This is a genomic window from Paenibacillus lupini, from assembly GCF_011761355.1.
In the GTDB taxonomy this organism is placed as follows: Bacteria; Bacillota; Bacilli; order Paenibacillales; family Paenibacillaceae; genus Pristimantibacillus; species Pristimantibacillus lupini.
In genome coordinates this window covers 57,672-256,607 of sequence record NZ_JAASRW010000009.1, presented here as the reverse complement: position 1 = coordinate 256,607, position 198,936 = coordinate 57,672, and the positions used below count along the sequence as shown (strand labels likewise).

Sequence of the window (198,936 nt, the reverse complement as noted above, 5' to 3'; positions counted from 1 at the left end):
TAATTCCCTCATTCACTGTAGTATTTTTCATTAAAACACAAAAACCCGAAAGACAGGCACTTTTTTAAAGTGTCTATCTTTCGGGTTACAGTTCAACCTCACACACGTTGCAGTACGGTTTTTCCTTCTTGGGCGGAAAGGAGTTTTTTCGAAGCAGCCGCTGCAAATGTACTGAATAAAAAAAGCCGTCCCCATTGGACGGCATTCGTAACCTGGCTCTATTTCGACTCAATACCCATCACTTTGCGGAGCGCGTCTGCCCACAGCTGATATCCCTGCTCTGTAAGATGGCAGGTATCAAACGCGATCTCCCGCGGCAGCGTGCCGTCTGCAGCAAGCATCGATGGCCCGATATTGAGGAACGTTACGCCAAGCTCCTCAGCCAGCTCCGCATACAGCACATTCATTTGCCCAATCAGCTTGCGGCGCGGATCCTCCGGCGATTCTTCTCGCGGGAATACCGCCATCAGAATAATGCGAGCCGAGGGAGCGTATGTCCGTACTCGCTCGATAATTGCACGCACCCCATCTCGGACTTCTTCTGCTGTACTGGAGCGAGCATTATCGGTCCCACTCGTATTGTTCGTACCAATATTGATGACCACCCACTCAGGAGACAGTCCCTCCATTTGCCCGTTATCAAGGCGCCAAAGCACATTCTGCGTCCGGTCCCAGCCAAAGCCAAGATTCAGAACACGCCGCCCGCCAAAGACGGATTCCCATGCTTGTCCCTCACCGTGCTTAGTTGTCGAATCCGGGAGTCCTCCCCAGAAATGTGTAATGGAATCTCCAATCAGCACAATCTCAGGGTTAATTTCATCCTTAATCTTCAGCACCTGATCATGCCGCTCCCACCAATCGTAGCTATCCTCTTCCAGCTTTGTCGCTGGAATAACGGCCGTATTCACCGTATCCGATTTCATTAATTCGTTGCCTTCCGCTGTCTTGTTCATCCCCGGTATCCCCTTGCCCCATAAATTTGACTCTATTATATCGCAATTCGATAACCTATCGACCGAATATTTGCAGTCACCAAAAAAAGCCATGAACTCCACTCCTAAGGTGGACAGTCATGGCTTTTATACAGGGGCTATCTTTAACGTATCTTTCTCTTTCTACGGTGGTAAATCATCCAACCCATAGCAACAAGTCCGGCCGCCAGCAGCACACCAAACAAAATAATATAAGATAGATGGAACATACTTTCATTCACTTGCGTAACCTCCTTGCAACAACACTTACATAATAGGATGGATCTACAGCGCCAAATTATGCAGATGCGTGACATACCAAAAAAAAAAGGCTGAACAGCTGCTATTCGCAGTGTTCAGCCTTTTCGTATAAGGATAACTTACGCTTTGTTCGAAGAACCGAACTCGCGGATTTTACCCATAACTGTTTGTTTGATCGCTTCACGACCTGGAGCCAAGAATTTACGTGGATCGTAAACTTCGGAATCCGCAGTCAGGATTTCACGAGCAACTTTAGTGAACGCAATTTGGTTCTCAGTGTTCACGTTGATTTTTGCAGTGCCCAGGGAAACCGCACGTTTGATGTGCTCAGTAGGGATACCAGTACCACCGTGCAATACGAGTGGCAGTTTGATTGTTTGGCAGATCTCTTCCATTTCTTTGAAGCCCAGTTTAGGCTCGCCTTTGTAAGGGCCATGAACGGAACCAAGAGCTGGAGCGAGGCAGTCGATACCTGTACGTTGTACAAGCTCTTGGCACTCTTTAGGATCAGCGTAGATTACGCCTTCAGCGATAACGTCGTCTTCTTGGCCGCCAACTGTACCCAGTTCAGCTTCTACAGAAACGCCGCGCTCGTGAGCGTAAGCAACAACTTCGCTAGTGATACGAACGTTGTCTTCGAATGGATCATGCGAAGCGTCGATCATTACGGAAGTGAAGCCAGCGTCGATAGCTGCTTTACATTTGTCAAAGCTGGAACCATGGTCCAGGTGGATTGCAACTGGAACAGTGATTTTCATTTCTTCGATCAAAGCGGATACGATGTTCGTAACAACTTTGAAGCCGCCCATATAACGAGCTGCGCCTTCAGATACGCCCAGGATTACTGGGGATTGCTCTGTTTGAGCAGCGTCAAGGATTGCTTGAGTCCATTCCAGGTTATTGATGTTGAATTGACCAACAGCGTAACCGCCTTGCAAAGCTTTGTTCAACATGTCTTTCATTGATTCCAATGCCATTGTTAAATCCTCCTCGAATAAATGACTAGACCTTTCAATCATACCCAATTCAACTGCTGTTATGCGGTTCCAACCGGCAGATCTATCGGCCCGAACGGAATGGGCGTATGTACTCGTTCACGTTCTCTTTAAGTCAATATGTTATCACAAAATTCTACATAAGACTACCTATAGGGAGTCAAGCCTCCCCTTACGGAGAGTAAACCTGAAAAATTTGTCTGCTGTAAGCGCTATTATAGAAGTAACAAAAATGATCATGATCTGAGTAAGGACACCATGAGCTATGCCCTCATCAAGTAGGTTCTTCTATTTTCTTAGAATGCTGATTTAAACTTCGACATTGGAGTTAGTACAGTGAATCCTAGATTGATCGTGTGGACGAGGTACGCAGATTGTATTTTGTACAGTCAAATTCACTTCAAAGGGCTCTGTACCCGCCAGGAAGGGATTTTTGTTGCACAGAATCCAATGTAGACTACCTATCTAACACTCCTGTCCACTTTTCACTGTATGAAATCCAGTTTGCCTGGTAATCTAAATTTTCACAGGCATTTGCTGCTCATCCCTATCCCGCTTCTTGGTCATTGCGAAATACAGGCTCGTCAGCATGATAAAGATTGCAATGTAAAAGGCAAGCCGCCCGGCCTGCGACCACATATGAGCGAAGTCGCCGCTCGAGATCACATCCCTGTAGCCGCGAATGCTGTAGGTCATCGGCAGCCACGGATTCATCGCCTGCGCCCAGCTCGGCAGCAGCTCATACGGGAAGGTGCCCGCGCTGGAGACAAGCTGGAAGATCATGAGCAGCAGCACCACGAACCGGCCGGGGTTATCGAGCCAGGTCACAAAGGTCTGGACAACAAACATAAACGTAAACCCGGTTAATACGGTGTACATATAAAATAACGGCACGCTCTGCACCTTTAATCCCAGCACGTACAGAATAACCGTGCTTAATATAAGGGACTGCGCTAGACTCATCACCCCGAAGGTGAGCAGCTTGCTGAGAAACAATGGAAAACCGTCTGCCTCGTCCGACGAGGACCGTCTCGCCGAGAACATCGTCGTGAAGACGAGCGAACCAGCGAATAAGGCCATCGATAGAAAATAAGGCGCGATCCCGTTGGCATACAGCCGGACCTTCCGGTCATCATTCGCTACTATCGTTACCGGCTCGGCGACCATCTGGATGGTCTTCTCGTCTGCATGAAGACTCGCCGTCTGCTCAGCGGCATCAGACAGCTTATCCGCCAATTGCTGCGAGCCCGATGCCAGCTTATTAGCACCTGTACCAAGCTGATCAGCTCCGGTTGCCAGTTGGGAAGCGCCGCTTGCGAGCGTACCGCTTCCAGTCGAGAACTGACCAATGCCACTTTGAAGCTTCTTCGCACCCTGCGCGAGCTGGGATGCCCCTTGTCCAAGCTGCTTGCTGCCCGAGACAAAGCCAGGAAACCTCGCTCCTAATTGCTTGAACCCGCCTTGCAGCTGATCTTGTGCGGCGGCGAGCTGCGTCGCGCTTTGCAGCAGCTTGCTTTGCCCCTCACTTAATTGCTTGCTGCCAGCGAGCAACGCCTGCAGCGCTGGATCGGATGCGAATTCGTCGTTGCTGTCTATCAGCTTCTGAATACCAGCATAAAGAGCATCCGCACCATCCTTAGCCGATCCTATGCCGTCCTTCAACTGTCCCGTTCCATCCGCCAGCTTATCCGCCCCCTGCTGGAGCTTCGTTGAAGCAGCACCTAATTGTTCTGCTCCGCTTGCGAGCGTTCCCGCACTGCTGCTCAGCTTCGTCAGTCCAGTATTTAGCTGCGATGCTCCATCCTGCAACTGCCCAATGCTGGAGTGAAGCTTAGCAGCGCCGCTGGACAACTCATGCAGTTTGCTGCTCAGCGTACCCGCTCCACTATCCAGCTGAACAGCCCCGTCATGAAGATCGGAAGCACCTTTAGCCAGCTGGGAGAGCCCATCCGATAAAGCCGTGAATTGCGAAAGCATGCTTCTGGAGTACGCTTCGGTGAGGTTTTGCGACAGCTTATTTCGCAGCTCCTTTGTCGCATTTTCGCTGATCTGCCCGGATATGAAGTTGTAGAAGCTATTTGATTCAAAAATAATATCCGCCTTCTTAGGAGTTTCACTCGTTAAGGAAGCCGCATTCTCCGAGAATCCCGCTGGGATGGTAATCGTCGCGTAATAACGGTTGCTGACCATCCCCTCCTTGGCAGCCTGTTCGCTTACAAAGCGCCAATCGAAGGTTTCATTATCCTTCAATTCCTCTATAAATTCCTCGCCAACATTCAGCGGCTTCCCTTCATACTCCGCTCCTTTGTCCAGATTAACAACGGCAACAGGCAGATCTTGAAGCTGACCGTACGGGTCCCAATTCCCCTTAATCAAGAAACCGCCATAGAGCATCGGAACGAGAGCAACGCCAATAAACGTAACGATAAGCATCCTATTTTTCAGAAAATAACCTACATCCTTCTTAAATACATGAAACGGATTTGCCATCCATTATCCATCCTTTATCTGTCATTCATCGTCCTCCTATTATTCGCACAGCCTCCCACTTCCATTCGACAGCTATTGCATTTGCGATCTCGTACACTTTAATAGGAGAACAAATCGGGAAGGGATGTGATACGTGGATGAGTCGATGGAGATCTCTGATACCGCTGCTTATAGGATGCAGTCTCCTTACCTTTGCAGTAACGGGCTACGCCGCCTCAAGGGCCGCATACGAAGAAGCGGAACAATCGTGGGCCGCCCCGGCATTAAAAGAATGGCTCGACTTAGGCTGGCTTCAAGGTTATCCTGATGGCACAATCAAGCTAAATGAGCCTGTGACAAAGGCGGAGCTGGTATCGCTGATGAACAGAGCCTTCGCGCTGACGGATACGGCCCCCCTCTCCTTTCAAGATGTATCTACGACAGACTGGTTCTACACAGACTTCTCTAAAGCCGTTAAGGCGGGTTACATAACCGACTTCGAAGACGGCAGGATCATGCCTTTGCAAATCATTTCACGACAGGAAGCGGCTCTGATGCTGGCATCCTTCGTCCATCTGGAACTGCCAAGAGAGAAGGTGCCTCCCTTCAAGGATAAGGACCTGATTCTCGAAGCGGATCAGGGAGCGGTTGCTAGCCTTACCGAAAAGGGGATTATTAAAGGCTACCCCGACGGCACTTTCCGGCCTGATGATCCCGTTACCCGTGCAAGCGCTGTCTTTCTAATTGATGCGATGCTGAAATCAGGAATTGTAAACCGAACTTATTCGGCTCCGGGCATCTACGGGTTAGACTCGGCAGTCGAAACGATATATGGGAACGTGACGTTGTCCGTTCCTGACATTACATTGCGGAATATGCATATTAGAGGGAATGTGATTATAGATGGAGGAAGTGGTGACTATCATCTGATTCATGTGACAGTAGATGGAAATATTCTGCAAGGCGAAGGCTCGCCGACTGTCCGTTTGGATGACTCCACAGTCCTTGATAATGGCGGGGATCCGGAGGAAGCTGCTGCGCGATAGTAACCGCAGAAGAAAGGACTGCCATATTGCTTGGTGGCCCTATAGCATTCTTTTTAGAATATTTGTTACTATTAAGCTAAAAACTTACAAAGGAAACTGCTGATATGGCTTCAACCTCTTTGGAAACAACTGCTTACCGTGAAATCCGGGAGCGGATTATGCGGGCAGAATATATGCCTGGCTCTATGCTGTCAGAGAACGAGCTTGCTGTTAATCTTGGCATGAGCAGGACGCCAATCCGCGCTGCTATCTCCTTATTAGAGCGGGAAGGGCTTGTGGGATCCTTCCGGGGAAGAGGCGTCATGGTGAAGGAAGTATCCGCCCATGAATTCAGCGAGATGTATGAGGTTCTTGTTTCCATGCAGCTGTTCGTGCTGGATACCGCCGTTAAACGCAAGCTAACCTTTGATTTGGGCACTATGGCACAAATACTAGAACAGCAGCAATTAGCTATGGAGCAAAGCGATTATTACGGCTACTACAATAACAGCTTGCTGTTCACGGAGACGATTCTCCGTACCATCCATAATGAAAGTATGCTGCAAATTATGGAGCTTTATCGTGGCCGTTATGTGTTCAGTACCGTATCCTATCGCATAAAATATCCGCAATACCAGCCAAGCCGCTCTGTTCAAACGAACCGCGGAATTTATGAAGCGATTAAGATCGGTGATATCGCCGCAGCTAAAGCCGCCATATCCGAGCAATACTCGGATACTCACGAGCATTTTATCGTCCATGGCTTGATGAAATAAGTTCATAGAATACTCAAACCGGAAGCTCTCTGAGCTTCCGGTTTTGTTTTTAATTTTACAAATATTCAATCTCACGATTACACACGACTTACATACAACCTGCATACTAAGCAAGAAGCAAAAAGTTATGAGGAGGAAATACAAGATGACAACCATTCAATTAGGTAAGCAAATATCGGGGATCTGGTTCGATGAAAAAAACTTCTCAACAGATAAACGTCCATGGTTTGGCGAGCTTCCACAGCTGCCTGCAGGAGACTTCTCGTTCGCTGTAGTAGGTGACCGCTGTGGTCTTGCAACACTTGGCGTATTCGAGAAAGCACTGGACCTGCTGACTGACCTCAAGCCTAGTTTTATCCTCTCCGTTGGTGACTTGATCGAAGGTTACTGGCGTGATCCAGCCGACGTTCATGAAGAGTGGGACGAGATTGATGCAAAAATTACGGCGACCGGCGTTCCTTTCTTCCAAGTTGTCGGCAACCATGATTACGGCAATCCCATGATGGCTGACGTCTGGAGAGCCCGCAAAGGCTTCGAATATTATGCCTTCCGATTGAATGATGTCCTCTACCTGGTCGTAAATACCGAGAACCCGCCTCATGAGTTCCCTGATCTCGTCCTCGACACCATTAAGAAGGCAACAGAGCTGTTCAAACAAAACCCAACTACACCACTTCAAGAGCTGTTCAGCGGCATGGCGACGATGTCGCCTGAGGAAGCCGCAGCACTCAGCAAACTCGATATCGCCATTGGTGAAGAGCAGCTTGCCTTCTTCCAAGAAGTATTAGAGAACAACCGGGATGTGAAGCACACCTTTGTAACTATGCATAAGCCAGGCTGGAAATCAGACAATGCTGATTTCGCAGAAATCGAGCGTATGCTTGAGGGCCGCTCCTACACGGTATTCGCCGGCCACTTCCACTCCCTTGAATATACGAATGATTCCGAAGCTTCCAAGCAATACATTCAGCTTGGCCGTACCGGCGGTTTGACGCACGGCGGCAATCGTTCTGACGAGAACCTGATTCTATGGGTAACGATGAAAAACGGTGTTCCAACCTACCGGGTTATTCACCTGGATGGCGTTGACGCGATCGAAAACTACGAACCACAGCAACACTAATCTTTTATAGATCCGAACAATAGGAGGTCCTAACCATGGAAAAGCTGAAATTCATTCACCTGACAGACACGCATATGAATGCACCTCATACCGAGAATATGTTCTCTAAGCTCAATCTAGCTGAAAAAGTAAAAAGCGTATTCGCCCATATTCATGATTCTAAAGTTTCCCCTGCTTTTGTTGTCATTACAGGTGACCTGTCGCATGAAGGAAATGTTCAGGACTATGCATACATCCGTACGATTGTTGACGAAGGTTCTGCACTATTGAATGTACCTGTCTATGTTGTCCTCGGCAACCATGATCACCGTGCTCCATTCCGCGAGGGCTTCCTGCAGGAAGAGGCTTCCGAGCAGCCGTATTTTTACTCCCACACGATTCAAGGTGTTCGTCTGATCGGCCTGAATTCCCAAATCAAAGGCCATCACCACGGTGAGATAGATACCGAGCAATTGGCTTGGCTTGAGGAAACGCTCCGTACACCGGCTGAGAATGGCACAATCGTGGCTCTTCATCATCCACTGCTTAATATTAACGGCATGCCTGCCGACCACCTGCTCGCTAACCGGGAACAGCTAGGTGCTGTGCTTGAAGGCACGGACGTCATCGGCGTTGTGGCCGGCCACGTACATACCAACAATGTAGGCACTTATAAAGGAATCTGCAACGTTGCAGCAACCGGAACAGCCTTTGGCGGTGAAGCAGCTGAAGATAATCAATTCAAGATGGTCGACTTCTGCGGCTATAACATCATCTCCGTCTTTGAAGAAGGTATTACTGTACAATCCGTTACTTTGCCTGGCATGCAGGAAGAGTTTTTCCGCTTCTCCCTTGAAGCAGCAGCTGCCCACAACGAATAGAAAGAAGGTTCCCTTCATCATGACAAATCAAGTTATGCCTGCAAGCTTGCTCCCCCTTCAAGGGGTGTTTAATTTCCGCGATATGGGCGGTCACCAAACGGCAGATGGCCGTACCGTCAAGAAGGGCCTGTTATTCCGCGCAGCGGAATTAACCGGACTGACTACTGAGGATCATCTCTTACTGAATGACATCAACTTCCGTCACGTTTTCGATTATCGTAACCTTGGCGAAGCAGAGCAGAGGCCAGATCCGCAGATTGGACAAGCCGTCAATATCCGTATTCCTGCTAACCTTGCTTCCGAGGATGCTCCTCATATGGATCTTGAGCAAGTATTCGCAAACGGGCTTCATAAGCAGTTTTCCAATACCATGCTCATCGACCTGTACGCAGCTCTCCCGATTCGGAATGCTTCCTACAAACAGCTAATGGAGCTGTTAAGTAAACCTGAAGCGAATCTGCCGCTTGTTCATCACTGCGCTGGCGGCCGCGACCGTACAGGTGTTGGCAGCATGCTGATCTTGTTGACGCTTGGTGTACCTTATGAGGCGGTATTGGAAGATTACTTGCTGTCTAATGTGACGCTTGAGAAGTTCCATCAACAAATGTTCGACATGGCAGCCAAATATGTCTGCACGGAAGATCTCAAGGCCCTTGAAGAAGCAATGCTGCTGCAGGAAATCTACTTGAAGGCATCCCTCGACAGCATTATTCGCGAATACGAGACATTCGAGCGTTATTTATTAGAAGAGTTCGGCATTGATGAAGCGCTCAGACAGCGGATTCAGGACTATTGCTTGGAATAGCATTTAACCTAAATTATAGCGGGGGTAATAACAAATGAAACGTTTGGCAAAAGGCGCTATCGCCCTTATGACGGTAGGCTCACTCCTCTTGACCAGTGCTTGCGGAGCGAACAGCGGATCGAATAACACATCCGGCAATGCGAATGCGTCGGCGAACAACAACAAGGCAGCAAAGCAAGTAGAACTCGGTAAGCTTGATCCCGCTAATCCAACGAAAGTGACGTTCTACTCCTACAGCCTTGCTTATCCAACGATGAAGGCTGGTATGGAGCAGCTGATTAAAGAGTTCAACGACACGGTCGGAAAAGAAAAAGGCGTTATTGTTGAAGGTGTGCCTGATGCAACCTTCCAACAATACAAAGCGGATATTTCGGCTGGCAAAGAGGTTGACGTTGTTCAGCATACCTTTAACTTATTGGACAGCTCCCGTCTTGGACTTGGCTTCAAAGCTTATGACGATGTATTCCCGAAAGCTGAGCTTGATGAGCACCTGAAGGGTATCTCGCCAAACGCGCTTGAGCTTGGCAAAATCGACGGCAAAATGTACGGCCTTGCTTTCACATTCAGTACGCCAATCGTCTTCATTAACGGCAAGCTGTTCGAAGAAGCTGGTCTTGATCCAGCTAATCCACCAAAGACTTGGGATGACATTAAAAAAGCATCGCTTCAAATTAAAGAAAAAACAGGCAAAGACGGATTTGGTCTCTCTCCACAGAACGGTTGGGTAACGGAAGGCCTGATCTTAAGCAACGGCGGCCATGTCTTGTCCGAAGACCACAAGCAAGCTGAGTTCGCGAATAAGGAAAGTGTAGATGCCATCTCGATGTGGAAAGACCTGTACACGAATGGCGCATCAGCTAAAGGTACGGACGCTGAAGTTTCTGAACAATTCATGGCTGGAAACCTCGGTATGTATGTTTCTTCTACATCGCTGTACAGCGGCATTAAGAAAGCTTCTGAAGCAGGTGGTTGGAAGGTTTACGGCGGAGCGCTTCCGCAATTCGGAGACAAGGAATCGATTCCTGTTAACTCCGGTTCTGTGCTCGCTGTACGTCCGGACTCCCCTGAAAAGAATGCAGCGGTATGGGAGTTTATCAAGTTCGTAACAGGTGACAGAGGTTATACGATCATCACATCCCAAATCGGATACCTGCCGCTTCGTACTGGTCTTGCTGATGATCCGAACGGTCTGAAGGACTTTATTGAACAAAACCCACTGTACAAAATCAACCTTGAGCAACTGTCCCGCATTCAACCGGTTGCGATCTGGCCAGGTGAAAGTGCAACAGAAATGGTTACTGCCTTCACGGATGCGATTGTGAAATCGGTCAGCACGGACGCAGATGTAGAAAAAACCCTTAAAGAAGCACAAGATCAAATCAACAGTATGATGCCTTAATAGCAGCCATAACACTGGAGAGATTACTCCTCCATAAGAAAGGAATCGTTATGAGCCAAACTATCGAAAACTCGTATGCTCCCCCTTTAAAGGGGAGTTCCGCAATTGCAAGAAGAAGTCTGACTAAAGCTAAGCTGTGGCGGCGTATTAAACCGTTCCTCTACTTGGCTCCTGCTCTTATTTTGCTAAGCGTCTGGATGTATAAGCCGTTAATTACGACCTTCTATCTAGCCTTTCATAAGTGGAATATGGTTCCCGGGACCGAAAAGAAATTTGTTGGTCTCGATAATTTCGATCGCCTGTTCCATAACCCGGCCTTTATCGATTCTATTGGCAACACCGTCTTCTATACGGTAGGGCTTCTGCCGTTCTCGATTCTTGTTCCACTTGTCCTTGCCGTCGTCACGAACAACATGAACGGCAAGATGAAAAACTTTTACCGCGGTATCTTCTTTATCCCGATGATTCTGGCCCCTGTGTCGGTCAGCGCCATCTGGCGGTGGTTATTCCATCCATCCAACGGTGTAGTTAACCACATCCTGCTCAAGATGGGCATGATTGATCAGCCTATCGCCTTTTTCTCAGACGCGCACTATGCAAAGTGGATTATTCTGTTCATTACCGGTTGGAAAATGATCGGCTTCAGCGTCATTATGTTCTCGGCTGCCTTAACCAGCATTAACCGGGAATACTACGAAGCTGCTGCCATTGACGGCGCTTCGAGCCTGCGCCAATTCATTAACGTCACTGTACCACTCATGTCGCCAATGATTATGTTCATGCTGATGATGAGTATCCTGTTCTCCAGTCAATGGACATTTGCTTATATCGATATCTTAACAACGGGCGGTCCATACGGCACTTCAACAAACATCTATTACGAAATGTACCGCTACGCATTCTCGAACTTGAATGTTGGCTTTAGCTCGGCAGCAGCGCTTGTATTCTTCTTCCTATTTGGCGCTATCGCATTGCTGCTCAATGCAGTATCCCGCAAGCTGTCGTTCTACGACAATTAATGGTGAAGGAGAGTTATCGATGAACAAACGATCCCCGGTAGCGGCAATCCTGCGGCATGGGGTGCTGGCTCTGATGTGCATCATTGCGATTATTCCGCTGTACTGGATGGTTAATTCCTCCCTCAAGAACGAGTCTGAGATTTTCACATCCAGCTTTTTCCCGAAAGCACCGACCTTTAGCAACTATACATATGCTTTTTCCCAAATGCCGATTGTCCGAATGATCTTTAATTCGTTTGGCATCTCGATTCTGATGACGCTTCTCCAACTGACAACGAGCCTGCTTGCGGCTTACGCTCTCGTCCGCTGGAGATTCCGCGGCAAGGGATTGATCTTCTCGATCCTGAGCCTGACCTGGCTGATTCCGTTCCAGGCCATCATGATTCCGAACTATGTACTCGTTAATAACATGGGACTTAATGATTCCATGCTTGGCATCGTGCTTCCTTTCTGCGTTTCTACCTTTGCGATTCTGTCGTTATATCAATCGTTTCAGTCATTCCCTAGCGTTCTGATTGAAGCAGCTTGCATCGATGGCATGAATGATTGGGACATTCTGGTGCGGCTTATTATTCCTAATATCAAATCGGGGATCGCGTCGCTTGGCATTATCTCTTTCATCAACGCATGGAACGAGTATTTGTGGCCGATGCTGATCACGAAGAAGATGGAAAACTCGCCGATTCAGATTGGTCTGAAGCTGTTCGTCAACTCGGATACGAATATGTGGGGCTCCTTAATGTCTGCTACTACCGTGTCTTGTCTGCCGGTTCTGATCATCTATCTGCTGCTCCGCCGTCATATCGTAGATTCGTTCATTAAGTTCGGCATTAAGTAAGACTTTATTAGAAAAGGCCATGATCTCTGCTGTGTAGAGATCATGGCCTTTATCTTTATTATTATTATTTTAATGCCGCTTTAAAGGCTTTCACGAGATCATCCGCACTGTCAGAGATGACGAATAGGACGTAATTGCCCTGTACGACTATTTTATAGTTCTTCGCATTCTCGTACTGGTCCTGCAAATAAGACTCGAACATCTTCTGAACGGTTTCAGCTCGGCTAACCATGCCTTTCTTAACCGCATCAATATCTTTCTCTTTCTTCACCTTGAACACCGCAATTTCGTTGGTCTGTACATTCATCATCGGCATACGCGCCGAGAAGTCAGCAAGTGTTGAGGGGTCGATGCCGTACATGTTCTTCACATCATCGGCAGTCATTTCCATAAGACGGGGCTGCTCAACTTCTTTTAGCATCGCCTCGATTACATCTTTCGCCGCCAAATCCGTTGCAGGGCTTGGACTTGGCTTAACTGTTGGTTTCGGCGTAGGCTTTGGTGTTGCAGATGGCTTCGCGCTTGGCGCCGGCGTAGCAGCTGGCTTCTTCGCAGGCTCAGACGGCTTCTTCGTTGCAGCCGGTTCTTTCGTTGCGGCAGGCTCTTTCGTTGGAGCTGGCGCCTTGCTTGGCTCAGGGGTAGCGCTAGGTGAAGGTGATGCACTAGGGCTTGGGCTCGCCGAAGGACTTTCGCTTGGCGTCTCGCCAGCCTCTTCACTTGGCTCCGTATCTGGACTTACCGATGGGCTCTCTTCACTTGGACTCACTGTAGCAGTAGGACTTGGCGATGCACCCGTATTATTGTTGTTATTGCTGCCGCATGCGCTTAGAACGCCGCCTAGAATCATTGTGGATAGTAGAAGAATAATTGCGCGTTTTTTCATGAAAGAACTCTCCCTATTATGATCTCGTTTATTTGTTTATCTTTAAGATCTCGCCATTCTCCGTGAAGGTCGCCGTGTTAAACAGCAGCAGCGTATGGCTGATGCCATTCTGCTCCATGTAATCTCCGATGCTTCCGTTGTAATAGCGCATATCAATGACATGAATCTCTTTCACATGCTGCGTCAAGAAAGGCAGGAAGCTGTGTGCATACGAATCTTTGATCACCAGAAGCTTGTCCAAATCCTCTTCGCCCTGCGGAATATCACTCGTAATGGTCATAAGCGCATGAACCCCGCCTAGAAAATACGAGTACTTATCCTTTTTCGCCAGATAACTGTCGTCGTACAGACTATCTGTTGTTATGTCCGTATCAGCTACATACACCGAGGTGCCAACCGGCTGCTTCGGCAGATATTTCTCTATAGAATCCGGTTTGACAAGGCTGAATTGTCCTCGCGTATCGTAGCTTCCGAGGAAGGAATCGCTGACCGTCTTTATGTCATAATCCGTCACGGGATGCGGCGTCCACCCCATCTGTTTCGCATATGCTTCATAGGCATAATAGGCGCCAAGTGTTGTCCAGTGATGGTCGGTCCGGTAATAAATATCCTCAGAGGCATGCGGCATCAGAACGTCGAACCCATTCATAAACGTCAGATTCGCAAGCCCCTGCAACTGTTCCGCTGCGGCATCATTCACCTTATCTTGCGGATCATAAGGCGCTTTCCATGGCAGTTTGTCCGGATAGAGGCCAATTGAGGTTGGTGCAAGCAGGAACTTCATGTCCGAGTCCGGATGGGCAGCTGCGAATGCTTTTATCGTATCTGTATATTTCGTTAGCAGCACCGGATCAGGATTCGTAAATTTCTCGAACAAGTAACCGTCTTTCCCTTTGTAGATGCCGTTGTTTTCCTGCTGAAGCCTCAGCTGTTCTGACAGCGACTTCACCCACACCCAGTCGCCACGCTTCGGAAAATGATCGGTGACGAACGTTTCAGCTTCCTCTGCAAACTTTTTGGAGATCAGGTTATCCCATGTTAACTTTGGTGCTGCTTGCAAATAACGGTTCTCGAGCTCAGAAAACTTGCTGGCAGGTGAGAAGAGGAAAATCATAGCTAGAACAAATAGCGTCACGATAAACCAGATGGCGAGCAGTCGGTCGGTTTGCTTTTTCATCATGAATGTCCCCCTTGCTGTCAGAAACGGAAATACAGGAACGGATTAAACGTCGCGTCGACGAGATAAGAGACGGACAGTAAGAACAGTACAATCAGCCACGCGAAGCCTGCCATAAGACGTACAGGGCTTGGACTTTTCTCTGCTGCTTCTACTCCTTTTGCCACAGGACGCTTCTTCCAGGCGATCGATGCAGCTATCAACAGAAGGAGCAAAATCACATTCGTATACAGGTAATACACCGTTCCGTCATCCCACAGCGGTCGTCCATGAAGACCAAGCATAGCCCCAAGGTAATCGCCAACCTTCGGCAGCTCATCAAAGGCGAACAGCACCCATCCGATCAGAATAAGCAGACTGGCATAGACATGCCTGATCCATCTTGGTGCCCGGGCGAGAAGCCGAAGTCCTGCCCATTTTTCGAAGATAAGAATGACGCCAAAGTACAAGCCCCACAGCATAAAGTTCCATGCCGCACCATGCCAAATCCCGGTCAGCACCCAGACGATAAGAATGTTGCGGAGCTGCTTACTAAGCCCTTTCCGGTTACCTCCGAGAGGAATATACACATAATCCCGGAACCAGCTGCTCAGCGAGATATGCCATCTGCGCCAGAAATCTGTAATGCTCTGAGCCGTGTATGGCTTATTAAAGTTCTCATTGAATCGGAAGCCAAACATAAGTCCAAGTCCAATCGCCATATCGGAATAACCGCTGAAATCGAAATAAATCTGGAAGGCAAATGCAATAATACCAAGCCATGCGGTCAAAACCGGCAAGGTGCCTGCATCTGCATCCGAGATCGCATGCCAGAGCAAGCCGATGTTATTTGCAAGCAGCACCTTTTTGGCTAGGCCGATAATAAAGCGCTTAACACCCTCCGCGAACATCTCCATCGTCACACGGCGTTCCCGCAGCTGCTCCGCCAGCGTGTTATACTGCACAATTGGCCCTGCGACGAGCTGCGGGAACAAGGCAACAAACGTACCAAAGTCGATCCAGTTACGCTGTGCCTTGGCCGTTCCGCGGTACACGTCGATAATGTAGGACATCGATTGGAACGTATAAAACGAGATGCCGATTGGCAGCGCAAGCTCGGTCAGCGGAATATCTATGCCAAGCAGTGCATTCACATTGCTGATAGCGAAATCTGCATACTTGAAATAAGAGAGCAGCGCTAAATTTACAATGACCGATGCAACAACGATTGCTTTCCTCCGCTTCTGCCCCCACTCTGGTTTGTCTAACAAGAGCCCAAAGCTGTAGTCCGTAACGGTCGAGATCAGCATGATGACAATATAGACGGGCTCACCCCAGGCGTAGAAGACTAGACTTGTCAGGAAAAGAACGAGGTTCTTCATCCTGCGGGGTGACAGGAAGTAGAGCAGGAATACGACCGGCAGAAATACAAACAGGAATAGCAGGCTGCTAAATACCATAGCCGGTTACTTCGTTTCGAAGAATCCATTGAAGGCGGTTACGATATCATCCGCATTCTCTCCAATGACAAACAGAACATAGCTGCCTTGTGCGACTACTTTATAGTTTTTTGCATTCTCATATTGGTCAGGCAGATAAGTTTCGAACTGCTTCTGAACCTCAGCCGCTCGCTGCTTCACGCCTTCTTGAATAGCCTCAACGTCCTTGGCATTCTTCGCTTTCAGCACCGCAATCTCATTGGTCTTCACATTCATTAGTGGAATCTTAATGGTATAAGTGTCAAGAAGTGCCGGGTCCAAATGGTACAGATTCTTTACCCCATCTGTCTCAAGATCGGTTTGGGGCGGCTGCTCGTATTGCTTCGTAAGCTGCTCAATCATCTCTTCAGTGGACAACTTTGGATCGTAGTTGCTGCCCTTTTCAGAACAGGCACTCAGCGTTAGGCCGATGAGGATCGTAAATAACAGAATAAACACTGGTTTTTTCACGTTTAGCACTCTCCTTGATGTAGTGTTGAATTCACGAAATTCAAGACAGTGCTACAGACGCATGAAAGGACAAGAAGGTTACATGTTACACAAAATTAAGATCATAAAAAAAGGCTTCCCCCATCGTAAAAAATGGGAGAAGCCTTTTTCCTACTTACCGTACAATTATTGTCTAAGCGTCTTGAGAGCGCCGCTCCAAGCCAGAACTTGGTCGAGCATGCCGTTCACATTCGTCAAATGAAGATCAGCTGGTTTGAATACCGAGCCGTTCTCGAAATCAGTGAACAGGGACAGAGCCGGGTGCACGCGCACGTCCGCTACCGACAATTCGCCGAGAATACCGCGCAGATGTTCAGCTGCACGGGCGCCGCCCACCGAGCCATAGCTAACGATGCCGGCAGCTTTATTGTTCCAAGCATCACGCGCGAAATCGAGCGCATTTTTCAGAGAAGCCGTAATGCTGTGATTGTACTCCGCTACGATAAATACGAATCCATCCAGACTTGCCAGCTTCGTATTCCAAGCAGTAGCCTGCTCCGTAGCATCTACCTCTCCAAACATTGGAAGCTTGTATTCAGCGATATCAACGATCTGATAGTTTGCATCGCCACGTTTGTCAGCAACGCCCTTCACCCATTCGCCTACTTGAGGACATACGCGGCCTTGGCGGGTGCTACCCAGAATAATTCCGATATTCAGATTAGACATTATTGTTTACCCTCTTCCATTGAAATTTTAGATGAACGATCGAACCTTGCTCTATCGTTTCCACATAATACCTTCTCTATGCAAGGGTTCAAATCCTTTCCAACTTCTGCCTTAAATTCTCGTAAAGCTTCACTGCTGCTTGCCCAAGCGGCGTGGTTCTGCTCAAGAGTCCTGTAAGCATATCGATGGATTCACCGTGGATCTCTCTCGTCAACGTGCCGACAGGTAAGGGATCTAAGGCAATACGGGGAACAAGAGCGATGCCAAATCCGCTTGCTACATAATGCTTAAGCGCCGTCATACTGCCGATCTCCATCGTCACAATCGAGGGCTGACCAGCGTCTTGCAGCATACGCTCGAGTCTTTTCCGATAGGGACAGGTCGACGCTGTAATTAATAATCGGTGTCCTTCCAGATCACTTAACCTAATGCTCTCAGAGTCGGCAAGCGGGTGTCCTTCCGGCAGCAGAGCCGTAAACTCCTCTTGGAACAGCGCATGAAAATACAGTTCCTCACCAGCCTCCGGCGACGAGCATAAAGCAAAATCCAGCTCTCCCTTCTTCAGGCTGCTTACCAGCGCAGGTGTACTCGCAATCTCCAGCGAGACTTCAACCTTTGGATACTCGTGCATAAAAGCCTGCAGCAGCATCGGCAGCCGGTAGCTGGCCGACGGTTCTGTTACGCCAAGCCGCACTTTGCCGGCCTCTCCATTTTGCATATCCGATAAATGAGCCTGTAATTGCTCCATCCGATGCGCAATATCCAGACTCTGCTCATAGAACAGCCGTCCCGCTTCCGTCAGCTTTATTTTCTTCCCCCGCTCAAAAAGCTTAACACCTAGGTCTGCCTCCAGCCTCTGAATTTGCATCGTTACCGTAGACTGCGCATAGTTCAGCTCCTCCGCCGCTTGATGAAAGCTGCCGCTTTTCACAATCGTGTGCAGTGTCTTGAACGTCTTCAGGTCCATCCTTTATCTCCCCTTCAGCCCGACCATAAGTTCAATAATATTGAACGAAATATTCATTATGTTCAATTATACAAATCGAAAGCTGAGAGATACAATTTATTTATAAATGTAATCCATAGGAGGAGATCCCATGAATCTGCAAAATAAAGTAGCGTTAGAAACAGGAGGAGGCACAGGCATCGGTCGAGCAACCTGTCTTGCCCTAGCTAATCGCGGCGCTTCTGTCGTAGTCAACTTTTCCCGCTCCAAAGAAGAGGCCGAAGAAACCGTGATGCTGATTCTAGACTTAGGCGGACAGGCCATGGCTATGCAGGCCGATGTTTCGAAGGACAACGAGGTTAGAGACATGGTTGATCGGATCGTCAACCGCTATGGAACAGTAGATCTGCTCGTCAATAATGCGAGCATCACCCGCCACATCCCGCTCCCAGACCTGGAATCCGCAACAGATGAAATATGGGATGAGCTGTTTGATGTCAATGTGAAGGGGATGTTTCACTGCGCAAGAGCTGTCGCGCCTCACATGAAAAAGCAAGGACAAGGTGCGATCGTCAACCTCGGCAGTATTGCAGGTACAACCGGCTCCGGATCTTCCCTGCCTTATGCTGTATCTAAGGCCGCCGTCCACGGCCTCACCAAATCACTGGCCCGCGCCCTCGCTCCACTCATTCGGGTTAACTGCGTTGTCCCAGGGGCTGTTAGAACAAGGTGGTGGGCCGGCAGAGAGGAACAGATGAAGTCACTTGCCCCTAACCTGATGCTGCAGCAAATCTCAACGCCCGAGGACATCGCACAATTGATATGTGCTGCCCTCGAGCAAGAAGCGATGACTGGCCAGATCATTACCATCGACAGTGGTCAGACGCTGTAGCCCGTTATTTTACAACCTCTTTATACTTGCCTGTACTTGTAACATTAGCCTTGATGCGCAGGCTGCCGAGGGAGTGTTCGTTCAAGAAAAACATTCCCCCTTGGCTCAGCTTATGAAAGACACGCGGATTCTGGCGATAGAGTGCTTCTTCCAGCTGGAACGGGTCACATTTTTTCGATAAAGCGATCCTGTACGTTTTTCGAATTTCGTCTTCAATTGCCTGCTCCGCTTTCTGCTCGAGCTCCTTTATCGGTGCATTAAAGGATTCCCTAATTGTACCGTTTGCCGTTACAGAGAGATCAAAGGTCACATCCCCGCTGCCCGTCACCTTCGGCCTGACTTTCAGCTTAGGGTGTGTAAACGAAATAACGGCCTTCCTGTCCTTGTCCAGGGGGACTTGAAGTGACGTTCTGATGATCTTCCTTGTCGCCCACCGTATGCCCTTCAGCTCTTCCACCGACATTCGGTCCACTAACCGCCCCTGATTGAAAAAGTAAGCTCCGTCCATCTCGAACATCCCTTTCTGCTTCTTGTCCTCCAGCCAGGTGCTTCTATTAATAGCAATCGACGGCATATAGAAAGAGTTGCCCGGCTCATTCATATTCGCAATCAGACGGTTGCCATAAGCGGAGAGGATATAAGGACTTTGGCTGCGGACCTGCATACTTGTGTACATAATAGTGTCAAGCGGAGATAGGTTGAACAAGGATCTTTGCGTCAGGATATCAGTCATCTTCTCCCTCGTCGCATATACCAGGACATTATAGCGCACCTCATAAAAACGGTTCAGCGTGCTGTACGTTTCTTTGCCGTCCCTCCGCAAGATATTCTCACTAAGTACAACGGCCTTCAGATGTCCCCAGAACAGAGGAAACTGTGAAGTCGCATTTGTATCTGCCAGTGCAATGGCCAGGGTATCCCCTTGCCCTTTGCCGATCCAGATCGGTACTTCTGTTCCCAGCTGCGTATTCTCAGACCGGGCGATATTCGAGAAATTAAGCACTTGAACATACGTCTTATACTTGCCATCCTCATAGTCGATACCAAGTGCCGTCACATAAGCCAAGTTCTGAATATCTCTGGAATTGGCGCAGCCTTGAAGCAGCGGCACCCACATCAAACAAAGGACACATATTCCTAATAAAGAGCGCATCGCCTTCAACTCCTCTACCGTTCCTCGTCCTGATCCTGCAGGCTGACTGGCCGCCTTTTCATCAAGAACCAGGGCAGCCTGAGGAACGAGCCGATTAAATCTCGCAGCTTAAGGGGAGATAACGGCGCGAGATAGCTGACCCCAAATGACCTCTGACTGCCCATCACGGCAATAAAAATAACGATCCCCAGAATAACTCCATACATGCCGAGGAAGGAAGAGAGAACAAAAAAGAAAAGACGGATAATGCTGACTACCGTGCTTAAGGATTGATTGACCAACGTCACGCCTGAGACAGCTGTTATTGCACCTACTACTACTACCGAAGGAGAGACAAGTCCAGCCCTGATCGCGGCATCTCCGATAATAAGACCACCGATCGAAGTTAAAGTCTGGCCAATTGACGTTGGGAGACGTACCCCTGCCTCCCGGAAAATCTCAAGGAGCATCAGCAGAATAAACATCTCGATTTGCGCCGAGAAAGGCAGCCCCAGCCGGGATACTGAGATTGTCGCCATAATCCGGAACGGCAGCTGATCCTGATGAAAGGCCATTAAAGCCACCCAAATGCCTGGCAGAAATACCGTTATGAACAGACTGAACAGCCGGATAAGCCGGGCGAATGAAATATAGGTATAGTTAAAATGAATATCTTCTGGTGATTTAAGCAGCAGGCTTAATCCCGCCGGCCCCACAATGACAAGCGGGTTGCCATCCATAACGATGAGAAACCGGCCCGACAGCAGAGAGTTCACACAGTAATCTGGCCGGCCCGTATAATCCAGTAAGGGAAGAAACTTATACTTCGAGCCCGTTAAGGCCTCTTCCAGCTGGTTGATACTGTATACTCCGTCGGTATCGATCGACTCCAAGCTTTTATGAACCGCATCTAGTATCTTGGGACTGATAATATCCGAGAAATATAGCAGAGAAAGCTTAGTCTTCGTTCGTTTGCCAAGCGTATATTCCTTGACATACAGCGAGTGGCTGCGCAGCCGTTTGCGGATGAGCGCCACATTCGTTGACATATCTTCATTAAAGCCGTCCTTTGGCCCTTTAATAGAGATTTCAGTGCTGGATTCCGTTGGCATACGCTGAGGACGATCGGCGATTTCCATACGGAAATAACGTTTCTCTTGCACGAAATAAAGGAATAATCCCCCTTCAAAGATCGTTTCATCAATCTCCTCAACGGTAGGATTACCCTTATAAGGGAACAAAGAAAGTCTAGACACCAGCTGATTGATCTCTTCTGCTGTTACTTTGCCAGCTCGCTCATAATATTCAGCAAGGACCGGAAGAGCAAATTCATGGATTTGTCCGGTGTCGCATAGACCAATGGCGTAGACCAGCACAACAGCAGCCTTACCTCCAGCACCAAACCGACAGGGCTTCACGCACACATCGGCCGACCCTTTATATAACTGCTTCAAGCGTTCTTCCGACCAGTTCATGCTGGCTACCGGTGCTGTCATTGGGGCTCATCCTTTCGGAAAGGTTTTGCAGGCTTGGCGAATAGCGTAATGACCATCCAGATCAACGTCACAACAAACAAGATACCGAAAGAAATCGGCAGGAAGACGTCATACATCCATTGGTAATAGGAGTAATCATTCGTTGGGATGATGCCAACAAACAGATAGCTGGCCATAATAATGGCGGTAGCCCATCGGCGTACCCGCCCCTTAAGTTTAAGGATATCCGTAAGCAAGTAGACGGCGAGACTAATTCGAATACAAGCCCCCGACATCCATTGAAAGATGGAGAAAAAATCAACATGCTCAAGATATTCCCCTACCTTCACCAGCCGCCACTGTTCATAAGGAGGGGTCATCTGGTTGGATGCTTCTGTGGGTCCAAATTCGGTGATCGCTCCGATAATGGGGCCAAGCATAATAAGAATAATAAACAGACTGTAGGCAAATACCTGCCAGGACTTGATCTTCTGGCTGAGCCTATGCTGCAGCATCAAGATAAAGATAACCTCAATAAATCCGCTTGAAGCATAGAGGACTCCATCGAGAACAGGCTCCCACCCCTTTTCCAAAATCGGGGTCAGTAGTTTGTAGTCCTTTTCCGAATGATTAAATACACTGACAAATACCCCCAGCATACTGACGATGGGGAACAAGACCCCCGAAGTAACTGCAATGACCCGAAGACCCCATAAGGTAATCATGAAGCAGATGGTCACTAAGGTGATCGTTAGTACAAACGCGTGTGAATCCGGCAAGTAGTTCGTTGTATTCCACTTCACGGTATGAACCACCGTTGTGGCTCCAATTAGGTACAAGATCACACAGACCGGCACCATTAATATCCATGAAACAGCGGGATGGGTTTTCTCGGAGATCCACTTATGCCACTGCTGCTGCCCCGATTTTCTGATCATCCAGGCCAGCAGCAGGCACCACACGATAAAGACACAGCCCGTCACGAGGACGGTAATCCAAGCATCCCGTCCGGAGGAGTCCAGCAGCATCGGGTTAATAATGACATGATCGATAAGTCCGTTCGTTAAGGCAAATATCATAAGCAGCTGGGTGATATTGATTTTACTGGCTGTTCCACTCATCGTCTGATTTCCATTCCCCTTGCTCCCATTAAGTCAGGAAAAGATAGGTTAATCATTCCACTGTCCCTTCCAAATTATGCATCATGTGTGAACCGCCATAGCAGAAAAGCTCCCTCATTGCACTTGGCAAGAGAGAGCTTTGGGATACGGATATTATTCAATTAAAGCCCTCAATTAGCGGCTTCAGCCGGTTCTCCCAAATCCACTGTGGACTGTACCGCTGGCGGGTAATCGTCTTGGCCTGAAGAACGGGATTATTCTCCATCTGTTTGGCAATAATCCCTGCATGCTCTCGTAAGTAGGCTTCCTCTGAAGGATGGTAGCTCTCTCTTGTATCGCAGTCGAAACCTCTTGCATTCCACCGCATAAAATAAGCATTCAGCCCATGTCCAAGCTCCTCCAAGGCAGGTACCGCCTGATTCAGCACTAGCATATTCCCTCGGCTAGCTGCCTCCAGCACGATCAGCCCAAAGGATTCCGAGTACGAAGTGCAAATAAACAGATTGCTTAACGTAAATAGCTCCATCACACCACGATGAGGAAAACCGTCCGGCCAGCCCATATCTGAGGTAAAGACAAGCTCCTCACTGCCAAGCCCGTAACTCTCGCCTGCGTTTCTAATTATTCGTTTGTACGAAGCTGGTTCAATATCAAGGGAGGGAAAGTCACAGAAAATCAATTTGACCTTCTTGCCTGATTCTGCGCCCATTGCACCGATTAAAGCAGCAGCTTTCTCAAATTGCTTGCCTGTCGTCAGCCGCCCAGGATAGACAGCTAGAATGTCTGGTGTAAGCAGGTCCGTCAGACTACCGAGTCCTTGGACCGCTTCGCTCATTTCACCATAGAGATTCAGGCTATTAGGAATAGCCCTGCACTGCTCGAGCGGTACGTTATATTGGCCGGCTAAGGCGGGTAGTCCTGACTCTGCGGGATAGAGGTAAGTTGTATTAGGAAGCGGCGTATATCTGCCCGAGAGAGGCCAGTCCATTCGAAGTGGTCTCACGGCAGGATAGGAATGATTCATAGCCAGGAATCGCAGTCGTGGAAGCCGCGCCTGCACCTGCCGAATCGCGATGTTATGTACCAAATGCCAGCCCTGATAGAGAATATCGTGAAGAAAGACGACATCGACATCCCGAACAGCTTCATATAAGCTGTCTGCAATGACTTCCGCCTCTTCGAAAAATGTCGGATGAACCCTGCCCGTCGGCTGGGTATAATCCATCCAATGAATCTGCTTGTCACCCAGCCGATTCGTTATTTTAACCCATTCGATCCTCTCATCGCTGTATATGCCATACCGCTCAGAGTCGGGGCAGTCCTGACTGACAAGCACTTTTACCTTCATTCCTCCGCCAAGCAGCATATGAAGATGCTCCTCCACCACACTCACTAACGAGTAAGTCTTCGACAAGCCGTTAAACATCGTCACAATAGCGACATGCATGAGCTGGCCCCCTCTATTTCCGATTAAATACTCTCTTCTATGCCTTAATTAAAGGGAATATGCATAGGTATCTAAGGTGCACATTATTGGGCTGAGACTGTACTAATGGAGGGGATTAATGGGATGGCCTGTGTCAATCTCGGGATAGCCAATGGCTTTAATTTATTTCTGTTTGGCGATCACACACAATCCTTTGTTGATTCGGAGGGGCGAGTGGCCGTTGGAGGCAACGCCACTTATAACAGCTACGGAGTAGGCAATACACTGCCCGTATCAACTACAAGATCGGATCTCATCATACAAGGAAATGTAGATATTACAGCAGGAACCAATTTTGCGGGGAATACCACGATATATCCAGGAAGTACTGTCATTAAGTATACGATGACCAATAATAATGGAGTACCTGGTCAGCCCCTTGTAGGCACACCCCTGGACTTTAACGGGGCTGAAAGCTCACTGGCACAGCTGTCCCTTAACCTTGCCGCATTGCCGGTAAACGGAACAATAGCCAACAACTTTGGGCAAATCGTACTTACAGGGACGGATCCTGCCATAAACATATTTATGTTTAACGGTAATAATGTGGATGGCAACGGACTTCGACTGGATACCGCAAACGGAATTAATATCGTCGCTCCGGCGGGTTCAACCATTCTTATTAATGTTGGAGACGATAATGTCGGATTCGGGAGCTATCAGATTTTCCGTAATGGCGTCTCCGCTATCCCCGAGGATGGAGCACTCATTCTCTGGAATTTGTATCAAGCTATTACAGCCTTCAACCAGAACTTATCGATTACGGGTTCGGTACTAGCACCTTATGCGAACTGGGAAGCAATTGGCTTTGGCAATATTGATGGAACACTTGTCGCTCAATCGCTCACCAATGTTGGCGGTACACTGGAGGCACATAATATCCCCTTCGCTGGCTGCCTGCCTGGCAATATTGAGCCAACAACCTCAACAACAACGACAACGTCTTCTACCACTTCTACAACAACGTCAACGACGTCAACAACAAGTACAACATCGACTTCAAGTACATCGTCAACATCCAGTACAACAAGTTCTTCCAGTACAACAACGGTTGTCCCTCCTACTTCAACAACTACTACAACAACGCCTGTCCCTACCACTACAACAACCACTACAACGACAACAACGCCTGTGCCGACGACTACATCCACCACAACAACCTCTACTTCAACAACGACACCGGCCGTTGTCACAGGTCCAATCATTACTGCGACCAAAACTCCAAGTGTCACTACCGCACAGATTGGGGACACGATTACTTATTTCATCACAGTCACGAATATAGGGACCGCACCAGGAGAAGTCTTATTAGTCGAAATTCTTCCGCCGGGCGTTCAATTCATTCCATCCAGCTTATTTATTGACGGCGGGCGATTCAGTGGTGTAGACATTACCGAACAAGTTGTCATCGGTGTAATCAATGTCGGGCAGGTCGTGACGATCCAATTCGATGCATTTGTTTCCGGTTATCCACCAAATGGACAAATTACAAATAAGGGCTTTATTGTTACTGTACCACCGGGTACCGTACCGGCTACTTGTACGCCAGGTGATTTATCCCTTACAACAATGCCGGGTGTAACGCCTATTCCCGGGCTCTTGCTTCCTGTCCTTCCTATCTTTAAGCCTGGTGTAACACCTGCTCCGGGTCAGGTTCCGAATTTAGGGCCAATTACAGGTCCGGATGGAACTGTTCTGCTGAATCAGCAGGTATCTGTTCCAGGCATTACGTTGACGCCGCTTGTTGGCGTGACGATACCGGTTCTGACTGGAACCGTTCAACCGATCATTTCAACCAGCTTTGTTACCGTCCCATGGACAACTGTACAGAATACGCCTAACCTAATCGTCTCCAAAGCTTTCCTTAATGTTTCCTTATTTGTGGGACAGCGGATCACCTATACCATCTTTGTCGTCAATAATGGCAATGCGGTATCCGGCCGAACCATCTTAACGGATATCCTCCCGGCTAATGCTCTATTCATTCCAGGAACCATTCGCGTTAATAACGTGCTTAGACTGGACGATAATCCGAGTGAAGGTATTAGTCTTGGGCCAATTGCTCAAAATCAAAGCACCCTAGTCCGGTTTGATGTACTCGTAAGAGGCAGCGGGGCTCTAACGAATACGGCCCAGGTTAAAGCTGATTTCCTGCTGCCGAATCAACAGATTTTGACGCAGATCTTCCAGTCCAATACGATATCTAACCCGGTATCCACGATTCGAGCATCAGACTATGCCTCCTTCCTCAAGACCTCAGATGCCCAAATCGTCAAGGTTGGGGACAGCTATCATTACAATATTACCCTCACGAACTTGTCGACGGATATCACCGCAGCCAACGTCATCTTCTACGATCCACTCGACAATCAGCTTCAATTTTCATCGGGAAGCCTCACCGTGGATGGAATCCCGCAGCCTGATCCTCAAGCGGGTATTCCACTTGGTACGATTGGTCCAGGAGTAACACGCAGACTGACCTTCCTGGTAAACGTGCTCGCTGAACCGATAGGCGGCATTATCATTAACCAGGCTGCTGTACTTTTCGAATTCCGCTTCGGACCCTCCTGCTTCCGAGCAGGCTTGCTTACGAATACGGTACGGATCATTGTCGAGGAAGAAGAGGAGTAACATTTATAGAAAACAAAGGGCACCCCTCGATAGGGATGCCCTCTTTTCATAACTATACATTAGATCGAGAAGCCTTCGTTACTTGCTGCAGTCTGATTTCTTTTCAGCACACGATTCAGAATACTACTCTCGTAATGGGTAAATCCATTGTCCTTCTCACGAGGCCGTGCCAATGCAATTGAAGTATCCTGTGCGATTATTCCGTTCTCTACAAGTACGACACGGTCGGCCAGTGCAACGGCTTCACTTACGTCATGTGTAACTAGAACAGCCGTAAACTTCCTCTCCAGCCATAACCGCTCGATAAGCTGCTGCATCTCAATACGGGTAAGCGCATCGAGTGCCCCTAGCGGTTCATCAAATAAGAGTAAGCTTGGATCGCCAACAAGCGCTCTGGCGAGTGCTACCCTTTGCCGCTGTCCGCCAGACAGAACGGACGGCCATTCCTTCGCACGGTCAGCTAAGCCAACAAGCTCCAGCGCCTCTAATGCTTTCGCCTTGTCGCCACCCTCTACGCCAATCCGAACGTTATCCAGTACCGTTTTCCAAGGGAGCAATCGTGCATCCTGGAACATTACCCTTACATCCGGCCTTAAGCCCGCTGATGCGCCTCCACCGAGGGACACCGTTCCTTGCGATGCTCGTTCTAATCCGGCCAGTAAGCGGAGCAGTGTACTCTTGCCGCATCCGCTTCTACCTACGATCGCCAGGAATTGTCCCGATGGAATCGTTAAATCAAGATCACGAAGGACAGTAAGGTCACCGAATTGCACAACTGCGTCTCGTACATCTACCTGCAGACCACGGGAAGACACCGTTTCGAGCGAGCCTACTTCCGGTTTAACGTTTATTTTTTCGGACGAAAGTGCGGATGCCATTGCAGCCAACTCCTCTCCATAAGCTTCGCCAGCCAATCTGACAATTTGCCTAACAAAGCATAGATCACAATACTAAGCACCACGACATCCATTTGGAAAAACTCCCGCGCATTCATCGCCATAAAGCCGATTCCGCTATTCGAGGAAATCGTCTCAGAGACGATCAGCGTGATCCACATAATGCCGAGAGCAAATCGAAGACCTACTAATATTGAAGGGAGCGCACCCGGGAAAATAATCGTACGGAAAAGTGCAAAGCCTTTTAACCCGTAAGTACGGCCCATCTCAATCAAACCCGGTTCAACGGAACGAATACCGTGCACGGTGTTTAAGTAAATCGGGAATGCTACGCCAAGCGCAACGAGAAAGATTTTACCCTGCTCACCGATACCAAACCATGCAATAATAAGTGGAATAAGTGACAGGTGAGGGATCGTTCTGATCATTTGAATCGACGAGTCCGTCAGCTTCTCTGCTAAAGGCGCTAACCCGTTCAGAATCGCCAGAATAAACCCGATTCCTCCCCCGATTACAAAGCCAAGCAGTGCCCGCCTTGTACTGTCGCCGATATATACGAATAAGTCACCATTACGAATCAGCTTCCATCCGGCTTCAACAACTGATGCTGGTGTAGGGAGGATGCGCTGAGAGATTACCCCCGCACTGCCAAGCCATTGCCAGATCACCACTACCAGGATCGGAATTAACCACTCGAGTCCTATAGATAACGTTCCAGTTTTCCAGTTACGAGCTGCTGGACTCTTCATCATTGTAGCCCCCTATTTAACAGTTGCCCGTTCTGCTGGTTTAACTGAATTAGCGATCAGCTCACCGAACGGACTAGTAGATGTTGGACCATTCGCCGATGCAATCCCTTTAAGAGGAAGCAACGGGAATACAAGATCGGCAAACTGATAAGCTTCTTCCAAATGCGGATATCCGGATAAAATAAACGTCTCAATACCAAGCGCAGCATATTCCTTCATCAGGTTAGCTACTTCTGTTGGATTGCCGACAAGAGCTGTTCCAGCACCACCGCGAACAAGACCAACACCCGCCCACAGGTTAGGGTAGATCTCAAGCTGACTGCGGTCGCCGCCATGCAGATCTGACATCCGCTTTTGCCCTTCCGAATCATAACGGGCAAACACTTTGCGGGCTGCTGCAATCGCATCATCATCCACTTTGCTGATTAGACGATCCGCTTCTCTCCAGGCTTCTTCGGAGGTTTCACGGACAATAACATGAAGACGAATGCCAAAGCGTACTTCTCTTCCCCGTTCAGCCGCTGCTTTACGAACCTTATCAATCTTTTTTGCTACTTCTTGAGGAGGTTCTCCCCATGTCAGATATACATCGATGTGATCGGCTGCTACATCAATCCCCGCCGGAGACGAGCCTCCGAAATAAAGAGGCGGATATGGCTTCTGTACAGGAGGATAAAGAACTTTGCCGCCCTCTACCTTCAAGTGGTTCCCTTCAAAATCAACCGTCTCGCCTTCAAGTTCTCGGCGCCAAATGTCAAGAAACTCGCTGGTCAGCTCATAACGTTCATCATGGCTGAGGAACACCCCTTCACCCGCAAGTTCCACAGGATCTCCGCCAGTTACTACATTGATCAGCAGACGTCCATTCGAGATCCGGTCAAAGGTTGATGCCATACGAGCAGACAAGGTAGGTGACATTAAGCCCGGACGAAGGGCAACGAGGAATTTCAGTTTTTCTGTAACCGGGATGAGTGAAGATGCCACTACCCAAGCATCCTCGCAGGAAGTTCCTGTCGGCAGCAATACGCCGCCGTATCCAAGGCGGTCAGCCGCCTGTGCAATTTGCTGCATATATTTCGCATCAACAGCGCGTGCTCCTTCAGCACTGCCCAAATAACGTCCATCACCATGAGTCGGAATAAACCAGAATACTTCCATTTGTAAACACCCTTCCTATTGTTGTTTTGTTATTTTAAAGTAGCTTCTTTTACTTGAATTTCTTTCGGAATAAGCTTCAGACCAAAGAATGTATCGGCAATTTTTTGCTGCGCTTCAATAATCGAGTCGTCAATCGGGTTCAGACCGTAACCTCTCCGTGCTGCAGCAAGCTCAAGAGATGGGATATCGATACCAAGCTGCGGGGATAGAAGCTCTGCTACTTCCTTCTGGTTAGCTGCTGCCCACTCATCAATCTTGTTCAGCTCATCCTTGAAGGCTGTAATAACCGATTCATTCGATTCAGCGAACTTGCGTGAAGCCAGGTAAAATTCAATGTTCGATACAAGATCCTTGCCATCCGTCAGAAGCGTACCGCCTGTTGCCGTTTGAGCTGCTGCGAGGAATGGATCCCAAATGACCCATGCATCTACGCTGCCATTCTCGAACGCAACCCTTGCATCACCCGGCGGCAGGAATACCGTTGTAATATCGTTATAATCAACGCCTGCTTTCTCAAGCGCTTTTACTAGCAGATAGTGAACATTGGAGCCTTTGTTCAAAGCTACTTTCTTGCCCTTCAAATCCGCAACAGATTTGATGGACGAGCCCTTTGGTACGATAATTCCTTCGCTTGTCGGGCTTGCTGGCTCATGAGCCAAGTAAACGAGTGGTGCATCTGCTGCTTGAGCGAAAATCGGAGGTGCTTCACCGGTATGCCCAATGTCGATGCTGCCAACGTTTAATGCTTCGAGTAATTGAGGCCCGCCGGGAAACTCTGTCCACGTAATTTTGTAGCCTTCTGCCTCGAGTCTTTGATCCAATGTGCCTTTTGCTTTCAAAATATTGACTGTTCCATATTTCTGATAACCAATACGAATGACTTTGTTTTCTTTCGATGAGTTATTCGAAGCGGTGTTAGCCGAGTTGTCTGAACTATTCGAGCCGCATGCAGCGGCAACCATCATCAAGCTGATTAAAGAGAGAATTAAGAAGGATAATTTCTGATACTTTTTCATCCTAAACACCCCATTTTTTTAATTTTGGACATAGCAAAAACCGGAAGTTTCCGCAAGCTAAACTCCTTCGAAGGAGTATCAGTCGAGGAAACTTCCGGTGGTCCGGTAAGTTCAATACGATCTAATGCCCTTATATTATACTGACAATTCCTATCAGTCAACTATGAATTAAGAAATTATAGTTATTTTTTACCTTCCACAGATCTTTTCTCGGCCTAGCCCCCTGTGATAAAGTGGAAAATGGGCTAACTAAAGATCTGTGGAGGGGGAAAATAAGGACGACGTGCCTGTGCATACTGTCCATCAAGCCTAAACAAAATAACATACATACCTTTTCGTTGAAGACGAAGGAAAGGACGGCAATTATCAATGAATGCTTCTAATGCTGGTACATCCAGCTCTGCACCCGACTTGACTAATATCAAGCGTGGGCCCATTATTGCTACGATTATTATAGGCGCGTTCATCGCGATCCTGAATGAAACTTTACTTGGTAATGCACTCCCTGAATTAATGAAGGCTTTCGAGGTTGGTCCTTCGACCATCCAATGGCTGTCCACAGCTTATATGCTTGTCGTTGGTGTACTCGTTCCGGTAACGGCTTTGCTCCAGCAATGGTATACGACCAGGCAAATGTTTATTGGCGCCATGATGCTGTTTTTTGCTGGCACAGTTATTTCGGCTGTAGCTCCTGAATTTGGCGTACTCCTCGTAGGCCGTATCGTTCAAGCGATCGGAACCGGTCTAATGCTTCCTGTATTGATGAACACGATTATGGCCATCTTCCCGCCGGAAAAACGCGGTGGCGCCATGGGTCTGATTGGTCTTGTTATCATGGCCGCTCCAGCTATTGGACCAACATTGTCTGGTGTTATTATGGACTCGCTGAACTGGCGCTGGCTCTTTATTCTCGTTATTCCGCTGGCCGCGTTGTCCATTATCTTCTCCTTTATGTTCTTGAAGAATGTTTCGGACATTACGAAACCTAAGGTCGATATTTTGTCCATTCTACTTTCTACAATTGGCTTCGGCGGAATTGTATACGGCTTTAGCTCCACGGGTGAAAAAGGCTGGTCGGATCCTCAAGTGATCTGGATGATTACAGTTGGTGCAATCGCCTTGATCCTGTTCATCTGGCGCCAGCTGACGCTGAAGGCTCCGATTCTGGACCTGCGGGCATTCAAATTCCCGATGTTCACTATCGTAACCATCCTGCTATTCGTACTAATGATGACGTTGTTCTCCACAATGACGTTGCTTCCGATGTTCCTGCAAGGTGCTTTGCTTATGACCGCGTTCACTTCCGGCCTCATCATGCTGCCGGGTAGTATTGTCAACGGGGTTATGGCACCGATCTCCGGCATCTTGTTCGACAAGTTTGGTCCACGTATTCTTGTAACACCAGGCCTGATTCTCGTTGCAATCTCGCTTTGGATGTTCACTGGCATTGATGCAACAGCAAGCAATGGTCATATCATCATGATCCATATTATTATGATGGTAGGTATTTCCCTTGTTATGATGCCGGCTCAAACATCGGGTCTGAACCAGCTGCCACGCAGCCTCTACCCGCATGGCACCGCTATCCTGAACACGCTGCAGCAAGTATCCGGTGCGATTGGTACAGCGCTGTTCATTAGTATTATGACGAATGGCACGAAGGATTATCTGAGTACATCCTCCGATCCTGGGGCGCCTGCAGAGCAAGCCCACGGTATGGTTGCAGGTATTCACGATGCGTTCTGGATCGGCCTTATCGTGGCGATCGCAGCTGTCATCATCGGCTTATTTGTGAAACGTACAAAGCCGCCGGAAGGCGATCAACAGCCTGATGGTGAGAAGCAAGTAAGCATGAGCCACTAAGATACAAAAAGCTCCTTCCCGTTGTTCAGGAAGGAGCTTTTTGATATAGGGTGAAATTATTTAAGGAAGCCGTCTTTGAAGATCGTGAGCAAGCTTTCCAAAGTTGTTGGATCGCTGTAAGTGGAAGCTTCTGTATCAATCTCAATGACATGGCCGTTTTTCACAGCAGGGATGTTCTTCCAGGTATCTGTGTTCATGAAGGCATTGTCATTTGCGGCACTTCTGCTCAAAACAATCCAATCGCCCGAGTAATCAGGAATAATCTCTTGCGATAACGTGTAGTAACCAGGTCCTTGAGCATCCTTAGTTACTTTCTCAGGCATTTTCAGCCCCATTGCTTGATACAACACTTCTGTACCACGTGCCCAATGATCGCCGAACACGTAGAAGCTCTTCGCGTCCGTCTCAAGTACGGATACAGTTGCATTCTCACCAATCTTCGCTTTAACCTCGTCGCCAAGTGCGGCTGCACGGGATTTGAAGTCGTTAACCCATGTTGTTGCTTCTTGCTCTTTGCCAAGAATCTTGCCGATTTCTACCTGTTGATTCAGGTAATCCAGCTTACCCCATGTGAAAGCTACAGTAGGAGCGATTTCGCTCAGCTTTTCAACGTTCTTGCTTTCTGTACCTACAACGATCAAGTCCGGATCGAGCTCAATGATTTTCTCCAAATCTTCATCGGATACAACCTCTACACCCTTCAGTTTGTCAGTGAAGAGAGGGCTCATATTAGTCCATTGGTCTACACCAACAATATTTGCTCCAAGGGAAATCATATTCGGCGCATAAGCCAATGCTACAATACGCTGTGGATTCGCAGGAATTTCTACTGGACCACTCTCAGCTTGATACGTTACTGTTCCAGTTGCTGGCTGCTCTGCTGCTGCCAATTCTGTTGCTTCAGGTGTTGCTGTCGCTTCTGCAGCTCCGTTGTTAGCGTTGTTCGTCTTGTTTGCATTGTTTCCGCATGCACCAAGAACCAGTACGAGTGCAAGAAGGAAGATAGCGGGAATAAACTTTTTCATGATAAGACCCCTTTACTATTTTTAAAATACATTAACTACGATAATGATTCTCAATATCACATTGAATCTAACTATAAATGGTTAAATGAGAGATGTCAATACATGAAATAGGTACAAGGGATCATCAAAAAAGAGGAGAGATACACAGGATGGACACCTTACGTTTTCCCATCGGTCACTTCGAGGTGGTATTAGAACCAGACTTAGAGATGCGCAGAGAGTGGATAAGAAAAATTGCCGAAATGCCTGCGCAGCTTCGACACATCGTGCAGAGCCTGACTTCCGAACAGCTGCTCACTCCTTATCGTCCTGGCGGATGGACCATTCAACAGGTGGTCCACCACTTGGCTGATAATGATATGAACGCCTATATCCGGTTCAAAAAAGCACTAACGGAGGATAACCCTATAGCTTCAACTTATCGGGAGGATGTCTGGGCCGAGCTAAATGATTATAAAGCGCCTATCGAAACTTCGTTGGTACTGATCGAATCGCTGCGCAGCCGGTTTGCCGTACTGCTCCATGCGATGCAGCCATCTGACTTCCAAAGAACCTTTACCAGTCCTGCGCATGGCGTTATGACTCTTGATATGGCTCTTCAGCGATTTGACTGGCATGGACGCCATCATCTCGCTCAAATCACCTCGTTAAAAGAGCGTATGGGCTGGTAGCCCATACGCTCTTTTTAATTTTGAACACTCTCCAGCACCTGTTTCACCAGCCGCTTCGGCGCTGCAAGCAAGTAAGCTTCCTGAATAATCACCGTCAGCTCATCCCAGTTTGGTCCAGCCTCCATGTCAACGGAGACCCAGCCGTGATGACCGATATACGCTGTTTTCACATAACCGCCCTGCTCCAGCAGCAGGAACTGCTGCTCCTTGGTGGCTTTGATTGACAAGCTTGGCAAGACACTATTATGTCCTTCTCCCATCATGATGAACGTTTTGCCTCGCACCTTCATCACATCATGGCCAAATCCGTCAACGATTTGTTCCACTTCTGGCAGCGCTGCGCAAATGCTCTGCACCCGCTCCAGCATCTCTAATCCAAGCTCTGACTTCATCTTTGTCCCTCCCTATTCTTAGCTACCCCTTCACATGAGCATAAGGCGCCTTATCGTACACAAGGTTCAGTTGAATGCCATGCTCCAGATAAGCCTTCGCTCCACACAGGACAATCGTAAAGCCTTCGGTCGAGCCGATTGCCCGATGAGTAGCTTCTTCCGCTTCACCTTCAAAGCCGGAATCCGTAATCGTCACGAAGGTTTCTGACTCGGATAGAACTTCAAACGTCCATTCCGCTTTTGTGCCCCAATCGATAACAATTCGTTTATTTTCCTCAAGCTCAAGAACTTGAACAGGCGCTGCAGCTCCGTACATCTCCCAAGTCCACTCCACCTGCTTGCCTGCTTCCAGTCTCGCGCTTCCCTTCGTGAACCAGAACTTTGTCGTAATCGCAGGATCGATAAAAGCCTCATATACCTCACTTACTGGTTTTCTGATGAGCATTTCTGCTTTGGCTACTGGATTCAACTCTCTCACTACCCCTCTCAAGAGCCATATTTATTCCTTATTATTTCTATATACGCTAGCCGCCAACCTGCCGCTGCCCTAGGAAGAAACCGTATATGGCTCAAATCCCTCACATACTGTTCATCGGAGTGGAGGAGGATACCATCATTGTTAATTCGGCAATCGGGCGTGCGGATACGCGCTATTTTTCGAGCTTCCGGTAAACCGCCTTAATAAATCCTCCAAATACATCATGACTGTATGTAAAACCTTGCTTCAAGTAGAAATCAAGCGCCTCTTCATTACCGTTCGAGACGTAAATGAAGAGCAGATCGACATCAGAAAAGCTTTCCAGCCATGTCATGGACATGTTGAACAGCTTCGATCCCAGTCCCATACTCCGGTAACCGTCCCGCAAATACAGGTTGCTTAAGAACCCAATCCTCTGCGGAGTCTCTATCCAATCGGGGTAAAAGCCTTTACTGCCTTCCTGCTCCTGATTAGGTGCCCATGCTGGAATTCCAAGATCCTCTTGCTCTACATTACTAACCGACGAAAAAGCATAACCAACAGGTACATCCCCATCCTTTACGATAAGGACATGGGTACGCAGCGCATGGTCATAACTTCTACGCATCCGGGTATCGAAGTTCATCATGTCGAATAATTCCGGTGCCATCACGGCCTTTGACTGTTGGAAAGCCATAAGCTCATCACACAATACTCTGCAAGGTTCAATATTACCGTCCGTTACGACTTCAATGGTGATAGTAGACATTCCAACTCCCCCCTCTTGTTACTAAAATACCTCGAATGAGAGAACAGATCAAATAAAAAAGAGCCTCTTATAGAGACTCTCCATGTTCAGCCTATTCCTCAACCAACTTGCCAAGTGCATCTAACATCTCGCCTGTGCCATGCTCGCGAATTTCTGGCGTATCATGTCCATCAAAGAAAGCACCCTGCTCGGTGAATACCAATTTGGTGGCACCTTCTGCTTCGAATAACTCAATGGTTGTTGTAGACACCGACATCCGAGTTTCATTCATGTCCAGTGTGTAGGTGTACACAATGCGCTGATTTGTTAAGATGTCCTGATATACAGCATCAAAGGTGAAGACTGGTCCCTCCGGCGGTCCGCCGCTGCTGTACTCACGTCCCCCAACTCGGAACTCGAATTGATCAGGCTTCGAGAACCACTTCCCCTTTACCTCAGGGTCTGCCCAAGCCTCAAATACCCGCTCCGCGGATGCTTGATAAGTACGTTCGACAACAAAGGTTGCATGTTTAACAAATCTTTCGTTCATTAGTTATTCTCCTCCTGAAATGAATTGTGGAGCAATTCATACTTCGTAAGCGTGGGCTCATTCACCCTGCTCGAGCAGCGACCCCAGCTTGTCCAAATGCTGAACCCAGCTTTGCTTCCGCTCGATCACGGGCTTCTCGAATTCCATCTTCATTGCCTGCAGCAGGTTCGTAAAGTCATCAACGGTTAGAGTTTTCTTCCCAATTAATGCTTTAGACGTATGCTCCAGCTGTTCCAGCAGTTTCTGCTGCTGCTTGATCTGCTCTTTGATCCGCTGCTTCTGCAGCGTCACCATTTCCAGCGGGCTGATCTGCTTGGCTGACAAGGTTTCCTTGATCTCCTCCAGCGATAAGCCCAATTCCTTCAACGTCAGAATCTGATGCAGAAGCGACAGGTCGGACTCATCATACAGCCGGTGGCCGGAATCTGTCTGCCCGGAAGGCGAGAACAAACCGATCTGATCGTAGAATCGTAACGTTCTGACCGTAAGCCCCGTCAATTTGGCAAGGTCTCCAACTTTCCAAAGATTGTTCATGCTCAGCCCCTTCGTTGTCGCTAGCTCAATTACCGGTAACTCCATTGTAAAACATAACGTTACGTAAGGTGCAAGCCCCATGCTGATTTTACATTCGAAATATATTTTGAACGGATAAATAGGAAGTAGACAGTCTGAATAATGATAAAGGAGCCAAGTACGGATAGCGACGGCTTCATCATGTTGTACTGGAACATATTCTGCATGGCCGTAAGCGCGATCGCCCCGTGAATTATCGCCACAACAATCGGTGCGAAGAATAGAATCATCAGCTGTTTGGACAGAATGGCAGACAATTCCCGGTCAGTAAGCCCAATCTTATGAATGGCCTGAAACTTCCTTTTGTCCTCACCCAGATCCGTATACAGCCGGAAATACAAGAAGCTTCCCGCTCCAACAAAGAATACAATGCCGATAAAAAATCCAACGAATAAGACAACGCCAAAAATTTGATCCTGCATATACAGCTCATAATCGACACTCATAAACCAGTTGTCGGAGCCGCCAAGCTTGTTATCGAGCTCCTGCCCCACCTTCTTCAAGGCATCATGAGATCCAGAGATATCAAAGGCATATTGATAAATAACACTTTCCGTCTGCTTCATCTGATCAAACCGCTCATCCGTCACCACATAATAATTTGGCCCCGCTTGAATAGCAGGCGTATCAATGGTCTGAACAGGCGTAAGTGACAGCGCCGATTCCTTCAACTTGACAGGCGTAAGCACTGGCCCCCTTGCCCCCATCAGAGTGCTGCTGTATTGGACTATCGCTGCTTCATCTCCCTCAACATCGGCTTTAATCCCCTTAGCCGCAACTACAAGTTCGTTAAAGGCGGATTCCGCCACGACGGAAACTTGCTTACCGTCAGATGTTTCAACATTTTTAATCATCAGCTCATATTGGTGGTAAGGCAAACCGGCTTCCTTCAAAGCCTGCTCAATCGTTAAAGCATCCTGTTTGGAAGGCTCATCGTAAGAGGTGTACTTCACCGCAAACGGGTTCTCATCCCGGATGACATCCGTGTACATCGATTTGAAGCCAAACATTGAACCGATAGCAGAGAAAGCAACTGTCGACAGGATCGCGACCAAAAAGAACGTTCTCGCATTATCCTTCATTCGGTAAGCAAGGTCCGAGAACAGGATGATGTTTGTTTTTCGCCAGAAGATTGAGCGGCTCTTACGGCTTTTATTGACAACATATACACTCAGCTGCGTGAACAGGAAGTATGTGCCGATAATGACCACGATCGTTACCGGTATCATCGCGTAAAAGACGACCATCCCTTTTGCCAACAGAGCTACGGTGTAGCCTCCAACAATTAAGAGCAGTGCAAACCAAGACAATAGAGTGGACGCTTTAGGCTCCGGTTTTGGCTTGTTTGAACCTTTCAGCAAATCAATAAGCGAGTTATTCCGCAGCACCGTAACCGTAAATAACGAGATAAGCAGGAATAGCGCCATAAAGGCTGATCCGGTCAGAAGAATAGCCTTGGCTGGAAAATAAAACGACAGCGACTCATCAAGACTGAGCAGCTTTTGGGACGACATAAGGATGATTTCGGCAAAGCCTACTCCAATCACAATCCCCGCCACCGTAGCGGCAAAACCAATCACGATATTTTCCATAAAAACTAGTCGTCTTAACTGCATGCTGGTCATCCCGTGCATAATGAGGATGCCAAACTCCTTCTTGCGTGTCTTTAGGAATGAACCCATCGAATAAAGCACAAAGAAAAACGAGAACACATAAATAACCGATTCCGCAAATTTCATCGTAACCGATACAGTCGAATGAATATTGCCGTCAGCCAGACCTGGATGGAATGCAAACATCGAATAAACGAAGAACACCATAACCGAAAAAGCACTGCTCAGAAAATACCCCGCGTAAATTCTCCCGTTCCGAATAACGTTATTGAAAGCAAATCGCCGTAAGCTCATAAATAAGCCCTCCTAATTGATTTGTACTCATCGTAACAAAGGAGGGAAATTCGCTGCTATCGATTAACCTTACCTTTCCTTACAATATTGAAAGGTTTATCTCTTCTTCCGATAAGCACCCGGCGACATACCATACCGTTCGCGGAACAAGCGGTGGAAATAAGCGTAGCTGCCAAGCCCGGTCTCGGCGGCAATCTGCTCCAGCGATAAAGCGCTGTGATTAAGCAAATTGATGGCGCGGCTTAACCGAAGCTGCTGGGCGTAACCGATAATCGACACGCCAAAATGCGCCTTGAACAGATGCACCGCCCGCGAGATGCTGAGTCCGGTATGCTGCGCCACCTGCTGGAGCGTCAACGCCTCCGAAGCATGCTCCTCAATAAATTGCCTCATGCGAAGGGCATGATAAGCAAGCGGCGACTGGTTATCCGGAACCTCTTCAATTGCCCGGTCAATCAGCATAAGCAGTGACCAGACAAGCGAGGTAATAATGTTAGGATTACCGCCGTCGAGCCTTCTTTTCTCCAGTACAATCTGATGCCAGACGGCCTTCAGCCTCCGGTCCTCAGCAATCTTCGCAAGCGTCGGCCGCTTCTTCTGCTCCCACCATTCCAACATGCCAGGACCATCGCTAATGACGTAATAATCGAGGGACAGGTTTGCCCCCTCATCCAACCACCCAATGCGCAGATCGTAGATATCACCTGGCTTGAATAGCAGCAGGTCTCCTGGGACGATTTCTCTGATGTATCCATCAACTAATGCCTCACATACCCCTTCCACCTGAAGCCGGATAATATAGCTGTCTAATCCATTTCCAAAATAATGATGAAACGGCACTTCATGCTTCGAATACTCGCTTAAATGGACGTTTATCGCCTTCATTATGGGAGACCCTTCCTTGTCTTTTCTGATATATCCAATTAGATCACTACCTAAGCCACTTCAGCAAGTTGAATAGAAAAAGGAGATGCCCATGATGATCATGGCGCATCTCCTTTTTCTGAAGCCAACTTCTGACTTTAAGGCCCCCTAAGGACCTTAAAGCTTTCCTTTCCAGACCTTATCCTAGAGTTAAGGTCCTCTGGGGCTCTTATTCATAGCCGGCCATCCGAATTCTGGCCTCTTTTTGCCTTTTTTACTGACTTTAAGGTCCTCAAAGGACCTTAAAGGTTCCTATTCCCGGCTTACCACTGGCGTTAAGGCCCTTTCAGGACCTTAACCATAGCCGGCCTCCGAATTTACTATCTTGCTCAATTATCTTGGCGGCAATCCCTGCAATCAGCTTTTAAAATCCGGCTTCAAGAAACTCGGGTCCGGATATTTGTAAAAGCCTTCGCCCGTTGCTCGGCCAAGCTTTCCTTTGTCGATATACTCGGACTTCAGCAGCTCCGCTATCCTCTCGAACTCTTCATTACCGGTCGCTTTAGCTTTCGCAAGACCAATGTTATAGGCCGTATTGATGCCCACCACATCAAGAATTGCGAATGGACCAAGCGGTGCGCCGGTTGCGACCATCCACGTCTTATCAATTGTCTCCACATCAGCAATTTCCCGGACAAGTAGCTGCTGAGCCGCTTCAAGCAGCGGCACCAGCAGCGAGTTAAGAATATAACCTGGCTGTTCCTTCTGCAAAGGCAGGGCCACCATGCCAATTGCTTTAGCAAAAGCGACTACATCTTCGAACACCTGATTATCTGTCCCTGGATGCTTCATAATCTCTGCAGTGTTATTTTTCCAGATCTCATTAGCAAAATGAAGGGCGAGGAATTGGCCCGGGCGGCCCGTTGCTTCAGCAAATTGGCTTGGCAGCAGGGTGGACGAATTCGTCGCAAATATCATCTTTGCTGGAGCCAACTGACTAAGCTTTTTATAGAAATCGGTCTTGATCGACACAACTTCCGGGATCGCCTCAATAATGAGGTCCGCATTAGCCACAGCCTGTGCTAGGTCACTGTTGTACGTAATTCGGTCATAGGCTGCTTTTAGATCGGCCTCTGATGCCTGCAAGTCCGCCACATAATGTGATTTGAGTTCCGCCATTCTTTCTTTTGCCTTCGCTAATGCCTCGTCATTGATATCGTAGACCGTTACATGAAACCCTTTGTATGCCGTCTGAAACGCAATCTGACTGCCCAGAACGCCACTGCCTGCTACGGTTATTTGTTTGAAGTTCATTGCCTAAGCTCCTTTGTTAACCATTCTTTTTTAAAATCCCCTAACAAGACCAATCCATACGGTTAAAAAAGGGCCGCTACCCTTGAAGGGCAGCGGCCATAATAGCAATTATTTAGTTTTGAAGCTGAGGAAACCATCGTCGACTGGGATGGTTTGGCCGTTAATTGCACTAGCTCCTTCACTAAACAAGAAGGTTACGACACTTGCCACTTTCTCAGGCTGAATAAGTTTGCCACGCATATGCAGGGCACCGAGTGCATTTTTCATACCTTCGTCATCACCAAGGATTGGCGTATCGATAAAGCCAGGAGCTACACCAACAACGCGAATACCGTAGTCGGCAAGCTCCAGCGCACCGGATTTAGACATCATAACGACGGCTGCTTTCGCCGCATTATAGTTGAAGCTGCCAAGCGCAGCCGCTGTACCGTAGATGGAAGCTGTGTTTACGATTGTACCTTGTACGTTCAGCTCGACCATTTTTTTCGCGCCATAATACATGCCGTAGTAGACGCTGTGCTGATCGACGTCAATGACACGGTGGTAAGATTCCGGATCCATTTCAAGGAATGGCTTAACCAGCCCGATTCCCGCATTGTTGAAGATACCGTTTAATGTACCAAATGTCTCTACCGCAAAATCAACAAGAGCCTTCACTTCATCGCCCTTGGATACATCCACTTTGAATGCTGCAGCCTTGCCGCCTGCTGCTTCAAGTTCTGCGACAACCGATTTAGCACCATCGAGGTTATAGTCAGCAACAACAATAGCTGCCCCTTTAGCGGATAGTTGAAGAGCCGTTTGCTTGCCGATCCCGCTTGCTCCGCCTGTAATAATAATTACCTTGCCTGTTAATTCTGCCATGATGGATTTCCCCTTTGTCATGAAGTATGTGTAGGTATGAAGGAAAACAACCCGATTATTATGCCGCTATTAGGTCAGAACTGATCCGCCATCGATGACGAATTCTTGTCCAACAATCTTCCTAAGCACGAGCTTAAGCAATTTGCTTACAAACCTATCTTAACAGATTACTTTGTCGATTGTCGACAATTTATCCTAAAAAGCTCTTCCATTAACACCAATTCCCGTTTTTTATTTAATCCCTACCATTAGAAACTCATAAATGGCTGCTTGCGCTTTATCATATTCCGAAGCCAGAATGGATGAAGCAAATACTTGAAAAGGCTTGTGGAATTCCTTGATCTTGCTCTCACTCCATCTTACTTCAACAAACACGTTCAGAATGAGACTAGCTTTCTCATAGAACTTCGCAAGTGCCATGTTATCCGCTACAAATACAACATGCCTCAGCAGACGCTCTGCTTTTCGCTCATAATCCCGAACATCGCCCTGCTCGCATGCCGCATCAGCATCTGCTGCAAATGTCATTAGCATGTCCTTATATTCCAGCGTCCATCTGTGCTGCCCATATTGGACCGCTACACGAAGGAGCTCTGCCATTAAGGTGTTATAATCAACGATCTCCTGCTGGGTGAAAGGCTTCACAATTGTGCCACGTCTCGGAAGCCGCTCCACAATACCTTCGACCTGCAGTAAATAAAGCGCCTCCCGTACAGGCGCCCGGCTCGTATTCAGCTCTTTGGCAATTTCCTCTTCAACGATCTTATCTCCCGCATTCAGCTCACGAGCAATAATTTTCTTCAAAATATGTCGGTATATTTGCTGAGGCAAAGACTCCCCAAATGAAGAATCGGCTATATCAAATGTGTTGTACATATGTCGTCTCCCTGCTTATCAAATCAAGCTCTTCTCTTAGTTATCCCAAATTAAGCCGGCAAAATCAATAAGAAACCAGATCAGTGAAATATAAATCAGCATCTAAGCAGTCATCTAAATAAGAAAGAGGCGTCCATTTGGACAATGTCATTAAGTTAAGAGTTAGCTTAATGACATTGCCACTTGGACGCCTCTTTCTTGCTTATTGTGTTGTTGTAGAGTCAGCATCTGCTGATGCTTCCGGTGGTGCGGCGCCGTCTGGAGGCGCTGCTCCATCCGGCATAGTGCCGTCCATTCCACGACCACCTCCGCCGCCCATGCCATGGCCTCCACGGCCGCCACCCATTCCGCCGCCGAAGCCGCTTTGCGCTTCTGTTACACCGGATTCATTCACCCAAGTGATAAGCGATTCTGCTGTGAAAGATACGACCTTCGTTCCTCCACTGTATTCACCATCTGCATAAAGACCATTTGTTGCTGTTCCCGTCGATTGACCACCAGAATACAGCGTGTACGCGGTGCCTTTTGCCAAATCCGGTGTGCTGATATAGACCGCTTGGTAGCTCTTCGTTGGAGCAAATGTCGCAATCGATTTACCCGACTCATCTTCCAGATGAACCAGTGTTCCACCTTGCTGCGTCTGCGGGAACGTCATTAGAACGCCAGCTTGTGTCGAGCTGTCCGATGCTGCTTGTACCATACCGGAGCTTCCCGCTGCTACAAGAGTGCCACCCGTCATATTGAAGGTACCGTCGTAATCAAGTGAGCCGTTGCCATTTTCCGTCGGGCCGTTTACAAAGACTGATCCGCCTGACATCACAATCGAACCATTCGCATCTAATCCGTCGCCAGTTGCATCGACCGCTAAAGTACCGCCGCTAATGGTCAGCAGACCTTGAGATGCCGAGCCAGCTTCCTGACCTCCGCCGCTTCCGCCGCCTGGAGCCGCTCCTTCTCCTCCAGAGCCATCAACACCAGTCGCTGCATTTACACCGTCATCGCTTGATACGACTTTAATGTCTCCACCTGCAATTGTAATATCTGTCGCTTCGATGCCTTCATTACTTTGCGTAATATCAATCGTACCACCTGCGATCAGCATCGCCGTTTCTGCATGAATGCCATCATCACCCGCTGCGATAGTAAAGTCACCAGCCGAGATGGACAAGCCGCCCGTGCTGTGCAGTGCATCCTCACCAGACTTCATGTTATAAGTGCCGCCTTGCAGCACAATAATACCTTCTTCCCCTTCGGTATCATTCGTTGTCTTGATGCCATGACCAGCTGCATCCAGCATAAACGATCCGTCCTTCACAGCAACCAGATCACGTCCCATAACCGCATCATCTGCAGCTTGAATATCGAATGTACCGCCGGTAATTTTCAACTTATCTTTACTAGCGATCCCGTTATTGTAGTTGCCTTCTACGGTCAGCTTGCCGGTACCGTTAATCGTCATATCATCTTTGCTGAAAATAGCTGCATTCGGCTCATCTGTCGAATCATCAGGGAACACATAAGTATCTCCGTCAGTTACAACATTGTTCGTGCCTTCAGGTAAGGACAGAATCAGCTTGCCCGCTTCTTCTACATAGATTGGCGAGCTTTTGCTGTAATGAATCTCCGCTCCATTCAAGACAAGTCGTACTGTTCCTTTATCTGCTACATCAACTACGATCTGGCCTTCATCCAGCTTGCCGCTGGCCACATAGGTTCCGGCTGCCGTAATCGTAACGATACCGTCCTTCACTTCAGCTCCCGAGCCTTCGACCGTTGCACTGGTGCCGCTCAGCGAAATTGTCGTTAGATCGGCTGTACTCCAATCCGTATAAGCGTCATCCTCGTCATATTCAACGGAATCATCAAGTTCGAAGCTTGCGGTTTGAACAGCCGCCGCAGTTTCACTTGTATTCGTCGTACCTGTACTGCCAGTTGTATTGGTTGCTGCATTCGAATTGTTGTTGCATGCCGACAGTGCTGCCGCGCATAATAAAATGAAAGCAAGTTTGCTTATTCTTTTCTTATTATTCATGGTTTTCTTCCTCTCTATTGTTGGTAGGATCTAAGCTTCTACTACCGTAGGGGTCATCGTTAAGGAAATATCGAGATTTCCGTTTCTGCATCTTATCGCATCAAGCAATTCCTTCTGATTCGTAGAAGGGTCAAGAGTGACAGCATAGACAAGCTCGTACAAGCTGCCCAGCTCGGTGGTTCTAACTTTTCTAAGCTCATACTGCACGTTAAAGATGTTAAACACTTCGGCAAATGCTTCTTCGTAGCTGAGGTTTTCCGGAATCGTTACTTTGAGCAGCTTCTGTGTTGAGGATTTGGATCCGAACTTCACTGCTTTAAGCAGGAACATCAAGAGACAGAGAATGATTGTGAACAGAACCGCATATCCGTAAGCTCCAACGCCGCAGGCGAGGCCAGCTGCCATTGTGAACAGGACGAAAGCAATGTCCTTCGGATCTCCAGGCGCACTTCGGAACCGGATAATCGAGAAGGCACCCGCCAAGCTGAATGCTCGAGCAATATTGCTGCCGATTAACAGAATGATAATCGCAACGATCGTTGGGAGAACAATCATGGTTAAGGCAAAGCTTTGGGTATAGACGGTTTGTGTTTTCATATACGTAAAGCTGATCATCGCACCAAGTGCAAAAGATAATAAAAGCGTAAGTATAGCATCACTAAACGATAATTCGGTTACGGTTGCGGTGCTTGAAAAGAGTGAATCGATCATAATAAGAGGCGCTCCTTTATTCGTTCTTCATTTCTTATGTTCATTCGGTATTCATTGCCGTATTTCGAGAAGCCTGTCCGGAACATCCCAAGCTCAGACAGCAGCTGGGCCAGCCAGACCGGAACGGTCTTCTCGGCTTTTACTTCCATCAGCCATTGACCCTGTGCCATGATCAAGTCTCCATGGTCACCAGCCTCCAGCTTGAGATCATACCTTCTCGACCGGATATTCGTATCGAAGGTAATCCTCAAATCCCGGTTGTTTTTGCAAAACATCGCAATCCGGTCGTAAGTGAGATACACCGCTGGCTCAAGCTTATAGCGGCCAAGGAAGTATTTGATCTCCTGAATGACCTGCTTGTTCATGTATGGTGCAAGCTCAGGCTCGACTCCAGTGCGTACGAACTCATAGGCCTCTTCCAGCTTAAGTCCTGTTCTCCGTTTGTTGACGATGCCGAATACTTTCTTCTTCAGCTCCAGATACACCTTGGCATCCGACTTTGGCACGCCGTAAGCTCTGAGTCTGAGCTTCTCCCGATACTTTGGCTTCGACAAGCTGTTTCTTATAATCGAATGCTGATCGGTATCGAAGTATAGATTGCTTATGGAGTAGAATTGATCGTTCTTGTTGTATTCATCGAGCTCCATATATTGAAGCAATCGGTTATAAATCTCGTGAAACGATTGAGTGTCCATCAAATACTTACTTTCATATCGGTTGAATACTTCAATGGCCATCTTCTTGAGGCTCCTTTCATGCGGCCAGCTTGCCGCCTGCTCATGACTGTATCTTAGAGTGGGAACCTTTAATGAATCTTAAATGTTTTGTAAAGTTATTTCAGGTTCGTTTGTCCGAGTTAAGATTGATTAAAGGTTCTCTTCCTATAATAAGTTTGCGAGGGTAGCAATAACGAAAAGAGGAATGCTCCATGCGAATACTAATAGTAGAAGACGAAGTGAATCTGGCAGATGCCTTATCTCAAATTTTGAAAAAGAATAATTACTCCGTAGACGTCGTTCATGACGGCCAATCGGGACTCGATAATGCCTTATGCAGCATCTATGATCTCCTGCTGCTTGATATCATGCTTCCGGAGATGGACGGGATTACGGTGCTGAAGAAGATTCGGGATGAAGGAATCGCAACACCCGTTATTCTGCTGACAGCCAAGGGAGAAGTTAATGATAAAATTACCGGGCTCGATTATGGAGCTGATGATTATATCTCCAAACCTTTCTCGACCGGCGAGCTGCTTGCCCGCATAAGAGCGGCCTTAAGAAGAAGAGGCGAGGTTGTACCCGAGGATGGACTTAAGTTCGGCGATATTGAACTGAATACAGCTAATCTGAAGCTGATGTGCAAGGGGAAAGAGCTGAAAGTCATTCTAAAGGAGAGCGAGCTGATGGAGCTGCTCATTCTGCGGAAAACGGCGGTGACGTCCAAAGAGCAGATTATTGAGAAGCTGTGGGGCTATGATTCGGATGTGGAGCATAATAACGTGGAAGTCTACATCTCTTTCTTACGCAAAAAGCTCGTGTTCCTGCAATCCTCGGTGAAGATTAATACTATTCGAGGCGTTGGTTATGTACTGGAGGCGACCACCTAATGTTTAATCGGCTGCGCAACCGATTTTTGATTGTGAATATGGTCATCATCAGCTTTATTATGATTCTGGCCTTTATTACGATTTATACGATTACTTATCAGAACAACCGTAAGACCATGAATGATGATCTCATGCAAGTATCGGAGTTTTATCGCAAACAGGACGGTCCTGATGGCGGTAAGTACGGCGGCGGCAGTCATGGCGGCGGCCACGGGGATATGATGTCACCCGAAGGCAGTATGAAAGGCGGTCCGCCGCCCGAGCGATCCGTATCCTTCGCACTTGAAGCGGATAGTGATTGGAATATTACAAAGACGGATTCCCGCTTCGATATGGACAGCGACTTCTACGCACTTGCGATCAAAGCCGCTTCTACAGATCATTCCGATCAAGGTGAGTTCAACCTGGATGGTAACCGCTGGGCTTTTGACAAGCAGGTGACCCCTAATGGATATTCTGTTGTATTCCTTGACGTCACGAATCAGCATCAATTCTTGATGACGCTCTTATACACTTTCCTTGTGGTAGGATTTATTATGCTCATTGTGATCTACTTCACGAGCCGGTATTTTGCGAACCGCTCTATCTCTCCAGTCAAAGAAGCTTTCGATAAGCAGCAGCGGTTTATCGCCGACGCTTCTCATGAGCTGCGCACTCCGCTCGCCGTCATTAATACCAATGCGGATGTCCTTTTATCCAATAACGATGATCTTATCCGCAATCAGGAGAAGTGGCTGCATCATATCAAATCGGAGACAGAGCGAATGAAGACGCTGACGAGCGACCTGCTGTACTTGACTCAAATGGATGATGCACGGGACAATGTCATCTTCGCGCCATTCAACTTAAGTGAAGCGGTGGAAAGCGTCATTCTTACGCTTGAAGCGGTGATTTTCGAGAAGGATATTGTACTCAGCTATGATATCTCATCCGACTTATCCATTAACGGCAACGTGGAACAAATGAAGCAGGTGGCGCTGATTCTGCTCGATAACGCCATCAAGTACACGAATACGAAAGGTACAATTGATCTAACGCTGAAGAAGCAGGGTCATGATATTATGCTGACAGTCACCAACTCCGGAGAAGGCATACCAGCCGAGCATCTGGGCAAAATATTCGACCGCTTCTACCGCGCCGACGCTTCTCGCTCCCGTAAAAACGGCGGATACGGCCTCGGCCTCGCTATTGCTAAAGCAATCGTGGAGCAGCATAAAGGCAAAATCCACGTCAAAAGCGTGCCAAATGAAGTAACCTCATTCTACGTCCAGCTGTCAGCTGAACGCAGTTAAGTAAATAGTTAAGCGGTCATGTGGGTGATAAACCTGCATGACCGTTTTTTGCGTCTGGATGCGGTTAAATCGCCATGAGGCGTCCACGTTGGATTTCCTCCACCCTAAGTCAACTCGATTGCAGACTGCTGCTAGCTACGTTGGATTCTATACAGTAACTTTCGCCGGAATGAGCCCCGTTCGACCAAATGAGCTCATTACGCTGGATGATATCCAATGTAGCTTCAGCTACTCGCCCTAGTGCACCATTATGCTGTACGAAATCCAACGTAGGCGGGTGGGGCTGTTTCTAGAAACTAGTTAAGCTACCTTGACGCGTCCATACGTTGGATTTCCTCCAACCTAAATCAGCTCGATTGCAGACTGCTGCTAGCTACGTTGGTTTCCATACAGTAACTTTCGCCAGAATGAGCTTCGTTCGAACAAATGAACTCATTACGCTGGATGATATCCAATGTAGCTTCAGCTACTCGCCCTAGCGCACCATTATGCTGTACGAAATCCAACGCAGGTGGGCGGGGCTGCTTCTAGTAAATAGTTAAGCTACCATGACACGTCCACATTGGATTTCATCCAACCTAAATCAGCTCGATTGCAGACTGCTGCTAGCTACGTTGGATTCTATACAGTAACTTTAGGCAGAATGAGCTTCGTTCGACCAAATAAACTCATTACGCTGGATGATATCCAATGTAGCTTCAGCTACTCACCCTAGTGCACCATTATGCTGTACGAAATCCAACGTAGGCGGGGAACCGGGTTGTCTTATACTATCGATTGTGATTGTGATATTGCGGCGTACCGGGGTTCGCTAGAACCCTGAAGCTAGTTAGTTAGTTCCTCCCTGTTCCCACCCACACAAATAGGAAGGAGGATCCGTTTGGATCCTCCTTCCTATTTGTCATACACGGGGAAGTTGATCGTTTAAAGGGAGCTGGGGTATCCCTTGAGGAGCGCAGCGTTCGCCTTTGCCTGGCAGGGAATATCCACTATGCGGATTCCAATCCAAATTCCCTGGCAGGCAACAGCGACCGAAGGGGATACCCCAGCCCCTCAAACACCATCCACTTCCCCATTCGCCCTCAAAAAGGAGGAGCCAAAAAAACCTCCTCTCCGCCTTTGTGCCCCACCCTCTCCCATTTAAGATTGGCTAAAGGTTGTCGATCTAAGATTACTCCATAACACAAGGCTAGTGCCTATTAAAGGAGTGATTATTATTATCCGCACCAGCAAAAAAACCAAAATCATCACCATTATAGTTGTCATCCTGCTTATCATTTCAGCCATTCTCTATAAGCTGGCTGATCGATATTTGATCGAGCATGTGGAGGTGAAGGTGACACCAAATCCATCTATTACGCAAAGCTCGAGCTCAAATTCAAGCTCAAATTCAAGTTCAAGCAGCGGAACATCAACCACCACCCCATCCGCGGATGCCGAATACGATGACTGGAACTACAAGGATGACAACCAGACGATCAGCATCAAAAAGGTGGAGACCGGCTCTGGATCGGATCTGATCACCTACTATGTCGCCGATGTCACCTTTAACAGCACAACTAACCTGCTTACCGCTTTCGCCAAAGACTCTTTTGGCACCAATATTATTCAGAACACGTCGACAATCGCGGCTAATCACAATGCGATCTTTGCCATTAACGGTGATTACTACGGCTTCCGCGAGGATGGCGTCGTCATCCGTAATGGTACGGTGTATCGGGATGAGCCAACAAGAATTGGTCTCGCCATGTTTAACGATGGCACGATGAAGCCTTACGACGAAGAGGAGACCTCTACGGATGATCTGCTCGCTCAAGGGGTAACTAATGCCTTCTCCTTCGGGCCAGCTCTCGTTACAAACGGCGAGATCGCCGGTGATTTCAGCCATGTTGAGATCGACAAAAACTTCGGCAACCGATCAATCCAAGCATCTAATCCACGGACAGGCATCGGAATGATCTCAGCCAACCACTACCTGTTCGTCATCGTAGACGGACGGAGCTCGGGCTACAGCCGTGGGATGACACTGACGGAATTCGCTGATTTGTTCAAGGAACTTGGAGCAACTGAAGCTTACAATCTGGATGGCGGCGGCTCGTCTACGATGTATTTTATGGGCCGCGTTGTTAATAGTCCGCTTGGCAAGGGGCAAGAACGTGGTGTCAGCGATATTATCTATATCCCTCAATCCTAAAACATGGAGGCAGATTATATGACTATACTTATCCCCTCCTACGAGCCGGATGAAAGGCTGTTAGCCCTTATTCATAATCTAAAAGAAGAGGCAGGCGACGCCCCTATCCTGATCGTAGATGACGGCAGCGGCGAGGATTATCGCGGGATCTTCAAATCCGCAGAACAAGCCGGTTGTACGGTACTCACGCATGCCAGCAATCGAGGTAAGGGCAGTGCGCTTAAGACAGGCTTCGATTATGTAAGGCAGCATGGTGATGCAGACGATGTTGTTTGTGCCGACAGTGACGGGCAGCATCTACCGGAGGATATCTTTCGAATATCGGATGCTGTTCGCAAGAACCGCAATCATATTGTATTAGGAAGCAGACAATTCACAGGTAAGGTACCGCTGCGAAGCCGCTTCGGCAATTCGGCAACCCGAATGGTCTATGCCCTCGCAACCGGCAAACCTATTCAAGATACGCAGACCGGCCTTCGGGGGTATTCCTCCGATATGCTGGACTGGCTGTGCGAGGTGCCGGGTGACCGGTTCGAATATGAAATGAATATGCTGTTGGAAGCGCCTAAGGCAGGCTATGATTTTGTAGAGGTGCCGATCGAAACGGTCTATCTGGAGGACAACAAATCCTCCCACTTTCGGCCGCTTACGGATTCGGCCAGAATCTATTTTCCGTTCCTGAAGTTCATGACCTCATCGGGCTTCTCTGCCGTTCTAGATTTTGTCCTGCTGTTCCTGCTGCAGTGGCTGACCTCAAACCTGCTCGTATCAGTGATGGGAGCAAGACTCGTCAGCTCGATCTTCAACTTCTCGATGAACCGCCGTTTTGTGTTTACGGAAGGACAAGGGATTGCAATTAAGAAGTCGCTCCCCCGTTATTTCTCCCTTGTTATCGTAATTATGATATCAAACTATGCCCTTTTATATCTCTTCCATGAGAGCATCGGCATCCCATTATTCGTAGCCAAACTGATGACCGAAATGTTCCTGTTCGCCTTCAGCTATATGGTGCAGCGAAAGTTTGTTTACTAGCGTGAAAAATCCACTGGGAGAACTCCGAGCATTGGAGCGAGCTTGCGGACCTGGTTGGGAAGTATACGAAGGTTTACACGATCATATAAAAGGCCGATATCCAAGCGGATATCAGCCTTTGTTTATTTGGGCAGCTCTGCCCATTTATTCGCCTGCTCCGGCGGGGAGTAAGCGGCCATTTTATCTAATAGTACGGCTGGACTCTCTTCGAAAAGCATCAGTCCAAGATTCGTGTCCCGCATAAATCCTGCCGCAACGGCCTGATTCAGCATATCTGCAATCGGCTGATAGAAGCCCTTCACATTCAGAATGCCAACAGGCTTCTTATGTATACCAAGCTGTGCCCAGCTTGCAACCTCGAACAGCTCTTCGAATGTTCCAAGTCCACCAGGCAAAGCGATGTAACCATCTGACAAATCCGACATAAGCGCCTTCCGCTCATGCATATTGCCAACTTCATGAAACGCCGTCAGACCGGTATGCGCCATCTCACCGTTGAACAGTCCACGCGGCATAACGCCTGTTACTCGTCCGCCATTAGCCAGCACCGCATCGGCGACTCGGCCCATCAAGCCGATTTTGGATCCGCCATACACTAATTCGATCCCATTTGCAGCCATCAGCTCCCCAAGCTGAATCGCTGCCACCTCATATTCCGGACTGTTTCCAACATTGGAACCAGCAAATACACAAATTTTATTCATCGTGAGTCCGCTCCCTGCTATTCCTTAATGTATCGCTTGCTCAACTTATCCTTATGTGCCTCTAAAATCTCACCAATCGTGACATCATACATACTAGCCAGGATAAACACATTGCCTAGAATATCGCCTAGCTCCTCCGTCAATTCCTGCTTCAGCTTGTCAGCAGACTGTACGGCTTCATCTGGACGATCCCTTCCAATCTCAATCGCCCGCACCGCTCTTGCCGTCTCTCCAACTTCCTCCGTCAGGAAAGCAATCCGTTCGAATGGTCCGTAGTTAGACCAGCCGCGCTGCTTGTAGAAATCTTGAATCCACTGCTGCATTTCGGTTTCCTTCATGATGCTGTCTCCTCTATTGTTGTTGTCCCTTTATTATAAAGTTTGCCCTGTACTCTGCTCAACCGGCAAAAAGAAAGAGGCACCCTGCCGGATGCCTCTTCGCCTTATGAAGGAGTCGCCTGACACTTCGAAATATTAGCGTCTGTATCTCCAAGAACGTACAAGTAGGTGCTAAGCGCATGATAGCATGGGATCGAGTGCTTGATTGGGAATAAAGTCGAGTTGATCTCAAGTCCAGGCTCAAGATGGTGGTAACCTGCGATCTCAACTGGAACTTGGGGCACGATGTCCGGTTTATTGTATACACGAGTGTTCGGAATATTCATCCGCTGGAACGCTTCAACAAATAGCTTATCTCCTACTCGAGGGGAGGCGAATGTCACCAATTCAACATCGATATTCTTGCTCCCTGCCAGAAAAGCATGCAAAGTCGCCAGAGAGCTGCCCAGACTATGGCCGGTTACAAGAAGCTCTGTGCCTTGCGGCAGTGTATCGATTGAATCCATCAGCGATTGGGATGGCAGACTTGCATCCGCATATTCCACCATCATGCTGCGGTACAAGTTCGTAAATCCACGCTCAGTCTTGCCGCCGTTTGGAACCTCATGAAATGTCTCCAGCACAAACTCGAAATCCGCCAGCCAGTCAAGCGCGCTCTCCGTTCCACGAATGACCACTGCCTGATGCAATGGATTGTCTGTGGATCTCGCAATGTAACCGGCAAATTCCCTCTCCTTAAGCTTCTCAAGGCGGGGTATCATCGTCAAATTCGCGACCAGTTCCCACCCTGTTGGAAAATCCGTTGGCACCACTGGCGACAGATGATTCTGTGCATACATCTCATAGGCAACCTTTACGAACTTCCCCCAATCAATCAGCTTTTCCATACTAATCGTATTACTCATTCGAACTAGCTCCCCCTATACAACCAAAATGGTTATTCTTACCTTTAATTCGATAAATATAGAAAAAAACCTCCAGCGGCGACTGTCTGACGACTCCAATTCGATGGACAAAAAAAAGGAGCGCCCTCTACGGACAGCCCCTTCTTGTTAGGTTGTTAGGCAACCAGTACCCATACCCCGCCATTTGTCGGGATCTCACCTTTGGTCCACCATTTTGCCTTATACGTATGTCCTGCATAGGTGACTTGATCGCCGCCATTGTACGCCTTCGTGCTGTTCCAAGCTTGTACAGCTGTCGTAGATACCGGCTTCCATACATCGGAGTTGTCCGGCTGATCTCCTTGTGTCCACCAGCCAGCTTTGTATTCGATACCGTTATACGTCACGATGTCGCCAGCCAAATAGATTTTCATGCTGTCCCATGTGCCAGTTGCTGTTGGAGGGGTTACAACTGCTGCTTTGGTTGTAAGCGTCAATGCAGTGCTCGCCGTCGAGCGATTGTTCGCCGCATCTAAGGCGATAACGGTGTACGCATAAGCCGTTGATGCCTTCAAGCCGCTATCGGAATAAGAAGTGGAAGCTGTCGTACCGAGCAGTCTACCATCACGATAAATCTCGTATTTCGTTACACCAATATTATCTGTTGAAGCTGTCCAAGTGAAGGCAGCTGTCGTTTCGGTCACATTACCCGCCTTAAGACTCGTCGGTCTTGTTGGCACCTGTGTATCAGGAGCAGGTGTTACAACAGCAGGCAGTGTACTTGCCGATACCGGCACACTTGCAGTTGAACGGTTACCCTTATTGTCTACTGCTACTACGGTGTACGAGTAAGTCGAATCAGCAGGCAAGCCATTGTCGATATAATTCGTTCCTGTTGCTGTACCAACGACTTTACCGTCGCGGCTTACTTCATAATTCTTGATGCCAGCAGAAGCGGTCGATGCTGACCATTCCATCGTGATGCTGCTTTCCGTATGACCGGAGCACCATACACTTGCCGGGAAGTTCGGCAATACGGTTGGTTCAGGGTCTGGTGTTGTTGTGCCGCCGCCTTGAGTAAGGTTCACGTCAACCGCCTGATAGAAGGCATTAACCGTATCCCCAATCTCCCATACGCTGAGGATAATGTAATAGCCCGTCCGGTCTGTTGGCACATTACACGTATGTGTTACCATCATCTCCGGCTTCTTCATACCGCCGTCTACTGTACAGAACGGTTTCGATTCAAGCTGGTCGCGGGTCAGCGGCTTATTTGGATCCCAACCGATTTTCGTAATATAGTAGTCCCATTTCTCTGTAATATGATTGGCTGTGAGCGTCCAGGTGAATGTATTGCTGCCACCCTTCATATCGACCTTCTTCCAGCGATCGGAAGATTGAGCGTCCAGCTCCGTATATTTACCCACTCCGGCAATACTGCCGTCGGCTGGTCCTGCTGCAGGGAAGCCGCCTACGCCTTCCACACTTTGCGGCTCATATTGAATTGCTCCGCAATTTTTGTTCGTTCCTTGGTTACAAAGCAGCGACCGGCTTGCCGGTGAAGAAATGTAGCCATGGGCAGATGCTTTGTCTGCAACAGCAAGTGTGCAGAGCAAGCCAAGCAAAACAAAGCTGAACAGAATAGCCAGCTTGCCCCAAACCGATTGTTTCGTTATCGTCATGTCGATTCTCCTCGTTTTTCGAAATGAAATGTTTGTCGTTTCCAATCATAACCAATTAAAAAACGTGCTCCTAGAATCCAAAGACCTGTGTGATTTTTCTCTGCATACTTATAGTAAAAAGCCAATTCCAGCAGGCTATTATCTATGAAAGTGCGACAGTAGTCGCATACTAAGCTCTATTTCAGTAAAAAACCAATAGTAATTGGATATATTTGTAATATAAAACACAACTGTAATATAGTCCGACTTCATCTGTTGAGTCCGTCCTATATGCGTCATAAAGCCCATCTTTTGTCCAGACCGCTTCATAGACCATGCCAAAAAGCCCCCTTGCCTTCTGGCAAAAGGGGTTCTTTTTTCTTCCTATTTGCGATCAGCGATAACGGTCCATTAGCCCCGCCAAGCTGATCCGCACCGCTTTCCGTAGTTCATCTGGCCCCTTGAGCACCACTTCTTCTCCAAGCCCAATTAAAAATTCTGTATAAAAAGGAATATCTCCGCGGGATACGTCCACGTCAATCAGGCCGCTGCCATCCTCCAGGATCTGCAGCATAGGGGCCAGCCATAGCTCCGCTTCGCATCGCTGAACACCTACCCTGCTTAGCTCCAAGTGCAGACGGATCGGATCGCTTGGCGCCACTGTCGCCTGGCGGCTAAGACGGATATCCCCGAGATCCTTCTTGGCCGTACCCGAAGTATCCTCTGAGGCTGAGCGGATTCGATCGCACCGAAATACACGGAAGCCTTCGCGCAGGAAGCAATATGCCGTGCAGTACCAGAGCCCGTTATTGGCGTAAATGCACACAGGCTGGATTTTACGGCATCCTGCTTCGCTGTCCTTCGTCTCATACTCGATATCTAACAACTTCTGGTGTACCGCCGCATCGAGCAGCACGGACAGGCAGGGAGCATCTCCCCGTCTTGTTGGTGTAATGAAATCAACCCTATACTTCATGCTGTCGATGCGGTCTCGTACATCACCAGGCATATGTAGATAGAACTTATTCAGCGCTGAAGTGGTCTCCGTTTCGAATGGTAAGGATGAGTAATGCCGCAAAGCATGCACCGCGAAGAACATCGCTACAGCCTCTTCTTCCGTAAATGCAATCGGAGGCAGCACTCTCTCCCTCAATACCTGATAACCCCCATGTGGTCCTACTTCCGAGTAGAGAGGAACACCAAGCTCACTCAGCTCTTGTAAATCCCTTAGAATGGTCCGCTTGGAGACACCAAACTCATCTGCCAGCTCCTGCACTTTGAAACGGCGTTTACGATTGACGGTCATCATGAGCTCCATTAACCGTTTGGATTTGGGCATCCATATCCCTCCAATTTCAATATCAATGACAGAATGTGTCACTATTATCCGTTACGATAAAGGCAACATGCAAGACCAAACCAAAGGAGTGACTGACCATGCTCAAATATTCCGTGCTATTCTTCCTTATTATGTTCATGATCGGAACCGATACGTTCCTGATCTCGCCGCTGCTTCCGACCCTTCAGGCGCAATATGACGTTTCCACCAGCATTGCGGGCTGGATGATTGGTGCCTATACCTTAGGATCTGCCCTGTTCGCACTTATCGCCGGACCTTTGTCAGATGGTTGGAACCGCAGAACAGTCATGATTAGCGGTTTAGTTGCCTTTTCCATCTCAACTGCCCTCTGCGGCTTTGCAGACAGCTTTGAAACCATGCTTCTATTCCGCTTCCTTGCTGGTGTCAGCGCTGCCTTCACCGCTCCCCAGGTATGGGCATCTATCCCTGCCGTCATGCCAGCAGCACGTATCGCAAAAACAATGGGGATTGCCTTCGGCGGACTTGCTGCCGCGCAAGCGCTTGGTGTACCGATCGGCAGTTGGCTTGCTGCATCAGATTGGCCCGTACCTTTCTGGACAATCGGCACTGCTTCGCTACTGCTCGCAGCCGTGGCCTTCTATTTGCTCCCTAACATGAAGCCCAGCAGACAGAACGGGCAGTCCACCTCCATTCTTAGCCGCTATACCCCTTTAATAACTAATGGCAAAGCAAGAGGCGGATTTTTCGCTTACCTGCTGCTCCATCTCGGCAGCGGCACCGCTGTTGCTTTCATCGGAAAATGGATGGCCGACCGCTTCGAACTGTCAGTTGGCGGAATCGGTAACGTTATGATGTGTCTCGGCTTTGGCACGCTGCTTGGAAGCATTATCAGCTCTGCCATTGTCCGCAAGCTGGGTATTACCACTGCGGTTACAGCGGGAATGCTGCTGATCGTTGCCCTCTATGCAGTTGGTCCTCATGCTGCAGGCATCCCGATGACTACTGCTATCTACTTCATCATTTTCACCATTCTCGGCGTGATCTTCCCTCTTGTGATGGGATTGCTCACTGCCCTTAACGCTTCGATTAGGGGGACGATCTCCAGCCTCGCCAATTCCACCATGAATGGAGCAAATACACTAGGTGCTTGGCTGGCCGGCATCCTTTATGTACAGTTTGGCGGATATGAAGCTATAGGGATCTTCTCTGCGATATGTATTGCTCTATCACTTGGCTCATTTCGGATAGGCGGCCTGCTCGGGAGTAAGGAAATGCAGACCGGGCAGCAGACAAAATCAGCCTCCTGAAATAATAAAGAGCGCTGCCTTTTAGGCTAGCGCTCTTATTAGTATTAGTTATGTAAAATAATTAACTTGTCCGCATGCACATGCCTTGCAAATACGTGGTTAAACTTTCGATATTCATCTGAATATGACGGTTATCACCCTCCAGCTTGCTGAGCATAATACCACCTTCCATCACCGACAGGGTGAAAGTGGCTAACGCATCCACATCTAGACCTGCTTTGAACTCGCCGGACTCCATACCCTCAGAGATGATCTGTTTCATAGCACCAAGCGTCCGTTCCATTCCTTGATGGGCCTTGTCCCTTAAGAGAGGGTGGCTGTCATCCGATTCTGTCGCAAGATTAAGTAACGGGCAGCCCCCAGCAAAAGGCGGAGCTTCAACGACGTTTGCATACACCCGTAAAAAAGACAGCAGCCGCCCCATCGCCGTTGTCTCCTGTTCCATTGCTTCACTTATGGACTGATTCACAATACCTCCAGCATAATGGAATGCCTCAACGGCAATTTCGTCTTTACTCGCAAAATAGCGGTATATACCGCCCTTCTTAATACCCGTCAGCTTAGTAATGTCCGACAGGGATGACCCCGCATAACCCCGCTGATTAAACAGCTCAGCAGATTTTGCAATGATATGCTTGCGGGTATTTTCTCCTTTTTGCACGCCTAATCCCCCTGTTCCTCACGTCCAATAGTGCCTTCATTATACCAGCGAAAATGTGCTTGCGATAACATATTATTCCATGTTATGGTAAAGATACCGATCGGTATCTTCTGTGAGGAGGGAAATCTTTATGTTATTAAATGAGATTCTAGGCGAGGCTAAGCAGCAATTTAAGTCCAGGGTGCCCGAGCACGCTCAAGCTGAAATATTCGGCCTGATCCATGAGCAGCAGCAATCCGGCAAGGTGTATGGTCTGCGGGAGGGACATCAGGCGCCAGACTTTACACTGCCGAGCACAACCGGGGTAGCTGTCAATTTGGTTGAACAGCTGGCGAAGGGTCCGGTTGTGCTTACCTTTTACCGCGGCGGCTGGTGTCCTTACTGCAATCTCCAGCTTCGTGCTTACCAGAGCATTCTGCCAGAGATTGAAGCCCTCGGCGGCAGACTTATCGCACTCAGCCCGCAAAACCCGGAAAATACGCTTTCCCAGCAGGAGAAGGAGGATCTCAACTTCCATGTCTTTAGCGATCCAAATGGCAAAGTCGCTTCTCTCTACGACATATTGTTTGAACTTCCTACTTCCTTGCAGGAGGTTATGCTCCATACGTTAAAGCTCGATCTCTTAGACTATAATGCCGCTAACCGCTGGATTCTCCCCATTCCCTCTACCTTTATTATTGATAGGTCCGGTATTATCCGCTTCACTTATGTGAATCCCGATTTTATGCAGCGGCTGGAACCGCAAGTCATTCTGGAGCAGTTAAAGAACTTATGAATATGCAAAAGCCCGGACATCCTCCGGGGCTTTGAACACCATTTATATTCATACAGTGTTTTTATCGTTTTTTTAGAAACTCTTTAGAGTCCGTAAACATCCACCAGCTATACTGTGGACACACATCTCAAAGGAGTGCTGTCCAATGAAAAAAAGCTGGTGGATTCTGTTTCTTCTATCCGTTGCCATTATGTTGCCTTTTGTCATTCCATACCTCAGTCTGAACCCGGCAAGCAGCCGCATAGTCATTTCCTCACGGGCACTGCAATATCCCGCCCTAGTCATCCATATCATTTTGGCTTTACTCGCCATGACTACAGGATTTCTCCAATTCCACAAAACATTACGAAAGAACAAGCCTTCCCTGCATGTCCTGCTAGGCAAGGTGTACGTAAGCTCTATCTTACTTAGCGGAGGCTTTACCCTCATCCTTATAGGCTACGAACCGGACTACGGAAGAGCCTTGTCTTTTCTTTTCCTGGATCTGTTATGGCTGTTTACAACAGTGAAAGGATTCCAGGCAGCAATGAACAAGGATTTTGAAGCTCATAAAAAGTGGATGATCCGCAGCTTTGCCATGACCTTAACGGCAGTGAGTGCAAGAGCAGTTGTGCCGCTGCTAATTCTGACTTACCTGCTGCTGCACAGGTTTTCCCTCCCTGACGGCCGTATGGGCATGATTGAGGAGGTGCTGGACAACAATATTTGGGCAGCGCTTATCCTCAACTTTATAATCGTGGAGTGGTATTTACTGAAGCCTCGCCGCGAGCAACTTTCATTATAACGAGACTCCACCACCAACTGGGGTAAAATGCCACGGTATCATCCCTTAAGATGCCTGATTGTTTCCTTAATCCCTTGCTCGAAGCTTGTTGCTGTGATGGGACCAATAAATCGTTCATATTTTTTAGTACTGAGGCGAAGAGGTTCGTTCGTCAAATAAAGCATCTCCACGACTTCCTTCATAACAGGGACAAACAAGCCAAGCAGTGACAAGCCGACATTCCCAAGAGGCAGAACGGATTTACTGGAGCCGCTGACTCCCTTTGCAATACGGACAATCTCTTGACCTGTGATTACCCCTCCGCCAGGTATGTTCCACTCTTGTTTGTAAGACTGATCACGCAGCGAAATTTCGACGATCATATGTGCGGCATCCGGCAGATAAACATATTCGCGCGGAACTTGCATGTTGCCAATAAAAAAGGCTATTTTACCAGCAGCGATGGCTTCCAGTGTTGAGCCGAGATATGAGGCTTCATTTGCCGTTGGTCCATAGTAATCGGGCAGCCGGACAATGAGGGGACGAGCTTGGTTCCATCGTTTATCAAATACCATCTCTGCAAACTTCAGACGAGTACGCCCTTTTCTAGTATGAGGCTGCTTGGGATGCTCCTCGGTTACCCTCTCCATTTGCCTTCTTCCATATGGATAGATACCATCTACAACAATGACCTTCAGACCAAGCCGGTTAGCTGCCTCCATAACCGCCTCGCCGAGCGGAAGCAGACGTTCAGCCATCTCATGGTACGGAACATTGGCACAATGAAACATCACATCGGCCCCTATGGATGCCTTCTCCACATCATCCGCATTGAACGCATCCCCTATGGCAAGCGACAGATGCGCAGGATTGCCTAACCTATTAGCGAACTGTTCCAGCTTTGCTCGAGACCGCCCGAACGCAACGACCTGAATCCCCCTCGTTACTAATTCCTCCGTAATAGCAGCACCTGTGCCGCCTGTCGCCCCTATAACAATTGCCTTTTTCATAACTATCACTCCTCTTCTATGTGATTGATCAATCACTAACCTTTGTTGAATTCAATATAGCATCTATTTAGTGATTAATCAATCACTAAATTTCAAGGCTTTACAGCCCCTATTATTTGTTCATCAGCTCCGGTATATCGAGTGCCATCGAAATATTGCAAAGCATGCCGCGGGCAAGGAACAGCAGCGTCCTATCCTCTGGATTCGATAGCTTATTGTTCTGGAAAGCTTCTAGTACAATACGGCGGACTTCTTTTAAGCCCGTCTGCATTGCAGCACGAATTGGCTCCTCCTGCATCGTCTGTGCCTGCATCTGGAGCAGTGTCTCCTGGCGGTGTGCCGCTAGAATTTCCTCATACGTCTCAATTAGTTCCTTCTCCAATTGATCCGGTGATGCTGTTGCGACGACTTGACTAAATGCTTCCGTGATTCTCTCCCACGAAACCTCAAGTGCCGCTAGCATTAACGCTTCCTTTGTTGCAAAGAACTTAAATACATAAGGCTGCGAAATGCCTGCTCGCTGTGCGACCTGGGCCGTTGTTGTGCGGTAATAACCAGTTTCCGCGAATACCTCAATTGCTGCCGAAATAATCTCCGTCCGTCGGTTAACCGATGCTGTATCGTTTCTCGCCATCGTCCATCGCTCCTCTGTCACCTGTAATTTAGTGATGAATCACTTATTTATCGTTAGTATACCAATTGCACACACATTGCGACAACCCGAGCACTTTAACTAGATAACGAAGATCTGCTGTTTATCACCTTTTTGGTTTCTAACGAACCGCAGTATCAGCTTTCACAGAATAGCGTGTCCGCGGTTCGTTAGGAAATCAGGTAATCAGAGAAACCAACATTACAGCAGATGCATCTTCGCTTCCGCTTCATCCCAAGGTACCGTATAGCCGCTGCCCTTCGCACAAAAAATCGAAGATGAGCTGTACAGCGGATCTGCATCCTTTCGATAGCCCTTGCGCTCAATGACTTCTTGCTCATTGTGACAGCGGTCATAACCGGCGAAAACAAGCTGAATGCTTCCTCTGCCATGAGTATAGGCAGCAAGCTCCGTGTTGTAATCCATAAAGGTAGCGACAGGCACCTTGCCTGTAACTACCGCATGAGTGGCGGTCGTATGCGGCGGATCAAACTGTCCGGATGCGCGCTGAAGATCCGATAATACTTTACCCAGATGATCAAGCTCAACCTTAATTTTATACTCGTAAAATGGCTCAAGCACCATATTTTCCGCCTTCTCAAGGCCTTGCCTCAACGCCCGGAATGTCGCCTCCCGAAAGTCGCCGCCATGTGTATGCTCATTGTGGGCAGCGCCCGTCAGCAGTGTCACTTTTATATCCGTAAGCGGCATGCCGGTAAGCAAGCCATGATGCTCGCGTTCAAACAGATGCGTCTCAACCAGATTCTGATTGCCGATGGTGAGATCATTCGGATGGCAGGCATTATGATAGGTAATCCCACTGCCCCGCTCTCCCGGCTCTAGCAGCAGATGGACTTCGGCATAATGTCTCAAAGGCTCAAAGTGGCCATAACCTCTCACTGTGCTAGCAATCGTTTCTTTGTACAGAATTTCTGGGCTGCCAAAGGTAACCTCAAGCTGGAACCGCTCCTTCACCAATTGCTGCAGCACCTCAAGCTGAATGAGGCCCATCACATGAATATGGATCTCCTGCAGGCTCTCCTCCCAGAGAACATTCAAAGACGGGTCCTCCGCATTCAGAATACGGAAAGCTTTCAGCACATCCTTCACATGAAGCGATTCAAGAAAAATAACCTTCGACGTAAGTGCCGGTACAAGTTCATAAGCCAGCTTGTCCGAATAAAGGCCAACGCCTTGCCCCGCCTCGGCACCGGAAAGTCCAACCACAGCAAACAGATCACCTGCTGTGACCAGGTCTACGGCCTGCGATTTGCTTCCGTTAACAAGCAGGAACCGGGTTGCTTTTTCGAGTAGCTGGTCCTCATCATTCCCACTGCTATAGCTGAGTTCATCGCGAACTTTTAGCGTACCGCTCAAGGCCTTAATATAGGTTAAACGTGTACCATTGCTGTCATGGCGGATTTTATAGACACGTCCTCCGAATGGAGCCTGCTCGTTATAATCAACAATTGTAAGCAGATGCAGCTGTTCTAACAGCTCAATGACGCCAACATCCTGCAAAGCCGAGCCACTGGCGCAAGGATACAGCTGACCACTCCGGATCATTTCCTGAAGCGCCTGCAGCCAAAAGGCCTGATCTCCTGTACCCGCTAGAAAAGTGTCCAGCAATTGTTCATCCCGCTCCGCCAGACTTTCCATCAGAGCTTCCCCTACTTGGCCGCCGGCGAAGCTGCCCGTAAGCATACAAACATCAGTCGTCAAATGCATTCTAATTTCCTCAAGCACACGGTCTACGTCTGCCCCGGTCCGGTCGGTTTTGTTTATGAATATAAAGGTTGGTATGCGATTCTTTTGAAGCAGCTGCCACACTGTTTCCGTATGTCCCTGAACCCCTTCTACAGCGCTCACTACGAGAACCGCATAGTCCATTACCTGAACAGCCCGTTCCATCTCTGGTGAGAAATCGACATGCCCCGGTGTATCAATTAAATAATAAGCAGCCCCCTTATACGTCATAATGGCCTGATCAGCAAATACCGTAATCCCTCTAGCCCGTTCGATATCATGGCTGTCGAGGTAAGCGTCCTTATGATCGACTCTTCCCCGCTCCCGAATACTGTTCGTATGATACAGCAGTTGTTCTGCCAGCGTCGTCTTGCCCGCATCGACATGCGCAAACATTCCAATCGTTACATGCTTCATGCGTTTCCCCTTGGTCTGTTGAATTTGCCATTATCATATCATACCGCCTGGTCCGATTGGCCACGTGCTTCTAAATTCCTCATAAACAAGGAGATAACAAATGACACGATTAATAAAATAAATGGCACCATACAGATCAGTACGCGGAAGGTTGTCTCCGGATGAGGTCCAGGCTCATCACCACTCTGATAGCCGTAAATAAGACCAACAATCCAGAAAGCCAGCGCTGCAATAAGTCCACTCGACCGCGTAATGAAACCAGCAACCGCAGTGTAAATGCCTTCTCTTCTTTGCCCGGTCCTCTCCGCGTCAAGATCAATAATACGAGCACTAAGCATAGCCGGAGTGACCAGAAAGCCCGCCATGCCAAAGCCAACAACAATACCAGCAGCAATGCCGCTGCCAAGATTACCTGCGAACCAAAGCGGAATAACGGACACCGCATATACGGCGAGCGCAAGCCGCCAGCTGTGAAGACCACCAAGCTTCCGGGAGATCAAATACCATACCGCTACCAGCGGAATAATGGAAACGAAGACAGCTCCCATCAGGATGGATACCTCTCCCTCCGAGATGTTGAGCGCATATTTAGCATAGAAGGGAAGTAAGGCTGCGAGTAGACCATTCACCGTCTGTGCAAAAGAGCCTGCGATATTAAATATCCAGAAAGGCTTATTCTTGAGTGTTTCACGAAACGATGCAAGAAGCGGCATTGGCGCCTCCCGATGGGTGCTGTCCTTCTCCCGCACGGAGAGGGCAAACCAGGTCATGAATATACCGAAGATAAGCGAGTATATAACTGACATCCATCCGAAGCCAATCGCCTCGTACAGAATTGGAGTCAGAGCTGTTCCAATTAAGATCGCTACGATCTGGAATCCCTGCTGGACCGCGGATGCTTTCGCCCGCAGCCGATCTCCCTCGAACAATTCTGGAAACAACGCCCCATAGTTTACCCACAACAGCGTTGCGATTCCTTCGAACAGAACCAAGGAAGTAAGCAGCCAGACGAATAGCTCCGTATTGCCAAGCCCCTTCGGAACGGAGAAGACCATGATGAATACGAGCATAAAAGCTGGCGTGGAGAAAAAAATCCACGGCCGCCGCCGGCCATAACGCGTACGGGTCCTGTCGGACAAATAACCGGCCATCGGATTGTTGACCGCATCCCAGATCAGATAGATCGTACGTGCAATCGTGGCTAACCCAAGGCTGAGGCCCAGCTTTTCCACGTAGTAGTAATTAAAGAAGGACGCAAAAGCCTGACTTGGCACCATCATCGCAAACATGCCCAGCGCATAGGCAGTTGGAGAATTGATAAATTTCCTGCTCATCGGCTTGCAACACCCCTCGAAAAATCGACTACTTACGTCTTATGCGGCGTGTCCTTTATATATGCTGGCCGCCCTCATCTTACATGAAACACAAAAAGAGTGCCCGCAGGCACTCTTTTTGTTATTTAAGGAATCGTAATTCTTCCTTCCGCTGTACTCAGAAGACTCGTGACAGCAGGCTTTGTCTCTGCGACCTGCAAGCCTTTCCGATATACGCAGCGTGGTGCTTGGCGCGTTCGGATTAATTCGCCTGTATCAGCCGCATCAAACAGCAGGAATGACGCAGGGTCACCAATTCGAAGCAAGCCATTGTCGAAGCCGTATGTTTTCCCTATATTCATAGCTTTGGCTCCGCCTGTTGTGATCATGCCAACGAGATCGTGCAGATCCTGTCGGCCGGACATATGAGCCAAGTGAGCTGCCATATGAGCAGCATCCAGCGGATTTCCTGTTCCAAGCGGATAAAATGGAGTGCGGATATCGTCATGTGCCAGCGCAACGTTAACGCCCGCCCGGTGGAAATCTTGAATACGGGTAATGCCCCGCCCCTTCGGATTCGTATCGTACCGCCCCTGCATGACGCTATTGATAAGCGGGCAGGCCACAATTGAAATACCGGATTGATGCACTAGACCTAGCAGCTTCTGAAAGTACGGCTCATTATAATAAGCGGCAGCATTCGCATGAGCGCAAGTTACCTTCGCACCAAGACCGGTCGATAAGGCAAGTGAGGCGCATACCTCAAGGAAACGAGAAGCTTCATCATCTGTCTCGTCGCAGAAGACGTGAACAAACGCACCGTAACGCTCTGCCATGCCAAATGCTTTACGAAGGCTTAACACGCCATCCTCACGGGTCCGCTCCAGATGAGGAACTGCAGAGACACCATCTGCTCCAAGCCGAAGCGCCTCTTCCATCCGGGCTTCATTATCCGGGCAAGCAACAATGCCGTCCTGCGGAAAAGCGATGACTTGGATATTCATGAGCTCCCGATAACGCTCCTTCAATTCCAACACAGCCCGCAGCGCTGTAAGCTGAGGATCGCCGATATCGACCATTGCGCGCAGGTGTAGAACACCATAGCCGAGAAACAGCTTTAACGTACGCTCCGCTCGTGTGAGGACGTCCTCACGCGTAAGCTGTTTTTTACGGGAAGTCCAGATCGATATCCCTTCCGATAACGTGCCGCTTTCATTCCATAGGGGATCACCCGCCGTTAAGGTCGTATCTAGATGAACATGGGATTCAACGAATGGAGGGATCAGCAATTTCCCTTGGGTATGAACGATTTCCTTGGAGGCGGATCCAGCCAAGCTGCCGATTGCAGCAATTATACCACCGGTAATCCCAATGTCTGTTGTCACTCCGTTGCTGCCAGGCAGCCTTACCTGAGAAAGAATTAAATCAAATGGTATCGTCATTGTATCCCCGCCATTCATTTTATGCCTATGGTTGCTGCTGCAAATCTTGCTACTCTAGCACCCAGCCTTCCAGCCATCCGCAGCTCACGCTCATCTGGCGATCGAGAACTGTCAGGACCCGCTAACGTAGACGGCCCATAAGGTGAACCGCCGATCGCATCAGCCGTCAAATATTCCGGATTTTGCGAATACGGCAATCCCACATACACCATTCCGAAGTGTAAGAGCGGTACGATTGAGGTTAATATCGTCGCCTCATGTCCTGTATGAATAGATCCAGCACTCGTCATAACGCCGGTTGGCTTCCCCTCCAGCTCCCCACTCGCGCATAAACTGCCCGACAAATCAAGGAATGACTTCACTTGTGCAGGCATAGAGCCATAATACGTCGGAAAGCCCCACACAATACCGTCGGCCCAGCGCAAATCATCAGCGGTTGCCAGCGGAACAGACTGTTGAACCTCTTGCGCCGCTTCATACTTTTCCCATCTGCCTCCGACCCGGAAAGTGCTGGACAATCCACTGTTCTCAGCCCCACGCCTGCGTTCCGGATGATCTAGCAGCGCCGTAATGTTGTCCGGATGGAGAAAATCAGGAATGCGCACCAGCTTTGCCACATGCCCCTCGCTGACTGCCCCTTCTGCAGCAGCCTCCGCCATCTTGTGAATATGTCCGTACGCGCTGAAATAGATGACCAGTACGTTTGCCATTCCTATCTCCCCTTGATAAAGCGAGAGCCGCGCATACCAGCATGCGGCGGCTCCAGCCTTAGTCCACTCTATTTTCAACAATTACTTGCCTGGCAAGAACTCATTCGTAAAGACATCATCGATTGGCTCTGCGTCCTTCAGCAGTCCCATGTCAATCAGCTGATCCTGCAGACCGGACCAAATATCTTTGCTCATGTAACCAACGCCGTTCGCTTCAGCGTCACCGCCATAGACAAGCGGCTCTTGGGCTTTGGCGCCAAAGGCCATCGCTTCCAGCTTCAGATCAGGATTTTTCTCTTGCATAACTTTATTGATTTCTTCGGAATTGGTTTTGTAATAGTCCCAGCCCTTAATGGAGGCTTCTACATAAGCCTTTACCACATCCGGATGTTTCTTCATGTAGTCCTCAGTCGTGTAAAGGATATTGCCATATTGCTTATAACCGAGGTCGTAGTTGAGGAAATAATCCACATCTACCCCTTCCTGCTGCATCGAGAATGGCTCCGAAGTGACATAGATTTGAGTCGCTGCCGTTGGATCCGCCACGAAGTTAGCAAGTGAACCGGTGTATTTCATTTCGGTCACTTTGTCGAGGCTGTAAGCCTTCTTCAGGTACTCCCAGAACACGACGCCGCTGCCAACAAAGATTTTGTTACCGTTAAGTTCTGTAATATCTTTGTATTGCCCCTTGTGGAACATGATCCCTTGCGGATTTTTCTGGAACGTTGCCGCAATCGCAACCAGCGGAATCCCGTTCTGACGTGCCAGCAAAATCTCGTCCGCCTGCCCCATGCCGAACTCCGCCTTGCCTCCAGCGACGATCTGGGTGGAAGAGACACCTGGTCCGCCGGATTGGATCGTCATATCCAGTCCCGCTTCTTCATAGAAGCCTTTGGAGAGTGCTGCATATTGTCCGCCATGCTCAGGCTCCGCGAACCAGTTGGTCACTTGACTAACCTTTGTGAGTTCCTTTGAATCCCCAGACGAATTATTGCTGCCGCAGGCAGTAAGACTGAGGGTTACGGCCAGAAGCGCGGTGAGTCCACCTATCTTTTTCTTTGCTCCAGTTGTTGTCAGCATGTTTCTCTTCCTCCCTTATCCTCTAAGTTATCTAATCTATATGTGCATCCCTCTTGCTGGGAAAGACACCTTGGAACACGCTAAGTATGGTTAAATCTAGATCGGGGATATGGCTGTTCCAAAGGAAGGGTTCTCCATCCCGAATCGGCTTAGCTTTGAGGCAAACGTCCACTTCGATTTGTTATAAATCCATCGCGTTGACGGCAGCTCCTGGAACAGCTCTTCTTCAGAGCGAGCATCCATAATGACAAAGCTGGCCGGGTTGCCGGCTGCTATCCCGTAATTCTGCAAACCTGTAATTCCCGCAGGGATGGATGTCAGCATTCGCAGCACGGAGACGATATCCTCCTCCTTGGCCAAATGAGCAGCGTAAGCGGTCATCAGACCAATCTGCAGCAAATCTCCTTTGCCAAACGGGTGGAATGGGTCTTGGATATTGTCCGAAGCAGCAGCGACAGCAACGCCAGCTTCCGCCAGCTCACGCACACGAGTCACTCCACGCCGGACATTCCCTCGATCTCCGCGACCTTGCAAATACAAGTTCACAGCCGGCAGAGTGACTGCCGCGACTCCGGCATCCGCCATTTTCGCAATTAACCGCTCCGCCTCATGATGCTCCATGGCCGATAAGGAGCAAAGATGCCCGGCTGTCGCTCGGCCTCCATATCCGCCTGCTCTCACGTAATCACAGTAGATATCAATCGTCTTCGTCGATGGATCATCCGATTCATCCGAATGAAGATCAATTGGCTTATCAAATTTTTGAGCAAGCTTGAACGCCCAAGCGATATTGGTCTCCGGATTTGGGGACAGATGTGGTGAGCCGCCTACCCCGTCGATCCCCATACGAAGGGCCTCGGAGGCAAAATCGGACAGCTCGCGCTCGTATGCGGGATCATAGAAGAACATCGGGAAATATTGAATATCAATCGTTCCGCTGACGATCTCCCTTGCTTCTAGTGCAGCCTCAATCGTTCGCATCGCCATATCGCGCCCGAGATGCACCGGCACGTCGAGATGGCTGCGCAGCATAGCCGATCCGTAAGAAGCCGAGCTTAATGCGGCTTTCACGATACGGTCGCGAATGATTTCCTTCGTAAAGGTTGGTGCAACCGAGCGGTAGTTCTCGATTGCCTCTAGGAGTGTTCCCGATCGGTTGCGGACCCAAGGAAGCGAGTACGCTTTATCCAGATGCATATGGGCATCTACGAAGCCCGGCAGCATCACTTTGCCATCAAGGTCAATAAGAGCAGTCGTCCGCAGTTCATCGAACTCTAGCGAATGGATGGGTACATGCTCGGAAGAAACAAGGATACCCTCTTGCCGCTCAATCGTCGTCCAGCGGCCATCGTTAACCGTCACCGTGTACAGCCCATCGCCTTCTTGAAGCGGAAGCTTCACATTAATAGCTTCCAGATGGAGTGATTGCAATCGACATCTCTCCTTTCTTTTTGACCGGAATATTTAGCCTTCGGAGGAATTCATCTCGGATTCATGCCAAGAGCTGAGCATCCATTTCGCAAAGGCATTAACGAGCAGGAAGAACAAGATGCCAAGCAGGGATGCAGATAAGCCGCAAGCGAACAAATATGCAGTTTGCAGTCGAGAGGAAGCAACGGTAATGGCATAGCCTAGTCCACCTTTTCCTCCACCGATGCCGGCAATGTACTCACCAACAATGGCACCGATAACAGCGAGTGTACAAGAGATTTTCAGCCCCGCCACGATGTAAGGAAGAGCAGCTGGAATACGTAGTCGGAGCATGGATTGAAGAGGGGAAGCATTGTAAAGATAGAAGAGGTTCTTCATGTTGTGGTCGGTCGAGTTAAGACCAATTAACGTATTGGACAGCATCGGGAAAAACCCGATTAGGAAAGCAATAATGATAATAGCGTTCATGCCTGCACCAAACCAAATGACAATAATAGGTGCAATCGCGACAATCGGAATGGTCTGCATAATAATGGCGTAAGGATAGACGCTCCGTTCAATAAGCTTCGAGCTAGCGAGCAGAATGGCGAAGCCAACGCCCAGCACAATGCTGAGAAGAAATCCGAGCACCGCTTCCGTAATGGTGGTGTAGACGGACACCCACAAATTCGAAGCATTCTCCGATGCAGCCATCACAATATCTGAAGGCTTAGGCAGCAAATACGGTTTAAGGCCGGATAAACGGCAGAACAGCTCCCAGCCTCCGATGAATAAGATAAAGGCTACACCCGGCGGTCCGATTCGCTTCCACATTTTCTGAAACCATGGCATTCCTAGCTTTGTTGATTTTCCAGGGGCCGTTGATGTTCCAAAGGATAATTCCGGTTTCGTAAATACCTCTTCTCGCATCGTTTATCCCTCCTGATTCATAGCGGTGCTGACCGGCGTTTGCAGCTTGCCCGGATTAAGTAGTCCACGGGGATCATTATCCCGCTTGGCTTCGTGCATCACATGCCATTCTCCCCGGCCTCCCATCTCAAGAACCCAGGTATGTGGATCATTGACACGAACACCAATGGAGTTAAAATAAGCAATAATCTCATAGAGCCGCTCATGGGTGGTGTAACGGATAACCGGCAAAGCAGCCGGTACAACAACACCTGCCGAACGCATAAACTCCAGATGCATGAGTACTTCATCGCCAAACTTCTCTTTAATAAAATGAATCTGCTCCAGGAACCGGTCCTTATCAAAGCCGGCTTGCAGATAGGTTACAGTCGGATCCGTCTTTAGTGCCCACAGCGTTGTATGATTCCATGTAAAATCGGACAGCCCGATCACTTTTCGGTATTGCTCCGGCGCAATCGTGTACCCGATCCGACCTCCAGCCACACTAGCATGTTCCGCCAGCTGCGCCTCACTACCCTCTGCCGTCTCCAACAGGCAAGCACTGCTGCCCGCTTCAAGCTTTGCAGCAATGGGCTTGAAGAAGGATGGAATCGGCCATTCCACTGGAGCGACCAGCCGTTTGCGGATAGAGTCGTCTACCGCAACAGCATGAGAGAAACGGGCGGCAGCTTCAAAATTATCGAATTGTACAACCGTCTGCGTCCATTCCACCTTTGGAGCAATCGGGATCACCACTTCAACCAGTACTCCCGTCGTTCCGTAATTGTGGATGTAGGCCTTCAGTTCATCACCCTTGACGGTCAGCCTGCGTGGTGTCTCTTCCAGCGTGAGGACAACCGCCTCAAGAACGTTGCCATCCCACAGGTTGCCCCAATGGATGGAGCCAATTCCTCCTGACCCGCCGCACACGAAGCCGCCAACTGTTGCTTTCATATAAGTACTCGGATAAATTCTCAGCTCTTTCTCTTGTGTGCGCAGCAGCTTCTCGAGCGCTCCCAGCCGCACCCCCGCCTGTACGCGGGCATACGTATCGGTCACTTCGAGCACCCGGTCCAGCTTACTTAGATCAAGAACGATGCCGCCTTCGAGCGGTACAGCTTGCCCGTAGTTACCGGTACCCGCACCTCGGGTGGTTACGGGAACCCGTCGTTTCCAGGCAGAAGCCAGCACCTGAGCTGCTTCGTCCACTGTATGCGGTATAGCAATAGCCTCCGCACGTTTATCTTGAAGCAGCGGCACCAGTACAGGGGAATACCAATAATAATCCTTCGATAATTTATCTACCTGTTCGGGATTTGACAGCAGCTTCTCTTCTCCAACTGCAGCCTGCATCTCAACCATCCAGTCCTTCATCATGCTTCTTCCTCCTCTCTAATGCTTAAGGGCCAACGATACGGAACGGACGATCTGCCCAAATTCCGGGGTTGTACGGAATGTCTCATCACGGGGGAAAGGTACCGGTACATCAATCAGCTCGGCGATCTTGCCCGGCCGAGGTGTCATGACGGCGATACGAGTAGATAGAAATACAGCTTCAAATACGTTATGAGTAACGAACAGCACCGTCATTTCAGGATCTTGACGCCACAACTCAAGAAGTTCAATTTGCAGGGTCTGGCGGGTAATCTCATCCAGCGCACCAAATGGTTCATCCATCAGCAATAGCTTTGGTTTTGAGACAAGGGCACGTGCGATAGAAGCACGCATCTTCATCCCGCCGGACAACTCACGCGGCATCGACCGCATGTAATCCTTCAGCCCAACCATCTCGAGCACTCGTTCCGCTTCCCGCTGACGTTCCTTGCGTGGTACTCCACGCAGCGCGAGCGGCAGCGTCACATTATCAATGACCGAGTTCCAAGGCAGCAGCGTATGATCCTGGAAGACAAATGCCGTATCGGATTGCTTACGAGCGTCGCTCGCTGTTGTTCCCATCACCTGCAACGTACCGCTGCTTGGATTGGACAAGCCTGTTATCATCTTGAAGATCGTGGACTTCCCGCAGCCGGAAGGTCCAACAAAGCAGAGAAATTCTCCCTCATGGATGGTCAGGTCGACCTCCTTCACCGCAACCGTTCCGTTCGGGTACACCTTGGACAACCTTTCCATCTTCACCCATTCTTTAGCCTGCGTGATTGTCGACATCGTAAGTCCCCCTAAAAAGAATTGTCACTATTGTGGCTTATCTGCAGCCATATATGGCGATTCTTACTTCGAAAGCAATTACCTATCCGCTCTTCAGTGATTCCATATCGAACTTTGCAATACCCATCAGTGCTTCTGCCAATAGCGGCCCTGCTTTCTTCAGCATCGCCTCACCTCTCTCAGCCGTTGCTTTGGTTGCATCCCCTGCTATCCCGCTGCTAGAGATGTCATCCATAACCCAAGCGAAGGAGCGAGATCTGAAGGAGAACGAACGGGAATCCGGAAAACGCGGCATTTCCCGTGGAGCGAGCTCTGCATCTACCCAATCAGGACACATGGCCATAACAAGTGACGTCTCCACATCTCCGGCATGGATGCCGCAGGCTTTTTCCTCATCATCTATAAATAAATCACTGTAGCCGACCGCTCCGGGATCAAGTCTATACACTTCAAGCCCCGTCGCAATTCGAATCTCACGAGCCATCATGCCAAGCAAATCTGCATTGCCGCCATGCGTATTAAATAACAACAGCTTCCGGAATCCACTTCTCGAAAGAGAGGCCGCAATATCCTCCAGCACGGCCATTAGTGTCTTTGCTGAAAGGGTAATCGTGCCCGGGTGACCAATATGCTCGGTGCTCTTCCCGTAACTTACAGATGGCAGCAGCCAGATTGGTGCATCCTCTGGCAAATGTTCAAACGCCTCTGCCAGCATCGCCTCTCCAATCAGCGTATCTGTGAAGACCGGCATATGAGGACCATGCTGCTCCACTGCACCAACCGGAAGAATGAGTAATACATCGTCTTTGGGCATTGCAGCAACCTCTTTGGTCGTTAAGCGCGGTAGGAAATGGCTGTCAAATGCAGTTCCTTGATAACGAAAGAACATGTTGTTCACTCCTCACAAATTTTATGTCAATATACCTAACATAAATGCAACGTAGATGACTCGATTTTAGAAGTTTCAATGAAATAGTGGCAAATTTTCTGAATATTAAGTAAACTAAAATCACATCTAAGTCACATAAAACTACCTCATATCTACCTTATATCACAGAAACGAAAGAAAGTATACAAAATTTTCACACAATTGAACACCGATGTAACATTGTATGTAATATTATTAGTGCCCGGTAGGAGGAGGAGATTATGTTGTTAATAGGAACACGCCGCCACGAAATTATGATGCTATTGGACTCAAAACCTCAGTTAACCATTCTCGAGCTCGCTGAACAATTTAACGTCTCCAAGATGACGATCCGACGTGATCTGGACCTCTTACAGTCGGAAGGCAAAATTCAGAGGTTCCATGGCGGTGCCGTCAAAGTAAAACGATTCATGGGCTCGAAATACGAGCAGCGCGCGAATGAGCACAAATCAGAGAAAACAGCGATTGCCAAGGAAGCGGTCAAGCATATCCAAGACGGTATGAGCATCATCCTCGATGCTGGCACAACAGTAGCTGCAATGGTGGATGAACTAGAATCGTTTAGGGGACTCAAAATCATTACCCGCGACCTGCACACCGCACTAATGTTATCTAATGAGGAGCGGTTCGGAAGCTTTGATGTCTATTGCACAGGGGGCAGAGTGAGTAAGTGGGCTTACAGCCTCGATGGGATTTATACGGAGAAAATGATCAATTCCCTCACGGTAGATGTGGCGTTCCTCACTTGTGAAGCCGTCTCCCTTACAAAAGGAGCGATGGCTTGGTCGCCACATTTGGTTGGGGCCAGACAGACGACCATGGATGCTGCGGGGAAAACAGTGCTTTTAGCAGATTCAACTAAATTCAGCTATAACTCACTTGCCATCTTTGCTGGAATTGATGCGTTCGATGAAATTATTACGGATAATCGCCTCGATGCTTATGAAGCGGTAGCTTATCGCCAGGCTGAGATTCCTTTGACGATAGTGACAAATATCGGGTAATAACGAAAAAAAATAACCGCAGGCACTCCTGCGGTTATTTTGGTCTATTTTATTTCAACCGTTCCGGTACAGACTTCAGCTGGTCTCCCCATACGTTCCAGAAGAATTGGTCAGCAATATGCTGATCAGCCGCGAAGTTCTGGGCTTGCTTAATACGTCCATCCTCTATCTGATAGACAAGCACCCAGTTCATATCAACCTTATGTTCGCCATATTCTCCCCAGCCGCGATGTACGTCAACAACGTGGTTCTCGCTTGCCGACAGCGAGATAAGCTCCGCTTTAAAGTTAGCCTGTGCGATCGTTGCGAAATAGTTAATAATCTCCTCCGCACCTGTCTTCACACCTGCTAATGGATGATGGCCCGGAATGATCCAAGTTACATCCTCCGCTAATATGTCCCGCTTCATCGTTTCCAGGTCACCGCTGCCGTAACATTCGAAGAACCGCTGTACGAGCCGGATATTGTCATCATTATGAGCCAAACAATTACCTCCTCTTCAATCCTAAGGAATAGTCTGAAACGGATAGCACCCTTGTATATACGCTCACCAAGATGACATCATTACTTTAAAATTTGTTCAATATCAGGGTTATTCTCCTTTATATTTCTCCTTCACTATACCCGAACCAATCCCCGCACCAACCATAAGAACCAGAGGAGCAAAGTTCCAGAACAATGACCCGTTAAGCAAAGCAATATCCATGCCGGCCAACTTGTTCAACGCCAGCACTACAAGCTTAATAACAAGAAGTAACACACCTAACAGAAATAACAGATCAAATAGCACCTTTAGCCTCGGATACGCCAGCTGCTTGCTGTCATCAATCACTTTCTTGGTCAACTCATCATCACTCCTCAACAGTTCATCTATCGTAACCGCAAAGAGATCACTAATCTTAATAATAATCTCGATACTGGGATAGTTCTGATTGTTCTCCCACTTCGATACGGACTGACGGCTTACAAACAGCTTCTCCGCTAGCTCATCTTGAGACCAGCCGTTGGCCTGCCGCATGCTCTTTAACTTCTCTCCAAATACCATCTTCTCCATCGCCCTCCTGCAAGCAACCTCGTACCCTCATATTGCTAAATCCTCTCTACGAAGTAAAGCGAGCTTTCGTTGCGAAGCCCCGCAACCACAGGTTGCACGCCTATCGAACCCCCATTTGACGGGGGGGATAGCTATTTATTTTATACTATTGTAAATTTAAGGAAATCACTTTGATCAAGGAGGTTTGTTCCATTGATGCTACTAACAAAGTTCAGCCATACGTTATTGGTCAGAGCAGCCGCTGTTGCTTCCATCCTATTAGGAATGCTGTATCTGCCCTCGGTATTTCATTTCACATTATCTATCCATGGTTTTGAGCCCGAGCTCGGACGAGGCTCCCACATAATAGAGGAAGAATGGGGAAAGTGGTCCATAATTGGCGGAGGATTATTGTTTATCGGATCCCTTATGCTTCGACCCTACCGTTCCGCCTGGCTAAGGAACCTCCTCCTCGGATTCCTATTTATTTGTCTCATCCTGCTGATTACGGCACAGCTTCCTCCTTTATTGATATGGTTTATCATGAACCTGCTGGTATTCTCATGGTCGAATGCGCTTGGTTTTCTCCTTCATTTTCTATTCGCTGCTCTTGCCCTGTGGGGAAGTGCCTCAACTCTGTACGCATTTGAGAAAAATAGATTGTCTTCGGAAATTACAGATTAAGTCCGGAAATTGAGCAAGACATCCCACCGAATAGGTTATCCATAATAAGGGAAGCATTTAAAGGATCATTCCATTATTAGGGAGAGCTTCGACATGAAGATGAATAACAGCATCGAGATAAATAAGCAATGGATTACAGATGAACTTCAGAACAGCTCGGACCTTACGTTCAAGGAGGTTCTATACAACGGCAGCACCTGTATGATTGTGTACTTTGACACGTTGGTCGATGCCACCATCATTAATGAGCATATTTTGCGTCCAATGCTCGATTCTTCAGGGGGTCCGCTTCAGTCTGATATCTCCATTATCGGCAAGGAAGAAAGCGATCAATTGGACATCATTATTCATGCCATTATTACCGGTAACACCGTTATTCAACAGGATGGCTCCGCAAATTTCCTGCTTCTTGCCTCAGAGTTGCATAAGGATCGAACCGTGGATGTAACAACCAACGAACGGGTTATTCGTGGTTCTAAGCAAGCTTTTGTGGAGCTGTTCGAAACGAATATAAATCTGATTCGCACTTACATTGCTTCTCCTAAATTAGCGATTACCTATTATAAGATGGGGGAAACCACTAAATCAAAAGTGGCTGTTGCTTATTTGAAAGGTGCTTGTGACCAAGGTATCGTGGACAATCTGCACCAGAAAATAATTGAACATAGCCATGAGGACATTGAGGTCAGACTTGGTTTTCTTAAGCGAGTCGCGCAAGATGATCGATTTGCCTTCTTACCTCTTATGCTCGTAACCGAACGTCCCGATCGGGTCAAAGCTTACCTTGCAGAAGGAAAAATTGCTTTGATCGTACAGGACAATGCTGACGTCATTATTCTTCCAGTCTCCTTCTGGGCCTTCTTCCAATCAACCGATGACTATAACATGAGCTGGGCCTTCGGGAGCATGATCCGTTTACTGCGTTTTACTTGTTTCCTTCTTACGCTGGTGCTGCCCGCCCTCTATATTTCGGTCTCGACCTTTATCCCGTATCTCATCCCTACTGAGATTGCTTTGACGCTTCAGAGCTCTCTTCAATACATCGCCATGCCGCCTATTATTGAAATATTATTTATGCTCCTTACCCTTGAGATTATTAGAGAAGCCTCGATTCGCCTAGCATCTCCAATTGGTCAGACGATCGGAGTCGTCGGAGGTATTATTTTAGGGACAGCGGTTGTGCAATCTAATCTGGTATCAACAATGGCGATCATCATCGCCTCTTTCACCGGACTGGCTTCGTTTGTCATTCCGTACTACGAAATGAATTTGTCCGTTCGCTTAATCACCTACCCGATCATATTCAGTGCACAGCTATTCGGACTTGTTGGCATTGTATGCTGCATGATGCTCTTCATCATCCATCTTAGCCGAATGAAGACACTTGGTTCACCTTATTACCAGGCGACTTTTCCCTTTATCGACTCGATGCGGGACACGCTCTATCGTCCTCCTAACCGGAATTTGGTTAAACGGAGCCGCAAACAACCCTCTACAAAGTGACGGTGATTGGCACCATGAACATAAGAGAACATATTACTCCTCGTCAGCTATTTGTCATCGTATTTGTCCTTCAGCTTGGCATTCAGATGTTCATGCTGCCATACGGAAAATCATGGTCCACAGGCTTGGAGAATATGCTAATCATTCTGTCAGCCGCACTCGTGTCGCAGCTTCTCTTGGTTTTGCTATGGGTGTTTGGCGCTAGAGGCTACCGGATGAATCTGTATACCTGGCTGACATCTAGATTGAGCCGAGTTGTCTCTGTTACAATTTTATTCCTCCTTGCCATTTACTTTGCCTGCTCTGCGCTGGTAGATACTTTATATTTGACAAATACGGTTAGAATCTGGGTGCTGTCTACAACCCCAAGCTTTGTTCTGCTTGTGGTGTTTATAGCTATTGGCGCTTATGGTGCAGGCTCCAGCCTGCAATCGATTGCTAACATCAGCCAGACCGTTATATTTGCGATCGCGATTATTGGTGTCCTGCTGATTATTCTAATCATGAGGGAATGGGATCTGAAGATGATTCTTCCGATATGGCATGTCGGGGAGCACAATGTGATAAGCGTATGGCTTCGCTGCTGCTCAGCCTTCACAGCCTTTGAACTGCTGCTCTATGCCTTTCCTCTACTGAATAAGAATGACCGGAGGAAAGGACTCATTGCTGTAACATGGGCGAACTGGCTGTCAGCACTCCTATACTTGATGGGAACCGCTGTCTCTTTTCTGCTATATACAACGGAACAGATGCACAGTATTACAAATCCGCTCTTCTTTGCCATGAAAAAGCTTCACAACGGTCTAATCCAAGGGATAGATATGATTGCCATTTGCTTATGGATTCTAGTACTCTTGATCCGTACAATGATGTGCTTATTCATGGCGGCAAAGGCGATCGACCATCTAAGTAGGCAAGAGCAGCATAAGCATGAGCTCTGGAGCTGGATTGTGGCAGGATGCTGCTTAATTCCGGGGTATTTTGTTACGAAGCATGAATGGATTGATCAGCTTGTGGGTTATCGTCTAAATACGACCCTCATCCTTATGGGCTTGATGACTATTGTCTTCTTTGCAGCTTATAAACGTGGCACAGCAGCGAGGGGTACCGGATGAGAAAAATAACATTCCTCTTTCTATGCCTCCTCTTATTGCCTGGTTGCTGGGATCAGAGTCTCATTAAGGATCTGAAGATGGTAGATGTCATCGGTGTCGAGCAACTGGAGGATTCAAAAGAAATCAAGCTAAGCATGGTCACCTCAAACATACAGGAAGCCAATCAAGGCGGAGGAAGGCCGCAGAACCAATATTTTGAAGACATTAACAAAGATATCTATACTGCAGCGCATGACATAGAGCTTCAAATGGCCGGAAAAATTAACTTAATCGAAGACAGACTGTTTCTATTCAACAAGTCATTCGCCAAAAACGATCTCGGTGAGCAAGTTAGCTTTGTGGGCAAAATTCCGTCCAGCCCTTTAGTTGCAAAAGCAGCCCTATTCGATGGAGACATCGCTAAGCTGCTGCAAATGAAGGAGCTCGGAAATACAACGGTATCCGAGTATTTGATTCGTTTACTTGATCAAGCCACAGAGCAAAGCAGCGCTCCAAAGGTTCTTCTATCAGACCTGATATTCAGCAAAGCAGATATGAAGCAGGACATCGTCCTTCCCTTGCTCGAAATGAACGAGCAAATCGTTCGCCTTAAAGGCAGCTCCCTCTTTAGTGCAGGCATATATTCAGGTGTTGATCTGGATGTACAGCAAACCGAGCTCCTGCTTTCTTTCAGCGGTCAGAAGAAACGCCCTTTGATGTACTCTCAAATTCATAAACAATCGATCGTCTTCATCGTGAAGAAAATCGAGAGACAGATGAGGATACAGGTTGACCGGGGAGGTAAGCTGCACGTCGAGCTGCCGCTGCGCATGCTTGTTCAATTAGGCTCAAATGGAGATCTGAATGGACCGGTCTCAACCGCAGAACTCCACAACTTTGAACGACTTTTATCTGAAGACTACACCAACAAGGCCGAGAAAATTATGCACTCCTTGCAGGGGGCTAATTGTGACTTTCTCGGAATTGGACAACATGTCTACGCCCACCATCCAAAGCTATGGGCTAGTTTGAATTGGCGCGAGCAATATCCGAAAATCGCCATTGTTCCGAAGGTGAAGATAAGTATCGTTGATACCGGCACCTATGATAATACGAGTGAGCTTTAATCGTTCGAGCTCAAGTTCAAGTTCCTAGATAATAAGCATAAATCTGCTCAATAGGCTTAAAGTAGAGATGCCCGTCTTCCCACGGCTGAAAATGAAGATCCATCCGCGAATCGCTCCAATTCTCGGGTGTCCCTTTCGTTTGAAGACGCCCTGGTACGACGGGTTCTTCTGTCACATTCGGGAACTCCTGATAGCCGAACAGAAGATTCTCATGCATGCCGATGATCTCATATTTAGGGCCGAAGAAAGCCCGCTCCTCCTGGAGCTGATAATGGTAGTAAATGTAGCTGCTGACCATCTCCGGCTTCAAATGTGCGACCCTGCCGACTCGTCTCTCCACTTGATGTCTACGTTGCCAGTGCTCGACGCTCGCCGGTTCATTAAAGTGGAATACATCGACCATACGGATCCATTGCCGCGGCTCCTTTTGCCCTGGCCAATCCTTCAAATACGGCATGGCCGCACTTGCGAGCTCTTCGGGCTGGACGGATCCATCCATACACTCGTAGTAGAGGAAAACATTATTGTTCCAATGAAACGCTGCTGCTGTCATTAATCGACCATGCTTAACCAGACTGACGGCCTGTTTGTCGAGCTTCAATGCCCGCAGACCTTCAACTGCCTGCTCTTCTTTCCACACTGCTCTATACATGAATCGCTCTATCAAACTCCTCAACTCCACTTTCGTATAAGGATTAAGAATAATAACGACGCTTGGCCAGCCACTCGCCTGCATAATCAACGGCTTCCTTCATATCAAGCAGTATACTTTCCGCTTGGCCAACTCGACCGATGGTGACCGTGCCTTCACCCGCAAAATGCCTTCCGAGCTCTTCAAAATCATCAGAGCTGTAGGCATAATCCATAAACCATTTCCACGAACGCCGACCATTCACCATCATCGCTGCGCCCATCTTTTTGGTTGGCATCCCTTGAAGCCTCGTCTCAGCAAGATGAAGGCTCGTACAGGAATCGAAGCCAGCTCCAAGCAGCAGCACTTTTGCATCTGCAGCGTAAAGCTTACCCAGCGGCGAATCCTCACCAAACTGCGGGGTTAATGGATGGTCTGCCACGATATACGAGGCATGCCGGCCATTAGCGCAAAATGAAACCTGCGGATGATTAGAGCGCAGTGTTCCCTGATAAGTCCGGAACAGCTCTGCAATCTTTCCCATCCCCCGTGTAGGAGTAACCTTTGCATCAAAGGCTGGCATTTCTTTATATATAATATCGATCCATTCCTGAGGAACAGGAGGATTCCCCCATTCAGCGGGATCGCTCCAATCCCCGCATTGCGCTGGCATGACCAGCGTTCCAGCATCCCCAATTGACTGTAAGAGTGCTTGGATAACGGCTTGAGGACCACCGCACACCCACCCAATACTGGACAAAGAGGAATGAACAAGCACATGATCGCCTTCTTGTATGCCTAACCGTTTGAGGTCGTGAACCATGCCGCTTACCGTAACAGGCAGTTCTGTTCTATTGATAATGTCATGCTCGCTCATTCGTTGTCACTCCTTGACCTGTAGTTCTCACAGGCGTAATTAGAAATAGGGCAGAAGACCAATCGTCTGCTGGATGGATCATGATTGGACTACGTTGTCCGGTAAATCGCAAACGAAGATACCCGCTGTCCATAAAACGAAGGAGGTCGATAAGAAATTTACCGTTAACTGCGATCTCGAAAGGATCACCACTTATTTGCTGTAAAGGTATTGCCTCATGAACCTCTCCTATTTCGGCTGTTCTAGATAGTAGGTCTAATTGATTGGCAGCAGCCGCAATTCGGATTACACTTTCACTCGCAAATACCGTTGCCCGCTCCACGGCACGAAGGAATAAAGATGTATCCACAACAATCTCTGTCAAATAAGAGGTGGGAATGAAATTTTTTATAAGCGGATAAACGCCCTCAAGTAATACGGATTGGAGCTGAACTTGGCCTACTCGAAAGCATATGTAATGGTGACCAATTTCTATCTCCGTTCTGGCAGTCTCCTCATCCAATAGTCTGGCAACCTCCATTAAATTCCTACTGGGAATGATGATATCAGCATCGAGGTCAGCCTGTCTGTCCATTGGTATAGAAAAAGAGGCAAGACGGATTCCATCTGTAGCAGCCAGACTAAGCCATTCATTTTGACATACCAAATGAATACCCGTTAATACAGGACGAGTCTCCGAGGTAGAGGCAGCAGCAGCTACCTGCTTGATGGATGTCTTCAGTGTGGCATTGTTTACACTTAACTTCAACAAAGAAGTGCTCGATGTTGTTGTAACTGGAAATTCTGCTGGATCCATTCCGCTTAGTCGAATCCGGGAATGACCAGACACAATCGTAAGAATGAACGGCTCCAACTGTTCTATTGTAATAGCTCCCGCATCAAGTTTACGGATGACCTCATGAAAATACCGCGCCGGAACAACGATCCCGCCTGCTCTTTGCACCTTCATACAACGATCATCTTGAGCAATTGTATATTGAATCTTCATACTTGAATTACTGGCTGTCACAATCAGCCCTTTTGTGGTTGCCTCTATATGTATTCCCGTTAATATGGCGATAGGATTATTCGTTGATACCGCTTTTAGCACATGCTGAATTGCGTCTATAAGGGAGTCCTTTGTAATCTCCAACCGCATAACCTTCACCTGCCTTCGAGGGCAATTATGAATAATAGGAATTAATGATGTTACGGATAACCTCAGAGCGCGACAGCTGTTGTTCCTGACACTGCTTCTCTACTTTGTCCCATATTTCTTCGGTAAGAGTTAAGGAAACCTTTTTGGTCACCCCTATATTTCTTCTGCCTGCTCCTTTCCTTAAACCACCTCTCGCTGATATAAACCCCAACTGTCCATCTTTATTGGAAACACCAATTTTAATTTCATGATTACTCATCTCGATAGTATCTCCTGTTAATTGATTTAGGTAACTTTAATCAAAATACGTAATTTAATTGTATCATAAAATTAGAAAAAATTACAAATTAATCTCCATAAACAACTGCCGTATCCAGCTATCACAGTAATACCCTTCTTCCACGAAGATGGTAATATAAAACTATTAATGATGATCGAACTAGGATAGGTGGCCGCATAAATGTCTATAACCTATAAGATGTATACGATGTGTATGGTGCAAGACAAGGATAAGGTTCTATTAATGAACAGACCGGATAAAATGGGCTTCCCAGGCTACATTGCTCCCGGCGGCAAGGTTGATTTTCCCGAAAGTATTGTAAATGGAGCAATCCGTGAAGTTCGTGAAGAGACAGGCCTGATCGTTAAAGATATTGTTTACAAAGGGTTAGAAGAATTTTGCGATCCAAGCAAGCAGCTTAGATATATGGTGTTCAACTACCTGGCGACTTCGTTCGAGGGACAGCTGCTTGAGAATCCACCGGAAGGTGAGCTGCTGTGGGTGAGCAAAGAAGATGCGCTGAAACTGCCTATGCAGGACTGGTTTGCACGCCGATTCCCGCTGTTCTTCGAGGATGGTACCTTTGAGCTCAGCTATGTTTGGGATGAGAATAGAGATCAGACCTTGGATAAAACAGAGCGGCAGTATAGGAGCAAAAGCAGCATCAGCCTGTAGCTACGCAGCAAATTATTAGCACTTGTATAAAATAAGCAGCATACGCTATACTAGTAAAAATTAAGATTATGCCGATGAAGAGAATCCAACTCGGAGGCGTTCTCGTCAAGGGGAAACCCCTAAGTTAACCGGGCCCGCCCGTTACCGCGGAACTAAGTGGATTAAGCAGTGATGCTGTTTAATCAATTTGGGTGGCACCGCGAGAATAAGCGCTCTTCGTCCCAATTATGGGATGATTGAGCGCTTTTTTATATTCTCACAATTAAAGGAGCGAGTGCCATGTTAGACATCAAATGGATTAGACAAAATCAAGAGCTTATTCAGACCACAGCCAATCAGAAAGGTATCACCATTTCAATCTCGGAGTTAATAGACTGGGATGATAAGAGAAGAGCGATACTGCAGGAGATTGAACAGCTTCGCCAGGAACGGAATCAGACCATTGAAGAGATTAACCATCTCATTCGCAACAATGACCTTAATCACATTGAACATAAGAAGCTTCATATGAAGGAAATGAATAAGCATATCAGCACGTTAGAAAATGAACACAAAGAAGTCCATCAGCAATACACGAATCTCCTCTTGTATGTTCCAAACATCGTCTCGCCTGACACGCCAATCGGCCTTTCGGATCAAGATAATGTAGAAGTAAAACGGTTCGGAGAGCCAATTAGCTTCACCTTTGAGCCCAAAGATCATGTAACGCTGGGTGAGCTTCACCGGATGATCGATATCCCTCGCGGAGTAAAAACGGCCGGAAGCCGCAACTATTATTTGACGGGTACGGGAGCTGCCTTGCATCGTGCGGTACAGCAGCTAGCCGTAGACTTGCTCACAGCAAAAGGCTTCAACCTGCTCGAGGTTCCTTTAATGGTGCGGCAAGAAACCTTGTATAATACAGGATTCTTCCCGCTAGGCGAGGAGCAAACCTTCCGTATAGCTGATGAGAATAAATGGCTTGTTGGCACTTCGGAAGTACCATTAATCTCGTACTACGATAATGAAATTGTGGATGTAACCGAGCCAATCCGGCTTGCCGCTGTCTCGACCTGTTTCCGTAACGAAATAGGTTCGGCGGGGAGAGATGTACATGGTTTGTATCGGGTTCACCAGTTCTCGAAAGTGGAGCAGGTTATTATTTGTGAAGGCAGCCTGGAGAAGTCGGAGCAAGTTTTTCAAGAGATTACAGCGAATGCGGAAGAGCTATTGCAGCTGCTTGAGCTTCCCTATCGCGTAATGGCCGTCTGTACGGGAGATATGTCGCAAAAAACCTATAAACAGCTCGACATCGAGACTTGGATGCCTAGCCGAAACGCCTATGGGGAGACGCATTCGTCGTCCAATCTTCTCGATTTCCAAGCGCGTCGTTCGAACATTAGGTATCGGGATGCGGAGGGTAAAACACGATTCTGCTACACCCTCAACAATACAGCTGTAGCTTCGCCGCGGATTCTAATCCCACTACTGGAGAACCACCAGGAGGAAGATGGCTCGATCCGCATTCCACAAGCCCTGCGCAAATATATGAACGGGATTGGTCGTCTGCACATTTAATACTGCCAACTGACAGGGCACTACTCCACTCCATTCGAGTCGCGCCCTCTTTAGCTGCGCTGCACTTTATACAGGATATTTAAAGCAAATGGAGCAGGGAAGCTGCCTATGTTGTACAATATGCAGGATATTGACTGCTTTTCAGCTGATTTGCACCCCATAAGAGCGAATATACTGTATTAAATACAACATAGCTGGTCAACAGCCCCATTGATACTTGATTATACTGTAGAAAATACAACATACGGCGGCAGATGAGGTGCAGGGTGCCCTTAGTGGGGTGCAGGCCTAGGTAAATCACACGTACGATCATAGCGCGCATAGACATAAGCATCCACCGAAAACAAAGAACAGACCCCCTCTAACCAAAGAGGAGGTCTGTTCTACTTTCTACTTCTATTCACGCTACAATCTGAAATTCACAGAGAATGTCGTTCCCCACTCGCTGGTCTGTACTTTAATGACTGCGTCATGCCGGGAGGCAATGCCATAGCTGACGGATAGACCAAGGCCGGTTCCACTCGACTTCGTGCTGAAGAACGGCGTACCGAGCTTTTCAAGGAATTCTTCCTTAATGCCGCTTCCTTGATCTATGACCTCCATGACAACTTCCTTATCGTTGGAGTAAGTCTTAATCGTTAAGATACCTCCGAGTGGCATCGCGTCTAGTCCGTTCAGGACAAGATTCAGCACCAGCTGGCGGATCTCCTTCTCATCGAGTTGAATAGGCGGGCATTCTCCCAGATCCAGTGCAATATCGTGATTGCCTGTCATCGCCTTGGATTGAATGAGTGGGAATAACGTTTCAATAACGGTGTTGATCTGCTTGAGCTTGCGACTCGTTGGAGCCTGCGCACCTACAGATAGAAACTCGGTTACGATATTGTGTACGCGGTCGAGCTCTTCAATCATAATGTCGGTATATTCCTTCGATGGGTTGCTCTTCGACAGCTGCAGGAATCCACGGACAGTTGTCATCGGATTACGGATCTCATGAACAATCCCAGCAGCCATTTCTCCTGTAATGTTGAGCCGGTCAAGCCGCGTAATTTCCTTCTCCAGAAACACACGCTCGGAAATATCGGTCACCACACTAAGGAGACATTCCTCTCCATGCACTTGCATCACTTCACTCGACAGTAAGCCATCACGCAAATCACCAGATTTGGTCATATAGCGGATACGTATATTGCGAACCGGCTCCCATGGGTTATGACGATTCGAAGCCGAATCGCCCCTCTCCTCTGTTTCCACAATATATTGCAGCAGATCTGAGGTTTGATTCATCAATTCAATTCCTTCAAAACCAGTAGCCTGCAGCAGGCTCTCATTCACATTAATATATCGCTGATCCTTTATCGATCTTAGGGCGATCAAGCAGGGCGTCGTATCGAAAATTTTACGGAAACGCTCCTCTTCCATCATTTTGCGATCGGTTACATCACGGATCGAGCAGACGTATAGCTGTTGCCCAACAATACTGGCTTTACCAATCTGTACATCAACAGGGAACGGAACAGAGTCCTTACGAACTGCCGTTGTTTCGATCAGGTGAGTTCCTTGAAGATTCTCAGCACTTAGCAAAGTAGACATAGCAGGTACGATCTGATCGATATGCTGCCCTGCCAGTTTATCTGGCGTATAACCAAACATCTTGGCCGCAGTAGGATTTAAGGTCTGCATAATGCCATACTCATCAACGGTTACGATCGTGTCATTAGACGTCTCCCCTATAACCTTAAGCAGCTCATTTTGCAGCTTAATCTGCTCCTGATATTGATACATTTGAACAAAAGCTTCGATCTTCATTTTTAACGTTTCAGGATGGAACGGTTTGAAAATATAATCGATTGCGCCAACGGAATAGCCATGCTTCACATGCTCTGCCGCCTGGCTGATCGCTGTAATAAAGATGATTGGCACATACTTAGAGCGCTCTCTCATCTTAATGAGACGAGCGGTTTCGAATCCGTTCATACCTGGCATCTGAACATCCAGCAGGATAACCGCAAAGTCTGTTGTTAGAACATGACGGAGCGCTTCTTCTCCGGAATGAGCCGAGAACAAGCGGTAATTGGGGGAAGCCAGTATCGCTTCAAGCGCGATCAGATTTTCCGGCCGATCGTCTACCATTAATATATTGACCGTGGATACGGCGCTATTTAATTTTGCGGTAAAGCTTTTCATTAGGCTCCATCTCCTTGTAACAGTCTGTAAAGCTGGTAAAGGTCATGCTTTCCTTATGCCCAAGTCCCAGAAACCCGGAAGGGGACAAGCTCTCATAGAACAGTTCATGAACACGATTCTGAAGATGGGAATTAAAGTAGATCATCACATTACGGCAAATAATAACGTGAAATTCATTAAAGGATTCATCAACCGCCAGATTATGCTGGGCAAAGGTGATTTTTTCCCCTAGGAAGGTTCGGAATTTCGCATACTCATTCGCATAGGAGAGATAATCCTCAATCGAACCCTTGCCGCCGGACAGCTTATAGTTTTGGGCATATTGCTCCAAGCGCTCGAGAGGAAAGGATCCCAGCTTCGCTTCTTCAACGACCGCTTCATTCATATCCGTGGCATAAATTCTTGTCTTCTCTAGCAAGCCTTCCTCATGCAGCAGGATTGCCATCGAATAGGCTTCTTCACCTGTTGAGCAGCCCGCGTGCCAGATCCGGATAAGAGAATAATCCTGCAGTTGGGGGACTATGGTATGTCGGAATGCTGTGAAGAAGCTTGGATCACGGAACAACTCCGTCACATTAATGGAGAAATCACTAGCCAGCCTCTTAAAAATAAGTCGATCATGCAAAACCTTCTCCTGCAAGCCGGATATCGTCTTCAGACGTTCTGCCCGGATGCGGTACCATATTCGACGGCGTATGGTCGGCAGGACATAGTTGCGGAAGTCTACACCGTAATACCGGTAGAGAGCTTCAAGCAGCAGCTCAATTTCAATCCGCTCGAGCTCCTCGAGCGGTTCCTTCTCATTCGTGCACAAATGCCTTACCACCTATCTGCTCAGCCAAGTATGTATGCGGGCGAACAACTGCTCCAGCTTGACGGGCTTGCTCATGTAATCAGATGCACCTGCTTCGATGCATTTGTCCTTGTCGTCTTTCATCGCTTTGGCCGTTAACGCAATAATCGGCAGCGATACGAAGCCTGGCATTTGCCGCAAGGTGCGCATCGTCTCATAGCCATCCATTTCAGGCAGCATAATATCCATCAGAATTAGATCAACATCCGGATTTTCCTTCAACACTTTCAAGCACGAAAGTCCATTCTCAGCAAAAAGGACATTGACTTGTTTACTTTCCAGGGCGATGGTTGTGGCGTATATATTTCGCATATCATCGTCGACAATTAATATTTTTTTGCCGACCCATACCGCGTCATCCAGCTCACTCTCAAGGTCTTGTGGTTCAGCTATGATCTCAGGCTCCAGCTCGGCTACTGCGGCAGCAGATTCTTGATGAACAATTGTGGCTCCCTCGGCTTCTTCCTCATGAGGCAATACTAGCGAGAACACACTTCCTTTGCCAACCGCACTGCTCACATTAATCTCTCCATTCAACAAATGAGCCATATTGATGCTGATCGACAGCCCAAGTCCCGTCCCTCCGTATCTCCGATTGGTTGTCCCATCCGCCTGTTGGAACGCCTGGAAGATCAGCTCCTGCTTCTCTTTCGGTATTCCAATACCAGTATCCGTGATGGAGAAGGCAACTCCCGAATGGGATAGAGAGCCTATGTGAGCACGATGAATATGCAGCTTCACTTCACCCCGCTCGGTGAATTTGAAGGCGTTGGACAGCAGGTTCTTAATAATCTGCAATAGACGCTGCTCATCCGTGAAGATAGCCTGCGGCAGATCTGGATCCAGGACCGTTGTGAACTTGAGACCTTTCTGACGGGCAACCGGGAGAAACTGCTGCTCGGCGAATTCGCTGATTTCATGCAGACAGACCTTTCCGTTTACGAGATCGATTTTACCCGCTTCGACCTTAGCCAAATCGAGGATATCGTTAATTAATTGGAGCAGATCATTACCGGAATGATGAATCGTATTCGCATATTTGACCTGGTGCTCGTTCAGATTGCCTTCTACATTGGTTGCCAGAATATTAGACAGGATGAGCAGACTGTTCAATGGTGTTCGAAGCTCATGAGACATATTAGCCAGGAACTCCGATTTATACTGAGAGCTAAGCGACAGCTGCCTTGCTTTTTCCTCCAGCTGCGTCTTGGTCTTCTCCAGCTCCCGCGTCTTCTGCTCAGAGTTCTTGTACTGCTCCTCCAGCTTCTCATTAATTCCACGAAGTTCTTCCGATTGAGTCTGCAGTTCTTCAGTCAGAACTTGTGATTCTGCCAGCAATTGTTCAACCTGCATGCGTCCAGAGATACTACTTAGTACACTGCCAAGATGTGCGGATGCCTGCTGCAGCAACGTTTGTTGAATATGGCTGAATGGATGGAATGAGGCTACTTCGATAACCCCAACCACCTGGCCTTCGAAATGGATCGGCATAATCAGCAGACTGGCTGGTGCGGCTTTTCCTAATCCCGACGTAATTTGAATATAGTTGTCCGGGAGATTGTTCAGCAGAATCGTCCTGTTTTCCAAGGCTGCTTGCCCAACGAGCCCCTCACCAGTCTTAAACGATTCCACTCCGATACCGGTCTGTTGATAGGCATACGAAGCCAGCTTGCTTAACTGTTGACGCCGGCCTGCGCCTTCTTTCAAGTAGAATACGCCATAACTCGCTTCAACGAGTGGTGTAATGGTGGTGATAAACAGTTGTGCCAATGCTTCTAAATGATTGATTCCTTGGAACTTTGTAGCCATTTCGGCGACGTTGGTCTCAAGCCAGCGCTGCTCTTCTTCAAGAATCGAATATTTATTAAGCGTGATAGCCATCTCATTAAAGGACCGGGCAATATCGCCAATCTCGTCCTGTGAACGGACTTGTATTTGAGGTAGTTTGGAGGCTGTATTGGAATCGTGGGTAAAACCTGTAATAACACTAGTAATTTTGAAAAGATTCCTCGTGATGCGTTGAGATAGTAAGAGTCCAATCAGCAGAGTTAATAGAAAGGTAACAACAGTAAGAATAGCGGTCATCGTGTTAACGAAGTCCACCATGGAGGCATTTTTGGCTCTTTCTTGATCTAATAATTGCTGTTGATGATTTACAAAAGCTTTAGAAAGCGGCCCCAGCTCTTCCCCTATTGGAAGTACAGCCGTTTTGAAATAGGCGAGTGCCGTCTCCTGATCATGATCCTTCTCCAGATTAACGAGCAGCTCATCAGAAGCTCTAATGAAGGATTCGTCCGTATTCGCCAGCTCCTGGAACGCTTCCTGCACATCAGGCTTAATGATCAGGTTATCCACCTCATCAACAAGGGCCGTCATTTGTGTATTTGAGGAACGAAGCTCTGTCAGAAAATCAGGGTCTTGCGTCAGCAAATAGCCCCTCAGGCTGTTCGTTTGCTGAACAGACAAATACTGAATTTCCGTAGCTTTGCTGAGCACGGCTACCCGCCTGTCAATTAATTCATCAAAGGATTGATTGAGTTTATCGTTGTAAATGTACGCCGTTATATTCACAGCTGTTACAAAGAAAGCAACGGATAAAAAGCTGACAAGCAGCTTACTTCTAATCGTAAACCTCATGAAACACCTCTCTATTCATTTCCTTTATATTACTATTGTTACTATTAAGTGAATATAGCAAAAAGTACTAGTTATACGGCAATTCCCATTTGTCACAAAATAGACACATTTAAGCAAGGGGTTTCGACATACATTCAATGATTGGTTGCTCTATACTTGCGTTATTATCCGAATGTCACAATAACTAACACACTCATAATGAATGAAGCAATAAGAACAATGGAGGGATTTCTGTCATGGCCATGCTTATGATGAAGGATAACATGAACCAGCTCTTCGCTGATTATGAACATCCGGCTTTTTACGATGAAATGTTTGAAGGGCGAGGTAAAGGCAGAACCCACTACGGTGCTATCCTGCAGCGGTTGTCCAAAATGGGGCTGGAAGAACTAAAAAAGCGTGACGCCATGATGCAAGAAGAAATGGTCAAGCAAGGAATTACCTTTACCCTATACAGCAATAATCCGGAAGAAGCCTCGCAAGAGAGGACCATTCCTTTTGATATGATGCCGAGGGTCATTACCTCGGATGAATGGCTTCATCTGAATCAAGGCCTGAAGCAGCGGGTCAAAGCTTTGAATCTTTTTATATGGGACATCTATCATGAGCAAAATATATTAAAAGACGGACTCATTCCTTCCGATATGGTTCTGAATAATCCTTATTATGTGCCAGAGATGGCTGGAGTAGATGTTCCAAACCGCACTTATATCCCATTATCCGGTATTGATATTATTCGCGGCCATTCTGGAGAATTTTATGTCCTCGAGGATAATCTTCGAACCCCTTCAGGCCTTTCCTACGTGTATAAGAACCGGGCTCTCACAACAACCTTACTTCCCGAATTGTTCTTCGATCAACGAGTTCGCAGTATCGATCAAGGAATGAACGCCCTGCTCTCTAGCCTTCGCAGCTTAGCTCCGAATTCTAAACCAGACCCTCGCGTAGTGTTACTTACTCCAGGCATTTATAACTCCGCCTATTATGACCATACTTTTCTGGCGCAGGAAATGGGAATTGACTTGGCCCAAGGCAGCGACCTGATTGTCAAAGACCGGGTTGTCTATATGAAAAGCAGCGATGGACTTCGCCAAGTTGATGTCATTTACCGCCGAATTGACGATGAATATTTGGATCCTCAAGTTTTCCGCAAAGATTCCTTACTGGGTGTACCAGGACTCATGGATGCCTATCTTACCGGTAATGTGGCATTAGCGAATGCCCCTGGAACAGGTGTAGCTGATGATAAAGCGGTGTATGCATATGTGCCGGATATGATCCGTTACTACCTCAAGGAAGAACCCATCTTGAACAATGTTCCCACTTATATTTTAACAAGACCTCATGAGAGAGAATATGTGCTGTCGCGCTTATCCGATATGGTCGTCAAAGAAAGGTCCTTATCTGGGGGGTACGGCATGCTGATCGGGCCAACGGCCACGGAAGAAGAAATCAAGGCTTTTGCTGAGAAAATCGTCCAGCATCCGGAGCGTTATATTGCGCAGCCTACCGTAAAGCTGTCGTGCAGCCCATCACTTACCGGCGGCCGTGTTGCTCCCCGTCATATTGATCTTCGCGCTTTTACCTTCATGGGCTCCGAAACGTATGTCGTCCCGGGTGGCTTAACCCGTGTGGCATTGAAGGAAGGCTCTCTTGTCGTCAATTCATCGCAAGGCGGCGGTACAAAGGATACATGGGTGTTAGCCTAATCCGGCATTATAAATTTCACTAAGAGGTGGAAAAAATGATAAATCGTTATGCGGAACTCCTGCTCCTGATCGGACGTCTTCTAGAGAGAGCAGATAACTATTCCCGCGTTATTAATGTCTACTATAGTATGCGTGATGAGCTGGTCGAAGAGGAGCAAGGCTATACATGGGAACGGCTTGCTGCGGCCGTAGGTGATGTCGAGGAATTTAGACGGGTGCAGCCACAGGCGAGTGAGTGGTCTGTCCTTCACTACCTGACATTCGAACGCTCAAATGAGGATAGTATTTTTTCCTGCGTCCAGCAGGCTAGAACCCATATCCGTACCTTAAGGCCAATGCTGCCCGTTGAGCTGTGGGATATTATCAATTCCTTCTATTTATGGCTGAAGGAACAGGAAGTTAATAAGATGATGCCGCAGTCTCCTTATATGTTTTATAAACGGATCAGCGAATGGCTCTCGATGTTTAACGGTGCGGCGGATTCTACTATGGTTCGTGGACAAGGCTGGAATCTCGTTCAATCCGGGAAATTCCTGGAACGATTAAACAGTACCGTCCGCATTATACATGCCACTTATGGCAACCTGCTGAAGGATGCGAAGCAGCTTAATGAGGAAGCCCGCTATAATCGATTCCTTGTGCTCCTGAAATCCTGCGGCGGCTATGAAGCCTTCCGCAAATTCCATGCTCAGGACGTCCGGCTCGCTGAAGTGACAGAATTCCTGCTTCGAAATGCTGAATTCCCGCGCTCCGTCCGATTCGCGATTGATTCTCTGGCCAGCTGTGTGGAGGTTAATCCGGTTGTAAATCAATCCATCAAAACATTATCCATCCAAACAAGTGATGTCCTCGCTTGTATACGTGCCAACAAACAGCGTTATGGTGATAATGTGACCGAGGAAGTGCAGCTGCTCCTGCAGCAGTTGCTGCATTCCCAAGGTGATCTAGGATCGTTTATTGCCGAGGCATGTTTACAAGTGGAGGAGCAGCAGGATACTGTGGAAATATGAAAGGGTTATATATTCAAAGCATTTTTTATTGGCTTTTGAAGGACATCCACAATCGCCGTGATCATACTTGTTGCTAAAATACCCAATAGACATAACGGTACAGGAGCTGCATCACCACCTGTAACTTTAGCGCATATCTTCAAGCTTACTATTGCTAATAAAAAGAGGAAAATGACTGCAATCGTACATTTTTTTATAATTTGCAAAGATTTAAGCGATAATTCAGAGAAAGCATTGTTCTTTTCGATGCAGGTTAGTAGTTTATAGGCGTGATACAGCGCAACAGACAACGCGATACAGAATCCGTATGCACATACTAAAAAGGGGATTAGGAAGTAAGCTGTATCGGGATGAACTCTTGCGTCTTTAATAGTTATCCCAGGCAACGAGATACACAATGCAAGCACTGCAATTCCTGCCAGAAAAATAATAATCTTCAAGAAAGTGGTTGAGCCCCGTTTAACGTTCATTTCTAACACCTCACTATATAATGACAATATGATCTTATCATTTGATTTATCGTTTTTCAATAAATTAGTATCGTATTATATTTTATTATTATTGTTATTTAAATATCCTTATCATTTTATTAAAAATAAAAAGAGACCCTCCATATAAGGAGAGTCTCTTATATTTAAATTACCTTATTCCTCAATCAGTGTAATCTCAACGACCGTATCCCGCTCATCCGGGAGCGGATAAGTCGAGTGCTCGGGTCTAGCAAAGTTGAAGAAAGCATCCTCCTGATACAGAGATGCATTCCACGGACGCGAGACGAACACCTCGGCGCCGTCCGACAGCAGTCTCGCGTGCTTCACGCGGCCCGCCAAACCGACCAAATTGATAGGACCAACACTTTCCTCAAAGAGATGCGCGTACAGTTTATTCCCCTTACGCGTATATCTGCCCCATTCCGGCTTCGTTAGACCAGCTTCACCGCAGCCGTAAATGCTATCTCCGTTCCTGCGTATCCATTGGCCAACTTCCTCCAGGATTTCGAGGGATTCACGCGGAATCTCACCCTTCGCGTCAGGCCCAACGTTCAATAGCAGGTTGCCGTTCTTGCTGACGCATTCCACGAGCTTGCGGATCACCGTCTTAGCCGACTTATACGTAAGGTCTGCGGCGCTATAACCCCAGTTGTTGTTCAGCGTAATACACGCTTCCCAAGGAATGGAGTTACCCGCTTCATCCGTGATGCCGCTTGGCGGAATAATCTGCTCCGGAGAGGCAAAGTCACCGGAGTATAAGCTCGGATTATCCGTGTAGATCGAGCCGCCTTCTTCACCGCTTGCTTCAAGACGGTTGTCTACGATGATGTGCGGCTGAATAGAACGGATCATCTCCATGAGCTCCGTAGCACGCCATGCTTCTCCCTTAAGCTCGCCATAGGAGAAGTCGAACCACATAATATCGAGCTTGCCATAGCCGGTCAGCAATTCTTTGACTTGGCCGTGCATATAGTTCAGATAATTGACGAATCGCTCGGGATCACGCTTGTACTCCTCATTTTCCCGCATCGGGTGAATCTGATCCCCATACGCCGGATAGTCCGGATGATGCCAATCTAGCAGCGAATAATATAAGCCAACCTTCAGCCCTTCTTCGCGGAAGGCGTCAAGGAACTCTCTTACCAAATCCCTTCCGGATTTCGTGTTCGTAGACTTGTAATCCGTCAGTTGACTGTCGAACAGACAGAATCCGTCATGGTGCTTGGCTGTAAGTACTGCATATTTCATCCCCGCCGCTTTGGCCGCCTTCGCCCATGCCTTTGGATCATAGCGTTCCGGGTTGAATTCATCAAAGTAGACCTGATAGTCCTCATTGCTGATTCGTTCAGCATTTCTTACCCATTCCCCGCGTGCAGGAATGGCGTACAGCCCCCAGTGGATGAACATGCCAAAGCGGTCCTGAAGAAACCACTTCGTGCGCTCGGTTCGCTGCTCGATATAAGATTGACTCATTGGAAAGGATCGCCTCCATAGCATCTGATATACCCTTAGTCTAACAATGATTTGTGCTATGATATAGGCAGTAAATTAGCTAGTATGGGGATCAGATTAACCTAAGTTGAGGTGTCCACCGCATGCCGCTTAACCAAAACCCAGAGTTTCTAAATGAGATGCTTCAGCACCTGCAGGTACATCTGGAGGAAGCTTATTATACCGAATGCTCACCGCAATGGCGCGAGCTGGATTACGTTCCTAAGTACAATAAGTTTTATCTGATCTGCGAGGGAGAGGGCTGGCTGCGAATAGACGGAGAGGAATACCGTCCTGTCCCAGGCCAGCTGGTCCATATGCCCGCTCACGTTCTGCAATCCTATTCCACTGTAAGCGATAAGCCTTATGCGAAATATTGGTGCCATTTTACCGCCACGATGGGAGAAATGGATCTTTTCCAATGGGTAGATGCTCCTTCTATCTTAGATATCCCTCCCCCGCTCATGGACAGGCTGATGTCGCTATTCCGTGAGTTGAGCAGCTTGTACCAGAATCGAAGTTACCTGGCGCGAATCCGGGAAAAAGCCATTCTGCTCGAGATCATCGCCCTGTTCCTGTCCGAATCTAATACCCATCTTCGATTTGTACCGGGGCGGCTTGGCGAGATCGAACGATTAAAGCAGATTGAGACTTTTATCGAAGCTAATCTATCTGAATCCCTCACGCTGGAGCAGCTGGCTAAGCATGTTCATCTTCACCCGAACTATCTCGTCCGTTATTTCAATAAACATTTTGCCGTCTCCCCGCTCAAATACATCAATCGCAAGCGAATGCAGAAAGCCAAGTCGCTCCTAGGCGCAACCGATCTGACCATTAAAGAAATCGCGGAAGCTGTCGGCTACCCCGATACGAATCATTTTGCCAAGGCTTTCCGCAAAGAAGCGAGCTGCTCTCCAACCGAGTATCGCCTGCGGGCGGGGCGGATCTGAAACAAGTGAAGATTAAGTGATTCCCTATCCGTCGCCAGTCTGAGACAGCTTCCATCCTTGGGGCGATTATCTCTTTGCTGCTTTGCTCTATAATGAGGGACAAAGAACAATCGTCTAGGGAGGATTGAGGTTAATGCTCGATAATCGAGAGGATATTCAGGCGATACATGAGGTGTTTTCTGCCTTATCCCTTGCTTGGCAGCAGGGCAATGGGAAGGCGTATAGCGAAATCTTCACGCCTGATGCGGACTATGTGACCTTCTTTGGCCAACACTTAAAGGGCCGAAACGAAATCGATCACGCCCATCAAGCCTTATGGAATGGTCCGTTACGTGGTTCAAGACTTATTGCGGACTCCAATGATATGAAGTTACGCTTCTTAACCCCCGAGTTAGCGATTGCACATGCCACTGGAGCAGTTATGATGCGATGGCAAAAGAAAGCTCCAGCGAGCCGCGATTCCATTAACACAAACGTGTTAGTGAAGCAAAATGGCGAGTGGAAAATTGCCGCTTTCCATAACTGCCGTATCAAAAAATTCAATTGGCTGACACGCCGTTTGTTTAAAGTGGAATAATATCATTTTATAGTACAAAAAAAAGGGTTGTCCCCAAACGCGGGGGCAGCCCTTTTGACTATGTAGACATAAAAAAAGAGTCCCAAATTTTTCCAAGACCTTATTCAACATCATAACAGACAGGAAATGTTCAGTCTATATCTTTTTCACCAAATATGTAAAAATATGTTCCAACACTACAATCTACGGGGGTGGAGCTTTCAATGATACCAGCATGCTTATCTGAATATCGTTCGTTGATTCCAGTATTAAATGACGTTGCGGAATGGTCACTGTTAAGGAAATGGGCACTTTCTGAAGTATTCAGAGTAAGGCTCCTAACAGGAGAGTCTCGAATTATTAAATGGGGCGGCAATGAAATGGCTGGCGAAGCCTGCATTTATCGAGAACTGGTACAACCTTTGCAAATCAAAGCACCTCAGATTTTCGAATTTGTTGAGCTGAAGGATAGCGGAGTTATGATTATGGAGGATGCAGGTCACACTAACCTGGAAGTTGAACCACAGCCCACTCATTTTCTTGAAGCAGCCAGGGAGCTGGCAAGGTTAAGAGAACGAGCATCAATGAACGTAGAAAAAAGGCTCCCAAAACCCGTTATCGATACTTATTACGTCTCCATAGGCCAGTTTCTAGACCTGCTTAATAACCTGCTGAAATCGGAAAAGCTAGCTGATTCCGAAGTGCTGCAGAAGCTAAAGGTTGAATTGCCCCATCACTTGGAAAGATTGTATCACACGGTACCTGTTACACTCGTTCACCATGATTATCATGCCAAAAACCTCGTCATTGGGCATCAGGGCATTATGCCGATTGATTGGGCGCTGGCCTATTTAAGCCCTCATCTTGGCGACTTGTACTGCCTGATTACAGAGGCCGAGGCCTACAGCAATCTAGCTAGAGAAGATATTCTTACAGCCTACCTTGAAGTAACGGATATACCAACTGACCAACTGAACTGGCAAGTGTCCGTAGGCGGCTTATGCTGGCTGATCAAAACCTTACGATGGCTGGTTTATGGAGGAACAGAAATCATTCCTGGATCCGAGGCATGGATTCCAGATCTAATGAGTGATGTCGAGCTGCTATATCAGGAAATTAGAACATAAAAAGAAGCCATCCATTGTTGAGTCAACAATGGACGGCTTCCTTAACCTCTATGCTAATGCCGATGCAGATGTAGATGATTTTTTACTTACTAAGCCAAGAGCCTCGTTCGTTGTTGCATTGATTTGCTTAATCAGCTCTGGTTGTTGCAGGAGCTTCGCGCCATAAGATGGAATCATTTCTTTAAGCTTAGGCTCCCACTCTTTCATATGCTGCGGGAAGCAATTGTTGATCACTTCAAGCATGACAGATACTGCTGTCGAAGCACCTGGCGAAGCGCCAAGCAATGCAGCGACCGAACCGTCAGCGGCATTAATAACTTCTGTACCAAACTGAAGAGTTCCTTTACCTGCATTCGTTTCTTTAATAATTTGTACACGTTGGCCTGCAACGAGCAGTTCCCAATCTTCGCTCTTCGCGTTCGGGATGAATTCTCGCAGAGCTTCCATACGCTGCTCTTTCGACAACATCAGCTGTTTGACCAGGTAAGTTGTCAAAGACATATTTTTCGCGCCTGCCGCCAGCATATTCGTAAGGTTATGCGGTTTGACAGAAGTGATCAGATCCATGTTCGATCCATATTTCAGGAACTTTGGCGTGAAGCCGGCAAATGGGCCAAAGAACAACGATTCTTTGTTGTCGATTACGCGTGTATCCAGATGCGGTACGGACATTGGTGGTGCGCCAACTGGAGCTTGGCCGTAAACTTTCGCACGATGCTGAGCCACAACCTCCGGTTTTTTACACACCATGAAAAGACCGCTAACAGGGAATCCGCCGATGCCTTTTCCTTCGGGAATGCCGGTTTTCTGCAACAGATGCAGACTTCCGCCGCCACCACCGATAAAGACGAACTTGGCATTAATGCGATCCTTGCTGCCGTTCTCCATGTTCCGAACTTTCAGTTCCCAAGAGCCATCATTCGCACGTTTAATATCATCTACATTATGGTTGAAGTTTATGTCAACGTTCTGCTTCTTTAATTGATTAAACAGAATGCGCGTTAAAGCGCCAAAGTTAACATCCGTTCCCGTTTCAATTCTAGTAGCCGCGATTGGTTGATCCACTTTACGGTCTTTCATCATAAGCGGAATCCATTCAGCCAGCTTCGCTGGTACATCGGAAAATTCCATTCCTTCAAACAATGGATTAACCGACAACGCTTCAAACCGTTTCTTCAAGAAGGTTACATCCTTTTCCCCTTGCACAAAGCTCATATGAGGAACGGGTACAATAAAGTCCCGCGGGCTGCGGATCAGATTGCTGTTAACAAGATAGGACCAGAACTGCTTGGAAACCTGGAACTCTTCATTAACCTTATTCGCTTTGCTAACATCGATGGATCCGTCCGGCTTCTCTGTTGTGTAGTTCAGTTCGCATAGCGAAGAGTGCCCGGTACCTGCATTATTCCATTCGTTAGAGCTTTCCTCACCTGCGCTTCCACGCCGTTCAAACACTGTAATCTCCCAGTCCGGTACTAGTTCTTTCAGTAGTGAACCGAGAGTCGCACTCATGATTCCGGCACCAATTAATACAACGTCTGTTTTCGTTTGTTTGCTCATTTCAACCGTCCTTATACCCTTCGATTTGCAGAAAGGATGCAACACTCCTGCTTATCACACATCTTTTCTGTATCCATAATTAAACTGATTATATTGTAGTGCTACGATCAATGAATAAAAGTATCTACTCCTATTATACGATAGTTTCAAGGTATAATCGACGCTATTTCGACATGATTTTTTAACCATTCCCTGAACAATTCTCCACAAAAGCATTCGAATTTGCTCATAAAATAACAAAACCGCTCCTAAGTTTGGAGTGGTTTCCATTGAAGTTCAGCTTAACACTTTATTGGGTATATCCCATAAGCTGTAATGTTTAGCGAACGGTCTTCCTGTTTACTGCATGCTTCTTGCCCCACTCGCCCATCCTTTCGAGGATCGGAATAAATTCTTTCCCTGCTTCGGTAAGGGAGTACTCAACTTTTGGCGGCACCTCTTGGTACACCTTTCTGTTGATCATTTGATCCTTCTCCAGCTCTCTAAGCTGACTGGTCAAGATAGCCTTCGATATGCCTGGGACAAGTCTTTGAAGCTCGCCAAACCGTCTTGTCTCCCTCAAATGCCACAAAATGAGGATCTTCCATTTGCCTGCAATCACGTTTTGCGTCTCCGTTACGGGGCATACTTCAACTTGTTCGACTGGAACTTCCCCTTCGAATGAACTTCGAGCCATGCTGAATCCCTCTCTTCTCTCATGGTTCTGTTTTTATGACTATGTTATAAAATAGTGACTACTTTTAAAAATCGAACTATTGAAATAATATAGGATTATGCTTAACCACACAACTTATCCATCAAAAAACTGGAGGAATAGATCATGAACATTGGTATCATTGGTGCAAACGGCAAAGTCGGAAGCCTTATTATGCAGGAAGCTTTAAATAGAGGTCATGAAGTGACCGCTATTGTTAGGAACTCCGCAAAAATAAGTGAGACAACTGTTAATGTGCTCGAAAGGGATATTTTTCATTTAACCGCCGCTGATCTGAAAGCATTCGACGTGATTGTTAACACGTTTAAAGCAGCAGATGGTGAAGAACATCTCTATATCGATGCCGGAAGAGCTTTGGTTCAAGCTTTAAAAGATGCCCCAAACACAAAGCTGATCGTTGTTGGAGGTGCCGGAAGCCTCTACGTCGATGAACAAAAAACAACCAAACTGATGGATACACCGGAGTTCCCGGATTTCGTCTACCCTACTGCTTCTAACGCCGGCAAACAGCTGGAGGAATTGAAGAAGGAGACTTCCATTAAATGGACGTACATCAGCCCTGCTGCTTTCTTTGATCCAATTGGAAAAAGAACAGGTTCCTACACGAAGGGCCTCGATCATGTCATCTTAAATAGCCAAGGCCAAAGCTACGTCAGCTATGCCGACTATGCAATTGCCGTACTTGATGAAATTGAAAATCCGCAGCATGTGAATAAAAGATTTACGCTTGTAGGCGAAGCGGAATAAATACAAGAGGCACCCGTGAGGGTGCCTTTTACTTTTGTATTAACCTTTTTCCTGCGAAAGTCTGGAGGATAACCCGTCTATTAACACGCTGATCCCAAAATGAAATTCTTTCTCCCAATCCGGCTTTGTCGTGTAAGACGCTAAACGGATCATATTAGGAAACTGCTCCTGTGGCAATTGGCTGTAGAACTGATCGTACTGATCACTCATCTCTTCATAAGAGGAATGGTGGTTCTCAGCAGTAGCTCTAAGCTGGGCATCTTCGGCAACAAATCCTAACACATAATTTTTCAAGATAGAAGCAGCCCATGGAACTTGCATGTCCAGGAAACCCGCCGACACTAATATTTGATATAGCTTTTCGATTTGGATTAACCTCTCATAGCCATTTGCAATCGTCTGATTAAACAGCTCTACCGTATCTCTATGCGAAAGCAGAATCGCTCTGAACTGCTCGGCCCATTGATACAGCTGTTCCCGCCAATCAAGCGAAGGCTCTGGCCATACCATCCCTCCACATATTCGGTCAGAGAGAAGCTGCATTAATTCCTCTTTATCTTTTACATGATAATATAGGGAGGCTGTTTTCACCTGCAATTTGTCCGCTATCTTCCTCATACTTAATTCTTTTAGTCCAACCTCATCTAATAACTGAAGGGCAGTATCCAGAATCCGTCTTCGATCAAGCGGAACATAGCTCAAATCGATCTCCCCACCTGGCTGTTGGGTGTACGTTCGTCGTCTTGCCACACGGCTCACCTCTTTCACTTGCAGTATACCATTGCCTTGACTTTCTAACACCATTAGATTATTCTAACACCATTAGATTAAAGGAGTGGATATATACAAAATGAAACTTAATCACTTGAACTTATGTGTTATCGATTTGTCTGAGGCCATCTTATTTTTTCAAACGGTTTTTGATTTTAAACTTACCGATCAAAAAGGAAATGCTATTGCTGTCATGAATGACAGTCATGGATTTACCCTAGTGCTCAGCAGTATGCGTTCTGGCGAGAATGGCTACCCGAAGGATTTCCATTTGGGATTCTATGTCGACACAACAAGCGAGGTTGATCAGTTCTATCAGAAGCTTGGAGAACTCGGAATGGCATCCGAACAAACACCTGGTATGATGCGAGGCGGATACACGCTTTACTTCACGGCGCTTGGCGGTATTCTCTTTGAAGTAACTTGTCTAAACCCATAAGACAACAAAAAGCAGGGCACTACGTAGAGTGCCCTGCAGATGAACCTTAAGTTATAGACTGTGCTTTCACCTCTATATTTAACAGCCTTGTCTTCGTCACCATACCCGCGCTCTCCAAGGTGCGCTTGGAGGCTTCGTTATAATACCAGCAGCCGCATATCGCGGTTACGCCATGATCTTTGCACCATTTGCGCAAATTCACGATAATTGCCTTCCCGATCCCCTGCTTCCTGAAAGCTTCATTCGTAAACATCCCTATGCTGGCGAATCCATCAAACATTTTGGATGAATCCATGATTCCGATACCAAGCAGATCCGTGCCTCTGTAATAGACGAACAGCAGCTTTTTGGCTATCCACTGGTCATAATCATTCAAGAAATCCCCGCACACCTGCTGTATGGTTGGAAGATCAGCCTCTACCGCAAGTCGGAATACTTCCTCGCCTTCATCAAAGCGTGCCGCAATATCTATCTGACTATCTTGGAAGAAGTAAGCCTGCTTGTTGATCTTAAAATCCTGATCGACGGCTAGACTTAAGAACAATTCATCGCAGGTCGGTACGAACAGATTTTTAACAGCATGCCGCTCCAGCGCTTCAAGAAATAATCGCTGTGCATGCATCAAATAAGATTGCCGGATATAAAACTGTGTAAGCAGTTCCTGATTGTGTATCGCGTAATATCCGATATCCTCCGGACCGTCCTGAATCCGGTAAAAGGCTGAGGATAGAATATGGTCTTCCAAAAAGGAATCAAACGGCGAGGACAATCCCTCCAGATACTCGGTAACAAGGTGTTGAATTTCATCGTATGTGCATGAATGAATGACCATATCGCTTAATCCTCTCCCTTAAAATATTGAATCGGACGGATCTCAATCCTCCAACCAAACTGCTCCCCCGCTTCTACCTGCACAGTTGGATGCAAAGAGGCGATTCGTATCGCTTCTTCCATGTCCTGCGCTTCAATGAGAAAAGCACTGCCGATCATCTCTTTTGTTTCAATAAAAGGACCGTCCATTACTCTCACTTTGCCGTTTGCCCGCTTCAAACTTGTTGATTCCGGGGCGAGACCAGCATCTATGATCACTTGACCACTGTTATAAAACTCCTCAAGGTGAGGCGTACACTGTTGCATAATTGCAGTAATCTCCTCTTTGTCGGTTGCATCCATTGCCTCTGCATTCAAATAACCTAAACATAGGAATTTCATTGTTATTACCCCTTTAACGTCAGATTATGGTCCCGGAGCTGATTCACTCCAACCTCTTATTATAACGACGAACGGACTCTTGCAAGATCGACAACTTCATAACTGTATCCTAACGCAAAAATATTTTTTTCACAGCATAAAAAAAGCACCCAAACGGGTGCTGTGCTGCGAACTATATAAGCAGAGTTAGATTATTTAAACGCAACAAAGGTTAAGTCCTTGCTTTTTAAATATTTTATAATGGCTGGAAGCGCCTCTAGCGTGTTCTTGTCTTCATGCAGTACATAAATGCCGCCAGCAGCTTCGACATGATGGAAATAACGAATAATGTCTTCCGGATTCTTGGCATTCCAGTCTTCCGGATCCCGGTTCCACAGAAGGGTCTTCATATGCTGTCCCTTAGCTGCAGAAACCAGGTCATCGTTTACCGCACCATACGGGGGGCGGAACAACGTGACAGGCTTATCCGTCAGGGCTTCAATGGCATGGTTGGCCTTGGACAAGTTATCACTTTGTTCCTCTGGATCCGATTTGGTCATAACACTATGATCCCAAGAATGATTCCCGATTGACATGCCATGCTCACTTGCATAAGTAACAGCATCCGTATGATGACTCACATTTTGACCGATGAATAGAAAGGTCGCAGGAACCTTCTGCTCCGTGAGAATATCTACAATCTCTCTCGTGAGCTTGGATGGTCCATCGTCAAAGGTTAAAGCGACATATTCCTTCGGCAAGCCGAAAAATTTCTTTTCTTCCGTGATGTCGATCACTTTAAAGGCTGATTGTATTTCATGATCACTAAGCGAAATCGATTCCTGCTCCGTTATCACGGTCTGATCGGCCGTCACAACCTCTGCAGCATTGGATACAGCAGCCTTGTTCAAATCACTAAATGAGGCGGATACATGAGCCGTCGGCACATCACTCTTGGTAACCTCAGCCTTCGCTGCTTGTCCACCAAGAATACGTGCGGAATCGACCTTACCTCCGGTGGCAATAGAGAGAATAGCGAGCAAACCAACCATAATTAACAGTGCAACAGCAATTCTAGGCATACGTGCGGTGTAACGCCTCGGGAGCTGTGGCGGATTCACAATCGCGATCTCGACTGCATCTTCCTGCTTCTCTTCTTCCATTGGAACAGGTGTAAGCTCGCCTTGCCTGATCTGTTTAATTAAACTAAGGTAAGCCTCGCTGCACGCAAAGTACAAAGTATTCCGGGAAATGCCTGTAGTTCGAATAATGGAACTATAAAACGTATTTCGGAAAGGATCCCATTTGGAGTAGGGAGAAATTCGGATCCTGTCTCCATTTAACGGCCCCAGTGCTTCAAGTTGAAAAAACGTAAACTCATCAATATCGATTACGTAGACAGCTTGCATGTCCTCTTGGGTTACGGCAATTCTGAGTAGGTTAGCACCACCAGAAGTCCTCTCAAGTGACAGCAGCTCCATCACCTGTATGCTGTATGTGTCCATCCCCATGTGCGTCCTTCTCTTCCCATTCCCGGCATGACCTTATTCCGATGAACCTCCATCAGTAGAGCTTGCGTTAGGTGCAAACGGAGACGTTAGCCGGTTCGTAAAGTCATTTACAATGTTAAGAAGATGCGTTTTCTCCTGACGGAGGGCATCGAATTTCTGTCTCATTTGAGAAAGCTCGGATTCCAGCCTTGTATTCTTTTCTTCCAGCTCATTAATTTTCTTGTTCTTATCTGCAGTTGTCTCGTTGTGCTTTTGCAAGAGACCCGCGTAGTTCTGGCGTTCGAGCTCGATAACGCTTTTCAGCTCCTCAATCTCACCGGATAGGGTGGAATGGAGCTCCCGGTAGTCATCCATCATCTGGTCAACCTTCAGGTTTTTATCGCTTAGTCTCTTCTCCAGATCAATAATACTCTTCTCACGCTCTTCAATGACCTTGCCGAGATTCTTTACGTCCCGGTTTAATCGATCAATCTGCCCATTTGCATGGCCCAGTCGATCCTGCAAGTCGTTATGGCTCATTTCGACATGCTGTTTGGCTTTAATCATCTGCTCAACGGCAAATACCAAGTCCAGCGATCTTTTGTCCATATGACCTTTATTTATTAGAATAGAGCCGGATGACTCCTCTACGATCTCGGATGCAGCTGAATTAACCGACACTTCCTCCTGCGGTTCTTCCAAGTCCCTCCTTACCCCAAGATCCTCTCGCGAATGCTGCTGCTCTTTCTTCTTTTGGAAAGGAGAAAACATAGATCAACTCACCTTTTCTGAGAAAATATGTCGATTCATATCGAAAAATGTTTCCTTCATTATAGATTAATTTTCCAAGTTTATATGCGGGGCTAAAGTACCTAATTGAATAGGTCTATTTAGGTCAAAAGGATTGGTAATGCGGGAGAATAGGCCCTCACGAAAAATAACCCGCAAACGATTGCCTGTCATCAACAGGACATCCGTTTGCAGGTTATGAAATAACTTGAATTAGAAAGGATTCATGACGTGGAAGAAGACATTCGGGCTTGCCATCCGGTAATAATGACTGCTCCAGCCAACTCCTCTGCCGTTGAAACGATTGACGGTGCTGAATGGCAGCCGCTCCTGCTCCAATTCTTCGATCCGGTCAATTTCATTGTTCGCGAAGGCAAGCAGACGGACTGATGCGGTATTGAGCCTATTGATGACGCCGCCGTAACGAATATCGAGCACTTCCCAACCGAATGGCTTGAACATCTTAAGCCATTGCGTGCGGTGAGCGACGCGGAGTTCGTCAACCGCTGCTGCGATAACAGGAATTACCTCAGTCGCCAAATGCCGCAGCGCAGCTATATCCGCTGTATCGTAAGCGTGTTTCAGCAGTAAGCCTAATTCACTCTTGTGCTTCAATACTGCGCATAGCTTCTGCGGAACTTCAAAGATCCAATCCAGCGCAGCGTCTTTGACCCTCGCATCGCTCAATTTCTCTTCAAGCGCCGCATAATGCGCATTTAACGGTAAGCCGTCGATCTGACAGTCAAACAGACCAAGCAAGGCGTCTTGGTAAAGCAGAAACTTCGAAGGATTGCTTTGTTTCCGGTTGTCAGGTTCAGATCCGGGCACTTCGTCCAAGTCCTTCAGTAGCAAGTAAGCATCTGCGTCGATGCCGGTACAGAATTTTGCTCGTTCAGCAACGATACTCCATTCTGGTTGTTCCTCTGAATAGGCATGCTCCGCGTAGAGCTGCAGACCAAGCAGCGCCGCGAATGGATTGCCTTCGTTGCCATCATCGCCCCACATCGTCGCGTACGCCTCGCGTATGCCTTCGCGTTTACAGGTTTGAAGCGCGACATTAGACGCGTTCAGCGACATGCCGTAATTAACACCAAATGTATTGAAGATCCACACCGCCCCAGCAAACACAAGGTTGCAGCCAAGCGGGCGGTGATTAGCAATAACACCCTCATAGTGCTCCTGCTCCATATGGACATAATCCCAGTACACCATATCCACGTCTTTCGGAATCCGGCGTGCCATCTCTTCGGGAATTTTCGTATTCGTATTGTAATAATCGCTTTCCGTGCCCGTATTGCCGACTGCAAGTTTTAAGAACATATCGCTCCACATCATAGCCTTCAACCCATGGCGGCGTGTAACATCGAGCACTTTGTTCAGATGCCCGGTCATGATGTCGATCCGGTCGTCAAAGCCGAAGCGGTCCAAATATTTGCCGCGTCCAAGCTCTTCTGCCTCGTCCATACCGATATGAATTTTGCGGCTGCGGAACGGCGCCGAAGCAGAATGGATCATGCGCTCGACCAGCAGGTCTACTTGATTGTCGCCGACGAGAAGCGCGCCTTTCGTATCCTTGTATCCTTTCACAGGCTCCCACTTCAGGAATTCCTCTAGATGTGCAAGCGTCTGAATGCTTGGGAAAGCTTCGATACCAAGCATGTCAGCGTAGTCGTCAATGGCTTTCAATTCCTCTGCGGAGTACCGCCCGCGCATATAGCCAAAGTAGGGCTCGCCCTCAATCGCATAAGTATCTTCCATGTACAGCATGACCGTATTAAGACCCATTAGCGCCATTCGGTTCAGCATCGTCTTGAACGCGTCCACGGTCAGTACCCCGTTACGGGATAAATCGAACATCGGTCCAATTGTATCGAATTGCTGCTTCTCGAAACGCGTCAGTGGTTCACCCTTACGTGCGTGCTGCACAATCAGGCCAAGTCCTCGATAAAATTGATGTCTTCGCTCGTAACGGATATAAGCTTTCCCTGCGTCTGGTTCGTATTTAACTTCTAGGCCGTCTGAAGAGCTGCCGACGACTACCGTTAATCCTTCATCCTCATCGAGTGTACGCGCAAGCTCAAGCGTTATGCCGAGTTCCGGAACGATAGCCTGAATGCCAGGCAGCAACTCCTCCAGTTCGCCTTCGAAACACAATTTCATAGGAATACTCCTCCCCGAATATGAATCTAGAGCCCATACCACGTAGGCACGGACTCTAGTTAGGCTTTAACCTTTTACAGCGCCAGCGACCATACCCTGCATAATCGAACGTTGGAAAATCAAGTAGAGGATAATGGTTGGTATTACCGCGATGGTTAGTGCAGCCATCGTCAGTTCGTAATCGGTCATATATCCTGTTGCAAACTGTGATAAGCTAAGCGGCAAAGTTTTTAGCTCTGGTTTACTGATAAATACGAGCGCGAATGAGAAGTCATTCCAGAACCGCAGGAGCGCCAGAATGCCCACCGTTGATAATGCAGGAGCGGACAGCGGAAGCATGATTTTCAGGAAAGTACCCCAGTATCCCATGCCGTCGAGATGAGCCGCTTCTTCGATTTCTTTCGGAAACGTGTTCATATACGCCTGGATGATAAAGATTGCAATTGGCAGTTCGAATGCGACATACGGGAATATAAGTGCACCGTACGTGTTGAGTAGATCAATCTTATTCATAACGATAAACAGCGGTACAAGCGTGCTGTGAACCGGAATGAGCATGCCTAGCAGGAATAAGCCCATGACAGCTAGTTTGAGGCGAAACTGGAACCGGGACAAAATGTACGCGGCCAGCGCGCCGATTATTAGGGTAAGCACAAGCGAAGCTCCAGTTACGATAATGGAGTTGAACATACTCGTTCCCATATCGGATACTTTCCACGCGCGGGAGAAGCTGTCCCAGTGCCAGGTTGTTGGCAGCTGGAACGGACGGGAATAAAACTCTTCGTTCGACTTGAATGCACTAGTGAACAACCAGAACAGCGGATAAAGCGTGACAAGCGCGTAAAGGGTCATCAGACCATTCGCGAGTCCGCTTGAAAAACGGCGTTGCAGCATGCGAGGTCCCCCTTAACGATTTTTCGATTTCATAAGATATTGGCTGCCGGCGATCAAGAACAGACTGATGATAATAATCGCGGTTGATACCGCGCTGCCGTAACCGAAACGGTAAATTGCAAATGTATTATTGTACATATAAGATGCGAGCAGTTCAGTCGAATGGGCAGGTCCGCCTCCGGTCATGATATAGATCAAGTCAAATGACTTGAGACTGCCGGAAATACACAGAACTACCGCGACCTTGATCGTATCCCATATTAATGGCAAGGTTAAAGAGAACAATTTGCGGGAGCCTTTAGCTCCATCGATTTTTGCTGCGTCGTCCATCTCGCTCGGAATATTGTGAAGAGCGGCTATGAACATAATCAAATACGGACCAATGTAGTTCCAGATGATTGGAACCATAAGCGAATACATCGAGACGGCCGGATCGCCAAGCCATTGGCGCTTCCAGGATTCAAGTCCAAGGCTGTCTAGCAGGAAGTTAAGAATACCGATTTCCGGGTGATAAATATAACCCCAGATAATGCCGACAACAACCGACGATAATACCATCGGCATGAAAACAGCGGTACGGATGAATTTATGAATCCAAGAGTTTTTGAGCAGCAAAAGCGCAAGCACGAGTGCAATCGGCACTTGGCCAAATACGGATGCGGCGACAACAAGCATGTTGTTCTTTAATGAACGCCAGAACACTTCGTCATGAATAATCTCTGAATAGTTATCGAAGCCGATGAATTTCGCAGTGCCGATTCCCTTCCAATCGAAGAAACCGTAATAAGCAGACCAGATAATCGGGATGATGACAAAGAAAGAGAATAACAGCAGCGCAGGGAGAAGACCAATAACGATAAATCTTCTAGTACGTACAGTAGACGTCATAACGCCCCCTCCATTTCAATTGCTAGTAGAACGGTAATCCGTTCGCCCCCGTACAGCGTGAGGAAGAACGGACCCCGTATATTGTAGTGTGGTAATTACTTTGCTTCTTTTTCTTGTGCAGCCTGGACCTTCTTCGCGATCTCTTCCGGCTTGCCGCCCATAAGCAGATCCTGCAGACCGTTGTTCAGTTCATCGGCTACTGCGGAAGACATGACACCATCATAGACAGGAGTAGTGGTAACGCTGTTCACGAGATCATACACTTCGGCGAAGATTGGTGTAACCTTCGTTTTATCAAGATCAACCTTGTAGCTGACGAGCTGATTGCTTTCCAGCACGCGTTTTTGAGCATCCGGACCAGCCATCGCATACATGAGGTCATATGCAGCCTGCTTCTTCGCATCTTTTACTTTCGAGCTCATGCCGATACCCGTTCCAACCACACCAGAGATCGTATTAGGATCCCCTTTGCCGCCAGGGATGGAAGGCAGTACAGTCGCGCCCATTTGCTCAAGCGTTTCCTTCGAGGCCGAAGCCGCCAGGTTCGTCAATGCCCAGCCGCCGTCGATCATCATAGCTGCTTTACCTTGAGCGAAATATTGTTCCATCTGCGTATTATCGATGGAGTTGAAGCCGTCTTGGAACGCGCCAGCTTTACCCAGATCTTGAAGGTAAGTGAGCGCCTCTACGAACTCTGGATCCGTAAATTTCGCGCCGTCTTGCGCCGCTGCTTTCAGGAACCATTCCGTACCCGTCACGCGGTCAGCCAATGAGCTGAAAATACTAGATTGTGCGAGCCATGCCGCTTTGTTGCCAAGCGCGATTGGCGTGATTTTCTTTTCTTTCAGCACGGTAACAGCATTCATGAGCTCATCCCAAGTTTTTGGAGGCTGCAGACCGTTCTCTTCGAGAATGGATTTGTTGTAGTACAGAATGGAAGTTGGGGACAATGCAATTGGTGCACTGAAGATGTCCTCGCCAATCGAGAAGCCGTCAAAGGAGCCTGGCAGGAATCCATCTTTCCATTCCTTCTTGCTGTCCAGTAGCTCGTTAATCGGTTGGAGCAGGTTGCCTGATTGGAATTCCTTCGTCATGACACCTGGCCACATAACGAACAGGTCCGGCATTTCGTTAGCAGCTGCAACCGTTTTCAAGCGAGTGCGATAGCCGTCTGGTGGAATCGCCTGAACATCAAGCTCGACTTCCGGGTGATCCTTCTGATATTGCTCGATGATTGCACGCATCGTTTGAGCACGTTGATCATCGCCTGTATAGTTGTGCCAAAGCGAAAGCATTACTTTCTCTTTGCCATTGCTGTTGGAATTAGTATCGCCGTTGCTGCCGCAGGCAGCCAGTAGGATTGATGTGGTGACGAGCGATGTCGCCACAATGGAAAGCTTCTTATTCATCGGAAAATCCCCCCTGATTGAAGTTCATAATCGTCTAGCAATGTGCTGCGTTAGTATACTTTCAGTATAGACTTGGGTGTAGCGAAGAGGCAGGGGACACCCTTCAGGTCATGGGGGGACATCGATCAGGTCTTATTGCGATATTCGGACGGTGTCTGGCCGGTCGCCTTCTTAAATAATTGACCGAAATACTTCACGTCCTCGTAACCGACCCGCCCGGCGATATCACTGATCTTGATTGGAGTACTGTCCAGCAGTTCCTTCGCGCGGGAGATCCGTTCCTTGGTCACAAATTCGATATAGGTAAACCCGGTCTCCCGCTTGAATACTTCGCTGAAATGGTTCGGATTCAAATGCACATGCTTCGCTACTTGCTGCAGCGTTAAGTTTCTGTCCAAATGGTCTCTAATGTATGTAATTGCTCTTTTGATATAAGATACTCGATCGCCCGACATCGTTTCTCTGTACAGGTCCATGATCGAGTTCAGCAAACGGAACAGCACTACATACGAATTTTCCGACTGATTAAGCACATCTGGGCGCAGCGGTTCTGCTACAGGCGGCGGTTCACCAACCGTTGCAGTGACCCTCTCCAGAAAGCGGTGTCCCGACAGAACGATGGAGTTCAAGTAAGCTTGCAGAGAGTCTGGCGTCACTTCGGGATCGGACAGCTGCGCAGCTATCGTTTCGTCGACCCAATGCCGCAGATCGATAATGCTTCCGGATTTAGCAATAGCGATAAACCTCGCTTCCTCCTCTTCCGAACAGACCCTCTTACCGCCTGTCCGATCCTTCACGAGCTCGTAGCGGATAAACGTGTCTTCGTTCGTGCTCGAAATGGAACGGTAGGTGAACGCATGCTCCGCTTCTTTGAAAGAACGCCTCAGCTCCTCGATTGATCCCACTGTTGAACCAACAGCCACGTAGAGCTTGCACTTGAGTTTCCGGCTGACTCTTCCAAGCTCTTTCTCCAGCTTATCGACAGTCTCACCAGCCTTGTTATTCATGACAACGAGAACGCGATCCTTATGCAGGAGTGTCTCGCAGGGCAATATCTCCTGTACGATATTGGCGACGGCAAAATGTGCAAGCGAAGAATCATCCGGCCGCCCTCCCCAACCACTCGCTGCTAATAGCAATACCTGCAGAGACAAGGGCGGCTCCTCAAGCCCAAGATGCGGCAGCAGCTCGCTGGCCGATTCGACGGATTGATCACTCAGTGTCCCTTCCCGGGTCAGACTCTCAAGCAGGCGATCACGGAACGCCGAACGGCCGCGGCTTTCCTTCTTAATGGACTCCCATCGTACCTGCAGCCTCTGCTTTGCCTTCATCGCCGCCCTGATGATTTCTTCGGGGCGGCTCGACTTCAGCAAATAATCGCTCACGCCTTCGCGGATCGCCTGCTGGGCATAAGAGAACATATCGAAGCCGGTCAAAATAATAATTTCTGTATCCGGCCATTTCATCTTGATTTCGGCTGCCAGATTGATACCATTCATACCCGTCATCTGAATGTCAGACAGGACAATGTTAGGCTGTTCATCTGGAAACCTGGCCAATGCTTCCTCTGCGGAAGCGGCAGGCGGGAGAAGCTTGAACCCGAGTTCCTCCCAATTGATAACGGTGCTTAATCCGTTTCGTATGATGACCTCGTCGTCTACAATCATTATTTTCATGCTATTGATTCCTCCGTTACCGGCAGCGAGAACGAAACGATCGTTCCAACGCCCTCTGTGCTTTCAATTTTCAGTCCCGCATCAGCGCCGTAATGAAGCAGCAGCCTCAAATTTACATTCCGAAGTCCGTAATGATCTTTGGACTCACCGCGTACCTCTTCCGGTTCATTAAGCCGGGTACGGATGTGCGCCAGCTTGTCCGCAGCGATGCCCGCGCCAGAATCTTCTACAGTGAATGTCATGAGAGATCCCTGCAGACTCGCGTGTACGCTGATCGCCCCTTTCCCTGGTTTCTTGTGCAAGCCATGGACGAGCGCGTTCTCTATTAGGGGTTGCAGCAGCAGCTTCAGAATCTTCTTGCGATACAACTGGGAATCAATCGCGAATACGATGTCGAACTGATCCGGATAGCGGATCGCTTGAATGTTCGCGTAATGGCGCACATGAGCGATCTCTTGCTCAACGGATGTAAATTGTGCTCCTTTGTTAAGGCTAAAGCGAAGGAAATCACTTAAGTTACCGACCATATCGGCTGTTTGATGATCCTGATTCATGAGCGCCATCCAATGGATGGATGAGAGTGTATTGTATAGGAAGTGGGGGTTGATCTGCGCCTGCAGAGCCTGCATATCCGCTTCCGTCTTCATGGCTTCGGTTAGCTTTACTTGGTCAGTGAGCGCCTCGATTTTACCACTTAGCTTGTTGTAGCTTCGTACAAGCTGGCCAACCTCATCCATGGATTCGACCGGATACAAACGCATGGGCTCTTCCGGGTCGGTGTTGTTCAGGAAATTCGTCAGCATACGAAGCGGCCTGGTGAGCCGTTGGACAAAGAACACAACAAGCACAACGATGGCCAGTAGCGATACGCCAACTGCCGCGGCGGTAAGCGTGAGCACGTAGCGGTTCTGCGACTTGTAGTCTGCGAAAGGGATGACACCAATCAGTGTCCAGCCGGCTTCAGGAAGCTTCCGGTATAGCACCGTCTTTTTATCCCCTCCGGTACCATAGTTGATAGAGCCTGCCGTTCCGTCTACGGAAGGCATCTCTGGCAAGATGTCTGCGATTGTACTCGGAAGTGGAGACAAGGATCCCGACAGGACATTTCCATTCCCATCGATGAGCAGCATAAAGCCATTATCGCCGATACCTGATTTCTTAAGCGTCTTCGCCACCATGCTTTCGTCGAGACTAATGACAAGTTTTCCTAGATATTGGAACGTATTCACGTTACGGATCGGACGGATAAGAGAGAGGATGTTCTTCTTGCCCGCCGCCGTGTGAATGGGATAAAGCGATGTCCACCAGTAAGGGTGATCGACGTAATAATCCGGTTCAGAGATTGTAATATCTGGCACGCTGACCTTAAAGATCGTCGTATTGGACACAGGCAGCGCCTGGCTGGCGGGATAAATCGTAATATCCGATACATAGTTCTTGGAATACATCAGGTTCGATAGAAATTCAGTCATACGGTTCTGTCGCAGGTTTGCTTCTTTCTCGGAAACGTTCAAATACATCTGAACATCTTTGTTACCGATGAGGAATAAAGAGCTGTTCTCGATGTCGCGCATGAAAAACTCAAGGTTTGAGCCCATCTGTCGCATGATGCTCATACCTGATGCTTTCACTTTTTCTTCCGTTATGTTGGATGCAATAAAGTAGGAAAACAAGCCTAATGATAATAGCGGCAGCAAAATCGAAATGAGGAGCAGGAACGTGATTTTGCGCTTCAGCGATCTTCTAAACCAGCCGTTCATGCCGTCGATTCGACCTCCATTTTAGGAAAATTCATTCCTTATACGATTTATTCTGAGCAATTAAGCTACAATAAACTCCCTCTCGGGAGAGAGGGAGTTGTCTCACACATCGTAATTGATAATGTAATGATGCTGGTCCGTATCGTAGAACCCTTCACTGTATTCAACCGGCTCGCCATTCCCAGCGAAGGAGTAGCGCGAACGCTTTAGCAGCAGTCTCCCCACTTCGAGACCTAGCGCCTCCATTACGCGTTCCGGCGCGCTTCCGCAAACGGAAAATTCGTCACGGTACTTCTCGAGTGTGACTTGGCTTTCTTCGAGCAAACCATATAACGACTGGTCGTTCAAGCCGGCAGTTTCGATACCAGACACCTTGCTCGTTAAGTAATGATTGAAATAGATGTAGGGCTTGCCGTTCAGCCGATAGAGTCGCTCGATCTTCACACAAGTATCGCCGAACAATTGCCACGGGATGGAGTCTTCCTCTGTAGGCACGACTTCTGCGGACAACAGCTCCTTCTGAATACGGTATCCTTCTTCTACAAGCACTTCGGTAAACCGCTTCAGCTTGGACAGCTTCGAGATGGAAGTATTGCGGATGACCTTCGTGCCTTTACCGCTTCCTTTCTCTACATATCCGTCCTGCGCCAGCTCCTTAATCGCGGCGCGCACCGTAATTTTGCTGACGTTAAATTCAGCTTCTAACTGCGGCTCGGAAGGAAGCAGCGTGCCGACCGGATACTTCCCGTGAAGAATATGTTCTTTCAGTACGCTCATGACCTGTAAGTAAAGCGGTTTGTCGGTGGTACGTCGCATAGACACAGGAATGGCCTACCTTTCTACATCGAGGGCAGCTTCCGTCATGGCTCGAATGATGTCCCGCTCGCTTGACATCGGCGTATCTCCAGTAATCGTATGAGCGAGCATAGCAGCTGCAACTGCGAAGCGGACCGTATAATCCGGTTCAAATCCACTAAGTTCGCCGTGAATAATCCCGCTCGCGAACGCATCGCCCGCGCCGATTCTGTCATGAACAGCGAATGTAACCGGATCGGCGAAGAAGAATTCGTTTTTGTACAAATAGCCTTGAAGGGTATGTGTATTATTTCCGTTAATCGTACGATGCGTCCCAGCAATGACGGAGATTCCGTAACGGCTCGCGACTTGTGGGATGAGCTCGAATAACTGCTCCTGACGGCCTGTCTGCTCCGTGGGCATGCCGAGGATACGAATCGCGTCCTGCTCATTCATCATCACGATATCCGACAGCGAGAGCATTTCTTCGTAAAAGGGACGGGCTAACGCATACCCGTCTTTTCCCCAATGAGCCGGGCGATAGTTGCAATCAAATATGATTCGGCCGCCTTTCGCCTTGACCGTGCGTGCTAAAGAGAGCAGATGGGTGCGCACGAGGTCGTTCATCGCAAGCGTGATGCCACAAAAATGTGCAAGATCAACGCGCTTAGCAATTGCCGCGTAATCGTACGTCTCGGCAGACGCCGTATTAAAGCTGCTTGCCTGGCGGCCCGAATAAGTGACCCGGCCGGGGCGTGCACCAAAGCCGTTCTCCAGGAAATACATGCCGATGTATTGCCCGGATCTGGCAACGAGGTCCGTCGACAAACCAAGCTTGTGCACGAAAGCTGCAGCCGCGTCTCCAAGCGGATTGTCCGGCAGAGCCGTAACAAGCTCCGCACGGTGCCCAAAGCGGGCGAGTGCGGAACCGACGTTAACGCCTGTGCCGGAGAAAGAGTAATTTAAGCTGCTTGCCTGGGTTAACAGCTCGTAACCCGGCGTCTGCAAACGCATCATGACTTCACCAAATACGGCAACGGTCAGGCGATCACAGTTAGGACGATCAACCATGGGCATCGACCAGCCTTTTCATTACAGCGAGCAGGGCTTGCACGTCTGCAACGTTAGTCTTGCCCGTAGCCTTGTCGATAATTGAGGAGTAGACATGGGGAATGACCTGCGGTACTCCTGCTTCCAGCGCGATGCGCAAGATTGGCTCAAAGTTGTCCATGTCAATGCCACCCGTAGGCTCAAGCGCAAACCCTTCCTCACCGCATGCTTTAGCTACTGCACGAAGCTCGTCTTCCCGGCTAAGCCCGTTCATCGGGAAATACTTGAGTGCATTGCCGCCCATGTCCCGGACAAGTGCGATAGCGGTCTTGACCGGCACGATAGCTTGCTCCGGTTGTGCAGCGCTGTAGGGACCAGTCGAGATATTTACGTAGCCGACTTGACCTGTCGGCGAGACAAGGCTATTAATCCAGCTCTCCTGGCCGTTCAAATTGGCACGGGTTGCACCAACTGCCGGGAATACCTGGTTGATATGCGTTCCCGGATAATATTTCGCAATCTCAGCTACAACTGCCGCTTGCCGATTGTCTCCTGCTCCAAGCCCAATGGAGACAGCCTCTTCGATCGCTTCTCCGTAACGTTTCATCGCTTCAACAGCAGCTTCAACAGTCGGATAGTCTTTGGATAGAACACCAACGAGTACATGCCCTTCTGCAGCGTCGAACACTTCTTTGGCATTGTCCACGCTGTTTGCAAGTACATTTAGTGCTGCGCGGCTCTTATACAATCTTTTATTCATATTGGACATGTTAGTTGCCTCCTGTTAAATTGCGGATGGTTGCTGCGATTACGTCTATATCGTCACCTAGAAGTGGACGCGGATCAATGTCGAAGTAGCCTTGCTTCACGCCGTAATCACGGGTATAGATAGCAATCTCACCGTTTTGCAGCTGATGGACGACTTCTTTGGCCGTCGTGCCTGCTAGTAGCGGATCGATCTGAATTCTAGCGCGGAATATCGCCCGTCCTGCTTCATCCTGCACAATTGTCACTTGAACACCCGGCCGCTCGCTCAGCGGCATAAGGGTTTGAAGAGATGCTTTCTCCTGCTCGCTGTTATCCGGCTTATCAAGATACTCGTCCAGAGCTTGGAGCAGACCAAACGTTGTTTCCTTACCGACCTTCATGCTGCGGCCAATGCCATGCAGCTGAACCTTCACCATCTCTACATATTTGCGCTTGCCGCCAACAATCCCTGAGGTAGGCCCTTCGATTGCCTTGGAGCCGCTATAGATGGCGAGGTCAGAGCATTTCACATACTTGCGAATATCTTCTTCAGCTGCTGCATCAACAATAAGCGGCACGCCGCTGCGCTGTGCTACCGCCCATGCTTCCTCAACAGATATCATGTTTTTCTGTACCGCATGATGCGATTTCACATACAAGATGGCAGCTGTACGATCGCTGACCGCATCCTCGATATGCTCGGCTTTACCTTCGTTCGCATAGCCGACTTCAACGAGCCTGCCTCCGCCTAAGAATACCATCGTCTCAACTGGAGCTCCGTATTGAACATTATGACCTTTTAGAATAAGGATTTCATTCTTCTCGATTGGATCCTGGTGCAGCCGCTCGCTTCTGCGACGGTTGCCCTGCGTCACGATACCGGCAACGCAAAGGGCAATGCCGCTGGAAGCTGAGTTAACAACGACAGCTGCTTCAGATCCGAGGATGCCGGCAATATGATCGCCTGCCTTATCTACGAGATCTGCAATTTCCACGTAGCTTTGCCCGCCGCGCTTCATTGCATCCATCACGGTATCGGTTGGTGCCGATACGCCAAGGATGCTCATGCGTCCGCTTGCGTTAATAACACGCTTCAATCCATATTTAGCATTCAACATATCTACCATTGACGAAAACCCCTTTAGCTTGAATATATTGATCTCCCACGCGTGCTTCCCCTTCGGAATCGATGAACTCCGCTTTTTCCTGCCTCACAGTGAAAAAGGTGAGATGAGCCTTGTCACCAGCCTCGATACGTCCGAGCTCAGGCTTGTTCAGCCAATCGGCCGCCCGAACCGTAACGGCGTCGATCACCTCAGCTAACGGGTAGCCCAGCAGCAAAAACTTAGACATGACATGCGCCAAGCTATATACAGGACCGCCCAGCCGGTTGCCTCTGTATATATCTGTGCTAATGGTGTCGAACCTAACTCCACTTTCTTTCGCGGCTTCCGCTGTCCTAAACGAGAAGCTGGCGGTGCCATGCCCTACGTCCATACGGACCCCTTTGCCAATGGCATCCTTGAGCTCTGGCAAAGGTTGTCCCGCTTTATCGAACAGATTGTTGCTCTTCCCATTCAAATAATGAGTTACAACATCATTCTTCTTCAACAATGGCAAGATCTCCTCGATTCGAGGCGGTGCCGACCCGATATGAACCATAATCGGCAAGCCCGTCCGATCTGCGATTTCTCTAGCCCTCCGAAGCGGTTCAATTCCGCTTTCCTTAACGACGCTCCGGCTCATTCTCGCTTTCAACCCGACAATAAAGTCTGGATAACTATGAATGGTTTCTATTGCTTGTTCCCGATTGATCCAGCTTAAATCGGATAGTTCATCAATTCGGGATAGCCCGATCTTCGAGATGTTCAGCAGCGCGAGCACGCTTGTCATCGCTTGTTCCCTGCTTGCCGCCAAGTCTCCAATCCGGTCCGCGCCGCAGCTACCCGCATCAACGATCGTCGCTACCCCTTGCTTGACGCCGATTTCGTCGATTTCATCGCCGTACGGGTCAAGCTCGGCGAAGGCGTGAACATGCAGATCAATCCAACCGCTTGAGACATATAATCCGGTGCCATCTATAACAACGTCCCCGCTGCTTGCGAGTCCAGCACCTGTTAATTCGATAATTATGCCGTTCTCGACAGCGATATCTATTAATTCGCCATCCGTTCGTTTAACGTTGCGCCATACGTGCTTTATGCGAATCACCTTCATTCTTCATTCTCAGTTAGTTATAACGTTATAATGTTAAATTACACTGATTTCATACCTAGGTCAATAAACATTATAATGTTTTATATGAAAATAAAAAAAGCAGACACCGGGTTACTACCGGTGCCTGCTTCATTTTGCGAATTTTGAGGAATACCTGTTATGTTTCACGTGAAAAAAGTCGAAATATGGCTCCCGCTTTATTTTTGCGGAATCATGTTGTTGTAAATGCGTGTTGCATTTACTTTACCTGTGCTGAGATCCTCAGTCGTAAAGCCGGATACCACGTTGCCGACTTTAAATTCCTTTTGCAGCAGCTCATCGGATGGTTCCGCCGCTGTTGGACCGTCAATGCCCATAATGGTGTCAGGAGTCACTGTCACCCATACATCATTAACTTTGAAGCTTTTGCCGTCAGCACTTACTTCAGAGATCACACCATCAATATTCACTTGTACTTTAGCTGTAGTAGCAGGCTTCTCACCGCTGTCCGCCTGAGGTGCCATATTGTTATAAATCACATCAGCCGTTACCTTGCCTGTGCTCACATCCTGAGAAGTATAGCCGGATACGATATTACCAACTTTGAACTCCTTTTGCAGCAGTTCTTCGGATGGCTTCTCCGCTGTTGGTTCACTGCTTCCCAGCTTTGTTTGATCCGTTACTTCTACCCAAAGATCGCCAACCTTGAAGCTTTTGCCATCTGCACTTACTTCAGAGATAACGCCATCAATATTAACAGCTACTTTACCCATAATAGGAGGCTTTGCTGTTGCCTCAGCTGTCTGCCCTTGATTAGTTGGCGTGGAAGCCGGATTGCTTTGATTCTGATTGATCGAAATAACACCAACCGCCAATATTGCAGCTGCTGCAAGACCTACAGTCAAACCCGTTAACTTTCTTTTGCTTGTTTTCTCCATTTTTACCCGCTCCTCATTCATAGTAGTTGTATGTGTTGTTTTCTCAAGTTCCAGCATGAACTTCTGATAGGTTGCCTCTTTGAAGTCCTCGCTGGTTTTCACACGGGACATCGCGGATTTATAGACAGATTTCTTCATCCTCCAGGCCTCCAATCTTATCTTTTAAGAGTACACGTCCTCTGGCTAGCCATGTTCCCACTGTTGCGGACTTGGCCTGCATAATAACTGCGATTTCCTGTATCGAATAGCCTTCGTAATAATGCAGATGAATCGGAATACGATACTTCTTGTCCAAGGAGAGTACGGCCTGCAGGACCTCATTCTCTTCCTTGGGGAGGTAGCTCAGGTTTTCGGGAACAGGGTTTCTGCTTTTGAACCATCCGGTTTTCAGCATATTTTTGCTTTTATTTATGGTCGTTCGAATCAACCACGCTTTTTCATGTTCGCTGTTCTCAAAAACAGGGCGCTTTTGCAAATAAGTGAGGAAAACCTCCTGCGTTACTTCTTCTGCATCGGCTATATTTTTTAAGTAAGCAAAGGCGATTTTGATCATGCTCTGCGAATATAGATCCAAGGCCCTTCGCACAGATTCATTGAGCTCATATGAATTGTACACCTCAGCACCTCCTTTCACTTGTAATACAACTGAGTGCCCCATTATTTTTCATTCGATACTAATTATTTTTAGTAGACGTAAGAAAGCCCGTGAATGACTGCAATTTACCTACATGTAAAATAGCCCAAAAACAAAAAGGCAAAGCCCTTACCTGCTCTTGCAGGTAGGACTTTGCCTTCTCGACTTATCTATATGAGTATCTAAGTATCTATAAAAAGTGCTAAAGCTTTCTCGCAGCTAAACGGCCATCACGAACGAACCGCGCTGCCTCAGCCACTTGTGATTCGTTTACCGCTTCCATCGTCGCAAAGCCATACGGCTTGTACTGCTCAAGAAGCTCGAAGAATAACGGATAGTTGAGCTCGCCTAAGCCAGCCGCTGTTTCCCTCAAAGTGCCGTCTTCTGCACGGTTCAGGTCCTTCACATGCGCACTTACAATACGTGGTCCAAGCAGGCGGAAAGCTTCCCGAATGGTGTGGTCCTGATTGTCAAAACGAGCTGGGTTCATTAAGTTGCACGGATCCATCACAACGCCAACGCAGGAAGAAGGGAACCGCTCGATTGTCTCGGCCAGTGTCTCTGTCGTATCGATCATATGTCCCTGAGCGGCTTCCAGCCCAATCGTAACGCCCCAACGCTCGGCCTCTTCGACCAGTTCTTCAAGCGCACGGTTTAAACGCTGGACATGCTCGACACGACGCTCCGGATTCGTAACGCCGCCGACCTCTGTCGCCACTATAGGTGCCCCGAAGTGCCTTGCGTTCCGCAGATGCTCCTTAAATCGGTCAACATTATGCCGAAATACTTCATCATCTAGATCAACTAGGCTCGCGTAGCAGCCGAGTACTGCAATGCGCACACCGTTCTCCGCAAAGGCTCCGCCCACCTCTTGCGCCAAACCGGGGCTTAGCTTACCAAGTCTGGCATCCACATCCGAGAAGGCTTTTGCCAAAGCCAATTGAACATAGGGAAACCCTTGTGCGGCAGTCTTCGCCGCCAATTCCTTATAAGGCATCGTTCCAAGTAAATGCGCTAATATTCCAACTGACATGACAATCTCCCTTTCCTGCTTTGGCTCTTATTTGTAATCTATTATATACCAGATTTTTGGCTATGCCGAACAAAAGGGTACATGTACAAAACAGGCCGCAACTAGTTGTTTTCTAGTCACGGCCTGTTCATTAAACGTTAGATCTGTTCATCATAACCTATTCCGCCTCAAACCCCTGGATCAACGCCAATGCCTCTTCATGATCAGGTTCAAGTCTGAGCAGTTCCCTCGTGTATTTCAAGGCTTCATCTATGAGCTCCAGCTCGAAGCAGCAGATGGCCAGGCAATAGAATACAGTGGATACAATCTCTTCCTCGTCTTCTTCTACCGAGATTTCCAAGTACCGTTTGGATTCCTCGTACAGCTCCATCTCGAACAGGACTAGACCAGCTTCAAGAGAGAGATCATAACGCTGCTCCATCACATAGTACGATGACGTCATAATGTGGATCCCCATCAGGAGATCTTCCTTCTCATCGTCATTCGCATCCGGCAGAAGACTAGAGATCCGCTTCGTACTTTGAATGAAGAATTCCGCATCATAGCCGCCTAGGCGCCAGAAGCTTAAGAATTGCTGCATCCCCATACTGTCGATATTACGATCGACCAATTCCTTCAAGCTGAAGAAATCATCTGGGCCATATCGCGCAATAAATCGACGATAAGCTAATCTGGTTTGGAGGCATTCCTCGGGGGAGTCCACATTGATCATACAACCCACATTTATATTTTTATAATGATGGGGTGGGAATAACGTGATGGCTCCTTGCTTCTCCAACACTTGCTGAATAGCATGGTAGTTCGCCGTAAAGGAGAAGCTTCCATGCAGGATCAGCTCCGGCGGGCCCGCGAATTTAAAGTTGTCGATCAAGTGATCGCCTTTGTCTGCAGTTATTAATAAATAACCTGCCTTAGATAACAGATTAAGACGATCTAAACATGTTAATGCGGAGCTTGGAAATAAAATATGAGAATCCTCCAAATGCTCCTGATAGAAGCCTATGAGCTCGCGGTAAGGATAGGAATCTGCCTCGTACTCCGGTGCCCGGCGATGCTCGTAGCTTAAAGATATTTTATGAAGCAATTCGGATGGCTTAAGCCCTTCCCTGTGCTCCGGATATTCGACAGAAACATCTGTTTCATAGATCTTACCTTCACCCACATACAGCAGCTCTTGCGGAATACCGTCAAAGAAGTAGTTAGCCACAATGACTAACGGCTGTTTCAAATCTCCCTGACTAATGGTCTCACCTGATACAGCCAGCTTCAGTTCCGTGTCATGAACGGCGTCAAATCGTGCGAAATCAAGCATTCCTCGAGCGATAAAGGACTGCATAGCGGGATGCTTCTGCCATGCCACCACATTGTTCATCGCCAAATCCGTCATGATATACCGGAACGATGGCAGCTTGATCCCAGCATAGTCAATCAATTTACATAACTCATGTAACACGTGAAAAGCAAAACGGCCCGCTCCTGCTCCAAGCTCTACAATCTGCACAGACTCAGAGACATGCCCCTTATTTGCACGGTCTTGCAGGAACCCGAAGATCATCTCAGCATAAGCCGTTCCGATCATTGGATTACAGGTGATATATTGAGGAACTTGGTCGTTGTTCCAAGCCTTCAGTCCTTCTTCTTCATAATATTCCCGCTGAATATTCCATATCGGGGCTTCGCTAAAACGGTAACGTTCGGTATGATTAACTGTCATTTAAACTAATCCTGCTCTCTGGAAATTATTCGATTCCTGCCAAGTGGGATTCTCCCCAATTGCGCATCAAATCATGTACATGCTTATCACAATATATTTCATTGTATCATTTTTGCCCATTTGCCGTATGCCATAACGTCTCGCCATGCTTTAACAGCTTCAGATTATTCGAATCCATGCCTCTTTGCTGCCACTCTGCAAGCAAACGATCTAACGCTTCCTTCGCCGTATCATCGGCCAATCGGAATGCCCCGTAATGCATAGGGATAAACTGCTTTGCTCTAACATCAACGAAGGCTTGTACAGCTTCCTCCGGCGATACGTGCTGCGCACCCATAAACCATTCTGGCTCGTAGGCACCAATCGGCATAAGTGCATACGTAATGTCTGGGAACCTCACTCCGATATCACTAAATCCTGCGAAATAACCACTATCTCCGGCAAAATAGACTGTATCTTCCTCTGAACGCTTGATCACCCATCCGCCCCAAAGGGACGTATTCGTATCCGTCAGAGTACGTCTTACCCAGTGCTGCGCCGGTACAAAATGAAACTCGACAGGGCCTATTTTCACATGTCCCCACCATGGCAGCTCATGTACTTCTTTGCCGCGCATAAGTTTCCTCATCATCGGACCAAGTCCCTCAGGCACGAGCACAACAGGTGAACCCTTCAGTTTCCTCAAAGAACCCTTGTGAAGATGGTCATAATGCGAATGCGACAACAAAATAACATCCACCGGCGGAATCTCATCTAAAGTAAGTCCTGGTTCTTCAAGTCTCCTGGCAAAACCCATCCGGCTCGCCCATACAGGATCCGTCACAATCGTCAGGCCAGCGATTTGCACAAGAAACGTGGAGTGGCCGATCCAGGTAATCGTCAACTCACTTTGGTTACTGCTGAGCAGTGCCTGCTGCTTATGCTCAGCTTGTCCGATGCGGTAGCTTAGATCTTTCACTTTGCCTTTGCGTTCCTTTTGCCAGCGACGTACTTCTTTAAAGGTTTTGACTGTCGCTGATGGGTCTAAATTGCTATACCGTTTCCGAGCCATTAGCATCACCTCTTCTTATAATCCAAGTTTAGACGGAATACGAGTGAAGTACAAATGATTCGCTGGAAACGTAAGGAGATGCTGCTGCGTATCAGGAGAAGACGACAATAGGGACGGAGGTAAGTAATGAAACCTATTACCAAAAATAAACTTGGTGCCTTGGAATATGCTCGATCTGGCACAGGTTCACCAGCCATTATCCTTATTAATGGAGGAAGTGGCCCAATTGAAGGTTGGCACAAGATTTTTCACGAGCTCGCCGAGGAATCAACCGTTCTGGCCTACAATCGCTTGGGAGTTGGAAAAAGTGATATGCCAACTAGTCCCCAAGATGGCGCTGCAATTGTGTCCGCATTAAGACAGCTGCTCGATGAAGTAAAGCTTCCTCCCCCTTATCTTCTTGTGGGGCACTCTCTTGGCGGGTTATATGCAAACTTATTTGCTCGCCTGTTCCCTGATCAGATTGCTGGTATAGTCCTGCTTGAAGCCAGCCACCCAAATGATCTGGCGATTAATGATACTCAACCTGCCTTCATCCGATACATCAACCGTTTCCTAAGCAGCTTTGATACCCTCTCCCCTTCAAGAAAGTGGAATGAAGTTCAATATGTACAAGAGACAGCAAGGCAGATCGAACAGGCCGGCCCCTTCCCTGACAAGCCGCTCTTTGTCTTAACGGGAACGAGTAAACCCCCGATGATGCCGGAACAAGCCTTTGCGATTCGAATGAGGAATCAACTGGACCTCGTACAGCTCAGCAAACAAGGCAAACAGGTCCTCGCTGCTGGCAGCGGACACTTCCCGCAGTTCACAGAACCAGAACTCGTCGTGCAGACGATTCGGGACTGTCTATTACATTAATATTGGACAATTATACAATGAGATCCGATCTATTTTTTCCTCTATGAATTGATTAGTATATTTATAATAAGGGCTGGTAGCGCTTTCTTCTAACTGATCGACATTAAGCCATAGGAGGATAATCATGTCTATTATCGAAAAGCAAACACCCTGGCAAGGAAGCTGGATCTGGGGAGGCTCAGAGGAAAGTCCGCGTAACGAATGGCGCTGGTTCAGAACCTCCTTCACCTGTCCGAGTGATTTGGACGCATTGGCGAAAGCCGTCTTATGGATTACGGCAGACTCTCGTTATGAGCTGTACGTCAATGGAACAAGAGTAGGCAGAGGTCCCGTTCGTTACTTTTCCACGGATATTTTCTATGATGCACATGAAGTGGGACATCTTCTGCGACGCGGCGAAGTTAATACGATTGCAGTGCAAGTCATGCATTATGGCATCTCTAACTTCGTCTATTTGAGAGGACGGGGAGGATTACTTGCCCAATTAGATGTACTCTCGGACAATGGGGAGATTACGCTCGCCAAGACAGGAGCCGACTGGCGTACCTCTCTGCATGCAGGGCAGGATCCAGCCACAGCGCGTATGTCTTGTCAGTTAGCCTTCTCGGAGCGAATCGATGGAAGGCAGCTCTCAGAGGACTGGACCTCATCCCAGTATTCGGATACCCATTGGCAGCAAGCAGAAGTTCTTGGTGCGGCAGGGATGGAACCGTGGGTACGTCTGCATCCAAGAGACATTCCTTATTTGACGGAAGAGCCTGTTCTGCCAACACGTATCATTTCGTTAAATCGAGTTGTCCCTTATCAGCTTACCGCATTTATTGATGCTTATCATATGATGAAGACCCCAGGAGAAGAGAATGCCAACCATATCCGATTCTGCGGAGCCTTCATGACAACTTTGCGCTTAAAAGAAGCAGCCGAGGTAAAGCTGATGTTCCACGTTGGTGGACTAGGCATTGTGAGGCTGGGAGAGCAAGTTTATACCGCTGAGGATATGGAAGGAGATTCACCTCTTGCTGGCATTCGCGCTCATTTACCGGCAGGTGAGCATGTGTTGTTATACACCGTTTATGGCCCCGAACATGGTCATAGTAACCGTATAGGGGTGGACTCGGACAAAGAGATCGAGTGGGTCTCTCCTCTAGAGGTGGAGTTCAGCAAGGCAGACGGAACGATGTCCCCATTTGTTCGTATCGGCCCTACTTATTCTTATACGTGTATCGATTATATTGTTCAATATGACAAGTTCGCAGCGTGGGAGGCGGCAAGAGATCAGTTTGCTGATCGAATGCTCTCCATTACAACGATTGATGAACTGCGCGAAACCGGCTATCCGATTGAGCCTGTTCCGCATCTGCTAGCTAACAGCCAAGATGCCTTTATGCCGCAATTCGCAAAACGGGAAACCGAAGCTTATGCTGTTCCCGCTTCGCTTCAGCGTATTGCGGTTGCCTCCTCGGATACGGCCATCGTTCCTGTATTCAATCATGCAGATACGGAATTTATGATCGACTTCGGCAAGGAGTGGAGCGGCTTCCTCGAATTCGAGCTGGAGGCCGAGGCTGGCGTTACGATTGATTGGTACGGTATTGAATACCGGAAGGATACCTATATTCAACATACCTTTGGCTTGGACAATACGCTTCGTTATGTGACGAGGGAAGGCTACCAGCGTTACGCCTCTCCTGTCCGTAGAGGGCTTCGTTATCTGATCGTCACTGTACGTGGTGCCAAGAGTCCGGTGCACATTCGGGATATCCGGCTCATTCAAAGTAACTATCCTGCACCAGAGATCGGAAGCTTCCAATGCTCGGATGATCGACTAGGCCGAATTTGGGACCTTGCGAAGCATACAACCAAGCTTTGCATGGAGGATACTTTCGTCGACTGCCCGGCGTATGAGCAGACCTTCTGGGTCGGCGACAGCCGCAACGAGGCGCTCGTTAATTACTATGCATTCGGAGGAACAGACATCGTAGAACGCTGCCTTCGATTGGTGCCGGGCTCTGCGTTCCAGACACCGCTCTATGGTGACCAGGTTCCGAGCGCATGGACAAGTGTCATTCCGAACTGGACCTTCTTCTGGATTGTAGCCTGCCGGGAATATGCGGAGCACACAGGCAAGCGTGATTTTGCGGCAGAGACGCTTCCTTCCATCCTATTCACACTGGATCATTATCTGAAGCTTCTGAACTCGGATGATCTGCTGGATATGAAAGGCTGGAATCTGCTGGACTGGGCGCCAATCGATCAGCCGGATGACGGAATTGTAACGCATCAGAATGTGATGTTGAAGAAGGTTCTGGAGGATGCTGCTGCTATTGCTGCATTAGCGGGAGTTCCGGAACAGGGGAAACCTTATGCAGAGATCGCCGTTAGAATGAAATCTGCCATTAATCAGCATCTCTGGAGCGATGAGCGCGGCGCTTATCTCGACTGCATTCATCCAGGAGGCCGCCGCTCGACCATCTTCAGCATGCAGACGCAGGTGATGGCGCTCCTTGCGGATGTTGCGGATGAGGAACGTAAGGCTTTGCTGAAGGCGTACTTAACCGTTACTCCGGAAGGGTTCGTACCGGTTGGCAGTCCGTTTATGTCCTTCTTCTATTACGAAGCATTGATGGCTAATGGCAGCCTGCAGTGGATGCTCGACGACATCCGAACGAACTACGGATTTATGCTTGATAACGATGCAACCACATGCTGGGAGATGTATGGCCACACCACGATGAACCGTGCGAACGAGAACGATCTGACCCGCAGCCATTGCCACGCCTGGTCTGCTGCACCTGGCTATTTCCTCGGTGCTTACGTACTGGGAGTAAGACCTGCCGCACCAGGCTGGACGAAGGTCCTTATTGAACCGCAAAGCGGAGACTTAAGCTGGGCTAAGGGAATTGTTCCTCTGCCGCAGGACGGATCTATCGAAGTAGCCTGGAAAGCCGTTAACGGCGCGATTACCGAGCTGACCGTCACCGCTCCCGAGCTCACAGAGCTTGATATCCGGGTTTCTGATGCTTGCGCCGTGAAGATTCAGCGGGTTAAATTGCTGTAGAGCTTACAATAAAGAAAACCACTCCTAACCAAGGAGTGGTTTCTTTTGTTGTCTCTTGTCCTTACAACTTAACTATATAATTCAGCAAGCAAGTCGCTCAGCCGATCAAAGTTCTGTTCATTCGCATCCATTAGAAACGTCCTGGCCCCTTCGACGAATTTCTCGTTCACAAACACCTGACGGAATGTCAATCTGGTTCGGCCATCAACCTCTTCAAATGAAGCCGTCACCTGAAATTCAGGAGCATTCAGATGATGAACGACGATACGTTCCTCTGGTACGATCTCCTCAAATTCACTATGGTTCGGATAGTCTGTACCATTGGGTCCATGCATAACAAACCGCCATTGGCCTCCCGGTCTCACATCAAATTCATGAAACGTATTGGTAAAGCCCTTTGGCCCCCACCAACGGGAAAGCTGATCTGGTGTTGTCCAAGCTTTGAAGATGAACTCTCTTGGATAATCGAACTCTCGAGTGTTTATAACTTCATTTTTGCCTGCCGTTGCTGTCATGACGATGTCCCCCTCAAAATGGTTTTGCCTTGCTATAGCTCAATCATAAAAGATGACGTTGCGTAAGGTGCAAGAGTTTTTTGAGGGTTATTTTCGGGTTTAGCATCTTACATGCTTACGTTTGAAGCCAGTCCGCCCTTTGTCTACCGCCGTTTGAATATTAACAGCCGCATGAATGAACTTGCTTTTGGCTGTTCCTTGATTCACTTCTACCGGACCTACTTCATTCGCGGTCTCGACGGCCTTCTCATGAAGCGGCTGATAGGATACCGCCACCGTATAAATGAAATTGTTCATCGAGTATTTTGTCCGATCAGGGGCATCATGAATCGTGTTTTTCACAAGCTCCAGCATAGCGGCAAGCTTCTCTTCCGAGAACTCACGATCCGGACGATTGCCAAGCAGCCAGCAGTAACAGCTCCAGCCTGCTGACATTTTCAGATCGATACCACTTGTAATCCATTTATCTGACACTTCTTGTGCAATATCCGATTCTGACAAGGTTACAGCGACCACAAAGTCCGATAGCATATAAAAATAAGCGCCATCGATCCATCGCTCAAAGTCCTCCGCCGTCATCGCTTTAGGCTCTGCGATTATCCCGGCAAAGTACATCGCATCGTAGTTTCCTGTCGCATAGAGCTCCTCCGCTAATGGCTGGTTGAGCTTTATTGTTCTGAAGAGAGGCTTCATTGCCCCAGTCGCCACACCAAACAGCGGTTCATGCGCACCATTGGACTGATACATCTTTTTGCTTCGTTCCTTGCCAAGCGCTTCAAGCTCCTGCATAACCTCTTCTAGTTTCATTGCTGACACATCCTTTAGTTATTAGATAAAATCGAATATTTGCGTATCAGAAAGCCAACTACTGCCATAATAGCATAAAAAGGGGCACTCCGATTGGAGTGCCCCTTCCGTATAAGTCCATCTGAACAACCTGCGCAGCTTATACCTGCAAACTGGCCGTCAGTTTCTTGAAAATTAACGCAGCCCCTTTGTGACCCCATTATAACAGAGGGTCCTGACTTGGGCGATAATGTCGTTTGTCATTGACGCTCCATGAATCAGACAAGTAAAATACTTCCTATAATGAGTAATGTATAATAATTGCACATTTTCAGTAAAAAGGGGGACTTCTTAGTTGGAACTTGATGAGCGAGTAAGTAAGTTAGAAGCAAGGATTACGGAGCTCGAACAAGAAATAACGGAATTGAAACAGAGCAGACTTCCCGCTTCACCGACGTCAATGCGTACCAATCATTTAAAGAAGACTCCACATGAATCAACAGTGCGTCCTGCACAACAGCAGAAGATCAAAAAAGAAACCGATTGGGAGCATCTTATTGCAAGGGTATGGCTGCCAAGAATCTTTTTGTTCGTGCTGCTTATTGGGATGATCTGGGGATTTAAAGCAGCTGTTGATGGCGGATTCATAACGGAATCCATGCGCTGTGTCACAGGCTATTTGGCTGCCGGGGTTTTTATATTCTTGGGATTCAGACAGCAGAAGGCAAAGCGTCCATTGCTCTCACAAGTATTATTAGGGGGCTCCATCGCGATAGGTATGCTCACCACATTTGCAGCCCATAGTTTATATGAACTAATGAGTGTACCCGTGGCCTTAATTCTAAATGTATTGTTTGTCATAGCAGGAGTCGTGTTCTCTAACAGCCTGAAATCCCAGCCTCTCGCTGTGTTAGCGAGCGCAGCAGGCGTGCTGACTCCATTCTTACTAGATAGCGATCATCCATCTGTCGTATTCTTTGTTACTTACGAATCCGTGGTATTCATTAGCTTCATGGCTTACGCGATAAAGAGCAAATTTGCTGCCCTGTTCTATCAATCCTTTGTATTACTTCAGGTTGCATTAGCGATCTACCAGTTAATTGCGGATGGGAATGAACGAGTTGTTGCTATAGGAGTACTTGTCCAGCAAATTGTACTGCTTCTCTCCATATTCTCGAAAACCACAATCATGAGCCATCAACTTAGAATGCTTGTTCCAAGCTTTGCATTGACTGCTCTCTGGTTTAAATTATCCTATTCAGACCTGCTATTTAACGTTGTCATGCTTATCATGTTTGTTGTATACGCCTTATTAACCGTTTGGTTTTGGAGGAAAGCAGAGCACAAAGGTAAAGTGCCCTACACTCTTACAATAGCAAGTTATGCCCTATTATTCTGCCTGGCTAATCTCCTCGGATCAGAAGTTTTACCAGTCGTCTTATTACTTGAGGGTATTGCGGCGTTATGGCTTGGATTTGTTGTGAAGTCCTTATTGCAAAAAATGAACGGTATTCTGATCTATGTACTTGGATGCTTGATTGGAATCAATACGGTAACAGGAAACCTGGACAGCATTTTCTCAGTTGAAATGCTCATTTGGATCGTATTACTTGGAACGTTAGGTGGTTTAATTAGACTGGTTTATCACTTCGAATTGGGCAGAAACACAAAAAGCACCCTAATTCTACTATGGTACGGCATTGGCTTAGCCTTCCTGGTCTTCCTTACTGAGTTAACCAATCTACTAACAAAGGACTTCAGCACAAATGCCCAGCATCTTTTAGTATCAACGGTATGGGTGGCCTACTCGGTTGTCGTCATTGGATATGGATTGAAAAAGCAAATAAAGCAAGCTAGGCTGACAGGTATTGCCCTGTTATTCCTGACCTTAATGAAGGTCATTCTAATGGATTTGCCAAGTGTATCCTTACTTGCTAAAGCGATATTATTTATTGGACTTGGGCTCATCGGTATCTTATTATCGAGATTTTTCTACAAAAAAGATTAAAAAAGAAACCATGCTAACGCAGTTAGAGGCGCTGACCCCCTCTTGCGAAAAGCATGGTTTCTTGCTTATTAACTGCCAGTACTCGGCTTTAAGTTCGTTTCATTCCTCAAGCCTGCCCCATGCTCCTGGGTCCACGCCCACATAGCCGCAAATATGGGTTGCAAGCCTTGCCCACTCTCGGTAAGTTCATATTCAACATGCAGTGGCACACCCGGATAAATCGTACGAGTAACAATCCCCTTATCCTCTAATAACCGTAAGCGGTCAGTCAACGTTTTTGGACTAATAGGCTGCAGCTTGCGGCGTAATTCCCCAAAACGCTTTGTCCCGTTAAACAATTCGAACAAGAGAAGAAGCATCCATTTCCCATCCAAAATCTCCAGAATAGGCTCAACCGTGCCAGGACAAGACTGGTCCATCATCGATTTTTCCTCCATAGTTCATTTTTTGAAACTATTGCACTTTAATGTAACTACTTTTCAAATGTACCATAGAACCTTTAAGATGTGAATCAGGAAAGGGAAATGTTGTTAGTAACTCTCAGAAGGAGGAAGACCTTTTGAATAGACCGTTTCAAGTAGATCAAGCGGAGTATCCATTCACCGATCATTGGCTGCCTTATCGCGATGGACACATTCATTACCTGGATGAAGGGCAAGGCCCTGTGGTTCTTCTGCTCCACGGCAATCCTACATGGTCATTTCTTTATCGAAACGTTATTAAAGAGCTGCGCAATGAGTTTCGTCTTATCGCTCCAGATTACCCCGGATTCGGCATGTCAACAGCACCAAGCGGCTACGGCTTTACACCACAAGAGCAATCGGAAGCTATTCATGAATTGATCCGTCATTTGGATCTTAAGCATTTCATACTAGTCGTTCAAGACTGGGGAGGCCCGATCGGCCTGAACTATGCGGTGCAGCATCGAACTAACCTGCGCGGCATCGTTGTGATGAATACTTGGGCCTGGCCAGCAGAAATATTACCAATGAAATTGTTCTCTCTAGCAATGGGAGGCTGGCCTATCGGATACTGGCTTCAGACACGTCTTAATTTTTTTGCTAAAGTCATTGTCCCACACGGCATCTACCAGACCGATAAGGTCACGAATAGCTTGCGATCGGCTTATACCGATCCGTTTCCTACTCCAAAGTCCAGGAAGCCAACATGGATATTCCCCAGACAGATCCGTAAAGCACGAGCATGGCTCGCTAATATTGAATCGAGGTTGTCTAACCTATCCGATTTGCCTGCACAAATTTTATGGGGAATAAAAGACAGTGCCGGATTCCCGCTTGGGCAGATGGCCAAATGGCAAAACGTCCTGCCGTTGAACGAAACCGAGATCCTGGAGGACGCATCACATTATGTCCAAGAAGATCGTCCGGATCGGGTTGCGGCATCCATTCGAACCATACGAAACAGAACATGAGGAGGAATTTTACGATGAAAACTATTTTATGGGCAACTTTAACTGCTAACGGCAATTATGCACAATCTGGTGCCAATAACCCGCCAACAAAAGAAGCCTTAAATGATTTCGCGGCACAGGCTGCAGCAGCAGGAAATTTCATTGTTGGGAGGAAAACATTCGAGGCCATGCGTGGAAGTGGCGGTGGAGGTCCCTTTGCCGAAGTCGACATCGTTGTAGTTTCAAAGAATGCCTCCGAAATCCCAGGCGTAACGGTAGTAAGATCACCTCAAGAGGCCCTGACCTGCCTTCAGCAAAAAGGCCATCAAACCGCTCTCATTAGTGGTGGGGCTGATATTCATAACTCATTTCTGGGCGAAGGACTTGTCGACGAAGTGATTTTCAATGTAGCACCTGTATTAGAAGGCAAAGGGTTAAACCTATTAATCGACAAAGACAACTACGAATATAAGCATGTTCAATTGCTGGACTGCAAGCCTCTGGGCGGTGGTGTTATACAGTTGCGCTACGCGATTGAACGATAAATGCCTGTCGGCAAGTCGACACAAAAATACTGGACTGATCGTTCCTCAAATGATATGCTGTACTTGCGAAAGGGGGCATTCATCATCGGACGCATTAAAGAATTCGACCGGGAGGAAGTCCTTCACAAGGCCATGCTTGTGTTCTGGGAAAAGGGCTACGAAGCAACCAGTATTCCGGATCTGCTGCAAGCCATGGGCTTAAGCCGATCAAGCTTATATGAGACATTCACAGGCAAAGAAACACTCTACTTGGAAGCAATCGAACGTTATAAGACCCTGAGCTTGAGCAAAAGAAGCCTCTTGGAGAGTTCACCATCCGCGAAGGAAGGCATCCGCCGATATTTCGAACGCCATGTATCCGCCGCTTTGGATGAAGCTTTGCCCCATGGCTGCTTAATCACAAATGCTACTGTCGGCATGGATTCCCCGGATGATCTGGTGCAAGTTGCGATCCGGGACAGCTTCGACCGACTAGAGAAATGCTTTACCGATGCACTCAAGAGAGGACAGCAGACAGGAGAAATTGCTCCAGACAAGGATCTAAAAACAATGGCGATCCTGCTGCTGAACCTGAACCACGGAATCAATATCGTTACCAAGATGCAGCCTGATAGAAAACTGTATGACGACATGATCGAGGCCGTTCTCAACATGCTGTAAGAGAGGGCTTCACTTTTTTTGTTAATATCGGAACGATTGTTCCAATAAAATGCGCGATAAGCGTCAAACACAAAGGAGACGTAAGATGGAGACAACTGAAAAGCAATCCTCAATCGACAAGCCTTTTTCGCCGAGAATCATCCTTATTCTCGCCGCTGCCTGCGGCCTGATTGTAGCTAACCTTTATTATGCACAGCCCTTGATTGGGCCAATCAGCGCGGATCTTGGACTTTCCTCCGGAGCATCAGGCCTGATCGTTACGCTGGCTCAGATCGGTTATGGCATCGGGCTGTTATTCCTTGTTCCCTTGGGAGATATCGTGGAGAACCGGAAACTGGTAGTTATCCTGCTGGTATTAGCAGCTATCGTTCTGGCAATCGGTGGAGGTATTCATAACATTACTTTATTTTTGCTTGCTTCCATGCTAATCGGAATGGTTTCCGTAGCGGCCCAGGTTCTTGTGCCGTATGCGGCCCATCTATCTCCGGACGCGACTCGAGGCCGCAATGTCGGTAACGTCATGAGCGGCCTGCTGCTTGGGATTATGCTGGCCCGTCCAGTATCAAGCTTGGCGGCAGAGTACATGGGCTGGAGAGCTATTTACTATTTATCCGCGGCCGCTATGCTAGCCTTGGCTTTGGTGTTGCTGCGGGCGCTTCCGCCCCGGCGTCCTCAGACCTCAACTCGTTATCCAGCTCTGCTCAGCTCAATGCTTGAGTTGCTGAAGTCGACGCCAATCCTGCAGCGAAGAGCGCTTTACCATGCTGGGGTATTTGGAACATTCAGTTTGTTCTGGACAACGGTTCCGCTCTACTTGACTGGTCCGGCCTTCCGTTTCTCCCAGCAGGAAGTCGCTTTATTTGCCTTAGTCGGGGTATCCGGTGCGCTAGCGGCACCCGTTGCCGGCCGAATGGCAGACCGCGGATGGATTCGTCCCGCTACCGGTATCGCACTGGGACTCGTCCTTATCTCGATTGCACTGCCCCTAGCCGCCCCAAGCGGCTCAACGTTCGCTCTGATTCTTCTCGTCGTTACAGCCATCGTTCTTGACATGGGGGTATCGGCTAACCTGGTTTTAAGCCAGAGAGCAATCTTTTCATTGGGGGCCGAGGTCCGAAGTCGGCTTAACGGCTTGTTCATGGCGATATTTTTTGCCGGAGGTGCCTCCGGCTCTGCGCTTGGCGGGTGGGCATACGCGGCGGGAGGCTGGCATGCAGCCTTGTGGATCGGAATCGCTTTGCCAGCACTCGCTTTGGTCTATTATGCAACCGACAAATAAAAAAGAAAACCATGCTTGGGCAATTAGAGGTGCTAACTCTATTGCGAAAAGCATGGTTTCTTTGTTTATTCACTGCCCATTTTAGACTTTAAGCTGGTCAAGCAACGCTTTAATCTCAGGATTCAAATTCAGTACACGCAGTATAATGCTCAAAGCTTCAGCTCTAGTCGACTGTTCTTGTGGAGCAAAGACGCCTTCAGCACGGCCATTGATAATACCGGCAGATGCTGCGCCCCGAATATCGTCCGCATTCCAGGAGCTTGTAATATCATTAAAGTTCACCGTCTGCTGCGTCTCTACCGCCTTGAAGTCTACAATACGGCTAATCATGGCTATAATCTCCGAACGTGTAATAACCTCATTTGGCCGGAAGATCTTCTGACTGATCTACCCCGTACAATACATTCATATGCTCCAGATGAGCCTCTCCCCAATCGTTCATGACCTGCAGCACCTTACCTAAGCTCTGGCCGTATTCCGAAATCGAATACTCTACCTTCGGGGGGACTTGATTATACACCTCACGGTGCACGATATCGTTATACTCCAGTTCTCTTAATTGCTGGGTAAGCATCTTTTTGTTTATATCGGGTATCGCTTTTTGCAGCTCGCTGAATCGCATTGTGCCGTTTGAAATAAGCTGCAGCAGAATAACGGGCTTCCATTGCCGATCAATATTTCCAGTGCCGATTCGAACTTGCAGTATTGTTTCATGAAACTCTCACCTCTTGGGCTTCTCTAGGTTACTTTTTGTTTACTCTGTTTAGATTAAGTGCCTACTTCCTCAATCCGTTTGCTTGGGTCTATTATACCTTAGAGGGTCGTTAAAAAGGATCAGGAGGTCGATACTATTCATGAATATTACATTATGGATTATACAAGGGCTTGCAGCTCTTGCTTTTGTCTACTCAGGATGGCTGAAGGCGTTTCAGTATAACAAAGCCGAAGCTGCGTGGGGATGGGTAAAAGACGTACCAAAAGGGCTTGTCATCTTTATCGGGCTAGCAGAGTTAGTTGGAGCAATTGCGCTCATTCTGCCTCAAGCATTGAACATTGCACCTATACTAACACCAATTGCCGCCACCGCACTTGCTGCAGTTGTATTATCAGGCGCAGTCCTGCATCTGACACGAAAGGAATACCGGGAGATCGGCGTGAACATTGTCTTTATCCTGTTAGCGGCACTTGTGGCTGTTGGCCGTTTTCTGTAATAGAGGAGATCAAAATAACTTTTTCAATTTCAACATAAGATATGACCACGTTATATGAAAGGCAGGCTGCCGATACAACTCGGCATCTGCCTTTTTTCTGTTACCTGAAATTTTTTTAAAAATATCACCGAACGCCTTTCTTCCCTGACAGACAGTTGTCAACAAGGGTAGCTTATGATGATCTCAGATGATCGCTCAAGCAACTCATTCAGGTAAAAGAAAGGAAGGATTAGATATGAAAAATAAAATGGCAGCCATCGTTGGAGGACTATTACTTGCCATATTAATGGCGTCCATGGATAACACGGTTGTATCAACTGCAATCGGTACAATCGTTGGCGAGATGGGAGGACTCGACAAATTCGTTTGGGTCACCACCGCGTATATGGTCGCAGAGATGGCCTGCATGCCTATCTTCGGCAAGCTGTCCGATATGTATGGGCGCAAGCGATTTTTTATCTTTGGGATTATCGTGTTTATGATAGGCTCCGCCTTGTGCGGAATGGCGCATTCCATCGTGGAGTTAAGTATTTACCGGGCCGTGCAAGGAGTTGGAGCCGGGGCGATGGTGTCCATTGCGTTTACGATTTTGTTCGATGTCGTGCCATCTAAGGATCGCGGCAAAATGATGGGGGCATTTGGCGCGGTATTTGGTCTGTCGAGTGTGATTGGTCCGCTGCTTGGCGGGTACATCACCGACCATCTCAATTGGTCGTGGATCTTCTACATCAATCTGCCGCTTGGCTTCATTGCCCTGCTGATGATTACCCTGTTCTATAAGGAATCAGCAGCGCATTCCCGGCAAAAGATCGACTGGGCAGGCTCTGTTCTACTGGTAGGAGCTATCGTCTGCTTTATTTTCGGACTTGAGCTCGGCGGCAAAACGTATGCCTGGGATTCCCCGCAAATTATCGGATTGTTTGCCGGATTTGCCATCCTTACCTTCTTGCTTGTATTGGTCGAGAGAAAAGCTGCTGAACCAATCATCTCGTTCCGCTTGTTCCGCAGCAGACTGTACACGACAAGCAATCTGGTCGCCATGCTCAGCGGCGCGGCGTACATGACGGCTGCGATTTTTATCCCGATCTATGTTCAAGGCGTAATCGGTGGATCTGCCTCTAATTCCGGCTTGACCTTATTGCCCATGATGATGGGTTCAGTTGTTACCGCGACGCTTGGCGGGTTTCTGATGACAAAGCTGCAATACCGGACCATTATGATCGGGACGCTGGCGATCCTGCTGGCAGGTCTTGCCCTTCTTTCGCAAATTACGGTAGAATCTTCTAGACTTTCCATTACGGGAATTATGATTCTGATCGGTCTTGGAATTGGCGCTTCCTTCTCGGTATTAAGCACCTCCGTGCTTCATACGTTCCCTGCGGCGCAGCGCGGGGCGGCAAGCTCAACGTTAAATTTCAACCGCTCGCTTGGCATGTCGCTTGGCATTACGATTTTCGGGATTGTACAAAGCCACAGCCTGCTCTCGAAGCTCAGTGATTCGCTTGGCAATGGTAACGCAGCACTCCCTTCTGACTTGAACTTAAGTGACCCTCATGCCCTGCTGAATCCGGCATTTCGTCAAACGGTCGATCCTCAGCTTCTCAATACCATAACGTCTGGGCTGTCGAGCTCCATTGGAGCAACCTTTGCCTGGAGCCTGGTCCCTGCTGTATTGGCCCTGATTGCGGCATTCCTGATGACGAAGGATAAAATGGAACCCGTTGAAGAAGGCGAAGAATTAGTTACCGCACATTAATTTATAGATCGGCTATCTGCAGTCTGCCGGCTTAGGAGAGATGACCATGAAGCTTGAACGGTTGATGACGATCACAATATTACTGCTCAATCGAAAACGGGTGCAAGCGCAAGAGCTGGCAGATCAGCTTGAAGTATCACTGCGCACGATTTACCGCGATCTCGATTCGCTTGGTCAGGCTGGCATTCCCATCGTCTCCTATACCGGCATGGAGGGCGGTTATGAGATTATGGACAGCTTCAGGCTGGATCGGCAGCTGCTATCCTTCGATGAACTGACTGCCCTCTCTACTGCACTTCGCGGACTTGAATCCACGAAGGCTTATGACCGCTCGAATATGGATCTCCTTCTCAATAAAGTTGGCGCCATGGTGGCACAAGCCGAACAAGGCCGGACTGGAGAAGGCGACCGTATTCATATCGATTTTTCCCCTTGGAAGAATAGCGATGAGGATCAAAGCCGTTATCATTCGCTTCGCCAGGCCGTGAATGACCGGAAGCTCATCCGGTTCACATACACGAGCAGAAGCGGCGGCGAGCAAGAGCGCGAGGTGGAGCCTATGGCGCTTGTGCTCAAAAATTATGCGTGGTACCTTCACGGCTATTGCCGCTTGCGTGACGATTATCGCATTTTCAAGCTGACCCGTATTCGGGAACTGGGCATACAAGCCGGCACCTTCGTTCGTCGAGAGGAGTCGCTAGCGCAGCTGAATGAGAGATGGAAGACACCCGCCAAGAATGAATCGAATGAGGGGATTCCCGCTGTCCTTCGGTTCAAAGCCTCTGCTGCTATGTCTGTAATGGACCATTTTGATGAAAAAAATATTGAACGGCTGCCGGACGGTCAGATTATTGTGCGAATGACTTACTCTAGTGAACAATGGCTGATTCGCTCGGCACTCCATTATATGACCGATGTCATTGTACTTGAGCCCGCTTCCGTTGCCGCAAAAGTAAGGCAGCTGGCACTCGATATTGCAAGTCAATATGATGGGCTGGATAAAGAATAAGCTCAGGGTAGGAGGTTGGAACATGATGTCCTTACAGGGGAAAGTCGTAGTTGTTACCGGGGGTACCAATAGGATTGGGAAGGCAACCTGCAAACAGCTTGCTAGACAAGGAGCAAGGGTTGTTGTGAGCGGCTTGGACAATGAATGGTCCGCAGAAGCCGTCGCGTCCGAGATTGTTGCCGATGGCGGCGAAGCGGTGTCGATTCCGGCGGATGCTCGTAATAAGAAGCAAATGGAGCGGCTCGTAGAAGCCGTGAATCAAGCATATGGACGTATCGATATTCTTGTATGCACGGCAAGTCAGCGTGCTGAGGCTGCAGCTTTTGCGGAGCAATCATGGGAAGCATTCGAGCGGCAGCTGACCGATGAATTACAGGCAGCGTTTGAGCCAACAAAGGCTGTTATTCCCGTCATGACAGCACAGCAATTCGGCAGAATCATCTATCTGTCCAGCACGGAAGGCAAGGATCCTTCCCCTCAACAAATCGCATATGGTACGGCGAAGGGTGGACTTGATACGTTCGCGAAATATATTGCGCAAGAATTTGGCCCTTGCGGAATCACGGCTAATGTCGTTGCTCCCTGCTTCGTTAGATCTGTTGAGCCCTTTATGATCTCCGAAGAGGAAAGCCGCGTCATAGGCAGCTTCACGCCGCTTGGCCGGATCGCCGAACCGGAAGATGTCGCAGGCGTTATTTCTTTCCTCGCCGGAGACGGCGCGCGGTTCTTGACAGGAACCTACACGCCAGTAACCGGCGGGCTTGTTATGGAGTAAATTGCTTCAGGCCGGCTAACCTATCTGCTCTCCCGGACTTTCGGGACAATCCCTACTGTACAGCGGGAGATGCAGATTAACCGATCTTCCTCGTCGGTAATTTTAATATCCCAGACCATCGTTGTTCTTCCTTTGTGCAAAGGTGTCGCAACGGCGGTGACAATGCCGTCTCGCTTGGAGCGAATATGGTTGGCGTTGATCTCCATCCCTACGGCCAGCTGGTTCTCTTTATCGATCAGATTGTACGTGCCCACGCTCGCCGCCGTTTCGGCAAGAGCTACCGATGCCCCGCCGTGCAGGACGCCAAAATATTGCCGGGTAGCCGGACCAACGGGCATGGTAGCAACAACGCGCTCCCCCGTACATTCCGTAATACGCATCCCCAGTACACCAAACATCGTTGTTTCATAAGATACATCTTCGCTTAACATGAAGTGGTTGTCATTGTTGTTATTCATTCGGAATCTCCCTCTAATGCTCTCCTAGCATATATCTGTATTTTTAAAAAGCTGCCCCTGCACTTAACAGCATACGCTCAATTTCCTTAAATCCATTCCTTCTGGCATGCTGCAGTGAAGTTACTCCGTCTCGATCGGCAATATTTACGTCTGCTCCATACTCGATAAGCAGCTGAGCGATTTGTTGATGCTTGGAACCACCATTGCCAAGGATAGCGACCTCAAGCAGAGCGGTCCACCCTAAGTTATTGATATGGTTGATGTTCACATTGGTGGTTGAGAGCAAGGCTCTCACATTCTCAACATGCCCTTTCTCAGCTGCAGGAATGAGCGCATTCCCGCCATAACGGTTCGTTATCGTTGTATCCGCCCTAGCTTCAATAAGGAGCTTAAGAATTTCTAGACGGCCTTGAGCCCCTGCATAAAGAAATGGATTATCATGTATGTAATCCTGCAAGTTCATATCCGCACCTGCATCTATCAATATTTTCACGATCTTCGGCTTGTTCGAATGGGTTGCAGCTAACATGGCCGTTCTCCCCTTATGATCCTGTGCATTAAGATTTGCCCCGGCTTTGATTAACTCCTCAAGCTTCTTCAGGTCTCCCCGTTCAGCAGCTAAAATCAGTTCGTTATTCAACGTATCCCGCCTTTTCACATTTTATTATTGAAGCTTACCTTCGCGAAGCAACTCGACGGATTTTTCAATACGACGCTGTCTGGTTTCAATGCTTTTAGCACCCTCAATATTCAATACAAACCGGCGTTTGTTGCTGTAAGATAAGCTTTCGAAAAACTGCCGTGCCTCGCTTTCGCGATTCAACACCTCAGCAAAATCATCTGGCACAATGACTTCACGTGGTGTTGTGTCCAGTTCGACTTCAACCTCAAGCTCATCTCCGGCTTGAATGTTTGCCCCGCTGCGATGCTCCTGACTAACTGGCAGCATGTATTTCCCACCCATTGACCCTATCGTACTGAGGTAGCTGTAGGAACCAATTGTTACTTTAACAGCCGGCTTCTTGCCTGCTCCAAGAGCCTCAATTACTTCATCAGGAACATGAATGCCGGTTGCTGTTTTTTTGCTCAACTCAAGCGTGGCGTTAAATTTCATTTTCTTCATCCCCCTTTACCTGCTTTATTTTCGCAATCAGCTCTAGATATTGGGTATCCCCGTATCCTACTTCTGGGAAAGTCTCGAATAATTGCTTAAGCAATTCGGTTGTAGGTAAATGTTCATTGTCTATAATATAGGTTCTAACGGCATTATCTTCTGTCTGCATTTCTAAAAACAATTTAATTGCCTGATCCATCAAGGGAAACCGTTCAGTTGCTGGCTTCTTATGATGAATCAATACTTCCTCATAGACGGAATAATAGCTGCCTAAAGTAAGCTCTATTGGGCTTATTTTAAACTCATTCTCTTTAAAGCTATTATAAACCACTTTGCCTTTATACTGAGACTGCTCAAGATAGGCAAGGATCGTTAGTAGATTCATCTGACAAAACATGTCCTCCCCAAACCACAGAACAATTTCGTTATACTTTTTCTGAAACAGCTCATCTAAGGGCTTTATAACCTTGTTGCGGTAATTTTCAACAGACTCATGATGTCCCGATGCTCTAGTTTCAATAAACGCCTGATCAAAAATAGATGCCGTAGTCGCATTTACACACATGGCCTCATTAAAGGGGACATAGGTACCCATAAACTTTTTACTTTTAAATTTCTCATACATCGCTTGACCGTTTAAGATGTGCAGCACGTCTTGGTCACTCATTCTGCAACCCCTCCCCCTGATGGAAAAGTCCAAAAAGCCTATCCAAAACGTAAGTCTTGAATAGGCTTTTCTTTAAGATTAATATTCTCCTTTAATGACGAAGAACGAGCCCCGAATAGTTCCAGCCAGCTTAGACTTCTGCCTAGCAAACTTGAACTTCTCTTCTAACTCCTTTGGAATTTCCATTCCTTCAGAAAGCTTAAAGCCAACAGCCCGCTTCTTGGGGTCATCAACCGTATACATGACATTAATAGAAAGCCCATCCTCATAGAAGACATACGTAAATTTGATATTTTCTACTTGGAATTGCGATGTTTCTAAGGGTTTGGCCGCAAACTCAATATTACGTTCTTTCAAAACTCTGTTCGCGTAATCAAGGGCTTCCTGACTTTCGCTAGCTGGCACAACCGTAAATTCATGCTTGTATTTGTTCATAAAATAACGGGCTTCATTTGCACGTAAACCAGCAAGCGCATCTGCTACAGGTGAAGACTCTAAACCAACCGTGGATACATTTTTAAAATCAACAACATAAGACATTTCCATTCCTCTTTTCTATTATTATTTCGTATAAATAGGATTCCACCGTTCATCAAAAACTAATCCTCTTATCTACCAAATATTATAGCAAAAACAAAAAACCGTTTCTTCCTAAATAGGAAGACCTATTTTAGAAGGAAACGGTTTCTACACTTTGATTAATTATTTAATAACGACGTATTCCAAATTAACCAGCTTCGCGTACGTCACGATTTGATCTGTTGTCAGGTTCAAGGAAACAACCGTATGGTGGCCGCCGCCATTCTCGAGCCAAGCTTTGATCCCATCTTGGAAGTTCGGCTTCACTGTCCACAGGACGCGAGCTACTGGAAGATTAGGAGCTGGAACGGTAGGTTCGAATGCGGAAACCTCGTTGATCAAGAGTTTATAATGAGTGCCAAAGTCCGCCATGGATACAACAACACCATCACCAGCTTTTCCGTCAAATACAAGGCGCGCTGGATCTTCACGATCGCCAATTCCAAGTGCGGAAACGATAATTTTTGGTTTGTTGCTTGCCAAGGAAGGATCAACCTCAAGCATGTGGGATTGCAGGATCGCTTCTTGACCAGCTGCCATCTCATACGTGTAATCTTCCATAAAGCCCGTATTCTGATTGCGGCTCATCACTTTCATCAAGCGGTCAAGCGCAGCTGTCTTCCAGTCACCTTCGCCGGCGAAGCCGTATCCTTGTGCCATCAGGCGCTGCACAGCAAGACCCGGAAGCTGCTTCATGCCATGCAAATCTTCGAAGTTGGTTGTAAAGGCATTGTAGCTTTTTTCGTCAAGGAAACGTTTAATTGCAATTTCATAACCTGCTTGGACTCTAACGCTAGCTTCCCAAGCTTCTTTGCTGTTCGTGCCGTAATCGAAATCGTAGAGCTCCGCATATTGGCCCATCAGATCATCGATCTCTTGTTCAGTAACAGCATTCACGTATTGTACGAGGTCGCCGATACCGTAATAGTCGACAGTCCATCCGAACTGGATTTGAGCCTCGACCTTGTCGCCTTCTGTTACACCAACATTACGCATGTTGTCGCCGAAACGAGCTACTTTAATATTGAAGCTTTCGTTGTAAGCAACGGCTACGTCCATCCAATCTGCAATTTGCTGCTGAACGCCCGGACGTTCCCAATAGCCTACAACGATTTTATTTTGTTTATTCAGGCGGGCATTAATAAATCCGTATTCACGGTCGCCGTGAGCCGCTTGGTTCAAGTTCATGAAGTCCATGTCGATTGTTGCCCAAGGAATGCTTTCATTATATTGCGTTGCGAGGTGAAGTAAAGGCTTCTGCAGCAGCTTCGTACCACGGATCCACATTTTCGCAGGCGAGAAGGTATGCATCCAAGTAATAACACCCGCTACCTCATCACGATAGTTAACTTCTTTCATGATGCTTGTAATTTTATCAGCGGTTACTGCCAGGTCCTGCAGGACAAGCGGATAAGGGAGCACACCGCTGTTATTCAATGCATCAGTCATTGTCTGTGCGTGAGCTTTTACTTCTGCCAGTGCTACTTCACCGTACAAATGCTGCGAACCTACAACGAACCAAAATTGTTTTTCTGCCATCTTAATCATCCTCTTTTCTCAATTTAGTAAGGTGTAAAATCTATTATTTCTGCCCGTAATAGGCGTCTTTGCCGTGTTTCCGAAGATAGTGCTTATCTAGAATGCCTTGCGGCAGTTCTTTAGCAAAATGGTTCAATTGACGTGCGTACAGATTCATCTTGCAGACTTCCTCCAGCACAACGCTGTTCACGACTGCCGATTTCGCGTCTTTCCCCCAAGTGAAAGGTGCATGTCCTGAAAGCAGGACAGCCGGAATGGCCATAACATCCAAGCCGCGCTGCTCGAACGTTTCGATAATGACATGACCCGTCTCCGCTTCGTAGCCCCGGTCAATCTCCTCTTGGTTCAAGAAACGTGCACAAGGCACGGAGCCATAGAAGGTGTCCGCATGTGTGGTTCCCATAACAGGTACGTCTAGTCCCGCTTGCGCCCAGATCGTAGCCCAAGTAGAGTGAGTGTGTACAATGCCGCCGATTTGCGGATAATGTTTGTACAATACAGCGTGAGTAGCGGTATCCGAAGAGGGTCTCATCTCTCCCTCAACTACATTACCGTCAAAATCCACAACGACCATGTCGCTTGGTTTCATCTTGTCATAGCTGACTCCGCTTGGTTTGATAACGAACAGGCCGCTATCCCGATCAACAGCGCTCGCATTGCCCCAAGTGAATTTTACAAGTCCGTGCTTCGGCAGCTCCAGATTCGCTTCATATACCTCTTCTTTCAGTTGTTCTAACAACGTTAGTCCCTCCCATTCTCCAGCAGATGTTCTACAGCAGCTTGTTCAATCGCAAGCCCTGCTTGATATCGTTTGATGAAGGCCTCGAACCCTCTTACATCAGCTGCATCCGGAGCAATCTCTTGTCCTTCAACATCTTTAAAGACCTTCTGCTCGAGGAAGTCGTCCAAGCCCTCTTCTTGATCCTTGTTGATAAGGTAAGAAGCCAGAAGCGCCATGCCCCATGCTCCGCCTTCACCAGCCGTGGACATAACCGAGATCGGTACGTTCAGCGCGCCAGCTAAGATTTTTTGTCCAACGACAGGAGTCTTGAATAGGCCGCCATGAGCCAAAATGCTGTCGATAGCTACATCTTCATTTTCAGTCAAAATATCCATACCCAGCTTCAACGCTCCAAAGGCTGTGAATAAGTGCGTTCGCATGAAATTAGCCAGTGTGAAGTTGCTTTCAGGTGAGCGGACGAAGAGCGGACGCCCTTGTTCAATTCCTGTAATATTCTCGCCCGAGAGATAACCGTAGCTCAGCAAACCGCCGCCATCCGGATCAGCCTCCAATGCCTTACCAAGCAGTACACTGAACAATTTGCCGGAATCTGCGCCAAACCCCATCGCTTCGGAGAATTCACGGAACAATCCCATCCAGGCGTTAAGATCACTGGAACAGTTGTTGGCATGAACCATGCCAACTGGACTACCGTCAGGCGTTGTGACCATATCAATTTCCGGATAAACCTTCGATAATTCCTTCTCAAGTACAATCATGGCAAACACAGAAGTACCAACGGATATATTACCCGTACGCTTCCTTACGCTATTCGTCGCAACCATACCTGTACCGGCATCTCCCTCTGGTGGACACAGCTGAATGCCAGACTGCAGATCCCCTGCTGGGTCTAGAATGCGGGCGCCAGCCTCCGTCAACTCACCAGCTTGCTCGCCGGAGAGACATACTTTAGGAAGAAGATCCTCAAGCTTCCACGGATAACCCTTGGATGCGATTCGATCATCGAATTGCTTGATCATCGTTGGATGGTAATTATGAGTGGCTTCATCAATAGGGAACATACCGGAAGCATCGCCAATACCAAGCGCTTTATTGCCGGTGAGCAGCCAGTGGATATAGCCCGCCAGCGTCGTTACATAATCCACGCGAGGCAGATGCTCCTCTTCGTTTAAGATCGCTTGATACAAATGTGCGATGCTCCAACGCTCAGGGATATTAAATTGGAACAATTCCGTTAGTTCCTTAGCTGCCGCACCTGTTGTGGCATTACGCCAAGTCCGGAATGGTACTAGCAGCTCGCCATTGCTGTCGAATGCCATGTAACCATGCATCATAGCGGAAAATCCGATTGAACCGACTGTACGGAGCGTAACTCCGTAATTCCGTTCCACTTCCTGCTTCAATTCACCATAAGCGGCTTGGAGACCAACAAGGATGTCCCCCTGGTTATACGTCCAATAGCCGTCCTTGAGCAAATTCTCCCACTCATAGCTTCCTGAAGCGATGGTCTCAAAACGACGATCGATCAGTACCGCTTTGATCCGTGTAGAGCCGAATTCGATACCTAGTGAAGTCTCGCCATTAATAATTGCTTCCTTCAGACTCATAGTTAACCTATCTCCCCTCTCCGTTAAACCCCAACAATTTCTAATCCTATAAAAGCCTCAATCCAATCGAAAGAAGGCGCTTTCTCATACTGACAGCCCTAGTATATTTTCTGTACGTACATTTGTCAATATAGTCTAATAGTTATACCTACATGGGTTGCAAAAGCATCCTTTTTTGTCATCATTATTGCGTCCACACGTAACTTGTACCATTGAAAAGATAAGCAAATAGGACTGCATTTGCATTCCAAGCAATGTATGCTAGAATGTGTACGTACAACTTTACGAAAGTAGTGGATTACATGAAGCCAAAGTATCAGGTCATCATTGATGATCTTAAAAGTTATATACTCTCGGGAACATACAAATCCGGCGAGAAAATCCCTTCGGAGCTTGCTTTGCAGGAAGATTACAACGTTAGCCGGCAGACGGTTAGAAAAGCGATTCTGGAGTTATCAAATGAGGGATTCCTAAGAAGCGAGAAAGGATCCGGCACGTACGTCAGTACCCAATATCGGTCCAAAGCGGGTGGGAAAACCACAAATAAAACGATTGGTGTCATCACGACCTATATTTCGGATTACATCTTTCCTTCCATTATCCGCGGCATTGAAAGCCGATTAAATGAAGATAATTATTCTTTGCTGCTGGCCAGTACGAATAACGATATTTCTCAGGAAAAAAAGGCGCTCGAAATGATGCTGTCCTACGGCGTGGATGGGCTGATTATCGAACCTACGAGAAGCAATGTTTATAACCCCAATATTGCTTATTACCTGTCTTTTAAGGAGCAGGAAGTCCCGCTCACGATGATTAATGCCTATTATGAAGAGCTCGAGGTTCCTTTCTTCTGTCTGGATGATGTGCAGTCCAGCTATCTCGCAACCCGGGAGCTCATTGCCAAAGGACATACTCAGATCGGCATTATTGCGAAAATGGATGATTTGCAAGGGAAGTTTAGAATGAAAGGATTTATTAAAGCACTTGGGGAAGCCAAATTGCGGTTTCAGCAAGAGCATGTCCTTTCATTTGATACGGCTACGAAGCCGGATCTGTCCGCTAACCTCGAGGGTTATCTGAACGACAATCGGGATGATTTGACCGCCCTTGTATGCTATAACGACGAGGTAGGTCTCGAAGTTGTACATGTCTGTAGAAAACTGGGCATCTCCATTCCAGACGAGTTATCCATCATTGGCCAGGACAATTCCTATATCGCCAAGAACGCCAATATCAAACTCACAACGCTGACCCATCCCCAAGAACAAATGGGCCGTGACGCAGCAGACTGGATTATCAAGAATCTGCAAGGCAAAAAAGACCTGCCCACAAGCACCTACTACCAGCCTGTACTCATTGATGGTGAAACGGTAAAAGAGATTGAAGTGGAATAGATAAGGTTAAAGAAAATGCCGCTCCTGCAAATAGAGCGGCATTTTTTTGCTTTTACAACCATTGGTCAAATTTGTTAAGCCTCACAAATGGTGTCTTTTAGGGGTCAAAAACAACACATTGTCTGCTTGTCATCACCTCTTGTCAAATGCCCGCAGGCCTGCTGTTATGCGCCTTCCGGACATGCCTAAAACGACATATTTACGAAAGTTTAACATCTCAGCTATCGTAAATGTGTAAGCGTTAACAAGCTAGTGTGTCGCAAGCAGCGACAGCTGGTGAATGATCCCGAAATCAGAATGAGTTGTGAAAGGAGTGGTTCTATGCAGCATACAAGAACGATCCTTCCCAGGGATTCGGCGTTAACTACAAAACAAACAACAAAGCGCACGAAGACTTGGAAGGGAATCATTAAAAACTGGGAATTGTACCTCTTTATTGCCCCAGCGCTTCTCTACTTCCTTATTTTCTGTTACGGACCGATGTACGGCATTCAAATCGCCTTTAAAAACTTCATCCCAACAAAAGGGATTACGGGGAGCCCGTGGGTCGGCTTCGACCATTTTGTACGATTCTTTCATTCCTATTACTTTTGGGACCTGATATGGAACACGCTCGGCATCAGTTTGTATTCCTTAGCGGTCGGATTTCCGATTCCGATTATTTTGGCGCTCGCCTTTAATGAGATTCGGAACGGCTACTTCAAGAAATTAGCCCAAACGGTCACCTACGCACCACACTTTATATCGATGGTCGTTATGGCGGGTATGATTATTACCTTTCTTTCCCCATCTACAGGCATAGTAACGAATATTATTGAGGGACTTGGTTTCCATTCACCCGAATTCCTTACAGATCCACGTTGGTTTAAAACCATGTACGTCTTTTCGGATGTGTGGCAGAGTGCGGGCTGGGGCACCATTATTTATTTGGCTGCACTGTCGGGTGTTGATCCTGGACTTCATGAGGCGGCTATCATTGATGGTGCTTCACGGTTCCAGCGTGTCCGTCATATCAACATTCCAACATTAGTGCCAACTATGACGATTCTGCTCATATTGAGCATGGGCAGCTTACTTGGCGTCGGCTTTGAGAAAATATTGCTGCTGCAAAACCCGCTCAACATGACCGCGTCAGATGTGATTTCGACATTTGTTTATCGTTCAGGACTTGTGAGCGCTCAGTACAGCTTCTCGACAGCCATCGGATTGTTCAACTCCGTCATCAATGCGGTGCTGCTTATTGTGGTCAATCAGGTCGTTCGCCGTATAAGCGATAACAGCTTGTGGTAGAGAGGGGGAGCATTCTGTATGTTATCAGGTATTAATGAGAGTGGCAGAGATAAAGTATTCCTGGTTTTCAATTATATTTTCGTATTCCTAGCGTTTCTTGTCGTGTTTTATCCGCTCATTTATATGGTCAGTGCTTCCATCAGTAATCCAAAGCTGGTTGGATCAGGCGAAATGTGGCTGTGGCCGATGGAAATTACGTTTGACGGCTATAAACGGGTGTTCGAGAATTCGAACATTTGGAACGGATATGGCAACACCATTCTCTATACCATCGTTGGTACGGCCATTAATCTGGCGATAACGCTGCCCGCAGCGTATGCGCTGAGCCGGAAGGACTTTGTCGGCCGCAATATCTTCATGGGACTGTTCATGGTCACGATGTTCTTCGGCGGTGGGCTTGTACCGACTTACTTGCTCGTTAAGAAACTTCATATGATTAACACCATCTGGGCGATTGTCCTTCCGTCGGCTGCTTCCATCTGGAATATTATCGTCGCCCGTACCTTCTTTCAAAGTTCGCTTCCGAGGGAGCTGCAGGAGGCTGCACAGATCGATGGCTGCACCAACCTGCGGCTGTTTATGAAGATTATCCTGCCGTTATCGATGCCAATTATTGCGGTTATGGCTCTATTCTATGGGGTTGGCAACTGGAACAGCTACTTCTCGGCACTCATTTATTTAAACGACGCGGCAAAATATCCGCTGCAGCTGGTATTGCGTCAAATTCTTGTCTTGCAGGAGGCCTCGGCACAGGGCGGGGGAGCGATGGACATCGCCTCGGCTTCGGCGCTTAACAGTAAAGCGGAGATTGCCGCGCTCGTCAAATACGCCGTCATCATTGTAGCGACGGTTCCGGTTATTGCGATTTATCCTTTCTTACAGCGCTATTTCGTTCAAGGTGTTATGATCGGTTCAGTCAAAGGCTGATTCCGACTTACCATAGGTGCACCCAAACTATAAAGGGAGTTGTTGTCATGAATAAGATTCGTAAGGCATCATTGATCCTCCTTAGTCTAACAACATCCGCAGCACTGCTTCAGGCCTGCGGCGCAAATTCAAACGATGGTAACACAGGTACGACAAACACGAACGTTAGCAAAGGAGCTATTAGTAAAGATGCCTTCCCAATTGTGGACAAGCCGCTCACGCTCAAGATGATGTCGCAAGACGTCGGTGTTGCCGATTGGAATAAGATGCCGGTCATGCAAGAGATGGAGAAAATAACGGGCATCCATATGGAATACCAGAACTCCCCGGTCGACAGCTTTGCAACAAAGAAGAACCTCGTGTTCGCAAGCGGCGACCTGCCGGATGTTTTCTATGCCGCGGAACTGACGTCCGCTGAACAAGTCACGTATGGAACACAGGGCGTGCTCCTGCCGCTTGAAAAGTATATCGATGGCGGCTATGCACCAAATATCAAGAAAATTTTTGATGAGTATCCCGACATTCGCAAGTCGTACACAACACCTGACGGCCATATCTATTCCTTGCCAAACATCGATCTGTCCGCCGTGTGGTACCGTGGGCCAATGTGGTACAACGGCAAATTCCTGAAAGCGTTGAATGCCGAAGAGCCGAAGACAACCGAAGAGCTGTACAGCTATCTAAAACGGGTCAAAGAAGAAGATCCAAACGGCAACGGCAAGCAGGACGAAATCCCGCTCACTTCCGTTAAGCTCGACGATCTGCGCATGTACTTCCTCGGCTTCTGGGGCATCTACAACGAAGTGTATTATGCCGACAAGGAAGGCAAAGTACACTATTCACCTCAAGAAGAAGGCTATAAAGGCTACTTGACGTTCCTGAACCGTCTATGGAAAGAAGAGTTGCTGGACCACGAGACCTTCTCACAAACCGATGATCAGAAGACAGCAAAAGGCAAAAATAACCAGGTCGCTTTGTTTAACAATTGGTTCCCGTACTTCATGCTTGGCGGCGAGCCTAGCGGTGACAATCCACTCATGACGCCGGTAAAGAGCGAAATAGCTGGATCTCCGGTATACGGTAAGCATCCGGGACTCTCCACGAACGGTACCTTTGCCATCACAAGCTCGAATCCATCGCCGGAAGCGTCGATGCGCTGGGTCGACTACCTATACGGCTATGATGGCGCTACATTATTTGCACAAGGTCCGGAGAACATGCTGTGGAAGTACAAGAACAAGGATACGCATGAGAAAGAATGGCTGCCGCTAGAGGCTGGCCAAGACCGTGAAGAGCTTCGCGGCACGCTGACGCCGAACTACGGCATTCCGGCGCCAGGCATGGGCTCGGCTGAGCTGACCAAAGGCTTGAGGAGCGAATTCGACAGCTGGCTTGATCAACAGAATGCGGAGAAGCTGACGCCAATTGCCAAGTCACCATTCCCGTACGTCTATCTGACGAATGACCAGCAGACAGAAGCAACGGCGCTGCTGGCAGATCTGGGCACATACGTGACACAGATGGAAGCAAAATTCGTAACTGGACAAGAGCCGCTTTCCAATTGGGACAAGTATGTAGCTCAACTTAAGAAAATGGGCAGCGACAAGATCGTTGAGCTTTACCAAAGCGCCTACGACAGCTGGAACAAGTAACGACAATTTATGATTAAAAAGCAAATAGCCAACCTTTCCCGGCGCTTAACCGGGGGTTGGCTATTGTACTATTCATCTTCAAGTTCGGAAAATTGCCGAGCTTGTTCGTTTTCCGAGAACAGCTTGCGATATTGTCCAGGTGTATAGCCGGTTTCTTTTTTAAACTTGCGTGTGAAGTTTGGCGTATCCTGGTAGCCGACGCGAAGAATGATGTCCTTCAGCGGGTCGCTTGTGGTCTTGAGCTGCTGGATCACCATTTCGAGCCGCTTCTGCCAAATGTATTGGATGAAATTCTGCCCGATCTTCTCTTTGAAGGAACGGCTGACATGCGAAGGTGAAACGCCAAATGTAAAGGCAACTGATTCGAGACTCAGTGAATGATCCGTATACCTTTCGTCGATATAAGCGGCGATACGCTCCATTAAGGTCTGTTCTTCCTTCCGGTTGTTCTGCTCTACTTGATTGCAGATGCGGGAGGCCAGCGTCAGGAAGGTGCGTTCCAGCTCGTCCAGGGAATTGCCGTAGATTGCAGCAGGGGCCATATCTTGGGCAGCACTGTGAATACCCAGCTCGGATGCCGTTTTTAACATTGTATTCAACAGATCGAAGCAAATGCAGCGTGTAAGCAAAGCGGAAACTTGCGTCGTCTGCAGATTCCGAAACACCGATTCTATAATGGGCTCGGCAACATCATAGCTGCCCTGCTTCAAGCTTTGTGCAAGCTTCATCAACGTGTTATTTGGAATCCAATCCGCATGCTGCGGTTCGTCGGAGAGCCTCTCGAAATAGGTGATGCTGCCCGGCTCGATAGAAGACCGGAGCTCAAAGGCTGAGCAAGCCTCAATAAAGGACTGATTCAGCTGATCCGGGCTATCATAGCAGGTGCCAACGCCGATGCCGATCATTGGGATGTCGTCCATAATGGCAAGCACACGGCTTCGCATGGCTTCCACGATCTCGCGGACGCGGTTGAATGTTTCCGCTTGATCAACGTTCAGATCGAAGCTGAAGATAAGCCCCAGCTGATCCAGCTGGGAAAGCTCGACACCGTACCCGACTGCTTTCAGCTCCGGGAACTCGATCTGGTTCAGCAGTCTAATCAGTTCTTGCCTATCGCTTGGGGAACCGCCTTTGTTGCCCGATCCGATAACCACAACAAAATGGTGCGAACGGTCGAAGCGAAGATCAAACACCTGCAGCAGTTCAGGAGTCAGACTTTGAACATTGCCGTACTTCAGCAGCATCGACAAGAAGTGATTACGCGCGAAAGGCTCTTGAAGATCAATCCGTGAACTGTATTCCTGCAGTGTGGACCGAATTCGGTCCAGCTCGTTGCCGGGGGCTTCAGCGCCCCCTTGCTGGCGGTTCTTATTCGACTTGGATGCGGCGAATTGTACAAGCATCGAGATCGGCTGGTACTGCATTCTGGCAAGCACAAGCGCAATAGCCGCTCCAACAAGGACGATGATACAAAACAACAGAATGATGAAGCTGCGTACATGCAGCACACTGCTGAAGAATTGTGCGCTTGGCATCGCTGTAACGTATGTCCAGCCGTTATTTTGTGATTTGACGGAGACGACGGAGTGCGGCTTGCCGTTAATGGTCTGCTCGTGAATGCCGGGTTCCAGGTTAATCAGCGATTTCGCTGCCGCACTGGTCATTGCTTCTCCTTGGCGGTTATCGACAAGAATATGGCCTTCGTTATCAAGAATAAAAGTAAGGCCTTGATAGTTCCCGAGTATGGAATCAATTAGGCTGGTGAGCTCGGACTCTCGGATGAGATACATAACCGTGCCATGCGGCGTTGGACTGTTCGGTGTGATGGGAATGAGATAAGCCAGCATACTGTCCGAGATCTTCGAAGATTTCGTAACGGTATCGGCTGGCCGCATCGTCGGATATTTGACCGTGTTCAGGTCAAGGAACAGCTTATCCGTCGGCCAGTTTCCAAAGCTGAAGACCTTAGCGAAAACGTCGAAATTGTAGAGACCTTTGCTGGAATATATTTTCTCGTCTTGATGGAAATAGAGCAGCAGCTCCCCGATTATTGAGCTGGTCGATTTGTATTGATCCAGCCCTTGAATCGCTTCGCCGCTGTAGATCGGGTCGTGAACACGGTAGGGCGTAAGCCGGTTATCGTAGGAGATACGGGAAGCGATCTCGCTCAGTTCCTTGATCCGGCCATCGACAATAACCTTAGCCTGAGTCAACTGATTCGACCGGGATTGCTCGATTTCCGATCGCAGGCTGCTGACCGCATTTTGGTAAATGAAGATGGTCATCAGAATTAAAGGGATTAACAATATAAACAAATAGGACCAGATGTATTTCAGGAAAAGCTTTGATTTAAAGTAGTTCTTTATCAAAACATGCTGCCCCCTGTGCGTCCCGCCGTGAATATATTTACCAATCATATCAACTTTTAATTTTTTTGCCCATAGCGCGAAGGAACGTAAAACCAACAACGGAGGATGAGAATATGAACAGAAGCGGAGTGCCGGAGCCAAAAATAGCCTACGCACCTGAACACTATCTATGCCGACGAGCGCAGGAGCCGCTTGAGCTGGACGGCCGCGTCGATAAGTCGTTCTGGGCGGCTGCGGAATGGACCGGGGATTTTGTTGATATCGAGGGCGATCTCCGTCCCAAGCCCGCAAAGCAGACGAGGGTCAAAATGCTGTGGGACGACGAATATTTCTACTTCGCAGCGGAGCTGATCGAGGATCAGATTTGGGCAACGCTGACAGAGCGTGATTCGGTCATTTTTCACGATAATGATTTCGAGATCTTCATTGATCCCGACGGCGACAGCCACCACTACTACGAATTTGAAATCAATGCGCTGAATACAGTGTGGGATTTGCTGCTGGTCAAGCCCTACCGGGACGGCGGCCCGCCGGTGAACAGCTGGGATATCGCAGGACTGAAGACCGCCGTGCATATTGACGGTGAGCTTAATTGTCCTTCTGCAGCTAACCGCATGTGGAGCATTGAAGTGGCGATGCCTTGGACCAGCTTACGGGAATGCGCTGCCGGTGGGCGGCCGCCGTCTTCCGGTGAATTCTGGCGCGTCAATTTCTCGCGTGTCGAGTGGCAAGCCGAGGTACACGAAGGCAAGTACCGTAAAGTCATCAATCCGGAGACGGATAAGCCGTATCCCGAAGATAATTGGGTGTGGTCACCGATGGGTCTCGTCAATATGCATTATCCAGAGCTGTGGGGTTACGTCGTATTTACAGATGAGTATGGCGAGCCTTCGGCGTTTGAGCTTCCGGCAGATGAGCAGATCAAATGGGAGCTGCGCCGGCTCTACTACCGCGAACGCAACTATTTCGAAGCGCATGGTGAATTTGCTAGGGATGCCAAGCTTCTGATGGGCGAGGAATGCTGGAGCATTGAGCCCGTCATTGAAACGACGAGCAGCCTATTCCAGATTAAAGTGCCATCCGCGGACCAGCAATCCGTGTTCTGTATTCGTGAAGACGGGAAGTTATGGAGGGAGTGACCCTAATGACAATACCAAAGACAATATTTTCACTGGATCATGAGGCTTTGGAGCGGATAGAACGCAAATTTCGTTTGAAACAGCAGCTTGCCGCAGGGCGGCAGCGAGAGCTGTTTGGTATTTTCCAAGAAGAGCTGACAGAAGAAGAACTATGGGCTTTAAAGTACTTATTCGCTTACATGCCGGTTAACGACATGGCCGATTACGACGGTTCCTTATTCTTAAGCCATGTGCGGCAGACGCTGGACATCCGAAGGAAGATGCCGTGGAGTATTCCAGACGATCTCTTCCTGCATTTCGTATTGCCCTACCGGGTCAATACCGAGAATATCGAAGATTCACGCGGCATCCTATACCAAGAATTAGCGGAGCGTACGGCACATCTATCGATGGCTGATGCCATACTGGAGACGAATTACTGGTGCCAGGAAAAAGCGACATACATAGGCAGCGATCTGCGCACGTTATCGCCGCTCTCCATGATTCGGAACGCGCGTGGACGCTGCGGCGAAGAGTCGACGCTTGCCGTAGCCGCGCTGCGCAGCATTGGCATTCCCGCCCGCCAGGTATATACGCCGCGCTGGGCCCACTGCGACGATAATCATGCATGGGTGGAAGCGTGGGCCGACGGACAGTGGCACTATATTGGGGCATGCGAGCCAGAAGCCCGTCTCGACCAGGGTTGGTTCACGCCGCCCGCGCGCCGGGCCATGCTGGTCAACACGAGGATCCTCGCAGATTATCGTGGGCCCGAAGACATTACCCTTGCCCACGAATGGTACACGGAGATCAACTTGCTCGATAACTACGCTCCTACCGGAATGATTCGGGCTGTGGTGAAAGATGTGCACAGTGCGCCTGTTGCAGGTGCGGAGGTCCGATTCGAACTGTACAACATGGCCGAATTATTCCCGATTGCCATTGTGCCAACAAATAGCGAAGGCAAGGTCACCTTTAAGACAGGTCTCGGGGATCTAGTCATTCGCGCAGTGAAAGACGGTCGATGGGCCGAGACGAAAATCTCAGTATTAGATCACGACTTGAACCTAGTGGAGCTTGTCCTGAACGAATCGGAGCAGCCAGCAGGATGTGTTGACTTCAATATGGTTCCGCCTCCCGAGAGAGAAGGAGAGCCTTTGGAGCCGCTGACTGAAGCAAAGATTAAGCGGCATAGTAGCCGTCTAGAGGAAGGAGCTCGATGCCGGACCTCGTATGAGGGAACTTTCCTCTGCGAGTCCGATGCCACCTCACTTGCGGAAGAGACGGGACTGCCTTCGGATCGTGTATGGAACATCCTTCGGAATGCGCGGGGCAACAGCCGTGAGATCGCAGCCTTTTTGCGGGAGCAGTCAGGCGCATTTGGTGAGTGGCCGCTGCGCCTCTTAGAAACGCTGCCGAGTAAGGATTTAATTGATACATTCCGCCCTGTGCTTGAGGATCATTTGATTGGTGCACTCTCGAGTCGAGGCACGCTGGATGAAGAAAATTTTGTTCGTTACGTGCTTTGTCCGCGAGTACTGCATGAGATGCTGGTTCCTTATAGAAAGCTGCTACGAGCTGCATTCACGGCGGAGGAAGTCGCTTCCTTTCAAGCTGATCCTTCGCTGGTTGCCCACAGCTTGCAAGAGAACTTTGAGGTTTGGACAGATCTGCCGAATCTAATAGGCCGGGGAAATCCTGCAGGAACTTATAAGCTGAAGCTGGGAGATCCGTTATCACTGGATATTCTGTTTGTAGCCATCTGCCGCAGCTTAGGTATCCCGGCACGTCTGCATCCGAGCGAACAAACAGCCCAATATTTACAGCAGGATAGTTGGTTCGACGCCGAGATCACAGTGGAAGTATCCTCCGGAAGCGAGTGTGAAGCACCTAAAGATCGCGGGCTGTTACGGTTGAACAAAGATACTGCCGGAGGGCAGGAACTGCCGGTCGCCTCCTATGCAGAGAATTTCACATTCGCCCGTCTAGAGAACGGTGTTTACCAAACGTTAGTGTATCCTCACGGCAAGACGGATATCTACGATGAGCCATTTGAAGTGCAAGCAGGCCAATACCGGTTGACAACGGGCATTCGTCTGAAGGATGGTACGGTGCGCGTACGCCTCTCGTATTTTGCTGTGCGTGCTGGAGCAATAACGGAAGTGACACTGACATTCCGAGAAACGACGATGGCTTTTCCGGTACTCGGCGTATTCGACCGCAACAGGGAGATTACCCTGCAAGGCGGCGAGTCAGCCATGCTAGAGCAGATCCTCGGAACGGAAGGCGCTATTGTCGCCTGGATTGAGCCGGAACGGGAACCGACCAAGCATTTGCTCCGTGAGCTGATGGAGTTGTCTGAGCAGCTCAATCAACTGAAGGTACCGATTATCCTGCTCACCAGCAACATGGAACGAACTGCATCCGACAGCTTTTCCGAATATCCGAAGCTGCCTTTGCATACCGTGTTTGTTCGTGAATCAAGCCCTTTGCCAGACACATTCGTCCAAGCATCGGCGACCGAAGCCGGATTCCCACATCTGCTCGCCCTAGACCGCCAAAATCAAATTCGTTATACCGCTTCTGGCTACAGAATCGGTAATGTGAAAGAAGCCATACAAGTGATGACTAGTCTCATTCCTTACGAATAGAAACAGAACGGAGCGGATAAACAACAATGGAAAAACAATATTTTAAAGTAGGTTATGTGAGCGATTCGGCGCTTCCCGAGATGACACGGGAGGATCTGCTGAAGCTCACGCATATTAACGTGGCGTTTGGCCATGTTCGGCAGGATGAAATTGTTACGGAGCATCTAAAGCAAATCGATGCGATTCATACAATTAAGCGCGAAAATCCTGGGCTGAAGGTACTCCTGTCCGTCGGCGGCTGGAGCGCCGGCGGCTTCTCCGAAGCAGCATCGACCGAAGAAGGCAGACAAAAGATGGCTGCCTCGGCAGTCCGGGTCATTCGCACACTTCCTTTTGATGGGATCGATTTGGATTGGGAGTACCCTTGTTACGGAGAAGCGGAAATTGCCTCAAGTCCGTCTGACAAACAAAATTTCACGCTGCTGCTCTGCGCAATCCGGGAAGCGCTGGATGCCCAAGGCTCTGAAGATGATTGCCATTATTTGCTCACGATTGCAGCCGGGGCGGACCAGTACTACATTGATGGCACGGAAATGGATAAAGTACAGCAGTATTTGGACTACGTTCAATTGATGACCTACGATATGCGCGGCGGCTTTCAGGTGCTCACCGGCCATCATACCAATCTATATACGCCAACTGGCGATCTGTTCCGCATCAGCACGGATGCTTCCGTTCGGATGTTCGTTCGCGCAGGCGTACCGAAGAATAAGATCGTTATCGGCGCTGCCTTCTATTCCCGCAAGTGGAATAGCGTGCCGAACCGAAATAATGGCCTCCACCAGATGGCAGGCAGCGCAGGTGGATACGGCCCATCCTTTACTGAATTGGACGCTGAATACATTAACAAGAAGGACTACATCCGCTACTGGGACAGTGAAGCTTGCGCTCCATTCTTATTCAACGGATCGACCTTCATCTCTTATGAAGACGAGCAATCACTGCGCTGCAAATGCGAGTATGTGATGAGCCAGGGGCTTGCAGGCATTATGTTCTGGGAGTACAGCTGTGATGAGACACATCGTCTGTTGAATGCGATTAATGAAGGACTCTTGAAATAGGATACCGGATAAAGCAAAGAGAGTGGCCTTAGCCGCTCTCTTTGCTTGCTTATAGCGGTGGCGTCACTCCTAATTGCGCCCACCCCTCCTTGGAGGGACCGTATACGGCAGGTATAGGCAATCCCGCTTGGCGCATCAGTACCGTCACCTGACCACGATGGTGAACGATGTGCTTGATCAATCCCATAAAGATCGTCGCGTTCGACTCCATTCTTCCGAATGCTTTTTGGATTTGCTTCAACGTATCATCTGTCCATTGTTCTTGAAGAGAATGGGTCACCTGGGAGCTTACCACTTTAAAGACCTCTGCAATTTCCTTTGCGGTAGGCACCTCGCTCTGATTTGGCACTTTCGCTATCGAGACTCCAAATTCATTTAAATAATCCGGAATGTTCGAAACGAAATGCCATGCGATTCTTCCCAACGTGCGTCCTTCAGGATAAACCTGCTGCAGGAGTGCTTCATCGGTCAAGCTATCTAATATTCTCTGGGTTAATCCGGCTTCCCGCTTCCACTCAGCGATTATATCTTCAACTGTACAATACATCTTCTCATCCCCTTATTTTAGTTCCATTAGAAAATGGTTGACTGTGTGATGATATCCATTCAAGTCCTCGGAATGAACACCATGACCACACTGTTCGAACACGACAAGCTTAGTGCCCGGCCTTCTTTCTTCCATTCGTCGTGCTTGCTCGGTATCAAGAATGAAGCTCTTACCGCCATGAATTAGCAGGATCGGGCATCTCGAACCTAGCCAATCCTCCCACCACACCCCGTTGGATTGAGGAACAGATGCTTGCAGTCCCTTCAGATCCGTTCGGAATCCCCAACCGTATTCATCCTCCAACACACTTTCAGCAAAATAATCGATAGCTCGGAGTCCTACACTTGCAAGCGATTCTCTCAACTCCTTTAGAGAGGACGACCGGAAAGGAAGTTTGTCTGCAAAGGAGAAATCGGCGTTAATTTCCACTCCAATATCCTCGACAATAACGGCTTTCACTAGCTCCGGATAACGAGCCGTAAACTGATAAGCATTTAATCCGCCCAAGGAATGTCCAAGAATCGTGACTGGCTGCCCCCCAAGCTCCGACTGAATCAGATTCAGAATATCCTTCACGTAATCCGCTCTTGCGTACTCCTTCCCAGGAGAATGGTCGCTCCAACCATGTCCCCGTTGATCCAGCGCAATCACCCGCCAATCTTTGAAGCGTACGGCCAGCTCCGAGAATGATCTTGCATTAGCCATATACCCATGCAGCATAACGAGCACACGTCCACTATCTCCGCCGTCAAAATCAAGGTAAGAAAGCCGAAGATCCTCCGAGTAAAAAAACTTCCTTGTTGCCAGGCCTTCATGATCGGTATTCATCATCTTGTCGTCACTCCCCTTTGCTCAGCTCTAATCTCCTTCGAACCTAGTTTAATCGCTAATGGTGACAGCTTTTGTCATTGTTATACACTTTATTAGCCGCTTTGAGACAACCCTTGGCTATTAAGCTGTCGTTGTCTTTGTCCATACACACCAGCCAGCACAGCAGCTATTGCCATAAAGATTGCACTAGAAGCAACACCGGTCTGCAAACCATACCTTTCAACCGCAACGCCTCCAACGATGGGGCCGATAATCTGCCCTGCAGCAAAAAAGGCGGTGGCTAAGCTAAGACTTGCCGCATAAGCGTGATGAGGGACATGACGCCGAAGAAGTGCGGTCGTCATCAGCGGAGGGGTAACAAAGGAGACAAGCCCAATCGTAACAGCGCCTATTGCTGTCAAAATCATATGATTGGTGGCGACGCCAAACACACCAATCGTCCCTAAGGTTAACCCTGCCGCAAGCGTGTATCCGCTCGGCCAGCGGTCGATGGCCCTCCCTCCGATCCATCCGTTAAATAAGCCCGCAAATCCTATAGCCGACCAGATCAAACCGGCATAAAGAGATGGAATCCCTTTGCTCACCAGAAAGGGAATTAAATAGGTGAAGTAGATGATGTACCCCGATCCGAAGAAAAAATAAGAACCGATTAAGAACAAAAGCTTCTTAGGATTTAACAGTAGCCGGTACACATTCACGCGTTCCTGCGGATCGGGTTCCACCTGCGAAGGTAATTTCCTGTCCCGCTTCCCTGAGACAACGTCGAAACCAATCGCGGCAATTACACCAAACACGCCCATGGCCATCCAAGCATTCCGCCAACCATCCAAGTGCGAAGGGTCTATGGTCAAGGGGGCGAATAAACCCGTCACCAAAATGCCGGCGGAACCACCCAGCCATATTAATCCCGACGCTACTCCCCTCTCTGCTGGTCGAACGGCATCCATTGCAATGGATAGCACTAACACTGTGGCGATGGCCGATAACAAGCCAATGACAAACCGCCATAGTCCGAGCTGAATGAACTGATGACTAAATGCCGAGCCGATCATGGCCAAACCAAGCAGGAGACACGATACTCGATTAATGACATGCTTTTGATTAGGGAACCACGAGATCAACGGCGAAAGACATAATGTTCCGATCAAATAACCAATAAAGTTGACCGTACCTAACATGCCCAGCTGACTGTAGCTCCCCCCGATCCCTCTCTGAATTCCTGGCAGGAATATGCCGTAGGAGAGCCGGGAAAAGCCAAGAATGACGACAAATAACAGTGATGCCCACAGAGTAATCCAGTTGAATGCGGATTTCGTGCCCATTGCCTCATCTTCTCCCAAAAATAATTTGTTGACCCTAGTGTAAATTTAAGGGAAAGTTTTGTAAAATTGAATTAAATGAATAAATTGTTCATATATCTCAAACCAAAGGTGATGACAATGGATCTTCGAGCTTTAAAAACCTTCGAAGCTTGTGTACGTCTTGGCCATTTTCAGAAGGCTGCTGAGGAACTCCAGTATGCTCCTTCTACGGTAACCCTACAGATTCAGCGCCTCGAAGCTGATCTAGGTGTTTCTTTATTCGTACGCGACGGCAAGCGTGTAATCGTGACCGAAGCCGGAAGGTGGCTTCATCGTGAGGCCTCGGTCCTGCTGAAGTCGGTCGGTTCCATCAGACAGACTGTATCTGATATCGCGGCGGGTGATGACGGCTCCGTTCGTTTCGCCGCTATCGAGCCCATTGCAAGCCAGAAACTGGCGAGCGTTATAGCCGACTTTTATAAGACTCGTCCAAAAGTGGAGTTAACGATGGAAGTGAGCGGCAGCAAATCGATTATAGACAGGGTTCGAACCAGCGAGCTGGACTTTGGCATATGCTCAGCCCCAGCAGCAAATCTTATGCTGGAGTTTGAGCCTTTAATCGAGGAAAGATTAGGGGTTATGTTACATGTGAATCACCCTTTAGCGGGTCAGGTCAGCATCGCAGCGAGTGACCTCGCGGGGCTAACCGTCCTGGTCAAAGAACCCACTTGTGTCTATAGGGAGCTCTGGGAAACGACACTTTGTCCAGTTGGGCAGCGCCCTCTCAACAGCATCGAGGTTGGAAGCTTCTATGTGATTCAACAAATGGTTAAAGCAGAATTTGGTGTGGGTATTGTTCCGATGTACAGCGGTCTGGAACTCGAAGGTTACTCGGTCATCAGACCCCTCAGCGATCTGAACGCCATCCTGGGAATAGGCATTGTTTATAAGGATAAACACCTCTTAGGGAAGGCCACGTCATTATTAATGAACGCCATAAGAGATGCCTGTGTAAAAACAAAAAGCCACTCCGAATAATGGAGTGGCTTTTCCCGTCTAAGGGTTTACTTTTGAGCATCAAGAATGAACATCGAGGCATCCTGTGCCATGAATATTTTACTCCCATGATAAAAAGTTTTGGATTGAATATTGTTGTAGCCTATTCGAGTCATCACGTCAGCTAGTTCGGCTTGATTAAATCCGTTATGAACCATATCCGAAACGACATTTTCATTTTTATCAAAATCAACGATCATTATATGTCCACCTTCATTGAGAACATCAAATAATCTGGATAATACGAATTCAACATCCGGAATGTGGAGCAGAACCTGAGCCATGAATATATAATCGGCGCGTATATCCGACAGACCATCCTGTTCAAAATCAAAGCATAATGTAGCTGCATTCTTAATATTCAGATCAGAAATTTTTTGCTCTATTTGATTAATCATGTTTGGTGATGTATCGAGAAAAAGCACAGAGTTAAACTCGTCTAACAAATTCAATCCCACAAGACCCGTTCCACACCCAAAATCGATAGCATTCTTGCTGCCAGCGTCAACTACATATTCACGAATGGCATCTGATGAAACCTTTGCAATTTGGATTCTTCCAGGACTGTCATAGGTATGAGCGATCATTTCAAACTTATCTGTATTTGCCATCAATTTCTCTCCGATCCAGCTTTAAAAAAATAAAATTGTTTCATGTGGAACAAACAAGTCAATTCAATCACGTGATTCTATCTTAATAATGTAAGTATTTCTTTTATTGAATGATCAACAAATACTCGTTCAGGACGAGATTTCATGAAAACAGTAAGTCCTATTAACTGTATAACCAGAGTTTGCGCTAGAGCCTTTGCGTTAATACCGGTATCAAGCTCACCTGAGCGCATCCCTCGTTCAATCGTTTCTTGGAATATGACCGAGAGATACATCTGATGTTCTCTTGTGAGAATTTCAAATTTCTCATCATGAGGCGCAAGCTCTACCATTGAATTGATGCAAAAGCACCCCCAGTTTGGACATTCCTCATATTCCTTTGCCAGCATATTTTCAAAAAAGGCACGGAATGCCTCCCTAACAGAAGAATTGTTTTGAAGATTGGTGCGAACATAGGCAGCATGGGAACTCGTATATTTACGCAACGCAGCTTCAAATAGTCCCTTCTTGTCCCCAAAGGTGGAGTATATGCTTGGACGCTGAATGCCCATTCTGGCTGTCAAGTCGCTTAAAGACGTAGCCTCGAACCCTTTTTCCCAAAATAGCTGCATAGCTGCATCTAATGCCTTTCCCTCATCAAATTCGCGTTGTCGGGCCATAATAACCCCTCTTTTCATATCGATCGGTATATTATAATTTTATGAGATGAGGATTGTGCTGTCAATCATATTAAGCTTTAACCGTTCACTACAGTAGTCTATTGACAGCAAACTTTTCCTGCAGTTATATTTAACAGGCAGTATTTCATACTGATCAGTACGTTATTATTCACATGGTAAACGTAAATTTAGGGAGGTGTTATCTTGGGGAATCTTGAACCCGCTCAAAAAACGCTCACAGCATCAAAATCTGTACCCGCATCTTTGATGTCTCGCAATGTTGCCCTTTTATTTGCAATCGCCTGCGGACTGGCAGTCGCCAACATCTATTACGCGCAGCCCTTGCTGGACGCCATTGCAACCGAGTTCGGTATTACTCATTCATCCGTCGGTATGGTTATTACAATCACTCAGGTTTGTTACGCACTTGGCCTGCTGCTGCTAGTCCCCCTCGGAGATTTATTAAATCGGCGATTGCTGATCGCTGGACAGTTGCTAGTATCCGTGCTGGCTTTGATAGTGGTTGGCACCGCCCCCACCAGCATGGTGTTATTCATAGGCATAGCTGTGGTTGGATTGCTTGCCGTAGTAACACAGACGCTCGTTGCGTTCGCGGCAACCTTGGCTGCCCCAGCCGAACGAGGACGTGCCGTTGGTGTTGTGACAAGTGGAATCGTGATTGGTATTCTACTAGCGCGAACTTTTGCTGGCGTATTAACGGATTTTGCCGGCTGGCGTTCTGTCTACCTTGTCTCTGCGGGATTAACGCTAATCATGGCATGTGTATTGTTTCGGGTACTGCCGCATGATGAGCACAAAAGAGAATCATTATCCTACTTACAGCTGCTTCGTTCGTTGATCACATTGTTCGCACAAGAACGAATCCTGCTAATCCGTGGTACACTGGCCCTAATGATTTTTGCAGCGTTCAGTATATTATGGACTTCCCTAGTGCTGCCTCTCAGCACTCCACGGCTTTCTCTTTCACATACTGCGATTGGGGCGTTTGGTCTCGCTGGAGTTGCCGGGGCGTTAGCAGCAGCGCGAGCAGGTCGTCTTGCCGATCGGGGTTTAGGACAGAAGACCACAGGCGTGGCATTAATTCTGCTGCTTATATCATGGTTGCCAATAAGTTATACTCCTCATTCGCTCCTTGCATTAATCGTCGGCATTGTCCTTCTTGATCTGGCGGTGCAAGCCGTACATGTCACCAATCAGAGTATGATCCTTGCTTTACGCCCTGAGGCACGCAGCAGGCTTACTGCTGGTTATATGATTTTCTATTCCATTGGCAGCGCCACCGGGTCAATTGCATCGACCAGTATCTATGCTTACTCAGGCTGGAACGGTGTCTGCTTGTTAGGCGCCATTGTCAGTGCCTTGGCTTTTCTATTCTGGGCATTAACCCATCGTATAGGGAAATAAGTTTTCTTCGACAATACGATTAAATCCTAGCAAATAGGGTATTTGAACGTAAGGTACTTTTTACGTGAATAAATACCGCTAGGAGGATTCAAATGGACAATAAGAAGATGGAGCAATTGAAGAGATACACGGTTAACAACGAAGATAAGCATGGTTTGACGACAAACCAGGGGCTCAAAATGGCTGAGGACGAGTTTTCTTTGAAGGCGGGACAACGCGGACCCACTCTTATGGAGGATTTCCATTTTCGCGAGAAGATGACTCACTTCGATCATGAGCGCATTCCCGAACGAATCGTTCATGCACGCGGCGTAGGGGCGCATGGATTTTTTCAACTTTATGAATCCTTAGAAGACTACACCAAGGCGGATTTCCTTACCGATCCATCCAAAATTACGCCTGTATTCGTACGCTTTTCCACGGTGCAAGGATCAAGGGGATCCAATGATACCGTTCGAGACGTGCGCGGATTTGCAACTAAGTTCTACACGGATGAGGGTAACTATGACTTGGTGGGCAACAACATGCCTGTTTTCTTTATTCAGGATGCCATCAAGTTCCCCGATTTTGTCCACGCCGTTAAACCTGAGCCGCATAATGAAATCCCCCAAGGTGCCAGCGCCCATGATACGTTCTGGGATTTCGTCGGGCAGAATCCGGAGACTGCCCACATGGTCATGTGGGCTATGAGCGATCGCGCTATTCCGCGCAGCTTGCGCATGATGGAAGGCTTTGGTGTGCATACCTTCCGTTTAATAAACGCGGCAGGACGATCCCATTTCGTCAAATTTCACTGGAAGCCCGTCTTAGGGATACACTCCTTAGTTTGGGATGAAGCCCAGCAAATAGCGGGCAAAAATCCAGATTTCCATAGAGAAGATTTATATGAAGCAATTGAGAAAGGTCTATATCCCGAGTGGGAGCTTGGCCTGCAGCTCATTCCAGAAGAGGATGAGCATAAGTTCGACTTTGATATTTTAGATCCAACCAAACTGTGGCCGGAAGAGGAAGTTCCCGTGAAACGGGTCGGTAAAATGACCTTGAACCAAAATGTTAGCAATTTCTTTGCGGAGACGGAGCAGGTAGCCTTTCACCCTGGTCATGTCGTGCCCGGTATTGATTTCTCGAATGATCCCCTCTTGCAAGGGCGGTTATTCTCCTATACCGATACTCAATTGTCGCGACTAGGCGGCCCTAATTTCCACCAGATTCCGATCAATCGGCCTGTGTGCCCGTTCCATAACAATCAACGTGACGGTATGCATCAGACGACCATTCATGAGGGACAAACAAGCTATCATCGGAACGGTTTGAATGGAAATCAGCCTGCGCCGGTCCCCGCTGAACATGGTGGTTATGAGCATTATCAAGAGCGGATTGACGGGCGCAAAATCAGAGGTCGGAGTGACAGCTTCCTTGACTTCTATTCGCAAGCAAAGCTTTTCTACAACAGTCTAGCTCCTTACGAACAAGAGCATGTAAAGAAGGCTTTCAGCTTCGAGCTGGGCAAATGCAAATCAGATTTGGTTAAAACAAATGCGATTGCCCTCTTGAATCATATCGATCGCAGCTTGGCGCAAGTGGTGGCCGACCACATCGGAACTCCTCTTCCCAAGGAGAACATGGAAGTGAAATCAGACAAAAAATCTCCCGCACTCAGCATGGCCGATACTGTCCTTATGCCGGATACAAGGAAGGTCGCAATTGTTCGGATTGGCGATCCTGATGTAGAACAGTTTGCTGAATGGACGACCGCTCTAACGGAAAATAAGGTCAATTATACGATTGTTGGTGATAAGCTCCATGACTTGCCAAACCCGCTGAGAGTAACGGCTACTTTTGAAACGGTGGACCCTACTCTCTTCGATGCGGTACTATTGGTTAGCAGCGAAGCCGCCATACCGGTGCCTGCATTAGCATTTATCGAAACGACATTTAAGCATTATAAACCACTCGCAGTGGCTCTTAGCGATCAACAAGCCTTAGATAAAGCACGGGTAAAATTAGACGAGGCTGGCGTGTACGATTTAAACAACTCTACAATTCAAGCGTTTATTAGCGGAATCGCGCAAGGCCGTTTCTGGGCACGACAATTATAAATTTGAAACAAAGCCACTCCAGCGAAGGAGTGGCTTTGTTTTGTTATTTAGCTTTCCCACTCTTCCCTATTTTCTTCGATTAGATAAGAACATGATGGGAAGAAAGCAAACGGCTGCAAAACCGACCGACCACCAGAAAGCAACTTGATAGGCAGCAGCAAGCGAAGCAAGACTTACTTCCGTTCCGTGCTTCAGTTGATGACCGATAACTGTCGCCAAGACGGCCGAGCCAAATGCTCCTCCAATCGTCTGGAAGATCCGCGTAGAGATACTTGCATGCGGAATTTGTTCCTTCCGTAATCCTTCATACGCAGATACCATGATCGGAATAAAGATTCCGTTCATAGCCGCTCCGCGCACAAACTGCGCGGCACCAAGCAGGATATGGCTTGTATCCGTACCCGCGAAGGCAAATGGAATGGATGCCGCCAGTGTAATCACCAGGCTAATAAAGACAATGTTTCGGGAACCGACCCGATCCGACATTCCACCGATCCAACTCCTCGTGAGCAGCATCCCAACCCCCTGAGGAATCAAGAGAAGCCCCGTCGCTAGTACGCTCTCTCCGCGGACCTGCTCATAATACAGTGGGAGTAGCAAAAGTGCCCCATTCATCACCATACTCGTGAAGAACAAGATCACGTTCGACGCCAAGAAATGTCGAGACCGGAATAGATGTAAATCCAGCAAAGGAGATTTGCTCGAACGCAAGGCGTACGCGATGTACGCAGCCATTAAGACTATTCCAGCCGCTAGTGGAACAAGAGTTTTTGCTGACGATGCGGAGCTGATCTGCGAGATACCGTAGATGAGACTCGCAAACGCCGGAGATAATAGCAGGAGTCCAATCGTGTCAAATTTCGGCTTATTCGCTGCAGCTTCACCCTTCGGTAAGTGCCTCCAAGACAGCCAAAGCGCAACCAGCATGATCGGGATGTTCACGTAGAAGATCCAGCGCCAGCTCATGTTATCCATAATTAATCCGCCGATGACTGGACCAAGAATCGGACCAATAAGCGTCGGGATGCTGATAATCGCTATCAGCCTTCCGAGACCTTGTCCTCCCGCCGATTGAACAAGTACATTCTGTACCGTCGGGACTAACAGCCCCGCGCCAGCTCCTTGTAATAGCCGGAAGCCAATCAAGCTGCCAGTGTTCCACGCCAGGGAACATAAGAGCGAAGAAATGAAAAACACCCATAGCGAGAACAGATACACGTTCTTCCCGCCAAACCGCTGAATCGCCCATCCCGATACCGGAACCGCCAGCCCCATCGTGAGCACATAACCCGTAATCACCCACTGAGTTGCCGATACCGAACTGTGTAAGTCTACCGCGAGCGTGTTAATCGCCACGTTAATCATTGTCGAGTCGAGCAAGGGAACAATCGCTCCGAGAACAAGGATGAGTGCAATTTTCAAAATACCAGGATCGATTTTTTCTTTGGGAGGCTTAACCGCCTCCGCTTGGCTTTTAGCCATTGTTGTTCACCTTTTTGTCATTTAGGGTACGGTACGTACCGTACCTTATTGAAATACAATATTATAATTCTAGCGAAAATGCAATATACTATTTAGAAAGTCTAAGGCACTAACGGGAGAGGTACACGATATGCCGGAATCACAACACGATAGCAAAACGAATAATGAGAAACAACAAGCAGGAGGATCGCGGAGACGCGGAGATGTTCTGGAGAACGCCATTTTGTCGGCTGCGTGGGAGGAACTGCAGGAAATCGGCTATTCAAAGATGACGATGGAAGCTGTTGCCGTTCGTGCACAGACGAATAAGACTGCCGTTTATCGAAGGTGGCCAAGCAAGGAAAAGCTGATTATCGCCTCGATAATCAAGCATATGCCTAAGCCTTCTCTTGTTGCTCCCGATACGGGCAGTCTAAGAGAAGACGTCCTCACCTTACTAGAGCGGATCATTAAGCCGATGCAGCTAATTGGAGCAGAAACGATTCATGGATTGATGGTTGATCTCCACGGGGACGAGGTTCATGCCAAGCTGACGTTGTTGCCAAGAGCAGAGGATCCACTCTCCATTGCCATGACGAACATTTTGCGCAGCGCCGAGAAGCGAGGCGAGGTCGAGCTCGGAGAGCTGTCCGAACGCGTCGTCACCCTTCCCATTGACCTGGTGCGGCTCGAGGTGCTCACGACTCACACACCACTGACGGATGAGGCGGTCATCGAGATTGTAGATCACATTTTCCTGCCTCTCGTGCAGAAAGCTAACAAATAAGGCTGAACCGATGATCTCGGTTCAGCCTTTGGTTTAGATATGGAATAATCAGAATAATACTCTTACTATAATTACAGTTACCGCGCTGTTAAATGATCCTCTAGCGCTTGCTGAAGTGTTCCTTTTGTTATTGCTTTTTGTTCAAACGATAAACCCGACCGAATCATCATTTTCACGATCTCCGGTCTAAGCCCCGTAACAATGGGTTGGCAGCCCATCATATTGATCCCATCGAAGACACTGATTAACTGTTTTACAACCTCGTCATTCATTTCCATTACGCCTGACAAATCGATGATTAACGTTTCGATCCGATTATTGCCGATTTGTGAAATGACTTTATCCTCAATGGTATTGGCCCGGAACTTATCAATCGTACCAATCAGAGGCAGAATGGAAGTCGCCCGTGTCAATGGAATAATCGGAACGGAAAGATCCTCAACCATCTCCCGCTGCGCCCGAATGAGATCGTCTTTGAATAAAGAATAGCTGATAAAGAACTGATTGAGGAACTGGTCCATTAACTGGTTAATGCTCTTCTCCATGCTATAATAATGTTCCTTGCTGTCGTTGTGATTGTTCAGACGGTCATAATTGTACAGGAAATCCCACAAGACACGCCTTACCGCTTGTACCCATTCCAGCTTAAATGCGAGGGTGAGCGAATGCTTCGCCCAAGTGATTCCTTCATGTTTGGCAAAGGCGATTGCCTCATGCTCTTTTCCGTCGATGATGAAGAGTACCAGCTTGTGTGCGTTATCCAGTAAGTTAATATTGCCGATGGCAAGAATTTCATCAATTTTATCGCGAACGTTGACTGCCTCCAACAACAACCGTTGTTCGAAATTACTCCGATTCACAACAAAAAATTCTTTGATACTCATTGTCGCCTCTAACTCCAGATAAACCACCTCTTTCAATCTAATATTTTTTGTTTCCCTAGGAAAAGTAATGGTGAATTTCGTGCCGCCATCCTCCGAGCTTTGCACTTCAATCGAGCCATTATGCTGATAAATCACAGAGAATACGAGGGTCAATCCCATCCCGGTACCATTCTCTTTTGTCGTGTAAAAAGGCGTGCCTAGTAACCCAAGCTTCTCCTGCGGAATACCGACTCCGGTATCTTGGATAGAAATCATCACTTCATTCTCGGTTGCCATGTGCTCAATATAAATAAACCCGTTTCCAGGAATGGCCTCAAAGGCGTTCTTCAGCAAATTAAAAAATACTTTCTTCAATTGATTCTTTTTCCCAAAAATATAGCTGCCCGGATTCTGCAATGTTTTGTGAACGGAAACCCGGTACATCTGATCCTGAAACAGCTGAGTTAATGCATCCAGCTCTACTGACAAATCAATAGAAACATAAGGCTCTTCCTCTAAATCAGGCTTGGATACATGAAGTAAATTCTGCAAAATATTAATCGCGTTGCCGAGCTCCGATTCGGCAATTTCTATGTATTTGAGCTCATTTTTTTCTTTTAGAAGCTGCAAAAAGCCTTTAACGGCTGTCAGAGGATTTTTGACCTCATGAGCGATACCCGCGGCAATTTGCCCGACGGAAGCCAGTTGACTCAGATGAGTGTCATTTCTTTTTTTTGCTGCCACGCCATCCTTTTCATGCATCCCTTGCTATCCCCGATCTGCTGCATGCTGTTGCGCGTCGCAGCTTAATATAATACTGGCATATTTTATGCAATAATTGAGTTTCCTCTAGTATACATATTTTTAAAGTAGATTTACTATACTGAAAAAACAGATGATTTAGTCGATAGTTGTTGTATTATAAAAATTTATGTCAAAAAGCACACAAATATTTAAAGCCGTCCTCTGAAGGACGGCTTTTTCATTACTTTTCTTATTTGCCTAATTTGTTAGAAATCACTGTTGGATAACGGTCACCGGAAATTTTGATTTTTGACAATGCACTGTCTAAACTACTTAATTCCTCAGGGGAAAGCTTAACTTCGGCAGCTCCAATATTCTCTTCCAGTCGCTCCAGCTTTCTTGTACCGGGAATCGGGACTATCCATGGCTTCTGCGCAAGCACCCATGCCAGTGCAACTTGTGCGGGTGATGCATTTTTCTCCGCAGCCATTCGACTTATAAGGTCTACTAGAACCTGATTGGCTTCCCGATTCTCCATGTTGAAACGAGGGGAGGCAGTCCGGTTGTCAGCACTGTCGAAAACCGTGTTTTTGTCGATTTTCCCTGTCAAAAATCCTTTGCCCAACGGGCTGAATGGGCAGATCGCCCCCTCAGTTGATTAAACATCGGAAGGGGTTTTGTTTTATTTTATTACCCTAGCTACAGTATTGGCGGCCGATGCACTCTCGCGGGCGGTTGCCTCCGGTTGCATCATTCCCGAAGCCGAGACAAAGCCGCTGCTAGAGCCGTTGACGGAGCGCGAGCAGGAGATTTTGCAGGAGATGGCGTACGGCTTGCGCAACGACCGTATCGCTCAGAAGCTTGTTATTACCGAAGGTACGGTGAAGTCGCATGTCCACCGGATTCTGCAGAAGTTCGGCTGCGAGGACCGGACGCAGGTCGTCGTCACGGCACTGCGCATGGGATGGTCAAGTAGATGAAAAATTAGAGAAAAATACGAAACAGGAATTAAGCAGTAAGAAGCCCGACCATGCAGGTATCCATATCTGCATGGCCGGGCTTCTTATCGTATATTTACTGTTTATACTCGGTTTCAATCTCAATTCCCTCTCAGGTACCAAGTAATCTTTGTAAACGCGCAGCCGTATCCGCGGATGCCATATAGACCATGATCTTTTGGTCGGGGTCATTTGGTTGCTGTAAAGTTACGTGTTCAAACTCCATTTCACCTATACGAGGGTCCTTCCAGTGTTTATGGCAGTCAGTTGCACTCTGAACATCATGCCGCGGCCAGGTCTCGCGGAACAGATCGCTAATATTCGTAAATTCCTCAATTAGCTCCTTAAATCTCACATCGTTAAGGAAGTACGCATAATCCGCACGAAACTGGGCAATCATGACCTGTGCTTTGGCTTCCCAGTCTACATTATTCACTACAAGCGAGGATTCCATCATAAAGCGCCTCATCCAATTAGGGCGCCTCTGTAATTCCTTAGAGAATACCGGTAATTCAAATACCAACTCAGCCGCTTTGTTCCACAGCAGCAAATCCCAATATCGATCAAGAATAAATGCAGGATTCGGTTCGAGCGCTGCGATCATCTGTTCCAAGCTGGCATTTAATTGCTGATTATTTACCGTTTCCTCAGCTATTGGTCTCGCTAGAAGATGGAGATGCTCACGCTCATTTTCATTTAACTGCAGCGCTCTGGCTATATTATTTAGGACATCCTCAGATGGATTGACGCTTTTGCCTTGTTCCAAATAGGTATACCATGATGTTCCGATATGAGCTAGCTGGGCCACTTCTTCCCGTCTAAGCCCCGGTGTCCTGCGCCGACCATACGAGGGCAGTCCCACTTCCTCGGGAGTAAGACGTTGCCGGCGAGCTCGTAAAAATTCCCCTAACGATAGGTTCGAACTGATCTCATTCATAGAGGATCTCCCTTATCCTAACACTGCTAATCATATGATTTACGCAGGAAGGCAATGAACTTTATATTTCGCTATTCTAGCAGTACAGCACCTGCAAATCAAAGGAGGAAATGAAATGAATATATTCGTCACCGGGGCTACAGGTAAAGTCGGGAGTCACTTGGTCCCTCGATTATTGCAACGTGGTCATCAAGTTAAAGTATTAATTCGTGATGCTGCGAAGGCAGAGTCGTCCCTGCTGCAAAGTACCGAGGTTGTTGAAGGGAATTTGCTGCAAGCCAAAAAACTTGAAGAAGCACTTCGAAATATAGATGTCGTTATACATCTTGCTGCTCAGTTCCGTGGTGTAGATGAGGAAACCGCAAGAAGCTCGAATATCGACGCTACCATTGTTTTAGCGAGAGCTACAATGAAGGCGGGCGTTTCTCGGTTCGTATTCGCCAGCACCGGTCTGGTATATGGTTCTGGCGGTCAATTGAGACCACATCGTGAAGATGACGAATTACAGCCTGGATCTCTTTACCCTCAAACCAAAGCCACTGCTGAGGACGCTCTGCGTCAGCTTCATGCCGAACAGGGATTGGGACTGAGAATCATACGTCTCGGATTCGTCTACGGAGAAAGAGATCCCCATATTACAGAGTTTCTCCCTCACATGAGGACGTGGAATCCGGCCCAACGACTCCATATGGTGCATCATTCGGATGTGAGCCAAGCCTTACTGCTCGCTGCTTCCACTCCGGGCGTAGATGGCCGTGTCTATAATGTTGCCGATGATGCTCCCATCTCCGTTGCCGAGCTGTTTCAGTTTCATGAGCATTCCGGTCACTATCCGGCAGAAGTCTCGCGGAGTGAGTATAACCCTTTTGAACTGATCCTCGATACGAACCGTATAAGAAATGAATTAAATTATCGTCCGATTTTCCCTTCATTCTATACAGCTAAAGATGCAGGCGCTTTGTAAAAAACGATATACCAAAAAGAAAAGAGATGATGCCTGTGAGACATCATCTCTAAACTCTTTACTGAACTTTTTATTAGCTTCGTTGCTGCCTACATTTCAGCGCGCTTGGCGTCGAGTTGCTTATTGATGCTGTCAACGTCTTTATCAGACAGTGGATAGATATGCATCACAATCATAGAAACAACAGCTAGAACAGCGGGTATCCAAATAGCCGTTATATTAATCCCTGAAAGGGCGTTAGCTGTTTGGTGATCAGCATCTCCATTAAAGCCATAAGCGGCAAGGAACCAAAGTGGAACGGCACCACCAAGCGTGAAGCCAACCTTGAAGAACAGCCCCATAATAGCGTTGATAATAGCAGCATTTCGTTTACCAGACTTCAGTTCGCCGTAAGAGACTACTTCAGGAACAAGTGCCCACATGAAACCAGTCGCTGAAGTCAATCCCCATTGCTTGATGAAAGTTGAAACATAAGCAAGCCAAAGCTGATCATGCATACCATCAAGACTCCAAATCCAAGTCAGAATTTCGCCGACAACAAACATACCGAGGAAGAAATGGAAGAAGCCCTTTTTACCGAAGGTTTTCTTGAGTTTTGGCCAGAATACTGTAAAAGCGATACCCGGTATTGAGGCAATCAGCCCCACAGCACCCACCCAGTCCGAGTGATCGACGGTATATTGATAAAAGAAGCCATTAACCGTATTCATGAAGAACATAAAGGTAAATGCCAACATGAAGAAGATTCCTAAGATGACCAATGGCTTATTATTTTTAAATTCAACAAAGAAATCAGAGACTTTAACTTGCGCCGATTGCTCAGCATTAGCGACAACGCGTTCTTTCGTAAGCTTGTAGCAAAGGAAAAGCGCAACGGCACCAATAACCATATATATGGCATAGACGCCAAACCAAGCATGGTCTGCAGAAGGATCCGTATAAGTCCCCATATTAAGCTTTAGTCCGAAGAAACCGGTGTCTTTGAGTGAACGGTCTTTTGTTGCCACCATTTGAACAAACATGGGGAACAAAGTATAAACAAGAAGATTCGCAATGTTTGCAAGCGTCATACGAGTCGTTGTAATTTGGTCAACAGATTCAGGGTTACGGGTCAATGAAGCGTTTAGCGATCCGTAAGGAATATTAACAACGGAATAAACCAAATCAAGTAACAAATAAGTGATAAAAATAAAGGGCACAGAGCCACGGACACCAGGAATAGGCGCAAACAGCAGCGCAGCCAAGATAACCAGTGGAATACCTGCACGAAGTAACCAAGGACGATATTTGCCTGCTCTTGATGAGCGTTTATCGACAAATGTCCCGACCATTGGATCCCAAATCACATTGATAATACGGACAAAAAGGAAGATAAATCCTGCTGTTGCTGTGCCAATAGCATTAACAGTCGTCAAATAGAGGGCAAGAAAACCTCCGACTGTACCAAAAACAAGATTTTGAGCAAAGTCTCCAAAACCGTAGCCAATACGTTCAACAAGATTGAGCTTGCGATACTCCTCTTGCTGAATATTTTGTGTGTTATCACTCATGATGAATACTCCTTCTAAGATGTAAACTGTACCATAATAGTAAATTTACCTTCTCATTTCCATTAAACCACTCTAGTTTGAAACACAATAAAAGCCCTTACATTTCTACACTCGCTTAATGCTTCTGTGAATAAAACAAAAAAATCAATTTTTTGTATAACATACCCGCGTCAAATAATCCATTACACTCCCCCTGCCATTTGTGCTTTTGAGAGACGAAAACTTTCTTTGTTTATTAAACAAACTAAGTTGCAAATATAACACACTTGCTTTTATTTATCAATTTCAACTGGGCAATAGCCCAAAATGATCCAGAATTTGGGCCATCGCCTTCAGTATATGGTATAGGCTCATGCAGCAAATATTGACTTTATTGTTTTAACACCTTAGTCCAAAATCCACCGTGAAATCTCTTTGGCTCGATCGTAATGACGAAAGCCTTCGGATCGCATTCAAGAACTAGATTATAGACTTTGTCTTGATACTTTCTTCTCGATAGAATTTCCATAACGAGTCTTTCCCCATCTTTTCCGGTGCCAATCCAGGAGGTAACTCCAAAGCCTTTTTCACGCAAGAGGACCGGAAGACCGGAATTAGGTGCAATGCTGATGACTTTCAAAGTGACGTATCCAAGTGCGAGTTTTTCCTCGATCCACGACCCAATAAGAATCCCTAGCGCATATCCGAGCGCATATACGATCAAATAGACGATTTGATCCAAGTAATTTAGTACCATATTTAGTCCCAAAACGTAAATCGTAATTTCCAGAACACTAATGACAGCGGCAATATACTTTTGCCCTTTGAGCGTCAATATCATCCTTAACGTATATGCTGAGACATAGACGACTTGAATGGCGAGAATGATACCTAGCACTTTGATCATAAAGAAGGACCTCCAATGAGAATTCGGTGGTTAGTATTTAACATAAATACCCTCTTTATACTGGATTATAACCTGGGGCATCCATAACGTTAATTGAAAGATCATCGAAACGAATTAACCCCGTACTCCTCCTCCAAGTGACGAATGAGCGACTCTCCAGGCATCAAGCTGCTTTTGCACCTCCGAACGCACCTCGTTGATGCCCGCCTGCCGAAGCTCCTGATTAAACTTCGGCAGCACCGAAGCTACATCCACGCTGCCCGTCATCAGGCTGGGAAAGTATTTCTCCCAGACCATCTGGATGTTCTGCATCTGAATGGGCATCCGGGACAAGTCCGGGGTAAAACCCAGCGTACTCGATACAACCGCCTCCTTGTTGCTGGCACGGAATTGATTCCATTTGTCCAAGGGATCCGGGTATTCTCCGCCCATGGTCTTCAAAATAAACCAATTGCCCTGGGTGTACTGCACGCCTCCATAGCTTGGCTGCGCGTCCGGGATCGGATTGCCGTTATTGTCCTTGAGCGGAATGGGCACCACCTGGCCGTTACTATCCAGGGTGTAGTGCACACCCTCGATTCCGAAATTGAACAGATTGCGCACCTCGGGATCCGTGTTCAGCAGATTGAGGAACTTTATAGACTCGACGGGATGCTTCGTATCCGCGCTGATGGCCATGACCCCTCCCCGAATGGATTCCGTCGTGATGAGCGCAGGGGTTACAGGGTAAGCCACCAGCTTGTAACCGCGATCCTTGCTCCAGCTGTTTTCTGCCAGCGGACCTCCCCCGGCGGCTTTCCAGAATACCAGACCGCCCCGCTTCAGTCCTTCGGTTTCCCGCATAGCTGCGTCCTCATTAATATAGCCTTCCACATAGTAGTGTCTAAGAAGGTCAAGTACTTTCCGGGCTTCGTCGGTTTCGAAGATATTTACAACCGGGGAATCGGGATCTAGGACATTCCGCATTAGCGGAAGCGTTTTTTCCGATACGTATTCGTAGCCGTCCAAGGCGAAGAAGTTTTGAGATTCCTTATCGAGCTCCATCGGTATATAAGACGGCTCCTTCTGCTTGATCATCCGTAACAGCGGTTCGAGGGAAGCCAAATTTTTGTACTTCGAGATGTCAATATGGTACTTCTTCACTAGCGCATCCGGGTACATCCACTGGTCGCGCACAGCTAATTCTTTATTGGTCGGCACGCCGTAGATACCGCCGTCATCCATCCGTACGCCTTGCCAGAAAATAGGGTTGATTGCATCATACATATCCTTCCCCTCTTTTGACAGGTAGTCGTTCAGCCTCAGCCACGCGCCACGCTGCGCGTAGGTTGCATACTCCGGCGCAAAAGCGATGTCAAAGGGAGTTCCTGCCGACACGAGGGTATTCAGACGGTCTTCGTACTCTTGCCAGCCGACTTTGATATACGTGATGGTAACGCCGATTTTTTTGGCCAGAATGTCGTTGATCTTGTCATTAACCATCTTAAGGTCCTTGTCTGGATCCCCTATCGTGTAATAGATCAAATTCACCGTATTGCCCGCCAGCGCGGCATTCTCGTTATTGCCGGATGCAGAGAAACAGCCGGATAAAGGCAGCGTCAGTATCATGACGAGGACGAAGGATGCAATTAGACGTCTCAAACTCCGATGTTCCCGCATGTCATCGTTATTCCTTTCTCCGCAAATCCGAGGGCGACTTGCCAAAATAAGCGTGGAAATGAGAATAAAAATAGTTCAGGTTGGGATATCCGACAGAAAGCGCGATGCTGATAATTTTGTCGTCCGTGGACTGTATGCGTTCCTGGGCTCGAAGCATTCGGTAAGCCATTAAATATTCCGAGAATTTCTTTTTCGTCTCCTTGAGGAATAGCTGCCCGAGGTACGTTCCGTTCATACGAAAGCGTTCCGCAACCGATTTCAAGCTCAAGTTCTGGGCATACTCCGCCTTGACGATCAGTAAAATGCGATTGGTCAGCTTGGACAGGCTGTCATAACGTACGCCGAGTACCTGATCTATATCTAGGTCACTGTGATCCGAATCTGCCAGCTTACCGTGCAAATCCTCTACGATAATTTTCTCGACCAGCTGCTGCAGCTTCGAACGATCGACGGGTTTGAGCAGGTAGTCCTTGGCCCCGCAACGAATCGCCTCCAGCGCATACTGGAACTCGCCATAGCCGCTCATAATAATATATTTCGAGGGAAGGCGCAGCTCGTTGAGCTTGTGGATGGCGTCATAACCCCGCTGCTTGCCGATGCATACATCGAAGATCGCCAAATCCGGTAAAATTTCTACAGCCTTCGAAATCGCACCCTCATACGTTTCGCTCGTCTCGATGTGGCCAAAGCCGTATTTCTCCCAGTCCAGCGTTCGCTTCATTCCTTCCAAAATCTGCGGCTCGTCATCCACGATCAGCAGCTTGTACATCGTTAGTCGCCTCCTTGGATAGGATTACGGTTATTTTTACGCCGGCTTCCTCGTTATTATCGATCGTCATGGAGAAGCCTTTCCCATAGAAAAAGCGCAGCCGGGTGTACACGTTACGCAGACCAATGCTGTCCGCCGGGGCATCGTCGCCTCTGGAGAGCTTTTGCCTAATTTCGACCAAATGCTCTTCGGAAATCCGGTTGCCGTTGTCCACGATCTCCAGCACGTAGCGTGCCTCTTCCTCCCAGCCGGTCACAATGAGCAGGTTAAATTCGCTTTCCGGGTGAAAGCCGTGAATGAAAAAGTTTTCCGCCAGCGGCTGCAGCCAGAATTTTACGGTGGGCAAGGGAATTAATGCGGGGTCCACATTAAACTGATAATAAAATCGCTCCGGATATTTGAACTCCATAATTTTTAAGTATTTTTGAAGCAAGTTTAGCTCACTGCCAAGCGAGATAATATTCTCGTTTTTCACGATATCACGGTACAGGGCACCCAGGGTGGCGATTGCATCAGATGTATGGTCGGCGCTGTTCACCAAGGCAGAAGAACGTATTACCTCAAGCGTATTGTACAAAAAGTGAGGATTGATCTGGTGCTGAAGCGCTTTCATTTCAGTCTCTTGCTGTTTGAGCTTTAGAAGATAATTAGTGCGAATATGCCGGTCGAGCTGACGGATCATATCGTCCAATTCCCGGGCGATCATGCCGTATTCGTTCCTTCGGTAGCGGGCAGGGTTAACTGGCGTAAAATCTGCCGTTTTCACGCGTCCGATGGATACAATAATCCGCCGCAGGAAGTTCGCGTCCTCGCGCAGATTGTAAACGATGAGCAGCAGAACGCAGATCATCGCGGCCAGTACGATGAGAAACACGATAAGCAGCACGTTCGCTTTTTGACGGATTAACGAGGCCAAATCCACGGTGCTGACGAACCGATAATCGAACTCGCTCGAATGGTACGTCACGAAATAGGCACGGTCCAAAAACCCCGTCGATAGAAAGCCATGCGTGCGTCCATCCGCCACGATCCGGCGAATCAGCTTCTCCGAGCTGCGGCCGTTACCGGCGATCAGGTACACGTCTCCGGAATCGCTGACTGCCGCAGCTTCATCCAGACGGTCATTTTGCCCCGTCTTAAAAATCCGCTCACTGCTGACCAGAAATCGGAATTCGCCCAGCTGGCGGGAGATCTGGTTCGGATCCGAAAGCTTTTTGTGATAGACGAATCCTTTTTGAATCGTCTCGCGGAACGTTTCATCGGAGCTTGGCAGACGGAATAGATAACTCGTATTGCCGTTATTGTCAAAGCTCACCACGTTGGCCTCTTGTTCGGTATGCAGGCTGATTTGCGTGATGTCTCCCTTACCCCCGTTGCTTAAGAAAGATTTCATATCGTCGGGAAAGGAGACAAGCGGCCGATTATATTGGCTGCCCTGCAGCCTGCTCGTCAGATAGCCTTCTGCGTTATTGCCCAAAAAACTGCGAATGTCGGACACCAGCCCGCTGTTGGAATACACTCGCTGCATAAACGCTTCGATGCGGTCAGCATCGTACTGGAGGCTGTTTTCCACCCGAGAGAACGCTCCTGCTGCCTCGTTCCTGGAATTTCCCACCCATTGGTCCAGCAGTACCGCGCAGGTGAGTGCGCCGAGCGCCAGGCCGATGAAGACTACAAATACCGCATATGCAATGAACTTGCCGCGATAGATCTTAATTTGCATAAATGAACGCATGCGGCGTCTCCTTTGCAATAGGCTTTTGCCCTACCCCACTGCTCAAACATATAACGTTGTTAACCATAAAAGCAATCCATAATTTTGTACCAGAAAACCCGAACGGCGATCGCCGTTCGGGTTTTCTGGATGTTGATGTCATGCAAAACTTATTTGAAATACGTATCAACTTGCTCTTGGGCGGCCTTCATAATCGTATCCATGCCAGCGGCCTTCAATTCCGCAACGATCTTCGGTACCATCCTCTCCGGATCAGAGGCGCCTGTCAGCAGTTCATACCGATATTTGTCCCATACCGCTTTCGTATTGGCCACTTCGGTGCTCAGCTTGCTGATGTCCAGCGCAAAGCCCAAGTTCGTGGAGGAAGTCGCTTGATCGTTCAGCTTGCGAACTTGATCCCATTGATCCACAGGAGCGCCTTTCGTTACAGCCAGGTCGAAGAACGTCCCTTGCGTATAAGCGGCAAGCGGCCATGTATCCGATTTGCGCTCAATCACCTTCTCACCGTCCACGTTGTCGTAGTCGACGCCCAGCTCGCCGAAGGCCAACATATTACGCAGCTTCGGATCTGTATTGACCAGCTGCAAATATTTCAGTGCCTCATTCTTATATTTCGAGTTGGCCGAGATCGCGTTCAGGGAGCCTTGGATCGTACTTGTCGTGTAAATCGGGCCAAAGATCTGGAACATGGTGTACTTCTCAACACCCTCCGTAATCTGCCAGCTCGCTTCTGCACCCGGGAATGCCTGAGCCGCGAAGAATGGGCGGCCTTTGTCCGCTTCCGTTTTCGTTGGTGCGTCCGGATTGATGATGCCGTCTTGATACCATTGGTGCAGCTGCTTGAGCCCCTCCATGACGTCCGGCTGCTCCAGCACGGAGACGACCTTGCGGGATGCGTCGTCGACTTTCACGCCAATGGGCGGCAGACCAAGCGTCATATCGTCGTAGCCGTTGAAGAAGCCGTTAAATCCGTCGCCTTGGGTGAGTGACAGCGGGTAGAAGCTTTTACCTTCGCCTTCCTTCATATCGTGGAACGGCTTGTCGAGGTCTTTCAACGTCTTGATGCCAGCCGTGTCGATGCCGTATTTCTGCACGTACTTATCGTCGAATACCCAGTATTGGGTTAAAGACGAGTCTTTGTACGTCGGCACGGAGTAGATTTTTCCACCGATCTTCGTTCCATCCCAGACCTTCTGAGGAATAAGCTTGTAGAGATCGGGCGATTCGCTTTGCACCAAGTCGGTCAGGTCGGCAAACGCACCCAAGGTCACCTGCTGGCTATACTTGGAGTTGTTCGTAAACATGATGTCGAACGGTTCGCCGGTGTTCACGATGGTATTGATCTTCGTATCCCAGTCACCCCAGCTTGCTACCTTAATGTCGACTTTTACTCCGATCTTCTCCGCCGTGTATTCGTTCATCGCGGCGATTGCTTTGTCGAAGTTAGCAGGAGTCTGTCCGCCGATTGTCCACCATACCAGCGTAGGCACATCGCCCGAATCAACGGGCTTGTTCGTTTCCGTCTGCGTGCTTGCTGTGGCGTTAGTGTTCGAAGGCGCGTTGGTGCTTGAATCGGAATTGGAATTGGAATTCGAGTTACCGCAGCCTGCAAGAGCGGTTGTCAGGAGCGCTACGGCGCTCATTGCAAGCCATTTTTTCTTCGTCCTTTTCATCTACATTTCCTCCCTTTGATATAGCCCTCTTCATTCCCACCGGCTACATGGTGCGGTGGATATCATAAACCGGACGAATCCGAGTTTATTTCGGCTTAACCTTTCACGGCGCCTACCGTCAGACCAGAAATAAAGTATTTCTGGAAGAACGGGTAAGCCACGGCCACGGGAACCACGATGACAATAGCCACGGCCATGCGCGCGGATTCCTTGGGCATGGTTGCGACAAGCTCCGCGTAACTAATGCCCATGCTGGAAGCATTTTTCGCCAGGGCATCCACATTGGTCATCAAGCTGTTCAAGAGCGCCTGCAGCGAGTATAGACTCTGGTTGTCGATGTAGAGCATGGATTGGAACCAGTCGTTCCAATAGGCGAAGCAGAGGAACAATCCAATGGTCGCCAGGACAGGAAGCGAGATTGGCAGTACGATCGAGAAGTAGATGCGCAATTGGCTTGAGCCGTCGATCTCGGCGGATTCGATCAGCGCGTCTGGAATCGTGCTTCGGAAGAAGGTTTTACAAATGATGACGTTAAAGGAGGAGACGGCCAGCGGCAAAATGAGCGCCCACACCGAATCTTTCAAGCCCAGCATATTCGAATTGATATAGTAGCTGGACACCAACCCTCCGTTGAACACCATCGGAATGAACACGATCCAGGTCAGAAGCCCTTTCAGCTTGTAATTCGGCCGGGAAAGGACGTACCCCATCGACGTTGTAAGCATCACGCCCAGCACAGTACCGAGGCCGGTAACGAGCACGGAGATGCCAAGCGCCTTCGTGATCATCGCCCCTTGCTGCACAATATAGTAGTAAGCATCTCCGGAGAACACCGTCGGGAAGAGATGATATCCGCTCTCCCGAATAGAATCCTCGCTGGTCAGCGATATGGACAGCACTACAAGGACAGGTATAAGGCAAAGCAGTGCCAATACGATAAAAATCAGATGGAAAACCACGTTCGTGCCGGATCGGATCCGGTTGAACTTGTCCAGACCCGTCTCAAAATTCCCTTTTGATGACATTTCCCGCTTCCTCCTTTACATCATTGCACTCTCTCGGTCTACGAGACGAACGACCCAGTTGGCAATCAGAATGGTTACGCAGCCCATCACGGATTGTAAGAATGCAGAAGCTGATGCCATGCCTAACGTAGCGGTCTTTAGCTGCTTATATACAAGAACATCAATCGTGGTCGCTACATTGAATAACGAGTTGGAATCCCGTGGTACTTGGAAGAACAAGCCGAAATCGGTGTAGAAGATGCGGCCTACAGCTAAGATGAACATCATCACGATGACGAGCTTCATAAGAGGCAGCGTTAGGTATCGCGCTTGCTGCCACTTGGACGCGCCGTCGATGACGGCAGCCTCGTAGTAGGTGCTGTCGATACTGGTTATGGTCGCCAAGTAAATTACCATGCCATAGCCCAGTCCCTTCCATACGTTCATGAAGACCAGGAAGTACGGCCAATATTTCGGCTCCATATACCAGTTCACCGGGTCATTGCCGAGGACGGCCAGGAATTGATTGGCGATCCCTTTATCAAAGCTTAGAAACGCCCATACAATGGCGGAAACTACGACCCATGAGAGGAAATACGGCAAGAACATCAACGTTTGATAGATTTTGCCGGCCTTGCCGCTATGCAGTTGACCAATCATCAGTGCTAATGTGACGGGGACCACAATGCTCAGCACGATGAAAATCAGATTGTAACCGAGCGTATTGCGAATCACGACCCAAGCGTCGTTAGACTTGAACAGGAATTCGAAGTTTTTGAAGCCGGTCCAATCGCTGTTGATGACGTTGCTTAGGAAACCACCGTGGATCTTGAAATCTTTAAAGGCAAGAATAAGGCCGAACATTGGCAAGAAACAAAACAAGATATACCAGATGGTCGTTGGTAAGGCCAGAAACGTCAGTTCGGTATCCTGTGTGCGCCAACGTGTTCGCAAGCGTTTGCGCCCGCTCTTCATCTCCATGTTCGCCACTCCTTACACTTTTTTTCGTTCAGCATGTACACGCTTTCATTCAACCATAAATGACTCATTACACATGCTTATCTATCTAATTGATGTCATTTTATAGAAAATCACCTGCTTAGTTCTAGACTAAAAACATGAGACCGCAGTCAACAAACGTTAGATTTTTGAAGAAAGTGAGATTAAACGAAGAGACAACATGACAAAAAGGGCTTTCTCTGTTGTAGAGAAAGCCCCAAATTAAGAAACGCACTAACCATTTTTCAGCACTTCCTCTCGGCGGATAGCATATCAGATTTATAAACCTTTTATTACCATTGAGATTCCTTACTTCATGTATAATTAAGGAAAAACCATTTGTTATGCTGAGTAAGGAAGGATACCTATGAAGAAAGTTTTTAATATGATGGATTGGGGGATATTTGGGCTCCGGTCCTATTATTATGTTTTGCTGTGCGTTCATATTTTAATGGACAATGAATATTCGTCTCGATTGCTCGTGAACATGATTTGGGTCTTGGCAGCCTTTTTTATTCCCATCCTATTCTGGTTTCCTCAACTAAGGAAAAACAAGGAATGGTTCATCTTCCTTGAACTATTGCTAGGCGGATCTTATTATTTTACATCATTCATGCAGGAGGATCAGTTAGGGAGTATCGACTATCTCATTCCGAGTCTTACGATCGGTTACTTATTGACTAGGAAGACCACTTGGGCTATGCCGGTGCTCTTATTACTACCCTTTACCAGCATGGTATTCGGAGAGGTTACATGGGATCTCGCACTCGGTTCAAGCTCAGATAACCTTCTCTTCTCATTGATCGGGGTATGGGTCAACTTCATCGCCAAAGCCTATCATGAGAAGAATCAATTAGCTAAAGAAATTGATGATCAGAATAAATTGTTGACCCTATATGCGGCAGAGATCGAACGAATGACTCTGCTAGAAGAACGAAATCGTATGTCCAAGGAGATGCATGACACGTTAGGACACTCATTTATTTCCCTTATTATGAGTCTGGATGCTGCTATTGCGCTTCTAGACAAAAAACCGGATCTAGCTAAAGAGAAATTGATTCGTATAAGAGGACTAACGGAACAGAATTTGGATGAAATGAGGGGCATCGTGCACAAGATGGGGGAGGAAGAGAATATAAGTCTAGTAAAACATGCCGATGGACTCATCGACAGCTTTCGAGAATATACCGGAACGGTCATTCGTCTCACGCTGGAAGGAACAGAACGTATCCTTCGTTTCGATGTGCGACAGTCGATCATTCGGGTGATACAAGAGTCTTTTACGAATGCCCTCAAGCATGGAAAGGCTACGGAAATCGAGCTCAGTCTCCGCTTTTCCCCATCAGCCTTGCTTGTGTCCATTCGAAATAATGGAATACCCTTGGATAAGGTAGAGTACGGGTTCGGCCTAACAAACATGAAGAATCGGATGGAGATGCTGGGAGGTACTTTCTCCATCTCCGCCTTAGCGGTCGTCGGCGCTGAAGTCAGGTGTGAAATTCCACTGAAGGGAGATAAGCTGTATGATGAAAATTAAAGTACTCATCGTTGATGATCAGGAATTGATCCTGGAAAGCCTCAATATCGTACTAGAAATGGAAGACGATATTGAGATTGTGGGATTGGCGAAGAATGGTGAGGAAGCTATCAACCACTGTGCGGCATCCCAGCCCGATCTCATCCTTATGGATATTAATATGCCTATTATGGACGGCGTTGCTGCTACAGAGAAGATCAAACTTCGATTCCCGTTAACGAAAATTATTATTCTAACTTCGTACAAGGAAGTCGAGTATGTTCTGGCAGCGTTAAGCCATGGAGCTGAAGGCTACCTGCTCAAAGCCATCCATCCCAAAAACCTTATCGCCGGCATACGGGTGGTTCATACAGGAGGCACGCTCATTTCGCCGGAAATGGCAGACAAAATGATCAAAAGCATGCTGAAAAATGGGGTTCCACCGGCTATGGATACAAGCGACTTGAAGCCTGAAACACTGGAGAAAAACAACGAATTCGGTCTTAGCGCCCGTGAGGTCGAGGTTCTTCATAAACTGGCGTTAGGGCTGCGTAATCAGGATATTGCTAAGGCATTATTCCTTAGTGAAGGTACGGTTAAAAATTACATCTCTAATATTTATTCGAAATTGAATGTAAAAGGAAGAAGAGAAGCTACCTATAAGGCCAGGGAAACAGGAATGATTATCGATCCTATAAGAATACACCCTACGGAATAATGAAAAGATGCCATAGCACAGCTCAAAGCCGACATCGTAACGGATGTCGGCTTTTATTCTGCCAAAGTCATATGACCACGATATGACTGAACGGCACTGCTAACGCATGACTTTTTTCAACTATAGTGTGAATTGTAGCCTGTGATATTGAAGCTTATATCGTAAATCTGTCAAAGGAAGAGATGTGATCACTTATGATAAGAAAAAGGAAGACATCCAACATTGAGGCCCTTAGTGCTCGGAGAACGCCTGCGATTGTTGCATTGTTCCGATTCCCCCTCATCTGGATGCTCGTGGGCGCGCTGGGGATCGTCCTCACCAATGTGATATTCAGCAGGTTATCAGAAGATGCGAATGCACTAGGGGCCGTCTTGCTAGCACTTATCGGAAGCGCCGTTGCGATGGCTATCTACTGGCTTACAATGAGGTTCCTGGCGCGGCGAACGGTTCCTGAACTACTGCTCCAACGGCGTGCGGTAAAGGAAGTTATTTTTGGTGCTGTCGTCGGCCTTATCTTTATCATCGTTTCAACAGCCCCCATCGTCTTATTCGGTGGGTATTCATTCGAGTGGGCCGACGTTAACACCAGCTCTGTCGTTTGGTCTGTCATCGCAACGCAACTCGTCGCTGCCTTCATAGAGGAATTGATCTTTCGGGGACTTGCCTTTCAAGCTATTGAAAGAATGGGTGGAAGCTGGCTCGCATTGACCCTGACCTCCCTCTTCTTCGGGATTGCTCACCTGGGCAACCCCGGAGCTACCATTTGGGGTGGCCTCTCTATTACCATTGAAGCTGGCGTATTGCTGGGTTCAGCATTCCTATGGCGGCGCAATGTTTGGTTTATCGTTAGCCTCCATTTTCTCTGGAATACAATAGAGGGACTCTTGGGTATCCCCGTCTCAGGCCACCCCTCCTCCGGACTTTTCACAGTCGAAGTTACGGGCCCGGCCCTTCTCACTGGAGGCAAATTTGGCCTAGAAGGCTCGATAATACCTGTCATCATCAGCCTGTTAATCGCTATCCCTATGCTGATTTCTGCTCGCCGCAAAGGGCATCTCTTATCTCCCCGTCAAGATTTATAAATAGTTTGACTCACTTGTCCAAAATCACAAAAGCTGCATGTCTATTTATCACCACTGCGATACAACCCTAGGCCGTTCATGACATAAGGACGAACAATGTCTACAAGCCCATCAGTTCGATCTTTGTCCTCAACATTTAACCAATAATGCGCAGCGCTATAGATCGCCGAACCTGTCATGGCCGCCATGACTTTAATAGAGTGACTGTCCATGTCAAGATGCGTAGCTCCTTTTAGAAAGATGCTTTCTATGGTTTGCAGCAGCATTTTCTTTATTTTCTCATCGACAAGCGTAGCCATTGGCTTGGAATCCATTCTGCATGTCTGATAAAAATCCACGATGTATCGGTGCGTCTGCAAGATTAGCTGGTCACATATTTCATCCGTAAACTCCCGTGCATTCGCCACTTGCTCCGGAATCATCTCATGGAACGCCTGTTCGGTGACTTCGTCCAGCAAAGCATATTTATCTTCAAAATGGGCATAAAAAGTGGCTCGGTTAATGGTTGCTTTCTGCGCGATATCCTTGATGGTGATGGCATCGAATCTTTTTCTCAGTAACAAATCTCTGAACGCTTCTTTAATTAATTGTCGTGTGCGCAGCACCCTCGGATCTTCCTGATTTACCATTTCAATATCTCCTCGGTAAACATCAATTATAACAATGTGTTGCCTAAGCAACTTTCAACTAACTCTGCCGGTTGAGATCACAAGCATGCAGCATTATCATCTTATCTAACAGGTGCTGCTTAAACCATTTATGACTATTTATTTGAAAGGAAGGATTCTATTGAACACCAAGCCCTATCGACTTCTGATATTTGGCGCCGGCGTGGTTGGCAGTGTATACGCACTCCGATTTGCACAATACGGACTGGACGTAACCTTGCTGGCACGAGGAAAGAGGCTGGAGGCACTTAAAAGGAACGGACTGTCATACAACGACAATGGAACGGTCAAGCAAATATCGGTCAAGACGATAGACACGCTTGAGAATGACGACATTTATGATTATATCTTTGTTCCCGTACGATATGATCAGGCCAAATCTTCCCTAACTGCAATCAAGAACAATAAGAGCAAAACCATTGTCACTTTGACCAACACCATAGGATATGACAGCTGGCTTGAAATCGTGGGAGACCGACTACTCCCAGGATTCCCAGGTGCGGGTGGAGACATCAAAGAGGATGTTCTATACGCCCAATTTGGTTCCGAAAAACATCAAGGAACCATTTTTGGTGAAATAAATGGACGGACGACTGAAAGAGTGAAAGAACTTGCCCAACTATTCGAATCAGTCAATTTGCATTATGAAATCCAAAAAGACATTCTGGCATTCCATATATCGCATATTGCGTTGGCTATCGTCAACAAGCATTTCTACACGAATGACGGAATGGTGGATATTGAGACAGCAAGAAGTGTAAACATTCTAAGCAAGATTGCCTCAGATATAAAACAGAACCTTCACCTGGTAGAGCAAGCCGGAATTCCGGTAATCCCACCTGAAACGAAGGCAATGGGAGAACTGCCCGAGAGTGATATTATTTCCCGTTATCGTCAGATGCTGAGCAATGATTTTATCATTGATGTAAAGCTTGGGAACCATGCTATCAGCCAAAAGGCGGAAATATTGTTATTAGATAAGATGTTTCATGAATGGATAACCGAGATGCAAGCGTAGGCGCTGCACAAAGAAATCAATACAATAAAAAGACACTGAGATTCTATCCATCAGTGTCTTTTTATTTTAAAGCAACTTAATCAGCTCTTCTAGCTCATCAACTAAACCTTTTGCAAGTTCAAAATTAGTATCTTTTAAAGCCAATTCTATTTTCATTTCAATTGATTTTTTATTTTGTTCAGTTTCCAAATAGCCTTTATCAAAATGCCTAGCATAAATCATCTGTTTGAATTTTTTCATAGTCATTTTTCTAATCGTCTTATCATCGATGATTAATACATAATCCATACCATTTACAACAGAATAGAAATCATGAGATATCATGAGGATCGCGCCTTTATAATCTTCAATGGCTTTCTCCAGTGCTATTTGTGTATAGGTGTCTAAATGGCTCGTCGGTTCATCAAGAAGCAATACGTTTGCTTTACTGGCAGAAACTTTAGCCAATTGAAGCATATTTCTTTCTCCACCAGATAAAGACTCTATCTTTTGATTAACGATTTCTCCTTCAAAGCCATAGTTGGAAATATAAGATCTAATCTCATCATAAGTTTTAAACCCAGCATCGATGAATTCTTCTAGTATTGTATTAGAATCCTTTAGCATTTCGCCTTGAATCTGAGATAAATAAGCCACTTTAACATCAGCATTTATTTCAATTGAATCATTATTATTGTTAAAGATTTCGCGGAGTAAAGTCGTTTTCCCGGTACCGTTTGGACCGATAATGGCTACTTTATCCGTAGATTTTATCTCAAAGTTAACATTTTCTAAGAGCAACTCATCAAAGGCAACACTATAATTACTGACACTTATAACCGTGGTGTCTTCTTCCATTTCATTATCAATACCGAAACTGATCGTCGGCTGCTTAATATCAACAAATGGCGCTTTAAGTCTACGCGCTTCCAATCTCTCTTGAAACCTAACTCTAGCTTTTAACGCTCTGCCTCTAGAGGCTTCTGAATTATAAGTTGCGATAGCTCTTAGATTATTGATGATGTTGTCGTTTCTTTCAATTTCTTCTTTTTCAGCGACTGTGAGTTCTTGCAACTCAATTTTAGTTTGAAGTAATGAGAAATTATAATCAATATATCGCCCATCAAACTCTTGGATCTCCATGTTTTCAAGGTGTAAAATTTTGTTAAAGCAATGATTCAACAGATATCGGTTGTGCGTAACAACTAGCAGTATTCCTTTGTGAGCATTAATAAGATTTTTTAGCGCATTTAGGTTTTCAAAGTCTAAAAATACATCTGGTTCGTCCATTATCATTAAGTCTGGGCTATTAAGCATTTCCTTCATCACTTGAATGAGTTTGAATTCCCCACCACTCAGGTCGGATACCTTTAGATCTTTTAGCTTCATGAGGTTTGCTAGATTTAGCTTTTTATTAATGTTGCTTTCAAAATCTTCCCCACCGATTGAATCAAATGCGTCTAAAGCTAATTGATACTTTTCGAGTAACGGCTCAATATCCGATGATGTTTCCATTTCAGTACAAATAGATTGTATTTCATCTTGTATCTTAATGAATTGTTCTCCGATATATTCAAAAACGGTTGTTTCTTTCGTTCTGTCAAGTTGCGAGAATTGACTTACATACCCAATTTCGAAAGTCGGATCCATTTCTAACTTGCCCTCGAACAAATATCTCTCTGGATCCATCAGTATATCTATTAAAGTACTTTTTCCACTGCCACTTGTTCCTATAAAAGCGCAATGTTGTGCCTCTTCGAGCGTAAATGAAATGCCTTTATATAGTTCTTTTTGTGGAAATGAGAAGGATAATTTATCAACTTTTATCATAGTGTTACCTTTCTTTATAACTAAAATAGTGACTATTACAAGCTGTACTGCAGAACATACATTTTAGTTTACCGTTGTTAGCGTAACACTGTTTACAACCATCTACAATCCCGATCGTCGTTTCCACCAGAATCATGCAATGAGTGTACATCTGCTATGCCTTTTAACAATTCCTTCTATATTATAGAAAGCCCAGTTTTATCTTAAAGGAATTACGCAAAAAAAACTTGCCGTTACTTGTGATAAGGTTCAACGTATCAACTATAGGGCGAAATCGAAAGGCACCCTCTTAGGGTGCCTTGATAGTCTGATTCATCTATCTGACTACAGCGACGAATCTGCTTTTCGGTGCCGCTTTACGAAGCGGCATCGGGGTCGAATCCGTTCCAAACGATCGTCTGCTCTGTAGAAAAGCGGGTAGTCGGTCGAGCCGGCTTCAGCGCTTTGCCGATAGCGATAAGCAGGATGGGAACATACCGGGGCGGGACGTTGAATTCTTCAACGAAGGCGTCGGCATTGAAGCCGACCATTGGGCCCGAATCGAAACCTTTTGCTTTTGCAGCCAGCATCAGCTGCATCGCGGCAAGCGAAGCGTTGCGGATTGCCTCGTCCCGCCGATAGGTCGGCGCTGCATGACCATATGCGCTTTCGATCTGACCGATCATAATCGGATACGATGCATAACCTGCATACGTGTCTTCAAGTCCGGCCTGAACGATGGGGCGGTACACGGCTTCTGCATTCCGGTTGGCCTCCAGATCCCCGAGAACCGCGATCGTGACGGATGCGTCGACGACCTGTTTCTGATTGCTTGCGATCGGAAGCAACCGCTCCTTGGCCTCGGCTGTGTTTATAACGACGAATTTCCAATGCTGCAGATTCCAGGACGACGGGGCGCTGCCTGCAAGTTTCAACAGGTCCTTGATCTCTTTTTCGCTGAGGGAATAGGAAGGATCGAAATACCTAACGGAATGACGTTCACGGAAGATGGATGTAACATCGGATTTTGTTTGGGATAACATGGATTAATCAGCTCCTTAAAAGAGTGGTTTGCTATCTGAATGGTAATTCAAGCATGGTCGTGGTACAATCGCATTTTTTCCAAATTGTGTCGATACAGTTGGCGGTCTCGCCTATAATGAGAGTAAGAGAGCGAGGCGAATCCATGATCCGATACGCAGATATTCGGGACCACATTGAGCAGAAAATCAATGAAGGGCAGTTTGTTGCGGGGCAAAAACTCCCCTCCGTCCGCGACGCCGCGAAACTGTACGATTGCAGCGTCAGCACGATTAAGAGGGCCTACGCAGAGCTTGAGAAACGCCACGCCATTTATGTCATTGCCCAGAGCGGCTATTACGTTGTCGAGAAACGGAAGACCCTCTCGGGCGATACGACGGTCAAGAAGCTCGATTTCTCGTCCGCATCGCCCGATCCCAGTGTATTTCCGTATTTGGATTTTCAACACTGCATGAACAAAGCGCTCGATACGTACAAGCACGAATTGTTTGTCTGCGGCGATTCGCGTGGGCTCGAAGAGCTCCGACATACACTTGTTGCCCATCTGGCCGGAGATCAAGTATTTACCTCGGCAGAAAGAATCATCGTGACTTCGGGTATTCAACAGGCGCTCGAGATCTTGACGAAGATGCCTTTTCCTAACGGAAAATCGAACATTCTAATCGAACAGCCGACCTATGATAATTTTATAGATGTACTTGAGGCGGAGGGCCATGCGGTATGCGGCATCGCCCGTACGGCGGCCGGCATCGATCTGCGGGAACTGGAAGAGCTATTCAAGCTTGGCAACATCAAGTTCTTCTATACGATGACGAGGCATCACAACCCGCTAGGCACTTCGCATAACGTGGCGGCGCGCAAAGTAATCGCAAAGCTGGCCAGCAAATACGATGTGTATATCGTGGAAGACGATTATATGCCCGATCTTGGCGAAGAACCAGGATGCGATCCGATTTACGCCTATAATGACACGTCGCACGTCGTCTATTTAAAGAGTTTCTCGAAAATCATTTTCCCAGGCCTCCGACTCGGTGCGGCCGTTCTCCCGGAAAAGCTACTGGAGTCATTTCGCCATTACAAACGGTTCGCCGACACTTCGCTGCTCTCTCAAGCTACGCTCGAGGTTTATTTAAAGAACGGCATGTACGACCGACATAAGCGTAAAATCATCACGCAATACGAAACACGGATTCGTGCGCTTCGCGAGGCGGTCATCCGTTATGACGATGCAGGCCTGCTCGGCGTAGCGGATGTTCAGTTCGGCGTGTATGCCCAGATTAAGCTGCCGCAGACCGTCCATTTGGAACGCCTCGTCGAGCGACTTGCGGCAAATGATATCATCGTCGTCCCGGGGAAGAGGTTTTATTTATCCGATTACTTGGAGCGGGAAAAGTTTCTGCGCATGAGCGTCGCGCTCGTGCTGCCGGAACAAATTGATCAAGCGGTTCGGAAGATTGTCGAAGAGGTTCGACGGGAAGTTAAGTCGCTCGTTTAAAAGGAATACATCCTGAACGAACAACTGTCCGTAACCGATCATTTTGCCCTTACTTATGGTACGGTTCGCCGTAACGGTTCTATCGGCGAATTTTATCGCAAAATAAAAGACACCCTAACGGGTGCCTTAGCGTTGATTGCTTCAATGTTCTCCTTTAATGACGAAGAACGAACCTCGAATTGTCCCAGCCAGTTTGGACTTCTGTCTTGCAAATTTGAACTTCTTCTCTTCCAACTCCTTAGGTACTTCCATCTCCTCAGAAAGCTTAAATCCAACGGCCCGCTTCTTAGGATCATCCACCGTATACATGACGTTGACCGCTAGACCATCCTCATAAAAAACGTAGGCAAATTGGATATTTTCCACTTGGAAACGCGCCGTTTCTAGCGGTTGGGCCGCAAACTCAATACCACGTTCTTCTTTTAAAACTCGTTTCACATAATCAAGCGTCTCTTGGCTTTCGCTGGCTGGTACGACCGTAAATTCATGCTTGTATTTGTTCATAAAGTAACGGGCTTCATTAGCACGTAAACCAGCAAGCGCTTCTGCTACTGGTGAAGACTCTAAACCAACCCTAGCCACATTTTTAAAATCAACGATATAGGACATCCTCATTCCTCCTGCTGATCTCGTTTACTTATTTACAACCGGAACCCACATTTCACCATATACAAAGCCGTCTCGCTGTCCCATCTCAACCGTTGCATTAGGCCCGCCAACATAGGCGTAATTATCGGCTGCTGGCAAAGCTTGACCAAAGGCAATGCCGGTAAGCATACTGCTTAACTCATCAGCCGACTTCCCTTCACCTTTAACGACGAGGTATTGTCCCTTAGGGAATTGGATCACTCTGTGTTCTTCCGGTATCGATGAATCTGTCATGACGCCAGCATAATACATCATCTTGTGATTTATCGCTTCGTTAACAGCAAAAATATAGTCGTTCGCTGCGATAGCCTTTAACGTGTCAAGCCTTCCATCCTGCTCCACTGCCCGCCAAAAGTTTTCCTTCTCCTTGTTCATGCCGGCATAATCCGTGTAATCGCTCTTCAGTTCTGTTCCAATACCAAGAACGATAAAGCTGTCTTTTTCCTCAAAGGCATACGTTGTCATCATCCTAGCTCCTTTTTTTGAATGGATCAATTGATTTGTTTATTTACTTGATAGGCTAATTATAACTATAAATCATGTCAACATGTGGTGCAGTTTCATTTCACTCTCCATTAGAGTCTGCGGCTTTTCGGACGAAGCGCCCAGGAGGCGATGCCAAGCGCGGCATAGAAAAGCGGAAGAATAATATGGAATCCGCCATCGCCGTAATCATGAGCGAACGCATGAGATAAAGCCGCACCCGTCATTAGAAAAAAGATACCGCTGTAAGCCCATTCCTTAAGCCGGGGAAAACCTGGTATGACGATCGCAATGATTCCAAGCAATTTCCAAGTCCCGAGAATGTTCGTGATATATAACGGGAAACCAATATCGGTCACCAAATCGACATTGCCTCCATATCGCATCAATTGCCCGATCCCGCTTAATGCAATAGAGAATGCGAGAAAGATTGTGACGGTCCAATAAGCGGCCGTCCTTGCAATAGGACGGGATTCAACCTTCGCGATTTTTTCATTACCGATAATCGTACTCATACCCATTCCTCCTTTGATCTCGTTTACTTCTTCACAACTGGAATCCACATTTCACCATATATAAGGCCGTCTCGCTGCCCCATCTCAACCGTTGCATTGGGCCCGCCGACATAAGCGAAGTTATTCGCTTCCGGCAAGACCTGACCGAAGGCAATGCCGGTAAGCATGCTGCTCAACTCATCAGCCGTCTTCCCTTCGCCTTGAATGACGAGGTATTGTCCCTTAGGGAATTGGATCACTCTGTGTTCTTCCGACACCGATGCTTCTGTCATGACACCGGCATAATACATCCTCTTGCGGTTTACCAATTCGTTTACAGCAAAGATGTAGTTATTCGCAGCGACAGCCTTTAAAGCGTCAAGCCTTCCATCCTGCTCCACTGTCCGCCACAGGTTTTCCTTCTCCTTGTTCATGCCGGCATAGTCCGTGTAATCGCTCTTCAGTTCCGTTCCAATGCCTAGTACGCTAAAGCCGCCTTTTTCCTCAAGGGTATATGCTGCCATCATTCCCAGCTCCTTTTTGATTTGATCAAGTCATTTGTTTTTCCTCTTGATAGGTTTATAATAACGATAAATCATGTCAAAATATGATACTGTTTAGAGGGCCCAATGAAAAAAGTAGAACGGATTAACATCATCATGCGGTACATCAACAACCGCGCCCATTTTACCATCTCGGAAATCATGCATGAGTTTAACATCTCACGTTCAACGGCGATTCGAGATATCAGGGAAATTGAAGCAATGGGAATGCCTCTAGTCGCCGAAGTCGGAAGGGACGGGGGTTATTTCGTGATGAACAACTCCGTCCTGCCCACTGTCCGCTTTACCGATAATGAGATTAAAGCGCTATTTATCGCCTTCATGGCCACACGAAATCTACAACTTCCTTATCTCAAGAGTCGCCACTCTTTAGCCGAGAAACTGCTCGGCCTCATTTCTCAAAACCAGCAAGATGATCTTGTTCTGTTAAATCAAATCTTGCTCTTCGAAGGTACCAACCCCCACAATCCTGACCTGCTTGATCTATCTGATCTGCCCCATCCTATGTTAGAACAACTCATCCAAACCCTTCTTGTAGACTGCTACTTAGTGGTTTCCGTCGAAGAGGGAAGGGAAATAAAGTCCTATCCCATCTATCTCATGCGCCTATATCGTGAGAAAAGCTCTTGGCAAATTGAAGGCTTCGACCTAGCGGAGGAAAAGAGGCGGATTATTCCAGTCGACAATCTCACCGATGTCAAACCATCCCCCGAGAAAAAAAGAATAAGCAAGAAGAAGATAGTAGAACAGCTAAGCAAGCAGGAAGAGGCCATCAACCTGGTCCTCGAACTTGGTCCCAAGGCGATTGCCCAGTTTAAAAAGTACCATCCATTAAAAATTACAATTTCATACACGAATCCTTATCAGACCACGGCTATTTTAAAGACTTTCATCAATGTGCATCATGCGGAGGAATTGACTGAAATAACAAACTGGCTGCTTTTCTTAGGTGGAGATATCAGGGTCAGGGAAATACCGAAAGAAGTTATAGAAGGATTACAGGAGAGAGTAGATGTGCTAGGGGACAAATAATGGACCATAACTACCGCCTGTAAAGCTCTTCCTGCGTCCCCAGGGAAGATTACAACCCGAAATAGCCCGATTCTAACGGAGGTCAGACCTACAATGAAATCATCGACCATAACCCGGCCTTTCTATTTCCTATGGACCACCCAAACCGCAGCGAACGCTGCAGACGTACTTTACATTATGGCGCTAACGGTGCTGGTGCTGAACCAAACCGAATCGCTGGTATCGGCAGCTTTCACGCCGCTGATGCGCAGCGGCGCCCAAATCCTGAGCGGCCTTATCGCACCTCTGATGGTCAACCGCTTCAAGCTGCCCGCCCTGCTGTTCCTGTCACAGACGGGCCAATTTCTGTTGTTCGTATGCTTGGCCGTATACCTGCAGCTTAACGAGAACGATTCTTCGCTTGTTCTTGTTTTTGCGCTTATATTTATCATGTCCTTCCTTGACGGATGGACAGTTCCAACTCGTAACGCCCTTGTTCCAAGGCTCGTCGCTCATGAGCAGGGCCTGCTCAAGGCAAACAGCCTCATCAGCGTAAGCGACCAGGTGGTGCAGTTTGCGGGTTGGGGGATGAGCGGCGTTATTGTCGCATGGCTGGGCGCCGGTAACGCGCTGTTGCTGACGG

At 47.7% G+C, this 198,936-nt stretch carries 183 protein-coding genes and 2 pseudogenes (1 of these 185 cut by a window edge); 64 read left to right on the top strand and 121 right to left on the bottom strand.

What is annotated here, in order from left to right:
• Positions 1-218: 218 nt before the first annotated feature.
• The 3 genes from FHS17_RS26280 to FHS17_RS26270 form a co-directional block, all read right to left on the bottom strand.
• The gene (locus FHS17_RS26280; protein ID WP_243865548.1) at positions 219-953 is read right to left on the bottom strand and encodes a GDSL-type esterase/lipase family protein; all 735 of its coding nucleotides are present in this window, start codon (positions 951-953) and stop codon (positions 219-221) included.
• Positions 954-1,351: 398 nt separating this feature from the next.
• Positions 1,352-2,209 (bottom strand): class II fructose-bisphosphate aldolase, encoded by an 858-nt coding sequence (locus tag FHS17_RS26275; protein ID WP_167281669.1) that lies wholly within the window; start codon positions 2,207-2,209, stop codon positions 1,352-1,354.
• A gap of 534 nt (positions 2,210-2,743) precedes the next feature.
• Complete coding sequence (locus FHS17_RS26270) at positions 2,744-4,717, bottom strand: YhgE/Pip domain-containing protein (protein ID WP_167281667.1); 1,974 nt, start codon at positions 4,715-4,717, stop codon at positions 2,744-2,746.
• 137 nt (positions 4,718-4,854) lie between these two features.
• On the opposite strand from FHS17_RS26270, the gene FHS17_RS26265 reads away from it, so the two are divergent.
• The 8 genes from FHS17_RS26265 to FHS17_RS26230 all read left to right on the top strand — a co-directional run bounded on the left by FHS17_RS26265 (position 4,855) and on the right by FHS17_RS26230 (position 12,541).
• Positions 4,855-5,742, top strand: a complete 888-nt coding sequence (locus tag FHS17_RS26265) for an S-layer homology domain-containing protein (RefSeq protein ID WP_167281664.1) — start codon at positions 4,855-4,857, stop codon at positions 5,740-5,742.
• 104 nt (positions 5,743-5,846) lie between these two features.
• Positions 5,847-6,497, top strand: a complete 651-nt coding sequence (locus FHS17_RS26260) for a GntR family transcriptional regulator (RefSeq protein WP_167281662.1) — start codon at positions 5,847-5,849, stop codon at positions 6,495-6,497.
• A 145-nt stretch (positions 6,498-6,642) separates the two neighbouring features.
• Positions 6,643-7,620: a metallophosphoesterase family protein gene (locus FHS17_RS26255; RefSeq protein WP_167281659.1), complete on the top strand. Its 978-nt coding sequence runs from the start codon at positions 6,643-6,645 to the stop codon at positions 7,618-7,620.
• Positions 7,621-7,655: 35 nt separating this feature from the next.
• Positions 7,656-8,480: a metallophosphoesterase family protein gene (locus FHS17_RS26250; RefSeq protein WP_167281657.1), complete on the top strand. Its 825-nt coding sequence runs from the start codon at positions 7,656-7,658 to the stop codon at positions 8,478-8,480.
• A gap of 19 nt (positions 8,481-8,499) precedes the next feature.
• Positions 8,500-9,285 (top strand): tyrosine-protein phosphatase, encoded by a 786-nt coding sequence (locus tag FHS17_RS26245; protein WP_167281654.1) that lies wholly within the window; start codon positions 8,500-8,502, stop codon positions 9,283-9,285.
• A 34-nt stretch (positions 9,286-9,319) separates the two neighbouring features.
• Positions 9,320-10,684: an ABC transporter substrate-binding protein gene (locus tag FHS17_RS26240; protein ID WP_167281651.1), complete on the top strand. Its 1,365-nt coding sequence runs from the start codon at positions 9,320-9,322 to the stop codon at positions 10,682-10,684.
• Positions 10,685-10,734: 50 nt separating this feature from the next.
• Positions 10,735-11,703, top strand: coding sequence for a carbohydrate ABC transporter permease (locus tag FHS17_RS26235; protein WP_167281649.1), 969 nt, complete (start codon positions 10,735-10,737; stop codon positions 11,701-11,703).
• A 19-nt stretch (positions 11,704-11,722) separates the two neighbouring features.
• The gene (locus FHS17_RS26230) at positions 11,723-12,541 is read left to right on the top strand and encodes a carbohydrate ABC transporter permease (protein ID WP_167281647.1); all 819 of its coding nucleotides are present in this window, start codon (positions 11,723-11,725) and stop codon (positions 12,539-12,541) included.
• 64 nt (positions 12,542-12,605) lie between these two features.
• Here FHS17_RS26230 and FHS17_RS30970 read toward each other — a convergent pair whose 3' ends face one another.
• The 6 genes from FHS17_RS30970 to FHS17_RS26200 all read right to left on the bottom strand — a co-directional run bounded on the left by FHS17_RS30970 (position 12,606) and on the right by FHS17_RS26200 (position 18,204).
• Positions 12,606-13,424 (bottom strand): DUF4358 domain-containing protein, encoded by an 819-nt coding sequence (locus FHS17_RS30970; RefSeq protein ID WP_167281644.1) that lies wholly within the window; start codon positions 13,422-13,424, stop codon positions 12,606-12,608.
• A 28-nt stretch (positions 13,425-13,452) separates the two neighbouring features.
• Entirely contained in the window at positions 13,453-14,604 is a 1,152-nt protein-coding gene (locus FHS17_RS26220) for a DHHW family protein (RefSeq protein WP_167281642.1), read from the bottom strand.
• 17 nt (positions 14,605-14,621) lie between these two features.
• Entirely contained in the window at positions 14,622-16,040 is a 1,419-nt protein-coding gene (locus tag FHS17_RS26215) for an MBOAT family O-acyltransferase (RefSeq protein WP_167281640.1), read from the bottom strand.
• A 6-nt stretch (positions 16,041-16,046) separates the two neighbouring features.
• The gene (locus tag FHS17_RS26210; RefSeq protein WP_167281638.1) at positions 16,047-16,529 is read right to left on the bottom strand and encodes a DUF4358 domain-containing protein; all 483 of its coding nucleotides are present in this window, start codon (positions 16,527-16,529) and stop codon (positions 16,047-16,049) included.
• A 165-nt stretch (positions 16,530-16,694) separates the two neighbouring features.
• Entirely contained in the window at positions 16,695-17,237 is a 543-nt protein-coding gene (locus tag FHS17_RS26205) for an NADPH-dependent FMN reductase (RefSeq protein ID WP_167281635.1), read from the bottom strand.
• 88 nt (positions 17,238-17,325) lie between these two features.
• The gene (locus FHS17_RS26200; RefSeq protein ID WP_167281633.1) at positions 17,326-18,204 is read right to left on the bottom strand and encodes a LysR family transcriptional regulator; all 879 of its coding nucleotides are present in this window, start codon (positions 18,202-18,204) and stop codon (positions 17,326-17,328) included.
• A gap of 130 nt (positions 18,205-18,334) precedes the next feature.
• Here FHS17_RS26200 and FHS17_RS26195 point away from each other — a divergent pair, with 130 nt between their 5' ends.
• Entirely contained in the window at positions 18,335-19,075 is a 741-nt protein-coding gene (locus FHS17_RS26195; RefSeq protein ID WP_167281630.1) for an SDR family NAD(P)-dependent oxidoreductase, read from the top strand.
• A 4-nt stretch (positions 19,076-19,079) separates the two neighbouring features.
• Here the strand turns inward: FHS17_RS26195 and FHS17_RS26190 are convergent, their stop codons facing one another.
• From FHS17_RS26190 to FHS17_RS26175, 4 genes are all read right to left on the bottom strand, one after another.
• Positions 19,080-20,228 carry a Ger(x)C family spore germination protein gene (locus tag FHS17_RS26190; protein ID WP_167281627.1) on the bottom strand — a complete coding sequence of 383 codons (1,149 nt, stop codon included), beginning with the start codon at positions 20,226-20,228 and terminating at the stop codon, positions 19,080-19,082.
• A gap of 14 nt (positions 20,229-20,242) precedes the next feature.
• Positions 20,243-21,703, bottom strand: coding sequence for a spore germination protein (locus FHS17_RS26185; protein ID WP_167281625.1), 1,461 nt, complete (start codon positions 21,701-21,703; stop codon positions 20,243-20,245).
• Positions 21,700-22,803 (bottom strand): endospore germination permease, encoded by a 1,104-nt coding sequence (locus FHS17_RS26180; protein WP_167281622.1) that lies wholly within the window; start codon positions 22,801-22,803, stop codon positions 21,700-21,702. Before FHS17_RS26180 ends, FHS17_RS26185 begins: the two co-directional genes overlap by 4 nt.
• Before the next feature lie 157 nt (positions 22,804-22,960).
• Positions 22,961-24,250, bottom strand: a complete 1,290-nt coding sequence (locus FHS17_RS26175; protein ID WP_167281620.1) for a glycosyltransferase — start codon at positions 24,248-24,250, stop codon at positions 22,961-22,963.
• Positions 24,251-24,373: 123 nt separating this feature from the next.
• On the opposite strand from FHS17_RS26175, the gene FHS17_RS26170 reads away from it, so the two are divergent.
• The gene (locus FHS17_RS26170; protein ID WP_167281617.1) at positions 24,374-26,920 is read left to right on the top strand and encodes a choice-of-anchor A family protein; all 2,547 of its coding nucleotides are present in this window, start codon (positions 24,374-24,376) and stop codon (positions 26,918-26,920) included.
• Positions 26,921-26,979: 59 nt separating this feature from the next.
• Here FHS17_RS26170 and FHS17_RS26165 read toward each other — a convergent pair whose 3' ends face one another.
• Genes FHS17_RS26165 through FHS17_RS26150 form a run of 4 tightly spaced genes read right to left on the bottom strand, consistent with a single transcriptional unit; the run spans position 26,980 to position 30,739 of the window.
• A complete protein-coding gene (locus FHS17_RS26165) occupies positions 26,980-27,798 on the bottom strand; it encodes an ATP-binding cassette domain-containing protein (protein ID WP_167281614.1) in 819 nt (272 codons plus the stop codon).
• Positions 27,768-28,565, bottom strand: a complete 798-nt coding sequence (locus tag FHS17_RS26160; protein ID WP_167281731.1) for an ABC transporter permease subunit — start codon at positions 28,563-28,565, stop codon at positions 27,768-27,770. The genes FHS17_RS26165 and FHS17_RS26160 overlap by 31 nt, the downstream gene beginning before the upstream one ends.
• A 12-nt stretch (positions 28,566-28,577) precedes the next feature.
• Entirely contained in the window at positions 28,578-29,723 is a 1,146-nt protein-coding gene (ssuD, locus tag FHS17_RS26155) for an FMNH2-dependent alkanesulfonate monooxygenase (protein ID WP_167281611.1), read from the bottom strand.
• A 29-nt stretch (positions 29,724-29,752) separates the two neighbouring features.
• On the bottom strand, positions 29,753-30,739 hold the full coding sequence (locus FHS17_RS26150; protein ID WP_167281608.1) for a sulfonate ABC transporter substrate-binding protein: 987 nt from the start codon (positions 30,737-30,739) through the stop codon (positions 29,753-29,755).
• A gap of 369 nt (positions 30,740-31,108) precedes the next feature.
• Between FHS17_RS26150 and FHS17_RS26145 the strand changes: the two genes are divergently transcribed.
• Positions 31,109-32,602, top strand: coding sequence for a DHA2 family efflux MFS transporter permease subunit (locus FHS17_RS26145; protein WP_167281606.1), 1,494 nt, complete (start codon positions 31,109-31,111; stop codon positions 32,600-32,602).
• 56 nt (positions 32,603-32,658) lie between these two features.
• Here the strand turns inward: FHS17_RS26145 and FHS17_RS26140 are convergent, their stop codons facing one another.
• A complete protein-coding gene (locus FHS17_RS26140; RefSeq protein ID WP_167281603.1) occupies positions 32,659-33,627 on the bottom strand; it encodes an iron-hydroxamate ABC transporter substrate-binding protein in 969 nt (322 codons plus the stop codon).
• A gap of 149 nt (positions 33,628-33,776) precedes the next feature.
• Here FHS17_RS26140 and FHS17_RS26135 point away from each other — a divergent pair, with 149 nt between their 5' ends.
• Positions 33,777-34,298: a YfiT family bacillithiol transferase gene (locus FHS17_RS26135; protein ID WP_167281600.1), complete on the top strand. Its 522-nt coding sequence runs from the start codon at positions 33,777-33,779 to the stop codon at positions 34,296-34,298.
• 14 nt (positions 34,299-34,312) lie between these two features.
• On the opposite strand, the gene FHS17_RS26130 is transcribed toward FHS17_RS26135, so the two are convergent.
• The 13 genes from FHS17_RS26130 to FHS17_RS26070 all read right to left on the bottom strand — a co-directional run bounded on the left by FHS17_RS26130 (position 34,313) and on the right by FHS17_RS26070 (position 46,323).
• Positions 34,313-34,690 carry an MmcQ/YjbR family DNA-binding protein gene (locus tag FHS17_RS26130; protein WP_167281598.1) on the bottom strand — a complete coding sequence of 126 codons (378 nt, stop codon included), beginning with the start codon at positions 34,688-34,690 and terminating at the stop codon, positions 34,313-34,315.
• A gap of 22 nt (positions 34,691-34,712) precedes the next feature.
• Positions 34,713-35,135 (bottom strand): SRPBCC family protein, encoded by a 423-nt coding sequence (locus tag FHS17_RS26125; protein WP_167281729.1) that lies wholly within the window; start codon positions 35,133-35,135, stop codon positions 34,713-34,715.
• Positions 35,136-35,340: 205 nt separating this feature from the next.
• Positions 35,341-35,916, bottom strand: a complete 576-nt coding sequence (locus FHS17_RS26120) for a GNAT family N-acetyltransferase (protein WP_167281595.1) — start codon at positions 35,914-35,916, stop codon at positions 35,341-35,343.
• Between the two features lie 91 nt (positions 35,917-36,007).
• On the bottom strand, positions 36,008-36,445 hold the full coding sequence (locus FHS17_RS26115; RefSeq protein ID WP_167281593.1) for an SRPBCC family protein: 438 nt from the start codon (positions 36,443-36,445) through the stop codon (positions 36,008-36,010).
• Positions 36,446-36,502: 57 nt separating this feature from the next.
• Entirely contained in the window at positions 36,503-36,979 is a 477-nt protein-coding gene (locus tag FHS17_RS26110; protein WP_167281590.1) for a MerR family transcriptional regulator, read from the bottom strand.
• A 59-nt stretch (positions 36,980-37,038) separates the two neighbouring features.
• Complete coding sequence (locus FHS17_RS26105; protein WP_167281587.1) at positions 37,039-38,925, bottom strand: FtsX-like permease family protein; 1,887 nt, start codon at positions 38,923-38,925, stop codon at positions 37,039-37,041.
• Positions 38,926-39,021: 96 nt separating this feature from the next.
• Positions 39,022-39,810, bottom strand: a complete 789-nt coding sequence (locus FHS17_RS26100; protein ID WP_167281584.1) for an AraC family transcriptional regulator — start codon at positions 39,808-39,810, stop codon at positions 39,022-39,024.
• A gap of 396 nt (positions 39,811-40,206) precedes the next feature.
• Positions 40,207-41,103: a 3-hydroxyacyl-CoA dehydrogenase gene (locus FHS17_RS26095; RefSeq protein ID WP_167281582.1), complete on the bottom strand. Its 897-nt coding sequence runs from the start codon at positions 41,101-41,103 to the stop codon at positions 40,207-40,209.
• Positions 41,104-41,211: 108 nt separating this feature from the next.
• Positions 41,212-41,967 (bottom strand): SDR family NAD(P)-dependent oxidoreductase, encoded by a 756-nt coding sequence (locus tag FHS17_RS26090; RefSeq protein WP_167281579.1) that lies wholly within the window; start codon positions 41,965-41,967, stop codon positions 41,212-41,214.
• A 231-nt stretch (positions 41,968-42,198) separates the two neighbouring features.
• Complete coding sequence (locus tag FHS17_RS26085; protein WP_167281577.1) at positions 42,199-42,843, bottom strand: GntR family transcriptional regulator; 645 nt, start codon at positions 42,841-42,843, stop codon at positions 42,199-42,201.
• Between the two features lie 202 nt (positions 42,844-43,045).
• Complete coding sequence (locus FHS17_RS26080) at positions 43,046-44,875, bottom strand: carbohydrate-binding domain-containing protein (protein ID WP_167281574.1); 1,830 nt, start codon at positions 44,873-44,875, stop codon at positions 43,046-43,048.
• A 30-nt stretch (positions 44,876-44,905) separates the two neighbouring features.
• A complete protein-coding gene (locus FHS17_RS26075) occupies positions 44,906-45,586 on the bottom strand; it encodes a DUF4956 domain-containing protein (protein WP_167281571.1) in 681 nt (226 codons plus the stop codon).
• On the bottom strand, positions 45,583-46,323 hold the full coding sequence (locus FHS17_RS26070) for a polyphosphate polymerase domain-containing protein (RefSeq protein WP_167281569.1): 741 nt from the start codon (positions 46,321-46,323) through the stop codon (positions 45,583-45,585). Before FHS17_RS26070 ends, FHS17_RS26075 begins: the two co-directional genes overlap by 4 nt.
• 191 nt (positions 46,324-46,514) lie before the next feature.
• Here FHS17_RS26070 and FHS17_RS26065 point away from each other — a divergent pair, with 191 nt between their 5' ends.
• The 4 genes from FHS17_RS26065 to FHS17_RS26050 all read left to right on the top strand — a co-directional run bounded on the left by FHS17_RS26065 (position 46,515) and on the right by FHS17_RS26050 (position 51,710).
• The gene (locus tag FHS17_RS26065; protein WP_167281566.1) at positions 46,515-47,192 is read left to right on the top strand and encodes a response regulator transcription factor; all 678 of its coding nucleotides are present in this window, start codon (positions 46,515-46,517) and stop codon (positions 47,190-47,192) included.
• Positions 47,192-48,484, top strand: a complete 1,293-nt coding sequence (locus tag FHS17_RS26060; RefSeq protein WP_167281564.1) for a sensor histidine kinase — start codon at positions 47,192-47,194, stop codon at positions 48,482-48,484. The genes FHS17_RS26065 and FHS17_RS26060 overlap by 1 nt, the downstream gene beginning before the upstream one ends.
• A gap of 1,207 nt (positions 48,485-49,691) precedes the next feature.
• Positions 49,692-50,678 (top strand): phosphodiester glycosidase family protein, encoded by a 987-nt coding sequence (locus FHS17_RS26055; RefSeq protein WP_341805920.1) that lies wholly within the window; start codon positions 49,692-49,694, stop codon positions 50,676-50,678.
• Positions 50,679-50,696: 18 nt separating this feature from the next.
• Entirely contained in the window at positions 50,697-51,710 is a 1,014-nt protein-coding gene (locus FHS17_RS26050) for a bifunctional glycosyltransferase family 2/GtrA family protein (RefSeq protein ID WP_167281562.1), read from the top strand.
• Between the two features lie 122 nt (positions 51,711-51,832).
• Here the strand turns inward: FHS17_RS26050 and FHS17_RS26045 are convergent, their stop codons facing one another.
• The 5 genes from FHS17_RS26045 to FHS17_RS26025 form a co-directional block, all read right to left on the bottom strand.
• Complete coding sequence (locus FHS17_RS26045) at positions 51,833-52,414, bottom strand: LOG family protein (protein ID WP_167281560.1); 582 nt, start codon at positions 52,412-52,414, stop codon at positions 51,833-51,835.
• A 17-nt stretch (positions 52,415-52,431) separates the two neighbouring features.
• A complete protein-coding gene (locus tag FHS17_RS26040) occupies positions 52,432-52,752 on the bottom strand; it encodes a MazG nucleotide pyrophosphohydrolase domain-containing protein (RefSeq protein ID WP_167281558.1) in 321 nt (106 codons plus the stop codon).
• Between the two features lie 104 nt (positions 52,753-52,856).
• Complete coding sequence (locus tag FHS17_RS26035) at positions 52,857-53,657, bottom strand: lipase family protein (protein ID WP_167281555.1); 801 nt, start codon at positions 53,655-53,657, stop codon at positions 52,857-52,859.
• A 155-nt stretch (positions 53,658-53,812) separates the two neighbouring features.
• Positions 53,813-55,318, bottom strand: coding sequence for a lytic polysaccharide monooxygenase (locus FHS17_RS26030; protein WP_167281553.1), 1,506 nt, complete (start codon positions 55,316-55,318; stop codon positions 53,813-53,815).
• Positions 55,319-55,691: 373 nt separating this feature from the next.
• Positions 55,692-56,636, bottom strand: coding sequence for a helix-turn-helix transcriptional regulator (locus tag FHS17_RS26025; protein WP_167281551.1), 945 nt, complete (start codon positions 56,634-56,636; stop codon positions 55,692-55,694).
• Positions 56,637-56,734: 98 nt separating this feature from the next.
• Between FHS17_RS26025 and FHS17_RS26020 the strand changes: the two genes are divergently transcribed.
• Complete coding sequence (locus tag FHS17_RS26020; RefSeq protein WP_167281549.1) at positions 56,735-57,925, top strand: MFS transporter; 1,191 nt, start codon at positions 56,735-56,737, stop codon at positions 57,923-57,925.
• 61 nt (positions 57,926-57,986) lie between these two features.
• On the opposite strand, the gene FHS17_RS26015 is transcribed toward FHS17_RS26020, so the two are convergent.
• Complete coding sequence (locus FHS17_RS26015; protein ID WP_167281547.1) at positions 57,987-58,586, bottom strand: TetR family transcriptional regulator C-terminal domain-containing protein; 600 nt, start codon at positions 58,584-58,586, stop codon at positions 57,987-57,989.
• A gap of 130 nt (positions 58,587-58,716) precedes the next feature.
• On the opposite strand from FHS17_RS26015, the gene FHS17_RS26010 reads away from it, so the two are divergent.
• Positions 58,717-59,361, top strand: coding sequence for a peroxiredoxin-like family protein (locus FHS17_RS26010; RefSeq protein ID WP_167281545.1), 645 nt, complete (start codon positions 58,717-58,719; stop codon positions 59,359-59,361).
• A gap of 145 nt (positions 59,362-59,506) precedes the next feature.
• A complete protein-coding gene (locus FHS17_RS26005; protein ID WP_167281543.1) occupies positions 59,507-60,145 on the top strand; it encodes a DUF2306 domain-containing protein in 639 nt (212 codons plus the stop codon).
• 38 nt (positions 60,146-60,183) lie between these two features.
• Here FHS17_RS26005 and FHS17_RS26000 read toward each other — a convergent pair whose 3' ends face one another.
• From FHS17_RS26000 to FHS17_RS25945, 12 genes are all read right to left on the bottom strand, one after another.
• Positions 60,184-61,134 (bottom strand): SDR family NAD(P)-dependent oxidoreductase, encoded by a 951-nt coding sequence (locus FHS17_RS26000; protein ID WP_208420574.1) that lies wholly within the window; start codon positions 61,132-61,134, stop codon positions 60,184-60,186.
• 112 nt (positions 61,135-61,246) lie between these two features.
• Positions 61,247-61,768 (bottom strand): TetR/AcrR family transcriptional regulator, encoded by a 522-nt coding sequence (locus FHS17_RS25995; RefSeq protein ID WP_167281540.1) that lies wholly within the window; start codon positions 61,766-61,768, stop codon positions 61,247-61,249.
• Positions 61,769-61,987: 219 nt separating this feature from the next.
• The gene (locus tag FHS17_RS25990) at positions 61,988-63,949 is read right to left on the bottom strand and encodes a GTP-binding protein (RefSeq protein ID WP_167281538.1); all 1,962 of its coding nucleotides are present in this window, start codon (positions 63,947-63,949) and stop codon (positions 61,988-61,990) included.
• Between the two features lie 38 nt (positions 63,950-63,987).
• Positions 63,988-65,283: an MFS transporter gene (locus FHS17_RS25985; RefSeq protein ID WP_167281535.1), complete on the bottom strand. Its 1,296-nt coding sequence runs from the start codon at positions 65,281-65,283 to the stop codon at positions 63,988-63,990.
• A 125-nt stretch (positions 65,284-65,408) separates the two neighbouring features.
• A complete protein-coding gene (locus tag FHS17_RS25980) occupies positions 65,409-66,704 on the bottom strand; it encodes an amidohydrolase family protein (RefSeq protein ID WP_243865547.1) in 1,296 nt (431 codons plus the stop codon).
• 14 nt (positions 66,705-66,718) lie between these two features.
• On the bottom strand, positions 66,719-67,414 hold the full coding sequence (locus FHS17_RS25975; RefSeq protein ID WP_167281531.1) for an NAD(P)H-dependent oxidoreductase: 696 nt from the start codon (positions 67,412-67,414) through the stop codon (positions 66,719-66,721).
• An 81-nt stretch (positions 67,415-67,495) separates the two neighbouring features.
• Complete coding sequence (locus FHS17_RS25970; RefSeq protein WP_167281529.1) at positions 67,496-68,494, bottom strand: ABC transporter substrate-binding protein; 999 nt, start codon at positions 68,492-68,494, stop codon at positions 67,496-67,498.
• A gap of 96 nt (positions 68,495-68,590) precedes the next feature.
• Positions 68,591-69,925 (bottom strand): amidohydrolase family protein, encoded by a 1,335-nt coding sequence (locus FHS17_RS25965; protein ID WP_167281527.1) that lies wholly within the window; start codon positions 69,923-69,925, stop codon positions 68,591-68,593.
• Positions 69,926-69,958: 33 nt separating this feature from the next.
• Positions 69,959-70,756 (bottom strand): ABC transporter permease, encoded by a 798-nt coding sequence (locus FHS17_RS25960; protein ID WP_243865551.1) that lies wholly within the window; start codon positions 70,754-70,756, stop codon positions 69,959-69,961.
• 81 nt (positions 70,757-70,837) lie between these two features.
• The gene (locus FHS17_RS25955; protein WP_167281522.1) at positions 70,838-72,190 is read right to left on the bottom strand and encodes an FAD-binding oxidoreductase; all 1,353 of its coding nucleotides are present in this window, start codon (positions 72,188-72,190) and stop codon (positions 70,838-70,840) included.
• A gap of 15 nt (positions 72,191-72,205) precedes the next feature.
• A complete protein-coding gene (locus FHS17_RS25950; protein ID WP_167281520.1) occupies positions 72,206-72,979 on the bottom strand; it encodes an ABC transporter ATP-binding protein in 774 nt (257 codons plus the stop codon).
• A gap of 82 nt (positions 72,980-73,061) precedes the next feature.
• On the bottom strand, positions 73,062-73,868 hold the full coding sequence (locus FHS17_RS25945) for a creatininase family protein (RefSeq protein WP_167281517.1): 807 nt from the start codon (positions 73,866-73,868) through the stop codon (positions 73,062-73,064).
• Between the two features lie 260 nt (positions 73,869-74,128).
• Here FHS17_RS25945 and FHS17_RS25940 point away from each other — a divergent pair, with 260 nt between their 5' ends.
• Positions 74,129-74,911, top strand: coding sequence for a DeoR/GlpR family DNA-binding transcription regulator (locus tag FHS17_RS25940; RefSeq protein WP_167281514.1), 783 nt, complete (start codon positions 74,129-74,131; stop codon positions 74,909-74,911).
• Positions 74,912-74,960: 49 nt separating this feature from the next.
• Here the strand turns inward: FHS17_RS25940 and FHS17_RS25935 are convergent, their stop codons facing one another.
• Both FHS17_RS25935 and FHS17_RS25930 read right to left on the bottom strand, forming a co-directional pair.
• Positions 74,961-75,395, bottom strand: coding sequence for a nuclear transport factor 2 family protein (locus FHS17_RS25935; RefSeq protein WP_243865546.1), 435 nt, complete (start codon positions 75,393-75,395; stop codon positions 74,961-74,963).
• Positions 75,396-75,503: 108 nt separating this feature from the next.
• Positions 75,504-75,956, bottom strand: a complete 453-nt coding sequence (locus FHS17_RS25930) for a helix-turn-helix domain-containing protein (RefSeq protein ID WP_167281719.1) — start codon at positions 75,954-75,956, stop codon at positions 75,504-75,506.
• Between the two features lie 201 nt (positions 75,957-76,157).
• On the opposite strand from FHS17_RS25930, the gene FHS17_RS25925 reads away from it, so the two are divergent.
• The 4 genes from FHS17_RS25925 (at position 76,158) to FHS17_RS25910 (ending at position 80,352) form a co-directional block, all read left to right on the top strand.
• A complete protein-coding gene (locus FHS17_RS25925) occupies positions 76,158-76,628 on the top strand; it encodes a hypothetical protein (RefSeq protein ID WP_167281511.1) in 471 nt (156 codons plus the stop codon).
• Positions 76,629-76,721: 93 nt separating this feature from the next.
• Positions 76,722-78,131, top strand: coding sequence for a spore germination protein (locus FHS17_RS25920; protein ID WP_167281509.1), 1,410 nt, complete (start codon positions 76,722-76,724; stop codon positions 78,129-78,131).
• A gap of 14 nt (positions 78,132-78,145) precedes the next feature.
• On the top strand, positions 78,146-79,246 hold the full coding sequence (locus FHS17_RS25915; RefSeq protein WP_167281507.1) for a GerAB/ArcD/ProY family transporter: 1,101 nt from the start codon (positions 78,146-78,148) through the stop codon (positions 79,244-79,246).
• Positions 79,243-80,352, top strand: coding sequence for a Ger(x)C family spore germination protein (locus tag FHS17_RS25910; protein WP_167281505.1), 1,110 nt, complete (start codon positions 79,243-79,245; stop codon positions 80,350-80,352). The genes FHS17_RS25915 and FHS17_RS25910 overlap by 4 nt, the downstream gene beginning before the upstream one ends.
• A gap of 16 nt (positions 80,353-80,368) precedes the next feature.
• Here the strand turns inward: FHS17_RS25910 and FHS17_RS25905 are convergent, their stop codons facing one another.
• From FHS17_RS25905 to FHS17_RS25890, 4 genes are read right to left on the bottom strand one after another with little or no spacing between them, the layout of a single operon-like run.
• Positions 80,369-81,088 (bottom strand): hypothetical protein, encoded by a 720-nt coding sequence (locus tag FHS17_RS25905; protein WP_243865545.1) that lies wholly within the window; start codon positions 81,086-81,088, stop codon positions 80,369-80,371.
• Complete coding sequence (locus FHS17_RS25900) at positions 81,048-81,860, bottom strand: AAC(3) family N-acetyltransferase (RefSeq protein ID WP_167281504.1); 813 nt, start codon at positions 81,858-81,860, stop codon at positions 81,048-81,050. The genes FHS17_RS25905 and FHS17_RS25900 overlap by 41 nt, the downstream gene beginning before the upstream one ends.
• Positions 81,847-82,998, bottom strand: coding sequence for a DNA polymerase III subunit beta (gene dnaN / locus FHS17_RS25895; RefSeq protein ID WP_167281502.1), 1,152 nt, complete (start codon positions 82,996-82,998; stop codon positions 81,847-81,849). The genes FHS17_RS25900 and dnaN overlap by 14 nt, the downstream gene beginning before the upstream one ends.
• A 25-nt stretch (positions 82,999-83,023) precedes the next feature.
• Positions 83,024-83,257, bottom strand: coding sequence for a ribbon-helix-helix protein, CopG family (locus FHS17_RS25890; RefSeq protein WP_167281499.1), 234 nt, complete (start codon positions 83,255-83,257; stop codon positions 83,024-83,026).
• A gap of 201 nt (positions 83,258-83,458) precedes the next feature.
• Here FHS17_RS25890 and FHS17_RS25885 point away from each other — a divergent pair, with 201 nt between their 5' ends.
• Positions 83,459-83,953 (top strand): 8-oxo-dGTP diphosphatase, encoded by a 495-nt coding sequence (locus tag FHS17_RS25885; RefSeq protein WP_167281497.1) that lies wholly within the window; start codon positions 83,459-83,461, stop codon positions 83,951-83,953.
• A gap of 279 nt (positions 83,954-84,232) precedes the next feature.
• Positions 84,233-85,510 carry a serine--tRNA ligase gene (gene serS / locus FHS17_RS25880; RefSeq protein WP_167281495.1) on the top strand — a complete coding sequence of 426 codons (1,278 nt, stop codon included), beginning with the start codon at positions 84,233-84,235 and terminating at the stop codon, positions 85,508-85,510.
• A 405-nt stretch (positions 85,511-85,915) separates the two neighbouring features.
• Here the strand turns inward: serS and FHS17_RS25875 are convergent, their stop codons facing one another.
• The 3 genes from FHS17_RS25875 to FHS17_RS25865 are packed head-to-tail and all read right to left on the bottom strand — an operon-like array spanning position 85,916 to position 91,187.
• Positions 85,916-87,697, bottom strand: a complete 1,782-nt coding sequence (locus FHS17_RS25875) for a response regulator (RefSeq protein WP_167281493.1) — start codon at positions 87,695-87,697, stop codon at positions 85,916-85,918.
• Positions 87,669-88,511 carry a CheR family methyltransferase gene (locus FHS17_RS25870; protein ID WP_167281490.1) on the bottom strand — a complete coding sequence of 281 codons (843 nt, stop codon included), beginning with the start codon at positions 88,509-88,511 and terminating at the stop codon, positions 87,669-87,671. Before FHS17_RS25870 ends, FHS17_RS25875 begins: the two co-directional genes overlap by 29 nt.
• Before the next feature lie 12 nt (positions 88,512-88,523).
• On the bottom strand, positions 88,524-91,187 hold the full coding sequence (locus tag FHS17_RS25865) for a response regulator (RefSeq protein ID WP_167281488.1): 2,664 nt from the start codon (positions 91,185-91,187) through the stop codon (positions 88,524-88,526).
• Positions 91,188-91,423: 236 nt separating this feature from the next.
• Here FHS17_RS25865 and FHS17_RS25860 point away from each other — a divergent pair, with 236 nt between their 5' ends.
• A complete protein-coding gene (locus FHS17_RS25860; protein ID WP_208420573.1) occupies positions 91,424-92,896 on the top strand; it encodes a circularly permuted type 2 ATP-grasp protein in 1,473 nt (490 codons plus the stop codon).
• Positions 92,897-92,931: 35 nt separating this feature from the next.
• The gene (locus FHS17_RS25855) at positions 92,932-93,906 is read left to right on the top strand and encodes an alpha-E domain-containing protein (RefSeq protein WP_167281486.1); all 975 of its coding nucleotides are present in this window, start codon (positions 92,932-92,934) and stop codon (positions 93,904-93,906) included.
• 5 nt (positions 93,907-93,911) lie between these two features.
• On the opposite strand, the gene FHS17_RS25850 is transcribed toward FHS17_RS25855, so the two are convergent.
• Both FHS17_RS25850 and FHS17_RS25845 read right to left on the bottom strand, forming a co-directional pair.
• Entirely contained in the window at positions 93,912-94,376 is a 465-nt protein-coding gene (locus FHS17_RS25850) for a DUF2975 domain-containing protein (RefSeq protein WP_167281484.1), read from the bottom strand.
• A gap of 174 nt (positions 94,377-94,550) precedes the next feature.
• Entirely contained in the window at positions 94,551-95,870 is a 1,320-nt protein-coding gene (locus FHS17_RS25845; protein WP_167281481.1) for an alpha-L-fucosidase, read from the bottom strand.
• A 122-nt stretch (positions 95,871-95,992) separates the two neighbouring features.
• On the opposite strand from FHS17_RS25845, the gene FHS17_RS25840 reads away from it, so the two are divergent.
• The 3 genes from FHS17_RS25840 (at position 95,993) to FHS17_RS25830 (ending at position 98,521) form a co-directional block, all read left to right on the top strand.
• The gene (locus tag FHS17_RS25840) at positions 95,993-96,838 is read left to right on the top strand and encodes a helix-turn-helix transcriptional regulator (protein ID WP_167281479.1); all 846 of its coding nucleotides are present in this window, start codon (positions 95,993-95,995) and stop codon (positions 96,836-96,838) included.
• 133 nt (positions 96,839-96,971) lie between these two features.
• Positions 96,972-97,415: an SgcJ/EcaC family oxidoreductase gene (locus tag FHS17_RS25835; protein ID WP_167281477.1), complete on the top strand. Its 444-nt coding sequence runs from the start codon at positions 96,972-96,974 to the stop codon at positions 97,413-97,415.
• Positions 97,416-97,618: 203 nt separating this feature from the next.
• Entirely contained in the window at positions 97,619-98,521 is a 903-nt protein-coding gene (locus tag FHS17_RS25830) for a phosphotransferase (RefSeq protein WP_167281474.1), read from the top strand.
• Between the two features lie 48 nt (positions 98,522-98,569).
• On the opposite strand, the gene FHS17_RS25825 is transcribed toward FHS17_RS25830, so the two are convergent.
• Together FHS17_RS25825 and FHS17_RS25820 are read right to left on the bottom strand one after the other, a co-directional pair.
• Positions 98,570-100,081, bottom strand: coding sequence for a malate:quinone oxidoreductase (locus FHS17_RS25825; RefSeq protein ID WP_167281472.1), 1,512 nt, complete (start codon positions 100,079-100,081; stop codon positions 98,570-98,572).
• Positions 100,082-100,400: 319 nt separating this feature from the next.
• A complete protein-coding gene (locus FHS17_RS25820) occupies positions 100,401-100,757 on the bottom strand; it encodes a winged helix-turn-helix transcriptional regulator (protein WP_167281469.1) in 357 nt (118 codons plus the stop codon).
• A 144-nt stretch (positions 100,758-100,901) separates the two neighbouring features.
• Here FHS17_RS25820 and FHS17_RS25815 point away from each other — a divergent pair, with 144 nt between their 5' ends.
• Complete coding sequence (locus FHS17_RS25815; RefSeq protein WP_167281466.1) at positions 100,902-101,543, top strand: NAD(P)-dependent oxidoreductase; 642 nt, start codon at positions 100,902-100,904, stop codon at positions 101,541-101,543.
• Positions 101,544-101,582: 39 nt separating this feature from the next.
• On the opposite strand, the gene FHS17_RS25810 is transcribed toward FHS17_RS25815, so the two are convergent.
• A complete protein-coding gene (locus FHS17_RS25810; RefSeq protein ID WP_167281464.1) occupies positions 101,583-102,293 on the bottom strand; it encodes a TetR/AcrR family transcriptional regulator C-terminal domain-containing protein in 711 nt (236 codons plus the stop codon).
• A 100-nt stretch (positions 102,294-102,393) separates the two neighbouring features.
• Here FHS17_RS25810 and FHS17_RS25805 point away from each other — a divergent pair, with 100 nt between their 5' ends.
• Entirely contained in the window at positions 102,394-102,753 is a 360-nt protein-coding gene (locus FHS17_RS25805) for a VOC family protein (protein ID WP_167281461.1), read from the top strand.
• A gap of 46 nt (positions 102,754-102,799) precedes the next feature.
• On the opposite strand, the gene FHS17_RS25800 is transcribed toward FHS17_RS25805, so the two are convergent.
• The 20 genes from FHS17_RS25800 to FHS17_RS25705 all read right to left on the bottom strand — a co-directional run bounded on the left by FHS17_RS25800 (position 102,800) and on the right by FHS17_RS25705 (position 125,168).
• A complete protein-coding gene (locus FHS17_RS25800) occupies positions 102,800-103,585 on the bottom strand; it encodes a GNAT family N-acetyltransferase (protein ID WP_167281459.1) in 786 nt (261 codons plus the stop codon).
• A 5-nt stretch (positions 103,586-103,590) separates the two neighbouring features.
• Entirely contained in the window at positions 103,591-103,965 is a 375-nt protein-coding gene (locus FHS17_RS25795) for a YciI family protein (RefSeq protein ID WP_167281456.1), read from the bottom strand.
• A gap of 191 nt (positions 103,966-104,156) precedes the next feature.
• Positions 104,157-105,455 carry a polysaccharide deacetylase family protein gene (locus FHS17_RS25790; protein ID WP_167281454.1) on the bottom strand — a complete coding sequence of 433 codons (1,299 nt, stop codon included), beginning with the start codon at positions 105,453-105,455 and terminating at the stop codon, positions 104,157-104,159.
• 33 nt (positions 105,456-105,488) lie between these two features.
• Positions 105,489-106,205: a hypothetical protein gene (locus FHS17_RS25785; protein ID WP_167281451.1), complete on the bottom strand. Its 717-nt coding sequence runs from the start codon at positions 106,203-106,205 to the stop codon at positions 105,489-105,491.
• 231 nt (positions 106,206-106,436) lie between these two features.
• A complete protein-coding gene (locus FHS17_RS25780; protein ID WP_167281449.1) occupies positions 106,437-108,383 on the bottom strand; it encodes a beta-N-acetylhexosaminidase in 1,947 nt (648 codons plus the stop codon).
• A 66-nt stretch (positions 108,384-108,449) separates the two neighbouring features.
• Entirely contained in the window at positions 108,450-109,277 is an 828-nt protein-coding gene (locus tag FHS17_RS25775; protein WP_167281446.1) for a carbohydrate ABC transporter permease, read from the bottom strand.
• 12 nt (positions 109,278-109,289) lie between these two features.
• On the bottom strand, positions 109,290-110,165 hold the full coding sequence (locus FHS17_RS25770; protein ID WP_167281444.1) for a carbohydrate ABC transporter permease: 876 nt from the start codon (positions 110,163-110,165) through the stop codon (positions 109,290-109,292).
• A gap of 95 nt (positions 110,166-110,260) precedes the next feature.
• On the bottom strand, positions 110,261-111,574 hold the full coding sequence (locus FHS17_RS25765; protein WP_167281442.1) for an extracellular solute-binding protein: 1,314 nt from the start codon (positions 111,572-111,574) through the stop codon (positions 110,261-110,263).
• A 125-nt stretch (positions 111,575-111,699) separates the two neighbouring features.
• Positions 111,700-113,250: a response regulator gene (locus FHS17_RS25760; protein ID WP_167281439.1), complete on the bottom strand. Its 1,551-nt coding sequence runs from the start codon at positions 113,248-113,250 to the stop codon at positions 111,700-111,702.
• Complete coding sequence (locus FHS17_RS25755; protein WP_167281437.1) at positions 113,247-115,010, bottom strand: cache domain-containing sensor histidine kinase; 1,764 nt, start codon at positions 115,008-115,010, stop codon at positions 113,247-113,249. The genes FHS17_RS25760 and FHS17_RS25755 overlap by 4 nt, the downstream gene beginning before the upstream one ends.
• 102 nt (positions 115,011-115,112) lie before the next feature.
• A complete protein-coding gene (locus FHS17_RS25750) occupies positions 115,113-115,838 on the bottom strand; it encodes a GntR family transcriptional regulator (RefSeq protein ID WP_341805923.1) in 726 nt (241 codons plus the stop codon).
• Between the two features lie 3 nt (positions 115,839-115,841).
• Positions 115,842-116,876, bottom strand: coding sequence for a sugar kinase (locus tag FHS17_RS25745; protein WP_167281709.1), 1,035 nt, complete (start codon positions 116,874-116,876; stop codon positions 115,842-115,844).
• On the bottom strand, positions 116,869-117,624 hold the full coding sequence (gene dagF, locus FHS17_RS25740; protein ID WP_167281434.1) for a 2-dehydro-3-deoxy-phosphogluconate aldolase: 756 nt from the start codon (positions 117,622-117,624) through the stop codon (positions 116,869-116,871). Before dagF ends, FHS17_RS25745 begins: the two co-directional genes overlap by 8 nt.
• Before the next feature lies 1 nt (position 117,625).
• Positions 117,626-118,729, bottom strand: coding sequence for a DgaE family pyridoxal phosphate-dependent ammonia lyase (locus tag FHS17_RS25735; RefSeq protein ID WP_167281431.1), 1,104 nt, complete (start codon positions 118,727-118,729; stop codon positions 117,626-117,628).
• A complete protein-coding gene (locus FHS17_RS25730; protein ID WP_167281706.1) occupies positions 118,707-119,810 on the bottom strand; it encodes an amidohydrolase/deacetylase family metallohydrolase in 1,104 nt (367 codons plus the stop codon). Before FHS17_RS25730 ends, FHS17_RS25735 begins: the two co-directional genes overlap by 23 nt.
• Positions 119,811-120,016: 206 nt before the next feature.
• Positions 120,017-120,874, bottom strand: a complete 858-nt coding sequence (locus FHS17_RS25725) for a DUF5666 domain-containing protein (protein ID WP_167281429.1) — start codon at positions 120,872-120,874, stop codon at positions 120,017-120,019.
• A complete protein-coding gene (locus tag FHS17_RS25720; RefSeq protein ID WP_167281426.1) occupies positions 120,855-121,352 on the bottom strand; it encodes a sigma-70 family RNA polymerase sigma factor in 498 nt (165 codons plus the stop codon). The genes FHS17_RS25725 and FHS17_RS25720 overlap by 20 nt, the downstream gene beginning before the upstream one ends.
• 220 nt (positions 121,353-121,572) lie before the next feature.
• Positions 121,573-122,403 (bottom strand): sugar phosphate isomerase/epimerase family protein, encoded by an 831-nt coding sequence (locus FHS17_RS25715; RefSeq protein WP_167281424.1) that lies wholly within the window; start codon positions 122,401-122,403, stop codon positions 121,573-121,575.
• A gap of 157 nt (positions 122,404-122,560) precedes the next feature.
• Positions 122,561-124,117 carry a tetratricopeptide repeat protein gene (locus FHS17_RS25710; RefSeq protein ID WP_167281422.1) on the bottom strand — a complete coding sequence of 519 codons (1,557 nt, stop codon included), beginning with the start codon at positions 124,115-124,117 and terminating at the stop codon, positions 122,561-122,563.
• A gap of 106 nt (positions 124,118-124,223) precedes the next feature.
• A complete protein-coding gene (locus tag FHS17_RS25705; RefSeq protein WP_167281419.1) occupies positions 124,224-125,168 on the bottom strand; it encodes an MBL fold metallo-hydrolase in 945 nt (314 codons plus the stop codon).
• A 126-nt stretch (positions 125,169-125,294) separates the two neighbouring features.
• On the opposite strand from FHS17_RS25705, the gene FHS17_RS25700 reads away from it, so the two are divergent.
• On the top strand, positions 125,295-126,029 hold the full coding sequence (locus tag FHS17_RS25700; protein ID WP_167281417.1) for an alpha/beta fold hydrolase: 735 nt from the start codon (positions 125,295-125,297) through the stop codon (positions 126,027-126,029).
• 124 nt (positions 126,030-126,153) lie between these two features.
• Positions 126,154-129,087, top strand: coding sequence for a family 78 glycoside hydrolase catalytic domain (locus FHS17_RS25695; protein WP_208420570.1), 2,934 nt, complete (start codon positions 126,154-126,156; stop codon positions 129,085-129,087).
• A gap of 68 nt (positions 129,088-129,155) precedes the next feature.
• On the opposite strand, the gene FHS17_RS25690 is transcribed toward FHS17_RS25695, so the two are convergent.
• Positions 129,156-129,602: an SRPBCC family protein gene (locus FHS17_RS25690; RefSeq protein ID WP_167281414.1), complete on the bottom strand. Its 447-nt coding sequence runs from the start codon at positions 129,600-129,602 to the stop codon at positions 129,156-129,158.
• Between the two features lie 99 nt (positions 129,603-129,701).
• A complete protein-coding gene (locus FHS17_RS25685) occupies positions 129,702-130,409 on the bottom strand; it encodes a DNA alkylation repair protein (RefSeq protein ID WP_167281412.1) in 708 nt (235 codons plus the stop codon).
• Between the two features lie 334 nt (positions 130,410-130,743).
• Here FHS17_RS25685 and FHS17_RS25680 point away from each other — a divergent pair, with 334 nt between their 5' ends.
• The gene (locus FHS17_RS25680; protein ID WP_167281409.1) at positions 130,744-132,396 is read left to right on the top strand and encodes a DUF2339 domain-containing protein; all 1,653 of its coding nucleotides are present in this window, start codon (positions 130,744-130,746) and stop codon (positions 132,394-132,396) included.
• 68 nt (positions 132,397-132,464) lie between these two features.
• On the opposite strand, the gene FHS17_RS25675 is transcribed toward FHS17_RS25680, so the two are convergent.
• Positions 132,465-132,818 carry a winged helix-turn-helix transcriptional regulator gene (locus tag FHS17_RS25675; RefSeq protein WP_167281406.1) on the bottom strand — a complete coding sequence of 118 codons (354 nt, stop codon included), beginning with the start codon at positions 132,816-132,818 and terminating at the stop codon, positions 132,465-132,467.
• A 137-nt stretch (positions 132,819-132,955) separates the two neighbouring features.
• Between FHS17_RS25675 and FHS17_RS25670 the strand changes: the two genes are divergently transcribed.
• The 4 genes from FHS17_RS25670 (at position 132,956) to FHS17_RS25655 (ending at position 136,291) form a co-directional block, all read left to right on the top strand.
• On the top strand, positions 132,956-133,828 hold the full coding sequence (locus FHS17_RS25670) for an alpha/beta fold hydrolase (RefSeq protein ID WP_167281403.1): 873 nt from the start codon (positions 132,956-132,958) through the stop codon (positions 133,826-133,828).
• Between the two features lie 14 nt (positions 133,829-133,842).
• The gene (locus tag FHS17_RS25665; RefSeq protein ID WP_167281400.1) at positions 133,843-134,352 is read left to right on the top strand and encodes a dihydrofolate reductase family protein; all 510 of its coding nucleotides are present in this window, start codon (positions 133,843-133,845) and stop codon (positions 134,350-134,352) included.
• Positions 134,353-135,012: a TetR/AcrR family transcriptional regulator gene (locus FHS17_RS25660; protein WP_243865544.1), complete on the top strand. Its 660-nt coding sequence runs from the start codon at positions 134,353-134,355 to the stop codon at positions 135,010-135,012.
• Positions 135,013-135,097: 85 nt separating this feature from the next.
• Positions 135,098-136,291, top strand: a complete 1,194-nt coding sequence (locus FHS17_RS25655) for an MFS transporter (RefSeq protein ID WP_167281397.1) — start codon at positions 135,098-135,100, stop codon at positions 136,289-136,291.
• An 81-nt stretch (positions 136,292-136,372) separates the two neighbouring features.
• Here the strand turns inward: FHS17_RS25655 and FHS17_RS25650 are convergent, their stop codons facing one another.
• Together FHS17_RS25650 and FHS17_RS25645 are read right to left on the bottom strand one after the other, a co-directional pair.
• Positions 136,373-136,621, bottom strand: coding sequence for an S-layer homology domain-containing protein (locus FHS17_RS25650; RefSeq protein WP_167281395.1), 249 nt, complete (start codon positions 136,619-136,621; stop codon positions 136,373-136,375).
• Between the two features lie 28 nt (positions 136,622-136,649).
• Positions 136,650-137,005 (bottom strand): annotated as a pseudogene (locus tag FHS17_RS25645) (winged helix-turn-helix transcriptional regulator).
• A gap of 140 nt (positions 137,006-137,145) precedes the next feature.
• On the opposite strand from FHS17_RS25645, the gene FHS17_RS25640 reads away from it, so the two are divergent.
• The 4 genes from FHS17_RS25640 (at position 137,146) to FHS17_RS25625 (ending at position 141,042) form a co-directional block, all read left to right on the top strand.
• Entirely contained in the window at positions 137,146-137,502 is a 357-nt protein-coding gene (locus FHS17_RS25640; RefSeq protein ID WP_167281392.1) for a DoxX family protein, read from the top strand.
• Between the two features lie 187 nt (positions 137,503-137,689).
• Entirely contained in the window at positions 137,690-139,258 is a 1,569-nt protein-coding gene (locus tag FHS17_RS25635) for an MDR family MFS transporter (RefSeq protein WP_167281390.1), read from the top strand.
• A 46-nt stretch (positions 139,259-139,304) separates the two neighbouring features.
• Positions 139,305-140,267 (top strand): helix-turn-helix transcriptional regulator, encoded by a 963-nt coding sequence (locus FHS17_RS25630; protein ID WP_167281387.1) that lies wholly within the window; start codon positions 139,305-139,307, stop codon positions 140,265-140,267.
• 22 nt (positions 140,268-140,289) lie between these two features.
• Positions 140,290-141,042 carry an SDR family NAD(P)-dependent oxidoreductase gene (locus FHS17_RS25625; protein WP_243865542.1) on the top strand — a complete coding sequence of 251 codons (753 nt, stop codon included), beginning with the start codon at positions 140,290-140,292 and terminating at the stop codon, positions 141,040-141,042.
• A gap of 20 nt (positions 141,043-141,062) precedes the next feature.
• Here the strand turns inward: FHS17_RS25625 and FHS17_RS25620 are convergent, their stop codons facing one another.
• From FHS17_RS25620 to FHS17_RS25585, 8 genes and pseudogenes are all read right to left on the bottom strand, one after another.
• Positions 141,063-141,500, bottom strand: coding sequence for a hotdog fold thioesterase (locus FHS17_RS25620; protein WP_415639854.1), 438 nt, complete (start codon positions 141,498-141,500; stop codon positions 141,063-141,065).
• Positions 141,501-141,543: 43 nt separating this feature from the next.
• Positions 141,544-142,140: an ankyrin repeat domain-containing protein gene (locus FHS17_RS25615; RefSeq protein WP_167281384.1), complete on the bottom strand. Its 597-nt coding sequence runs from the start codon at positions 142,138-142,140 to the stop codon at positions 141,544-141,546.
• A gap of 24 nt (positions 142,141-142,164) precedes the next feature.
• Entirely contained in the window at positions 142,165-142,614 is a 450-nt protein-coding gene (locus tag FHS17_RS25610; RefSeq protein ID WP_167281382.1) for a YdeI/OmpD-associated family protein, read from the bottom strand.
• Positions 142,604-143,275: pseudogene (locus FHS17_RS25605) on the bottom strand (AraC family transcriptional regulator); the annotation flags it as partial. The pseudogene FHS17_RS25605 and the gene FHS17_RS25610, both read right to left, overlap by 11 nt.
• 84 nt (positions 143,276-143,359) lie before the next feature.
• Complete coding sequence (locus tag FHS17_RS25600) at positions 143,360-143,821, bottom strand: phage tail protein (RefSeq protein ID WP_167281380.1); 462 nt, start codon at positions 143,819-143,821, stop codon at positions 143,360-143,362.
• Between the two features lie 162 nt (positions 143,822-143,983).
• Entirely contained in the window at positions 143,984-145,408 is a 1,425-nt protein-coding gene (araA, locus tag FHS17_RS25595; RefSeq protein WP_167281378.1) for an L-arabinose isomerase, read from the bottom strand.
• A 34-nt stretch (positions 145,409-145,442) separates the two neighbouring features.
• A complete protein-coding gene (locus tag FHS17_RS25590; RefSeq protein WP_167281376.1) occupies positions 145,443-146,138 on the bottom strand; it encodes an L-ribulose-5-phosphate 4-epimerase in 696 nt (231 codons plus the stop codon).
• Between the two features lie 2 nt (positions 146,139-146,140).
• The gene (locus FHS17_RS25585; RefSeq protein WP_167281374.1) at positions 146,141-147,748 is read right to left on the bottom strand and encodes a xylulokinase; all 1,608 of its coding nucleotides are present in this window, start codon (positions 147,746-147,748) and stop codon (positions 146,141-146,143) included.
• Positions 147,749-148,050: 302 nt separating this feature from the next.
• Here FHS17_RS25585 and FHS17_RS25580 point away from each other — a divergent pair, with 302 nt between their 5' ends.
• The 4 genes from FHS17_RS25580 (at position 148,051) to FHS17_RS25565 (ending at position 153,011) form a co-directional block, all read left to right on the top strand.
• On the top strand, positions 148,051-149,142 hold the full coding sequence (locus FHS17_RS25580; RefSeq protein ID WP_167281372.1) for a GntR family transcriptional regulator: 1,092 nt from the start codon (positions 148,051-148,053) through the stop codon (positions 149,140-149,142).
• A 321-nt stretch (positions 149,143-149,463) separates the two neighbouring features.
• Complete coding sequence (locus FHS17_RS25575) at positions 149,464-150,432, top strand: ABC transporter permease (RefSeq protein ID WP_167281369.1); 969 nt, start codon at positions 149,464-149,466, stop codon at positions 150,430-150,432.
• Between the two features lie 18 nt (positions 150,433-150,450).
• Positions 150,451-151,359 (top strand): carbohydrate ABC transporter permease, encoded by a 909-nt coding sequence (locus FHS17_RS25570; RefSeq protein WP_167281367.1) that lies wholly within the window; start codon positions 150,451-150,453, stop codon positions 151,357-151,359.
• 47 nt (positions 151,360-151,406) lie between these two features.
• Complete coding sequence (locus FHS17_RS25565) at positions 151,407-153,011, top strand: type 2 periplasmic-binding domain-containing protein (RefSeq protein ID WP_167281365.1); 1,605 nt, start codon at positions 151,407-151,409, stop codon at positions 153,009-153,011.
• Between the two features lie 68 nt (positions 153,012-153,079).
• Here FHS17_RS25565 and FHS17_RS25560 read toward each other — a convergent pair whose 3' ends face one another.
• Positions 153,080-155,380 carry a helix-turn-helix domain-containing protein gene (locus tag FHS17_RS25560; protein ID WP_167281363.1) on the bottom strand — a complete coding sequence of 767 codons (2,301 nt, stop codon included), beginning with the start codon at positions 155,378-155,380 and terminating at the stop codon, positions 153,080-153,082.
• Positions 155,381-155,493: 113 nt separating this feature from the next.
• On the opposite strand from FHS17_RS25560, the gene FHS17_RS25555 reads away from it, so the two are divergent.
• The 3 genes from FHS17_RS25555 to FHS17_RS25545 are packed head-to-tail and all read left to right on the top strand — an operon-like array spanning position 155,494 to position 160,210.
• Positions 155,494-156,519, top strand: coding sequence for a carbohydrate-binding family 9-like protein (locus FHS17_RS25555; RefSeq protein WP_167281361.1), 1,026 nt, complete (start codon positions 155,494-155,496; stop codon positions 156,517-156,519).
• A gap of 5 nt (positions 156,520-156,524) precedes the next feature.
• Positions 156,525-159,149, top strand: a complete 2,625-nt coding sequence (locus tag FHS17_RS25550) for a transglutaminase domain-containing protein (RefSeq protein ID WP_167281358.1) — start codon at positions 156,525-156,527, stop codon at positions 159,147-159,149.
• A gap of 26 nt (positions 159,150-159,175) precedes the next feature.
• Positions 159,176-160,210, top strand: coding sequence for a glycoside hydrolase family 18 protein (locus FHS17_RS25545; protein ID WP_167281356.1), 1,035 nt, complete (start codon positions 159,176-159,178; stop codon positions 160,208-160,210).
• A 49-nt stretch (positions 160,211-160,259) separates the two neighbouring features.
• Here the strand turns inward: FHS17_RS25545 and FHS17_RS25540 are convergent, their stop codons facing one another.
• The 3 genes from FHS17_RS25540 to FHS17_RS25530 form a co-directional block, all read right to left on the bottom strand.
• A complete protein-coding gene (locus tag FHS17_RS25540) occupies positions 160,260-160,757 on the bottom strand; it encodes a DinB family protein (RefSeq protein WP_167281354.1) in 498 nt (165 codons plus the stop codon).
• Positions 160,758-160,769: 12 nt separating this feature from the next.
• The gene (locus FHS17_RS25535; protein WP_167281352.1) at positions 160,770-161,588 is read right to left on the bottom strand and encodes an alpha/beta fold hydrolase; all 819 of its coding nucleotides are present in this window, start codon (positions 161,586-161,588) and stop codon (positions 160,770-160,772) included.
• 92 nt (positions 161,589-161,680) lie between these two features.
• Positions 161,681-162,910, bottom strand: a complete 1,230-nt coding sequence (locus tag FHS17_RS25530; protein WP_167281350.1) for a YbfB/YjiJ family MFS transporter — start codon at positions 162,908-162,910, stop codon at positions 161,681-161,683.
• A gap of 117 nt (positions 162,911-163,027) precedes the next feature.
• Between FHS17_RS25530 and FHS17_RS25525 the strand changes: the two genes are divergently transcribed.
• A complete protein-coding gene (locus FHS17_RS25525) occupies positions 163,028-163,927 on the top strand; it encodes a LysR family transcriptional regulator (protein ID WP_167281348.1) in 900 nt (299 codons plus the stop codon).
• A 26-nt stretch (positions 163,928-163,953) separates the two neighbouring features.
• Here FHS17_RS25525 and FHS17_RS25520 read toward each other — a convergent pair whose 3' ends face one another.
• On the bottom strand, positions 163,954-164,556 hold the full coding sequence (locus FHS17_RS25520) for a class I SAM-dependent methyltransferase (protein WP_167281345.1): 603 nt from the start codon (positions 164,554-164,556) through the stop codon (positions 163,954-163,956).
• 77 nt (positions 164,557-164,633) lie between these two features.
• The gene (locus FHS17_RS25515) at positions 164,634-165,215 is read right to left on the bottom strand and encodes a TetR/AcrR family transcriptional regulator (protein WP_167281343.1); all 582 of its coding nucleotides are present in this window, start codon (positions 165,213-165,215) and stop codon (positions 164,634-164,636) included.
• A 267-nt stretch (positions 165,216-165,482) separates the two neighbouring features.
• Here FHS17_RS25515 and FHS17_RS25510 point away from each other — a divergent pair, with 267 nt between their 5' ends.
• Both FHS17_RS25510 and FHS17_RS25505 read left to right on the top strand, forming a co-directional pair.
• Positions 165,483-166,640: an MFS transporter gene (locus FHS17_RS25510; protein ID WP_167281341.1), complete on the top strand. Its 1,158-nt coding sequence runs from the start codon at positions 165,483-165,485 to the stop codon at positions 166,638-166,640.
• 92 nt (positions 166,641-166,732) lie between these two features.
• Positions 166,733-168,739, top strand: a complete 2,007-nt coding sequence (locus FHS17_RS25505) for a catalase (protein ID WP_243865541.1) — start codon at positions 166,733-166,735, stop codon at positions 168,737-168,739.
• Between the two features lie 66 nt (positions 168,740-168,805).
• On the opposite strand, the gene FHS17_RS25500 is transcribed toward FHS17_RS25505, so the two are convergent.
• Positions 168,806-170,221 carry an MDR family MFS transporter gene (locus FHS17_RS25500; protein WP_167281339.1) on the bottom strand — a complete coding sequence of 472 codons (1,416 nt, stop codon included), beginning with the start codon at positions 170,219-170,221 and terminating at the stop codon, positions 168,806-168,808.
• A gap of 130 nt (positions 170,222-170,351) precedes the next feature.
• Here FHS17_RS25500 and FHS17_RS25495 point away from each other — a divergent pair, with 130 nt between their 5' ends.
• A complete protein-coding gene (locus tag FHS17_RS25495; RefSeq protein ID WP_167281337.1) occupies positions 170,352-170,987 on the top strand; it encodes a TetR/AcrR family transcriptional regulator in 636 nt (211 codons plus the stop codon).
• 77 nt (positions 170,988-171,064) lie between these two features.
• Here FHS17_RS25495 and FHS17_RS25490 read toward each other — a convergent pair whose 3' ends face one another.
• Complete coding sequence (locus FHS17_RS25490) at positions 171,065-172,612, bottom strand: ATP-binding protein (RefSeq protein WP_167281335.1); 1,548 nt, start codon at positions 172,610-172,612, stop codon at positions 171,065-171,067.
• A gap of 232 nt (positions 172,613-172,844) precedes the next feature.
• On the bottom strand, positions 172,845-173,237 hold the full coding sequence (locus FHS17_RS25485) for an aldo/keto reductase (RefSeq protein ID WP_167281691.1): 393 nt from the start codon (positions 173,235-173,237) through the stop codon (positions 172,845-172,847).
• A gap of 34 nt (positions 173,238-173,271) precedes the next feature.
• On the opposite strand from FHS17_RS25485, the gene FHS17_RS25480 reads away from it, so the two are divergent.
• Positions 173,272-173,574, top strand: coding sequence for a response regulator transcription factor (locus FHS17_RS25480; RefSeq protein WP_415639853.1), 303 nt, complete (start codon positions 173,272-173,274; stop codon positions 173,572-173,574).
• 130 nt (positions 173,575-173,704) lie between these two features.
• Here the strand turns inward: FHS17_RS25480 and FHS17_RS25475 are convergent, their stop codons facing one another.
• On the bottom strand, positions 173,705-174,529 hold the full coding sequence (locus tag FHS17_RS25475; protein WP_167281329.1) for a helix-turn-helix transcriptional regulator: 825 nt from the start codon (positions 174,527-174,529) through the stop codon (positions 173,705-173,707).
• A gap of 115 nt (positions 174,530-174,644) precedes the next feature.
• Here FHS17_RS25475 and FHS17_RS25470 point away from each other — a divergent pair, with 115 nt between their 5' ends.
• A complete protein-coding gene (locus tag FHS17_RS25470) occupies positions 174,645-175,493 on the top strand; it encodes an NAD-dependent epimerase/dehydratase family protein (RefSeq protein ID WP_167281327.1) in 849 nt (282 codons plus the stop codon).
• 89 nt (positions 175,494-175,582) lie between these two features.
• Here FHS17_RS25470 and FHS17_RS25465 read toward each other — a convergent pair whose 3' ends face one another.
• The 8 genes from FHS17_RS25465 to FHS17_RS25430 all read right to left on the bottom strand — a co-directional run bounded on the left by FHS17_RS25465 (position 175,583) and on the right by FHS17_RS25430 (position 185,750).
• Complete coding sequence (locus FHS17_RS25465) at positions 175,583-177,043, bottom strand: MFS transporter (protein ID WP_167281324.1); 1,461 nt, start codon at positions 177,041-177,043, stop codon at positions 175,583-175,585.
• 370 nt (positions 177,044-177,413) lie between these two features.
• Positions 177,414-177,929 carry a DUF2179 domain-containing protein gene (locus tag FHS17_RS25460; protein WP_167281322.1) on the bottom strand — a complete coding sequence of 172 codons (516 nt, stop codon included), beginning with the start codon at positions 177,927-177,929 and terminating at the stop codon, positions 177,414-177,416.
• 114 nt (positions 177,930-178,043) lie between these two features.
• Entirely contained in the window at positions 178,044-179,633 is a 1,590-nt protein-coding gene (locus tag FHS17_RS25455; protein WP_341805919.1) for an ABC transporter substrate-binding protein, read from the bottom strand.
• On the bottom strand, positions 179,596-180,357 hold the full coding sequence (locus tag FHS17_RS25450; protein ID WP_167281319.1) for a response regulator transcription factor: 762 nt from the start codon (positions 180,355-180,357) through the stop codon (positions 179,596-179,598). Before FHS17_RS25450 ends, FHS17_RS25455 begins: the two co-directional genes overlap by 38 nt.
• Positions 180,332-182,092, bottom strand: coding sequence for a sensor histidine kinase (locus tag FHS17_RS25445; protein WP_167281317.1), 1,761 nt, complete (start codon positions 182,090-182,092; stop codon positions 180,332-180,334). Before FHS17_RS25445 ends, FHS17_RS25450 begins: the two co-directional genes overlap by 26 nt.
• A gap of 149 nt (positions 182,093-182,241) precedes the next feature.
• Positions 182,242-183,765, bottom strand: coding sequence for an ABC transporter substrate-binding protein (locus tag FHS17_RS25440; RefSeq protein ID WP_167281314.1), 1,524 nt, complete (start codon positions 183,763-183,765; stop codon positions 182,242-182,244).
• A gap of 95 nt (positions 183,766-183,860) precedes the next feature.
• Complete coding sequence (locus tag FHS17_RS25435; RefSeq protein WP_167281311.1) at positions 183,861-184,790, bottom strand: carbohydrate ABC transporter permease; 930 nt, start codon at positions 184,788-184,790, stop codon at positions 183,861-183,863.
• 15 nt (positions 184,791-184,805) lie between these two features.
• On the bottom strand, positions 184,806-185,750 hold the full coding sequence (locus FHS17_RS25430; protein ID WP_167281309.1) for an ABC transporter permease: 945 nt from the start codon (positions 185,748-185,750) through the stop codon (positions 184,806-184,808).
• 385 nt (positions 185,751-186,135) lie between these two features.
• On the opposite strand from FHS17_RS25430, the gene FHS17_RS25425 reads away from it, so the two are divergent.
• The 3 genes from FHS17_RS25425 (at position 186,136) to FHS17_RS25415 (ending at position 189,084) form a co-directional block, all read left to right on the top strand.
• Entirely contained in the window at positions 186,136-187,305 is a 1,170-nt protein-coding gene (locus tag FHS17_RS25425) for a sensor histidine kinase (protein WP_167281306.1), read from the top strand.
• Complete coding sequence (locus tag FHS17_RS25420; protein ID WP_167281304.1) at positions 187,292-188,002, top strand: response regulator transcription factor; 711 nt, start codon at positions 187,292-187,294, stop codon at positions 188,000-188,002. The genes FHS17_RS25425 and FHS17_RS25420 overlap by 14 nt, the downstream gene beginning before the upstream one ends.
• A 401-nt stretch (positions 188,003-188,403) precedes the next feature.
• Complete coding sequence (locus FHS17_RS25415; protein ID WP_243865539.1) at positions 188,404-189,084, top strand: CPBP family intramembrane glutamic endopeptidase; 681 nt, start codon at positions 188,404-188,406, stop codon at positions 189,082-189,084.
• A 41-nt stretch (positions 189,085-189,125) separates the two neighbouring features.
• Here FHS17_RS25415 and FHS17_RS25410 read toward each other — a convergent pair whose 3' ends face one another.
• Positions 189,126-189,713 (bottom strand): TetR/AcrR family transcriptional regulator, encoded by a 588-nt coding sequence (locus FHS17_RS25410; RefSeq protein WP_167281299.1) that lies wholly within the window; start codon positions 189,711-189,713, stop codon positions 189,126-189,128.
• A gap of 160 nt (positions 189,714-189,873) precedes the next feature.
• Between FHS17_RS25410 and FHS17_RS25405 the strand changes: the two genes are divergently transcribed.
• On the top strand, positions 189,874-190,770 hold the full coding sequence (locus FHS17_RS25405) for a ketopantoate reductase family protein (RefSeq protein WP_167281297.1): 897 nt from the start codon (positions 189,874-189,876) through the stop codon (positions 190,768-190,770).
• 66 nt (positions 190,771-190,836) lie between these two features.
• Here the strand turns inward: FHS17_RS25405 and FHS17_RS25400 are convergent, their stop codons facing one another.
• Both FHS17_RS25400 and FHS17_RS25395 read right to left on the bottom strand, forming a co-directional pair.
• Positions 190,837-192,579 carry an ABC-F family ATP-binding cassette domain-containing protein gene (locus FHS17_RS25400; protein ID WP_167281295.1) on the bottom strand — a complete coding sequence of 581 codons (1,743 nt, stop codon included), beginning with the start codon at positions 192,577-192,579 and terminating at the stop codon, positions 190,837-190,839.
• 356 nt (positions 192,580-192,935) lie between these two features.
• Complete coding sequence (locus FHS17_RS25395; protein WP_167281293.1) at positions 192,936-193,601, bottom strand: nitroreductase family protein; 666 nt, start codon at positions 193,599-193,601, stop codon at positions 192,936-192,938.
• 143 nt (positions 193,602-193,744) lie between these two features.
• On the opposite strand from FHS17_RS25395, the gene FHS17_RS25390 reads away from it, so the two are divergent.
• Positions 193,745-195,094, top strand: a complete 1,350-nt coding sequence (locus tag FHS17_RS25390) for an aminotransferase-like domain-containing protein (RefSeq protein WP_167281685.1) — start codon at positions 193,745-193,747, stop codon at positions 195,092-195,094.
• A gap of 141 nt (positions 195,095-195,235) precedes the next feature.
• Here the strand turns inward: FHS17_RS25390 and FHS17_RS25385 are convergent, their stop codons facing one another.
• The 4 genes from FHS17_RS25385 to FHS17_RS25370 all read right to left on the bottom strand — a co-directional run bounded on the left by FHS17_RS25385 (position 195,236) and on the right by FHS17_RS25370 (position 197,243).
• A complete protein-coding gene (locus tag FHS17_RS25385) occupies positions 195,236-195,703 on the bottom strand; it encodes a phage tail protein (protein ID WP_167281290.1) in 468 nt (155 codons plus the stop codon).
• A gap of 24 nt (positions 195,704-195,727) precedes the next feature.
• A complete protein-coding gene (locus FHS17_RS25380) occupies positions 195,728-196,207 on the bottom strand; it encodes a GyrI-like domain-containing protein (RefSeq protein ID WP_167281683.1) in 480 nt (159 codons plus the stop codon).
• A 110-nt stretch (positions 196,208-196,317) separates the two neighbouring features.
• Positions 196,318-196,740 carry a DoxX family protein gene (locus FHS17_RS25375; protein WP_167281288.1) on the bottom strand — a complete coding sequence of 141 codons (423 nt, stop codon included), beginning with the start codon at positions 196,738-196,740 and terminating at the stop codon, positions 196,318-196,320.
• 23 nt (positions 196,741-196,763) lie between these two features.
• The gene (locus FHS17_RS25370; RefSeq protein WP_167281680.1) at positions 196,764-197,243 is read right to left on the bottom strand and encodes a GyrI-like domain-containing protein; all 480 of its coding nucleotides are present in this window, start codon (positions 197,241-197,243) and stop codon (positions 196,764-196,766) included.
• Positions 197,244-197,348: 105 nt separating this feature from the next.
• Between FHS17_RS25370 and FHS17_RS25365 the strand changes: the two genes are divergently transcribed.
• Positions 197,349-198,314 carry a helix-turn-helix transcriptional regulator gene (locus FHS17_RS25365; RefSeq protein WP_167281285.1) on the top strand — a complete coding sequence of 322 codons (966 nt, stop codon included), beginning with the start codon at positions 197,349-197,351 and terminating at the stop codon, positions 198,312-198,314.
• A gap of 93 nt (positions 198,315-198,407) precedes the next feature.
• On the top strand, positions 198,408-198,936 hold the start of the coding sequence (locus FHS17_RS25360) for an MFS transporter (RefSeq protein ID WP_167281282.1). It continues 752 nt past the right edge of the window; only the first 529 of its 1,281 coding nucleotides appear in the window; the start codon lies at positions 198,408-198,410; its stop codon lies beyond the right edge, outside the window.

Coding starts and splice junctions, on each gene's coding strand:
- FHS17_RS25795 (WP_167281456.1), bottom strand. CDS start 103,965: ATGAAATTCCTATGTTTAGGTTATTTGAATGCAGAGGCAATGGATGCA.
- FHS17_RS26275 (WP_167281669.1), bottom strand. CDS start 2,209: ATGGCATTGGAATCAATGAAAGACATGTTGAACAAAGCTTTGCAAGGC.
- FHS17_RS26110 (WP_167281590.1), bottom strand. CDS start 36,979: ATGAACAATCTTTGGAAAGTTGGAGACCTTGCCAAATTGACGGGGCTT.
- FHS17_RS25865 (WP_167281488.1), bottom strand. CDS start 91,187: ATGAGGTTTACGATTAGAAGTAAGCTGCTTGTCAGCTTTTTATCCGTT.
- FHS17_RS25735 (WP_167281431.1), bottom strand. CDS start 118,729: ATGGTAGATATGTTGAATGCTAAATATGGATTGAAGCGTGTTATTAAC.
- FHS17_RS26260 (WP_167281662.1), top strand. CDS start 5,847: ATGGCTTCAACCTCTTTGGAAACAACTGCTTACCGTGAAATCCGGGAG.
- FHS17_RS25990 (WP_167281538.1), bottom strand. CDS start 63,949: ATGAAGCATGTAACGATTGGAATGTTTGCGCATGTCGATGCGGGCAAG.
- FHS17_RS26075 (WP_167281571.1), bottom strand. CDS start 45,586: ATGATCGATTCACTCTTTTCAAGCACCGCAACCGTAACCGAATTATCG.
- FHS17_RS26035 (WP_167281555.1), bottom strand. CDS start 53,657: ATGAGTAATACGATTAGTATGGAAAAGCTGATTGATTGGGGGAAGTTC.
- FHS17_RS25985 (WP_167281535.1), bottom strand. CDS start 65,283: ATGAGCAGGAAATTTATCAATTCTCCAACTGCCTATGCGCTGGGCATG.
- serS (WP_167281495.1), top strand. CDS start 84,233: ATGTTAGACATCAAATGGATTAGACAAAATCAAGAGCTTATTCAGACC.
- FHS17_RS26175 (WP_167281620.1), bottom strand. CDS start 24,250: ATGCATGTCGCTATTGTGACGATGTTTAACGGCTTGTCGAAGACTTAC.
- FHS17_RS26255 (WP_167281659.1), top strand. CDS start 6,643: ATGACAACCATTCAATTAGGTAAGCAAATATCGGGGATCTGGTTCGAT.
- FHS17_RS25700 (WP_167281417.1), top strand. CDS start 125,295: ATGAAACCTATTACCAAAAATAAACTTGGTGCCTTGGAATATGCTCGA.
- FHS17_RS25465 (WP_167281324.1), bottom strand. CDS start 177,043: ATGAGTGATAACACACAAAATATTCAGCAAGAGGAGTATCGCAAGCTC.
- FHS17_RS26100 (WP_167281584.1), bottom strand. CDS start 39,810: ATGAAGGCGATAAACGTCCATTTAAGCGAGTATTCGAAGCATGAAGTG.
- FHS17_RS26140 (WP_167281603.1), bottom strand. CDS start 33,627: ATGAAAAAGTTTATTCCCGCTATCTTCCTTCTTGCACTCGTACTGGTT.
- FHS17_RS25820 (WP_167281469.1), bottom strand. CDS start 100,757: ATGGCTCGAAGTTCATTCGAAGGGGAAGTTCCAGTCGAACAAGTTGAA.
- FHS17_RS25460 (WP_167281322.1), bottom strand. CDS start 177,929: ATGATCAAAGTGCTAGGTATCATTCTCGCCATTCAAGTCGTCTATGTC.
- FHS17_RS25860 (WP_208420573.1), top strand. CDS start 91,424: ATGGCCATGCTTATGATGAAGGATAACATGAACCAGCTCTTCGCTGAT.
- FHS17_RS25780 (WP_167281449.1), bottom strand. CDS start 108,383: ATGAAATTGTGTTTCGAAGGCGAACTGGAGGAGTTGCTGCCTGGCATT.
- FHS17_RS25610 (WP_167281382.1), bottom strand. CDS start 142,614: ATGAAATTTAACGCCACGCTTGAGTTGAGCAAAAAAACAGCAACCGGC.
- FHS17_RS25375 (WP_167281288.1), bottom strand. CDS start 196,740: ATGAGTACGATTATCGGTAATGAAAAAATCGCGAAGGTTGAATCCCGT.
- FHS17_RS25385 (WP_167281290.1), bottom strand. CDS start 195,703: ATGTCCTATATCGTTGATTTTAAAAATGTGGCTAGGGTTGGTTTAGAG.
- ssuD (WP_167281611.1), bottom strand. CDS start 29,723: ATGGAAGTATTCTGGTTTATTCCGACTCATGGTGATGGACGTTATTTG.
- FHS17_RS26145 (WP_167281606.1), top strand. CDS start 31,109: ATGAATGCTTCTAATGCTGGTACATCCAGCTCTGCACCCGACTTGACT.
- FHS17_RS25725 (WP_167281429.1), bottom strand. CDS start 120,874: ATGAAGAAATCTGTCTATAAATCCGCGATGTCCCGTGTGAAAACCAGC.
- FHS17_RS26200 (WP_167281633.1), bottom strand. CDS start 18,204: ATGGACCTGAAGACGTTCAAGACACTGCACACGATTGTGAAAAGCGGC.
- FHS17_RS26195 (WP_167281630.1), top strand. CDS start 18,335: ATGAATCTGCAAAATAAAGTAGCGTTAGAAACAGGAGGAGGCACAGGC.
- FHS17_RS25705 (WP_167281419.1), bottom strand. CDS start 125,168: ATGGCTCGGAAACGGTATAGCAATTTAGACCCATCAGCGACAGTCAAA.
- FHS17_RS25535 (WP_167281352.1), bottom strand. CDS start 161,588: ATGATGAATACCGATCATGAAGGCCTGGCAACAAGGAAGTTTTTTTAC.
- FHS17_RS25940 (WP_167281514.1), top strand. CDS start 74,129: ATGTTGTTAATAGGAACACGCCGCCACGAAATTATGATGCTATTGGAC.
- FHS17_RS26180 (WP_167281622.1), bottom strand. CDS start 22,803: ATGAGTGGAACAGCCAGTAAAATCAATATCACCCAGCTGCTTATGATA.
- FHS17_RS26270 (WP_167281667.1), bottom strand. CDS start 4,717: ATGGCAAATCCGTTTCATGTATTTAAGAAGGATGTAGGTTATTTTCTG.
- FHS17_RS25685 (WP_167281412.1), bottom strand. CDS start 130,409: ATGAAACTAGAAGAGGTTATGCAGGAGCTTGAAGCGCTTGGCAAGGAA.
- FHS17_RS26090 (WP_167281579.1), bottom strand. CDS start 41,967: ATGGCAGAATTAACAGGCAAGGTAATTATTATTACAGGCGGAGCAAGC.
- FHS17_RS25790 (WP_167281454.1), bottom strand. CDS start 105,455: ATGGGGATGGACACATACAGCATACAGGTGATGGAGCTGCTGTCACTT.
- FHS17_RS26230 (WP_167281647.1), top strand. CDS start 11,723: ATGAACAAACGATCCCCGGTAGCGGCAATCCTGCGGCATGGGGTGCTG.
- FHS17_RS25975 (WP_167281531.1), bottom strand. CDS start 67,414: ATGGCAAACGTACTGGTCATCTATTTCAGCGCGTACGGACATATTCAC.
- FHS17_RS25745 (WP_167281709.1), bottom strand. CDS start 116,876: ATGGTTGATCGTCCTAACTGTGATCGCCTGACCGTTGCCGTATTTGGT.
- FHS17_RS25525 (WP_167281348.1), top strand. CDS start 163,028: ATGGATCTTCGAGCTTTAAAAACCTTCGAAGCTTGTGTACGTCTTGGC.
- FHS17_RS25915 (WP_167281507.1), top strand. CDS start 78,146: ATGAACATAAGAGAACATATTACTCCTCGTCAGCTATTTGTCATCGTA.
- FHS17_RS25710 (WP_167281422.1), bottom strand. CDS start 124,117: ATGACAGTTAATCATACCGAACGTTACCGTTTTAGCGAAGCCCCGATA.
- FHS17_RS25420 (WP_167281304.1), top strand. CDS start 187,292: ATGATGAAAATTAAAGTACTCATCGTTGATGATCAGGAATTGATCCTG.
- FHS17_RS26240 (WP_167281651.1), top strand. CDS start 9,320: ATGAAACGTTTGGCAAAAGGCGCTATCGCCCTTATGACGGTAGGCTCA.
- FHS17_RS25530 (WP_167281350.1), bottom strand. CDS start 162,910: ATGGGCACGAAATCCGCATTCAACTGGATTACTCTGTGGGCATCACTG.
- FHS17_RS30970 (WP_167281644.1), bottom strand. CDS start 13,424: ATGAAAAAACGCGCAATTATTCTTCTACTATCCACAATGATTCTAGGC.
- FHS17_RS25365 (WP_167281285.1), top strand. CDS start 197,349: ATGAAAAAAGTAGAACGGATTAACATCATCATGCGGTACATCAACAAC.
- FHS17_RS25875 (WP_167281493.1), bottom strand. CDS start 87,697: ATGAAAAGCTTTACCGCAAAATTAAATAGCGCCGTATCCACGGTCAAT.
- FHS17_RS25435 (WP_167281311.1), bottom strand. CDS start 184,790: ATGTCATCAAAAGGGAATTTTGAGACGGGTCTGGACAAGTTCAACCGG.
- FHS17_RS25585 (WP_167281374.1), bottom strand. CDS start 147,748: ATGAGTCTGAAGGAAGCAATTATTAATGGCGAGACTTCACTAGGTATC.
- FHS17_RS25515 (WP_167281343.1), bottom strand. CDS start 165,215: ATGGCCCGACAACGCGAATTTGATGAGGGAAAGGCATTAGATGCAGCT.
- FHS17_RS25840 (WP_167281479.1), top strand. CDS start 95,993: ATGCCGCTTAACCAAAACCCAGAGTTTCTAAATGAGATGCTTCAGCAC.
- FHS17_RS26030 (WP_167281553.1), bottom strand. CDS start 55,318: ATGACGATAACGAAACAATCGGTTTGGGGCAAGCTGGCTATTCTGTTC.
- FHS17_RS25625 (WP_243865542.1), top strand. CDS start 140,290: ATGATGTCCTTACAGGGGAAAGTCGTAGTTGTTACCGGGGGTACCAAT.
- FHS17_RS26095 (WP_167281582.1), bottom strand. CDS start 41,103: ATGAACTTCAAACAAATAACCGTAGCAGGCAGTGGCGTTCTGGGCAGT.
- FHS17_RS26170 (WP_167281617.1), top strand. CDS start 24,374: ATGGCCTGTGTCAATCTCGGGATAGCCAATGGCTTTAATTTATTTCTG.
- FHS17_RS25470 (WP_167281327.1), top strand. CDS start 174,645: ATGAATATATTCGTCACCGGGGCTACAGGTAAAGTCGGGAGTCACTTG.
- FHS17_RS25510 (WP_167281341.1), top strand. CDS start 165,483: ATGTCTCGCAATGTTGCCCTTTTATTTGCAATCGCCTGCGGACTGGCA.
- FHS17_RS26000 (WP_208420574.1), bottom strand. CDS start 61,134: ATGAAAAAGGCAATTGTTATAGGGGCGACAGGCGGCACAGGTGCTGCT.
- FHS17_RS25425 (WP_167281306.1), top strand. CDS start 186,136: ATGAAGAAAGTTTTTAATATGATGGATTGGGGGATATTTGGGCTCCGG.
- FHS17_RS25910 (WP_167281505.1), top strand. CDS start 79,243: ATGAGAAAAATAACATTCCTCTTTCTATGCCTCCTCTTATTGCCTGGT.
- FHS17_RS25440 (WP_167281314.1), bottom strand. CDS start 183,765: ATGAAAAGGACGAAGAAAAAATGGCTTGCAATGAGCGCCGTAGCGCTC.
- FHS17_RS26120 (WP_167281595.1), bottom strand. CDS start 35,916: ATGTCTACTATCACCATTGAAGTCGTAACGGACGGTAATATTGAACCT.
- FHS17_RS26245 (WP_167281654.1), top strand. CDS start 8,500: ATGACAAATCAAGTTATGCCTGCAAGCTTGCTCCCCCTTCAAGGGGTG.
- FHS17_RS25970 (WP_167281529.1), bottom strand. CDS start 68,494: ATGCTGACAACAACTGGAGCAAAGAAAAAGATAGGTGGACTCACCGCG.
- FHS17_RS26130 (WP_167281598.1), bottom strand. CDS start 34,690: ATGAAGTCAGAGCTTGGATTAGAGATGCTGGAGCGGGTGCAGAGCATT.
- araA (WP_167281378.1), bottom strand. CDS start 145,408: ATGATTAAGATGGCAGAAAAACAATTTTGGTTCGTTGTAGGTTCGCAG.
- FHS17_RS25930 (WP_167281719.1), bottom strand. CDS start 75,956: ATGGTATTTGGAGAGAAGTTAAAGAGCATGCGGCAGGCCAACGGCTGG.
- FHS17_RS25830 (WP_167281474.1), top strand. CDS start 97,619: ATGATACCAGCATGCTTATCTGAATATCGTTCGTTGATTCCAGTATTA.
- FHS17_RS25845 (WP_167281481.1), bottom strand. CDS start 95,870: ATGAGTCAATCTTATATCGAGCAGCGAACCGAGCGCACGAAGTGGTTT.
- FHS17_RS25765 (WP_167281442.1), bottom strand. CDS start 111,574: ATGAATAAGAAGCTTTCCATTGTGGCGACATCGCTCGTCACCACATCA.
- FHS17_RS25570 (WP_167281367.1), top strand. CDS start 150,451: ATGTTATCAGGTATTAATGAGAGTGGCAGAGATAAAGTATTCCTGGTT.
- FHS17_RS26070 (WP_167281569.1), bottom strand. CDS start 46,323: ATGGCCATTGAAGTATTCAACCGATATGAAAGTAAGTATTTGATGGAC.
- FHS17_RS26280 (WP_243865548.1), bottom strand. CDS start 953: ATGAACAAGACAGCGGAAGGCAACGAATTAATGAAATCGGATACGGTG.
- FHS17_RS25575 (WP_167281369.1), top strand. CDS start 149,464: ATGCAGCATACAAGAACGATCCTTCCCAGGGATTCGGCGTTAACTACA.
- FHS17_RS26185 (WP_167281625.1), bottom strand. CDS start 21,703: ATGACAGCACCGGTAGCCAGCATGAACTGGTCGGAAGAACGCTTGAAG.
- FHS17_RS26085 (WP_167281577.1), bottom strand. CDS start 42,843: ATGTACAACACATTTGATATAGCCGATTCTTCATTTGGGGAGTCTTTG.
- FHS17_RS25980 (WP_243865547.1), bottom strand. CDS start 66,704: ATGACGATACCATTTGATTTAATTCTTTCTCAGGTAAGGCTGCCTGGC.
- FHS17_RS26190 (WP_167281627.1), bottom strand. CDS start 20,228: ATGCGCTCTTTATTAGGAATATGTGTCCTTTGTTTGATGTGGGTGCCG.
- FHS17_RS25675 (WP_167281406.1), bottom strand. CDS start 132,818: ATGATGGACCAGTCTTGTCCTGGCACGGTTGAGCCTATTCTGGAGATT.
- FHS17_RS25785 (WP_167281451.1), bottom strand. CDS start 106,205: ATGTTTTCTCCTTTCCAAAAGAAGAAAGAGCAGCAGCATTCGCGAGAG.
- FHS17_RS25955 (WP_167281522.1), bottom strand. CDS start 72,190: ATGATGAAGGACTGGATGGTTGAGATGCAGGCTGCAGTTGGAGAAGAG.
- FHS17_RS25695 (WP_208420570.1), top strand. CDS start 126,154: ATGTCTATTATCGAAAAGCAAACACCCTGGCAAGGAAGCTGGATCTGG.
- FHS17_RS26165 (WP_167281614.1), bottom strand. CDS start 27,798: ATGGCATCCGCACTTTCGTCCGAAAAAATAAACGTTAAACCGGAAGTA.
- FHS17_RS25850 (WP_167281484.1), bottom strand. CDS start 94,376: ATGAACGTTAAACGGGGCTCAACCACTTTCTTGAAGATTATTATTTTT.
- FHS17_RS26115 (WP_167281593.1), bottom strand. CDS start 36,445: ATGAACGAAAGATTTGTTAAACATGCAACCTTTGTTGTCGAACGTACT.
- FHS17_RS25620 (WP_415639854.1), bottom strand. CDS start 141,500: ATGAATAACAACAATGACAACCACTTCATGTTAAGCGAAGATGTATCT.
- FHS17_RS25665 (WP_167281400.1), top strand. CDS start 133,843: ATGAAAACTATTTTATGGGCAACTTTAACTGCTAACGGCAATTATGCA.
- FHS17_RS25545 (WP_167281356.1), top strand. CDS start 159,176: ATGGAAAAACAATATTTTAAAGTAGGTTATGTGAGCGATTCGGCGCTT.
- FHS17_RS26125 (WP_167281729.1), bottom strand. CDS start 35,135: ATGCTCATCAGAAAACCAGTAAGTGAGGTATATGAGGCTTTTATCGAT.
- FHS17_RS25380 (WP_167281683.1), bottom strand. CDS start 196,207: ATGACAACGTATGCCTTTGAGGAAAAAGACAGCTTTATCGTTCTTGGT.
- FHS17_RS25900 (WP_167281504.1), bottom strand. CDS start 81,860: ATGAGCGAGCATGACATTATCAATAGAACAGAACTGCCTGTTACGGTA.
- FHS17_RS26205 (WP_167281635.1), bottom strand. CDS start 17,237: ATGTCTAATCTGAATATCGGAATTATTCTGGGTAGCACCCGCCAAGGC.
- FHS17_RS25950 (WP_167281520.1), bottom strand. CDS start 72,979: ATGTCGACAATCACGCAGGCTAAAGAATGGGTGAAGATGGAAAGGTTG.
- FHS17_RS25565 (WP_167281365.1), top strand. CDS start 151,407: ATGAATAAGATTCGTAAGGCATCATTGATCCTCCTTAGTCTAACAACA.
- FHS17_RS25650 (WP_167281395.1), bottom strand. CDS start 136,621: ATGATTAGCCGTATTGTAGACTTCAAGGCGGTAGAGACGCAGCAGACG.
- FHS17_RS26020 (WP_167281549.1), top strand. CDS start 56,735: ATGCTCAAATATTCCGTGCTATTCTTCCTTATTATGTTCATGATCGGA.
- FHS17_RS26215 (WP_167281640.1), bottom strand. CDS start 16,040: ATGGTATTTAGCAGCCTGCTATTCCTGTTTGTATTTCTGCCGGTCGTA.
- FHS17_RS25945 (WP_167281517.1), bottom strand. CDS start 73,868: ATGTTCTTTCGTTATCAAGGAACTGCATTTGACAGCCATTTCCTACCG.
- FHS17_RS25890 (WP_167281499.1), bottom strand. CDS start 83,257: ATGAGTAATCATGAAATTAAAATTGGTGTTTCCAATAAAGATGGACAG.
- FHS17_RS25550 (WP_167281358.1), top strand. CDS start 156,525: ATGACAATACCAAAGACAATATTTTCACTGGATCATGAGGCTTTGGAG.
- FHS17_RS25635 (WP_167281390.1), top strand. CDS start 137,690: ATGATCGCTCAAGCAACTCATTCAGGTAAAAGAAAGGAAGGATTAGAT.
- FHS17_RS26010 (WP_167281545.1), top strand. CDS start 58,717: ATGTTATTAAATGAGATTCTAGGCGAGGCTAAGCAGCAATTTAAGTCC.
- FHS17_RS26135 (WP_167281600.1), top strand. CDS start 33,777: ATGGACACCTTACGTTTTCCCATCGGTCACTTCGAGGTGGTATTAGAA.
- FHS17_RS26005 (WP_167281543.1), top strand. CDS start 59,507: ATGAAAAAAAGCTGGTGGATTCTGTTTCTTCTATCCGTTGCCATTATG.
- FHS17_RS25370 (WP_167281680.1), bottom strand. CDS start 197,243: ATGGCAGCATATACCCTTGAGGAAAAAGGCGGCTTTAGCGTACTAGGC.
- FHS17_RS26220 (WP_167281642.1), bottom strand. CDS start 14,604: ATGATGAAAAAGCAAACCGACCGACTGCTCGCCATCTGGTTTATCGTG.
- FHS17_RS25995 (WP_167281540.1), bottom strand. CDS start 61,768: ATGGCGAGAAACGATACAGCATCGGTTAACCGACGGACGGAGATTATT.
- FHS17_RS25390 (WP_167281685.1), top strand. CDS start 193,745: ATGATCCGATACGCAGATATTCGGGACCACATTGAGCAGAAAATCAAT.
- FHS17_RS25905 (WP_243865545.1), bottom strand. CDS start 81,088: ATGCAGGCGAGTGGCTGGCCAAGCGTCGTTATTATTCTTAATCCTTAT.
- dnaN (WP_167281502.1), bottom strand. CDS start 82,998: ATGCGGTTGGAGATTACAAAGGACTCCCTTATAGACGCAATTCAGCAT.
- FHS17_RS25540 (WP_167281354.1), bottom strand. CDS start 160,757: ATGTATTGTACAGTTGAAGATATAATCGCTGAGTGGAAGCGGGAAGCC.
- FHS17_RS25520 (WP_167281345.1), bottom strand. CDS start 164,556: ATGGCAAATACAGATAAGTTTGAAATGATCGCTCATACCTATGACAGT.
- FHS17_RS25445 (WP_167281317.1), bottom strand. CDS start 182,092: ATGCGTTCATTTATGCAAATTAAGATCTATCGCGGCAAGTTCATTGCA.
- FHS17_RS25755 (WP_167281437.1), bottom strand. CDS start 115,010: ATGAACGGCTGGTTTAGAAGATCGCTGAAGCGCAAAATCACGTTCCTG.
- dagF (WP_167281434.1), bottom strand. CDS start 117,624: ATGTCCAATATGAATAAAAGATTGTATAAGAGCCGCGCAGCACTAAAT.
- FHS17_RS25690 (WP_167281414.1), bottom strand. CDS start 129,602: ATGACAGCAACGGCAGGCAAAAATGAAGTTATAAACACTCGAGAGTTC.
- FHS17_RS26250 (WP_167281657.1), top strand. CDS start 7,656: ATGGAAAAGCTGAAATTCATTCACCTGACAGACACGCATATGAATGCA.
- FHS17_RS26160 (WP_167281731.1), bottom strand. CDS start 28,565: ATGAAGAGTCCAGCAGCTCGTAACTGGAAAACTGGAACGTTATCTATA.
- FHS17_RS25855 (WP_167281486.1), top strand. CDS start 92,932: ATGATAAATCGTTATGCGGAACTCCTGCTCCTGATCGGACGTCTTCTA.
- FHS17_RS25815 (WP_167281466.1), top strand. CDS start 100,902: ATGAACATTGGTATCATTGGTGCAAACGGCAAAGTCGGAAGCCTTATT.
- FHS17_RS26105 (WP_167281587.1), bottom strand. CDS start 38,925: ATGAGCTTACGGCGATTTGCTTTCAATAACGTTATTCGGAACGGGAGA.
- FHS17_RS25825 (WP_167281472.1), bottom strand. CDS start 100,081: ATGAGCAAACAAACGAAAACAGACGTTGTATTAATTGGTGCCGGAATC.
- FHS17_RS25800 (WP_167281459.1), bottom strand. CDS start 103,585: ATGGTCATTCATTCATGCACATACGATGAAATTCAACACCTTGTTACC.
- FHS17_RS25600 (WP_167281380.1), bottom strand. CDS start 143,821: ATGTCTTATGTTGTTGATTTTAAAAATGTATCCACGGTTGGTTTAGAG.
- FHS17_RS25475 (WP_167281329.1), bottom strand. CDS start 174,529: ATGAATGAGATCAGTTCGAACCTATCGTTAGGGGAATTTTTACGAGCT.
- FHS17_RS25400 (WP_167281295.1), bottom strand. CDS start 192,579: ATGATAAAAGTTGATAAATTATCCTTCTCATTTCCACAAAAAGAACTA.
- FHS17_RS25885 (WP_167281497.1), top strand. CDS start 83,459: ATGTCTATAACCTATAAGATGTATACGATGTGTATGGTGCAAGACAAG.
- FHS17_RS25410 (WP_167281299.1), bottom strand. CDS start 189,713: ATGGTAAATCAGGAAGATCCGAGGGTGCTGCGCACACGACAATTAATT.
- FHS17_RS26060 (WP_167281564.1), top strand. CDS start 47,192: ATGTTTAATCGGCTGCGCAACCGATTTTTGATTGTGAATATGGTCATC.
- FHS17_RS26080 (WP_167281574.1), bottom strand. CDS start 44,875: ATGAATAATAAGAAAAGAATAAGCAAACTTGCTTTCATTTTATTATGC.
- FHS17_RS25555 (WP_167281361.1), top strand. CDS start 155,494: ATGAACAGAAGCGGAGTGCCGGAGCCAAAAATAGCCTACGCACCTGAA.
- FHS17_RS25630 (WP_167281387.1), top strand. CDS start 139,305: ATGAAGCTTGAACGGTTGATGACGATCACAATATTACTGCTCAATCGA.
- FHS17_RS25655 (WP_167281397.1), top strand. CDS start 135,098: ATGGAGACAACTGAAAAGCAATCCTCAATCGACAAGCCTTTTTCGCCG.
- FHS17_RS25505 (WP_243865541.1), top strand. CDS start 166,733: ATGGACAATAAGAAGATGGAGCAATTGAAGAGATACACGGTTAACAAC.
- FHS17_RS25775 (WP_167281446.1), bottom strand. CDS start 109,277: ATGCTGCAACGCCGTTTTTCAAGCGGACTCGCGAATGGTCTGATGACC.
- FHS17_RS26150 (WP_167281608.1), bottom strand. CDS start 30,739: ATGAAAAAGTATCAGAAATTATCCTTCTTAATTCTCTCTTTAATCAGC.
- FHS17_RS26065 (WP_167281566.1), top strand. CDS start 46,515: ATGCGAATACTAATAGTAGAAGACGAAGTGAATCTGGCAGATGCCTTA.
- FHS17_RS25920 (WP_167281509.1), top strand. CDS start 76,722: ATGAAGATGAATAACAGCATCGAGATAAATAAGCAATGGATTACAGAT.
- FHS17_RS25960 (WP_243865551.1), bottom strand. CDS start 70,756: ATGCCATGGTTTCAGAAAATGTGGAAGCGAATCGGACCGCCGGGTGTA.
- FHS17_RS26235 (WP_167281649.1), top strand. CDS start 10,735: ATGAGCCAAACTATCGAAAACTCGTATGCTCCCCCTTTAAAGGGGAGT.
- FHS17_RS26045 (WP_167281560.1), bottom strand. CDS start 52,414: ATGAATAAAATTTGTGTATTTGCTGGTTCCAATGTTGGAAACAGTCCG.
- FHS17_RS26040 (WP_167281558.1), bottom strand. CDS start 52,752: ATGAAGGAAACCGAAATGCAGCAGTGGATTCAAGATTTCTACAAGCAG.
- FHS17_RS25835 (WP_167281477.1), top strand. CDS start 96,972: ATGCTCGATAATCGAGAGGATATTCAGGCGATACATGAGGTGTTTTCT.
- FHS17_RS26265 (WP_167281664.1), top strand. CDS start 4,855: ATGAGTCGATGGAGATCTCTGATACCGCTGCTTATAGGATGCAGTCTC.
- FHS17_RS25490 (WP_167281335.1), bottom strand. CDS start 172,612: ATGCATGAAAAGGATGGCGTGGCAGCAAAAAAAAGAAATGACACTCAT.
- FHS17_RS25430 (WP_167281309.1), bottom strand. CDS start 185,750: ATGGAGATGAAGAGCGGGCGCAAACGCTTGCGAACACGTTGGCGCACA.
- FHS17_RS25500 (WP_167281339.1), bottom strand. CDS start 170,221: ATGGCTAAAAGCCAAGCGGAGGCGGTTAAGCCTCCCAAAGAAAAAATC.
- FHS17_RS25450 (WP_167281319.1), bottom strand. CDS start 180,357: ATGTACAAGCTGCTGATCGTGGATGACGAGCCGCAGATTTTGGAAGGA.
- FHS17_RS25495 (WP_167281337.1), top strand. CDS start 170,352: ATGCCGGAATCACAACACGATAGCAAAACGAATAATGAGAAACAACAA.
- FHS17_RS25580 (WP_167281372.1), top strand. CDS start 148,051: ATGAAGCCAAAGTATCAGGTCATCATTGATGATCTTAAAAGTTATATA.
- FHS17_RS25805 (WP_167281461.1), top strand. CDS start 102,394: ATGAAACTTAATCACTTGAACTTATGTGTTATCGATTTGTCTGAGGCC.
- FHS17_RS25770 (WP_167281444.1), bottom strand. CDS start 110,165: ATGACGTCTACTGTACGTACTAGAAGATTTATCGTTATTGGTCTTCTC.
- FHS17_RS25395 (WP_167281293.1), bottom strand. CDS start 193,601: ATGTTATCCCAAACAAAATCCGATGTTACATCCATCTTCCGTGAACGT.
- FHS17_RS25415 (WP_243865539.1), top strand. CDS start 188,404: ATGGCTATCTACTGGCTTACAATGAGGTTCCTGGCGCGGCGAACGGTT.
- FHS17_RS26025 (WP_167281551.1), bottom strand. CDS start 56,636: ATGCCCAAATCCAAACGGTTAATGGAGCTCATGATGACCGTCAATCGT.
- FHS17_RS25640 (WP_167281392.1), top strand. CDS start 137,146: ATGAATATTACATTATGGATTATACAAGGGCTTGCAGCTCTTGCTTTT.
- FHS17_RS26050 (WP_167281562.1), top strand. CDS start 50,697: ATGACTATACTTATCCCCTCCTACGAGCCGGATGAAAGGCTGTTAGCC.
- FHS17_RS25760 (WP_167281439.1), bottom strand. CDS start 113,250: ATGAAAATAATGATTGTAGACGACGAGGTCATCATACGAAACGGATTA.
- FHS17_RS25715 (WP_167281424.1), bottom strand. CDS start 122,403: ATGTCAGTTGGAATATTAGCGCATTTACTTGGAACGATGCCTTATAAG.
- FHS17_RS25660 (WP_243865544.1), top strand. CDS start 134,353: ATGCCTGTCGGCAAGTCGACACAAAAATACTGGACTGATCGTTCCTCA.